The organism is Guyparkeria hydrothermalis, from assembly GCF_023555385.1.
Lineage (GTDB): Bacteria > Pseudomonadota > Gammaproteobacteria > Halothiobacillales > Halothiobacillaceae > Guyparkeria > Guyparkeria hydrothermalis_A.
This window is the reverse complement of the sequence record NZ_JAJSED010000001.1, coordinates 1,647,501-1,871,738: the sequence shown is the minus strand read 5'-3', so window position 1 is coordinate 1,871,738 and position 224,238 is coordinate 1,647,501. Positions and strand designations below refer to the sequence as shown.

The window sequence follows — 224,238 nt, the reverse complement described above, 5'->3', positions numbered from 1 at the left end:
GGCCCCTGCTGCCACTCGACCAGGTCTGGATCCGCGGGCCGCTGCACGCGCATGCGCTCACCGCGGTGCGCGACCCGATCGTGCCACGCATCTCCGACCATCTGCCGGTGGTCGCCGACCTGTCGCTGGGATAGCCCCGATCCGGCGCTTCAGCCGGCCGACATCAACCAGTCGGCGATCACCGCGCGCGCCTCGCGGACGTTGGTGTTCTTGGTACCGGAGAACGCCATCCACTGGCCGTTGGGCAGCGGGTGCTCGCGCTCGAGACGGGCGACCGTCTGCTTGATCTTGCCGAAACCGAGCTTGTCGGCCTTGGTCAGCAGGGCAAGCACCGGCAGGCCACGGGCGGCGGCGTAGTCGAGCATCTGCTGGTCGAGCTCCTTGGCCGGGTGGCGGATGTCCATGATCACCACCACGCCGACCAGCGACTGGCGCTCCGCGAAATACTGCCCCATCGCCTCGCCCCACTGGCGCCGCACCGCCTGGGGCACCTTGGCGAAGCCGTAGCCGGGCAGATCGACCAGCCGGTAGTGCGCGTCCTCCTTCTCGCCGCCGAGACCGAACAGGTTGATCATCTGCGTACGCCCGGGCGTGCGCGAGGTGCGCGCCAGCGCCTTCTGCCCCACCAACGCATTGAGCGCGGTGGACTTGCCGGCATTCGATCGCCCGGCGAAGGCAACCTCGGCACCGGCGTCCGCGCCGATGTCGGCCAGGCGCGGGGCGCTCTTGATAAAGGTGGCGGCGTCGAACAGGCGGCGGCTCGCCGCGAAAGCGTCTTCGGTCATGCGGATCGATCCTGAGCGTTTTGCTGAGCCATAGGCTGGGCTGGTCGGGGTGGGCGGCGCTAAACCGGTGTTTCCCGGCAGGCATCCTGCCACGCGGCGAGGTTGCAAGCGAGAGACTTATGCGGTTTGATTACGGGTCGTTTTTCTCGGCCAGGGCCGGCCTTCAGCGAAACCACAACGAGAAAGCTAGTCATGATGAATGCAATTCACCCGCCGCGTCGCGGCCGTTTCACTGCCGGCATGCTTCTGGGGCTGACCTTCCTTGCCGGCACGGCCCAAGCGAAGACCGAGGAAGCCGGCTCGATCAAGGCCGGTCGCGAGGCGACCCAGACCTGCGCCGGCTGCCACGGCGCCAAGGGCAACAGCCCCACGCCGGCATTCCCCTCGCTCGCCGGCCAGCCGGCCAAGTATATCGCCGCGCAGCTCGAGGCCTACCGCAGCGGCGAACGCGAGAACGCCATCATGAATGGTCAGGCTTCAGGGCTGACGGACCAGCAGATCCTGGATATCGCCGCCTACTACGCCGCCCAGGAGCGCAAGGTCGCCAATCCGGCCAGCGAGGGCTCCGCCATGGGTGCCACGCTCTACGCCCATGGCCGTGAGGGAGTGCCTGCCTGCGCGGCATGCCACGGCGCCGAGGGTCACGGCAACCAGCCGGCCGGCTTCCCCGCCCTGCGCGGCCTGCCGAACGCCTATGTGGCCCAGTCGCTCAAGGACTACCGCGCCGGCAAGCGCGCCCACGGCCAGGGCGGCCTAATGCTGCCGGTCGCCGCGGAGCTCTCCGGCGAGGAGATCGATGCCCTGGCGACCCACATCGCCACGCTCGACTGACCGGCGCACCATCCCCGGCAGACCGGCCGGCACCCCGACGCGGGGTGTCGGTCGACCGCACGCCGACATTCGTCCCGAATCCCAAGGCTAGCCGATGACTTCCCAGGCCCAAACCGCCCGCAAACGCCGCCGCAGCCTCGTCTCGCGCCTGTACACCTGGCTCACGTCGATGAACCTGGCGATCGCGCTGCTCTCGATCCTCGCGATCGCGTCGGTGATCGGCACCGTGCTCAAGCAGAACCAGCCGTTCAACGACTACCTGATCGAATTCGGCCCGTACTGGTTCGAGGTGTTCAAGGCGCTGAAGCTCTACGACGTCTACTCGGCGAGCTGGTTCGTGGCGATCCTGCTGTTCCTGCTGGCCTCCACCAGCGCCTGCCTGATCCGCAACACGCCGGGGTTCCTGCGCGACATCAAGAGCTTCCGCCTCAACGCGCAGGAGAAGTCGCTCAAGGCCTTCGCCCACTCGCGCCAGTTCGAGACCCCGATGGGCGGCGACGAGGTCGCCAACCGTGCCCGCGGCCTGCTGCAGCACCTGGGCTACAAGGCCCGCATCAAGCAGCGCGACGGCGAGACGCTGGTCGCGGCGCGCAAGGGCGGCATGAACCGCATCGGCTACGTCCTGACCCACCTCGGGATGGTGGTGATCCTGGTCGGCGGCCTGGTCGACAGCAAGATGTACCTCAAGACGCTCAACATGCTGGGCGTGGTCGAGGTCGAGACCCGCGACCTGCCAGTCAGCAAGGTGCCGGAGGAATCCCACCTGCCGCCGGGCTCGCTGGCCGGCTTCCGTGGCTCGGTGAACATCCCCGAGGGCAAGTGGGGCGACGTGGCCTTCATCGGCCTGAAGGACGGCTACGTGGTGCAGAACCTGCCGTTCAAGATCGAGGTCGAGGACTTCTTCGTCGAGTTCTACGACACCGGCATGCCCAAGTCCTTCAACTCCAAGCTCACGCTGACGGACAAGGAGACCGGCGAGTCGACCTCCGAGACCATCCGCGTCAACCATCCGCTGCGCTACCAGGGCTACAACATCTTCCAGTCGAGCTTCGGCGACGGCGGCACTGAGCTGACCTTCGATGCCTGGCAGCTGGCCGGCGACATCGGCACCCGTCAGGAACGCGAGGGCAAGGTCAACGACGACACGACCTTCCAGTTCAACGACCAGAAGTACACGCTGGAATTCCGCGACTTCTCGCTGTTCAACGTCAATCCGACCAAGGGCCCTGACGGCAAGACCGAGAACACCAACTTCGGGCCCTCGGTCACCTTCCGTCTGCGGGATGCTTCCGGTCAGGCGGTCGAATACGAGAACTACTTCCAGCCGGTCGACTTCGACGGCACCAAGTACTTCCTCAGCGGCGTGACCAAGGAGGTCGGCGGCCAGCAGCAGTTCCTGTTCATCCCGGCCGACCGAGACAACTCGCTCGAGACCTTCATGGCGTTCTACGCTCGGCTCAAGGACCAGGAGGCGGTGGCGAACATCGCCGCGGACCTGATCGGCCAGACCACCCAGGGCGAGGAGCAGGGCGACAGTCAGATGCAGAGCGCCGCGGCCCGCTCGATCGCCGACCTGGTCAAGACCTTCGTCAACGACGGCTTCTCGGCCCTGGGCGAGCGTGTCGACCAGTCGCTGGCCGAACGCGGTCTCGAGGGCGAGCAGGCCGAGCAGGCACGCAACGCCTCGTTCCGGGTGGTGCAGTCGGTCTTGATGCGGACCTACATGGAGGTGCTCGACGAGCAGGGCGTCAAGGATTTCACCGAGGAGGACGCCGCGTTCTTCGAGGATGCGCTCGACGTGATCACGGTGATTCCCAACTACGGCTCGCCGATCTACCTGGCACCGAAGACCTTCAACCACATCCAGTCGACCGGCCTGGAGATCACCCGGGCGCCGGGCATGTTCTGGGTCTATCTCGGCTCGCTGATGCTCGTGGCCGGCATCTTCATGCTGTTCTACATTCACTACCGCCGGTTGTGGGTGTTGATCAAACCGACCTCGCTGGATCAAGATGATCAACCCGGCGGCCACCGAGTGGTCGTCGCCGGCACGGACGCCCGCAAAAACATCGACTTCGACCAGGCCTTCGCCCAGTTCAGCGATGAACTTCAGCGACAGACCGGGTCAAATGTCGCGAACCATATGTCCTCGAGCCCCGAGAAAGGCTGAGGACAGGACAATCCGCGCAGGAGAACCGACTATGTCCGTCCCCAACGAACAAATGCTCGGCGGGTTTGAGCCCGCCAGCGAGTTGCCGGCCCGCCGGCGCGTCGGCGTGATCGACGTGCTGTGGGCACTCGCCATGCTGTTGGCGGCCGGCATCGGCTACAGCCAGTACAGCGCGTCGCTTGACTACTACGCCACCGGCACGCTGTTCGGCGCCGCACTCGGCCTCGGCTTCCTTGGCTGGATCTGGCCGGCGACTCGCTGGCTGACCGGCGTGGTGGCCGTCGTATCGCTCTACGCGCTGTGGCAGTACAACATCCTCGGCGCCGACGGCGCGGTGGGACGCGAAGCGCTGGCGCAGTTCCAGGAATCGAGCTTCCTGTTCAAGTTCCTGCTCTCCAGCCAGGCCGCCACCATGTGGATGGTCGCGCTGTTCTTCCTCTCGATCCCGACTTACTTCATCAGCCTGGCGGTGCGCTCCGAGTACGGTCTGAAGGTCGGCAGCGCCCTGGTCTGGAGCGGCGTGGCGATGGCCTTCATCGGCTTCTTCTCCCGCTGGCGCGAGTCCTACCTGATCAACCTCGACTACGGCCATATCCCGGTAAGCAACCTCTACGAGGTGTTCATCGTCTTCGCCGTGGTCACCGCGCTGCTGTACCTGTTCTACGAGAAGCGCTACAACAGTCGCAGCCTCGGCGGTTTTGTGATGACGATCGTCGGCGTCGCCCTGGGCTTTTTGATGTGGTACCAGTTCACGCGTGACGCCGAAGTGATCGCGCCGCTGGTTCCGGCACTGAACAGCTGGTGGATGAAGATCCACGTACCGGCCAACTTCATCGGCTACGGCACCTTCGCCATCGCCGCGATGGTCGGCATCGCCTACCTGATCAAGCAGAAGATGGGCGGCGACGGCCCTAACGACCGCCTGCCGTCGCTCAAGGTGATGGACGACATCCAGTACAAGGCGATCGCGCTGGGTTTCGCCTTCTTCACCATCGCCACCATCCTCGGCGCCATGTGGGCCGCCGAGGCCTGGGGCGGCTACTGGAGCTGGGACCCGAAGGAGACCTGGGCGCTGATCGTCTGGCTGAACTACGCGGCCTGGCTGCACATGCGCCTGACCAAGGGCTGGCGTGGCCCGGTCATGGCCTGGTGGAGCATCGGCGGTCTGTTCATCACCAGTTTCGCCTTCCTCGGGGTGAACATGTTCCTCTCGGGGCTGCACTCCTACGGCGAGCTCTGATCCATCCAGACCGCATGACCACGCATGGGGCAGCCGGCTGCAAGGGCAGCGGGCCTGCCCCATACTTCGTTCCGGGGTGTGTTCGCCCCGACCGACCATTACTGAATACCGGGGATTCTCCAACATGACCCTTTTCCGGACCGTCGCCTCTCGACTCCAGCAGCTCCAGCGCGGACTGCTCGCACTCCTGACCATCGGCCTCGTGGCCGTTACCGCCCCGGCGCTGGCCGCCGACGACAAGGGCTACCGCGAGGTGCAGACCGATGTGTCCTCGCCGGAAGGCAAGATCCTGGTCCAGGAGTTCTTCTGGTACGGCTGCCCGCACTGCTACCACCTCGAGGCCGAACTCGAGCCCTGGCTGGAGCGCATCGAGGATGACGTGGTCTTCGAGCGCCGCGCGCTGGCCCTCGGCGAGCACTGGTTGCCGATGACCCGCGCCTACTACGCCGCCGACCTGCTCGACGCGGTCGAGGACACGCACCGCGAGGTGTTCCTGGCGATCCACGAGGACGGCAAGCGCTTGCGCGACCTCGACGCAATCGCGGGCTTCTACGCCGACCTCGGCGTCGACGAGCAGGCCTTCCGCGACGCCTACCAGGGCTTCTCGGTACAGAACGAGATCCGCAAGACCGGCCAGATCGCCCACGCCGCAGGCGTGCGCGGCGTGCCGGCCCTGCTGGTCGACGGCCGCTACCTCGTCACCGGCCGGTTGGCAGGCGGCAACGCCGAGATGCTGCAGGTGGTCGACTCGCTGATCGAACAGATCCGCGACCAGCGCGACTGATCGCCGTGAGCCATACCGGCGCCCAGCTGCTGTTGCGCTGCCTGGAGAACGAGGGCGTCCAGTACGTCTTCGGCATCCCGGGCGAGGAGAACCTCGACTTCGTCGACGCGCTCAACGAGTCGCCGATCGAGCTGGTGGTCACTCGTCACGAGCAGGGGGCGGCCTTCATGGCCGACATCGTCGGCCGGCTGACCGGCAAGCCGGGCGTGTGCTTCTCCACCCTCGGGCCCGGTGCGACCAATCTGGTCACCGGCGTGGCCGACGCCAACATGGACCACGCCCCGCTGATCGCGATCGCCGGGCAGGCCGGTATCGACCGGCTGCACAAGGAATCTCACCAGGTACTCGACCTGGTGCGGATGTTCGAGCCGATCACCCGCTACGCCTCGCGCGTGGTCACCCCGTCGGCAATCCCCGAGACGGTGCGCCGAGCGGCCAAGTTCGCCGAGGCCGGCAAGGGCGGGGCCAGCTTCATCGAACTGCCCGAGGACGTCGCCGCCATGCCGGTGGAATCCGGCTACGCCGACCCGCTACCGGTGACCGCAAACGGGGCGAGCGAACCGCGCGAGGCGTCCCTCGAACAGGCAGCGCGCCTGCTCAGCGAGGCACGCCACCCGATCATCCTCGCCGGCCACGGCGTGGTCCGCGCCGAGGCCAGCGACGCGCTGGCGAATCTGGCCGAGCGGCTCAATGTGCCGGTGGCCAACACCTTCATGGCCAAGGGCGTGATCCCGTTCCGCCACCCCATGGCACTGGGCTCGGTGGGCCTGCAGTCGAAGGACTACGTCAACGTCGGCTTCGATCAGGCCGACGTGATCGTCTGCATCGGCTACGACCTGGTCGAGTACCACCCCCAGCTGTGGCACCCCACCCGCGACCGGCAGATCATCCACGTCGATACCGAGGCGGCCGAGGTCGACGCGCACTATCCCGTCGCCACCAGCATCGTCGGCGACATCAACACCGCCATGAACCGCCTCGGCGAGCTGACCACCCCGCACGAGGGCCCGGCATTCCGCGATCTGCGCGAGGCGCTGATCGAGGACATGAACCGGCACGCCGACGACGACTGCCTGCCGATCAAGCCGCAGAAGCTGATCTGGGACCTGCGTACGGCGCTCTCCAGCCGCGACATCGTCATCTCCGACGTCGGCGCCCACAAGATGTGGCTGGCGCGCATGTACCGTTCCGAGCGGCCCAACAGCTGCATCATCTCCAACGGCTTCGCCAGCATGGGCATCGCCCTGCCCGGCGCGATCGCCGCCAAGCTGCTCTACCCGGACCAGCACATCGTCGCCGCCACCGGCGATGCCGGCTTCCTGATGAACGTGCAGGAGCTGGAGACCGCGGTGCGCTGCAACACGCCGATCATTGTCCTGATCTGGAACGACGGCGGCTACGGCCTGATCGACATGAAGCAGCGGCGTGGCTTCGGTCGCAGCACCGGCGTGCACTTCGGCAACCCGGACTTCGTCCAGCTCGCCGAGAGCTTTGGCGCCAAGGGTTACCGGGTCGAGTCCGGTGACGGCCTGCTGCCGATCCTCAAGGAGGCGATGGCAAGCAATGCCGTCTGCGTGATCGACGTGCCAGTCGACTACCGCGAGAACGAGCAGTTGACCCGACGCCTGGGCGAGACACTGGTGGGCGGATGAGGCGCCGGCCCGCCAGCCGCCGTTGCCTGGAGACCAGCCGTCCGACCGACGGCCCCCACGACTTCACCGCGGTGCGCGGCCACCAGCCGCTGCGTCTGCTGTCGCACAACATCCAGGTCGGCATCGCCACCCATCGCTACCGCGACTACCTGACCGGCGGCTGGAAGCACCTGTTCCCCAGCGCCGACCGCGACCACAGCCTCGCCGCCATCGGCCCGGCCCTGGCGCACTTCGACATCATCGGGCTGCAGGAAGCCGACGCCGGTTCGATTCGCAGCCGCTTTCTCAACCAAGCCGAGCATCTCGCCGACTTGGCCGAGCTGCCGCACTGGGCGGTGCGCGTCAATCGCGACCTGGGCCAGTTCGGCAAGCACGCGCTCGGCCTGATCAGCCGGATCGAGCCGATCCAGGTCGACCAGTGCCCACTCCCCGGCCGGATGCCGGGGCGCGGCGCGCTGGTGGCCGACTTTCTCTGGGACGGGCACCCGCTGCGGGTGATCGACACCCATCTGGCCCTGAGCCGGCGCGCCCGCGAGATGCAGTTCGATCAGCTCGGCGTGCTCTGCGAAGTGCCCGGCTACGTGGTGGTGATGGCCGACTTCAACTGCGAGCCGAATGACCCGGGCATGCAGCAGTGGTGTATCGAGAACGGCCTAAAGCTGCCGACCCGGCCGCCGATGACGTATCCACGCTGGCGGCCGCAGCGGGCAATCGATCACATCGCCGTCAGTCAGGGCCTCGACATCCGCGGCACGGAGGCCCGGCCGGTGGGCGGGTCGGATCATATTCCCGTCGCGATGAGCATCGCGCTACCATCGACATCCCGCGCGCCCAGGGATCGACTCGGCGCGCAACCGGGCGATACGTCCCGGATCGATCCGCACTAGGGCCAGGTTGTCGCATCGGCGGCAACCGCTGAAAGGAGATCAGGCTGATGGCCGAGGAACCGACCCCGTCAACGGAAGGCGAGGACTACCGCGAACGCTACGAACAGCTGCTGGGGGAGCTCGGCCGGCTGGAGGAGCACGACCAGGAGCTGGGCGGGCTGCTCAAGCTGACCCTGTCGCGGGTGCTGTTCGCGGTCGACAAGGCCTACCCCGGCCTGGCCGATGCCGCCAGCCGCATCCGCGACAAGGCGCGCAAGCAGGACGATCACGCCTTCGAGGTCGGCCGGCTGAAGACCGAGGTCGAGGACCTGGCGCGGCGCATCCGCGAGCAGGAAGCGAAGAGCCAGCCGGAGGACACCGCCGCGCCGGCCAGTCACGGCACGCACAACGGCTCGGCCTCGCACGTACGGGAAGTCCTGCCGCTGCTGCTCGATCGGATCGCCTTCGTCGACTCGCTCGAGGGCCGTCGCGCCCGCCTGATCTCGGCGATTGACGACCCCGACGACCGCACCCTGCCCAGCATCCTGATCGACCGCGCCGCGACGCTGATCAACGACATGCGTCAGGCGATCGAGAAGGAGAAGTCCGAACTCACCCGGTTCATCGAGCAGGTCACCGAAGCGCTGGCCGACATCGACCAGCACACCCAGCTGCAGAGCGACGATCTCGTCGAGCAACGCGACGCGCGCCTCAGGCTCGACGACACGCTGCGCCAGCAGGTCGACAGCATCGACGCCGAGGTGGAATCGGCCGACGACCTCGACGGGCTCAAGCTCGCCGTGCGTGAACGGATCACGCGCATCCGCCAGCAGGTGCAGTCATTCCAGCAGGGGGAGGAGCGACGCCAGGCGGACATCGAGGCGGACAACAAGCAGCTGCGCGAACGCCTCGCCCAGCTCGAGGGCCAGACGCGCTTTCTCGAGGAGCAGCTCAAGCAGAGCGAGGCCAAGCTGTTCCGCGACAACCTCACCGGCCTGCCCAATCGGCTCGCCTTCGATCACCGCGCGCACCTGGAAATCGCGCGCGCCCGCCGCGACGGCGGCCCGCTGACCCTGGCGATCTGGGATCTGGACTACTTCAAGGACATCAACGACACGCTCGGCCATCAGGCCGGCGACAAGACACTGATCATCGTTGCCAAGACGTTCTCGAAGCTGGTCCGCGACGTCGACATGATCGCGCGTTTCGGCGGGGAGGAGTTCGTCATGCTGCTGCCGGGGGCGAGTGGCGAGGAAGCGCTCAAGGTGGTCGACCGCATTCGCGGCAAGCTCGCCCGCACCAAGCTGCGCTCACGCGAGCGGGAGCTCACCGTGACGGTCTCCTGCGGGCTGACCGAGTTACAGATCGGCGAGGAAATGGAAACCGCCTTCGCCCGGGCGGACGACGCGCTATACCAGGCCAAGGAACAGGGCCGGAACCGCTGCGTGCTCGCCCCGACGGAAGCGACCGCCGACTGAGGCTCCCGGCCGACTAGCCCTCGCCGCGCGCCGCGGCCGCCTCGGCCATGACCGCATCGAACACCTCGCTCATCGCCGCCTGGGCCTCTCGATCCGGGCGGATCGGCCGGCCCCACTCGCGGTCGGTCTCGCCCGGCCACTTCGAGGTCGCATCCAGCCCCATCTTGCCGCCCAGGCCGGAGACCGGCGAGGCGAAATCGAGATAATCGATCGGCGTGTGGTCGACCAGCGTGGTGTCGCGCACCGGGTCCATGCGGGTTGTCATCGCCCAGATCACGTCCTCCCAGGAACGCGCGTCGACGTCGTCGTCGACCACGATCACGAACTTGGTGTACATGAACTGGCGCAGGAAGCTCCACACGCCCATCATCACGCGCTTGGCGTGCCCGGCGTACTGCTTCTTCATCGACACCACCGCCATGCGGTAGGAGCAGCCTTCCGGCGGCAGGTAGAAGTCGACGATCTCGGGGAACTGCTTCTGGATCAGCGGCACGAACACCTCGTTGAGCGCTACCCCGAGGATGGCCGGCTCGTCGGGCGGGCGGCCGGTGTGCGTGCTGTGGTAGATCGGGTCCCGGCGGTGGGTGATGCGCTCGACCGTCATCACCGGGAAGGTCTCGGTCTCGTTGTAGTAGCCCGTGTGGTCCCCGTAGGGGCCCTCGACGGCGGTGTCGTCGGGGTGGATGAACCCCTCGAGCACGATCTCGGCGTTCGCCGGCACCAGCAGGTCGTGTGACAGGCAACTCACCAACCGGGTGCGCTCGCCGCGCAGCAGCCCGGCAAAGGCATATTCGGAGAGGGTGTCGGGCACCGGCGTGACCGCGCCGAGGATGGTCGCCGGGTCGGCGCCCAGGGTCACGGCAACCGGGAACGGTTCGCCGGGATGGGTCTCCTGCCAGTGGGCGAAATCGAGCGCGCCGCCACGGTGGGCGAGCCAGCGCATGATCACCCGGTTGCGGCCGATCACCTGCTGGCGGTAGATGCCCATGTTCAGCCGCTCGCGCCCAACCGCCGCGGCGTCCTCGGGATCGGCCTCGAGCCCACCGCCCTTGCGCGGCCGGCCACGGGTCGTGGTCAGCCCCCAGGTGATCAGCGGTGCGGCGTCCTCCGGCCAGCAGGTCTGGATCGGCCAGTCGGCGAGATCGATCTCGTCGCCTTCGAGCACCACCTCCTGCACCGGCGCCTTCTTCACCTGCCTCGGCGCCATGTCGAGCACCTTCTTGAAGATGGGCAGGCTGCGCCAGGCCTCCTTCAGGCCCGCCGGCGGGTCCGGCTCCTTGAGGAAAGCGAGCAGCCGGCCGATCTCGCGCAGATCCGCGAGCCCCTGACCGCCCATGCCCAGCGCTACCCGCTCGGGGGTGCCGAACAGGTTGAGAAGCACGGGGGTATCGAAGCCGGTCGGACGCTCGATCAGCAAGGCCGGGCCGCCGGCGCGCAGCACGCGGTCGGCCAGTACCGTCATTTCCTGATCGGGATCGACAGGCTCGGTGACGCGCACCAGCTCGCCGCGCGCCTCGAGGTAGTCGAGAAATCGGCGCAGATCCCCCAGCGCGGCCCGGTGCTCCCGGGTCGTCGCCTCAGCGGCCATCGGCTGCCGCCGGCTCCGGTGGTATCACCTGCCCCTCCAGGCCGGCACGAGCCAGGGCCCGCTCGTAGAGCACGGCGGCCTCGCTGCTGTCTCGCAGGCGCGCGTGAACGCGGGCAGCCACAGCGAGGTAGCGCAGATCCTGATCCAGCGGACCGAGCCGCCCGATCCACATCTGCGCGCCACTCGGGTCGGACTCGGCCAGGGCCAGTCGCGCCATGGCGTAGGCAAAGGCGGCCCGCTCGCGCGGACGACCGACATCGGCTGCCTCACCCGGCTCGGCCCAGTCGTCCGGCACCACCTTCAGCAGGCGACGACGCGCCTCGGCCGGCTGCTCATGCGGGATCTCGGCCCAGGCCTGCAGCGTCGAGGCCTCGAGCATGCGCGACAGCCGCTTTTCCAGCACCTGGGCCGCCGCCTGCGAAGCGCCGACGCGCACCAGGGCCTGCGCGTAAGCGACGGTGACCGCGTCACTGTCGACCACCGGGCGATTCGCCTCGGCCCACAGGCGGGACAGGCGATCCACGTCGCGGCTGCGCGCGGCGGCCTCGATCCGGCCGAGCAACACGCGCCGCTCCATGCGCAGCAGCTCGTCGCCGGTCAGGCGCTTGTCCTTGATCCGCCGCAGCGTGGGCAGCAGCGCCGCCAGTTGCTCGACGTCGTCGGCCATTTCCAGCAGTTGCGCCCGGATCAGCAGGATCGCCTCGTCACGGGGATGGGTCTCGATCAGGGGTTCGAGCATCGACTGGGCCCACTCGGTCTCGCCCAGCGCGATCAACCGCTGGACGATGTGCAGCCGCAGGAATTCGGCAAACTTCGGGAAGCGGCGACCGACCGTCTCGAACAGATCGCCGATCTCCTCGCGAGTCGATTCGCGATTGCGCCCCGGCACCCCCTTGCGCGACGGATCCAGACCGTCGAGCAGAGCGTCGATCGCCACCTGGATGTGCATCGGCGGCAGGCTGCCGTCTTCCACGCCGGCAAGCGCGTAGCGTTGCGCCAGCTCCGCCTGACCGCGCTGACGCTCGGCCCATGCGCGCAGGAGTTTTTCATCGGCGACACGGCGGCGCTGCTTGGCCGAGCGGTTCGCCCAACGGCTAGGCAGGTTGAGCATGCCCGCGATCAGGCGCCAGAGAAGGTGCAGGACCAGCAGTGCCAGCACCGCCACCACCAGCAGGCCGACGGCGGTGGTTTCCACGTGCCAGCCGGCGATCTCCACCACGGCCACGCCCGCGTCGGGGAGGAAATAGATGCCGGCCGCCACGAGGACGACCAGCAGGACCGTCCAGACGATCACGCGTTTCATGACTGTGCCTCCTTGCCGGTCTCATCGGCGCGCGCTTTTTCAGAGGCCGAAGCCCGCTCCCAGGCGCGGAGCACCGCATCCAGCGAGGGGAATTCACGACTGGTAAACCGCGTCCGGATACGCTCGAGCGCGTCCAGTGCCGCCGCCGGTCCGGCCGCGTCGGCAGCGTAGTGGGTCTCGAGCCAGTCGCGCGACTCGTCGAGGGTCCGCGTCAGGGCATCGCGGTCACGCGAGAGAAGCGACTCGCGCACCGCGGTCAGCCACAGCCGCATCTCGCGATCGGTAGCCACACGCTCGTGCAGGCGTACCGGCGTATCCGAACGGGTCACGCTCACCTGGCGCGACAGCCAGTGGGTGGTCGCCGCCCAGGCCTTCTCGTACCACGCGGCGTCCGCCGGGGGCAGATCGGTCTCGGCTGGCCCGGATGCCGCCTCGCTCGTCTCTTGCGGCTCGGGCGATTCGTCGGCCCGCCCGGCCAGCGGCCACTCATCGACCCGGTCGCCCAGGCGGCGCAGGGCCAGCGCCTGACCGACCCGGTCGCCTTCGCCGGCCTCCTCGATGGTCGCAATCGCGTCGCTGATCGCCGAGCGCAGCGGCAGCCAGTGCGGCCGGGAGAGGGCCGCGACGCGCTCGTCGGCGAGCTTGAGCGCCAGCAGTGCCCCGTCGGGATCGCGGGCGATCACCAATCGCTCCTGGGCCCGCGTCAGCAGGAAACCGACCTCCGCCGTCTTCCACGCGATCTCGCCGCGAGCAAGCCGGTCGTCGATGCGCGCGACCCGCTGGCCGAGGTTGTCCTGTCGTTCGGCAAGCTGATCGAGCTGCCCGGACAACGCAGACTCCACCTCCTCGCGAATCGCCTCGTCACGCTGTTCAAGCGTGTCTATCGACGACTGGGTGTCGCTGATGTCGCCGGACAGCGTCTCGAGCCGATCCGCCAGCTGTTGCTGGTCGGTCCGGCTGGATTCGCTCAGCGACTGCTGGGCCTGGTCGAGCCGCCAGAGCTGCCAGCCACCCACGGCAGCCAACGCGAACAGCAGCGCGATCGCGGCCACCAGCCAGGGCATTGCCACCCCGGACCGCGGGGATGTGCCCCTCGGGGTCTTGCCCGCAGGGGCCGCCGTGGACTTGCCACCGTCAGCGGACGTGTCGGCGCCACCCTTGGCTGCCGGTTTCTTGCTCGCATCGTCCGGCTTGGACGCCGCCTTGTCGTCGGCGGCCTTCGGTTCGTCCGGTGTCTTCTTCGCGGCCGTAGCGGTCGACCCGCTGCTGGCCTTGCTGCCCTTCGAGCGCCGTCTCGACGGCCGGCGCGAACTCGAGGGCTTGCCGGACCCGGAGGAAGCCGTCGAAGTGGATGCCTTGGCGGCATCCGTCTCCTTGGCGGCCGTACCGGTCGAGGAAGACGCCGTCGACTCGGTCGACTTCTCGGCGGACTGCTCCTCGGTTTGCTTGTCGCGTTGCTTCTTGTCCATTGCGCGTCCCCAGTGTGCGTGCGGTCGACCACCCGGCGAGAGGGATCAGGGCCGGGCCCGCAGCGACGATTGCCGTTCGATGATCAGATTCCAGGCAGCCCGGGCGAGGGTCGCCGGGGCCGGGCCGCCGGCCAGGGCGACCGGCCCGCGAAACCCCAGCGACCGCGCCCGATCGCGCGCCCGGTCGTTGATCACCAGCAGGGTGGAGTCTAGCAGCCCGGACGCCTCGCCATCGCTGGCCGAGTCCAATGCCGCGAGGCAGTCGAGGGCCTGCGGCGCGGTAACGATCCAGAGCCGGTCACCGCCGGCCGGCACGGGCGCCGATGCCTGCGCGCACTCCCGCCGATAGACGGCAACGAAGTGCGGGCGGGCACCGCGTGCCGCCAGTGCCTCGGCCAGCAGTTCGCGTCCAGTTTCGCCGCGGATGATCCACACCCGACGGCCGGTCATCGACAGCCCCTCCAGCCGTTCGAGCAGCCCTTCGCTGTCCTGGGAGCCCGCCGGCAGCAAGACATCCTCGCGACCCGCCTCGGCCAGTGCCCGCCCGGTGGCCTCACCCACGGCGGCAACGTGTCGGGCCGGCCAGTCGGCAAGCGACTGCACCTCGGCGGCGGCCGACACGGCGCGCGGGCTGACGAAGACCACCAGGTCCTCGGGCTGCATCGCCGCCAGCGCCTGCGGCAGCCCGCCTCCACCGGCCAGCGCGCGGATCGCCAGCAGGGGCACGGTGGTCAGGGCGGGCGCCGGACCATCGAGATCGGCCGGACGCGCCACGGTCAGTGCCTCACGCAGCTCGGCATTGCTGCCCTCGGGCCGCGTGAGCACGATCTCGCGGATGGTTGGCAGGGCGGCCGCAGACACGGGGTCAGTCCCGGCTCGGGGCCTCGGTCTCGATGCCCACTTCGGCGAGGATCTTGTCAGCGCCGGCACGCAGGACCCGCTCGGCCAGCTCGATGCCCAGCGCCTCTGCCTCATCGCGCGGCCCCGTGATCTCGTCGCGCAGCGTCTCGGAACCGTCCGGTCGGCCGACCAGTCCGCGCAGCCAGAGCTGATCGTCCTCGACCAGCAGGGCATGCCCGCCGATCGGCACCTGGCAGCCGCCGTTCAGGCGCGTGTTGAATGCCCGCTCGGCGGTCACGCGGGTGGTGGTGTCCTTGTCGATCAGCGGATCGATCAGTGCGTGCACGTCGGCATCGTCGCTGCGCGCCTCGATGCCGAGCGCGCCCTGGCCCATGGCCGGCAGCGACTCCTCGGCGGTCAGGCGATGCGTGATGCGGTCGGCCAGCTCGGCGCGCTTGAGGCCCGAGGCGGCGAGGATGATGGCGTCGTACTCGCCGTCGTCGAGCTTGCGCAGGCGGGTGTGGATATTGCCGCGCAGGGTCTTGACCTCGAGCTCGGGGAACCGCTCGCGCACCTGGGTCTCGCGACGCAGGCTGGAGGTGCCGACGACGGACCCGGCCGGCATCTCGTCGAGGTTGCCGTACTTGTTGGAGACGTAGGCGTCATGCGGGTCGTCGCCCTCGAGAATGGCGATCAGCTCCAGGCCGTCCGGGAACTGCATCGGCACGTCCTTCATCGAGTGCACGGCGATGTCGGCCCGGTCCTCGAGCATGGCGACCTCGAGCTCCTTGACGAACAGCGCCTTGCCGCCGATCTTCGACAGCGGGCTGTCCAGCAGCTGGTCGCCGCGGGTGGTCATCTTCACCAGCTCGACCTCGAGCCCCGGGTTGCGCTTCTTCAGCTCGGCGGCCACGAACTCGGCCTGCCACAGCGCCAACAGGCTGGCCCGGGTCGCGATCCGCAGCACGCGGCCCTCGGAAAATGCCTTGCTCATCTGTCATCCTCGTTGTTCTGGAACCGGAAGGCCCGAACGCTGCCGGGACCATCGCGAAATGAGCGCCATGGTAACCCGAGATACCGCGCGCGAACACGAACCGGACCGGAACCGGGCGAGCAACGCATGGTCCAAAACGCATACAATCGCTCCACCCATTTCGGAGACACCCGTGCTTGCCATGTTCCACATCAAACCGACCCGACTCGCCGCACTCCTGCTGGTCCCGATGGCCCCGATGTTCCTGCTCGGCATGGCCACCCCGCCCAGTCAGGCCGAGGAGGAGGCACCGCCGGCAGACAACGCCGTACTGATGATGGATGACCTGCGCGACGTCTCCGCCGACCTCGAGCTCCTGCAAGAGCGTCAGATCCCCATGCTGCTGTTCTTCCACGCCACCTACTGCAGCTACTGCCAGACGGTGGACGAGGAATTCCTGCAGACGATGGCCGAGGACGAGGCCTACCACGATCGCCTGATCATCCGGCGCGTGGAGATCGACTCGCCCAGCCCGGAGATCCAGTGGCAGGGCGTGTCGTACACCCCGGTCGAGTTCGCCCGCCTGCAGGGCGTGCAGCTGGTGCCGCAGGTGATGTTCTTTGGCCCGAACGGCAAACAGGTGGTCGACGAGCTCAAGGGCGTGACGGTGCCGGACTTCTATCCGCAATACCTCGAACAGCGCCTCGAGGCCGCCGAGCGCTGCATCGACGACCCGACCCTCGAGGTCTGCACCGACGGCATCGACCAGCCCCGGCGCGACCTCGCTACCGAGGAATCACCAACCACCTGAATTGGCTACCAAATCCCAGCAAAAAACTCTGGTATTTGCGTGTCGGTTTGAGGCATGATCCCGAAACCGTCAGCCCAGTTGGCTGTCGTATATATCGACGCGGTTCGACCGCGTGAACCCTTATCAGGAGGACCTGACCGATGAAATCGCAATCCAAGAAGCACCTGCTGATCGGATCCACTGCCCTGGCAACCGCGATCGCCGGCTCCTCGGCCATGGCCGCAGGCAACGGCAACCCGTTCGCCTCCGAGTCCACCCACGCGGGCACCTTCCAGACCGCGGAGATGGCCTGCGGTGCCGGCCAGTGCGGCAGCAGCATGGAAGAGGAAAAGGGCGGCGACGAGGAAAAGGACGCGTCCTGAACCCGTCGCAGCGACATCGGCTCTCAGTGGCCGATGCCCTGACTGACAGCCGCCGGCACCCCGCCGGCGGCCAATGATTCCCGACCGGCGGCCCCAAGCCGACGGTCATCCAGCGCTCCGGGAGGCCTGCCATGAGCCCCCAATCCGCCAGCCCCAGCGTTACGCAACACGTTCCCGTCGGTATCGGCCTGCGCCGCGGTCCGCTCATGCGCGAGATCGAGGAACAACGCCCCGACGTCGACTTCCTCGAGGTCGCCCCCGAGAACTGGCTGCGCTTCGGCGGACCAATCAAGGAGCGCTTCAAGGCCCTGCTCGAGGACTACCCGCTCTATACCCACGGCCTGTCGCTGTCGATCGGCGGCCCGGCCGAGCTGGACCTAGACTTCGTCGATGCCGTGGGCGAGTTCCTCGACGAGTACCGGCCAGCACTCTACAGCGAGCACCTGTCGTTCTGCTCGGACAACGCGCACCTCTACGACCTGATGCCGATCCCCTTCACCGAGGAGGCGATCGATCACGTCGTCGCGCGCATCGACACCGTGCAGCAGCGCCTCGGCCGCCGGCTGGTGCTGGAGAACGTCTCCTACTACTCGCCGGTGGAATCCACCATGGACGAGCGGACGTTCATCCTGAAAATCCTCGAGCGCTCGGGCTGCGACCTGCTGCTCGACGTCAACAACGTGTTCGTCAACAGCGTCAATCACGGCTACGACCCGTATGCCTTCATCGACGCCATGCCCGCCGAGCGGGTGCGCTACCTGCACGTGGCCGGGCACCACCAGGTCGAGGAAGACCTGATCATCGATAGCCACGGCGCACCGGTCAGCGCGCCGGTGTGGGACCTGCTCGAGCACACCTACCGCCACGTCGGCCCGGTGCCGACGCTGCTGGAACGCGACTTCGACATCCCGCCGCTCGACGAGCTGATGGGCGAGGTCGCGCAGATCCGCCGCGCCGCCGGGCGGGCGCTGGGCAGCAAGGCGGCCTGACATGGCCGGGTTCCTCGAAAACCGTCGCGAGCACGTCCAAGTGCAAGGAGCCGCGCAGTGAGCGACGAGACATATCGGGCAGATAGGCGAGGAGCGAACGAGCACGCGACGCCGCAATCGGACGGCGCAGTAGGTTTGTCGAGGAACCCGGTGGGTGATTTCCGCGCGACGCAGGAGGCCTTCACCCGCTACGTCCGGGACCCCGAGGCCAACCCGCCCCCCCCGGGCAGCAAGCCCGAGCGAATGGCCTGGTACGCGAAACTGTTCTTCAACAACATCGACGGCACGCTGGAGAACGCCTTCCCGGCGCTGCGCGCGAGCCTCGACGATGCCGCCTGGCAGGGACTGACCCGGCCATTCTTCCGCAACCACCCGGCCCACTCGCCGATCCTGCGCGACCTGCCGGGCGAATTCCTCGCCTTCCTGCAGGAAAGCCCCGGACTCGCCGACTGGCAGCGCGAGCTGGCCGCCTACGAACTGGCACGCTTCGAGCTGATGGCCGAGGACGCCGCGCCCGCCCCGACCGACCTCGACCCAGCCGGCGACTTGCTCGCTGGTCAGCCCGTGGTCTCCTCGCTGGCCCGCCTGATGATGACCGCCTACCCGGTCGACCGGATCGCCGCGACGCTCGAGGCCGGCAAGACACCCGAGATCTCGCCGGCGGGCATGCACCACCTCGCCCTGCATCGCGACGCACACGGCGCGCCGTTCGCCCTGAACCTCACGCCCGGCAGCGCCCAACTGCTGCTGGCACTGACCGAGGCCGATGGCCAGACCGGCCGCGAGATAGTCGCGCAGCTGGCCGAGACCTTCGGCCGGCCGGTCGAGGAACTTGCCGGCTTTGCTGCCGAGCAGCTGGAACAGTGGCGCGCACAGGGCATCCTGCTGGGGGCACGCCCGCCCGGCTGAACGAACACCATCAACCCGTCATGACGATTCCAGGGAGGGAATCACCATGCCCATCACCGACTGGCCGACGACCGAGCGGCCACGCGAACGCCTGCTGGCCCGAGGGCCAGCGAGCCTCTCCGACGCCGAACTGCTGGCGATCTTCCTGCGCACCGGGGTGACCGGCCGTTCGGCGGTCGATCTCGCCCGCGATCTCTTGTCGCACTTCGGCTCGATCAGTGCGCTGCTCAACGCCTCACGCGCCGATTTCGGGCGCGCCCGCGGGCTGGGGGATGCCAAGTTCTGCCAGCTGCAGGCGGTGCTCGAGCTCGCCCGGCGCCACTTCGCCGAAGAGCTGCGCGTCGGACCGGACATCGCCAGCCCGCAGGCGGTGTTCCGCTTTCTGCAGGCCGAGCTCGACGGCGAAACCCAGGAGGTCTTCGGCGTGCTGTACCTGGACAACCGCCACCGGGTGCTGGCCTTCGAGCGGCTGTTCTTCGGCACCATCGACCAGGCCGCCGTCCACCCGCGCGAGGTGGTGCGCGCCGTGATGCGGCACAACGCCGCGGCGGTAATCCTCGCCCACAACCATCCCTCCGGCGTGGCCGAGCCCAGTTCGGCGGACCGACGCCTGACCGAACGATTGCGCGATGCGCTCAACCTGATCGACGTACGCCTGCTGGACCACGTGGTGGTGGGGCGCCCCTGCATCTCGATGGCCGAACGCGGGCTGCTGTGACCCTCGCGACAGCAGCGTGGCGGGCATACGCTGCAACCATGCCTCGTTTGTTGCATATGCACACATTCGAGCCTATCGTTGAGGTACGCAACACAGGAGTCGCGACATGACCCTCGCCGTCGCCCCCAACAACGCCTCGAAAGACAAGGCCATGGTGCTGGCCAAGGCCCTGCTCAACGCCGGGCGCGGGCTCGGCCTGAGCCAGACCCTGATCGGCCGGATCGTCGGCAAGAACCGCACGACGATCAGCCGCTCGGGCGTGGACCCGGAAAGCCAGAACGGCCAGCTGGCCCTGCTGCTCGTCCGCTGCTACCGCAGCCTTTACGCACTGATGGACGGCAACGAGGAGCAGATGAAGCACTGGATGCACACACCCAACCGGCATACCGGCGGCACCCCGGCAGAGCAGGTGCTATCGGTGGCCGGCCTGGTGCACGTCTGCGATTACCTGGACGCGATTCGCGGCAAGGTCTGATCGGTGCGGAATCTCTGGGAAGAGTGCGGGCTCGAAGGACACATGGAGCCCGTCGACGGCACGCTGACGCGCATCGTCGAGAGCCAGGAGCAGGTGGCGACGACCGGCCTGGTGGATACCCTCGAGGAACAGGGCCTGCTCGAGGACATGCTGGATACGGCGAAGCCGCCACCCCGGCCGGGCAGCGAGGGACTGCACTACCTGTTGATGACGCCGTTCCGCTACCCGCCGCTGCGCCACGGCTCGCGCTTCGGGCACCGATACGAGCCGTCCATTCTCTACGGCTCGCTGTCGGCCGAAGCCACCCTTGCCGAGGCTGCCTATTACCGGCTGGTCTTCCGCTCCGGCATGGAGACCCCGCCCGCCGCACCGATCCGCAGCCGCCACACCCTGTTCCGAGCGAACTACCGCGCCCGCCGGGGCCTGCGGCTGCATCGGTCACCCTGCAACGAGAAACGCGCGATCCTGACCGATCCCGCCGACTACGCCCCCACCCAGGCGCTGGGCAGCGCCATGCGGGAGGCCGTCGTGCTGGCGTTCGAGTTTCACTCGGCACGCGACCCGCAGGGCGGCATCAATGTCGGCCTGTTCGAACCGACGGCGCTTTCCTCCCGTGCCCCGACCGGGCAGGAGCAGTGGCTGTGCGAGGTGGGCGACGAACAGGTGACCTTCCTGCATCCCGCCAGCCGGCGGATCGAACGGTTTCCCGCCGCGACTTTCCTGATCGACGGCCGCCTGCCGCAACCCGCCACCTGACCCCGCGAGGGGAGCGTTCAGCCGGTACGCCAGTCGATCGGGGCAAGGTCGTGGGACTCGAGAAACGCGTTGATGCGCGAGAACGGTTTGGAGCCGAAAAAGCCGCGATAGGCGGACAGCGGCGATGGGTGCGGGCTCTTGATGACGAGATGCTCGGGGCGATGGACGTGCGCGGCCTTCTTCTGCGCCTGCGCGCCCCAGAAGACGAACACGATCGGCCGCGGCTGCTCGGCGAGCACGCGGATGGCGTGATCGGTCAGCGCCTCCCAGCCCATGCCCTGGTGCGAGGCCGGCTGGCCGGAGGCGACCGTGAGCACGGCATTGAGCAGCAGCACACCCTGGTCGGCCCAGGGAGTGAGATCGCCGTTGCGGTTCTGGATGCCGAGATCGCTCTCGAGCTCCTTGAAGATGTTCAGCAGGGATTTCGGCAGCGGGCGAACGTCCGGGCGCACCGAGAAGCACAGGCCGTTGGCGTGCCCCGGCGTGGGATACGGATCCTGGCCGAGGATCACCACCCGCACCTGGTCGAGTGGGGTGTGGTTGAAGGCGCGAAACCACTCGTCGGGCTTGGGATGAATCACCGTGCCGCTTTTGCCCTGTTCGAGTAGCCGCTCGCGCAGCTGCTGCATGGGCTGATCGAGCAGCACGGGGGCGAGCGCGTCGCGCCAGGCTGGCTCCATCTGCACGCGTTCGAGGGCGGCGTCCGTCATGGCATCAGCCGCTCGATGATCCAGTTGTCGCCATCCCGCACATAGGCGAAGCGGTCGTGCAGCCGCGACGGCCGGCCCTGCCAGAACTCCCACTCGCGCGGCACGATGCGGTAGCCACCCCAGGCGGGATTGCGCGGCACGTCGCCCTCCGGGTAGCGCTCGGACATTTCCTCGAAGCGGGCCTCCAGCGCCTGGCGCGACTCGATCGGCGCGCTCTGGGTGGAGGTGATCGCCGCCAGCCGAGAACCGCGCGGGCGCTGGCGGAAGTAGGCCTCGTTGTCCTCGTCGGAGAGGCGCTCGACGGTGCCGGCGACGCGCACCTGCCGGTCGACCTCCGGCCAGAAGAAGGTCAGCGCGGCGCGCGGATTGGCGTCCAGCTCCTGCCCCTTGCGGCTGCGGGTGTCGGTGTAGAAGCACAGGCCGCGCGCATCGAAGTGCTTCAACAGCACGTAGCGCGCCGACGGCCAGCCCTCGGCGTCGACGGTGGAGACGCACATCGCGGTGGGATCGAAGTTGCCCGCCTCGCGCGCGGCGATCAGCCAGTTGGCCAACTGGTCGACCGGATCGTCGGCGAGATCGTGGCGATCCAGTGCGCCGTGGAGGTAGTCGCGCCGGTCGGCACGGTGATCGAATTCGCCCGCCATGGGTGCTCCTGATACGAGTGGTTTGCCGTGCGAGACTATAGGGTAGTCAAACCACCGGTTTCCAGAAACGACCGTCCAACTACGAAGGACACGGCACGATGACTCGACCGCTGCACCTGTTCCTGTTCCACGGCCTCGGCGCCGACGGCGACGATCTCGCCCCCATCAGCGACCTGATCACCCAGCGCGTTACGCTGACCGACCACCACTGGCAGATCCACCGCCCGGACGCGCCGGTCTCTCCGGTGTCGCTCAACGGCGGGCTGCCCATGCCCAGCTGGTTCGACCTGATCGCCGACGAGGGCAACATCGAGGCCGACCGCGACAGCCTCCTCGGCATCACCGCCGACCTGCAGCAGCAGGTGCAGGACACGGTCGGCGACGACCCCTACATCCTCGGGGGCTTCTCACAGGGCGGCGTGCTCGCCAACCGCCTGATGCTGACCCTGCCGCGACCGCCGCTGGCCGCCGTGATGCTCTCCACCTGGCTGCCCGCCCCCGAGCAGATCGAGAAACCCAGCGACGGCCGCGACCCGGCAGTGTTCATCGGCCACGGCGAGCACGATCAGCTAATCCCGGTGCGCGCCGCCGGCCGGCTGAATGCGTTCCTGCAGGACTGCGGCCTAACGAATGTCACCGAGCGGCATTACCCGGTCGAACACGGCATCATCCCCGATGAGCTTAACGATATTATCGACTGGCTGGCACAGCAGGTAGATACAAACTAACCCCTCCCCCAAAAAACAACGCCGATAGAAAATCATGGAAGAACTTATCTCAAAACAGGCCGTGGAAAGATTCGCCTCGTACTCCTTGACACTCGATTTTTGGCTTGCTGTCCAGGTCGCCGTTGTAGCAGGTGCCATCCTGATGGCCTTGGCTTTCATAACGAGAAAATTCGGCACAATGGCCCTCAGAAAAACGCTGACCATAGCAACCCTAGGGAGTGACAGACTAAAGAAAAGAATTTATCAGAGGATATCGGGTCTGCACCACTCTGGATACGGGGAATTCATATCCTTTGTCACCATAAATTCTGTGCTTCTGGTGTTAACGGTTTTATTCTTAACCCTAGGCGACATCGGGAAAATAGGCACCATTCAAGGCATAAAAAGCGACCTAAACAAAATAGAAAGCGAGGCATGGAGTCTTCTCTCTTACCAAGAAGAAGATTCAGTATCGACCTTCCAAATAATAGAAAAAACACAAAAACAAAGAAAAACAATAGAGTCCGAACTAGAAAAGGCAGAAGATACGCTGATGGAGATCAGAATAGCCATCGCAACGATTGCAGCCTTCGTTTTTTACCGCTACCTAACCCTCTCCTATGTTAACGCCGCACAAACGCACTTCAGGAAGACGCTAGACTTAGCCGCACCCTACATAAGTGAGAGAGAAAGACTTTTATATATCTCTCAATTTACACAAATAGAAAACAAAAAAGACTACGAAGAGCTAATAAGCTCGATAAAATCAATTATTGGCGAACACAACATCCCCATTCCCCCTTTCATTATCTGGTAACAATAATAACGGAAGCGGGGGCTTTCGGAAGCAAACCACAAAACTTTGTCACAAACATCCGCCTCCCGGATAGAGGCAGCATTTTTAGTTTCGACTAAGCAATCTTGAACGCATCCAGCGCCGCCCGTGCCGCCACGGCTCGGGCGCGGACGCGCTTGGGCGCGGTGCCGCCCGGCAGGTCGCGGGCGGCCATGGAACCCTCGACGGTGAGCACGTCGAAGACGTCCTCGCCGATGTGACCGGAGAGGGCCTGCAGCTCGGCCAGTGACAGGTCGGCGAGATCGCAGCCCTTGTCGGTGGCCTGGCGCACGGCCTTGCCGACGATCTCGTGGGCGTCGCGGAAGGCCACGCCCTGGCGGACGAGGTAATCGGCCAGGTCGGTGGCAGTGGAGAAGCCCTGGCGGGCAGCCTCGCGCATGCGCTCGCGGTTGGGCTGGATCGCCGGGATCATGTCGGCGAAGGCGCGCAGCGAGCCCATCAGGGTGTCGACGGTGTCGAAGATGGGCTCCTTGTCCTCCTGGTTGTCCTTGTTGTAGGCCAAGGGCTGGCTCTTCATCAGGGTGAGCAGGGAGAACAGGCTGCCGTAGACGCGGCCGGTCTTGCCGCGTACCAGCTCTGGCACGTCCGGGTTCTTCTTCTGCGGCATGATCGAGCTGCCGGTGCAGAAGCGGTCGGGCAGCTCGATGAAGTTGAACTGCGCCGAGGTCCACAGCACCAGCTCCTCGCTGATGCGCGACAGGTGCATCATCAGCGTGGAGGCGGCAGCGAGGAATTCGATCTGGAAGTCGCGATCGGAGACGGCATCGAGCGAGTTCTCGGTGATGCCGTCGAAGCCGAGCTCTTTCGCCACCCAGTCGCGGTCGAGCGGGTAGGAGGTGCCAGCGAGCGCCGCCGAGCCCAGCGGCATGATGTTGATGCGCTTTCTCGTGTCGATCAGGCGCTGGACGTCGCGCTCGAGCATGTCGTGCCAGGCCAGCAGATGATGGCCGAAGCTGACCGGCTGGGCGACCTGCAGGTGAGTGAAGCCGGGCATGACCGTGTCGGCCTCGGCCTCGGCCAGTTCCACCAGCCCGTGGCGCAGGCGGTTGGCCTCTTGGATGATCGCGTCGACGGCGCGGCGCATGAAGAGGCGGATGTCGGTGGCGATCTGGTCGTTGCGCGAACGGCCCGTGTGCAGCTTCTTGCCGACGTCGCCGATGCGGTCGATCAGGCGCGCCTCGATGTTCATGTGCACGTCCTCGAGCTCCACCGACCAGGCGAGATCGCCGCGCTCGATATCACTGCGGATCTCCTCGAGCCCGCGGACGATCTTCTTGGCCTCGTCCTCGGTGATCACGCCGACGCGCGCGAGCATGCGGGCATGGGCGATCGAGCCGGTGATGTCCTCGTCGTAGAGGCGCTGGTCGAAGCCGATCGAGGCGGTAAAAGCCTCGACGAAGGCGTCGGTGGGCTCGGAGAAGCGGCCGCCCCAGAGCTTGGTGGCCGGGTTGTCGTCGCGATCGGTCATGGTCGTCCTCGAAACAATTCGGGTTCGCGTCGGGTCGGTCGCGCCGGCCCGCCTTGAGAATGGCGCGAGTATATCGCAGCCAGCGCCGGCGCCCTGAGGCCCGAATCGATTCACGTGAAACCTTGAGGCAAGATAGACCCTGTCAGGCCATCGACGCGAAAGGAGTCGCCGCTTGCCAACCCAGCCGACCAACGCATCCGCGAACGACCCCGCCCGCGACGGCACGCTGCTGCCCGCGGCGCTGCCGGCGTTCTGCACCGCGCGCGTGATCCTGATCACGCTCGCGCTCGGTGTGGCGCTGTCCTTGCTGCTCTCGCTGGTGCCGGGCGTGGCCGAGGAGCGCTGGAGCCGCTTCGGCACCACGCTGTGGCTGGTCACCTGGATCGCGCTGGTCACGGTCGCGCTGCTGTGTGCGACCCGCCGCTGGCTGCAGCACCTGCCGCTGACCGGCCTGCTGGCCGCGGTGGTGCTCCTGCTGCTCGGCGTGACCGCTGTCAGCAGCGCGGTCGCGTTTTCCGCGCTGCAATCGGTGGGCTGGGAGTCGAGCGAGACGGTCACGCGGTTCGTGCTGCACAACCTTGCCATCGCGCTGGTCGTGGGGTTGCTCGGCATCTGGGTGTTCTCGCTGCATCTCGCCAACGCCCGCCAGATCAACGCCGCCGCCGAGGCCGAGCTCTCCGCGCTGCACGCGCGCATCCGGCCGCATTTCCTGTTCAACAGCCTCAACACGGTCGCCGAACTGATCCACGAACGCCCGGAGGCCGCCGAACAGGCGGTGCTGGACCTTTCCCGGGTGTTCCGCGCGGCGCTGGCTGCCGACGAGCGGGTCTCGCTGGCCGAGGAGATCGAGCTGGCGCGTCGCTACCTCGATCTCGAACACTGGCGCCTCGGCGAACGGCTGCACGTCGACTGGCAGCTGCCCGAGCCGCTGCCCGAGATTCGCCTGCCGGTGCTGACCATCCAGCCACTGGTGGAAAACGCGGTGCGCCACAGTATCGAATGCCAGCAGTCGGCCGGGGCGATCCGAATCGAGTGCCAGGTCGGACAACGCTCGATCAGCCTCGTGATCGAAAACGACCTGGTGCCGGGCAAACGGGACAAGGGCGACGGTAACGGCATGGCGCTGGCGAACATCGCCGATCGACTGGCGCTGGTGTTCGGCGAGGCGGCCTCGCTGCGCGCCGGACCGGTGGACGGACGCTTCCGGGTCAAACTGGTGATTCCGCATGACGGAGGGACGACATGATGCGCGCGCTGATCGTCGACGACGAACCGCTGGCACGCGGGCGACTGCGCCGGCTGCTCGTCGGGCTGGGTGGCGTCGAGGTGGTCGGCGAGGCCGCCAACGCCGACGAGGCCTGCGAGGCGATGCGCACGGTGCCGGACCTGGTGTTCCTCGACATCGAGATGCCCGGCGAGGACGGCATCCGGCTGGGTCACCGCCTGCGCGAGGCCGACCTGCCGCCGGCGATCATCTACACCACGGCGCACGCCGACCGCGCGCTGATCGCCAGCGAGACCGCCCCGGCCGGCTACCTGCTCAAGCCGGTCGAGCCGGACGCCCTGCGCGCGGCGATCGACCGTGCCGCCCAGCCGACCCGCTGCCAGCAGGCCCGCCGGCCGACGCTGCCCGTGCGCCTGGGGCGAGAGGAGCTCTGCCTGGGCGCCGAACACCTCGTCGCCGCGCTGGCCGAGGACAAGGCCACGCAACTGCATTTCCTCGACCCGGCCGACGGCCGGCGCCGCGAGGCGTGGATCGAGACCAGCCTCAACGAGCTTGAGGCACGGTTCGACGGCCGGTTGCTGCGGCTTCACCGCAACAGTCTCGCCAATCCCCGCCAGATCGTGTCGGTTACGCACGAAGGTGGTCTGCACCACTGCCACCTCCGCCATCTCGACGAGCCGCTGGCCATCAGCCGTCGCGCCTGGCGCACGGTGCGCGCCGCGCTCGACCACGGCGAGTAGGGAATCACGCGGGCCGGCTGTCGCATCTGTGCGACACTTGGGGATGACGCCGCGGGGCTGCTTCATTCGCCCGGCGGCCCTCGAGGAGGTCGACGATGACGCAATGGCTTAACGAGCTCTGGTTCCTGACCCTGGAAGCCGCCCCCTGGCTGCTGCTGGGGCTGGTGATCGCCGCACTGATCAAGGCGTTCTCCGACCGGCTGGCCATCGCCCGGTATCTCTCGGGCGAGTCGGCCGGCGCGACCGTGCGCGCCTCGCTGATCGGCGCGCCGCTGCCATTGTGCTCCTGCGGCGTGGTGCCGGCCGTGCTGGGCCTGCGCTCGGCGGGTGCCGGACGCGGCCCGTCGATGGCCTTCCTCGTCGCCACCCCGGAAACGGGGCCGGATTCCATCAGTGTCAGCTACGGGCTGCTCGGCCCGGTCTACGCCATCGCCCGGCCGATCGCCGCCGTTGTCGGCGCCATCCTCACCGGCCTGATCAGCGGGCGATTTGCCGGCCCGGCGCCGGACTCGACGGCAACCACCGACACCGACAGCGGTTGCTGCAGCGGCGAGGAGAAGGAGAACCCGACCGCCGCCAGCTGCTGCGAGTCGACCCCGTCGATCAGCGGTCACTGCGATGGCGAGGACGAACAGCCCTCCGGCTCCTGTTGCGGCACGGAAACCGCCGCACCCAAGGCCGCGGGACCGAGCACCGGCGACCGGCTGGCGCAGGGCTTCGGCTACGCCTTCGGCCAGGTGCTGCTCGACATCGCGCCGTGGATGCTCTTCGGCCTCGCGGTGGCGGCGACCGCCGTGGTGCTGATTCCCGAGGGATTCTTCGACCAGCCGTGGGGACTGGTGGGCAGCTACCTGCTGATGGCGGTGATCGGCGTGCCGATGTACGTCTGCGCGACCGCCTCGACGCCGATTGCCGCCGGCCTGCTGGTCGCGGGGATGTCGCCGGGCGCCGCACTGGTGTTCCTGCTGGCCGGGCCGGCCACCAACATCGGCACGCTGGGCATCCTCAAGCAGCACTTCGGCGCACGCCTGATCGGTCTTTATCTCGCCTGCGTGATCGCTTTCGCCCTGATCGCCGGCATCACGCTGGATCTGCTGTGGCGCCAGTTCGACTGGGCGCTGCCGGCATCGGCACCGACCGACCACGCCATGGCGGGCGACTGGCTCGCCATGGGCGCGCTGGCGGTAATCGTAATTGCGACGCTGTCCGCCTACTGGCGCCGGCATCGGAAAAACCAGGCACCAGAGGAGGGAGCCTGTGGTTGTTCGGACGACCGGGATGGATCTCAGTGACCGACAACGGATCACGCTGGCACTGATCAGCGACACGCACGGCACGCTGGAGCACGACCTGCTGCCGCTGCTCGCCGAGTGCGACGTGGTGGTCCACGCCGGCGATCTCGTCGATCCGGTCGAGCTGCGGCAACTCGCCCCCCGCTCGGGGCACGTGATCGTGGTGCGCGGCAACAACGACACCCCGGGCCAGTGGCCGCAGGACACCGAGACACTGCTCGACAGCCTGCCCGAACAGGCCGAGATCGCGCTGCCGGGCGGCCTGCTGGTAATCGAGCATGGGCACCGCGTCAATCCGGCCCGTACCCGCCACCAGCGCCTGCGACGGCGACATCCCGAGGCCCGGGCGATCGTCTACGGCCATACCCATCGGCGGGTGATCGATACCGACGAGTCGCCCTGGGTCCTGAACCCCGGAGCAGCCGGCCGCCAGCGGGCCTATGGCGGGCCGGGATTTCTCCGGCTGATCGCCACCGCCGACCACTGGGAAATCGAGTCAATCACCCTCCCAAAGCGCGGGCGGGACACGTACACTTCGGCCCATAAAAAACCCCAAGGGCGGCCATGACGAACGTGCTGGGCGTGGGTATCGCCACGCTGGACATCATCAATGAACTCGACCACTACCCCGAGGAAGACAGTGAGCAGCGCGCGTGCTCGCAGCGGGTGGAGCTGGGCGGCAACGTGGCCAACAGCCTGCGGGTGCTGCGCCAGTTCGGCCACCCCTGCGACTTCGCCGGCGTGCTGGCCGAGGATGCCGACGGCCACCGCATCGCCGAACTGATGGATCGCTATGGCGTGGACACCTCTCATGCCCGCCGCGTCGAGGGCCACGCGCCCACCTCGTACATCACGCTCAACCGGGCGACGGGCAGCCGCACCATCGTTCACCACCGCGACCTGCCGGAATTCGATCTGGGCGCGTTCATGGAGCTCGACCCGAGCGCCTACGACTGGCTGCACTTCGAGGCACGCGCCTGCGACGAGACCGCGGCCATGCTGGCGCTGGCCCGCGCGCAAGTCACCGACCAGCCCATCTCGCTCGAGGTCGAAAAGGACCGCGAGCACCTCGACCAGCTGTGGTCGTTCCCCGACGTGATCTTCTTCTCCAAGGCCTTCGCCAACGGCCGCGGCTTCGACCAGCCGGCGAGATTCCTGCACGAAGCTCGCCACTGGGCACCGCAGGCAATCCTGGTGCTGGGCTGGGGCAGCGAGGGGGCGTGGCTGTCGCTGCCCGACGAAGACGAACCCGCTCATGTTCCGGCGCAACCGGTCGATACCGTAGTGGACAGCATCGCCGCGGGGGATACGCTGATCGCCGGGTTCATACACGCGCGCTCGCGAGGGGCCAGCTCTCGCGAGTCGCTCGAGTTCGCCGCGCGCCTGGTCGAACGCAAGCTCGCACAGGCCGGACTGGCAGGCCTGGGGCCCGACGACCCGGCTGCCGACCCGCGCCTGCTATGCCGACTCGAGGACCTGGAAGACGTCGACGCCCTCGGCGTGTGGCCCGGCGGGCGCGGCCAGGGGCCGGCGCCCTTGATCGTCACGCGCGAGGGCGAGCGGGTCTGCGCCTGGCGAAACGTCTGCCCGCACAACGGCTCGCCGCTGTCGCGCGAGCGGCACGACTTCCTCGAGGATCACGAGGGGGAGCGGCAGCTGCGCTGCAATGTGCATCAAGCCTATTTCCGGCTGGAAGACGGCCTATGCACCGACGGGCCCTGCGAAGGGCAACGGCTCGAACCGGTCGAGCTGGAACGGATCGACAACCGCCTCTACCTGACCGACCGGTAACGCCAAGGACATCGAATCGGATGAAGGACCTCCACCACGACATCTCGCACTGGCTTGAGGAATGGCCGGACCCGCTGGTCAGCCGCGATACCGAGGGCCGACTGGAGCTGCTCAACCGCGCCGCCCGCGCCCTGCGGGCCGACGAGACGCTCGCGACCATGCTCGACGGCCACGGCGGGGAAAATGCGCCCCGCCTCGTCTCGCACGTCGACGACAGTCGCCCGGGGCAGCGGGTCTTCCAGCACCATCGCTTCGACACGGCCGATGCGCGGGAGCTCCACCTGCTGCGGGACGTGACCGGCGAGAAGCGCGCCGAAGCCGCGCTGGCCGAGAACGAACGCCTGGTCCGTCTGCTGGTCGATGCCAGCCCGGACGTGATCATCATCAAGGACGCCGAGAGCCGCTGGCTGCTGGCCAACCGCGCCGCGCTCGACCTGTTCCACCTCGAAGGACTGCCGTGGTGGGGCTGCGACGACAACGCCCTCGCCGAGCTGACCCAGCCGACCTTCCGCGATGCCCTCTACCACTGCCACCAGTCCGATCAGCGGGCCTGGGCGGCGGGCAAGCTGTACAACCAGACCGAACTGGTCGGCTCGCCCGAGGGCGAGGAACAGGTGTTCGACACCATCAAGCAGCCGGTCTTCGATGCCGAGGGCAGACGCCAGGCGATGATCGTGATCGCCCGTGACATCACCTCTCAGCTCAAGACCCAAGCGGAATACGAAGATCTCGCCATCCACGACGAGCTCACCCACCTCTACAACCGTCGCTTCTTCCAGATCGAGGCACAGCGGCGCCTCGACGAGCTGGGCCGGGAGAACCGGCACGCCGCCGTGCTAGTGCTCGACCTCGACCGGTTCCGCTCCATCAACGACGGCCACGGCCACGAGGAAGGCGACCGCGTGATACGGGAGACCGCCAACCGGCTGCGCGAACTGGGCGCGCGGCAGAACTGGATGGTCGCGCGGCTGTCCGGTGACGAATTCGCGGTACTTGCCCACGACCTCGGCCCGGAGGATGGCCTGGCCGTACTCGAACACGAAACCCGCGAGCTGATGAGGCGTTCCTTCGAACTGGAGGCAACCAACCTCAGCCTGACGGCAAGCGGCGGCGTCGCTTACTGGCCGCGTCACAGCCGACACGTCTCGCAGCTGCTCAGCCAGGCGGAGTCGGCCCTGTTCGAGGCGAAGAAGAACGAGCGCGACCCGGTGGCCGAATTCAGCCCGCGACTCTCCGAACGGCAGATCTGGCGTTCGGACATGCTCGGCGCGCTGCGGGACAGCCTCGAAGAAGAGCGCTTTCACCTCGTCTACCAGATCCAGCAGGACGCTCTTGGCCTCGCGGTCACGGGCGTGGAAGCGCTGCTGCGCTGGGACGCACCGGACCCGCAACTGCAGTGCGGCCCGCAGGATTTCATCCCGTTCCTGGAACAGTCGGGGCTGATCGTCGAGGTCGGCGGCTGGGTAATGAACGAGGCCGCCTGCCAGGCCGCTCGCTGGGGCCAGGAAACCGGTGAGCCGATCACCGTGTCGGTGAACGTCTCCGGCGTGCAGTTGCACGCGCCGTGCTTCGCCGAACGCGTTGCCCGCGCCCTGGAGATTTCCGGCCTGCCGGCGGAACTGCTGGAACTGGAACTGACCGAAACCGCGCTGGTCCACGACCCGGAGCAGGCCGCCACCATGCTCGGCGCCGTTCGCGATCTGGGCGTGCGCCTGGCGCTGGACGACTTCGGCACTGGCTATTCCTCGCTCAGCTACCTCAAGCGCTTCTCCTTCGACCGGCTGAAGATCGACCAGGGGTTCGTGCGCGACATCCTCGGCGAGCGCAACGACCTGGAGATCGTCAGGGCGATCATCGCCATGGGGAACGCGCTGTCGCTTGAGATCATCGCCGAAGGGGTGGAGACTGCCGAGCAGCGCGACCTGCTCGACTCGCTCGGCTGCCACTCGTTCCAGGGCTACCTGATCGGGCGGCCCACGCCGGCCGAGGCGATCCGGCCGCTGCTGGGCGTGCGGCTGCTTTGAGCCGCCCACTCATTCGACACGAGGCCTGACAACCCATGACCACACGCGCGCAATGGATCGAGGAGACGCTGCGGGCCGAGCTCGCCCCGACGCATCTCGAGATCACCGACGAGTCCGGCCAGCACGCCGGCGATCGAGTCGAAAGTCATTTCCGGGTCGTGGTCGTGAGCGAGCGCTTCGAGGGGCAGATGCTGATCAAGCGTCACCGCCTCACCCAGGATCCGCTCAAGCCCGCCTTCGAGCAGGGCATGCACGCGCTTGCGCTGCATACCTACACCCCCGCCGAATGGGCCGAGCGCCAAGATGCGCCGGCCTCGCCGCCTTGCCGCGGCGGCGGTCACTGACACGATCCCTGGCGCCAATCCCGAGTACATCAGTCGGGATTGTTTACAGCCGGGCCGCGGCCGTCTAGTCTTTCCCGCTTCGGTCACCTTGACCCCGCCCGACATGCCCCCTCCCGAATGGGGCATTTCTCCTTGAACGACCGGGCATCAAATCAATCAAATCACGGACGAACGGTAACCCGACGCACCAGCGGCGCGTCGGGCGCCTCCATTCGTCTCCAACGTTGTGCGGAGTGTTTCCGATGAAAACCAGCAAACTACTCGTTGCCGCCCCAGTGATCCTGTCCCCCCTGTTCCTTTCCCCGGCGCTCGCCGACGAGAGCGACGACAAGGAGAAATGGACGGGCACGACGGAATTTGGTGCCTCGATCACGACCGGCAACACGGAATCCTCGACCGTCAACGGCAAGTTCGAGGTCGGTTACGAGAGCGAGCCCTGGACTCACGGCTTTCGCCTGGAAGCCCTGCAGGCCAGCGAAGACGGCAATGAGACCGCCAACCGTGTACTGGGCGAGTTCGAAACCAACTACGCCCTGACCGAGCGTAATTACCTCTTCGGTGTGCTGCGGGGTAGCCATGACGAGTTCTCCGGCTACGACTACCAGGCCAGTGCCGCGACCGGTTACGGCCGCAAGCTGTGGCTCTCGGACAAGGGGTTCTGGGACGCCGAGATCGGTCCCGGTGTGCGCGTCTCCAAGACCGACGACGGTCCGCAGGAGACCAACCTGATCGCGCGGGTCGCCACCGGCTTCGAGTACCAGTTCTCCGATTTCGCCAAGTTCAACCAGGACATCACCGTGCTCGCCGGCAAGGACAACACCGAGATCGAGTCGATCACCGGCATCACCTCCTCGCTGACCGAAACTCTGGCGATGAAGCTCTCCTACACCGTCCAGCACAACACCGAAGTCCCGGCGGGTGTCGAGAAGACTGACACATTCACCTCGGTCAACCTGGTGTACAACTTCGACTAGGCCACGCCCGCACCCCACGTGAAAAGGCCCGGCGGCATTTTGTGCCGACCGGGCCTTTTTCATGCCGCAAAGGCGCCTTGGCGATCAGCCGGGGAGGACCATCACCCCGTCGATCTCGACCTCCGCCCCCTTGGGCAGGGCGCGCACACCGAGGGCGGCCCGTGCGGGGAACGGCTCGTCGAGGTATTCCTTCATGATCCCGTTGACCGTATCGAAGTGTGACAGGTCGGGCAGGTAGATCTGCAGCTTGACCACATCACGAAGCTCGCCGCCCGCCGCGCGACAGACGGCCGTGAGATTATCGAACACCCGCCGCGTCTGGGCCTCGATGCCGCCGTCGACCAGGGTCATGCTCGCCGGATCGAGCGCGATCTGACCCGAGAGGTAGACCGTGTCACCCACCCGCACGGCCTGTGAATAGGGACCGATCGCGGCCGGGGCGTCGTCGCTGTGGATGATTTCTCGTCGGCTCATGCTGGCTCCTCGATGGATGTGTCCGGCGGTGGTCAGTGGCGCGAGACGCGCACCACGTCACGCAGTTGCTTGATCGAGCGCATCACGCGGGCCAGGTGCGTCCGGTCGGTGACGCGCACGGTGATGTCGATGATGGTCAGGTTGACGTCGCGGTCGTCGAAACGCACGTCGTCGATGTCCGAGCCGGCATCCGACACCGCCGCGGCGATGCGGGCCAGGCCACCACGGACATTGTTCGCGTGGATGCTGATTTGCGACTGGTATTCCCCGGAAGGTTGCTCCTCCCAGTCGACGGCCAGCCAGCGCTCGGGATGCTCGCCGGCGTCGGCGGCATTCGAACATTCCTGGCGATGGACCACGATGCCGCGCCCGGTGCTGAGAAAGCCCACGACCGAGTCGCCCGGCACCGGATGACAGCAGCCGGCGAAGCTGACCACCAAACCTTCCGTGCCGCTGATGATCACCGGCGCCTGTTCGGGCGAGGTGCCGCTGGCCGACTCGGTCAGCTCGATCTTGCCGGCCTCGGCCTTGAGCAGGCGCACCACCAGCGGTGCCATGCGGTTGCCCAGCCCGATCTCGCGCAGCAGGTCGTTGAAGCTTTCCTGGTGGTACTCGCGCAGGATCTTGTCGACCCGGCTCTCGTCGAGATCGTCGATGTCGCAGCCCTCGGCGGTCATCGCCTTGGCGAGCAGCCGGTGCCCGAGGCGGATCGCCTCGGCGTCCTGCAGGTGCTTCAGGTAGGCGCGGATATTCGCCCGGGCCCGCGCGGTGACCACGAACGACAGCCAGCTGGGGTTGGGCACGGCCCCCGGCGCGGTGATCACCTCGACGGTCTGGCCCGATTCAAGCGGGGTGGACAGCGGCGCGAAGCGGCGGTCGATCTTGCAGGCAACGCAGGTATTGCCGACGTCGGTGTGGATCGCGTAGGCGAAATCCACCGCCGTGGCGCGCCGCGGCAGCTCGATGATCTCGCCCATCGGCGTGAAGACGTAGACCTCGTCGGGGAACAGGTCGACCTTGACCGACTCGAGGAACTCCTGCGGGTTGCCGGCCTTCTGCTGGATCTCGAGCAGATCGCGCAGCCATTCGCGGGCACGGGTCTGGGTGACCGAGCCGTGATCGCCCTGCGCCTTGTAAAGCCAGTGCGCGGCGATCCCCGACTCGGCGAACTGGTGCATCTCGTGGGTGCGGACCTGCACCTCGAGCGGAATCCCGTGCGGCCCGAACAGGATGGTGTGCAGCGACTGATAGCCGTTGGCCTTCGGGATCGCGATGTAGTCCTTGAAGCGTCCGGGTAGCGGCTTGTAGAGATTGTGCACGATGCCGAGCGCCCGGTAGCAGTCGTCGACCGAATCGACCAGCACCCGCACCGCGAACACGTCGAACACCTCCCGGAACGAGAGGCGCTTGGACTGCATCTTGCGGTAGATCGAGTAGGGGCGCTTCTCGCGCGCGAGGATGTCGGCGGTGAGGCGCTCGTGGGCGAAACGCTGCTCGAAACGCTCCTGGATACCGGCGACGATTTCCTTGCGATTGCCGCGCGCGCGGCGCACTGCCTCGTTGAGGATGCGGTGGCGCAGCGGGTAGAGCGCGGCGAACCCCAGGTCCTCGAGCTCGTGGCGGATGGCGTTGAGGCCGAGGCGATTCGCGATCGGCGTGTAGATATCGAGCGTCTCGCGGGCGATGCGCCGGCGCTTGTCCGGGCGCATCACCCCGAGGGTGCGCATGTTGTGCAGGCGGTCGGCGAGCTTGATCAGGATGACGCGCACATCCTCGACCATCGCCATCATCATCTTGCGGAAGTTGGCCGCCTGCGCCTCCGCCTTGGACTTGAAGCGGATCTGGGCGAGCTTGGAGACGCCGTCGACCAGGTGCGCGACCTCCTCGCCGAATTCGGCCACGATCTCGTCGTGGGCGATGTCGGTGTCCTCGATCACGTCATGGAGGATGGCCGCGACCAGGGTGGCCTCGTCCATGCGCAGGTCGGCAAGGATGTGCGCCACCGCGATCGGGTGGCTGATGTAGGGCTCGCCGCTCTTGCGGGTCTGCCCGGCGTGCGCCTCGGCGCCGAACTCGAACGCCGTGCGGATGCGGGCAATGTCCGCCGGTTCGAGATACTCGGCGAGGTGTTCTGCCAGCGGGGCGAAGAAGACGTCGGTCAGGTGCGACTCGGCCGACGGGGTGGCGGTCGGCGTTCCTGTCTGGCCGCTGTCCACGTTGCCCCCGTCCCGGTCGCCCGGATCAGGCCTCGTCAGGGGCGGTCGGGGCCGCGGCCGCGCGGCCGCTCTCGGCGCTCTCGTCGGCAAACTGGGCCAGCTCGGCGCGGATCTCCTGCTCGGTGATCTCGGAGCGCGACAGGGTGATCTGGTTCTCGATCTCCTCGATCCGGGCACGGTCGATCTTGCCTTCGCCCAGTTCACGCAGGGCGATGACGGTCGGCTTTTCCTTGCCCATCGGCACCAGCGGCTCGGCGCCGTGCTCGATCTGGCGAGCGCGCTTCGCGGCGGTCAGGACCAGCTCGAAGCGGTTGGGGATCTTGTCCAGGCAATCTTCTACGGTTACGCGTGCCATCGGTATTTCAGCCTCGGTATACAGGTTGGACGGCCCGGCCATCCTGGGGACGACCGGGCCGTGTCTCGATTTCGTGTCTCTCGGTCGGAAAAGACCTGTCTCAGCATTAGTTTACGTTCAGTCGACCTCGCCCAGCAAATCGGCAATCAGCTCGGGGTGCCGTTCGCGCTGCCGGTCGGTCTCGAGCATGGCCGCGGTGAACAGCGAATCGAGCTCCTCGATCGACCGGTCGAAGTCGTCGTTGATCACCAGGTAGTCGTACCAGTGACACTGCTGCATCTCGCGGCGCGCCTCCGCCAGGCGGCGGGCGATCACCTCGTCATCGTCCGAGGCGCGGTTGCGCAACCGCGCCTCGAGTTCGGTGGTGCTCGGCGGGAGGATGAAGATGAAGATCGCCTCGGGGAACAGCTTCTTCACCTGTGCCGCGCCCTGCCAGTCGATTTCCAGGATCAGGTCGTAACCGCGATCCAGCTGTTCGCTGATCGCCGCCTTGCTGGTGCCGTAGTAGTTGTCGAACACCTTGGCGTGCTCGACGAAGGCCTCCTGCGCCAGCATCGCCTCGAACTGGGAGATGTCGACGAAATGGTAGTGCTCGCCGTTGACCTCGCCGTCCCGACGCGGCCGCGTGGTGTGCGAGACCGACAGGGCCAGCTCCGGCCGCCGCTCGCGCAGCGCCTTGATCAGGCTGGTCTTGCCCGCCCCGGAGGGCGCCGAAATCACGAATAGCTGTCCACGCGGCGTTGCCGTCATCGTCTCTCCGTCCGTTTTCTTGTCGTTCTGGCTCAGCGGGTCACCCGGGTGGTGCCGTCACGTGCCTCGATCACGCGCACCCGCTCGCCGGGCTGGAAGGATACATCGGCCGCCTGCACGATGCTGACCGTCCGGCCATTGTCCAGCCGCACGGTGATCTCGTAGCCGGTTTGGCGGGTGATGCCTTCCTCGGCAGCCGCCCCGGCCAGACCGCCGAGGACCACGCCGCCGACGGTCGCCAGCGAGCGGCCGGTACCGCCGCCGACCTGGCTGCCCAGGATGCCGCCGGTGACCGCACCGGCACCGGCGCCGACCGGCGTCTTGGTGCCCTCGATCTGCACAGTGCGGATGCTCTGGACCGTGCCGTAGTAGACGGTCTGCATCTGGCGCGCGGAATCACGCGAGTAGGCGCCGCTGGAGAGGCTGCTGGCACAACCGGACAGAAGGGCCAGGCCGGCCGCGGCGAGCACGATGGTGATCAGATGTTTCATGTGGAACCTCCGCAATGATGTCCCCAGCGACGATAGGAAAAGTATAAGTCAGATTACCGCCACCCCCGAGGGTTCCGACACCCCGGCTCGCTCAGCGGTAGTCGATGATCAGGGGCGCGTGATCGGAGAACTTCTCGTCGCGGTACACCTGCACCTCGGCCAGGCGCGGCTCGAGGTCGGGGGTGACGATCTGGTAGTCGATCCGCCAGCCGACGTTGTTGTTCCACGCGTTGGCGCGATTCGACCACCAGGTGTACTCGGCCTCGTCGGGCTTGAGCGTGCGGTGGGCGTCGACGAAGCCGAAATCGTCAAACACCCGATCGAGCCAGGCGCGTTCGTGCGGCAGGAACCCCGAGTTCTTGCGGTTGTTGCGCCAGTTCTTCAGATCGATCTCGCGATGGGCGATGTTCCAGTCGCCGCAAAGGATCAGCGAGCGGTCCCGCTCGCGGAACTCCTTGAGCATCGGCAGGAAGGCCTCGAGGAAGCGGTCCTTGGAGGCCTGGCGGTGATCGCCGGCCGACCCCGACGGCAGGTAGAGCGAGGCGACGGTCATGTCCGACAGCTCGAAGGCACAGTATCGGCCCTCGGCATCGAACTCGGCCAGCCCCATCTCGGTGGTCACCGACCTGGGTTCCTCACGGCTGTAGATGGCCACGCCGCTGTAGCCCTTGCGCTCGGCGTCGACGTAACGGCAGTGGTAGCCCTCGGGCCAGAAGGTCGGATCCTTCTCCAGCTGCCAGGCCTGCGCCTTGGTCTCCTGAATGCAGACCACGTCGGCATCCGCCGTCGCCAGCCAGTCGAAGAATCCCTTGCGCGCCGCGGCGCGGATGCCGTTGGCATTGAAACTGATTACCCGCATGTCCTCGTCCGTTCGGTTGAATGGCGAAAAGGCGGCCATTCTAGAAAATCCCGGCTCGCATGGCACAAAAAAACCCCGACCATCGGGTCGGGGCAGCGGTTCTTCCTTGAGGAGCCACGGGGTTAGATCAGCCGCTCGCGGACGAGTTCCCCCAGCTCCCCGAATCGATCAGTCAAGATCCACCGCCAGGAACAGCGGCTGGCCACGACGCAGCAAACGGATCGCCACCGGGCGATTCTCCGGGGCAGCATCGAGCGTGGCAGCCAGGTCGTTCTCGCTGCGGATCGGGCGGCGGTTGACCTCGAGGATCACGTCGCCGGCCTCTAGGGCACCGGCGAACGGCGAATCGGACGCGACCGACTCGATCGACACGCCGTAGCGCACGCCCAGCGAACCGCGGTCGGCCTTTTCCAGCGGCTCGACAGACAGCCCGTAGGTCGAGCCGACACTGCCGCCAGCGGCCATGGCCCCGTCGAGCTCGGAAAGCGTCACCTCGAAGGACCTCTCCTCGCCGTCGCGAATCACGGTCACCGTGGCGGGCTCGCCCACCGGCGCATTGCCCACCAGCCGCGGCAGCTGCCCGGAACGCCGGATCGGCTTGCCGTTGAAGGCGGTGATGATGTCGCCCGACTCGATGCCGGCCTTGGCCGCCGGCGTGTCCGGCTGGACCTGGGCCACCAGCGCGCCGCGCGTGTCCTCGAGACCGAACGAACGCGCCAGCTCGTCGGTGACCGGCTGGATGACCACGCCGAGATAGCCGCGACGCACCTCGCCGGTGTCCTTGAGCTGCTCGGCGACGTTCATGGCCACGTTCACCGGAATCGCGAACGAGATGCCCATGTAGCCGCCGGAGTTGGTGTAGATCTGCGAGTTGACGCCAATCACTTCTCCGTCGGCGTTGATCAGCGGACCGCCGGAGTTGCCCGGGTTGACCGGCGCGTCCGTCTGGATGAACGGCACGTAGGTCTCGTTGGGCAGGTCGCGGCCGATCGCCGACACGATGCCGTGGGTGGCCGAATGGTCCAGTCCGAACGGGGCGCCGATCGCCAGCACCCACTCGCCGACGTCGACCTCGTCGGAATCACCGATCTTGACCGTCGGCAGGCCGTCGGCATCGATCTTCAGCAGGGCGATGTCGGTGCGCGGGTCCTCGCCGATCAGTTCCGCGGCGTATTCGCGCTGGTTGTTGAGCCGCACGCTGATCTCGTCGGCCCCACGGACGACGTGCGCGTTGGTCAGCACGTAGCCGTCCTCGCTGATGATGAACCCCGAGCCGAGCGACTGGGCCGGCCGCGAGCGCGGCATGGGGTGCTGCGGCATCTGTTCGAAGAAGTCGCGGAACATGTCGCCGAGCGGGCCGGGCGGCAGATTGGGCATCTGCGGCGGCTGACCGTTCCGGCCCGCCTGCTGCCCCTTGGTGACGGTGTTGATGTTGACCACCGCCGGGGCATTCTCTTTCGCCAGCTTGGCGAAATCGGGGTACTTCGCCTCGACCGGCGCGGTCATCAGGACCATCAGCGCCGCAAGAACCAGCGCCTGAAACATCACCGACCGACGCGCTCTCAGGAAATCCAACATCGACGAACTCCTATTCCGACTCGGAATCACGGGAAAAGCCTTCGGACCCCGACCATAGACCACCGGCCGGCGGGTCCGAATTCGATGAGATAGGGCTGGCCGCATGAAGTTCAACCCCGCCCGTCGCTCAGGCGGGTCGCTCGTCATGCACCGCCGTGCCGCGCGCCGCCAGCGCCCGAACCAGCTCGGCCATCGCGCGCTCGACTTCCGTCCGCTCGCCCGTGAAACCCAGTTCGAGCAGCCGCCGCTCGGCCGAAAGCACCGGCAGGCTGAACAGCCGCAGGGCCGGGTGCGCCGCGCAGAACGCCTCCATCAGGTCGACCAGTTCGCTCTCGGGGGTGTCGACCAGCCACACGGACCGTTCCACGTAGCCCGCGTCACCGAGATCCGCCAACGGCCCGGCGAAGATGCCGTCGAGCATGCGGTGCGCCATCTCGGGAAACCCGGGCAGAAAGAAGTGCCTTTCGAGCGCGAACCCCGGCACGCGGTTGACCGGGTTGGGCACCAGTTCGGCGCCCTCCGGCAGGTCGGCCATCAGCATCCGCTTGGGGTAGGCCGCCTCGCCGAACTGCGCCTCGATCAGGGCCGCGGCCTCGGCGTGGCGTACCAGCGGGCGACCGAAGGCCATGGCCGCACAGGCACGGGTCAAGTCATCCGGCGTCGCGCCGATGCCACCGAAGCAGAACACGGTGGCCCCGTCGGCGCGGCTGCGCTGCAGCAAGTCGACGATGGTGACCTCGCGGTCGGGCAGAAACTGGGCCCAGTCGACCACCAGCCCGCGTGCCGCCAGCCGCTCGGTGACGGCGGCGAGGTGTCGATCCCGGCGACGCCCCGAGAGGATCTCGTCGCCGATCACCACCATGCCGATGCCGGCGAGCGGACCGTTGGAGCTCCCGTCAGCCATTTTCCTCGCGCCCCGCAAAACCGTCGCGAGCCGCCCGAGTGCAAGGAGCCGCGGAGCGAGCGACGAAACATATCGTTAGATAGGTGAGGAGCGAGCGAGCACGCGACGCCGCGATCGGGTGGCGCAGTAGGTTATGCGGGGCACGAGTCACTGCTTGGCGCCGACCTTCAGTGCATTCTCGCGCACCCGTTCGCGCTCGCGCTGGTCCTCGGCGGCATCGAACTCGCTGTGCTCGACCCAGCCCTGGGTGTGCTGACGCACCAGCCGCGCCAGACCGTCGAGGTGGTCGTCGCGCTCGTTCAGTGCCGGGATGTAGTGGTAGGTCTCGCCGCCGGATTCCTCGAAGTACTCGCGGTTCTCGTCGCCGATCTCCTCGATGGTCTCGAGGCAGTCGGCGGAGAAGCCCGGGCAGATCACCGCGACGTGCTTGACGCCCTGGCCGGGCAGCGCCTTGAGGGTCTCGTCGGTGTAGGGCTTGAGCCATTCCTCACGGCCGAAGCGCGACTGGAAGGTCACCATGTAGTCGTCCTCGGACAGGCCGAGGCGCTCGGCGACCAGGCGCGAGGTGACGTAGCACTGGCAGTGGTACGGGTCGCCGTTGAGGAGATAGCGCTTGGGCTCGCCGTGGTAGCTCATGATCAGCTTGTCCGGCTTGCCGTGCGCATCGATGTGTTCCTGGATGCTCGCGGCCAGGGCATCGAGGTACCCCGGGTCACGGTGGTACTGGTTGATGGTGCGCAGCTCCGGCACCCAGCGCCAGTGCATCAACTCGTCGAAGACCGCATCCAGCGTCGAGGCGGTGGTCGCGCCGGCGTACTGCGGGTAGAGCGGCAGCACCACCACACGCCGGCAGCCGGCCTCGCGCAGCTCATGCAGGGCCGAGGGCACGGACGGGTTGCCGTAGCGCATGCCCAGCGCCACGGTCACCGGCCCAGCCATCTGCTCGCTCAATCGCTTCTGCAGACCTTTCTGCTGCGCCCGGGCGATGGTCAACAGCGGCGAGCCCTCGCCGTGGTGATCCCAGACCGAGCGATAGGCCTCGGCGGACTTGGCCGGACGGGTACGCAGCACGATGCCGTAGAGAATCGGCCACCACTTCCACTTGGGCAGCTCGATCACGCGCGGATCGGAGAGGAACTGCTTGAGGTAGCGGCGCAGTGCCGACTCCTCGGGCGCGTCGGGCGTGCCCAGGTTGAGCAGCAGCACGCCGAGCCCCTCCGGGCTGCCGTGCTTGTAGTCCGGTTCACCTTGGTAATGCATTCGATGGCCTCAACAATTTTCGACGAGTATCCTACAGTCTGATACGTACCGGCCGGCGCACCAATACGCGTCGCCGGACCCGAAACTCCGGGTCATTCTAGGCAAACCCGTCACACGTTGCCGGACCGAGCGATTCCATGCCGGTCCGGCCGTCGCCCTCGTCCACGTCGGCGACCGCAAACTGATCAAGAACAGGAGTCCTTTCCCGTCATGGCCGAAAGCAACACCCGCCACAGCAAACTGCTCATCCTCGGTTCCGGTCCGGCCGGCTACAGCGCCGCAGTGTATGCCGCGCGCGCCAATCTCGATCCGGTCCTGATCACCGGTATGGAAATGGGCGGTCAGCTGACCACGACCACCGAAGTGGAGAACTGGCCGGGCGATGCCAACGACCTGACCGGCCCGGCCCTGATGGACCGCATGAAGGCGCATGCCGAGAAGTTCGACACCGAGATCATCTTCGACCACATCCACACGACCGATCTCGAAAACCGGCCGTTCACCCTGAGCGGCGACCAGGGCACCTACACCTGCGATGCGCTGATCATCGCCACCGGCGCCTCGGCCAAGTACCTCGGGATCGAGTCCGAGCAGGCCTTCCGCGGCAAGGGCGTCTCGGCCTGCGCGACCTGCGACGGCTTCTTCTACAAGAACCAGACGGTCGCTGTTGTCGGTGGTGGCAACACCGCCGTCGAGGAGGCGCTGTACCTGTCGAACATCGCCTCGAAGGTGCACGTCGTGCATCGCCGCGACCGCTTCCGTGCCGAGGACATCCTGATCGACCGCCTGATGAAGAAGGCCGAGGAAGGCACCGTCGAGATCCACTGGGACCACGAGGTCGACGAGGTGCTCGGCGACCAGATGGGCGTCAACGGCCTGCGCATCAAGGACAAGGCCGGCGAGACCGCCGACCTCGAGCTGCAGGGCGTGTTCATCGCCATCGGCCACCAACCCAACACCGGCATCTTCGAGGGCCAGCTCGACATGGGCGGCGGCTACATCAAGGTCAAGAGCGGCACCGAGGGCAACGCCACCGCCACGTCGGTCGACGGCGTGTTCGCTGCCGGCGACGTCATGGATCACGTCTATCGCCAGGCCATTACCTCGGCGGGCTCCGGCTGCATGGCCGCCCTCGATGCCAAGGCCTTCCTGGAAAAGCAGGGTCACTGACAACCGTCACGATCCAACCGGCCGGTGTCTGCACCGGCCCTGATGCAGAGGCACGCCGACCATGGATCCAACCATTGCCGCCTACGTGGTGTTGCTGTCCCTTGCCCTGGGCCTGACCGGGGCATTGCGGGCCGAACGCGAGCACTGCGGACGCGGGCTGCTGATCGTCACCTCGCTCTCGGGCTTCCTGGTGGTTGCGGCCGTCAGCGCCCTGCTGACGTCGCAGAGCGCGCTCGAACTGATGCTCTCCACGATCGCGGTGTTCTTCGGCGCGCAGGCCGCCGCCACCGCCTTTCTGCTGCTGCGACAGGAAATCCACGCCGAGCCCGACGACGAGCTCGACGAGCAGGAACTTCTCGATGCCGAGGAGGACTACGAGCAGCTGACAACGGCTCGTGAACAGCGCGACGACGAGGAGACACGCTAATGGGGATCGGACTGGTCATCGACAATGCCGGCTGGTTCGCGCTCGGTCTGGTGCTGGTCGCCCTCTCGGCGCTCACCCACCCGTCACGACGGCGCGTCTGGATGTGGGCTCTGCCGCTGGCAATCCTGATCGTGCTGGCCGGCGCTCTCTTTCCGGGCGCGACCGGGGATCTCCCGGAAGCGGGCTGGAAGGCGTGGCTCGCGATCGCCGCACTGGCCTTCGGCGTCGCCGCGGCCCCGTGGTACCAGGGCAATCGTGATGAGGAGACTCGCCTGATCGATCTGGTCCGCGGTGCGGCCATCGTGCTGATCGGTAGCGGCATCACGGTCACGCTGCTGGGCGTGATCGGCTGGGAGCAGACCACGCGCTACGTCGCCGCCTGGGACCTGCGCCTGGCCGCTGTGACCGGTATCTTCATCGGGGTCTGGGCCGGCCTGACGGGCCTGATGCACTGGCTGCGCCTGAAGGGCACCCTAAAGGCCACCGCGCGCGGCTCGCGCAACCAGCAACTGGCCCAGTGGGCGGTGCTGGCAATCATCGTCGTGCTCGGCGCGATCGCGGTGTTCTATCCCAAGGTGGCCACCGCCCCGCTGGTACTGCTGATCGTCCTGGCGATCGAGTGGGCCGCGCTCGGCGCGCTGGCACATCCCCATGAGGACCTGCTGCGGATCCAGTCACGTCACGTCGGCCTGATCGGGGCGGCGATCGTCACGCTCGGCTACGTGCAGAGCAGCCTGCTGTTGCTGGTGGTCGGCGGGCTGGTGGTCGCCGGCTCGATCCACTTCGTCAAGCGACAGGGGGCCTTCTGCCAGATCTCCCGGCGCCCCTTCTACACCGACGAGACCGAGGACGCGCGCGAGCCCGCCGAGGCTGATACGCGGGAGTGAACCTCAGTCGTGGCTGAGGTCGTCGAGCGTCAGGGAAAAGGCGTCGACGAAATGCTCGCGGAAGTAGGCCACTGACGGCATGTCCTCCATCTCCTCGAGCTTCTGTTCGAGGAACTCCTCGGCTCGGCGGAATTCACGGTTGCCGGCGGCCCGTTCCTCGATGCACTTGAGGTAGGCCGACAGGGAATCGGCCGCCTTGACCACCCGCAGCACCTCGGGCTCGATCCGCGCGCTCTCGATCACCTCGGCGAACGACTCGCGCAGGGCCGCGGGCAGCAACTTCGTTATCTTGCGCTCGGCGTGCGCCTCCAGCGCCTTGTAGGAATCGCGAATGTCCTCGCGGAAGTACTTCACCGGGGTCGGCAGATCGCCGGTGATGATCTCCGAGGCATCGTGGTAGAGGGCGACGCTGACTATGCGGCCGACGTCGTTGTCCTCGCCGAACTGCTGGTTGCCGATCACCGCCAGCGCGTGGGCGATCATCGCTACCTGCAGGCTGTGTTCCTGGACGTTCTCGCTGCGCGTGTTGCGCATCAACCCCCAGCGGTAGATGTATTTCATCCGCGAGATGTAGGCGAAGAAATGGCTCTTCTCGGGATGTTGCTCGGAATCGCTCATCGGGCTCCTGGCATCGGGCGTTGTTACGAAAAAGGGTAGCGGTTCAGGCCTGCGTGGTCGGTCGGAAACCGACCTCGCAGAACTCTTCGTACAGGCTTACGGCGAAGCTGTCGGTCATCCCCGAGATCATGTCGGTCAACAGCTGCGCCTCGCGATAGCGAATCGGCATCGGGTTGCCCGGCGACTCGAACACGCGGCGGTAGTTTTCCGATATGCGCTGATAGATGTAGCCGGCCAGCGGCGTGGACCGCGTGCTGGCCGGCTCATTGCGCTCCTCGCGCCGCGTGATCGCGTACCAGAAGGCGTCCATCAGGCCGTGGATGACGGTCAGGCCGGTCAGCTCGACACGCAGCACGGACTTGTGCCGGTAGGCATGCTGCCAGTTGCAGGCCTTCAGGGCGGCCAGCAGCGGGCCGCCGCGCGAGGCGTCCACCAGCTCGCGACCGAAGCCGTCCTCCGCCATCGCCGGCATTGATTCGATGAACACCTCGCCGATCGCCTCCATCAACGCGCCGATGGCGCGGATGCGGAAGGTCTGCATCGAGATGTCATTGAGCTCGTCCGGCGAGAGACGCTCCCGGCGATAGGCCTTGTGCTCCTCGGCCGCGGCATCGCAGACCTGAGTGACAACCGGGTCGTTCGGCGCCTCGTGGCGCAGGAAGGCAATGGTATCGGAAAAGGACAGCAGGCCTTTCTTGACGGCATCCTCGGCATCGAGCACCGAGTAGGCGATGTCGTCGCAGGCCTCCATCACCCAGGTCAGGGGATGGCGCTGGCCGGGCGCCAGACCGGTGCCCTCCCAGACCTCGTCCATCAGGGCCCGCTCGGACTGGAAGTAACCGTGCTTCTTGTGGGTAACCCGCGCGGGATCGATCTGGTCGCTCGCCACGGGGTATTTGACCAGCGCGGCCAGCGAGGCGAGCGTCAGGTTCAACCCGTAGTCGTCGTTGATCAGCTGCAGCTTGGTCAAGAGACGCAGGGTCTGGGCATTGCCCTCGAAGCGCAGGAAATCCTGTTTCATCGCCGGGCTCAACGCCGGGTCGTCGTCGAGCACCTCGTCGCGATTGATCTCGAACCAGCGGGCGATCGCATCCTCGCCCTGGTGGCCGAACGGCGGATTGCCGAGATCGTGCGCCAGGCCGATGGTCGCCAGCAGGGCCGGCACGTCGCGTTTTGCCTCGGGCAGCCCCTCCGCGATCCCCTGGTTGAACACCAGGTCGATGCCCACCGAGCGAGCCAGGTTGGCCACCTCGTGCGAGTGGGTCAGGCGGGTGCGCACGCTGTCGGAGCGATCCAGCGGAAAGACCTGGGTCTTGTCGGCCATGCGCCGCACCGGGGTGGAGAACAGCACCCGGTCGTAGTCGCGCTCGATCGGGGTACGCGGCTGATCGTGAGGGCCGCTTCGGCCGCTGCCGGGGCGTCGTCGGCCGGGATTAAGCCAACGGCGCCAGTGGCTGTCGAGATCCTGCCTCATCGCGGTTCCTTCGATGGATTGAAATATGTCGTGACCCCCGGCAACCGCCTCCCGGTTCTGCTAGCCTCTTTGGGCCGAACAGGGGCCCCGAAATGACTCCGGAGCTCGCGGTTCGACCGGCGGCGACAGGGAGTCGGACGACCGCTGGACCAAGCATAACCCTATACCCGCCGCAATCCACCAGACGAAGGAACGTGCCCCGGGCGATCGCGGCGGTGAGAACTACCGCAGACGAACATCGAAGAGGGCACCACCATGAACACGACCATCGGAGTGATTGGCCTGGGGCTGATGGGCTCAGCCATGGCCCGCCGGCTGGCGGAAAGCGGTCTGTCCGTCATCGGCTACAACCGCCACCCGCGTGACGTGGAGGGCGTCACCACCGTCGCCACCCTTGCCGAAACCGCCGAGCAGGCGAACACACTCTGGTTGATGGTCAGCGACTTCCAGGCCTGCCGCGAGGTCATCGACAGCCTGGGAGAGGGCGGCATCCGCGATCATGTCGTGATCAACAGCTCCACCATCGCGCCGGCCGAATCGGCCGAGCTCGCCCGCCGCGTCGAGGCACTGGGCGGGGAGTTCCTCGAGGCGCCGGTGCTCGGCTCCATCCCCCAGGCCAAGACGGGCACCCTGCAGCTGCTGTTGGGCGGCCCGGCTGAACTGGTCGGCCGACTGGAGAAACCGCTCGAGGCACTGGGCACGCCGACCCACTTCGGCCCGATTCGCAGCGGTGCCGGGGCCAAGCTCGCCTTCAACCAGCTGATCGGATCACTGACCGCCGCCTTCTCGATGAGCCTCGGTCTCGTGCAGCGCGAGGGCGTCGACGTCGACAAGTTCATGGCAACGCTGCGCGAATCGGCGCTCTACGCGCCCACCTTCGACAAGAAGCTCGACAACATGCTCGATCACTCGTTCGAGAAGGCCAACTTCCCCCTCAAGCACCTGCTCAAGGACATCCGCCTGTTCACCAGCAGCGCCGGCACCCAGGGCATCGACACGCACCTGCTGATCGGCCTGCAGCACGTGCTCGAAGAAGGTGTCTATGCCGGCCACGGCAACCATGACTACTCGGCACTCTTCGAAAGCGTCGTCCGCGAGAACACGCCCGGCAACACGACCACGCACTGAACGCTCGACCGGACTCAACAAGGGCTCTACGTCTGCAAAGCCGCAGATGAGCACCTGGCGGACCGCCCGACGGGCTTGCCAGAGGCTGTGGCTATTCGTGCAGACCTTCCCTGGGCAAGCGGGTACAATGCCCGGTTTCCGTGCCGGCCCCTCGGGCGTCCGGCACCGCCCATCCATCGCTGACAAACCGGATTTCCCCATGAGCCATCATGCCGTCAAGCCGCGCCGCGCTCTGCTGAGCGTTTCCGACAAGACCGGAATCCTGGGACTGGCCCAGGGTCTGCACGCCGCCGGCGTCGAACTGCTGTCCACCGGCGGGACGGCCCGCCTGCTGCGCGAGAACGACGTACCGGTGCGCGAGGTCAGCGACGTGACCGGCTTTCCGGAGATCATGGCCGGCCGGGTGAAGACGCTCAACCCGCTGATTCACGGCGGCATTCTCGGCCGTCGCGGCACCGACGACGAGGTGATGGCCACCCATGGCATCACCCCGATCGACCTGGTGGTGGTCAACCTCTATCCGTTCGCCCGCACCGTGGCCGATCCGGACTGCGACCTGCCGACGGCGATCGAGAACATCGACATCGGCGGCCCGGCGATGGTCCGCGCGGCGGCCAAGAACCACAACGACGTGGCGATCGTCGTCAACCCGAGCGACTACGAGGTCGTGCTCGGGGAGATCAACGGCGAGGGCATTTCCATGGCCACGCGCCAGCGACTGGCCGGCGCGGCCTTCAGCCACACCGCCCAGTACGACGGCATGATCGCCGACTACCTGGGCCGCCAGTTCAGCGACAGCGAGTTCGCCCCGACGTGGCACCTGCCGCTCGACAAGTCGATGGACCTGCGCTACGGCGAGAACCCGCACCAGAACGCCGCCTTCTACGTCGAGCCCGACGCCGCCCCGGGCACACTCGCCCGGGCCCGGATCGTCCAGGGCAAGCCGCTTTCGTTCAACAACCTCGCCGACGCGGACGCGGCCCTCGAGTGCGTCAAGCAGTTCGACCAGCCGGCCTGCGTGATCGTCAAGCACGCCAATCCCTGCGGCGTGGCGACAAGCGACGACATCACCACCGCCTACGAGCGTGCCTTTGCCACCGACCCGACCTCGGCCTTTGGCGGCATCATCGCCTTCAACCGGCCGCTGGATGCGCACACGGCCCGCAGCATCATCGAGCGCCAGTTCGTCGAAGTGATCATCGCCCCCGAGATCGGTGATGATGCCGCTTCCGAATTGGCCGCCAAGCCCAATGTCCGCGCGCTCGCGATCGACGACTGGTCGGTCAAGCCGGCGCCGGGCATGGACTTCAAGCGCATCGGCGGCGGGCTGCTGGTACAGGACTTCGACCACGGCGTGGTTGGCGAGACGGACCTGAAGATCGTCACCAAGCGCACCCCGGACGAAGCCGAGATCCGCGATCTGCTGTTCGCCTGGCAGGTGGCCAAGTTCGTCAAGTCGAACGCGATCGTCTACGCCAGCGACGAGCAGACCATCGGCGTGGGCGCCGGCCAGATGAGCCGCGTCTACTCGGCGCGCATCGCCGGCATCAAGGCCGCCGACGCCGGCCTGCCGGTCGAGGGCTCGGTGATGGCCTCGGATGCCTTCTTCCCGTTCCGCGACGGCATCGATGCCGCGGCCGAGGCGGGTATCAAGGCAGTCATCCAGCCGGGTGGCTCGATGCGCGATCAGGAGGTGATCGACGCGGCCGACGAGCACGGCATCGCCATGGTGTTCACCGGCATGCGCCACTTCCGCCACTGACGCGCCGAACGAAAACGTCCGGACGCAAAAAGCCCCTCAAACGAGGGGCTTTTTTCATGGTCGGGGGCAGTTCGTCGATCAGGCAAACGGATCGAAAGGTTCGTCCTGCTTGCGACGATGACGCTTGAACTCCAGTTCCAGCGACTTGAGCGCGGTGTCCTCGTCGATCGGGGCGGCCTCGCGCCGCTCGAGTTCGGCACGGGCCTCGTCGACCAGGGCCCGCAGCTCGCGCCAGTGATAGCGACTCAGGTCCAGCATATCGATCAACCCGTCGCGCTGATCACGGAGTGGGTATGGTGCCCGCGCCGCACGAAGCGCTGGGTGCGCACGCTCGGGTCGTGGTAGTGCGAACTCACCGCGAGGGTGTCACCCACCTCGACCAGCACCAGGCCACGTCCCGGGCGTTCGTCCCAGGCGCCACAATCGATCCACAGTCGATTGCCATCGCGCACCGGCTGATCGGTGATCGTGTGACCGGCAATCACCCAGTCGATGCCCTCGATGCTGCGCTCGGGACGGCGGCCAGCCAGCACTTCCTGCAGTTGCGACCGGCCCCACAGCAGAGGATCGAGAGACGCATCGGCCGTCATGTTGCCCCAATAGCTGAGCTTCTTGACCCGCTCGAGCCGGGCGATGTTCTGATCCCAGTCCCACAGCGGCAGTTCGCCGTGAACGACACCGACGGCCGCCGGACCGTTGCCGACCTGGATCATCAGCGGCATCTGGCTGATGAGGTTCATCACCTCGGTGATCAGGTCGTCCCACTTGTCGTCGTTGAGCTTGTCGTAGGAGGCGAGCAACCAGTCCGAACCCATCGCCTCGAGATCGGCGCGCTGTACGTCGGTGAGACAGCGCTCGGCGAGTGCGACGCGGTGATCGGCCAGGAACCGTTCGTGGTTGCCGGCGACGGAAAAGAACCACGATTCACCCAGCAGACGCAGGGTGCCGAGCGAATCCTGGCCGTTGTCGATCAGGTCGCCAACGGCAATGACACGATCCCGATCCGGGGAGAAATCGTGCTTTTCCAGAATCTTTTCCAGTAGCGGGCGGCTGCCGTGCAGGTCACCGACGATAAAGTCCCGACCCCGCCGGTTTTTCATTAGCTGTTTGAATAACGTCATGTAAGCAACAACGCCTGCGCCACGAAGAGGGAATCTCCCGCGGACGATTGGTTCGGTCGACTGGCCGTCCGGAACACGTTATCACCCGGCATCCGGAAAGGATGGAGTGAGGCGGGACGGGGCAGGCGAATGGCCTGCGAATCGGATGGCCGATATGTTCGCTAAAAAATAGCGTCAGGTCAATAGCTTGGCCCACACTTCCGTCGGCGTTGGCAAACAGGGGTGACACAAGGGACTTGATACCCCCATCGGAAATTTGCCCGACCGGCATGCTGCGAATGGTTTCGATCCGACGTATGCTGACCGACAGGGTATTAACCCGAAAACAAGATCGAAAACCGATTGGATCCCAAGAACCATTCACGGAGGATTTCCCAATGAAAACCCGTTCCCTGTTCCGCACCGCCGCACTGATGCTCGCCGCTGCAATGGCCTTCGGCACCACGGCGCAGGCCGCCAACCAGAAGGCGATCGAAGCCGTCGGCGGCAACACGCTCGCCAAGGAACACCTGGTACTCCAGATTACCGAGAAGGACCCGGTCCGCCAGAACCTGGTACTCAACGTCGCCAACAACGTGATGAAGGCCCGCGGCGGCCCGGACCAGATCGACGTCGAAGTCGTCGCCTTCGGCCCGGGCATCTCTCTGCTGTTCGAGGACAACAAGCAGGCCGACCGCATCGAGTCGCTGGCCCAACAGGGCGTGCGCTTCTCCGCCTGCAAGAACTCGATCGCCGGCGCCACCCGCAAGATGGGCCACAAGCCGGAGATGAACGCCGCCGCCGAACCGGTCGACGCGGGCATCGCTCGCCTGCTCGACCTGGTCGACGCCGGTTACGTGCTGGTTCGCCCGTAACCCGGCAGGCAAATCGCAGAGTGACGAACCCCGGCCTCGCAGGAGGTCGGGGTTTTTTTTGCCCGGCGCGCGGGCTGACCTCTGCAAAGGGCGCTCCCACGGGCGTATCATCGGACGAATGACCGATTCACTCCGCCAAGACGCCGTGTCCGATCTCGACGAAATCACCCCGGATGACGAACTGATCGAACGACTGGCTGCCCATGCGAGCAGCGACAACTTCGATATCGAACAATTACGCTACGTGCTGCGTTGCAGCCCGTTCATCCAGCAGAGCCTGTCGTCCGAGCCCGCCATTCTCGACTACGTGATGGCCGGCTGCGAGGACGACTTTCTCGGCGACGGCCTCGATCGGCGCTTTTCCGCTTTGTCCGGTTCGCGCGAGGAGCGGCTGGCACTGGATGCCACCGACTTCGGCCGCGAGCTGCGGCGCCTGCGCCGGCGCGAGATGATCCTGATTGCCTGGCGTGATCTGCTCGGAATCGACGACACCGACGCGACGCTGCGCTCCCTGTCCCGCCTGGCCGACTTCTGTGTGGCCGAGGCACTGGCCTACCACGAGCATCACCTCCAGGAGCGCTTCGGTCAGCCGCGCGATGCCGACGGCAATCCGGTAGGGCTGGTTGTCATCGGCATGGGGAAGCTCGGTGGCGACGAGCTCAACTATTCATCCGATATCGACCTGATCTTCGCTTATGCCAGCGAAGGCGAGACCGACGGCCGCAAGACGCTGAGCAACGTCGAGTACTTTATCCGGCTCGGTCAGCGACTGATCCGGTCACTCGACGAAGTCACCGGTCACGGCTTCGTCTTCCGCGTCGACATGCGCCTGCGTCCCAATGGAGACGAAGGCCCGCTAGCCATGAGCTTCGACGGGCTGGAGATCTACTACGCCACCCAGGGCCGCGAGTGGGAGCGCTACGCCTGGATCAAGGCCCGCGTGATCGCCGGCGACTTCACCGCCGGCGAGGAACTGATGGACATGCTGCGCCCGTTCGTCTTCCGCCGTTACCTCGATTTCGGCGCGTTCAGCCAGCTGCGCGAGATGAAGCGCCTGATCGAGCGCGAGATGACCGACGCGGCCATGCAGAACAACATCAAGCTCGGTCCCGGCGGCATCCGCGAGATCGAGTTCATCGGCCAGCTGTTCCAGCTGCTGCGCGGCGGGCGCGAACCCGAACTGCAGGGACGGCGGCTGATGCCGGTCCTGCAGATACTCGAGGAGATGGGCGAACTCGAGCCGACGACCGTCGCCGATCTGAGCGAGGGCTACGATTTCCTACGCCGCGCCGAGAACCGGCTGCAGATGCTCTACGACCACCAGACGCAGATTCTGCCGGACAACAAGTTCGACCAGCTGCGGCTGGCGATCTCGATGCACTACGACGACTGGGGAGCATTCCTCTGGGCGCTGGATCAGCACCGGGACCGTATCCATGGCCATTTCTCGCAGGTTCTGCGGCTGCCGAACGAGGACGACGAGGAAGAGGATCCGCTCGAACGCGTCTGGAACGGGCTGGGCGAGACCGGCGACCGCGTCGAGATACTCGAACGGGCCGGCTTCGAGGACCCCGAGACACTAGAACGTCATCTCTCGGCATGGCGGGACACACAGGGACCGGCGATCAACGGCACCGTCGCCCAGCGGCTCGATCAGCTCATGCCGGACCTGCTGCGCGACATCAGCGAATACCGCGACCAGGTCGCGGTGCTCTCGCGCATGCTCGATCTGCTCGCCGCGATCCTGCGCCGCTCGGTCTACGTGGCGCTGCTGATCGAGCAGCCGCAGGCCCGACGACAGCTGGTCCGGCTGGTGCACGGCAGTCCGTGGATCGCCGAACTGCTTACTCAGCACCCCATCCTGCTCGACGAGCTGATCGACCCCGAGACCCTCTACGCACCGCCCGACAAGGCCGAGCTGGCACACGAACTCGGCGAGCTGCTGGGCAAGTGCCCCGATGACGAGGAACGCAGTCTCGACGAACTGCGTCGCTTCAAGCAGCTCGCCACGCTGCGGGTCGCCGCCGCGGACGTGGTCGGCGCCTTGCCGGTGATGCGCGTCTCCGACCAGCTGACTTGGATCGCCGAGGTCATCCTCGAGGCCGTCTACGAGCGAACACGGGCGCAGGTCGAACGCCGCCACGGCCGGCCTCAGGCACTCGATGCCTCGGGTGAACCTTTCACGCCGGGGTTGGCCATCATCGGCTACGGCAAGCTCGGCGGCATCGAACTCGGCTACGGCTCGGACCTCGACCTGGTCTTCCTGCACGATTCGACCGACCGCGAGGCGGTGACCGATGGCGAGAAGTCGATCGACAACAGCCTGTTCTTCGCCCGGCTGGCACAGAAGATCATCCACACCTTGAGCATCCGCACGCCGGCCGGCGTGCTCTACGAGGTCGATACGCGACTGCGCCCCGATGGGGTCGGCGGGCTGCTGGTCTCGTCCGTGAACGCCTTCGCGCAGTATCAGGCCGAACACGCCTGGGTGTGGGAAGTGCAGGCGATGTGCCGGGCCCGATTCGTTGCCGGCACGCCGCGGGTCGGTGAGTTCTTCGACGGCATTCGCCGGGACACGCTCACACAGGCACGCAATGCCGAGGAGCTGCGCGAGGCGGTGGTCGGCATGCGACGCAAGATGCGCGACAACCAGACGCCGACACCCACCGGCTTCTTCCACCTCAAGCGCGACATCGGCGGGATCACCGACATCGAGTTCCTGGTGCAGTACCTGCTCTTGCGTCATGCGCACGAGTCGCCGGACATCCTCGCCTTCACCGACAACATCCGTCAGCTGGACTCGCTGCGCCAAGCGGGACTCATCGATGCCGAAGCGAGCGAGGCGCTGACACAGGCCTACCGCAGCCTTCGCGATGCCGGACATCGACAGGCACTGATGGGTTCTCGATCGGTCGTCGAGGCGCAGGCGTTCGAGGACGAGCGTGAGACGGTCGTGCAACAGTGGCAATCGCTGCTGGGCTGCCCGCCGCCGGGAAGCGAGGCGGAGAGCTAGCCTACCGGCAGCCGGTCAGCTGCCGGGCGCGCCCTGTTCGAGTTCCAGTACCACCGGCGCGTGGTCGGACGGCCGTTCCCAACCACGCGGATCGACGTCGATCCGGCAGGCACTCGAACTAGACCGGAGCGCCTCGCTGATCAGGATCAGGTCAATCCGCAGTCCGCGGTTGCGGCGATAGTTTGCCTGCCGGTAGTCCCACCAGGAAAAGGCCTTCTCCGGCTGCTCGAACAGGCGGAAGGCGTCGATCAGGCCGGTCTCGAAAATACGATCCAGTGCGTCGCGCTCAGGCGTACTGCAAAGGATGCGCTCATTCCATGCCTCGGGATCGTGCACGTCGGCGTCGGTCGGCGCGATATTGAAATCCCCCACCACGACACGCTTATCGTAACGGCCGGCCTCCTCGGCTAGCCATTGCGTCAGTGCCGCGAGCCAGTCGAGCTTGTACTGGTACTTTTCGGATCCCACGGCCTCGCCGTTCACGACATACAGGTTGATCACCCGCAGATCACCGAAGGTGGCAGCGATCACCCGCCGCTGCGGATCCTCGAAACCGGGGATATCGGTGACGATGTCACTGGGCTCCGGCCAATGGGCCGGGTAGACCCAGGCCACGCCGTTGTAGGTCTTCTGACCATTGGCGATGATCCGGTAGCCGGCGGCCTCGATCGCCTCGCGATCGATGGCCTCGTCAAGCTGCTTGAGCTCCTGCAGACCGAGCAGCGTGGCGGGCTGCTCCTCGAGCCACTGCAGTACCTGGGGTTGGCGAACCTTGAGGGAATTGACGTTCCAGCTGGCGATATTCATCGAGCGATGCCTTGGACGAAATCGGTTGGTTAAATCCGCTCCATTCTCGCAGAAACGGCTGACTGCGCGGGGCTAGATGACGCTGCGTGTGGTCTGGGCGATCAACCAGAACACGAACAGAACCAGTGACCCGGTTATGAACGCGCCCGCCTTGAGGGTTTTGCGACGCACGAGCTTGTCCTGCGGCAGGCCGGAGATGATGAACGGATCCCCATTGTCCGGACGACGCATCAGGTGCACGACATTGCTTGCGCTCACCCGCTCGCGATCCGCATCGCTTACGTCCCGTCGCGCCTGGGCACGTGCCAGTCGCATCGCCCACGACCACTCGCGTTCGGATATCTCGCCGTCTCCGTCGAGGTCGAACCGCTGTCGTGCCGTCTCATCTGTCTTCCACTCCCGCAACAGATCCAGGCGCCGCTGCTCGACGGCATCCAGATCACTGCCACCATCATTACGATGGCCGCGGGTCTCCAGCCAACCAAGCACGTACAGCGGCTGTTCGGGCAGCAGCAGCTGTTCGGTGTAGCGGTGTGCCTGGCCGCCGAATCCGGCCGAACTGCCGGTCGACCAGCCTCGGCGTACACCGCGCTCGCGCCAGCGACGTCGGGAATGCGGGATCACCCGGGCGTGATCGGGATCGACGAAGGCCTCGTCGGTGTCGTCATCGACACGAAAGACCGCGTCGCTACGTCGCCGCTCGACAGTGACCCAGCGACGGTTCTTGCCGCTCGACTCCAGGCGCTCGATGGTCATGTCGAACCACAGGCAAGGTGTAAAGGAAAGCGGCGAGTAGAGGGAATGGTCGTCCACGGCCCGTCCGGTGCCTTCGATCTCGTTGAATCCCTGGGCGGCCGAACGCAGGCGGGAGGTCGGGGTATGCGCGATGATCCGGGCCCGGATCAGGGTACGAAAGCCGAGGAAGAGGAAAACCAGCGTGAGGATGGCGGCACCAGCCCAGATTGCGAGGTAGAAACCCGAATCCAGTCCGGTCAGCCAGTCTCGGAAGGCATCGAGCATCGCGCGGTCCGAGGGAGAGAGGTGATTAGCCGAACAGGGTCTTCATGTCGACGTCTTCGGTGGTCTTGCGATCGAATTCCAGCAGGCGGAAGGCGCGGAACCGGAACAGTTGCGCCACCATGACGTCCGGAAACTGCTCGATGCGGATATTGTTGGTGTTGACCGCGGCATTGTAGAACTCGCGCCGGTCAGCGATCTCGTTCTCCAAACCGGTGATCCGCTGCTGCAGATGCTGGAAGGTCTCGTTGGCCTTGAGCTCCGGGTAGGCCTCGGCGACGGCGAACAGGTTGCCCAGCCCCAGGCGCAGGCTCTGCTCCGCACCGCCCAACGCGGCGACGTCACCACGCTGCTGCGCGTCGTTGACAGCCGCCCGGGCTTCCATGACCCGCTCGAGCGTGTCGCGCTCGTAGTGCATGTACTGGCGGGCGGTCTCGACCAGCTTGGGCAGCTCGTCGTGACGCTGGCGCAGCAGGACATCAATGTTCGACCAGGCCTGCGAGACGTTGTGCTTGAGCCGGACCAGGCCGTTGTAGATCACGATCCCCCAAACGAGGATCAGCACCAGCAGAAAAACGATGATCGACAGCGCGATGCCCATGATCCAGACGCCTCCTTGGTCTCCCGCTTCGGCGGGCTTGGGTTGATGTTACCTGTCGCGGGTTACACGTCGATGTTGGACGCCGAGAGCGCGAATTTCTCGATGAAGTCGCGCCGCGGCTCGACCAGATCGCCCATCAGCACGGTAAACACCGAATCGGCGGCTACCGCGTCCTCAATCTTGACCTGCAGCAGGCGGCGGGTCTCCGGGTCCATGGTGGTTTCCCACAGCTGGTCGGGGTTCATCTCGCCCAGACCCTTGTAGCGCTGAACCGACAGACCGCGACGCCCCTCGACCATCAGCCAGTCGATCGCCTGCTCGAAACGCTCGATCGTCTGACGACGCTCGCCGCGAACGACTTCCGCCTGTTCGGTGATCAGCCCGTCCAGACGTTCGCCGAGATCGCCCAGCATGCGGTACTCGTTGCCGTTGAAGAAGGCGGCCGGGATGGTGGTTTCATGTGAAACACCGTGCTGGCTGCGCTCGATGCGGAACACGTGGCCGTGTTCGCCTTCCTCCATCGACACGCTGTACTCGACGCCCGGGTCGGCAATGGCATTCAGCATGCCATTGAAGTGCCCCAGCCAGCCGGCCAGCCGCGATTCGTCGTCCATCATCGCCGGATCGAGGCGACCGATCTGCATCAGTGCCTTGAGCGCGTTGATGTCGAAGCGGTTGGCCATGCGCTCGATCATCGCCTGGGCGGAGAGGTACTCGCGCGCCAGCGATTCGAGCCCCGGCCCGGAGATCGGCGGGATGTTCTCGCCCAGTTCGAGGCGCGCGCCGTCGACCGCCTGCTGCAGCAGGTACTGGTTCAGGGCCAGGTCGTCCTTGAGGTACTGCTCCTGCTTGCCTTTCTTGACCTTGTACAGCGGCGGCTGGGCGATGTAGACGTGGCCACGCTCGACCAGTTCGCGCATCTGGCGGTAGAAGAAGGTCAACAGCAGCGTGCGGATGTGGCTGCCGTCGACGTCCGCATCCGTCATGATGATGATGCGGTGATAGCGCAGCTTGTCAGGATCGAAGTCCTCTCGACCGATGCCGCAGCCCAGCGCGGTGATCAGGGTGCCCACCTCGACCGAGGAAAGCATCTTGTCGAAGCGCGCCTTCTCGACGTTGAGGATCTTGCCCTTCAGCGGCAGGATCGCCTGCGTGCGCCGGTCGCGACCCTGCTTGGCCGAACCGCCCGCGGAGTCACCCTCCACCAGGTACAGCTCGGAGAGCGCCGGATCCTTCTCCTGGCAGTCGGCGAGCTTGCCCGGCAACCCGGCGATGTCGAGCGCACCCTTGCGCCGGGTCATCTCGCGGGCACGACGGGCAGCCTCGCGGGCCCGTGCCGCTTCGATGATCTTCGACGTAATCGCCTCTGCATCGGCCGGATTTTCCTCGAGGAAATCGGCCAGGTGCTCGGCGGTCATCGACTCTACCGCGGTCTTGACCTCCGAGGAGACCAGCTTGTCCTTGGTCTGCGAGGAGAACTTCGGATCGGGCACCTTGACCGAGATCACGGCCACCAGGCCCTCGCGCCAGTCCTCGCCGGTGGTGCTGACCTTGGCCTTCTTCAGGATGCCGTTGCGATCCATGTAGTCGTTCAAGGTGCGCGTCAGCGCGGTACGGAAGCCGGTCAGGTGCGTCCCGCCGTCACGCTGCGGGATATTGTTCGTGTAGCAGAACAGGTTTTCCTGGTAGGCGTCGTTCCACTGCAGGGCAAGCTCGATGCCGACCTCGTCGCGATCGCCGGCGAGGTAGATCACGTTCTTGTGGATCGGCGTCTTGTCCTTGTTGAGGTGCTCGACGAACGCGCGAATGCCGCCTTCGTAGAAGAACGTGTCCGAGCGGCCGGTCTGCTCCTCGGTCAGCGAGATGTTGACGCCCGAGTTGAGGAACGACAGCTCGCGCAGGCGCTTGGCCAGGATGTCGTAGTGGAAGGTGACGTCGGTGAAGATCGTCTGGCTGGGCAGGAAACGGATCTGCGTGCCGGAACGTTCGGTCGGACCCGCGTCCTTCAGGGGATACTGCGGCTCGCCCAGGTGGTATTCCTGCACGAAACGGCGCCCCTGACGCCAGATGGTGAGATCCAGCCGGTCGGACAGGGCGTTGACCACCGAGACGCCCACGCCGTGCAGGCCGCCGGATACCTTGTAGCTGTTCTGGTCGAACTTACCGCCGGCGTGCAGGACGGTCATGATGACCTCGGCGGCCGAACGGCCTTCCTCCTCGTGCAGCTCGGTGGGGATGCCGCGGCCGTCGTCGGTCACCGAGACCGAGCCATCGGCATGGATCACCACCTCGATCTGGGAACAGTGACCGGCAAGCGACTCGTCGACCGCGTTGTCGACGACCTCGAACACCATGTGGTGCAGGCCGGTGCCGTCGTCGGTATCGCCGATGTACATCCCGGGGCGCTTGCGCACCGCGTCGAGCCCCTTGAGGACCTTGATGCTGCTGGAGTCGTAACTGTTTTCGGCGCTCATGCTAAGTCGTGTCCCTTCCTGTCGAGGCGATCCGGCGGGACGCCGGTACGGCCGTTCGGGGAAGTGCGGCCGACGGCCGTTTTCTTCCCGTCACTCCGACGGTATTTCTAAACCTTGTGATCATACCATTTTCCACGCCGAACCTCTGTTCGACTGACCGGCCCCGATCCGGGCGCGGCTGCGGTCCGCTCAGAGCGTCGTTACCTGCCCGCCGTCGACCATGAATCGGGCCTGGATGTCGCCCTCGCCGTCGATCGCATCCGGGGCGATGACGCTGACGAACACCTGGTGACCACTCTCGCCGAGGTAGTCGAGCACGCGCCGGCGATTGCCGGCGTCCAGCTCCGAGGCGAGATCGTCGAACAGCACCACCGCCGGTTCGCCACGCACGCTCGTCCACAGATCGAGGACGGCCAGGTGCAGCAGCACGACCAGCATCTTGATCTGGCCGCGTGAGGCGACCTGGCGCGCATCGTGGTCATCAAGCGCAATGCGCAGATCGGCGCGGTGCGGACCGAACAGGCTGGCCTGCTGGTCACGCTCGCGATCGACGCCCTGACGCAGTGCCTCGACGAGATCGAGGTCCTGACGGTAGCCGGGCAGGTAACGCAACGTCAGCCGGCTGCCCGGCAGCATTCGGTCGATGAGACCGTCGACGCGTGCTTCCAGTTCAGCGAGAACCGCGCGTCGGGCCGCCTCCAGCTCACCGGCAGTCTCCAGGTAGAGCTGATCCCAGGCGGGTTCGTTCCGACCGCGACGCAGCAGCGCATTGCGCTGCTTGAGCGCCCGCTGGAAATCGCGGTGGACGGAATGGAAGTCGGGACGGGCATAGAACCCCACCCGGTCGAGAAACCGTCGCCGGTATTCGGGCGAACCCAGCACGAGATCGTCCGACTGCGGGTGGAGAGCGAGTACCGGCAGCAGCCGGGCGAGTTCACTGAGTCGGGCGACATTCTCCTGGTCGACGCGCAAGGTCATGCTGCGCCGATCGCGCTGCAGCGCCAGCCGGTGGGTTCCCGTAGACGATTGCCCGCCGACCTCGGTTCGCAACAGGAAGTCGTTCTCGCCGTGCCGGATCAGCTCCGCGGGATTGTTGCCTCGAAACGAGCGGCCGAGGCTGAGCGTATGGATCGCCTCCAGGAGGCTGGTCTTGCCCGCGCCGTTGGCCCCGCTGATCAGATTGATGCCGGATGCGGGTTCGAGATCGAGCGGCTCGAGGTTGCGAAACCGCTCCACGTGCAATTGCACCAGTCGGGTCACATCGAACCGCTTAAATCTTCATCGGCATCAGGACGTAACGGGTCCGAACGGCTTCCTCGTCGGTCGGCTGGATCAGGGCGCTGGATTCCGGCGTTTCGAAGTCCATGCGGACCTGCATGTCGTCCAAGTGGGAGAGGATTGCCAGCATGTAGCTGATATTGAAGGCGATCTTGAGATCGTCGCCCTGGTAGTGGACCGGAATTTCCTCGCGAGAGGTTTCCTGGTCGCTGTTGATCGCCTCGATCGCCAGCCGGTCGGCCTGCAGATGGTAGTGCGCACCGGCGAAGCGGTCGGTGTTGAGCACCGCAGCCCGCTGAAGTACCTGCTTGAGGGTCTCGCGGTCGACGTGAACCTGCTTGCTGTTGTTCTTCGGGATGACGCGATCGTAGTCGGGGAAACGCCCGTCGATCAGCTTGCTCACCATGCGCTGGTGGGCGAGTTTCAGTTCGATCTGCTGGGTACTGACCATTAGCTCGACAGCGCTCTCGTCGTCCCGGTCGAGTGCGCGCATCAGCTCCATGACCATCTTGCGCGGCACGATGATGCGTAGCGTGTCACCGACGGCCTGTTCGGTATCGGTTTCGGCAAGGGCGAGACGGTGTCCGTCGGTGGCCACGCAACGGATCCGTTCGGGGCTGACCTCGAACAGCAAGCCGTTGAGGAAGTAGCGCACGTCCTGCTGGGCCATGGAGAACTGGGTCTTTTCCAGCAGTCCCCGAAGGCGATCCTGCGGCAGTACGAGTCGGTGTTCTTCGGTGGTGCCTTCCATGCGCGGGAATTCGTCGGCGGCGAGGCAGGCGAGGCGGAAAACACTCTGGCCCGCCTGGACGATGACGAAGCCTTCTTCCTGACGCAGTCCGATCTGCGATTCGGCCGGGATGGCGCGAACGATGTCGTGCAGCTTGCGCGCATTGACCGTGGTACGGCCGGGTTGGCTGACTTGGGCCGGGCTTTCGCTTTCCAGCTGGATTTCGAGATCGGTGGCGGTGAGCTTAAGCCGATCGGCATCCACCTCGATCAGGAGGTTGCCCAGGATCGGCATGGTTTGGCGCTTTTCCACCCCACCGATCACCCGGTTGATAGCGTCCAGCAGGTCGGGTCGGTTGACGGTCAATTGCATGACAGGCGATTCCTCTAAATCAGTAACAGATGTTTTTGTTCTGTTGATGATGATGAATGTGAAGCAGCGGTTTTCCTTTGGATAAGTGCAAAAAATCCATTTGTATCAGACGGTTTTGCTGCTTAACAGATTTCCGGAACAGCATGGGACGGGTTGTGTATGGATTGGGACCGTTTGTGGAAAACTCGATATCCGTCGTTTCATCCACAGTTTTCCCAGCCTCTGTCCTGCAACGGTTCCCTGTTTGTCCCCAGTCTCGCCGCCTCACACGTTGAGCGTGTGCCGGAGCAGGTTGTAGTCGTCGCTGATCTTGCTGTCTGACTCGCGCAGTTCCTCGATCTTGCGCACCGCATGCAGCACAGTGGTGTGGTCGCGTCCGCCGAACGATTCGCCGATCTCCGGCAGGGAGTGGCTGGTCAGCTCCTTGGCCAGCGCCATGGCAACCTGCCGTGGTCGGGCGATCGAGCGGGTGCGGCGCGAGCCGGTGAGATCCTGGATCTTCACGTTGTAGTACTTGGCGACCGTGCGCTGGATGTTGTCGAGCGTGATCATCTTGGCATGCGCCGAGATCATGTCCTTGAGCGCGTCCTTGGTCGACTCGATCGTGATCGGTCGCTTGGAGAACTGCGTGGTTACGATCACGCGTCGCAGCGCACCCTCGAGCTCGCGGATGTTCGCCTGGATACGTCGGGCGATGAAGAAGGCGACATCAGAGTCGAGATCGATGCCCGACTGCTCGGCCTTGCTGTGCAGGATGGCCACGCGGGTTTCCATGTCCGGCGGTTCGACTGCCACCGTCAGACCCCAGCCGAAACGTGACTTGAGACGCTCCTCGAGCCCCTCGATCTCCTTCGGGTAGCGGTCGCAGGTCATCACGATCTGCTTGCCCTGCTCGATCAGCGCGTTGAAGGTGTGGAAGAACTCCTCCTGGCTGCGCGGCTTGGTGGCGAAGAACTGGATGTCGTCGATCAGCAGCGCGTCGATGCCACGGTAGAAGTTCTTGAACTGTTCGGTGTTGTTGTTGCGGATGGCGGTGATCATCTCCTGCACGTAGCGTTCGCTGTGCAGGTAGATCACTCGCTTGTCGGCCTGCTGGTCGATGATCTGGTTGCCGACCGCATGCATCAGGTGGGTCTTGCCCAGGCCAACGCCGCCATAGATGAGCAGCGGGTTGTAACTGGCGCCGGCATTCGCCGCGACCTGCTGGGACGCTGCGCAGGCCAGCTGGTTGGACTTGCCCTGGACGAAGGTCTCGAAGGTGAAACCGCGGTTGAGGTTGTGGGAGAAGCCTTCCTCGTTGTTGTCGCCCGGCTCCACCGGTTCGGCTTGAGGTGGTTCGGGAACGGTCGCTTGCGGTTGGGGCTTGGGGGGCTCGGATTTACGCGGCGCCGGGGACGCCTTGGGCCGACCGGCTTCGCCGATGCGCAATGACACGTCGAGTTCGGGCTGCCCGGATATCTCGCGGGCATGCAGTCGAATCCGTTCCAGCAGCTTCTGCTCGATCCAGTCGACCGCAAACCGGTTGGGCGCCCACAGCAGCCACTGACTGTCGCTGGCCTGTTCGGCCTGCAACGGAAATATCCACATGGTCAGCTGATCGTTCGGCAGTTCCTGGGCCAGGCGATCAATGCATTGCTGCCACATCGGGAAATGCTGCATGGCGACGGTCGTTCTCCACTGGTTCCGGGCGGCTGGGACAGGGGAGCCATGATAACATCAGCACCCGCCGATCGACATCTTATCCACAAGATGCTCCCGAGCCGTGATGCGACCGATTGGGGATGCTTTTCGACCTGTCAGGGATGCTCCGACAGGGGCGTCGGGCGGTATCACGAGCCGGAAATCGACGCGGGCCTTGACAAAACCCCCTGGTCCGTCAGAGTATTCGGCCCCTTTTTCAAGCGGATACGGTTGACCGAGTCGACCGCTTCGGGCCGATAAACGGCCGATTCGCGCACTAACACCTGAATCAACACTGGGACGTCGTCATGAAAAGAACCTTTCAGCCGAGCAACCTGCGTCGCAAGCGTACCCACGGTTTCCGTGCCCGCATGAAGACCCGTGGCGGCCGCGCCATCATCAACGCGCGCCGCGCCAAGGGTCGCAAGCGCCTGTCTGCCTGAGGCGCATGATTGACGCGTCGCCCGAGGCCCGTCATGCCCGGGCCGAACATGCCGAACCGGTCGCCCCTGTGGGCGGCCGGTTTCCGCGTGCGGCGCGCCTGCTAACGGGCAGGGACTATCAGCGGGTCATGCGAGGCCGCGACCGCGTGCACACCGCGAACCTGATGTTGGCCCTGCACTGCAATCCTGACGGCGAGCCCCGGCTGGGACTGGCCGTCAGTCGCAAGCGGGTCCGTCTGGCGCACGAGCGAAACCGGGTCAAGCGCATCGCTCGCGAGGAATTCCGACTCGCACGCGCCGAGCTGCCCGGCATGGACATCGTGGTGCTGGCCAAACCGGGCGTGGACGACCTTTCCCTGCCCGATCTGCATCGCCAGATGCGCCAGGCCCTGAAAAAGGCGAGCCGGAAATGCGCCGCGTCCTGATCTTTCTGGTCAAGGGCTATCGGTTGCTGATCAGCCCGGTTCTGCCACCATCCTGCCGCTTCTATCCCAGCTGTTCCGAGTATGCTGTCGAGGCGCTCTCGAAACACGGCGCGCTACGAGGAGGCTGGCTGACGCTGCGCCGCCTCGGGCGCTGCCATCCATTCTGTGCCGGTGGTGTCGATCCGGTGCCGGATTCCCCATCCCGGTCGACCGGGTGTTGCGATTCCGACCACGTCGCCGATGCGCCAGCCGATGCCCGTCACGGGCAACAAGCCGTCCAACCGCGAGACTGAAAGACTCCCATGGAACAACGTCGCCTGATCCTGATCATCGCCTTGGGTTTCGTCCTGATCCTGCTCTGGCAGGCCTGGCTGGAGGACAACCAGCAGCCGGTCGACGGTGGCCCCACCGCCCAGACAACACAGGCGGGCGTCGACCAGCCGGCCACTGATAGGCCGGCCGCCGGCGGACCATCAGTGGGCTCGGACAAGGCTGATGTCCCCGCGTCCGGCTCGGCGGATCGGTCGGCGGCCAGCGCTTCGAGCGACCTGATCCAGGTCGAGACCGACGTGCTCTCTCTGGCCATCGACCCCAATGGCGGCGTGATCCGGGAAGCCGATCTGCTCGAGTACCCGGTAACCCTCGACCAGCCGGACGAGCCGGTGCGGCTGCTTCAGGATCGCAGTGGCTTTACCTACATTGCCCAGTCGGGCCTGATCGGGGCAAAGAACGCCCCGGCGCCGGATCACCACGCCCCGTTCCAGGTGGAAAAGCCGGTCTATCGGCTTGATGACGGCGAGTCGGTGCTCGAGGTACCGATGACCTGGGAGCAGGACGGCATCAAGGTCACCAAGACCTACCTGTTCAAGCGCGGCTCCTACACCATCGACCTGCGTTACAAGGTCGAGAACACCACCCAGGCGGAGTGGCGCGGCCAGCAGTACCGTCAGCTGACCCGCTCGCCGTCCTCGCAGGGCATGCAGCTGATGTACACCTATACGGGGGGTGTCTACGCGGGCACGCCGGCCGGGGGTGGCGACCGCATCAGCTACGAGAAGATCGATCTCGACGAGATGGGCAAGCTCAAGCTGCAGAAGGACCTGGAAAACGGCTGGGCGGCGATCATCCAGCACTACTTCCTGAGCGCCTGGATTCCGACCAACGCCGAACAGGTCAATCAGTACTACACGCTGCAGAGCCGCAACGACGGCTTCACCGTCTACAGCCTGGGTCTGATGTCGCCGGTGACCGCGGTCGCGCCGCAGTCGAGCGAGACGCTCGAATCGATCCTCTACGTCGGACCGAAGATCCAGTCGAACCTGGCGCCGCTGGCCCAGGGCCTGGAGCTGACGGTCGACTTCGGCATGCTGACCGTCATCTCGGAGCCGATCTTTTGGCTGCTGCAGCTGTTCCATGACTGGGTCGGAAACTGGGGCTGGGCGATCGTGCTCGTGACCCTGGTGATCAAGCTCCTGTTCCTGTGGCCGTCGGCGGTCAGCTACCGCTCGATGGCGCGGATGCGCGCGGTCACGCCGAAGATGCAGGCCCTCAAAGAGCGCTTCGGCGACGACAAGCAGCGTCTGTCGCAGGAGATGATGAAGCTCTACCAGAAGGAGAAGATCAATCCGCTCGGCGGCTGCCTGCCGATCCTGATCCAGATCCCGGTCTTCATCGCCCTGTACTGGGTGCTGGTCGAGTCGGTCGAGCTGCGCCAGGCGCCGTGGATCCTGTGGATCAACGATCTCACCCAGAAGGACCCCTACTTCATCCTGCCGCTGCTGATGGGCGCATCGATGTTCCTGCAGCAGAAGCTGAACCCGGCACCGGTCGATCCGATGCAGAAGAAGATCTTCCAGTGGCTGCCGGTGGTGTTCACGGTCTTCTTCGCCTTCTTCCCGGCCGGCCTGGTGCTGTACTGGTTCGTCAACAACCTGCTCTCGATCGTCCAGCAGGCGATCATTACCCGCCGGGTTGAGAAGCAGATGGCCGCGAAGAAGTCGTCCTGAGCAGGCTGATGTTTCCCGTGAAACATCACCACTCCTGATCGCTGCGAGACGAATCGCCTGATGACCGAGCCTGCCGTCGACACGATCTGCGCGGTGGCTACCGCCACCGGTCGGGCCGGTGTGGGCGTGGTGCGGCTGTCAGGACCCGAAGCGTGCTCGATCATCGAGCGGCTGACTGGCACCGCCCCCCGCTCCCGGCACGCGCACTACGTCACGCTCAAGCGTCGCGCTGACGGGGAAGTGCTCGACGACGGCATCGTGCTGTACTTCCCTGGGCCGCATTCCTACACTGGCGAGGACGTGGTCGAGTGGCAGGGGCACGGCAATCCGGTGCTGCTGGACGCGGCGGTCGAGGAAATGATCGGTAGCGGGGCGCGCATGGCGCGACCGGGCGAATTCACCGAGCGCGCCTTTCTCAACGGCCGCATGGACCTCGCCCAGGCCGAGGCGGTCGCCGACCTGATCGAGGCCGGCTCCACCCAGGCAGCCACCGCGGCCCGTCGCTCCCTGACGGGCGTGTTCTCGCAGCGGGTCGATGCCTTCGTCGAGCACCTGATCCATCTGCGCATGTACATCGAGGCGGCGCTCGATTTCCCCGAGGAGGAGATCGACTTCCTCTCCGACACCCGCCTGCGCGACCAGCTTGCGAACCTGCGGGAGGAGCTGGCCGATCTCCTGAGTCGTACCGGCGAGGGCGTGCGCCTGCGCGAGGGTCTGCAGTTGGTGATTGTCGGCCAGCCCAATGCGGGCAAGTCGAGCCTCCTCAACCAGCTGGCCGGCGAGTCGCGCGCCATCGTGACCGAAATCGCCGGCACCACCCGGGACGTCCTGCGTGCCGAGATCATGCTCGACGGCCTGCCCATCCACGTGATCGACACCGCGGGCCTGCGGGAGAGCAGCGACCCGATCGAGCAGGAGGGCATTCGCCGCGCCTGGGAGGAAGTCGAGCGGGCGGACCTGATCCTGCTGCTGATCGACGGTGCGCGTGGTCGCTCGGCCGAGGACGAAGCGACGCTGTCGCGCCTGCCGGACAAGCCGCTGCTTACGGTGATCAACAAGGTCGATCTAACGGGGCAACCCGCTTCCGAGCAGGTCGAGGACGCCACCCTGCGTTTGAGTGCCCGCACCGGTGCAGGCATCGATGTGCTGCGACACGAGTTGCGCCACTTGGCCGGCGTGTCCGACCGCGCCGAGGATCCGTTCATCGCTCGCCGCCGGCATCTCGAGGCACTCGAAGCGGCGCAGATGAGCCTCGCCGAGGCGGCCGACTCGCTCGCCCTCGGCGCCGGCGAGCTCGCTGCCGAGTCGCTGCGACGCGCCCAGACCGCGATGGAGGCGATCACCGGCCGGTACACCGCCGACGACCTGCTCGGCGAAATCTTCGGTAGTTTCTGCATCGGCAAGTGACCTGAGCTATTCCTAGCTCCATACTCGGTTGAAGGCGATGGGGGCCGAGGGTGTAATACCCCATCGATTTTTCATCGGGGGAGGAGCGTCGATATGTTGTCGATGGAATATCAGCCACCTGTCGACATATCGCAGGTGACCGGCCGGGTGGTTGGCCTGGGCAGTCATCGCGCCTTGCAGTCGAAGACCGACTGCAAGGGAATCATTACTCAGGCGAGTCGGTCGCTGGCGGAGATTTCCGGCTTCTCGGTCGAGGAGCTGATCGGTCAGCCACACAACATCCTCCGTCACCCGGACATGCCCGACACGGTCTACTACCTGATGTGGAAGGCCATTGGCGAGGGCGAGGAATTTTTCGGCATCGTCAAGAATCGTTGCAAGAGCGGCGATCACTACTGGGTCCTCACCCGGGTCGCGCCGATCCGAAAGAACGGCGAGATCACCGGCTACACCTCGGCCCGTTTCCTGCCGCGCGCCGAACTGGTGCCGGAATGGGAAACGCTGTTCCGCGAAATGCGCGAGGCCGAGCGCAACGCCCGCGGTGATGGCGAGGCGCGCTTTCGACCGGCCATCGACGTGATAAACCGTTTCGTCCATCGGCGCGGTTACGACACGCTGCAGCAGATGGTGCTCTCGGCGCGGGCATGATGGCCGACGGCACCACGACCGGGTCGGCCTGGCTGCCGGCCCCTCGGCATGGCAACGGGTGGCTGTCGCTGGACCCGGTCGACGAGAGTGAACTCCCCGTGATCGCCGCACTGGCCGAACGTGTCTGGTGGCAGGTATACCCGCCCATCATCGGGGCGGCGCAGGTGCACTACATGCTCGGGCGAGGTTACGCGCTTTCGGCCCTGCGCGCCGACCGACGTGCCGGCACGCGTTTTCTGCTCTACCGGCTCGGTCCTGTTCCGATCGGGTTCGCCGCCTGGCGGCCCGAGACGGGCCGCGGCTTCATCGACAAGCTTTATCTCCTGCCGTCACTGCACGGTTGCGGTCTGGGTCGCTGGTTGATCGAGGCGACCTGCCGGCAGATCGCCGCGACCGGACGAGATATCGCCTCGCTGCGCGTCAACCGTCACAACCGCGCGGCGATTCGTGCCTATCGTCGGGCCGGTTTTGCGATCACTGCCACGGATTGCCTTCCCATCGGGCTCGGCTTCGTCATGGATGATTACCTCATGTGTCGCACCGGCCTGCAGGGGCTTTTTTGCTAGACTGAGCCCCCCGGGGGAGACGGCCCGCCGGTCGATATCACGCCCGTGCCGGGAGGCCAGATGCAGCAGCAAACCGAGCTGAACGACCTCGAGCTCTTTCCTGATGGGGTGCGTCAGGTCGCCTGTGGCAACTGTCTCAGGGAGGCCCGTGATCGGCTCGGTTTCCGCTTCTCGATGGCGTTCCAGCCGATCGTCGATGTCGCCCGAGGCTCGGTGTACGCCTACGAGGCCTTGGTGCGCGGTCCCGATGGAGAGCCGGCGGGGTCCGTGTTGTCCAAGGTCAATGACGGCAACCGGTACTATTTCGATCAGGCCGCCCGGGTGACCGCGATCCGATTGGCGTCTCGTCTCGGCATCGAAAGCCATCTGAGCATCAACTTCATGCCCAACGCGGTCTACCGGCCCGCGGCGTGCATACGCGCGACGATGGAGGCGGCCGACATTTACGGCATTGATCCGAGCAAGCTGATCTTCGAGGTCACCGAAGCCGAACAGATTTCCGATCGCAACCACCTGCGGGCTATTTTCGACGAGTACCACGAACGCGGCCTGAAGTGTGCGATCGACGACTACGGCGAAGGATTTGCCGGGTTGAACCACCTGATCGAACTCGAACCGGACCTGGTCAAGATCGATCTCAATCTCGTGCGCGGCGTCGACTCGCACCCGGGCCGCCAGGCGGTGATCCGTTCGACTGCGCTGATGTGCGAAGAAATGGGTATCACGCTGGTGGCCGAGGGTGTCGAGACACGGGCCGAGTACGAAACCCTGCGCGAATTCGGCATCACGCTGTTCCAGGGGTACTGGTTCGCCAAGCCGGCCTTCGAGGCGCTGCCCGAACCGCGACTGCCCTGATTTGTCCCGTGACCCGGCACGCGCCGCGGTGCCGATCGTCCGATTCTTAGCGGAAAACCAGACATGACCGACTCATCCTCCGTCCGACTCACCCAGTACAGCCATGGCGCCGGTTGTGGCTGCAAGATATCGCCGGCACTGCTCGACGACATGCTGGCGTCCACGCTCACCCCGACGCGTCCGGATGCCCGCCTGATCGTTGGCAACGATTCGCGCGACGATGCCGCGGTCTACGATCTCGGCGACGGCAGCGCGGTGATCTCGACCACCGACTTCTTCATGCCGATCGTCGACGACCCGTTCACCTTCGGCCGGATCGCCGCGACCAACGCGATCAGCGATGTCTATGCCATGGGCGGCCAGCCGATGCTGGCCATCGCGATTCTCGGCTGGCCGATCGACAAGCTCGGCCCCGACGTGGCCGCCGCCGTGATCGACGGCGGGCGCAGCGCCTGCCTGGATGCCGGCATCACGCTGGCTGGTGGCCATTCGATCGATGCACCGGAGCCGATCTTCGGCCTCGCCGTCACCGGTCGAGTGGAGCTCGATCGGCTCAAGCGCAACGACACGGCACGCGCCGGCGACCGACTGTTCCTGACCAAGCCGCTGGGCGTGGGCGTGCTGAGCACCGCGCAGAAGAACGACGTGCTCCGCGCCGAGCATGCCGAGCTCGCCCCCGAGAGCATGATGCGTCTGAACCGCATCGGCCGTGATCTGGCGGCGATCGAGGCGGTGACTGCCATGACCGACGTTACCGGTTTCGGCCTGGGCGGGCACCTGCTGGAGCTGTGCCGCGGCAGCCGTCTGCACGCGACGATCGACGTGAGCGCCCTGCCGCTGATCGAGTCGGTGGCGGACTACATCAATGCCGGCCAAATGCCCGGAGGCACCGGGCGCAACTTCGCCAGCTACGGCCGCGACCTGGGCGAGATGAGCGCGTTTGCCCGCGCCGTGGTCTGCGACCCACAGACCTCCGGTGGCCTGCTGGTCGCCGTGCGCCCGGAAGCGGCCGACGACGTGGCCGCTCTGCTGGCCGAGGCCGGCCTGCATGCCGCGCCGATCGGCACCATGGTCGCCGAGGCCGAGGGCCCGCGGGTGGTGTTCGACGAGGGCTCGTCTTCGTGACCGGCCGCTCGGACCTGCCGGTATACACCGACATCGCCTCGGTGTTCCTGGACGACCGGCCGTTGATGGACCTGCGAGCCCCGGTGGAATTTGATCAGGGCGCCTTCCCGAGTGCCGAGAACGTACCCCTGCTCACCGACGAGGAGCGTCACCAGGTGGGCATTCGTTACAAGGAGGCCGGCCAGGATGCGGCGATCGCGCTCGGCTACGAACTGGTCGATGCCGAGGAAAAGGCGCGGCGGGTCGCGCAGTGGCGGTCGTTTGCCCAGGCCCACCCCGAGGGCCTGCTGTATTGCTTTCGCGGCGGGCTGCGCTCGCGGCTCACCCAGCGGATGCTGTTCGAGGAAACCGGCATCGTCTATCCGCGCATCGCCGGTGGCTACAAAGCGATGCGGCGCTTTCTGCTCGATGCGCTGGCGACCCAGTCCGTCGATGCGCCACTGATTATGCTCGGTGGCCGGACCGGTGTCGGCAAGACGCCGTTTCTGCACCGGTTCGAGCGCCACCTAGACCTCGAGGGGCGTGCCCGCCACAAGGGATCGGCCTTTGGCCGGGAGCCCGAACCGCAGCCCACGCCGATCGCCTTCGAGAACCAGGTCGCCATCGACCTGTTGCGGTTGCGTCACCGCGCACCGGACGAGCCGGTCCTGGTCGAGGACGAGGGCAAGATGGTCGGTGCGCGCCAGGTGCCGCCGACCCTGTTCGAGCGCATGTCGAGCTCGCCGCTGGTGGTGATCGAGCGTCCGCTCGACGAACGGGTCGAGCAGAGTCTCAAGGACTACATCATCGATCTCGAGGCGGGATACCGTCGCGTGCTGGCCACCGACTCGATCGGGGCGTCCGAGCGTGTGCGCGAGCATATCCTCGGTGCCATCGACCGGGTGGCCAAGCGCCTCGGCGGCGCGCGTCATGCCCAGGTGCGCGGCCTGGCCGCGGAGGCCCTCGACGCCTGGTATGGCCGTGACGACCTGCAAGGCCTGCGTGAGCTGATTCGCGTCATGCTGGTCGACTACTACGACCCGATGTACGACTACCAGCTGGCCAAAAAGCGCGACCGGATCGTCTTCAGCGGCCCACCGGAGGCCGTGGACGAGGAACTGGCCGCTCGCGGCCTCCGCCCCGAGCGGCCGATCTGACTCGACCACCGCGGAGACTGTTCTCGGCGATGACGGCGCGGTAGACTTCCCCGCCCGCCGAAACCTCGAGCCAGCCATGTCGGATTCGCGAGAACAGCCACCCGCTTCCAGCGGTCGCGATGATCTCTATCGCGACCCGCAGCCGCCCGCCGCCTTTCGCTTCGATGCGGCGGTCGCTGCAGTCTTTCCGGACATGATCTCGCGCTCCGTGCCCGGCTATCGCTTCAACCTGGAGCTGGTGGCCGCGATCGCCCGTCGGCACGTGCAGTCCAACACCCGCGTCTACGATCTGGGCTGTTCGCTCGGCGCGATGACGCTCTCGATCCGTTCGGCGCTCACGGCTATGCCCGAGCCGCCGGCCGATGTGGAGCTGATCGGCGTGGACAACTCGCCGGCGATGATCGAACGCGCCCAGACACAACTGGCCGCCTTCCAGTCCCCCTATCGGACGGAACTGCTCTGTGCCGATCTGGCCGAGATCGAGCCGCGACAGGCGTCGATGGCCGTGCTGGCCTACACGCTGCAGTTCGTGGCGCCCGAGGCCCGCGCCGCCGTCATCGGCCGTATCCACGATGGGCTGCTTCCGGGCGGGGTGCTGGTGCTGGCGGAAAAGGTGCATGAGGCGAACGCCGGGGCCGAGTCCCTGATGACCGAGCTGCACCACGACTTCAAGCGGGCCAACGGCTATTCGGAACTCGAAATTGCCGGCAAGCGCCAGGCGCTGGAGAACGTCCTGCACACCGAGACGGTCGAGACCCACGAGGCGCGCCTGCGTGCGGCCGGCTTCGACGACGTGGTGATGCTGTCGCGCCACTACGGCTTCTGTCTCTGGCTGGCTCGGCGATGCAAAAAAACAACGCCCGAGAGCAATCAATTGACGCCGTGAGGGAACCGCTCATGGCAGGAATTGACTTATTACCTAAGCTGGATCGTCCGCGCCGGACGGTCGCGACCCTCGTGGCAAGCGAACAACAGGAACGGAACCGATGAAACTGCTCGACAAATGCGTTGCGGCGGCCCTTGTCTCTCTGGGGCTTGCCGGGATTCAGACCGCGAATGCCTCCCCGATCGCCGATGAAACCGGCGTGTCTGGCGAGATCATGCCGCTGGGCGGTGTCCTTTCGAGCAGGTCGAACCTCGCGGTCTCCAGCGACCAGAAGCGCATTGATTCCCTCTACAGCCTGTCGTCCCGCGAGACCCGCGTGGTCGGCGGCGTGCTCGGGCATGTCGACTACACCCTGGTACCCAAGCGGCTGTCGCTGTATGCCGGCACCCCTCGTTCGGCCCTCGCCGACGGCGAGATCCAGGTCGAACTGGGGGCGCGCTACCTCGTCGACAACCTTGGCCTGCTGACCGCCGCGGTTATCCCCATGACGGCGACCGACAGCGAGGTCTGGTCCGATCCGTTCGTCGTCGGCTCACCGCGGGAAGCCACTGATCTGGATCGCCGCGGCCTGCGTCTCGGTCTGGCAGGTGTGCTGGGTACAGGCCTGTCGGTGGACTATCGCCTTTACCGCAAGGACGTGGACCAGGAACGTTCGGGGACCGCGCTGGGTCTGTCCGCCGCCGAGCGTAGCCAGCTGGCGCGAGACGGAGAGGAGCACCGCTTCGACGTCAATTACCGGGTGGCCATCACCGACAACTTCAGCCTGACGCCGGGCGTGCAGTACCGTCGTTTGGATGCCGATGGTGCCGCGAACCGTGGCTGGCTGTTGCGCCCGCAACTCACCGCCCAGCTCGAGGTCCAGCGCTGGCAGTTCTCCATGACCGGCTATTACGGGGTCGATCGTTACGATGCCCGTCAGCCGATCTATGACCAGTACCAGGACGGCGACCGCAAGGGCGTGGTCGCCGGTGTGCGCTACGCCGAACCGTTCGGCTGGTCGAACTGGTCGGTCAATGCCTACGGTGCGTGGTCAGAGCGCGACTCCGACATCCGCTTCTACGACGAGAACTCCAGCCTGTTCGCGGTCGGTCTCGGTTACCGCTTCTGATCGGCTGATGACGGATGCCATGACCGAACGGCTGGTCACGCTCGGGATCGAGCGGATCGCCCGCCAGACACGTACTGCACTTGGTCATCTCCCCCGGCGGATGCCGATGGAGGGATGGCGCACCTTCGACTGGGGTTCGGTCAATCACGGCGACTGGTCGCGCTGGCTGGCCGCCGTCGGGCGCCTGCCCGAACGCCCCCTCGATGCGACCAATCACCTCGACCGTGCCGCGATCACCGCCTGTGCTGACGGCGAGCTGTCCGGTTTGGAGGACGTGCTCCGGGAGCTGATCCCATGGCGCAAGGGCCCCTACGAGCTCTTCGGGGTCAATATTGATACCGAGTGGCGTTCCGACCTGAAATGGGACCGGCTGGTCGACCAGATCCAGCCACTGGAGGGTCGCCGAGTGCTCGACATCGGCAGCGGCAACGGTTACCACCTCTGGCGCATGCTGGGCGCGGGCGCGGATTTCGCCCTGGGCGTCGACCCCACCTGGGTGTTTGTCGCCCAGTTCCACGCCGTGGCGCACCTGCTGGGCGAGACGCGAGCCGGGATCGTGCCGACGACCCTGGAGCAGTTTCCGCAGCGCCCCCGCTTCGACACCGTCTTCTCCATGGGGGTGCTCTACCATCGGCGTGACCCGTTCACGCACCTCGGCGAGCTCAAGGCATGCCTGCGGCCTGGCGGCGAGCTGGTGCTGGAGACGCTGGTGGTCGAGGGCGATGCCACTACCATTCTCACCCCGGCCGACCGTTATGCCGGCATGCGCAATGTCTGGTTCCTTCCCAGTCCGGACGCCGTCATCGGCTGGCTCAGGCGCATGGGGTTCACCGCGCCCGAACTGGTCGACGTGAGCGTGACCACCGCCGAGGAGCAGCATCGCACCGACTGGTTCGGTGACCGCCAGTCGCTGGCCGACTTCCTCGATCCCGAGGATCTCAGTCGCACTCGCGAGGGATTGCCCGCGCCCCGCCGGGCGATCATCACCGCCCGGCGACCGGGGTGAAACCGCGCCTGCGCTAGCCGCTGGCGAACAGCCGGTCGAGATTGCGGTAGCCGATCGCCTCGGCGAGTACCGTGCCGTCGATCCCGTTTCGTCCGTCGTAGTCCGCGATGCTCCGCGCGAGCTTGAGTATCCGCTCGCGTGCCCGTCCCGACAGCTGCAGTTTCTCGATCGCCCGGTTGAGCATGTCGCGCTCGGTCGTTTCCAGCGGTACCTGCTCGGCCAACCCGCGGGCGTCGAGCCTCGCGTTCACCACCCCCTGTCGTTCGATCATGCGTTGTCGGGCTCGCATCACCCGCTCGCGGACGGTGGCGCTGTCCTCGCCCGGCTCCGACGGGCGGTCCAGATCAGTCGCCGGCACGCGCGGCACCTCGAGATGGATGTCGATCCGGTCGAGCAAGGGACCGGAGACCTTGGCCCGGTAACGTTGGGCGGCACGCGAGTGGATCTCGGTGCCCTGCGGCGACGGGTTCATGGCCGCAACCAGTTGGAAGTCGGCCGGAAACGTCGCCTGGCGGGCCGCCCGCGAGATCATCACCGATCCGACCTCCATTGGTTCACGCAGGGCCTCGAGCACGCGCCGGTCGAACTCCGGCAACTCGTCGAGAAACAGCGTGCCGTGATGGGCGAGCGAAATCTCGCCGGGGCCGGGTTGCGAGCCCCCGCCGATCAGCGCCACCGCCGAGGCGGAATGATGTGGCGCGCGAAATGGTCGTCGGCCGAAACGTTGCGGGTCGAAGCCGCCGGGTGTCACCGCGGCCACCTCCGCAACCGCGAGGGACTCGTTCTCGGTCAGCGGCGGCAGGATGCCGGCGAGTCGCTGGGCCAGCATGCTCTTGCCCGCGCCGGGCGGACCAATGAGAAGCAGGTTGTGGCCGCCGGCAGCGGCAATCGCCAGCGCCCGCTTGGCGCGTGGCTGACCGCGCACGTCGGCCAGATCGCCATCGATGGCGGGATCGCTCGGATTGGTCGGTCGATGCTGCAGGCGCTCGGGATCGCGCTCTCCGGCGAGATAGCCGACGGCCTCGGCAAGGTGGTGTAACGCCCGTCCGGCAACATCCGGGATCAGCTCGGCTTCGGACCGGCCCTCGGCGGGGAGTAGCAGCTCCCGACGTGCATCACGTGCGGCGCGAGCCGCCGAGAGTGTGCCGCGGATGGGGCGGATGCCGCCGTCGAGCGACAGCTCGCCGAGGCATTCGACCTGGGCCAATCGGTCAGTGGCCGTTGCCGGCAGCTGACCGGTGGCAGCGAGGATGGCCAGGGCGATGGCGAGATCGAAGCGGGCGCTTTCCTTGGGCAGGTCGGCGGGCGCGAGATTGACAGTCAGTCGCCGCGGTGGGAATTCGAAGCCCGACGAGAGAATCGCGGCGCGGACCCGGTCACGCGACTCACGCACGGCGGTTTCCGGCAGGCCGACCAGGGTGAAGGCCGGCAAGCCCGGCGCGACATGGGCCTCGACCGTGACGGCAGGCGCGTCGATGCCGAGCAGTGCCCGGCTGTGAATCTTGGCGATGGGCATGTCCATATGCCTCGGTGGGGAGGGTGTGTCGGGGTGCGCGGGCGTCCGTGCCCGCGCACCCGGGGTCAGCTGGCGATGTCGCCTTCTTCCGGTTCCGGCGGCGGGCTATGTTTTCCCTCCAGCTGCTTTTCCAGGTTGCTGACGCGTTGCTCGAGCGCCTCCAATTTGGCGCGCGTACGCGCGAGGACCTGGGTCTGGACGTCGAATTCCTCGCGCGTGACCAGATCCATCCGGGAAAACCCGTTGCTGACGGCCTGGCGCACCGCCTTCTCGAACTCCTGCTTGCCTTCGCGCAGGCTCTCGGGCATTGCCTGCTCGATGCGCTGGGAGATCTCTTCGATCGTGTGACTGATGGACATCTCGCTACCTCGGTGTGGTTCGTCGACGACAGCCTCCCGATTGTTGGGTATGCCTTCGGCAGATGCAAATGCAGGGCCGCGCGGCGTGTCCGCCGGCGCGCCCCATTTCGGTGCACTATGCTGGAGCAGCGGGGGAAAATCCTATCCCCAATTTGGGGAGGGCGGTTGGCGCGTGATTCGCGTCACCTGCGGCCATCCCGGCCTAAGTGACGGATGGTAAAGGAAAAAACCAAGTTGGCACGCCGGCTGCTTTGTCAGGGGGTGAACCCGAACGTTCACTTGATGGAGCACAGAGAAATGAAAAAGACCCTCATTGCCACCAGCATTGCCTCGGCCGTCAGCCTGTCGGCCCTCACCCTGCCATCCGTGGCGGCCGCCGAGGTGTCCGCCAATATCGGCGTGGTATCCAACTACCTGTTCCGTGGCATCACCCAGACCGACGACAGCGCCGCCGTCCAAGGCGGTCTCGACTACGCCCACGAGTCCGGTCTCTATGCCGGCACCTGGGCGTCGACCGTCGACTTTGGTGACGACACCAGCTACGAGATCGACTTCTACGCCGGCTATGGCGGCAGCATCGGCGACCTCGGCTACGACGTTGGCTACATCTACTACGCCTACCCGGACGCGCCGAGCGACATCGACTTCGGTGAGATCTATGGCTCGCTGACCTACAGCTACCTGACTGCCGGTCTGGCGTACACCGTGAACGGCCAGGCAGACGACGGCCCTTTCACCGAGGGTGACCTGTACTACTACGCCGGCGTTGACGTGCCGTTCGGCGAGTCCGGTTACACCGGCAGCCTGTACTACGGCTACTACACCTTCGACGACGACGGTGATGTTGGCTACGGCGACATGGACTACGGCCACTGGACCGCGTCGGTCGCCAAGGACGCAGGCGATTTCGGTTCGTTCACCATGAGCTTCGAGATGGCTGACGTGGACGACACCAACTATGTCTCGACTGACGATGACCTGCAGGTCTGGGTCGGCTGGTCCAAGAGCTTCTAAGCATCCCCTCAGTCACTGGTACACGGGCCGGCCGCTGGCCGGCCTGTCACCTAGGAGAGATCCATGAAACTGATTACTGCAATCATCAAGCCCTTCAAGCTTGACGACGTGCGCGAAGCGCTCGGCGGCGTCGGCGTGAAGGGCATCACGATGACCGAGGTCAAGGGCTTCGGTCGGCAGAAAGGCCACACCGAGCTCTATCGGGGCGCGGAATACGTGGTCGACTTTTTGCCCAAGGTCAAGCTCGAGATGGTCATTGACGACGGTCTGGCCGACCAGGTGATCGAGGTGATCACCAATGCCGCGAGCACCGGCAAGATCGGTGACGGCAAGATCTTCGTCTCGCCTGTCGACGAGGCCATTCGTATTCGCACCGGTGAAACCGGTACGGATGCCCTTTAAGCGGAGGATTTCACCGTGGAAACACAAGTCATCGAATTGGGCTATGCGCTCGATACGTTCTACTTCCTGATCGCCGGTGCCTTCGTCATGTGGATGGCGGCGGGCTTCACCATGCTCGAGGCGGGCCTGGTCCGCTCGAAGAGCACCGTCGAGATTCTGACCAAGAACATCGCGCTGTTCTCGATCGCCTGCATCATGTACATGGTCGTTGGCTACAACATCATGTACAGCGACGGCGTCTCCAGCATCATCCCGGGCCTGTCGTTCTTCCTGGGCGCGGACAACACGGCAGCCGAAGTCGTGGCGAGTGGTGGTGACATCTACTACTCCAACATGGCCGACTTCTTCTTCCAGGTCGTGTTCGTGGCTACCGCCATGTCGATCGTCTCCGGCGTGGTCGCCGAGCGGATGAAGCTGTGGGCCTTCCTCGCCTTCACCGTGGTCCTGACCGCACTGATCTACCCGATCCAGGGCTACTGGAGCTGGGGTGGCGGCATCCTGAGCGAGCTGGGTTACTCCGACTACGCCGGTTCGGGCATCGTCCACTTCACCGGTGCGGTCGCCGCGCTGGCAGGTGTCCTGCTCCTCGGCCCGCGTAAGGGCAAGTTCGGTCCGAACGGTCAGGTCAACGCCCTGCCGGGCGCCAACCTGCCGCTGGCTACCCTGGGGACGTTCATCCTGTGGCTGGGCTGGTTCGGCTTCAACGGCGGTTCGGAGCTCAAGGTATCCGACGTGGGTTCCGCCAACGCCGTTGCTCAGGTGTTCACCAACACCAACCTGGCGGCTGCCGGTGGCGTGGTCGCGGCGATGATCGTCTCCAAGCTGACCTTCGGCAAGGTCGATCTGACGATGATCCTCAATGGCGCTCTGGCCGGTCTGGTCGCGATTACCGCTGACCCGTCCTCGCCGTCAGCCCTGCTGTCCACCATCATCGGTGCCATCGGTGGCGTGATCGTCGTGTTCTCGATCCTCGGCTTCGAGAAGATCAAGATCGACGACCCGGTCGGTGCTCTCTCCGTCCATGGTGTCGTTGGTATCTGGGGCGTGCTCGCGGTGCTGCTGTCCAACGACAGCGCCACTCTGGGCGGTCAGCTTGCCGGCCTCGCCCTGATCGGTGGCTTCGTGTTCGTCGCCAGCCTGATCGTCTGGCTGATCCTCAAGGCCGTCATGGGCCTGCGCATCAGCGAGGACGACGAGGAAGAAGGCGTCGACTCGATCGAGTGCGGCATGGAAGCGTACCCCGAGTTCACCAACAAGTAAGGATGCACTGAAAGGATGTGGCGGCACAGCGAAGGTGCCGAAAGGGACGAAGGCCCGGGCGAAAGCCCGGGTTTTTTTTGGCGCCGCTCAATGGCCGGTTGGCGCATCAAGGCGTTCGATGCCCTGCGCGCCCAGGAAACCGTCGAACGCCTCGACCTGCTCCTCGGGCACGGCCACCTGTGCATGGATCGGCTGACCGTAGTCGATCGACAGCAGCTCGCCCTGGTGCTGCTCGGTCCAGTGCCGTAACGGCTGTTCCTGCGAAAAATCCAACGCCAGTCGGTAGGTCCGCTGCGGACGATGTTCGGTCAGCGGCAGTGCGGCGAGCGCCTCCTGGGTGGCGCCGGCGTAGGCACGCACCAGCCCACCGGCCCCCAGCTTGATGCCACCGAAATAACGCGTGACCACGACGATCACGTCGCCGATGCCCTTGTGCTGGATGACGTTGAGAATGGGCTTGCCGGCGGTGCCGCCCGGCTCGCCGTCGTCGCTCATCGCCGCGCTGGCGGCCGTGGCCGGGTTTCCGACCAGGTAGGCCCAGCAGTGGTGGCGTGCATCCGGGTAGTCGGCCCGAACCGCCTCGACGAAGGCGAGCGCCTCCTCGCGGGAGCGAACGGTGCCCGTCCGGGCGATGAAGCGGCTTTTCTTCACCTCGATTTCCCGCTCGAGAGTGGTGGCGGGCGTGAAGAACGATTTCGTCGGTTCCTGAGACACGATCTCTGCTACTCGGGCAACAAAGTAAAACGCCTGCCACAAGGGGCAGGCGTGAAACGCACGACGACGGGAGCGGTCGTCAGCGCGCGAGCTTGGCCTCGACCGCGTCGCGAGTCTCGCGGCCTTCGAGCTGTTCGACCAGGGCGAGGGCGAAGTCGATCGCCACCCCGGGGCCGCGGCCGGTCACCAGGTTGCCGTCGACGACCACAGCCTCGTCGCTGATCTCCACGCCGTGCTTGTCGTCGTCGCTGAGCGCGCCCGGGAAGTGCGTGATCCGGCGGCCCTTGAGGAGGTCCGCAGCGGCGAGCACCTTGGGTGCGGCGCAGATCGCGCCGATCCAGCGACCGGCGACGGACTGGTCCTGCAGGCGCTTGATCACCCGGGGGTCGGCCGCCAGGTTGTTGGCGCCCGGTTGTCCACCCGGCAAGACGATGGCGTCGAAGACCCGGTCCTCGTCGAGCAGGCTCAGGTTGCTGTCCGTGACTACCGTGACACCCCGCGAACCGGAAACCTCATGCTCGTGCAGGGCGATGGTCTGCACCTGCACGCCGCCCCGGCGCAGGATGTCGATGGTGGTGATGGCCTCCAGGTCTTCGAACCCCGGAGCCAGCAGGATCAGTACCTTGCTTGCCATTGCCTTGTTTCCTCCTCGTCGCGGGCTGTGTTTACGGACGACCGTTCTTGCTGACAATCACCATGCCCTTGAGCATGTTCAGTGCCTCGTAGAGCTGGTAATCGCGGATTACCAGCGGCTCCTTGTCTTCTTCCTCGTCCGACTTGGCCTTCTTGCTGTCCGACTTGTCGTCGCCCTCCGACTCACCGTTGGTGAGGTGGCCGGCGAGGCTCGCCTCGGAGATCGAGAATACTTCCTCGATGTCACTCACCTTGAGCTGGTGTACCGTCACGTCGGGCTTGATGCCCTCGGCCTGGATCGACCGACCGCTCGGGGTGTAGTAGCGAGCGGTGGTCAGGCGCAGCGCGCCGCCGTTCGCCAGCGGCATGATCGACTGTACCGAGCCCTTGCCGAAGGTCCGCTCGCCGATGATCAGCGCCCGGCCGCTGTCCTGCAGGGCGCCGGCGACGATTTCCGAGGCCGAGGCCGAGCCGCCGTTGACCAGCACCACCATCGGCGCGCCGTCGAGGCGGTCACCGGCGCTGGCCTCGAAACTCATCTTGGCGTCGGCCACGCGGCCCTTGGTGTAGACGATCTGGCCTGCCTCAAGGAAGGCATCGACCATTTCCACGGAGCCGTCCAGCACGCCGCCCGGGTTGTTGCGCAGGTCGAGGACCAGGCCCTTGAGCGGCTTGTCCTCGTTCGCCTTGGCCAGTGCGTCGAGGGCTTCGTGCATCTGCTCGACGGTGCGCGACTGGAACTGGGAGACGCGGATGTAGCCCAGCCCCGGTTCGAGCATCTCGTGCTTGACCGACTCGGTCTTGATCACCGCGCGGGTGATGGTGAATTCCAGCGGCTTCTTCTCCCCTTCGCGGGCGATCGTCAGGTCGATGTCGGTGCCCGGCTTGCCGCGCATCAGCTTGACGGCTTCCTCCAGGTCCATGTCCTCGGTGAGTTCGCCGTTGATGCGGATGATCCGGTCGCCCGCTTCAAGGCCGGCCCGCTTGGCGGGGGTGTCGTCGATCGGCGCGATCACCGTTAGCACGTCGTCCTTCATCCCCACCTGGATGCCCAGGCCGCCGAATTCGCCGCTGGTGGATTCGCGCAGGCTCTTGAATTCCTCGTCGTCGAGGTAGCCGGAGTGCGGGTCGAGCTCCGAGATCATGCCGCGAATGGAATTCTCGATCAGCTGGCTTTCACTGATGTCGTCGACGTAATCCGAGCGGACCCGATCGAGCACGTCGGAATAGGTGCGAAGCTCTTCCAGCGGAATGTCGGTAGCGCCGGTGTCGGCGGGCCGTTCGGCCACCGCATTGATGGCGATGGCAATGGCAAAACCGAAAAAGGCGGCAACGCCCAGGCTCGAGGCCTTGCGAATCCAGCTGGTCATGGTGTTCTCTCTAGGCATGTTTCGTCGGCTTTCGGGGCTCGCTTGGACAGTTTCTGGTATTCCCTGCATCGTGAGGCGAGCGTGGGGTGATAAAACCCCCGATCCATGGGGCAACCACTATGCCACGGTCATGGCGTCCGTCGCGAGTCCGCTTGCCCCGATTTGCCTCGGAAATCATAGGGCATAGCGGCTCGGTTAGCGACGACGACCCGGCCATCGGTCAGCCACCCACCACCTTTTTCCACGCGGGCCAGCGAGTCGGGTCGATGGGGCGATTGCCCCGCCGCACTTCGACGTACAGACCCTCGCGGTTGGCATCGATCCGGCCCGAGTCGCATACCTGCTCGCCCTGGGAGACCTGCTGACCCTTCGACACCGCAAGGGAGCGGCAGTGGGCATACAGGGACAGGTAGTCGCCCTGGTGGCGAACCATGACCAGGTTGCCAAAGCCCTTGAGTGGGCCGGCGTAGGCGACCTTGCCCCCATCGACGGCGCGGACCGGACTGCCGGCCGCCGCGCGGAACTCGACCCCCTCGTTGCGCAGGCGACCTTGGGGGAGTGACTCACCGAAGTTGCGCTTGATCTCGCCGGCCACCGGGATGCCGTCGGTGGTGACTGCCGGGCCGGCAGACGCCCTCTTCTCCTCGCGGGCGGCCTTTTCCGCCTCTCGCTTGCTGGCGGCGCGGGCAGCGGCCACCTCGCGATCGAGGCGGCGCTTGCGCTCGAGCATCGACTTGAGCGATTGCTGCTGCTCGTCGAGGGTCTCGCCCAGGCTGGCGAGCAGACGCTCCTGCTCGTCCAGGTTTTCCCGGACGTCCTCGTAGTGCGTTTCGAGCCGTTCGCCGGCCTGCGCCAGGGAGCGTTCGGTTTCGGCGACGGCCTCACGGTTGTCGGCCAGCTCGACTCGCTGGGCCTCCAGCGCCCGCCGGGCCTCCTGCACGGGGCGAATCAGGTTGCGCAGGTAGTGAAGATCGCGCTCTGCCTGCAGGGCGTCGCCGTCGCTCAGCAGGGTTTGCAGCGCGCTGCCGCGAGTCAGCGGGTAGGCGGCGCGCAGGCGCCGTTCGAGCTCGGCTTTGCGCCGTGCCAGCCCGCGGAGCAACTGTTCTTCGCGTTCGGCCAGGGCCTGCTGGCGCTCTTCCAGTTCTGCCCGTTCGGCGTCCAGTTCTGCGGTCTTCTTTTCCAGAAACGCCAGTCGTTTCTGTTGGGCGGCCAGCGCCTCGCGAGCCGCCTTTCGTTCGGATTCCGTCGAGGCAATCGTTGCCCGTTGTGCTTCGATCTGCTCCTCGATCGGCTCCGCCGACGGGGCCATGGGCATCATCGACAGTGCCAGCCAGAGAAACGCGAGCGATCCACGCCGGCCGCAGCGCGAGGGCAGATCATGAAGGCGTTTGGCGCGAGATGATTGTGGCAAGGTGTCCCCTGACCGGTCGTGGACGGTGGCCCGCCGCGGACCCGGGTTGCCCCTTGGGCGGGGGGCGGAGCGGCCACTGCAACAAATTGACGGAAAACGGTAGTATACGGAGCATGGCGGTATTCGCCGAGCCGAGGGCCTATATTCGGCCCAGGGCATCGTTCCTCGCGGGGAACGACGACGAAATCGTCACCACATAACCAGCACGTGGGTCGAACCATGAATTTGGAAACAGAGGACTATCCCGCCACCCGCCTGATGGGCCGCTCAGAGGACATTGAGCGCGCCTCTCGTTCGCTCAAGGCCATGTCGCACCCCTTGCGACTGAAGATCCTGTGCGTACTGGGCGACAACGAGCTCAGCGTGCAGCAGATCGTCGAGGCGGTCGGCACCACCCAGAGCAACATCTCCCAGCACCTGGCCATCTTGCGTGACAAGGGCATTCTCGCTTCGCGCAAGGACGCCAACCGCGTCTTCTATCGCGTTTCGGATGCCCGGACGCTGCGCCTGATCGGCATGATGCAGGAAGTTTTTTGCCCGCTTAATTAGGATAGAATAAAATAATTCTATTCGGGCGCTCCGATCCTTGCGCGGCGCGCCCTTAGCTTACTGATTTTGCGGAGGGCTTCCATGACCACCGATCGCTACGTTCGCATCATCGCGGGCCTGATGATCCTGGCTACCCTGGCCCTGGCCCATGTCACGGGTCAGGCCGACCTGGGTCAGGTCTCCTGGCTGTGGCTGACGGCCTTCATCGGCCTGAACCTGTTCCAGAGCGGCATTACGCGTTTCTGTCCGCTGGATTCGATTCTGGCCAGGATGGGCGTGCGGCGCGCCTGTTAACACAGCGCGAGGCGCCCGCTTGCCTGGGCCCGGTATCCGAACAAGGCACCGCATCGGTATGGCACCGACGGTGCCTTGAATTTTTTGCGCGTGCCGGCCATTGTATGCCGCAACATCCCACGTCTCCGACTACGACGTCCTGAGAAGAACCTCGAGAACCGTTCATGGAAGCCTTCATCGATTTCCTCGCTCGCCACTGGGTACTTTCGACCGTGGCGGTCGTCCTGATCATCCTGCTCATCAGCAACGAACTGTCGCGACGTATGCAGAAATTCAACACGCTCGAACCTGCCGAAGTCGCCCGCAAGGCCGGCCGAGATGGCGTGGCCCTGATCGATGTCCGTGAAGACAACGAGTGGAAGGCCGGCCATATCAAGGGCGCGCAGCACATCCCGCTGGGCAAGCTCGAGAACAAGCTCGGCGACATCAAGAGCGAGAACCCCGACGAGGTCGTGCTGTACTGCCGTTCCGGCAACCGTTCGGCGACCGCGGCGAACATACTCGTCAAGGGTGGGTTCGAGAACGTCAGTCACCTTGGTGGTGGCATCATTGCCTGGGAAGGCCAGAACTATCCTGTCGCCAAGGGCAAGTAAGAGCACCGCATGACCGGCGAGAACCCCCGTGCGATCGAGCCGCCGCCGATCGTCGTCTACCAGAGTCCGCTCTGCCCGTTCTGCCATTTCGCCAAGCGTTTGCTGAAAAAGCGCGAGTTGGACTTCGAGTCAATCAACGTGCAGTTGTCGCCGGCGAAGAAGGACGAGATGATCCAGCGGGCCAAGCGCCTGACCGTGCCGCAGATCTTCATCGGCGAAACCCACGTCGGCGGGTACGACGAGCTGGCCGCGCTGGATCGTGACGGCAGGCTGATGCCGCTGGTGGAGGCCGAGGCGCGACGTGCCGCCGGCGACCCCCCTGTCTCCGGCGCCTGAGACGTGCGAGCCCCGCGCCGGGAGCCGGAGCGTTATCATGGCCACCGGGGTCGACGAGAGGACGCGTCGCGATGAGTGAATCCAAACACGTGGTCTGCCCCGAATGCGGAGCAGTGAATCGGGTGCCCGCCCAGCGACTCGGCGGCGGCAAATGCGGTCGCTGTGGTCAGGCGCTGTTTCCCGGCCGACCGGTGACGCTCGACGAGGCCGGTTTCGACCGGCACATTGGCCGCAACGACCTGCCGGTGCTGGTGGATTTCTGGGCCGACTGGTGCGGGCCCTGCAAGATGATGGCTCCCACCTTCGATCAGCTGGCGAGCGACTTCCGTGGCCGGCTGGTCGTCGCCAAGCTCGAGACCGAGCGCGCCCCCAATGTCTCGGCGCGCTTCGGCATCCGCAGCATCCCGACGATGATCCTTTTTTCCGGCGGTCGCGAGATCGACCGCCTCTCCGGCGCCCTGCCGGCCGCGCAGCTGGTGCAATGGCTGGCCGGTCACGGGATTCGCTGAACACCATCCATCACGACGATCAGGAAACACCGACATGGCAGAGGGTGAAAACAACGCCGCCGGCAACGACCAGGCAGGCGAAGGAAACGAACAGCAGTTTTTCGTGCAGAAGGTCTACCTCAAGGACCTGTCCTTCGAGTCGCCACAGGCGCCGGATATCTTCACGCGCGACGACTGGAAGCCCGAAGTCAGCGTTCAGGTGGGCAACAATGCCGCTCGGCTGAGCGACAACACCTTCGAGACGGAACTGACCATCACCGTCACCGCCACGCACGCCGAAAAGACGATCTACCTCGCCGAGGTCCAGTACGCGGGCGTGTTCACCATCAAGGGTTTCGACGACGCCACGCGTCGCCAGCTGCTCGGTGCCTACTGCCCGACGCTGATCTTCCCCTACATCCGCGAGACGGTTAGCGACCTGGTCATGAAGGGCGGTTTCCCGCAGATGGTGCTGCAGCCGATCAACTTCGACGCCCTGTACGCCCAGCACGAGCAACAGCGCGCGGCTCAGGCCGAAGGCGCCGGCGACGCCCGCCCGAATTGATCGCGGACGCATGACCGAGGCGGAACGCACACGGATCGCGGTCCTCGGTGCCGGCTCCTGGGGTACGGCATTGGCGGCCCTGCTGGCCGCCAATGGTGCCTCGGTACGCCTGTGGGCGCGTGATTGCGACCAGGCGGCCACCATTGACCGCGAGCACCAGAACCCGCGCTATCTGCCCGGCGTGAACCTCCCCGACTCGCTTGACGCCGGGTGTGATCTGGCTGCGGCAGTCGAAGGCGCCGACCAGGTCTGGCTGGTGCTGCCGACCAAGATCCTGGGCGACTTCCTCGCCGAGCATCGCGAGGTCCTGCCGCGTTCAGCGGTTTACGTGACCGCTTCGAAGGGCTTCGAGCCCGGCACGGGACGACGGATAGACGAACTGGTGGCCGACGCACTTGGTGACGTGTCTTTCGCCGTCGTGTCGGGTCCGACCTTTGCCATCGAGGTGGCCCATGGTCGTCCGGCAGCCCTCGCCGTGGGGAGCCGCGACCGGGCGGTGGCCGAGACGGTTGCCGTCGGGCTGCGCAACGACCGCGTGCGCTGCTACCCGAGCAGCGATGTTGTCGGCATCGAGCTGGCGGGCGGACTGAAGAACGTGTTGGCGATCGCCGCCGGCGTCTCCGACGGTTTTGGCTTCGGTGCGAATGCGCGCGCCGCCCTGATCACTCGCGGCCTGGCCGAGATCATGCGCCTCGGCGAGGCGATGGGGGCGCGGGCCGAGACCTTTTTCGGCCTGGCCGGCCTGGGCGATCTGGTGCTGACCTGCACCGATGATCATTCCCGCAACCGCCAGTTCGGCCTGCGCCTGGCGCGTGGCGAGTCGGTCGATGCCGCCGTCGCTGCGATCGGTCAGGCGGTCGAGGGCATCAGCGCTGCCCGCGAGGGGCATCGGTTGGCGCAGGCGAGCGGTCAGGAGCTGCCGATCACCGAATGCGTCTACCGTGTTCTCTACGAGGGCCTGCCCGCCCGCGAGGCGGTCAGCGAACTGCTCTCCCGCGAACAGGGGCACGACGAGACCTGAGCCGGTCTCAGTCGCTCGGCTCCGCCGGGACGATCTCCCGAATCTCCGCGCGGTGCTCGCGCACTACGAAACGCACGTCGATGTCCTCGATCCGCATGCCGTAGACTCGCTCGGGGTCGTCGTGGAACGCCGGGCGCGGATCCTGCGCCAGGGTCTGCTCGATCAGCGCGACCCGCTCGGCGCTCAGCCGTTCCAGCCACGGTTCGGCCGCCCCCCAGATCACCGCCAGTCGCTCCGGTGCTGTGCTCGCCCAGCCGCCGCGGCTGTCCGCCGGGCAGTCGGCGTAAGGGACGTGCGGTTTGACGTCGAGGATCGGGGTGCCGTCGAGCAGATCCAGTCCGCCGAGGTGCAATCGCACCCCGTCTCCAGCGCGTTGCACATCGATCAGCCGGACCACCGACAGCCCGATCGGATTGGGTCGGACCGGGGCGCGGCTGGCGAACACGCCCACCCGCTCGTTGCCGCCCAGCCGCGGCGGCCGCACCGCCTTGCTGTCGCCCGCCTGCATGCGCCGCTTGGCGTGGAATACCCATACCAGCCACAGGTGCGAGAACGCCTCGATGCCCTGCCATGCGTTCGGTTCCTGCCATTCGGCGGTGGGCACGAGAATGCCCGTGGCGGCCGGCACGATGCCCGACTGGCGCGGAATGCCGAAGCCCTCGCGGTAGGGGCTCTCGATATGGCCGATGGGTGTCATTTCCCAGTGTTGGCTCATGTGGCCCCCTTGAAGTCGAGCTGCCGCCAGGCCTCGAAGAAGGCCACCGCGGCCGCATTGGCGAGGTTGAGGCTGCGCGAGTCCGGCACCATCGGCAGGTAGAGCCGCTGCGCCTCCGGTAGCTCGTCGAGCACCGCGTCGGGTAGGCCGCGCGTCTCCGGGCCGAACAGCAGCACGTCGTCCGGTCGGTAGGCCACCCGGTCGTAACGGGTGGTTCCGCGCGTCGAGAAGGCGAGCAGCCGTCCCGGCACCGCCTGGCGGGCCTGTGCGAGGTCGGCATGGCGATGAACGTGCGCCAGTTGGTGATAATCCAGCCCGGCGCGACGCAACGCCTTGTCCGAGAGCGAGAAGCCCAGCGGCTCGACCAGGTGCAGCGTCGAGCCGGTGTTAGCGCACAGCCGGATCAGATTGCCGGTATTGGGCGGGATTTCCGGTTCGAACAGCATGATCGATGGCATTTTGGCATTATAGGGCGCATTCGGCCGGGGCCGAGCGCCCCACGCCCAGACGAATCGATTCGAGAGGTGACGACATGAAGGTACTGGTTATCGGTGGAGGCGGCCGCGAGCACGCCCTGGCATGGAAGATCGCCCAGTCCCCGCGGGTGGAGACGGTCTTCGTCGCTCCCGGCAACCCCGGCACGGCCGAGGAGGCCAAGTGCCGCAACGTGCCGATTTCCGCCACCAACGTCGCCGAACTGGTCGCCTTCGCTGCCGATAACGCGATCGACCTGACCGTGGTCGGCCCCGAGGCACCGCTGGTCGAGGGCGTGGTCGACACCTTCCGCGACGCCGGTCTCGCCATCTTCGGTCCGACCCAGAAGGCCGCGCAGCTGGAGGGCTCCAAGGCCTTCGCCAAGGACTTCATGGAGCGTCACGGCATCCCGACCGCCACCTACCGGGTGTTCGACACCGCTGCCCCGGCGATCGACTTCGTCCACGAGCACGGCGCGCCGGTGGTGGTGAAGGCCGACGGCCTTGCCGCCGGCAAGGGTGTCATCGTTGCCCAGAGCATCGACGAGGCCGAGGCGGCCATCCGCGACATCTTCGGCGGCCAGTTCGGCGCGGCCGGGGCACGCGTGGTGGTTGAGTCGTTCCTCGAGGGCGAGGAGGCAAGCTTCATCGTCATGGTCGATGGCGAGCACGTCCTGCCGATGGCCTCCAGTCAGGATCACAAGGCCCGTGATGCCGGCGACAAGGGCCCGAACACCGGCGGCATGGGCGCCTACTCGCCCGCCCCGGTACTGGATGAGGCCATGATCGAGAAGGTGATGGCGCAGGTGATCGAGCCGACGGTCAAGGGCATGGCCCTCGACGGCCTGCCCTACACCGGCTTTCTCTATGCCGGCCTGATGATCGGCTCGGACGGCGAGCCGCAGGTGCTCGAGTTCAACTGCCGATTTGGCGACCCGGAGACCCAGCCGGTGCTGATGCGCCTGGACAGCGACCTGGTCGACCTCGTCGAGGCCGGCGTCAACGGCACGCTCGACAAGGCGACGGCCGACTGGACCGACGAGGCCGCCGTCGGCGTGGTGCTTGCCTCGGCCGGTTACCCGGAAAGCTCGTCGAAGGGCGACGTGATTAGCGGTCTCGACGAGCTGCCGGCGGGCGTGAAGGCCTTCCACGCCGGTACTGCCGAGAAGGACGGCAACATCGTCACCAACGGCGGCCGGGTGCTTTGCATCACCGCGCTGGGCGCGACCGTCGAGGCTGCGCAGCAGGCCGCCTACGCCGGGGTCGACAAGGTGATGTTCGAGGGCGGTTTTTGTCGTCGCGATATCGGCTGGCGGGCCATCGGCCGCTGACGGCTGCCGGGCGCGTCTAGTCGTCGTACTCGACGTGCTCGTGCCCGCCTTCCTCGGTCAGCGGCACATCGCCCAGTTGCCACCAGCCGAAGGCGCTCAGCGCGAGCGCCAGCAACAGCATTGGGATCATGGCTCGGATCGGTGTCTTCATGCCTGCTCCTCCTCGGGGCGGTTTGGACGCTTGCGGCCGGTGATCATGGCGCGCACCAGGTTCTCGCGGTGGGCGAGGCTGCTGAAGAGCACGCCGGCGACGTGCAGGCCGACCAGGGCGAGGGTGAAGTTGGCGAAGAACTCGTGGGTTTCCTCGAGCGCTTCCTCACCGGCCTCCCCGTCCAGTCCCAGTCCACCGACGAAACCGTAGAGGGCATTGCCCGGCTCCGAGCCGAGCAGGAGCATGCCGAGCACGGCGGTGCTCAGTAGCGAGCCGATCAGCGCGATTACCATCGCACCACCGGTCGGGTTGTGGCCGAGGTAGCGACGCGCGCGTCCGGCCAGCGCCGATGTGAGGTAGCCGAGCACCTCAACGGGTCGGCGGACAAAGTCCGTGAAGCGTGCATGGCGGCTGCCGACGAAGCCCCAGGCGAGGCGCAGCACCACCAGGCTGAAGACCAGATAGCCGGCCCAGACGTGCACGCCGAGCCAGTCATCCTCGACCAGGTAGGCGGTGAAGAAGGCGGCCACCAGCAGCCAGTGAAACAGCCGCACGAAGCGGTCCCAGACGGTGATCGGATTGTCGGTGGTCATTTCGAATGCCCTCCGCGGGTTATGAACGTTCCCGAGGATGGCGGTGCTTCCTGAAATGACCCTGAATGATGTGGGGGAATGCCGCAGCCACGATGTCGGGAAAACCTGCTTAACTCGATTGTCCCTGACACCATCGACCGGAGAGTGCTCTGATGAGTCGACGCCTCTTGCCCCTGCTGGCCGGACTGATTGCGGTACTGGCCGCCCCGTTTGTTCACGCGGCCGATGCGGCGCTGGCCGTCGGTGACCCGGCACCGGGGTTCACCTTGCCCGATCAAAACGGCAAGGCGCATGCGTTGTCCGACTACCGCGGCCAGTGGGTGGTGCTCTACTTCTATCCCAAGGACGACACGCCCGGCTGCACCACCGAAGCCTGCAGCTTCCGCGACAATATCAACCGGCTGATCGCGCAGGATGCTGCCGTGCTGGGCGTGAGCATGGACGACGTCGCCAGCCATGCCGAGTTCGCCGCCAAGTACGAACTGCCCTTCCCGTTGCTCGCCGATCCCGAGGGCGCCGTGGTCGAGCGCTACGGGGCGTTGAGCGATTTCCTGGTGGTGAAGTTTGCCAAGCGCCAGACCTTCATCATCGACCCCGACGGCCACATCGCGCGGATCTACCGCAAGGTGAACCCCGACGAACACGTGAAGGACGTGTTGGACGACCTCAAGGTATTGCAGAGTGGCGGCGGAACCTGAAACCGCCCGGACAAAAGAAAACCCCGGCCGAAAGGCCGGGGTTTCTTGTTCCGGGGTGGCGGCCTGTCAGCCGCGACGCATCGAGTCGTAGAACTCGTTGTTGGTCTTGGTCTGCTGCAGCTTGTCGAGCAGGAACTCCACCGCCTCGAGCTCGCCCATCGGGTGCAGGAACTTGCGGAGGATCCACATCTTCTGCAGCTCCTCGCTATCCGTGAGCAACTCCTCGCGGCGGGTGCCGGAGCGGTTGATGTTGATCGCCGGGTAGACGCGCTTTTCCGCGATGCGGCGGTCGAGGTGGAGCTCCATGTTGCCGGTGCCCTTGAATTCCTCGTAGATCACCTCGTCCATCTTCGAGCCGGTGTCGACCAGTGCGGTGGCGAGGATGGTCAGGCTGCCGCCCTCCTCGACGTTGCGCGCCGCGCCGAAGAAGCGCTTGGGCCGGTGCAGGGCATTGGCGTCCACGCCGCCGGTCAGCACCTTGCCCGAGGAGGGCACGACGGTGTTGTAGGCGCGTGCCAGACGGGTGATGGAATCGAGCAGGATCACGACGTCGCGCTTGTGCTCGACCAGGCGCTTGGCCTTCTCGATCACCATCTCGGCGACCTGCACGTGACGCGGGGCCGGCTCGTCGAAGGTCGAGGCGACCACCTCGCCGCGCACGGTGCGCTGCATCTCGGTGACTTCCTCCGGGCGCTCGTCGATCAGCAGGACGATCAGGTCGCACTCGGGATGGTTGGCGGTGATGCTCTGGGCGATGTTCTGCAGGAGCATCGTCTTGCCCGCCTTCGGCGGGGCGACGATCAGGCCGCGCTGGCCCTTGCCGATCGGCGCGACGATGTCGATGATCCGCGCGGTCAGGTCTTCGGTCGAGCCGTTGCCGCGCTCCATGCGCATGCGCTTCTCGGCATGCAGTGGGGTGAGATCGCCGAACAGGATCTTGGTCTTGGAGGCCTCGGGCTTCTCGAGGTTGATCTTCTCGATCTTCAGCAGCGCGAAGTAGCGCTCGTTGTCCTTCGGCGGGCGGATCGTGCCGCTGATGGTGTCGCCGGTCTGCAGGTTGAAGCGGCGTATCTGTGAGGGCGAGACGTAGATGTCGGCCGGGCCGGCGAGGTAGGAGCCGTCGGCGCTGCGCAGAAAGCCGAATCCGTCCGAGAGGATTTCCAGTACGCCGTCGCCGTGGATCGACTCACCCGTCTTGGCGTGCGCCTTGAGCAAGGCGAATATCACGTCCTGCTTGCGGGTCCTGGCGATGTTGTCCAGTCCCATCGACTGGGCCAGCTCCATGAGTTCCGGAACGGGCTTGCTCTTGAGTTCGGTTAGGTTCATTCGGATGGATTCGTCGTGGGGACCGCGGCGGGCCACAGATGGATAATCAACGGGATGTCGAAGAGTGAAATCAAATGCTGAGATCGGAAGGTCGCCGAGGTGCGACCAGACGACAGAAGGGGCGTGTCGTCGTTAGCTGGCGGGGAGTTTGGCACAGAACCGGCTGCTTGCCAAACATGTCAAGGCCTTTTTTCGGCATGCGGGTGAGGCCATTCAGCCCCGCCCGCTCGCCGGCTGCCGTGTCGGTCGTCAGAGTGCCGAGTCGATGAAGTCGGTCAGCTGCGACTTGGAGACGGCGCCAACCTTGGTGCCCTCGACCTTGCCGTTCTTGAACAGCATCAAGGTCGGGATGCCGCGAATGCCGTTCTGGCGCGGGGTTTCCGGGTTCTCGTCGATGTTGACCTTGGCAATCTTGAGCTTGCCGGCGTAGTCGTCGGCCACCTCGTCGAGGATCGGCGAGATCATCTTGCAGGGGCCGCACCACTCGGCCCAGAAGTCCACCAGCACCGGCTGGTCGCTGTTGATTACCTGGGCTTCGAAATCCGCGTCGGATACGTAGACGATGTTGTCGCTCACGGCATGACTCCTAAATATCAGTGACTGTTAATGCCTGTCGGGCAATTGTTCATCCCTGGACGCCGCATTTCAAGCAGGTACGCCCCGCGGTGCTATTCTGCCGGCCATCGGCCGGGCCGCGACGACAGAATGCCAGAAGTATGGCCCGGCCCACCCCCTGACGCAAAAAGAACTGTCCCGCATGGCTTCACTGACCGAACTCCGTTACGTGGTCGCCGTCGCTCGCGAGCTGCACTTCGGCCGCGCCGCGGCCCGCTGCTTCGTCAGCCAGCCGACGCTGAGCGTCGGGGTCAAGCGCCTGGAGGAATCGCTGGGCGTGCAGATCTTCGAGCGGGCCAGCCGCTCCGAGGTGCAGGTCACGCCCGAGGGCCGGGCGATCATCGAGCAGGCCGAGCGGGTGCTCGGCGAGGTCGAGCGTCTCGAAGATCTGGCCCATACCCGCCGCGACCCGCTGGCGGCGCCCTTGCGCGTCGGGCTGATCCACACGGTCGGTCCCTATCTGTTGCCGCGCCTGATCGGCCGGCTGCACGAACTGGCGCCGCGTATGCCGATCGAGATCACCGAGGGGATGACCGCGGATCTCGCCGAGCAACTTGAGCGGGGGGAGCTGGACGTGGTGGTGCTTTCCCTGCCGTTCGAGGCGCCTGGCGTGATGGTCGAGCCGGTCTACCGGGAGCCGTTCACGGTCGCTGTGCCGGTCGACCACCCCCTGGCCGAACAGGAGGCAGTGGCCCCCGACCAGCTGGCCGAGCACGACCTGTTGCTGCTCGGCCGTGGCCACTGCTTTCGCGACCAGGTGCTGGGGGTGTGCCCGCGCTGCTATGACGGTCGGACCTTCGGTCGATTGCAACGCACGCTCGAAGGCGGATCGCTGGAGACGATGCGCATGATGGTCGCCAGCGGCGCGGGGATTACGGTGCTGCCCTGCGCCTCGACCGAGAACGGCGAGGCGGCGGGCACGCGGACGCTGGTGCGCTACCTGCCGTTCGATCGCGACATCCCGACCCGTGACATCGCCCTGGCGAGCCGCAAGCGATTCTCGCGGCCGCAGGCGGTGGCGGTGTTGGCTCAGTCGATTCGCGAGACGCTACCCGACTGCTGCCAGCCCTTGCCGGCAGGCGAGGGCCTCAGTCGAGGATGACGACTTCCTCGGCCTGCGGGCCCTTGCGGCCCTGGCCGATCTGGTATTCGACCTTCTGGCCTTCGGTCAGGCGCGAGGCGCCGCCATCGCTGATGGCGCGAAAGTGGACGAACAGGTCCTCGCCGTTCTCGCGGATGATGAAGCCGAAGCCCTTGTCGACGTTGAACCACTTGACGGTGCCGGTCTCGCGCACCGGATCGTGCTCGACCGCGACTTCCTTGGGACGAAGGCCCGGCTTGGCGGGACGCTGGGTCAGGCGGACGGCGAGCAGGGCGATGACGAGAATGGCGGCGGCCGAGGCAAGAAACTGCAGCAGGTGTTGGTCGAGGTAGTCGTAGATCTGGCCGATGGCGAGGGCGCCGATGATGGCGAGGCCGAGGGTGACGAGAAAGGCGGTGAGTCGGGAGTCCTGCCAGTTTTTCATAAGGTTGGTCATATTCCGTTTTGGTTTGTGATTTCTTGTAGCGGTTGGGCGGGGGTGCTCCGGCCCCCGGGTTGGGCATCCCGGCGAGATAGACAGCTCGGGATGCCACGCGGCCCACAGGCCATAACCGGCCTTCCGCGGGCCGGCGACGGCGGTCATGTTCGCGCCGGGCTCGACAGGTCACGAGAAAGGCTGGCGGCTGGTATTCTGTCACATTTGCCAGCGGCCTGATGCCCCGCATCCCGGGGCGGGCCGAGAAACGGGAGGGAGGTCATGTCCGGCAAGCACGGCGAGTGGGTCTACGAGACGGTCGAGGAGATGGGCGCGCGCTTCGGCATCCGCGTGAGCGAGAAGCTGCTCGACGAGCAGACGCCCTACCAGCATCTCGAGGTCTGGCGCACCGAGCGCTGGGGCAACCTGATGCTGCTCGACGGCGTGATCATGCTGTCTTCGCTGGAGAACTACCTCTACCACGAGATGATGGCCCACCCGGCGCTGCAGTCCCATGTCGCGCCGCGCAACGTGGTCATCATCGGCGGTGGCGACTGCGGCACCCTGACCGAGGTGCTCAGTCACAAGGAGGTCGAGTCGGTGGTCCAGATCGACATCGACGAGGCGGTCACCCGTGCCGCCGAGCGCTTCTTCCCCGAGCTGACCGCCCGCAACGACGACCCGCGCGTCTCGCTCCGGTTCGACGACGGGGTGGCCTGGATGCGCAATGCGCCGGCGGCGAGCGTCGACGTGATCATCGTCGACTCCACCGACCCGATCGGCCCCGGCACCGGCCTGTTCGGCCCGGATTTTCTCGCCGACTGTCATCGCGTGCTGCGCGAGGACGGCATCATGGTCGGGCAGAGCGAGTCGCCGTTCTACCACATGCCGTTGATGATCGATTACCACCGCGCCATGGCCGCGGCCGGTTTTGCCGAGCGTCGCTCGTTGCTGTTCCCGCAGCCGGTCTACCCGGGCGGCTCGATCACCGGCACGCTGGCTCGCAAGGCGGGGTCGCTCGACGAGATTCGCCCGCTGGCGGACGACATCGCCACCCGCTACTACAGCACCGCCCTGCACCGCGGCCTGCTGGCCACGCCGCCGTTCATGCAGGAGGCGCTGGGCGACGTCTGACGTCGCCCGCCCTGTCCGCGCCGCGTTGAAATCCCGCTCGTCGGGCCCATTTCGGGGCCGACGAGGCCGTTCATTTACCTGATTCCGCAGTCCCTAATGATTCATACCGATCAGCCCGACCTGATCATCGTCCGGCCCGCCCCGGAGATGCAGCTGAAGTCCTGGCAGACGCGCCGCCGCTTTCGCAACATCCTGATGAACAACATGCGTGCGGCGCTGGGCGAGATTCCGCACGAGATCCGTGTCGATCAGGGGCGCCTGCTGCTGCGTACCCCGGCGGTGGAGGCGGCGGCCGAGCGACTCGAGCACGTCTTCGGCGTGGCGTCCTACTCGCCGGTCGAGATGGTGGTCGAGCCCACCGTGGAGGCACTGTGCGAGGCGGCCCGTGATCGACTCGTCGACGTGATTCGCGGCCGGACCTACGCGGTGCGCTGCAAGCGCCACGGCGGTGCCCGGCTGTCGACCCGCAAGGTCGAGCAGCAGGTGGGCGCGGCGCTCAACCCCTTCGGCACGGTCAACCTCGGCGAGCCCGACGTGCGGGTGGCGATCGACCTGGTCGAGGACGGCGCCTGGGTGTTCACCCAGCGTCGACCCGGGCCTGGCGGCGTGCCGCTGGGGGTGCAGGACCGGGCCGTGACGCTGATGTCCGGTGGCTTCGATTCGGCCGTGGCGGCCTGGTACACCATGCGGCGCGGCGTGGGCACCGATTATGTCTTCTGCAATCTCGGCGGGGCGACGCACGAGAACATGGTCACCCGCATCGCCCACCGGCTCGCGTCCGACTGGGCGATCGGCGATCGACCGCGCCTGTTCGTGGTCGATTTCCTGCCCGTGGTCGCCGACATGCGCGCCCGGCTGCCCGGCGAGGTCTGGCAGGTGGTGTTGAAGCGCCTGATGTACCGTGCCGGCGAGGGCGTGGCGCGCGGCATCGGCGCTCAGGCCCTGGTGACCGGCGAAGCGCTGTCGCAGGTCTCCTCGCAGACCCTGTCGAATCTCAACAGCATCGATTCGGCTTCCGACCTGCCGGTGCTGCGGCCGCTGATCGGTTTCGACAAGACCGAGATCATGAAGCTGGCCAGGCGGATCGGCACCTATGAGCTGTCCGAGGGGGTGCCGGAATTCTGTGCGCTCTCACTGAGCAAGCCGCTGGTATCGAGTCGTCGTGGCCGGATCGACCGCGAGGAGGAGCAGCTCGACCAGAGCGTGCTGGAGCGGGCCGTGGCCGAGGCGCGCGAGATCGATCTGGCCGGCTTGACCGAGGATGACCTGACTGAGCCGGATGTCCTGACCGATACCATCGTGGCCGACGCCGAGGTGATCGACTGTCAGCCGCCGCGTCGTTTCCGCGACTGGCACCTGCCCGGTGCGACGAACCACCCGCCGGACGAGCTGGCACGTCGCTACGAATCCCTGCCGAAGGATCGCCCGTACCTGCTTTACTGCCTGCGTGGGGCGAATGCGCCGGTGCTCGCCGAGCGGATGCAGCGGGCCGGCTTCGACGCGCATGCCTACCGAGGTGGCGTGAGCAAACTGCGGCGTGCCTTCGAGCGCGGCGACGCCGAGGTCGCGGCTGCGAGTGACGAGGCGCGATAACTGCTGGATTTGACAGCGGTTTCCGTTATACTGCCGCGCCCCCCAGGGGGAAGGTGTGCACGAATCGGACACTACTCTGCCCGAAGGTCCCGTAGGGCACGTCCTGGCCCGGGCATCTGCTGCGTTGCCGTCCTTGGAAAGAGAATGATTCTTCCGCGGCGGACGGACGTCTTGCATCTGCCCGGGCCAGGACGTGCAGAGCAGCATCCGATTCACGCACACCTTCCCCGGCGCCCATGCTCAAATTTCGCGCCGGGGTTTATCAGCCGTTTTGGCGGCAGGAGGTACCCATGCGTTATCCAGATCGATTTCCCGTGATCGTCATCGGTGGCGGCCATGCCGGCACCGAGGCGGCGCTGGCGTCCGCGCGCATGGGTGTGGAGACCCTGCTGGTCACCCACAATATCGAGACCCTCGGCCAGATGAGCTGCAACCCCGCGATCGGCGGGATCGGCAAGGGGCATCTGGTCAAGGAGATCGACGCGCTCGGCGGTGCGATGGGTCATGCTGCCGACCGCGGTGGCATCCAGTTCCGCATCCTCAATGCCCGCAAGGGCCCGGCCGTACGCGCCACCCGCGCCCAGGCCGATCGTGTTTTGTACAAGGCTGCCGTGCGCCACATGCTGGAGAACCAGCCGCACCTGACGCTGTTCCAGCAGGCAGTCGACGACCTGATCCTCGACGGCGAGCGGGTCGTCGGCGTGCGCACCGCCGGCGGCATCGAGTTCTATGGCGAATCGGTCGTGCTGACCGCGGGCACCTTCCTCGCCGGCCAGATCCATGTCGGAATGGAGCGTTCCGAGGGCGGTCGGGCCGGCGACCCGCCGGCGAAGAAGCTCGCTGACACGCTGCGCTCGCTCGACCTGGGCGTGGCCCGTCTGAAGACCGGCACGCCGCCGCGCCTGGACGGCCGCAGCCTCGACTTCACCAAAATGCAGGCCCAGCCGGGCGATACGCCCACGCCGGTGTTCTCCTTCCTCGGCTCGCCCGAGGAGCACCCGCGCCAGGTCGAGTGCTTCATCACGCATACCAACGAGCGCACCCACGAGATCATCCGCGGCGGTCTGGATCGCTCGCCGATGTTCACCGGCGAAATCGAGGGCATCGGGCCACGCTACTGCCCGTCGATCGAGGACAAGATCCACCGCTTCGCCGACAAGACCTCGCATCAGATCTTCGTCGAGCCCGAGGGACTCGACACCCACGAGGTCTACCCGAACGGCATCTCGACCAGCCTGCCCTTCGACGTGCAGCTCGAGCTGGTGCGCTCGATCCGCGGCTTCGAGAACGCCCACATCACCCGGCCGGGCTACGCGATCGAGTACGACTTCTTCGACCCGCGGGGCCTCAAGCCGACGCTCGAGACCCGCGGCATTAAGGGGCTGTTCTTCGCCGGTCAGATCAACGGCACCACCGGTTACGAGGAGGCCGCCGCGCAGGGGCTGATGGCCGGTGCGAATGCCGCGGCGCGCGTGCTCGATCGCGACCCGCTCACCCTGCGTCGCGACCAGGCCTACCTCGGTGTGCTGGTCGACGATCTGACCACCCAGGGCACGCTCGAGCCCTATCGCATGTTCACCAGCCGGGCGGAATACCGCCTGATGCTGCGCGAGGACAATGCCGACCAGCGCCTGACCGGGATCGGCCGCGAACTCGGCCTGGTCGACGAGCGCCGCTGGCGCGCCTTCAACGAGAAGATGGAGGCAATCGAGGCCGAGCGCGGCCGTCTCAAGGACATCTGGGTCCACCCGAGTCATCCGGCGGCCGACAAGCTCGAGGGCTCGGTGTCGCGCAACGTCACCGCGCTCGACCTGCTGCGTCGCCCGGAGCTCGATTACGGCAAGATCGCCGCGGTCGATGAGCTGGCACCCGAGACCATGCCGGCACCGGCGGTGATCGAGCAGCTCGAGATCGAGGCGAAGTACGCCGGCTACATCGACCGGCAGCGTGACGAGGTGGCCCGCTCGATCAAGCAGGAGCAGGAGGCGATTCCGGCCGACCTCGACTACGCCGAGATCGCGGGCCTGTCCAACGAGGTGCGCGACAAGTTGGCGGCCCAGCGACCGGCCACCGTCGGTCAGGCGGCGCGCATTCCGGGCGTGACGCCTGCTGCCGTCTCCCTGCTGCTGGTGCACTTGAAGCGCCGCGGCCAGCTGGCCCGCTCGGCCTGACCATGCCGCCGGCGCTATCCGTCGAGCAGCGCGAACGGCTCGAGCGACAACTGCTCGATGGGACGGCCCGGCTGGGTCTCGAGCTCGATCGGGCAGCGGGTGTGCGCCTGATCGACTACCTCGAGCTGCTCGCCCGCTGGAACTGTGCCTACAACCTCACCGCCGTGCGTGACCCCGAGGCGATGGTCACCCGCCATCTGCTCGACTCGCTGGCGGTGCTGCCTCACTTGCCCGCCTGCCCCCGCCTGCTGGACATTGGCAGTGGTCCCGGCATACCGGGTATGATCCTTGGGGTTTGTCGCCCCGACAGTGAGGTCACCTTGGTCGACTCCAATCTCAAGATGACGCGTTTCGCCGCTACCGCCCGGCGCGAGCTGGGGCTGGCGAACGTGAGCGTGCACCGCGAGCGTGTCGAGCGGCTGGGAACGGATGCGCGCTTCGATTGCATCATTTCGCGCGCCTTTGCCTCCCTGGCCGATTTCGTTCGCCTCGGCGCGCCGCTGCTGGCCGAAAAGGGGCGGTTGCTCGCCATGAAGGGGCGGCTCGATGCCGACGAGCTGGCCGCCCTGCCGGAAGGCTTCGCCGTCACGGCGCGGCATGCGCTGGATGTGCCCGGCCTCGACGCCGAGCGCCACCTGCTGGTGATCGAGCGGGAGGCGGCGGCATGAGCTGGGTGATCGCGATCACCAACCAGAAGGGCGGCGTCGGCAAGACCACCACCGCCGTGAACCTGGCCGCGGCGCTTCAGGCCTTCGGGCGCCGCGTGCTGCTGGTGGACATGGATCCGCAGGGCAACGCCACGGTCAGCTCGGGCTACGAGAAGAGCGAGGTCGAGCGACACATCGGCCAAGTGCTGCTCGACGAGATTCCCGCCGAGCAGGCGCTGCTGCCCACCGATCCGGGTGGCTTCGATCTGCTGCCGGCGACGATCGATCTGGCCGGCGCGGAGTTCCAGTTGGTCACCCGGATCGGCCGCGAGACCAAGTTGCGTCAGGCACTGGCGCCGCTGATTCACGATTACGACTTCGTCCTGATCGACTGCCCGCCCGCGCTCAACACGCTGACCATCAACAGTCTGGCTGCCGCCGACGACATCCTGATCCCGGTGCAATGCGAGTATTTTGCCCTCGAGGGGTTGAGTGCGTTGCTCGACACCATCGAGCAGGTACGCCTGGCCCTGAACCCGGACCTCGGCATCGCCGGCGTGCTGCGCACCTTGTATGATGCGCGCAACCGGCTGGCCCAGGATGTCAGCGAGCAGTTGCGCCAGCATTTCGGTGACCGGGTGTTCGATGCGCTGGTGCCGCGCAATGTTCGTCTGGCGGAGGCGCCCAGTCACGGCTTGCCGGCGATGTTCTACGACAAGAGCTCGACCGGGGCGGAGGCTCACGGCGACGTGGCGCGCGAGTTGGTCAAACGGGCGCGCAAGCGCGGCAAGCTCGGCAAGCCGGCCGCGTTGCGCCAGGGGCGTGAAGCCGGACGTGGCTGAGTGCCGGGAATACAGGGGTAGACGATGAGCACGAAACGAAAGGGACTGGGTCGCGGGCTCGATGCCCTGCTGGGGACTGCCGATCGGCCGGAGCAGGAAGAGGATGCGCAGCTGCGCGAGCTGGCCGTCGACCTGATCAGCCCCAACCCCTTCCAGCCGCGCAAGCGCTTTGACGAGTCCGCCCTGACCGAGCTGGCGGACTCGATTCGCGCCCAGGGGGTGATCCAGCCGGTCGTCGTGCGCCGCCGTTCCGGTGAATACGAACTGATTGCCGGCGAGCGTCGCTGGCGTGCCGCGCAGAAGGCCGGCCTCGATCACATTCCCGCGGTCATTCGCGAGATCGATGACAATCAGGCCGCGGCGATGGCGTTGATCGAGAACCTCCAGCGCGAGGATCTCGACGCGATCGAGCAGGCCCAGGCCATGCAACGCCTGGTCAAGGACTTCGAACTGACCCACCAGCAGGTCGCCGACGTGCTGGGCGTGTCGCGACCGGCGGTCAGCAATGCGCTGCGCCTGCTCGATCTGGCCGCGCCGGTGCAGAAGCTGCTTCGCGAGCGGCGCATCGAGGCCGGACACGCTCGCAGCCTGGCCGCGCTGCCGAAAAAGGAGCAGGCCGGCATTGCCGACAAGGTGGTGGCGCGTACGCTGACGGTGCGTCAGGTGGAATCCATGGTTACGCGCTACCTCAAGCACGCCGGCGGCGCGGAGCCGGCCGGCGGCGACCCGGACACGCGCGCCCTGGAGCGCCGTCTCGGCGAGGCGCTGGGTGCGCCGGTCACCATTCAGGCCAATCGCCGCGGCAAGGGTCGGGTTACGGTGTCCTTCGACAGCCTCGATCAGCTTGACGGCTTGATCGACCGTCTGGCCGGCCCGGCCGACAGCGGTCGCCCGGCGGTCGACTAGCCGCCCGGTTCCCGGCGCGCCGCATGCTGGCGCGCAATTCGTTCGATGCTTCCTTAGCGAGGCAAGCCATAATTGCTTGTCGTCCGCGAAGCGAGTCGCTACACTGGCCGCCAATTTTTGGGCCCCGACATGACCGATCCGCACAACAAGCCCGGCGAAAGCCCCCGCGAGCACATCGGGGGTGGCTACTGGCAGTCGCGCTTCAAGGGGCTGCTGCAGGTGGGTGCGGGCAACATGTTCGCCTCGAGCGTGATCGCCGGTCTGGTGATCGGTTTCGCGCTCGACGCCTGGCTGGAGACGGCGCCGATCTTCATGCTGATCGTCGGGGCGCTCGGTTTTGTCGGCGGGATGCGCAATGCGCGCAAGGCCCTGCTGGCCACCGGCCGCGACAACGAGCCGCGGGACTCGGATCGCTCATGAGCCGGATGGCCGACGCGATTACCCGTCGCGGCCGACGGGTGCTGACCGCGCAGCTGAACGTGCTGGCGGCAGCCGTCGGTGCGGCCTGGTTTTATTCCCCGCACGCGGCGCTTTCGGCCGCGGCGGGCGTGGCAGTGGCCATGGTGCTCGCCTGGATGCTGCGTCGTTCGATGGCGCGGGCCACGGAGCTGGCGGTGGAGTCACCGCAGCAGAGCATGAACACAATGTATCTCGGGGCGGCAGCGCGGTTCGTGGCGTTGCTCGCCCTGATGGCGGTCGGGCTCGGCATGTTCGGCCTGGACGCGCGCTTCATGGTCGGGGCCTTCGTGGTCGCCATGATCGCCGGCGTCCTCGCGGCCCGCGGTCAGGATTCGGGCCGTCCGACCCGCCAGACAACAGATTGATTTCAAGCTTGAGGAGTTAGAGACAGTGGCTACGGAGAATGCGGGCGGCGGCCCGGTTGAATATATCCAGCATCACCTGACCAACCTCCACGTTGGCGAGGGCTTCTGGCAGCTGAACATCGATACGCTGTTCTTCAGCATCCTGCTGGGGGCGCTGATCGTGTTCGTCGCGATGCGCATCGGCCGTGGCCTGCGTGCGGAGACCCCCAACGGATTGCAGAATGCCGCCGAGGGCATCCTGGAGTTCGTCGACGAGCAGATCCGCGACTCGTTCGGCAGCCGGGCACCGAAGATCATCGCGCCCCTGGCCCTGACCATCCTGCTGTGGGTCTGGCTCATGAACTTCATGGACCTGATCCCGGTTGACCTGCTGCCGGCCATCGCGTCCGGCCTGGGTGTCGAATACCTCAAGGTGGTACCGACCACCGACCTGAACACCACGCTTGCCATGGCGCTGTTCGTCTTCATCCTGACGATCTACTACAGCATCAAGGTGAAAGGCCTGGGCGGCTACATCAAGATGTTCCTGTTCCACCCCTTCGGCAAGTTCCTGATTCCGATCAACATCGTGATGACCGCGATCGACGAGCTTGCCAAGCCGATCAGCCTCGCGCTGCGTCTGTTCGGCAACATGTTCGCCGGTGAGCTGGTCTTCCTGCTGATCGCCCTGCTGACCCTGGGTGCCAGCATCAGCGCCAGCCTGCTCATCTGGTTCCCGCTGCAGGTCGTGCTGGACATGGCGTGGATTGCCTTCCACATCCTGGTCATCACGCTGCAGGCATTCATTTTCATGGTGCTCACCATCGTCTACATCGGTATGGCACATACCCTGGACGAGCACTGAGACACCGACCCGAGTTTCCTTTGACCCTTTGTTTTATTGATTAGGAGAAGAAGCCATGACCCCCGATATGCTCGCCACGATCTATGCCTACACCGCTGTTGGCGTTGGTGTAATCCTTGCTGCCGCCGGCCTGGGCTCGGCCATCGGCTGGGGCCTGATCTGTTCCAAGACCCTCGAGGGCATCGCGCGTCAGCCGGAGATGCGTCCGCAGCTGATGACCAACATGTTCATCTTCGCTGGTCTGATGGAATCCTTCCCGTTCATCATCCTCGCGTTCGCGATGTGGTTCCTGTTCGCGAACCCGTTCGTTGGTGCTCTGACCAGCGCGATCGGCGCCCTCTAAATCGCCTCTTCGTGACCATGGTCCGGCAGACGCGGCGGGTCATCCCGCCGCGTCATGCTGACCGGAAACCCAATCCGTAGATACGCGAGGGGACATTGTGAGTATTTCGATCACACTGGTTGCTCAGCTGATCGCCTTCGTGGCGATGATCTGGCTGGTCAACAAATACCTGTGGGCGCCGCTTTCCGCCTTGATGGAAGCGCGTCGCAAGAAGATCGCTGACGGCCTGTCCGCTTCCGAGCGCGGCAAGCACGAGCTGAAACTGGCCCAGGAGCGCTCCTCGGAGCTGCTGCGCGAGGCCAAGGACAAGGCGAACGACATCATCGCTCAGGCGAACACGCGTTCGAACCAGATCCTGGAAGAGGCGCGTACCAACGCCAAGACCGAGGCCGAGCGCATCGTCGCCCAGGCCAACGCCGAGATCGACCGCGAGGTCAATCGCGCCAAGGAAGAGCTCCGTGCCCAGGTGGCCGATGTGGCCGCTACCGGTGCCGAGCGCATTCTCAAGCGCGAGGTGACGGACAAGGACCACGAATCCGCGATCTCAGATCTGATCGCTCGGATCTAAGACAAGCGGAGGCCCTATGTCTGACCACACCACAGTCGCCATCTCGTACGCGAAGGCAGTGCACGACCTCTGCGCCGATGCGGCGCAGGCCAAGCACTGGTCCGAGACGCTTGCCGGGCTGTCTGCCGTCGCGCAGAACGCCGACATGGTCGCGTTTCTCGGCGACGAGTCGCGCTCTCGTGCCGACCGGCTTGCCGGTTTCGTCAAGGTGGTCGAGGACCAAGTCGACGAGAAGGCGCTCAACCTCGTGCGCCTGCTCGGCGAGCGTGATCGCCTCGACCTGCTGCCGGAAGTCGCCGCGGCATTCGAGGAAATGCGCGCTGAGGCGGAACGCCGCATCGTGGCCTCCGTCGTCTCGGCCAAGCCTCTGACCGACGAGCAGTCGAACCAAATCAAAACAGCGCTCGGCAAGCGACTCGATCGCACCGTAGAGCTCGAAACTACCGTCGACGAAGACCTCATCGGCGGCGCAATCATCCGCGCCGGTGACCTGGTGATCGACGGATCGATGCGCGGAGAGCTCGAGCATCTTGCCGTACAAATGAGTCGCTAAGGAGATCTTCCATGATCAACCCGTCTGAAATCAGCAGTCTGATTAAAGAGCGCATCGAAAACTTCGATGCCGGCGCGGAAGCGCAAACCGTCGGCACCATCGTCTCGGTGGGCGACGGCATCATCAAAATCCACGGCCTGAGCGAAGCCATGCTCGGCGAAATGCTCGAGCTGCCGGGCGGCTCCTTTGCCGTGGCCATGAACCTCGAGCGCGACTCCGTTGGCGCCGTGGTTCTCGGCAACTACGAGCACCTGAAGGAAGGTGACCAGGTCAAGTGCACCCAGCGCATCCTGGAAGTCCCGACCGGCAAGGAGCTCCTGGGTCGCGTCGTCAACACCCTCGGTCAGCCGATCGACGGTCGTGGCGAGCTGAACGCCGAGACCACCGCCCCGATCGAGAAGATCGCGCCGGGCGTTATCGATCGTCAGAGCGTCGACCAGCCGATCCTGACCGGTATCAAGGCCATCGACTCGATGGTGCCGATCGGCCGCGGCCAGCGTGAGCTGATCATCGGCGACCGCCAGACCGGTAAGACCGCTGTCGCGATCGACACCATCATCAACCAGAAGGGCAAGGGCGTTTACTGCGTCTACGTCGCGATGGGCCAGAAGGCGTCCACCGTGGCCAACGTGGTACGTGAGCTCGAGAAGCACGGTGCACTGGAATACACCATCATCGTCTCCGCGAGCGCCGCTGACCCGGCCGCCATGCAGTACCTGGCCGCCTACGCCGGCTGCACCATGGGCGAGTACTTCCGCGACCGCGGCATGGACTCCCTGATCGTGTACGACGACCTGACCAAGCAGGCCTGGGCGTACCGTCAGATCTCCCTGCTGCTGCGTCGTCCGCCGGGCCGCGAAGCCTACCCGGGTGACATCTTCTACCTGCATTCGCGTCTCCTCGAGCGGGCCTCGCGCGTCAACGAGGACTACGTCGAGAAGTTCACCGACGGCGAAGTGAAGGGCAAGACCGGTTCGCTGACCGCGCTGCCGATCATCGAGACCCAGGGCGGCGACGTATCCGCGTTCGTTCCGACCAACGTCATCTCGATCACCGACGGTCAGATCTTCCTCGAGACCGACCTGTTCAACTCGGGCATCCGTCCGGCGATCAACCCGGGCATCTCCGTATCCCGCGTTGGTGGTTCGGCACAGACCAAGGCGGTCAAGAAGCTGGCCGGCGGTATCCGTACCGACCTCGCCCAGTACCGTGAGCTGGCGGCGTTCTCGCAGTTCGCTTCCGACCTCGACGAGGCGACCCGCAAGCAGCTGGAGCGCGGCAAGCGCGTTACCGAGCTGATGAAGCAGCCGCAGTTCAAGCCGCTGTCGGTCACCGAGATGGCCCTGTCTCTCACCGCCGCCAACGAGGGCTTCCTCGATGACGTGCCGGTCGAGAAGGTCAACGACTTCGAAGCCGCCCTGCATGCCTACGCGTCCGACAACGCGGGCGAGCTGGCCAAGAAGATCGGTGACGAAGGCAACTACAGCGATGAGATCGCCGCCGAGCTGAAAAAGGTCGTTGAGGACTTCAAGGCCAAAGGCGTCTATTAACCGGGGGGCGAAATCATGGCCGTAGGCAAAGAGATTCGCACCAAGATCAAGAGCGTTCAGAACACGCGCAAGATCACCAAGGCGATGGAAATGGTGGCCGCATCCAAGATGCGGCGCGCCCAGGAAGCGATGGAGGCGACGCGTCCCTACGCCGAGAAGTTTCTCGAGGTAGTCGGACACATCACCAACGCGCATCCTGAATACCGTCACCCGCTGATGGTCGAGCGCGAGGTCAAGCGCGTACTGATGATCGTGGTGACCACGGATCGTGGCCTGTGCGGCGGGCTGAACGTCAACCTGCTTAAGCGCGTCGGCGAGACGATCCGTGAATACGAGAAGAATGGTGTCGAGGTCGACGTCATCCCGGTAGGCAGCAAGGGCCGTGCGTTCTTCCGCCGTTACGGGGGCAACGTGCTGACTTCCGTGACCGGTCTGGGCGACAAGCCGAGCTACGCTGCGATGCGCAAGGCGATCAACGCGGCACTGACCGCGTTCGAGAACGGAGACGTGGATCGTATCGAGCTGGCGCGCAACGAGTTCGTCAACTCGATGACCCAGAACCCGACCGTCGAGCAGATCGCACCGCTTCAGTACCAGGAGGACGAGAGCCTCAAGCACCACTGGGACTACATCTACGAGCCGGACTCGCAGATCGTCCTGGACGCGGTGCTCAAGCGCTACATCTCCGGGTTGATCGTGTCCGCAGCCGTGGAAAACGTGGCCTGCGAAATGTCGGCACGTCGGATCGCGATGAAGAACGCGTCCGACAATGCCAGCGACATGATCACGGACCTGAAGCTGCAGTACAACAAGGCGCGTCAGGCGGCGATCACTCAGGAAATTTCCGAGATCGTATCCGGCGCGGCCGCCGTGTGACGACGGCACCAACCCATTTTTCGAATTGAAAGAGGAACACACATGAGTTCTGGAAAAATTGTCGAGATCATCGGGGCGGTGATCGACGTCGAATTTCCGCATGACCAGGTGCCTTCCGTCTACGACGCGCTGCGCGTTGACGACAACGGCCTGGTGATCGAGGTTCAACAGCAGATCGGTGACGGCATCGTTCGTGGCATCGCCATGGGCACCTCCGACGGTCTCAAGCGCGGCCTGGCCGTGAGCAACACCGGCAAGCCGATCTCGGTACCGGTCGGCAAGGGCACTCTGGGTCGCATCATGGACGTCCTGGGTGAGCCGATCGACGAGGCCGGCGATGTCGAGACCGAAGAGAAGTGGTCCATCCACCGCAAGGCACCGACCTTCGACGAGCAGTCCTCGGGCACCGAGCTGCTGGAGACTGGCGTGAAGGTCATCGACCTGCTCTGCCCGTTCGCGAAGGGCGGCAAGGTCGGCCTGTTCGGCGGCGCCGGGGTGGGCAAGACCGTCAACATGATGGAGCTGATCCGCAACATCGCGGTCGAGCACAGCGGCTACTCGGTATTTGCCGGCGTGGGCGAGCGTACCCGTGAGGGCAACGACTTCTACCACGAGATGAAGGACTCCAACGTCCTCGACAAGGTCGCCCTGGTTTACGGCCAGATGAACGAGCCGCCGGGCAACCGTCTGCGCGTCGCGCTGACCGGCCTGACCATGGCCGAGTACTTCCGTGACGAGGGCCGTGACGTCCTGATGTTCATCGACAACATCTACCGTTACACCCTGGCGGGTACCGAGGTTTCCGCACTGCTGGGCCGTATGCCGGCCGCGGTGGGCTACCAGCCGACGCTGGCCGAGGAAATGGGCGTTCTGCAGGAGCGCATCACCTCGACCAAGACGGGTTCGATCACTTCCGTTCAGGCGGTCTACGTACCGGCGGACGACCTGACCGACCCGGCTCCGGCGACCACCTTCGCCCACCTCGACGCGACGGTCGTACTGGCACGTGACATCGCCGCCATGGGTATCTACCCGGCGATCGATCCGCTGGACTCCACTAGTCGTCAGCTCGATCCGCAGGTTGTCGGTGAAGAGCACTACAACACCGCTCGCGGCGTGCAGACCACTCTGCAGCGCTACAAGGAGCTCAAGGACATCATCGCCATCCTCGGCATGGACGAGCTGTCCGACGACGACAAGGCGATCGTCTCCCGTGCTCGTAAGATCCAGCGCTACCTGTCGCAGCCGTTCTTCGTGGCCGAAGTGTTCACCGGTGCGCCGGGCCGCTACGTGCCGCTGAAGGAGACCATCCGCGCGTTCAAGGGCATCGTGGCCGGTGAATACGACCACCTGCCGGAGCAGGCGTTCTACATGGTTGGCACCATCGACGAAGCCGTCGAGAAGGCCAACAAGATGGCTGAGAAGGCCTGATAACGGAGGTCGACCATGGCTATGACTACCCGAGTCGACATCGTCAGCATGGAAAAGCCGATCTTCACCGGGATGGCGACGTTCGTCACCATCCCGACCGAAGCCGGCGAAATGGGCGTTACCGCCCGCCACACGCAGACGTTGTCGGTACTGCGTCCGGGCGAAGTCCGGGTGCATCAGGACGACGGCTCGATCGTGCGCTATTTCGTCGGTTTCGGGGTGGTCGAAGTCCAGCCCCACGTCGTCAGCATCATTGCTGACTGGGCGCTGACGGAAGAGGACGCCAAGAGCCTCGATCCCAACGAACTCGAAGCCCGCATGGGCGAAGAGGAAGAGTACGTTCAGGAGTACGAGCAGCGTGGGCAGCTCGACTTCACTTCGGCCGAGATGATCATGGTCGAGGCGGAAGAGCGTCTCAAGTGGATCAAGTCGATGCGTGCAACGAGCCGCCACTGAGCGCGCTCGCCGGTACGCGATGAAGGAAGGGGCCCCCGGGGCTCCTTTTTTGTTTCCGCCGACGGGATGCGGCACGAAACGAGAGGACTCATCAGATGACAGATTCGGTGAAGGGGCGGTTGCACGTCGTCGTGCTGGCCGCCGGAAAGGGCACGCGGATGCGCTCGGCGACGCCGAAGGTCCTGCACGAGATTGCCGGACGCTCGATGCTGGCGCACTGCCTGGATACCGCCGAGGCGCTCGAACCGGCCAGCATCCGGGTGGTGATCGGCCACGAGGGCGAAGCGGTGCGAGAGTCGCAGGCCGGGCGTGACGTGCAATGGGTCTGGCAGCACGAGCAGAACGGCACGGGCCACGCGGTGCAACTGGGGATCGAGGGTCTCGAGGCCGAGGCCAACGATCGCGTCCTGGTCTTGTATGCCGACGTGCCCCTCTTGGGCGCAGAGACCCTCGGTGATCTGGCGGCCACCGAGGCGGTAGTCTCGCTGCTGACCGTGCACATGGATGACCCGACCGGTTACGGCCGCATCTTGCGCGATACGGACGGCAGCGTGCGACGGATCGTCGAGCAGAAGGATGCGAGCGAGGCCGAGCGACAGGTACAGGAGGTCAATACCGGCATCCTGATGGCGCGCTACGGCGACCTGGTCACCTGGCTGGACAGCCTCGAGGCCGGCAATGCCCAGGGCGAGCTCTACCTGACCGACATCGTCGAGATGGCCGCCAACGAGGACAAGCCGGTCGATGCGGTGATCGCCGAGGATGCCTGGGAGGTGACTGGCGTCAATGACCGCCTGGCGCTGGCGCGCCTCGAGCGCATCTACCAGGAACGTCAGGCCGAGGCGTTGGCGCTGGCCGGCACGACGGTTGTCGACCCCGCACGCCTCGATGTACGCGGCATGCTCGACTGCGGCATGGACGTCTCGATCGACGTCGGCTGCGTGTTCGAGGGTGACGTGCGCCTCGGTGACAACGTGTGGATTGGGCCGCACTGCGTACTGCGCGATTGCGAGATCGGCCCGAACTCGGTCGTGGAGGCCTTCAGCCATATCGACGGCGTGGTCACGGCCGGGGACAACGCCATCGGGCCCTATGCCCGGCTGCGTCCGGGTGCCGCGCTGGATTCGGCGGCAAAGGTCGGCAATTTTGTCGAGATCAAGGCCGCCCGCATCGGTGAGCGCTCCAAGGTGAACCATCTCTCCTACGTGGGCGATGCCCGCGTCGGCGACGACTGCAACCTTGGCGCCGGCACGATTACCTGCAACTACGACGGCTCCAACAAGCACCACACCGAGATTGGCGACCGGGTGTTCGTCGGTTCGTCGACCCAGCTGGTCGCGCCGGTGACCGTGGGCAGCGATGCCACGATCGGTGCCGGCTCGACCATCACCCGTGACGTGGGCGAAGGACGCCTGGCGGTGGCCCGCTCGCGGCAGACAGAGATCGACGGTTGGCGCCGGCCGCGCAAGAAACGCGACTGATCGCGGGTTAGTCCCCGTCGGGGAGAAAGCGGCCCAGCACGTCGTTGAGAAAGCGCAGGCCGCGGTCGGTTGGCCGGATCGTCTGGATGTCCCACTCGATCAGGCCGTCGTCTTCCAGCCCGCGCAGCGTCTTCGAGACTACCGCGATCGGCATGCCGGTGCGCTTCTGGAACAGGCTCACCGGGAACCCGTCGGTCAGTCGCAGCGCGTTGAGCATGAACTCGAACGGCAGGTCCTGGCGGCTGATGTCGTGGGCATCGATGTTGTCCGCCTGCCCCGCGAGCTCCAGGTAGCGGTTGGGGTGACGGCTGCGCACGCGGCGCTCGATGCGGTTCTCAGCCGGCAGGGTCAGCTTGCCGTGCGCGCCCGCGCCGATCCCCAGGTAGTCGCCGAACTGCCAGTAGTTGAGGTTGTGTTGGCAGGCATGGTCCGGCCGGGCGAAGGCCGAGATCTCGTAGTGCTCGTAGCCGGCGCCGATCAGCCGTTCGCGGCCCGCTTCGCCAATCCGGTCGAGGGTCGCATCCGCCGGTAGCGCCGGGGGGCTGAAGGCGAAGGCCGTGTTCGGCTCGATTGTCAGCTGGTACCAGGACAGGTGCGGCGGCTCGAGCGACAGGGCCGTCTCGATATCAGCCAGACCATCGGCTTCGGTCTGCTCCGGCAGGCCGTGCATCAGGTCGATATTGAAACTGTCGAGTCCCGCGTCGTGGGCCGCCTCGATGGTGCGCCAGGCTGCGCGCCGATCATGGATGCGTCCGAGGCGTTCCAGGGAGCGGTCGTTGAAGCTCTGCACGCCGATCGAGACCCGGTTGAAGCCGATGGCTCGGTACTCCGCCAGCCGCGAGGCCATGTCGGTGCCCGGATTGACCTCCAGGGTCACCTCGCGGGTAAAGCGTAGGTCGAGCAGCGCGCGCAGGCCCGACATCAGCCGGTCGAGCGCTTCGGGCGAGAACAGACTCGGGGTGCCACCGCCGAGGAAGATGGTCTCGATTGGCCGTCCCCAGGTCAGCGGCAGCTCGGGCTCGAGGTCCCGCAGCAGCGCATCGACGTATTCGTCCTCGGGCAGGTCGCGTCCCTTGAGGCCGTGCGAGTTGAAGTCGCAGTAGGGGCATTTCTCCACGCACCAGGGCAGATGGACGTAGAGGGACAGCGGCGGGTTGTCGGTGAACTGCAGCAGGGCCATGGCTTATTTCAGCTCCAGATCGGCCAGTTGTTCGATCAGTTGCTTGAGGGCGCGGGCGCGGTGGCTGATGCGGTGTTTCTCGTCCGGGTCCATCTCGCCGACGCTCATGCCGTGCTCCCGCGAGAAGAACAGCGGGTCGTAGCCGAACCCGCGTTCGCCGCGCGGTGCATCGAGCACGTCGCCTTCCCAGGTGCCCTCGACCACGATCGGCGCGTCATCGTCGGCATGGCGGACGAAGGCCAGCGCGCAGACGAAGCGGGCGGTGCGCGGCGCGCCCGGCTGCTTGGCGAGCTCCTCGACCAGCTTGGCGTTGTTCTCGGCATCGGTGGCATCCTCGCCTGCGAAACGCGAGGAGAAGATGCCCGGTCGGCCGTCGAGGGCGTCGACCATCAGGCCCGAATCATCCCCGATCGCCGGTCGGCCTGTCTCGGCGGCGGTGTGGCGCGCCTTGATCAGGGCGTTGCCGCGGAAGCTGTCGGCGTCCTCCACCGGCGAGGCGATCTGCCATTGCCGCTGGGAGACGAACCGCAGCCCGGAAAGCGTCGGGTGGCTCTCCGCCAGCACCCGTCGCATTTCCTCGAATTCGGCCATCTTGCCGTCGTTGTTGGTCGCGATCACGATGTCGGTCATGCGGGCTCCGCGTGCGTATGAAGTCTTCGGCCCGCGAGCATACCCGCAAGTCGCAGTGAATGCAGCGAACCGGCGCCGGCCATTCGACGTAACGGCTTGCCCCGAGCGGAAAAAGCCGCTATAGTGCCGCGCTTTATGTGGAACCGAGCGGATTAGCGAAAAGGGGCGTCCATGAAAATTCTGTCTTCTCTCAAGTCGGCCAAGAAGCGACACAAGGACTGCCAGGTCGTTCGTCGTCGCGGCAAGGTTTACGTCATCAACAAGACCAACCCGCGCTTCAAGGCCCGCCAGCGCTGAGTCGCCGGTCGGTCCGATAGCGTGACACGAGGCCCCGCCACCGCGGGGCCTCGTTGCGTTTGGGGAATCCGCAGGCTCTTGAAAATTCCCGCGGCTGACCTACATAAACAGGCATGAACGACACGTTGATCGGTCATTAACCAAGCATCGTAGGGAGGTGTTGAAATGGCTATCGTGCGTTACAAGCCGGAAGGTCAGAGCCGGACCCAGCCGTGGGGCATGCTCGACCAGCTCTACCGCGAGATGAACTCGCTGTTCGAGCCGGGTCTCGCTGAGGGGCGCGACGAAGGTAAGCTGGAGATCGCCGACTGGGCGCCGGCGGTCGACATCAAGGAAAACGAGAACGCCTACGAGCTGCACGTCGATCTGCCGGGCATCGACCCCAAGCAGGTCGAGATCACCGCCGACAACGGCGTGCTCGAGATCAAGGGCGATCGCAATTCCGAGCTCAAGAAGTCGCAGGACGGCTATGCGCGCATCGAACGGCACTATGGCCGTTTCTATCGGCGCTTTACCCTGCCCGAGCAGGTGGATGCCGAGGGCATCAAGGCCAGTTCCGAGCACGGCGTACTGACCGTGACGATCCCCAAGGCGGAGACGTCCAAGCCGCGGCGTATCGAGGTCAGCTGATCCGGTCCGGCCGCCCGGCCCGGCCACCTGCGAAAAGCCCGGCGGTCCCGGGCTTTTCGTCTTTTGAGCAGGCGCTCTCGCGGGTGTCTCGAAAGCGCGTCCGAGGCATGGCGGGCTTCCGAGACGCCGTGAACAACAGAACATCACTCGGAGGAGTGCAGGCGTGAAATATCACGACTATTACGCAACGCTGGGCGTGGCGCGCAACGCGTCGCAGGACGAGATCAAGCGCGCCTATCGCAAGCTCGCGCAGAAGTATCACCCGGATCGTAACCAGAGCGACGAGGCCGAGGACAAGTTCAAGGAAATCAACGAGGCCTACGAGGTGCTCGGCGACGAGCAGAAACGGGCCCGTTACGATGCTCTCGGTGCCGGCTACCGCGAGGGCGACGAGTTCGGTGCCGGGCCGGGTGGCTTCGGTGGCGGCTTCGGCGCCGAGGACTTCGCCGGCAGCGGCTTTTCCGACTTCTTCGCCCAGTTCTTCGGTGGCGGCTTCGGTGGCGCGGGCGCCGGGCCGGCCGGCGGCGGTCGGGCGCGCAGCGTCAAGGGCCAGGACGTCGAGGCCGAGGCACCGGTGCCGCTGGATCTGCTGGTCCAGGGCGGCAGTCACACCATCCGCCTGGCCGACGGGCGTGGCGGGACGCGCTCGCTGAAGGTCAATGTGCCGGCAGGCTCGACGCCGGGGCGGCGCATCCGGCTGTCCGGCCAAGGGCAGCCGAGCCCCATGGGCGGGCCGGCCGGTGACCTCTACCTCAAGCTGATGTTGCGGGACGAGGACCGGGATCGCGTCGACGGCAACAACATCCTCCAGGAGCTGCCGATCACGCCCTGGGAGGCGGCCCTCGGGACCAAGGTGCCGGTGACGTTGCCCGACGGCAAGCGCATCAACATGAGCATTCCGGCCGGGTCGCAGTCGGGTCGCAAGCTGCGCATCCCCAAGCGCGGCTTTGCCGGCGGCGATCTCTTCCTGGTGCTGATGATCCACACCCCGCCGGCGAAGACCGACGAGGCGCGCGAGTTCTACGAGGAGATGCGCACGTCGATGCCCTTCGATCCGCGATAAACCGCGTGTGCACCGTCTAAGCTTCCGGTAGCGTCGTTCATTGCCGCCGTTGGCGGCACGCGGAGCCAACTAGGAGGAGCCGACGATGACCGCGTATGCGCTGACCCAACTACACGAATCGCAGGGCCAGAGCCTCTGGCTCGACAACCTCTCGCGCAAGCTGCTCGAGGACGATGGCCTGCCGAGACTGATCGCCGAGTACGGCATTCGTGGCGTGACCTCCAACCCGTCGATCTTCAAGAAGGCGATTGTCGGCAGCGATCTCTACACGGACGATCTGGCCGAGTGCAAGCGTCGTTATGACGAGATCGAATCGGTCTACGAGCACCTGGTGGTCAACGACATCCAGCGCGCCTGCGATCTGTTGCGCCACGTCTGGGACGCCTCGCATGGCGAAGACGGCTGGGTGTCCTGGGAGGAGTCGCCGGGCATCGCCCACGATGCGGCCCAGTCGGTGGATGCTGCCCATCATCTGCGTGACTTGGTCGACCGGCCGAACGTCCTGATCAAGGTGCCCGGCACGATCGAGGGCATCGAGGCCTTCGAGCGGCTGATCGCCGAGGGAGTGAGCGTCAACGTGACGCTGCTGTTCTCGCTCGATCAGGTCAAGCGCGTGTTCGCCGCCTATCGGCGCGGGCTGGAGCAGCTGGAGAAGAGCGGCGGCAAGCCGTCCGAGGTGCGGGCGGTCGCCAGCCTGTTCATGAGCCGCGTCGATACCCTGGTGGACAAGAAGCTGGATGCGATCGGCGGCGAGCGAGCCGAGTCGCTCAAGGGGCGGGCCGCGCTGGCGCTGGCCGGCATGGCCTACCAGCACTTCCGCGAGGTGTTCGAGGAGAGCGACTTCGACCGCTTCGAGCAGCTCGGCGCCCGCCCGCAATACCTGCTGTGGGCGAGCACTGGCACCAAGAATCCGGCCTACTCGGATGTGCTCTATGTCGAGAACCTGATCGCGCCGCGCACCATCAACACCGTGCCTGACGCGACCCTTGAGGCCTTCGCCGACCACGGCAAGATCGCCTCGACATTGAAGCCGCGCATCGACGAGGACCGGGAGGTCTGGGACGCGCTTGCCGATCTGGGCATCGAAATGGACGGCGCGGTGCGCGACCAGCTGCTCGACGAGGGCGTCGACCAGTTCCAGGCCGCATTCGACGACCTCCTCGCGGCCATCGAGGAGAGCTGATTCTTCAGCTGCGGCCGAGCCACCACAGGCGAAGTCGAACACCCCACGGGCTGGTCAGGCCCGTGGTGCTGTGCGCCACGTGGCCATTGCGGTCGAAGAACAGGAAGGTCGGGGTGACGTTGACGCCCAGGCTCTTCGCGAGGCGGCCGCTCGGGTCGTTGACCACCGGCAGCGCCTCGAGATCGTTCTCGACCAGGTACTGGCGCACCGTCGCCGTGCTGCCGGACTGCATCGCGACCGTGATCACCCGGTGGTCGTCGACCAGATCCACCAGCCACGGCATCTCGACCTGGCAGTAACCGCACCAGGTGGCCCAGAACACCACCACCGCGGGTGCGTCCGCCGCCCCGCCGATGGTGACGGTATCTCCGTCCAGGGTTTCCAGGGTCATGCCGGGGATCTCGCCTTCCGGCAGGTCCGGGCCCATCCAGGCCTGCACGGCCAGCAGCGCGCCGATGAACACCAGGCCCTCGAGGGTCCAGCGCGCCCAGCGTGGCAGGCGGCGTTTGCGTTTGGCGGTCGGTTCGGGCGTTTCGGTCATCGGTCGTTCCGGTCGGTGGTGTCGGGCGCCGCAGCGCCGAAAGGCCGGCGCTGGTAAACTGCGCCCATGAGCGAATCGGCACCCAGCAACCAGCGTATCCTCGTCGGCGTCTCCGGCGGCATCGCGGCCTACAAGGCCGTGACGCTGGTGCGTCGCCTGGTCGAGGCCGGCTGCGAGGTGCGCGTGGTGATGACGGAGTCCGCCACCCGCTTCGTCGCGCCGCTGACCTTCCAGGCCGTCAGCGGTCATCCGGTGCGTACCACCCTGCTGGATGCCGAGGCAGAGTCCGGCATGGATCATATCGCGTTGGCGCGCTGGGCCGAGCAGATCGTGATCGCTCCGGCCAGTGCCGACCTGATGGCGCGGCTGGCCGCCGGCATGGCCGACGATCTGCTGTCCACGCTTTGTCTTGCGAGTACGGCGCCGGTTCAACTCGCTCCGGCGATGAACCAGCAGATGTGGGCGCATCCGGCCACCCAGGCCAACCGCGACGTGTTGCTGAAGCGCGGCGTGTGCCTGCTCGGTCCGGATGCCGGATCGCAGGCCTGCGGCGAGACCGGTGCCGGGCGCATGATGGAGCCCGAGGCGATCGCCTCTGCCGTCCTCGCAGACACCGGTGCCCCATCGCGGGATCTTGCCGGTCAGCGGCTGGTGGTCACCGCCGGTGGCACCCGCGAGCCGATCGACCCGGTACGCTTCATCGCCAATCGCTCCTCCGGGCGGATGGGCTTCGCGCTGGCCGCGGAAGCCGCCCGGCGCGGCGCGGACGTCACCCTGATCGCCGGCCCCTCCGCCCTGCCCACCCCGGCAGGCGTGACCCGCATGGACGTGCAGACGGCCGCGGAGATGCAGGCAGCGGTCGAGGCAATCGAGACGATGGACCTGTTCATCGGCGCCGCAGCGGTGGCCGACTACCGGGTCGCCGATCCGGCCGGGCAGAAACTCAAGAAGCAGGGCGAGACCATGACACTCGAACTGCTGCGCAATCCCGACATCCTTCAGGGTGTCGCGGACCGCGCTGAGCGACCGTTCGTGATCGGTTTCGCCGCCGAGACCGAACGGCTGGTCGAGCACGCCGAGACCAAGCGCCGCGCCAAGGGCATGGACCTGATCTGTGCCAACCGCGTCGGCGAGAACCTCGGCTTCGACACCCCCGACAATGCGCTGCTCCTCCTCTGGGAGGGCGGCAGGCGGGACCTGCCCAAGGCCGACAAGACGCGGCTGGCCGGCGAGGTCCTCGACACCTACCAACAGATTCGACAGGAAAAGCATGCATCGCGTTGAGGTCAAATGGCTCGACCCGCGACTGGGTCACGAGATTCCCCGCCCCGACTACGCCACCGACGGCTCCGCCGGTCTCGACCTGCGGGCCTGTCTGGAGGCGCCGCTCACCCTGTCTCCAGGGCAGACCGAGCTGGTGCCGACCGGCATGGCGATCCACCTCGACGACCCGGAGCTGGCGGCCATGATCCTGCCGCGCTCGGGTTTGGGCCACAAGCACGGCATCGTGCTGGGCAATCTGGTCGGCCTGATCGACTCGGACTACCAGGGGCAGCTGTTCGTCTCGGTGTGGAACCGCGGCAACAGCGACTTCACCATCGATATCGGTGAGCGCATTGCCCAGCTGATCGTGGTGCCGGTGGTCCAGGTGGCCTTCGAGGCCGTCGACGAGTTCTCCGAGAGCGAGCGCGGCACCGGCGGCTTCGGCCACACCGGCCGCAGCTGAGGCGTTTCCCCGATTCCATCCCAGGACACAGAGATCCCGACATGCCCCGATTCGACCCTGCCCTGACGGCCGACGTGCTGATGGAGGCGCTGCCGTACATCCAGCGCCTGTTCGACAAGACCGTGGTGATCAAGTTTGGCGGCAACGCCATGGTGGACGAGGCGCTGCAGGACGCCTTCGCCCGCAACATCGTGCTGTTGAAGCAGGTGGGCGTGAACCCGGTGATCGTTCACGGTGGCGGGCCGCAGATCAACGAGTTGCTGAAGAAGATCGGCAAGGAAGGCGAGTTCGTCGAGGGCATGCGGGTCACCGACCGCGAGACCATGGACGTGGTGCAGATGGTGCTCGGCGGGCTGGTCAACAAGGACATCGTCGCCCTGATCAACCGCCACGGCGGCCGGGCGGTCGGCCTGACCGGTCGCGACGCCGGCCTGGTGCGTGCGCGCAAGCTCAAGGTCACCCGCAAGCACCCCGAGCTCGACGAGCCGGAGATCATCGATATCGGTCACGTCGGCGAGGTCGCCTCGATCGACCCCGGCATCATCCAGACGCTGGACGCCTCGGACGTCATTCCGGTGATCGCGCCGATCGGCGTCGGTGAGGACGGCGAGGCCTACAACATCAACGCCGACGTGGTGGCGAGCAAGGTCGCCCAGGTGCTGAATGCCGAGAAGCTGCTCCTGCTGACCAATACCGCCGGCGTGCTCGACAGCTCGGGCGAGTTGCTCACCGGGCTGAGCGCCGACGATGTCGAGGGGCTGATCGCGGACGGCACCATCTACGGCGGCATGCTGCCGAAGATCAATTTCGCCCTGGATGCGGTGCGTGGCGGGGTGAAGACGGTGCAGATCATCGACGGGCGGGTGCCGCATGCCGTGCTGCTGGAGCTGCTTACCGACCAGGGCGTGGGCACCCTGATCCGCGGTTGATTGCCCCGGGCTGGCCGGGTCAGTCCTTCCGCTTGAGTTGCTGGAAACGTCGCAGGTTGTATTCGTAGCGCTCGGCCATGGAGCGCCGCTCGGCCCGCGTTTCCTCGAGGGCCTGCTTTAGTTGTTCGAGGTCACGGACGTAGCTGTCGTCGCCATGGCCGGCGGCGATGTTGGCCTCCATCCGCTCGACCGAACCCTCCATGTGACGGATGCGGCCGTCCATGCGCTCGAGTCGTTCGTCACGTACTCGCTTGATGTCGTCCTGGCTGCCGTACAGCGACAGCAGGACCCGGTCACGCCGGGCCTGTTCGCGGGCCTCGCTCTGTGCCTGCAACTCGGCTTCGCGCTCGGCCTGCTCCTGGGCACGCTGCTCTTGCGTCTTCTGCGGAGCGACTTCCCGCAACACCCTGCCGGTCGACGGATCGAGCACCTTGTAGCCCTGCGATGCCGCTCGGGGCGGCAAGGTGTCGCTCAGCTGCAGATTGCCGTCGGCATCGACCCAGCGGTAGGTGATGCCGCCGGCTGCCTGGGCGGAAAACACTGGCGCGATCAGGGCCGCCAGGCTCGCGATCAGCAGGGTTTGACGAAGTCGCATGGATCCTCTCTCCTTGTGTCCAGATCGAATCCGCTGTTCGTCCAGCCTGCGTCAATTCTTGACAAGAATATGTGCTCGCGCGGATTCATCGCTGTTTACAGGAAAGAGTAGCAAGCCTAGTGCCAACTGGCGGCAGTCAATCGTTCGGCTGGCTTGGGGCGAGTCGCAGGGCGACCCACAGGCCGGAAAGGGCCATGGCACCTCCTGTCAGCCAGAACCCCGCCTCGATGCCGCCGGTCAGCGATGCGGTCAGGCCGAGGGCCAGCGCCCCCACCGCGTAGCCGAAGTCCCGCCAGAAGCGGTATACCCCGAGCACGCCCGCCCGCTCGACTGGCTCGCAGTGGTCGGCCACGGCCGCGCCAAGCGTGGGGTAGAGCATCGCCATGCCGATGCCGGTCACCGCCAGTGCCGCGCCCCAGATCCAGACCGAGTGGCTCAACGCGATCGTCACGATTCCGGCGCCGCATAACCACATCCCCCAGGTGATCAGCCCGCGCCGCCCCAGACGGTCGGAGGCCGGGCCGGTAATCAGCTGCCCGGCGCCCCAGACCATGCCGTAGATACCCACCAGGAAGCCCGCCGTGACCAGCTCCGCCCCGCGGGAGACCAACAGGATGGGCACGAACAGCCAGATGATGGTGTCGGTGAATTTCTCCACCAGGCCGGCCTGGTTGATGGCGAGCAGGCTGCGGTTGCCCCAGGTGGCATGCAGGAAGAAGGCGAGGCCTCGGCGCGTGGGTGGAGTCTTGCCGTTACCGCTGGCTTGTTGCTGGGCATGTGCCCAGGGCAGGGTGTCGCGCGCACTCCGGAGCGCCAGTGCCAGCGCCAGCAGGATCACGACCAGACCGAACCAGAACAGGCCCTCGCGGGCACCGAGCTGTTCGGCCGCGATCGCGGCGACATAGCCGGCTATTGCGACGCCGCCGTAGCCGGCGAACTCATTGGCCCCGTTGACCAGGCCGCGCTGGTGGGCGTGGGTTAGGTCGAGCTTGCTGTTCAGCGCCATCGACCAGGCCAGCCCCTGGTTGATGCCCAGGAACACGGTCGCCAGCAGCACCCAGTTCCACGAATCGGCGACCAGCAGCAGCGGCGGGACCGGGAGGGCGAACAGCCAGCCGGCCACCAGCACCCGCTTGCGTCCGTAGCGGTCGGAGAGACGACCGGCGAGCAGGTTGAGCGACGCCTTGATCACGCCGAAGATCACCACGAAGCTCGCCAGCAACGTGAACGCGCCGGCGGCCAGACCGAAGTCGGATTCCGAGAGCACCGGCAGCACGGTGCGCGTCATGCCCACCAGGGCGCCGACGAAAAACACCTGCAGCAGAAAGTGGATGAACTGGCCGCGATTGGCCGCGATGCCGTGAGTCAGGTCCATCGGCTCCCTCATGTTGTGATGTTCGCTTTCACCGGCGCGGGTCGGTCAGGTTCCGGTATTGAAGGCGTAGAACGCCGAGATGTCGTCGACCGGGGGCAGCTCGATCGCCGCGATGGCATCGACGAACGCCTCCCGGTCGCGGACGAGTCCGCGGTTGTGGCGCTTCTCGAAGCCCAGCGTCGAGACCGGCTTGCCGCTTATGCCGCCACCGCAGACGCTGCCGGCCTGGGCGCCGGGCAGGATCTCGACGTGATCCGGCAGGCTCAGGACGGAGCCGAACAGCGAGTCATAAAGCTTTTCCACCATCTCGCGTTCGCGGCCGTGGAGGTCCGGCCGGCCCACCCCGCCGGGGAACAGGGTATGGCCGGTGAGCAGGCACCACGGCTCGTCGGCGCGGCTGTGATCGGTGACCAGCAGGCAGACGTGGTCGTCGGTATGGCCGGGCGTGTGCAACACCTCGACCGAGACATTGCCCAGGGCCAGTCGCTCCCCGTGTCGCACGCCGCGGAATGGGTGCTTGACCGGTGCGGACTCGTGCAGCAGGTATTCCGCCCCCGTGCGCCGGGCGAGGGCCGGGCCACCGGAGCGATGGTCGGCGTGGACGTGGGTGTCGACCACGTAGCGGATGCTCGCACCCTTCTGCTCGGCCATTTCGACAAAGCGGTAGACGTCGTCCGCATGTACGTCGACGGCCATGGCCACCCCTTTGCCAGCACAACCAAAGAGGTATGCGAGCGAGCTGAATTCGCAGGGATGCTGGATCAGGAACATGGCGGACCTCGGCGCAGTGGACTCGAGGAACATTCAATGATTCAATTGAATGAATGTCAAGCCGCCGTGGCCGCGCATCTACCGGCTTGTGAGAAAGGCCGTAGACTGGTTTTATATCCATCCGAATTCGCTTGGAGGGGGCTCGGTGTCCTTCAAACAACAACTGAACGATCAGTTTGCGCGTCTGGGGAAAGTGCTCTCCAACGGCAGGCGCCTGGAATTGCTCGAGCACCTGGCGCAGGGCGAGCGGTCGGTCGACGGTCTCTCGCGCGTGGCGGGCCTGTCGGTGGCGAATACCTCCCAGCACCTGCAGCGCATGCAGCAGGTCGGGCTGGTGGCCGCACGCCGGGCCGGCAAGCAGGTGTTCTACTCGATCGCGGACGATGACGTGGTCGAGCTGCTGGACGTGTTCCGTCGCGTGGGCGAACGCCACCTGGCCGAGGTGCGCCAGATGGTCGACGATCACCTGCACAAGAAGGACGATCTCGAACCGGTCTCCGCCGAGGAGCTGATCGAGCGCTGCCGGCAGGGGCTGGTGACGCTGATCGACGTGCGGCCCGAAGAGGAATACGAGGCCGGTCACATCCCGGGTGCAGTGAACGTCACGGTGGCGGACCTCGAGCGGCAGATGGCCGAGCTCGACCCCGAGCGCGAGGTGATCGCCTATTGCCGCGGCCCCTATTGCACCTTCTCCTTCGAGGCCGTCGAGCGGCTGCGCAAGGCGGGGTTCCGTAGCCGCCGTCTCGGCCCGGGCTTCCCGGAGTGGAAGCTGGCCGGCCTGCCCATCAGCACTGAAGAGAAAGCCGCGTCATGACCGAACAGATGCCCATCCAGAATCTCCGCGCCCACCTGGGCCACTACATCGTCGGCCAGGGCGAGCTGGTCGACCGGCTGCTGATCGGTCTGTTGACCGGTGGCCACCTGCTGGTCGAGGGCCTGCCGGGCCTGGCCAAGACCACGGCGATCAAGGCGCTTGCCGAAGGGGTGCACGCGCGCTTCAAGCGCATCCAGTTCACCCCCGACCTGCTGCCGGCCGACCTCTTGGGCAACGAGGTCTACCACCCCGAGACCCGCGAATTCACCTTTGAGGCCGGGCCGCTGTTCAACGAGATCATCCTCGCCGATGAGATCAATCGCGCCCCGGCCAAGGTCCAGTCGGCGTTGCTCGAGGCGATGGCCGAACGTCAGGTCACCGTCGCCGGCCACAGCCGCGACCTCCCGGAGCTGTTCCTGGTGATGGCGACTCAGAACCCGCTGGAGCAGTCGGGCACCTATCCGTTGCCCGAGGCGCAGATGGATCGCTTCATGCTGCACGTCGCGCTCGACTACCCCGAGCGCGAGGACGAGTACGACATCCTCAAGCGCACGCTGGACGGCTCGCTGGGCAGCAATCCGGTGGGCGAGGCGCGCAACATCACCGTCGACCAGGTGCTGGCCGCGCGCGAGTCGGTCCGGCAGGTGGCCTGCGACGAGGCGCTGCAGCGCTGGGTAGTCGATGTGGTTGCCGCCACCCGTCGCGTCGGCGAACTCGACCCGGCGCTTGCCGATCAGGTGCTGGTAGGGGCCTCGCCGCGCGGCGCGCTGGCCTGGGTGCAGGCCGCCCGGGCCGCGGCCTTCCTCGACGGGCGCGACTACATAGTGCCCGACGACCTGATCGGTCTGGCGAAGGACGCTCTGCGCCACCGCATCATCCTCGGCCCGCGCGCCATGGTCAGCGGCCTGACGCGCGATGCGGTGATCGACCGCCTGATCGAGCTGATTCCTGCGCCGTGAAAGCCGCCGGGCTCAAGGGACTGATTGCACGGCTCGTGGCCGGCGTGCCGCGAACGAACGCGCCCCGCTCCGAGACCGCCGCGCTCGCACCCGGGCGTGACGAGATCGCCATCGCCTGGGCCGGGGGCGAACGCCTGCCCTCCCTGGTGGGCGAGGACTTTCCTACGGCCACCCGCCTGTCAGGGGATCAGCTTGCCCGTCGCCTCGGCGAGGGCCTGGATTTCGAGCAGCTGCGCGCCTATCAGCCGGGCGAGTCGGCCGCGCGCATCGACTGGCGCATTTCCGCGCGCGTCAACGAGCCGGTGGTGCGCATGCACCGCGAGCCCGCCCAGCGCCAGGCACATCTGGTGGTCGACTGCGGGGCGGCGATGCGCTTCGGTACCCATCGCCGCCTCAAGCTGACGCAGGCATTGCTCGCCGCGCACGCCTTCGCGGCCGGCGCGTTGCGCCAGAACCTGGCGGTCGAGATCCACCCGATCGGCGAAGCCTTCTGCCCCGGCCATCACGCCGCCGGGCCGGTCACGGGGCAGGCGGCGATCCTGCAGCGCTTGAACGAACTGGCCGAGGCAGCCGGCGAGGTGGGCGAAGCACCGGTGCCGGTCGACTGGACCGGGCTACGTCAGCGCCTTGCGCAGCGGCTGCCCGCCGGCTCCGTGATCATCGTCCTGTCCGATTGCCTGGCCGATACCGGTCCGGGCCGAGCGATCGACTGGGCGCCGCTTGCGGCCGATCAGCACCTGATTTTCGTTTCCGTCAGCGACCGGGTCGAACTGGATATGCCGGACATGGGGCTGGTCGCCTTCGAGGCCGGCTCGCAGGCGCGCTGGCTCGACACGGGCAGCCGTCGCTGGCGCGAAGGGTTTGCGCGCGAGCAGCGCGATGCCCTTGCCCGCTGGCGCGAATCGGCCGAAGCGCTGGGCGCCGCCTTCCTGCCGCTTGCGGCCGATGCCGACCCGGTCGACTGGCTCGCGGAGGTGCCGGTGGCGCTGGCGCGGCGGACGGGGGCGGCAGTATGAGCGATTATCGGGACTGGCAGCATCCGGAGGGCGGTCCGCCCGAGACAGCACCCGAGCGGCTGGTGGACGTCTTCACCGCGCCCTGGCTGGATCCGGCGGTCAGTGGACCGGCTGCTGCCATCGATGCTGCAGCGGCGGATGGACGCTGGTTCGCCGTGGTGGCACTGCTGGTCGCGATCGCCGTGGCGATCTATGCATGGCGCCGTCGGCGCGACCTCGTGCTGGGCGTGACGCTCGCGCGACTGGAACGTGCCGCCCGCCGCGCGGGTCGCGATACATCGCTGCGCGAGTTGCAGGACCGGGCGGCGATGGCGATCGCCCGTTGGCAGTATGGGGGGCAGGCGCCCCGTCGCGACCGGCTGGTCGCCCCGTGGTCGGGCTGGGTTAGCCAGCTCGATCATTCCCGTTTCGATGCCGGTCGGGCGGGTGACCCGGCGGAGCTGGCCGAGCAACTGCGGCGCATGCGTCGTGCCGTCTGGCGCCGGGGGGAACGCCGATGATCGGCTTCGACTCCCCATGGGTGCTGATATTGATGCTGGCCCTGCCGTTGCTGTACCCCGCCTGGTCACGGCGCATCCTGGCCCGGCCGCCGGCGCGCCTGCTGCGCCATCCGGCGCTGGGCCGGATTGACGCACCGGGGCGACCGCAGGGCGGTCAGCGTTGGCTGGTCCTGTTCCTGTTCGCCGCGCTCGCCAGCCTGATCGTTGCCCTGGCCCGGCCGGTGTGGCTCGGGGAGTCGGTCGCCCTCGACCCGCCGGCGCGCTCGATCGTCCTGCTGGTCGACGCTAGCCCCAGCATGTCCGCCCGTGATTTCCGGGGTGCCGACAACGACCCGGTCTCGCGCATGACCGTCATGCGCGAGGCGCTGCTCGCCTTCCTCGATGCACACCACGGTGACCGCTTCTCGCTGCTGGTGGTGACCGACTCGGCTGGCACGCTGGTGCCCGAGACCGACGACCATTCGGTGTTGCGCTTCTGGCTCGAGCAGCTCGAACCGGGCCTCGACGGCAGTGCCACCGCGCTGGGTGACGGACTCGCGGTAGCCATGGAGCATATCGCCCAGCGCCGCGAGCGCGGCGAGGTGCCGCCGCAGCTGCTGGTCTGGACCGATGGCGTCAACACCGGCGGCGAGATGTCGCCGGCCGAGGCGCTGACCCTCGCCCGGGCCGAGAACATCGAACTGTTTACCATCAACCTGGCACCGGCCGACAACAGCGTGGCCGGCGGTGAGCCCACGCTCGAGGATCTGGCGCGCCTGTCCGGCGGCCAGGCGATCGCCGCCGGCGACCGCGACGCCCTGCTGTCGGTGACCGAGACCATGGCGCGCCACCAGGCGGTGGATGCCGACCAGCCGACCCACCGGACGCGGCACCCGCTGTTGGGCTGGTTTCTTGGTGCAGGATTGCTGGCGCTGCTGATGGCGCAGTTCTTTAACGCCCGGTTGCAGGTGTAGGGAATGGGCGAGCAAGTCGACAGCCTGATTGCCCTCTGGCGCCTGCTGGTGAATGCCGGCACATGGCCTGTGTTGGCGCATCCCGAAGCGTTCGCCTTGCTGGCATTGCCGATTGCCCTGGCCTTCTGGCAGCGACGCCGCCGGGCGCGTCTCGACCGCTACGCCGACCCGGGGTTGCGCCCGTGGGCCTTCGCCGAGGGGCAGTTTACGGGGGGGCGCAGCGCGTGGTTCGGCCGCACGTTGTGGCTGCTGTTCTGGCTGTTCGCCACGCTGGCACTGGCCGACCCGCGCCTGCCTGAACCCGGCGAGACGCGTGGCGAGGTGCGTGCTCCGGTGCTGTTCATGGTCGATGGTTCGGCGGCCATGACCGGCCGGGATGTCGAGCCCGATCGGGTCGGTCGTGCGGTCCTGCTGATGGAATTGCTCGCCGAGGCCGACCCGGGTCGGCCCATGGGTCTGATGCGCTACTCCGACACGGCCGGTGTGCTGTTGCCGATCAGCCCCGATCCGGAACTGCTGGACTTCTATGCCGACGAGTTGCCGGGATTGACCGGCACTCGCCTGGCGGCGCGTCCCGACCGGGCCTTCGATCTCGCCGCGCGCATGAACGCCCTTGAGGGCGGCGCGGTCGTTTGGATTACCAGTGGCGATGCCCGCCAGTTCGCCGGCGAACAGGGCAGCCGGGTGCTGGCGGCCGCCGAACGGCTCGGCCAGCGCGACATTCCGGTGTTCGCCATCGCCATGGGCCGTGAAACGACTGGCCTTTATCGCGAGGGTCAGCCGTTGCGCGACGACGATCACAACGTCCTGACGTCCACGCCTCAGTTCGAGCGCGTCGCCGAGATCGCCGAACTGACCGGCGGCGCAGCACGCCAGACCGGGGTGCTGCGCGAGGATGCCGACGCTCTCGCCGATCGGATGGCGGCCCTGCCCGCCCCGCCCGTGCCGGAGAGCGCTCTGGAGCGGCAACAGTCGATTGCCGTGCTGGCACTGTGGGTTGCGATGGTCGCCCTCGCGCTGCAGTTGTGGTTCGAGTGGGGGGCGGCCGCACGCCGACAGACATGGCTGGCCGTCGCGCTGATTCTCGTTGCGCCGCTGTTGTTCACCGCCGCGCATGCCGGGCCGGTGGTCGATGCCACCGAGCAGGAAACCCTGCTCGAAGAGGCCTGGGTTGCCTTCGAAGCCGGCGAGTTCGCCCGGGCGCAGGCCGCCTTCGATCGCGCCAGCGGCTATGCCGCCCGGCTCGGCAGCGGGCTGACCGCCTACCGTCGCGCCGACTACCCCCATGCCATCGATCGGTTGCAGTCCGCGGTCTGGCTGGCCGAGTCGCCCGAGCCGCGCATGCTGGCCCTGTTCAATCTCGGCAACGCCTTCGTGCTCGTCGGCCGGTACCGGGCGGCGGTGTCGGCCTTTGATGCCGTGCTCGCGCTGGATCCGCAACACGATCCGGCGTTGCGCAACCGCCAACTGGCCGCCTCCCTGATCGAGGCCGCCCGCGAGGGACCGTCCGAGGAGCAGCCCGGCTTCCGCGGTTTCGATGCCATGCGGCCTGACCCGATCGACGAGACGCAGGGTGCGCGCATGAGCGAGGAGTTCCTCGAAAGCCAGGGCGGCGGCAGCGGCCCAGTGGCCTCCGGCTCGACCGACAGCGGCGAGGTGTTCCGTCTCAACGAGGGGTTGTTGCAGGGGGCGCGCAAGAAGCTCGAGCACATCGAGGACCGGCCCCGGCCGGCAATCGAGGGGCTGCTGCGCCAGCAGCCCTACAAGTCGGTGGTCGAGCAGCGGCTTTCCGGGGAGGACGGGTCATGAAGTGGCGTGACGCGCGCACTGTCGGTCTCCTGTTGCTGGGGCTGATCGCGGCGGTCGGGCCGGTGCGGGCCGACATTCCGCTGCCGGAGCCTGAACTCGAGACGGATGGCTTTGCCGAGACCCTCGAGCTCGGCCCCATCGAGCCCCTGCCGCCGGTCGCCCGGGTCACGAGCGAGGCCGGGGCCGGCCGCGTGCCCGAGGGCGTGATCGTCACCACTGAGGTGAGTCGGCTGGATCCGGTGCAGCGGCAGACCTTCGTCGTCACCCAGACGATCCTCGATCCCGCCCGCCGCCTGCGCGAGGTCGAGGTGCATCGCCCCGAGGGCGAGGGCATCGACGCCCGCCCGCTGACGGTGCGCCGCGACACCGTGGAGATCGATGGTCGGCTGGTCGATCGGCGCCACTATCGCTGGGCCGTCCAGGCGCTGCGTGGCGGCGAGTTGCGTCTGCAGTTCAGCCGCATCGATTTCGAGGTCGTCGGCTCGGCGCAGAGTGAATATGCCTTCGTGCCGGTTGCTCGTCGTCTCGAGGTGGTCGAGCTGCCGGCCCACCTGCCGGCCTATCTGCCGGTGACCCCGGAGCTGGTAGTCGGGCAGGTGGAGGTCGACACGCTGGTCGCCGGGGAGCCCGGCAACTGGAGCTTCCGGGTCCGGGGCGAGGGGGTCTCGGAAGAGGCGCTGTCGCGCCTGATCGACGCGCAACTGGTCGCACCGCCGGGGTTGCGCCTCGGTACCCCCGCCATCCATGCGATTGCCCGCGACGCGACCTCGGCCCCGCTGGCGTCGACCTGGCAGGTGGACATTTCGCTGCTGCCGTCGGTCGACGGCGGTGAAGACGGGCAGCGTTCGGCGCGTCTGCCGGCGCTGCGTCTGCCCTACATCGATCCGCGGACTGCCGAGCCGGGGTCGCAACTGGCCTATACCCGGGTCGATGCCCGAGCGGTCACGTGGCAGGCCGAACCCGCGGCACAACGTCTGGCGACCCTGTGGACGGTTCTGCCCTGGTTGCTGGCGGGTGCCGCTGCGGCGGTGGGTCTGGTTGCGGCGGCGCGCTGGGTCTGGCGGCGATGGCACGCCCGGCGTGCCTGGCGGGCGGCGTGCCAACGGCTGCTGGCGGCCGACAAGGTGGCGGCGCTGCGCCGGCAGTTGCTGATCGAGCTCGATGCCCTGCCGTGCCCTGTGCGCCCGGTCACCCGCGAGGCGTTGGCTCGCCGTGGCGCGCCCGATGTCTGGCTAGATGCCCTGGTCACGCTGGAGTCGTGGTGCTTTGCCACGGAGCGGCGCCCGCAGGCGAGCGAATTCGAGGTGGTGCGGCAGCGGCTGGCCGAGCGCCTGCCCACCCATTGGTACCGGTAGTCCGCCAACGGGGCTTGGTGTAAGGTTGGCGACGGCGTGCCGCCCGGTGCGCCGCCGGAGTCGAAACGTAACGAGCGAGACCGATGAGCATGCAGTTGAACGAGATCCGCGATCTGATGGCCGACGACATGCAGGCCGTCAACCGCGTGATCATGGACCGGCTCGGCTCGGACGTGGCTCTGATCAACCAGCTGGGCAGCTACATCGTCCATTCCGGCGGCAAGCGCTTCCGCCCCCTGCTGCACATGCTCACGGCCCGTGCGTTGCGCGGCGAGGGCGCCGAACTGCCCGGCGCGGCGCAGATGGCGGCGGTGGTGGAATTCATCCACACCGCCACCCTGCTGCACGACGACGTGGTCGACGAGTCGACTCTGCGTCGCGGCCACGACACGGCCAATGCCCGCTTCGGCAATGCCGCCTCGGTGCTCACCGGGGACTTTCTTTACTCGCGTGCCTTCCAGATGATGGTCGAGGTCGACCGCCCGCGGGTGATGGCGATCCTCGCCGACGCCACCAATCGCATTGCCGAGGGCGAGGTGATGCAGCTGATGAACATCGGCGACGCCGCAGTCACTGAGGCGCGCTACATGGACGTGATCGGTCGCAAGACTGCAACGCTGTTCGAGGCCGCCTGCAGGCTGGCCGCCGTGCTCGACGATCGTGATGAGGCCACCGAGAAGACGCTCGGGGAGTACGGCTACCGGCTCGGTGTTGCCTTCCAGCTGGTCGATGACGTGCTCGACTACCGTGGCGACGAGTCGCAGACCGGCAAACATGTCGGTGACGACCTCAACGAGGGCAAGCCGACGTTGCCGCTGATCATCGCCATGGCGCGGGCCGACGGGGCGGGCGCGGAGGTCGTGCGCGAGGCGATCGAAGCGCAAACGGCGGCCCGGATCGACGAGGTGTTAAAGGTGGTTGAACAGACCGAAGCACTCTCGTATACTTCGGCGCTCGCTGGACATGAGGCCGATGCGGCCAAGCAGGCATTGACGGTATTGCCGGACAGTGTCTACTCCCGAGCCCTGTCCGCCCTGGCGGACATCAGCGTCCAGCGCGACCACTGACACAGATAGTGTCGCCGGTCATTTCGGAGTGTAGCTCAGCCTGGTAGAGCACTACGTTCGGGACGTAGGGGTCGTAGGTTCGAATCCTGCCACTCCGACCACACAATGCGGCCGGGGCCTCTCATGGGGTCCCGGCCTTCTTTTTTGGTGCTGCCGTCGCGCCGCACTGCGTCTCCATTCGGAGGGCGGATGATCCAGCTCAAGTCCGTGTCGCTGCGTCGCGGGCCGCAACTGCTGCTCGAGGATGCCGATCTCACCCTGCTGCCCGGTCAGCGCATGGGCCTGGTGGGCAAGAACGGCACCGGCAAGTCCAGCCTGCTCGCCATGTTCGAGGGCGAGATCGCGCCGGATGCGGGCGATATCGAATGGGCCGGTGGTCAGCGCATGGCCACCGTCGAGCAGGAAACCCCGGCACTCGAGACCTCGGCAGTCGACTACGTCCTCGACGGCGACCGCGACTACGCTCGCCTCAACGATGCCCTGCGAGCCGCGGAAGCCGACAACGACGGCATGCGGATGGCCGAGCTCTATCCGGAGTTCGAGACCGTCGGTGGATTCACTGCCCGCGCTCGCGCCGCCCGCCTGCTCGACGGACTGGGCTTCGCCCCGGAACACATCGACAACCCCGTCTCGAGCTTCTCCGGCGGCTGGCGCATGCGCCTGAACCTGGCGCGTGCGCTGATCGCCCCCTCCGACATCCTGCTGCTCGACGAGCCGACCAACCACCTCGACCTCGACGCGGTCTTCTGGCTGGCCGACTGGCTGGTGAGCTACCCGGGCACGCTGATCGTGGTCTCGCACGACCGCGACTTTCTCGATCACGTCTGCACGCACATCGCCCACATCGAGAACCAGAAGCTCAATCTCTACACCGGCCATTACAGCGACTTCGAGGCGATGCGCGCCGAACGCCTGGCGCAGAACGCCGCGCTGGCGGACAAGATCGAGAAGGAACGCGAGCGCCTGCAGGGATTCATCGACCGCTTCCGCGCCAAGGCGACCAAGGCGCGCGCGGCGCAGAGCCGGGTCAAGGCGCTCGAGCGACTGCCGACTATCGCCGCCAGTCACGCCGACCGCGACGATTTCTCCTTCTACTTCCCGACGCCCAAGCGCGCACCCGACCCGATGGTCACCCTGGAGGACGTCGCGGTCGGCTACGACGGCAAGCCGCTGATCGAGCACGTCGACCTGCAGGTGCGCGCCGGCGATCGCATCGGTGTGCTGGGGGCGAACGGCGCGGGCAAGACCACCCTGATCCGTGCAATCGCCGACGGCGAGCCGACCTGGATCGGCGGCGACCGTTTTGTCGCTCCGGGCGTGCAGGTGGGCTACTACACCCAGCACCAGCTCGACCAGCTCGATCCGCGCGACACGCCCATGATCGCGCTCGAGCGGGTGGCGGAGCGCGAGGGCACCACGCAGAAGTACCGTGACTTCCTCGGCCGGTTCGGCTTCGTCGGCGATCGTATCTTCGAGTCGATCGAGCCGTTCTCCGGCGGCGAGAAGGCGCGCTTGGCGCTCGCCCTGCTGGTATGGAAGGCGCCCAACCTGCTGATCCTCGACGAGCCGACCAACCACCTCGATCTGGCGATGCGCGAGGCGCTCGCCGAGGCGCTGCAGTCGTTCGAGGGGGCGATCCTGGTGGTCTCGCACGATCGGAGCCTGATCGAGCTGGTCTGCGATCGCTTCTGGTGGGTGCGCGACGGCGAGGCGGTGCCCTTCGACGGTGATTTGGACGACTACCGTGCCGCGGTCACCGAGCGCCGCCGGGCGCACAATCGTGAACAGGCGGCACAGAAATCGGACGAGAAGTCAGCCGGCAAGCCTGCCCAAAAGGCGTCGACGCCAACTCCGGGTGACAAGTCGGCTTGGGGCAAGCCCCGCGACAAGGCGAGCCAGGCGCGGGAGCGCAACCGCAAGAAGCAGCTCGACCGGCTGGAGCGCCAGTTGGACGAGCTGTCGCAGCAGTTAAGCAGCATCGATGCCGCACTGGCCGACCCCGCGCTCTACGACGGGCACCAGGAAGACGAGGTGGCGCGGCTGCATTCGCAGCGTGGTGAAATCAGTGACCGGCTCGAGGCCGTCGAGACCGAGTGGCTCGAGCAGCAGGAGGCTGGCTGAGCCCCATTTCGGCTTGTATACGCCCCCGTCTATACTGCCCCCGATGGATAGCTGCCCGCTCTGGGTGGTCAAAAACGCGAACGAGGAGCGCTCGCAAGATGCACAGGGACGGGGAGTTCGACATTCGTGAACTGCCGGGTGTGGCCGGTGGTCGGGCACAGGGCGGACGGTCGTCCCAGCAGGACGACCTGATCTGCCTGCAGGATGCGCGCGAAGCGACCACCCTGGTGGTGCTGGCCGATGGCATGGGCGGTGACGGGGCCGGCGAACTGGCCTCCGGCGGCGTGATCCATGCCGCGCGCGACCTGTGGGACGAACGCGTCTGGCGCGAACAGCCCGGCGCCCTCTTCCTCGAGACGCTTTGCCAACGGGCGCACGAGGAAATCCGGCGGCGAAATGCCTGGGTCAGCGCCGAGCCGCATTCCACCGTCGTGGCGCTGCTGTTGCGCGACGGTCAGGCCTACTGGGCCCATGTCGGCGACAGCCGTCTCTACCATTTTCGTGGCCGGCGATGTCTAAGCGTGACCCGGGATCACAGTCTTGCCCGTCTCAAGCTCGACCGCGGCGAGATCCGCGAGGCCGATCTCTCCCGGGATCCGGACCAGCACGTGCTGTTGCGCGGCTTGGGCGGCAGCGAAGCACCGGAGGTCGAGCACGGCTATGCTCCGGTGCGGCCGGGTGACAGTTTCGCGCTCTGCAGCGACGGCATCTGGGAAACCCTGACGACCGGCGAACTCGCCGCCCTGATGCGCGAGCCCGACCTCTATCACGGGGTGCGCGAGGGGCTGATGCGGGGCACAGAACGCGGCGGCGAGCACGGCGACAATCTCGGCCTGATCCTGACCCGCACCGAGCCCGCCGAATCGTGGCTGGGCCGGTTGTTCGGCGGGATGACCCTAGCCTGATCTTGATACGAAATGCGCCCCGGTGCGAATAGGAAAACGATGACGAGAACGACACGGCGAATCCACATTGGGCGGACCGGCCTGATCGGACTGCTGGCGGTACTGTCCGCTGGTTGTGCGCAGTTGTCGACCTTCGATGCGCGCCTGCAGGAGCTCACCGGGCAGTCCGCTTCCACGGTCTCGACCGTCAGCGAAAGGCCGCGCGCGCGCTCGCGGGCCGGTTCCCGGTCGCTGGATCGTATTCAGGCCGACTTGCAGCGGGGCGAGTATCGCCAGGGACGACGCGATCTGGATCGGTACCTCGCCCGGCATCCGGACGATGAGGTCGCCCGGTCGTTGTTGCGCCAACTAGAGGCCGACCCGGAGCAGGTGCTGGGCGAGAAGTCGCGTCGCTACGTCGTCCAGTCGGGGGATTCCTACAGCGCGCTGGCCGATCGCCACCTGGGTGATCCGGCGCTCTTCCTGCTGCTGGCGCGTTACAACCAGTCGACAAACCCCTCCGCCCTGCGCGTCGGTGAGGCGATCCGCTTGCCCGTTGGTCCCTCGTCGGGCAAGTCGGTGAGTGCGTCGAGCACCGCTCAGGCGGGGGCGGCGCGGCGTTCGCTCGACAAGGCCTCCCGGCCGTCGGGTGAGGCGACGACGCGGACTCTGCCTGACAGCCAGCTGCGCTCGTCGCGCGCCAGTGGCGTTGCCGCTGAGGCGCTTCAGCGCCGTGGGCTCTCCCTGCTCGAGCAGGGCAAGCGTGAGGAGGCGTTGCAACATCTCGAAGCGGCGCTCGAGAAAGACCCCTCCCTGGAGCCGGCGGCCAGCCGCGTGCCGCAGTTGCGTTCAAGCCTGGTGGAGGAGTATCACCAGCGGGCGATCCTGCGTTATCGCAACCAGAAGCTCGGCGACGCCATCGCATTGTGGAATCGGGTACTCGCCATCGACCCGACATTCGAGCCGGCGCGCAGCTACCGCGCGCGTGCCCGTGAACTGCAGCGTCGGCTCGCAGACCTCTAGATCTCTTCGCGGCTAGTCCGCATCCTTCTGCTCGCTGGCCGGCTCGATCACCCGCGTCGGGTCGGCGGTGGTCTCCCGGCGGGTCGGTTGCGAGTCATCTTGTGCCTGCACACGCCCGTCGAGCGATTCGTTCATCAGGTTGAAGGCAGTGAACAGCCGGCCGAACTCGTCCCGGCGGACCAGCCGGATGCGATGGGCGAAATCGCCTCGGGCCACCCGCAACAGCGCCTCGCGCAGTACGTCGATCGGGGCGAGCAGTCGGCGGAACAGCCACCAGGCCGCACCCAGAACCACCACCAGCGTTGCCAGCAGGGCGATCAGCATCGCGCCGAGTGTCGTACGGTTGGCCGTCTGCAACGGGGTGCTGTCCATGCCCAGTCGCAGCTTGCCGACGGCGTGGTCCTGGTAGCGCACCGGGATGTCGAACAGCAACATGTCCCCGTCGCCGGATGCCTGGGGAATCGTGCCGTGGTAGCTGACGATGCCGCTTTCTAGCGTCCGCCGATCGCCGTTTTCCGGCAGGGGGGACAGCGTGACGCCGGTTTCGCCGGGCTGGGCGCTGGCGATCACCCGGCCGTCGCGGTTGGCAACGGCCAGGTAGCGGATCTGCTCGTTGCGTTGCATGTCGGTGACCAGTGCTCGCACGGCGATCTGATCGTTGAGCAGCAGGTCCTCGGCGGTTTCGTGGGCAATGGTGCGCCCCAGCGAGGCGCCAAAATCCACGGCCAGACCGGTCAGCGCCTCGTCCTGCTTGATGTAGACCGAGGCCAGACCGAGGAGCAGCGTCAGGGTAAGGATGGTGCCGAGGATCGCCGCCCAGCGCACGCGCATCGGCAGGATCCGGGTCGCCAGGGGGTCGTCGCGCAGGCGTTCGAGTTCCCGGCGGGCGTGCCGCAGATCGTCGATCACCTCGTGACCGTGCTGATAGCGCTCTTCCGGGGCGGGCTGCAACAGGCTGCGCACGATTTCCAGCAACACCTCGGGGGTGGTCGGATCGCGCGGCAGCAGCCGCGGGTGGGGGCGGCGATGCCGTTCCGCGAGCAGGCGGTCGACGTCCGACTCCTGCCACGGCTTGTCGCCGGTAACCAGCCAGAACAACAGCACGCCCAGCGAGAAAAGGTCACTGCGGGCATCGGTGGGGTCGCCGCGAAGCTGTTCCGGCGCCATATAGGCCGGGGTCCCGGCGACCAGGCCGTCGTGGTGCTCGCCTGCGTCCGGCAGGCGGGCCACGCCGAAGTCGTTGACCTTCACGTGGGTCCAGCCTTCCACCAGGATGATGTTCTCGGGCTTGATGTCCTGGTGAATCACGCCGTGACGGTGAGCGAATTCCAGCGCGGCGGCGATCTGCCCGGCCAGGTCGATGACCACCGGCGTCGACGGGAAGCCCTCCTGGGCGACGCGGTCGGCCAGTGTGTCGCCCTGCAGTCGTTCCATCGCGATGTAGGGGCGGCCTTCGGCCTCGCCGACGTCGTAGATGGTGACGATATTGGGGTGGTTGAGCGTGCCGGCGGCGCGGGCCTCCGTGAGGAAGCGGCGCCGGTAGGCATCATCGCGGGCGACGTCGTCGCGGAGACACTTGATTGCCAGATGCCGGTTGATGCTGGGGTCGAACCCGGCATAGATGATCGACATCGCTCCCTCGCCGAGGACGCCCTCAATGCGGTAGCGGCCGATGGTTTTCGGCGTGTTCTCCGGGGTGTCTCCCGAGGTGACTGAGGCCGTCACGGCCGGCTCAGTTCCGGATCAGAGTGAATGCCAGCACCATGGCGGCGAGCAGCAGCGCCCCGACCAGCCAGTGCCGTGCGCCGACCCGACGGTCGCCGGCTTCACGGGTGAGAAAAACGAATTCCGCCTGGCCGAGGCGGATCCGGTCGCCGTGTTTGAGTGTTGCCTCGTGTACCCGCTGGTCGTTCACGAAGGTGCCATTGGTCGAGAGCATGTTCATGACTACGTGGTGCCCCTGCTGGTTGAGGATCCAGGCATGCGAGGAGGACACGCTGGGCTCGTCGAGGATGATGTCGTTGTCATCGCGTCGGCCGATGGTCTGCCGCCCCGCACGGAGCGTGTAGCGGTGGCCCTCGATCCCCGGACTCACGCCCTCGATCACCGGTTCGGCAACCGACGCGCGCTTGTCGCCCTGGGAGGCGGCCTGTTCGGCGTGGCTGCGCAGTTCGTCCGCCTGGAACAGTTGGGTTCCCTGCGGTCCGGCCGAGCGGTGGCGGCTTGAGGTCGAGGCGATAGCGTCCTGCGGTCGGCGGCCTTCCATGTCGTCTCCTCGCATTGGAATTGTCAGGGCACCATCATAGCCCAGCCGCTGGTGGATGCCAGACGCCGATTGGCGGTCCGCGGGATTGAACCCACACGGTGCCGTGGGGTCCATCATGGTCCGGTTGCCACCATGGTCCGGTCACATTGTCACAATCCGGTAGCTTGGCGGGTTCAGCATGCCGCCCGTACCCAATGCCGAAGCGCACCGCCACACGGCCAGCGAGAGCCAATCATGGACCTGTTGATCATCCGACATGCCGCCGCCGAGAACCGCGAGGAGTTCGCCCGCCACGGTCGCCCGGACAGTGAGCGACCGCTGACCAAGCGCGGCATCGACCGTATGCAGATGGCCGCCCGCGGTCTGACCACCCTGGCGCTGCCGATCGAGCGGCTGGTTTCGAGCCCCGCGGTACGTGCGCTGCAGACGGCCGAGATCGTCGCCCCGGCGGTCGAGCGCCGTCAGGTTGCCTCGGAGGCGGTGTTTGCCCCCGAGGCGCCGGTGGACAATGCTGTCGAGTGGCTGCGCAAGCAGCCGCGTGTGGAGGGCATGGCCGTGGTCGGCCACGAGCCGCATCTCGGCCAGCTGGCCGAGTGTCTGATCGGCGGCCGCCCGCTGGGCAACATGCCGATGAAGAAGGGCGGGGTGATCCTGATCCGCTTCGACAACGCCATCGGTTATGGCGAGGGCAAGCTCGTCTGGGCGCTGCCGCCGGCCGTGCTGCGGGCGCTGGCGGATTGATCCGAGGGGGTCAGGCGGGCGAGTCGATACTCGTCTTTTAGTCGATCCCCCATTTCTGCAGCCGATAGCGCAGCTGGCGCAGGGTCAGTCCCAGTCGTCGGGCAGCTTCGCTGCGGTTCCAGCGCGTCTGCTGCAGGGCGGTGAGCACCTCGCGTTGCTCGTCGGTTTCCGGGATGAAGCCCGGGCAGGCGCCGAGTGCGGAGCCGGGGTCCTCCTCGACGGTCATCATCGGGTTGGGCGAGACAGCCTCGACTGTGATGCGGTCGTCGTCGGTCAGCGCCATCGCTCGCTCGAGCAGATTCTCCAGTTCCCGGACATTGCCCGGGAACGGCTGGGCCGCCAGCGTCTGGAATACCGCCGGGTCGATCGACGGCACGGGGCGGTCATCGCGCTCGGCGAGCCGGGCCACGATCGCGCCCGCCAGCGTCGGCAGGTCGTCGAGCCGTTCGCGCAACGGCGGCACGCGCAGGCCGATAACGTTGAGGCGGAAGAACAGATCCTGACGGAAGCGTCCCTCGGCGACCGCCTGGTTGAGGTCCTGGTGCGAGGCGGAGACGATCCGCACGTCGACCGGCACCTCCTCGGTGCTGCCGACCGGGCGGACGCGCCGTTCCTGCAGTACGCGCAACAGCGAGACCTGGAGCGTCAGCGGCAGTTCGGCGATCTCGTCGAGGAACAGCGTGCCGCCCTCGGCTGCGCGGAACAGGCCGGGCTTGTCGCTGGTCGCGCCCGTGAATGCTCCCTTGTGGTGACCGAACAGCTCCGATTCGATCAATTCGCCCGGAATCGCGCCGCAGTTGACCGGCACGAACGGGCCGGGGGCGCGGCTGCTGTGGTTGTGGATCTCGCGGGCCACCAGTTCCTTGCCGGTGCCGGACTCCCCCTGAATGAAGATCGGCGCCTGCGAGCGGGCCAGTCGGCCGATCATCTCGCGTAACTGTCGCATGGCCCGGGACTGGCCGATCAGCGGCGAGTCATCGTCGTCGGGCTCGTCCGACGGCAGGGTCGCGGCGGGCTGGAGATTGCGGGCGTCGCGCAGCAGGCGACGCAGGGTGTCCTGCTCGATCGGCTTGTTGATGAAGTCGAAGGCGCCGGCCTTGAGTGCCCGGACGGCGGCCTCGACCTGACCGTGGGCGGTGATCACCGCCACCGGCAGCTGGGGACGCTGCTGGCGGATCTCGTCGACCAGGTCCAGGCCGTTGCCGTCGGGCAGGCGCATATCAGCAAGACACAGGTCGATCTCGTCGTTCGCCGCCAGCCGCTCGCGGGCCTCGGCCAGATCGGCGGCCTCGAGGGTGGTAACCCCTTCGCGCTTCATGAACAGGGCGACCAGCGTGCGGATATCCGGCTCGTCGTCCACGATCAGGCAGTACGCCATTTCATCATTCCCTTGCTTGTGTCGTTGCCGTCTCGGTCGCGTCCGCCGCGGGCAGGCACAGGCGGAAGCAGTTGCCGGTGTCACGGGAGGTGTCGGGTTCCTCGAGCGCCAGTTCGCCGCGATTGGCCAGCGCCAGCTCGCGCGAAACGAACAGTCCCAGCCCCGTTCCCTGCGAATGGGTGGTGAAGAACGGTTCGAACAGCGCGCTGCGGTCCACGTCCGCGATGCGCGGGCCGTTGTCGCAGACCCGGATCTGCCAGCCGCCACGCGGCGCCGTTTCGAGCCTCAGGCGAAGCCTGAGTTGGCCGTCGTCGGGTCGACCGTGACGCTCGGCATTGTCACAGAGATTGTCGATCACCTGCCAGAGGTGGGTCGTGTCGACCCGGGCAAAGGCCGGTTCCATGGGCGTGGTCAGCGCCATCACGTACGGCTTGCCGCCCGCTCGCCAGTTTTGGCGTCGGCTTTCGGCGAATCGTTCCAGCCAGTCCCCCAGTTCGACGTTCTGCGCGTTGACCGCCGGCGAGCGGGCGGCGCCGAGCACGTCCTCGACCAGGCGATTGATGCGGTCGCTGTGGCGGGTAATGATCGTGGTGAGTTGCTCGCGCTCGGCGGCGGTGTCCGATTCGGGCAGCAGTTCGGCCGCCTGCCGGATCGAGGACAGGGGATTGCGCACCTCATGGGCGATCGAGGCGATCAGCCGTCCCAGTGCGGCCAGCTTGTCGCGGCGGACGCGCTCGTCCTCGGCGGAGAGGTCCTGCAGCACGATCAGGGCGCGCGGCCCCAGCGCCGTCTCGATGCGGTGAAACTGTGCCCGCAGTCGCCGCGGCCGGTCGAAGTCCTGCTGCTGGCTGCCATCGCCGGCATGCCAGGCGCGCAACGCGTCGCAGACGCCCTCGTGCAGATCGGGCAGGCGTGCCTCCGCGGGCGCCTCGATCGTCGCCTCGTTGTCGCCAAGCATCTGTCGGGCGGCCGCGTTGATGTAGTCGATGCGCCCGTCCGGATCGGAGACAACGATACCGTTGTCGGTCTGTTCGATGACCCGCAGCGCGAGTTCGGAGAGATAGCGGACCTCGCGCTCGCGCGCCTGGCTCTGGTGCTCCCAGACCGCGGCACGCCGTTCGAAGGCCATCACCAGCAGCGTGATCAGCAGCAGGGCCGCGCCGAGAAAGCCCGAGTTGGCGAGATGGCTCGCGTCCGGCTGGGTCCAGGAAGCGTAGATGGCCTCGCCCAGCACTAACAGCACCCCGGCGGCGGCGTAGCCGACCGCCGCCCGTCCGCCGTGCAGTACCGCCGCGATGCCGATCGCGATCACCAGCGCCAGCGCGAGCGGCCCCTCCGGCCCGCCCGAGGCGTGGGCGATCAGCATCAGGCAGGCCAGGTCGCCAATGGTGTGGAGGTGGGCCTGCGGGCGGAACGGCGTGACGCGCAGTTCCAGCAGCCATTCGAACGCCATGGCGAGGAACAGATAGGTCCAGGCCGTCACCATGAACAGCGAGGGGTGCGTCTGGCCGAAGAGGGCCGGGCCGCGGTCGGTCAGGGCCGCGGCGGTCAGGGCCAGTGCCAGCAGCAGCCGGTAGGCGTTCGCCAGTCGCAGTCCGCGCCAGTTCTCCTCACCGGCCGGATGAATCAATGGTGTGCCCGATGCCATTCCTCGGCGTGCTCCCAGCTGCAGAAATCCCTGTCATCGCGCCGGACGGCCCGGTCCTCGGGCACGAACACGCCGCACTGCTCGCAGCGCACCGACTCCAGCGAGCGCGTCTCGCCCGACTCGTTGGCCTGTTGTTCGGCACGCAGGCGATTGGCCTGCCGGATGGCGAAGAACAGCCCGATGACCAGGGCGACGATGAGCCAGAACAGCAGCTTGAGCATGGGGTGTAACGCTACCTGAGGCGATAGTGATCAGGGCCGACAGTATCGCATGCCGGCGAGAGGGGCATCAGCCCTTGCCGAGGTCCCGGATCAGCGACTGCTGGGCGCTGAACGGCTTCTCGCCCTTGCCCGGCGTGATGCGGCGGTAGTGACCGTCGGCGGTCAGCTCCCAGGCGCCGGTGTTGTCGGCAAAGTAGCGGTCGAACGCCTCGTCGATCACCCGCGCGCGGATTTCCGGGGTGTCGACCGGGAAGGCGGTCTCGACGCGGGCGAAGAAGTTGCGCGGCATCCAGTCGGCGCTCGACAGGAAAAGCTCCTCCTCGCCGTCGTTGAGGAAGTAGAACACCCGCGGGTGCTCGAGGAACCGTCCCATTACCGAGCGCACGTGGATGTTCTCCGAGACGCCCGGGATGCCCGGCTTGAGGCAACACACCCCGCGGATGACCAGCTCGATCTTCACCCCGGCGGTCGATGCTTCGTAGAGCGCCTCGATCACGCGCCGCTCGATCAGGGCGTTCATCTTGGCGCGGATGTGCGCCGGCTTGCCGGCCCGGGCGTGCGCGGTCTCGCGGCGGATGCGCTCGAGCATGCCTTCGTGCAGGGTGAACGGCGACTGCAGCAGCCGTTTTAGGCGGATGCCGCGGCCCAGGCCGGTCAGTTGCATGAACAGCTTGTTGACGTCCTCGCCGATGAAGCGGTCGTCGGTCATCAGGCCGAAGTCGGTGTACAGCCGCGCGGTGCCCGGGTGGTAGTTGCCGGTGCCCAGGTGGACGAAACGCTTGAGGCGGTTGCCGTCTCGGCGCACCGCCAGCGTCATCTTGGCGTGGGTCTTGTAGCCGACGATGCCGTAGGCGACGTACGCGCCGGCCTTCTGCAGGCGCGTGGTGATGTTGATGTTCTCTTCCTCGTCGAAGCGCGCCCGCAACTCGACCACCGCGGTGACCTCCTTGCCGGCCCGCGCTGCCGCCTCCAGCGCATCGACGATCGCCGAGTCGCGCCCGGTGCGATAGAGCGTCATCTTGATCGCCACCACCTTGGGGTCGTCGGCGGCCTGACGGATGAAGTCGACCACCGGCATGAACGACTGGTAGGGGTGGTGCAGCAAGACGCTGCCGCGCTCGGAGATGGTCTCGAAGATATTCTCGTCCGGGTCGAACTCCGGCTCCAGGCGCGGGGTGAACGGCGGGTCCTTGAGCTCGGGGCGGTCGATCAGCCCCGGCAGGGCCATCAGGCGGTGCAGGTTGACCGGGCCGTGGACCTGGAACACCTGCCGCTGGTCGAGGGCGAAACGCTCGCAGAGGAAGTCGATCATGTCCGCCGGGCAGTTGTCCGCCACCTCGAGGCGCAGCGCATCGCCGTAGTTGCGCTCGAACAGGCCGCCCTGCAGCGTCTGCAGCAGGTCCTCGTCGTCGTCGACGTCCACGGACAGGTCGCTGTTGCGCGTCACGCGGAATTGGTAGCAGCCGGTGACGGTCATTCCCGGGAACAGTTCGTGGACGTGGGCGTGGATGACCGAACTGAGGAAGACGAAGCTAGACGGGCCTTCCGCGGCATCCTCGTCCATCTGGATGATGCGCGGTAGCGCACGCGGCGCCTGCACGATCGCGAGCCACGCCTCGCGGCCGAAGTCGTCATTGCCTTCCAGCGAGACGATGAAGTTCAGCGACTTGTTGAGAATGCGCGGGAAGGGGTGCGACGGGTCCAGCCCCAGCGGGGTCAGCAGCGGCAGCAGCTCGCGGCGGAAGTACTGCTTGACCCACAGCGCCTGCGCCTCGGTCCAGTGGGTACGGCGCAGGAAGTGGATGTTCTCCTTCGCCAGCGCCGGGATGATGTCGCGGTTGAGTGTCTCGTACTGATCATGAACGAGGGCGTGCGCCTGCTCGAGCACCACGTCCAGCTGCTGGGACGGCGTCATGCCGGCATCGTCGGCCCGGGTGATCCCTGCGCGGATCTGCTGCGTGAGCGTGCCGACGCGCACCTCGAAGAACTCGTCGAGGTTCGACGAGGAGATGCAGAGAAACTTGAGCCGTTCGAGCAGCGGCACGGCCGGGTCCTGCCCCAGCTCGAGCACGCGGCGGTTGAAGCCGAGCAGGCTGAGCTCGCGGTTGATGAACGGCAGCGGGGTTTCGTCGGTTCGTGTCATTATTTCGCAACGCAAAGTCAGTTAGAGTATCGGTATTTGGTCGGCGAGCCCGTGCCCTGTGCAACCCAGCCTGGCTGCCGGGGGTGACAGGCATGTGAAGCTGCCCGATGCCACGAGTAAACCCTAGCAATCGGGTCGAGACAAGCCGCCCACAGGAGAACCCAAGGAAATGAGCGAAAAAGACGCGCCCAACCTGACGCCGCACACCTTGACCCGCTATGACGAGGATCTAAACGCGCTCAGGTCGCTGCTGATGAACATGGGTGGCGTGGCCGAACAGCATTTCGGCGACGCGCTTGCCTACCTGCTCGACGGCGACGCCGAGCGCGGTCGGGTGGCGATGGAGCAGGACTACGAGATCGACCGGCTCGAGGTCTCGATCGACGAACTCGCCATCCACCTGATCGCGCGCTATGCGCCGACCGCCGGTGACCTGCGCACGATCATGGCGATCGTCAAGGCGATCACCGATCTCGAACGCGTCGGCGACAAGTCCGAGAAGCTTGCCCGCATCGCGGAGGAAGTCGGCCCGGCGCTGCAGTCGACCGAGTTCGCCACGCACTTCCGCGTCATGGGTCGGATCGTCAAGGGCATGCTGCACGACACGCTCGACGCCTTCGTTCGTCAGGACTGCGTCGCCGCCGAGGAAATCATGCGCCGCGACGACCACGTCAACCACGAGTACAACGAGGTTCACGAGGTGCTGCTCGATTACATGAAGAAGCACCCGGAATCGCCCGATCTCAGCCTGCGGATGCTGCATTGCATGCGCGCGATCGAGCGCATCGGCGATCACTGCACCAACATCGCCGAGTACATCATCTTCCAGCAGCGAGGCACGGGCGAGAGCTCGAGCGGCCTGCGCGATGCCAAGGAGCGCACCCAGATCTAAGGGGTGTCGCGCCCGCGAGGCGGGCAAGTGATGGAACGGGCCGGCTCATGCCGGCCCGTCTCGTTTCAGGGGCGATCGACGTCTTCCGCAACGCGTTTTCGCGGCGCCGGGTCGTCGAAATCCGCCTCGTTTTCCGGGTACGGCAGCTTCAGGTGACCGTAGCGCAGCAGCAGAACGGTGCCGGCGAGGATCAGCATGGTTGCGCCCACGGCGAGCATCTTCCACGCCTCGAGATCCTTGATCTCCAGCACCAAATAGCGCGCCAGCGCGATGATGCCGATGTAGATCGGATACCGGATCGGCAGGCGCCCGGTCTGGAGGTAGGCGCCGATCATCGCCAGTACCTCGAGGTACAGGAACAACAGCAGCAGGTCGGCCAGCGTGACCCGTCGTGCCTCGATCATCTGGGCGATGTCCTGGCCGGCGGCGACGAACGTGGCGATCAGGATGACGATCAGCCCGACCAGTTCCAGGCCCCGAACGACGCTGTGCACGGGATGGCTCAAGGGGAATCGCTGCATGCTAGCCTCTCCATGGTTTCGTGGGCCGGGCGCGCGGCCGCTGTGGCTGTCTGGTCCACTTTATATCCTCTTTCAACCTCCCAACCACGACTCGAGACCTTTTCATCATGCCGGAGAAGCGACTGACCCTTCCGCAGCCGCGGATCGGCCTGGGGCTGGCGGCCCTGGGGCGACCGGGCTACATCAACCTCGGTCACGCTGGCGACATGCCGGACGGCCGCGACGTCGAGGCGATGCGCGCCCATTCCCACGCCATGCTCGATGCCGCCTGGCGCCGCGGTCTGCGTTATGTCGATGCCGCCCGTTCCTACGGTCGGGCCGAAGCCTTCCTGGGTGACTGGCTTGCCGGCCGCCCGGCCGACGAGCGGCCCACCGTCGGCTCGAAGTGGGGCTATACCTACACCGCCGGCTGGCAGGTCGATGCCGAGGTCCACGAGGTCAAGGAACACAGCCGTGCGGTACTCGACCGCCAGTGGGACGAGACCCTCGATGCGCTCGGCGGCCCGCCGGCGCTCTACCAGATCCACTCGGCTACGCTCGATTCGGGCGTACTCGACAACGCCGAGGTGCTCGAGCGTCTGGGCGAGATCCGCGACGCCGGTACAGCCATCGGGCTGACCACCAGCGGGCCGAAGCAGGCCGAGACCCTAGCGCGCGCCATGGAGGTCGCTATCGACGGGCGGCCGCTGTTCGATGCCGTGCAGGCGACCTGCAACCTGCTCGAGCCGTCGGTCAGCGAGCAGCTTGAACGCGCCCACGACTCGGGCATGGCGGTAATCCTCAAGGAGGCGGTCGCCAACGGCCGGCTGACCGCCCGCAACGACCGTCCCGAGGATGCCGAGGCGATGGCTGTGCTCGATCGCGTGGCCGGCGCCCACGGCGTGGGACGTGACGCGATCGCCATCGCCGCGCTGCTCGCCCGCCCGTGGGTGGACATGGTGCTCTCCGGCGCCGGGACCGAGGAGCAGCTGGCGGCCAACCTTGATGCATTGGGCGTCGAGCTGACGGCCGAAGAACATGCCATGCTTGACGAACTGGCCGAACCGGCGACGCGCTACTGGCAGACTCGAGGCGGACTGGCCTGGAACTGATCCGTCGCCCGCGGAATGGAATATGAATCAGCGAATGTGTTTCCGAATCAAAATCCCGAATGGTTGTGGGGTTGTTTTTCCCCGCTGTTGGCGCGATGGTTAGTTGGCTAACTAATTAAATCGACGACCGCTGCCGGAGCTGTCGTCTAGGGAGGACTTCACATGCTGACCGAATGGATGAGAGAGACGCGCGGCCTGGCCGGCGGCGCACTGTTGGCGATGACGGGGGCACTTCTCGCCACCCCGGCGATGGCCGAGGACGACAACCCGGTCGACAAGGCGCCGGAGTCGATGCTCTACGACTACCCGCAGCAGGTCACCGAGGGTGTCTGGTCGGCCATCGGCGCGACCCAGCCCTACACCTACGAGAACTCGCTGCACAACAACAACCTGTCGTTCGTCATCGGCGAGGACGCGGTGCTGGTGATGAATGCCGGGGCGTCCTACAAGCTCGCCGAGGCGCTGCACGAGGAGATCAAGAAACGCACCGACGTGCCGGTGAAGTACGTCGTCAACGAGAACGGCCAGCTGCACGCGGCCATGGCGACCGGCTACTGGATCGACCAGGGCGCCGAGGTGATCGGTCACGTCGACGCCGCCGACTACTACGACAAGCACGCGGCGGCCTACGAGGAGCAGCTTCAGGACATCGCCAAGGAGAAGGCCGAGGGCACCGAGGCGGTGCCGATGAACCGCACCTTCGAGGATCGCCTCGAGCTCGACCTGGGCGGCGTGACCGCCAATGTCGTTTATTTCGGCCCGGCGCACTCGCCCGGTGACATCTCGGTGGTGATCCCCGAGCGCGACGTGGTGATCGCCGGCGACATGGCCTTCAACATCCGCATGCTGCCGATCTTCGAGTACACCGACACCAAGGCCTGGCTCGAGACCTGGCCCAAGTTTGCCGAGGTGGCCAAGGACAAGACCATCATCCCGGGCCACGGCGGGCCGACCGATCTCGAAACGGTCGAGCACTACACCAAGGACTATCTCGTGTTCCTGCGCACCGAGATCGGCAAGATGATCGATGAAGGCGGCACCCTGCAGGATGCCTACGAGCTCGACCAGAGTCAGTTCTCGCACTGGCACACCTTCGACGAGCTGGCGGGCAAGAACGCCGGGCGCGTGTTCCAGAAGATGGAATTCGAGTTCTGATGGTGGCGTGAATGTCGCCATGCCGGGCCGCCCCGGTCGTCCGCGGGCGGCTTTTTTGTGCCCGTCACCCGCTCGACTGCTTGCACTCCGCCGGCAATCGGCTTTACTCCCGGCAGGTGAACGTGCCCGGGAGGGAGCCGTCATGCGTCGATTTGCACTGGGTTTGCTGCTTTGCCTGATGCCGGTGGCCGGGATGACTGCCGACCCGCCGCGGCCCGATGACTCCCATGCCCTGCAGGGGATCGAGGAAGGACGCATCCTCTGGGATGTGACGGCCGGCGATCCGGACAAGCTGCTTGCCCGGCTGGGAGTGATCGAGCAGACCTATCGTGATCTCGAGCGCCAGGGTGTGGCGCCGCGCATGGTGTTCGCCTTCCGTGGCGGCGCGGTTCGGCTGCTTACGGAACAGGCTGCCGAGAGCCACATGGACGATGCGCAGACGATCCTGCAGATCCACGACATGCTGCGCGAGCTCGCCGCGCTGGATGGTGTCGAACGGATGGAGGCCTGTTCGATCGCCACTCGTCGGGTCGGTATCACGCAGGCCGAGCTGGTCGACCCGGTCGTCGAGGTCGGCAACACCTTCGTCACCGCCGCGGCCTATGCCCAGCGCGGTTTCGCCAAGATCAAAATCGATTGACGGTCCGATGGATGATGCGCAGCGTCAGGCGCTTCACGATCAGCTGCTCGAAAGCCGTGAGGCGCTGCGAGAGCTGCTGAGTGGCGACGACGAGTCCACCGAGCGCGTGGAGATCGACAGCGCGTGTCAGAGCAAGGAGAGTCAGCTGTCGCGCGCCGATTCGGCGCAGGTCCGGGAAATGGCTCGGGCGCTCCGTGCGCGCTGGGAGCGTGAACTCGCCCGCGTCGAAGGGGCGCTTCGGCGGATGGAAAACGACGAGTACGGCGACTGTTTCGTCTGCGGGGAGCCCATTCCGTTTCGCCGGCTCCAGAGCGATGCCAGCGTTACGCGCTGTGTCGAGTGTGCCGCAGACAACTGACAATCAAGCGGGAGCGATCCTATGACTCGAACAAAAACCGTATTGGCCGGCACTATTGCCGTGGCGCTCTTCCAGCCCGTCCAGGCCGAGCCGCCCGAGGGGCTCTATTCAATGGACGGCCTGATTGGCTCGACGGTTTACCTCGCCGCCGAGGACAATCGCGAGGCGGGCGAGGTCGACGACGTGCTGGTCGCCGAGAACATGAAGGTTCACGGGCTCGTGATCGAGCTCGACGACGATCTCGAGGGCTTCGAGAACGATGCGAAGCGTTTCGTCGAAGTGGACCAGTTCTCCGTGGCCACCCGTGCCGGCAATCGTCTCGACCGGGTCTCCTATGCGGTGTTCCTGCAGGACGAGGTGGACGTGGTGCGTGACTACCCGCGCGTCGACAACGACTGGTGGGTCGAGACCAAGCAGGCCGCCGCCAACGTCTGGGAGAGCACCAAGTCCGGCGCCTCCAGCGCCTGGCAGGCCACCAAGGACGTCACCTCGGACGTGATCGACAAGACCAAGGAAGGCGCGCGCGACGTGCTCGAGAGCCTGCAGCGCACGCTGGAGTAGGGTGGCGCCGGGTGCGTCCTCTTACGCCTTGGCCGGCGCCAGCATCCGCTTGAGGTAGTGCCCGGTGTGCGAGCCTTTGACCTCGGCGACCTGCTCCGGGGTGCCCGAGGCGATGATCTGCCCGCCGCCGGAGCCGCCCTCGGGGCCGAGGTCGACGATCCAGTCGGCCGTCTTGATCACGTCGAGGTTGTGCTCGATCACGATCACGGTGTTGCCGTGGTCGCGCAGGCGGTAGAGCACCTTGAGCAGCTGGGCGACGTCCTCGAAGTGCAGGCCGGTGGTCGGCTCGTCGAGGATGTATAGGGTGTGCCCGGTGTCGCGCTTGGCCAGCTCGCGCGACAGTTTCACCCGTTGGGCCTCGCCGCCGGAAAGCGTGGTGGCGTTCTGCCCCAGCTTCACGTAGCCGAGTCCCACGTCCATCAGGGTGGTCAGCTTGCGGTACAGGCTGGGCACGGCCTCGAAGAACTCGGCCGCCTCCTCGATGGTCATCTCCAGCACGTCGGTGATGGTCTTTCCCTTGTAGCGGATGTCGAGCGTCTCGCGGTTGTAGCGCGCCCCGCCACAGACGTCGCAGGGCACGTACACGTCCGGCAGGAAGTGCATCTCGACCTTGATCACCCCGTCGCCCTGGCAGGCCTCGCAGCGCCCGCCCTTGACGTTGAAGGAGAACCTCCCCGGCGTGTAGCCGCGCGAGCGGGCCTCCTGGGTGCCGGCGAACAGCTCGCGGATGGTGGTGAACAGCCCGGTGTAGGTTGCCGGGTTCGAGCGCGGCGTGCGACCGATCGGCGACTGGTCGATGTCGATCACCTTGTCGAGCTGTTCGATGCCGTGAATGTTCTTGTAGGGAGAGGCGGTCGCGCTGGCGCGGTTTAGCTGGTGCGCGCAGATCTTGAACAGGGTGTCGTTGATCAGCGTCGACTTGCCCGAGCCGGACACGCCGGTGACGCAGGTGAACAGCCCCAGCGGGATGTGAAGCGGGTCGCCCTGCAGGTTGTGGCCGGTCGCGCCCTCGAGCGTCAGCATCTGCTCGGCATCGGCGCGATTGCGTTCCGGCACCGTGATCTCGCGCTTGCCGGAGAGATACTGGCCGGTGAGCGAATCCTTGTTCGCCTCGATCTGCTTGGGCGTGCCCTGGGCGACCACCTGGCCGCCGTGCGCCCCGGCGCCCGGGCCGATGTCCAGCACGAAGTCCGCCGCGCGGATCGCGTCTTCGTCGTGCTCGACCACGATCACGGTGTTGCCGAGGTTGCGCAGGTGGGTAAGCGTGCCCAGCAGGCGATCGTTGTCGCGCTGGTGCAGGCCGATCGACGGCTCGTCGAGGATGTAGGACACACCCACCAGCCCCGAGCCGATCTGGCTCGCCAGCCGGATGCGCTGTGCCTCGCCGCCGGAGAGCGTCTCGGCGCTACGGTCGAGTGACAGATAGTTCAGGCCGACGTCGTTGAGGAATTTCAGCCGCGAGCGGATCTCGCGGACGATTGGCGTGGCGATCTCGCCGCGCGCCCCCTCGAGTTCCAGCTCGTCGAAGAAGCCGGCCGAGTGGCCGATCGACCAGCGGGTCACCGTCGGCAGGTTGTAACCGTCGATGAACACGTGCCGTGCGGCGCGGTTCAGGCGCGTGCCGTGGCAGCTCGGGCAGTCACTCTCGGAGATATAGCGCGCCAGCTCCTCGCGCACCGCCTGCGACTCGGTCTCGCGGTAACGGCGTTCCATGTTGGGCAGCACCCCTTCCCAGGGATGGGTGCGCTCCTTGGCGCGCCCGCGCGGGCCGATGTAGGTGAAGGCGATCTTCTCCTTGCCCGAACCACGCAGGATGATCTCGCGCAGATCTTCGGGCAGCTCCTCCCACGGCGTCTCCAGATCGAAGTCGTAGTGACTCGCCAGCGAGGAGAGCAGCGCGTGGTAGTAGGCGTTGCGACGGTCCCAGCCGCGCACCGCACCTGCGGCCAGCGACAGCTCGGGGTTGATGATCACCTTCTGCGGGTCGAAGAACTGCTTCACGCCCAGGCCGTCGCAGCTCGGGCAGGCGCCGACCGGATTGTTGAAGGAGAACAGCCGCGGCTCGAGCTCGCCCAGCGAGTAGCCGCACTTGGGGCAGGCGTGGCGCGAGGAGAAGACATGCTCCTCGTCGGAATCCATCGACACCACCATCGCCTGGCCGTCGGCCAGCCGCAGCGCGGTCTCGAACGATTCCGCCAGTCGCAGTTGCAGGTCGTCGCGCACCTTGAAGCGGTCGACCACGACCTCGATGGTGTTCTTGGTCTTGGGATCGAGGTTCGGGACCTCGTCGATCTCGTAGACCTCGCCGTTGATGCGCACCCGCAGGAAACCCTGCGCCTGCCATTCCTGGAACAGCTTGTGGTGCTCGCCCTTGCGGTTCTCGATCACCGGCGCGAGCAGCAGCCACTTCGAGCCCTCGGGCAGGTCCATCACGTGGTCGACCATCTGCGAGACCGTCTGCGCGGTCAGGTCGATGTCGTGCTCCGGGCAGCGCGGGATGCCGGCGCGGGCGTACAGCAGGCGCAGGTAGTCGTATATCTCGGTGACCGTGCCCACCGTCGAGCGCGGGTTGTGCGAGGTGGTCTTCTGCTCGATCGAGATCGCCGGCGACAGCCCCTCGATGGTGTCGACGTCCGGCTTGTCCATCATCGACAGGAACTGGCGCGCGTAGGCCGACAGCGACTCGACGTAGCGTCGCTGGCCCTCGGCGAAAATCGTGTCGAAGGCGAGCGACGACTTGCCCGAGCCGGACAGGCCGGTGAAGACGATCAGCTTCTCGCGTGGCAGGTCGACATCGATGTTCTTGAGATTGTGCGTGCGTGCGCCGCGAATGCGGATGAACGGATCGGCCATGGTGTGCGGGTGTCGCTCGATTGAATGGACATCGCGCGCGGCCGGAAGGCCCTGCCCCCAGTCGCGCGCGGAACCGGACATTGTAGTCGAAAGGGCGTCGATCTCGCTGACCCGCCAAGCGGTTAGGCGAATCGCGCCGGCGATTGGTGCCCCTCTTCCCGGATGCTTTATAGTGATGGTTTGGCCGGCGACTCGACCGGTCCGGCAGGAACCAGAAGGAGTGTGAATATGGCGAGCCGCGGTGTGAACAAGGCAATCATCATCGGCAATCTCGGGGTCGACCCGGACGTCCGCTACCTGCCGTCCGGCGGCCAGGTGACGAACATCCGCGTGGCCACCTCCGAGCAGTGGCGCGACAAGAACACCGGCGAGAACCGCGAGAACACCGAGTGGCACCGCATCGTCTTCTTCGGCAAGCTCGCCGAGATCGCCGGCGAGTACCTGAAGAAGGGCAGCCAGGTCTACATCGAGGGCCGGCTGCAGACCCGCAAGTGGCAGGGTCAGGACGGCCAGGACCGTTTCACCACCGAGATCGTCGCCAACGAGATGCAGATGCTCGGTGGCCGTCCGGGCGCCGGTGGCGGCCAGGGCGGTTACGGCGGCGGCCAGGCCAGCCAGGGTGGCTACGGTGGTGGCGGTTACGGCGGTGGTGCTGCCGCGGCCGGTGCTGGCGCCGGTGCAGGCTATGCTGGCGGCCAGTCCGACTACGGCGCGCCGCCCCCGCCGCCGAGCCAGGACCAGCGCCCGGCCAAGTCGATCGACGACGGCTTCGGCGAGGACGATATTCCGTTCTAAGCCCTGCTGGGCTCGATCGAATCAGGCAACCCCGTCTTCGGACGGGGTTTGTTGTTTGGGAGGCTGGCACAAAAAACCCCGCTCGACCGAGCGGGGTTTTGTCGTTCCGGGCTGGCGAGTGATCAGTCCTTGGCGACCACCGGCAGGCCGGCCTCTTCCCAGGCGCTCATGCCACCCATCAGGTTGGCGATGTCGGTATAGCCTTCGCGCAGCAAGAGGCTTGCCGCGACGGTCGAACGCATGCCCGAGCCGCAGACCAGCGTGACCGGTTCGTCCTTGGCCACGCCGTCGATGCCGCCGCGCACGTCATGCGCGGGCATGTGGTGGGCGCCGAGGGCATGGCCGTCGTCCCATTCGTTTTGCTCACGGTTATCCCACAGCGCGCGGCGGTCGTGGTCGAGGTCGTTCTTGGCCGTCTCGGCGTCAACCAGCGGAATGTTGGCGAACGGCTCGCCGGCCGTGAGCCAGGCATCGAAGCCGCCGTCGAGGAAGCCGACCACCTTGTCCTGGCCGACGCGGACCAGCGCGCGGATGGCATCGCTGATCAGCTCGTCGTCGCCGTCGTGGTCGACCAGAATCAGCGGCTTGTCCGGCGGGGCGACCCAGCCGGCCCAGGTGGAAAGGTTGTCGCCGAACTCGATGCCCAGCGAGCCCTTGATGTGTGCGGCGTTGAAGGCCAGCCGATCACGGATGTCGATGATCGCCGCGCCGTTGTCCATCTGCGCCTTGAGGTCGTCGATGTCGAACGCCTCGATCTCCTCGGGCAACAGATCGACCATGCCCTGCACCGGCTTCGGCCCCTCGGAGTTGGTGACCTTGTTGCGGGGGTAGAAGTCCGGTGCCGGCGGCAGGTTGCCCAGCAGCAGCTCGACGAACTCGTCCTCGGACAGGTCCGGGTCGAGCAACGGGTTGGCGACGCGCTCGTAACCGAGCGTCGAGACGGTGCGCCCGGCCATGCCGCCACCGCAGGCGGAGCCGGCGCCGTGACCCGGGCGGATCTCCAGCCCGTCCGGCAGGTCCTTGAGTTTCTCGCGCACGCTGTGGAAGGCCTGGCGGGCCATGCCGCGGGTGGCTTCCTCGCCGAGCAGGTCCGGGCGCCCGAGGCTGCCGACGAACAGGAAGTCGCCGGTCAGGGCGACCACCGGCACGTCCGGCGAGCGCGCGCCATCAAAGACCAGGAAGGTGAGGTGCTCGGGGGTGTGCCCCGGGGTGTGCAGTGCCTCGAGGCGCACGTTGCCCATCTGCACCGAGTCGCCCTCGCGCATCGGCAGGTGGTCGAAGGCCACCTCGTAGTCCTCGTTGTCGTCATAGCCCGACAGGTGCAGCTTCGCGCCGGTGGCCTCGGCCAGTTCGCGGGCGCCCGAGGCGAAATCGGCGTGGATGTGCGTATCGAGCACGTGACGGATCACGAAGCCTTCCTCGGCAGCGAAATCGATGTAGAAGTCGATGTCGCGTCGCGGATCGACGATCGCCAGCTCATTGCTCTGCTGGCAGCCGATCGCGTAGCTCATCTGCGACAGGCCTTTCTCTTCGAACGCTTCGAACAGCATTGAATGCTCCCCCGATCAGGTAAATAAGCGTGGCTTGGGAATGTATCAGAGAAATTGTTCGTTGTTCGGAGACCTTGGGACGTCTCGGAAGTTTCTCAACCCCCGACTGCCATCCGGCCGCGCGGCGCCGCCACGACAGCGGTTGCGCCTGGTGGCGGACCTGTGATTAGCTCGAATCATCGGGCGGCCGCCGCCCGACTCTCTCCGACCCGCTTTGGTGCCCGGCTGCGGCCGGCGCCCACAGGAGGCCCGCGGTGCTCTCGATCTGGAACGACATCGCCGACCAGGCCACGGCCTTCCGCCGTCGCCTGCACCAGTCCCCGGAGCTGACCTGGCAGGAGCACGCCACGGCCGGCACTATCCGCACGGAACTCGATCACCTCGGCATCCCCTGGCGTGCCTGTGCCGGCACCGGCACGGTTGCCCACCTTGCTCCCGAGGCGACCGGCCGGCACATCGCCCTGCGCGCCGATATCGACGCACTGCCGATCGACGAGATCAGCGGCAAGGACTGGTCCTCCGGCACGCCGGGCATCATGCATGCCTGCGGACACGACGGGCATACCGCCACCCTGCTGGCGGTGGGTCGCTGGCTCAAGACCTGCGAGGACGAGCTTCCCGGTCCGGTGACCCTGCTGTTCCAGCCGGCCGAGGAAGGCGGTCACGGTGCGCGCGAGATGATCGCTGACGGGGCGCTCAAGGGCGTCGACTGGGTCTTCGGCTGGCACAACTGGCCGGCGATCCCGTATGGCAAGGCGGTCTGCCCGGACGGCCCGGTGATGGGTGCGAACGGCATCTTCGAGATCCGGCTCAAGGGCAGCGGCGGGCACGCCAGCCAGCCGGAGATCTGCCGTGATCCGGTGCTGGCCGGCTCGGCCGTGGTGCAGTCGATCCAGCAGATCGTCTCGCGCCGGATCGCGCCTCAGGCGAGCGCGGTGGTCAGCGTGACAACCTTCGAGGCCGGTGGCGCGATTACCGCCATCCCCGACACCGCCCGGCTGGCCGGTTCGGTGCGCGTGGGCAGCACCGAGGAGCGCGACGCCGTCGCCGAGCATCTCGAGCAGGTCGTCCGCGACACGGCTGCCGCTTACGGCGTCGAGGCCCGGGTCACCTTCACTCCCCGCTATCACGCCACCGTCAACCACCCCGAGGCCGCCGCGCACTATCGTGGTGCATTGGCGCGCGTGCTGGGTGCCGATTGGCGCGATGACGCGCTGCCGGTGCCGATCATGGCGTCCGAGGATTTCAGCTACTACCTTCGGGAGGTGCCGGGCGCCTTCGCTCTGATCGGCGCCGACGACGGCGAGGGCCATCACTGGCCCTGTCACAACCCGCGCTATGACTTCAACGACCGGCTGATCGACCCGGTGGGGCGGCTCTTCGCCGACATCGTCGGGCTGCCGATCGACGCCGCGGGCTGAACGTCAAACGGGCAGGCCTGTCTCTTGCAAGGTCTGTGACTGACACGCCGGGAAACCGGCCGGGCGCCCCGCTGCGAGGCGGCGGGACGACACCATCTGCAACCAGGGGAGAATGGCCAATGCACATGCAGGCGTTCGAGCAGTGGGAATCCGAAATCCGCGCGTACTGCCGCGCGGCGCCCACGGTCTTCCATTCGGCGAGCAATGCCCGCCAGACCGACGAGCAGGGCCGTAGTTACATCGATTTCTACGCCGGCGCCGGGGTGCTCAATTTCGGGCACAACGACCCGAAGATGAAGGACGCCATCATCGACTACATCCAGAACGATGGCGTCGCCCACAGCCTGGACATGTACACCAGCGCCAAGCGGGCCTTCATCACCAAGTTCGTCGATACCATCCTCAAGCCGCGCGACATGGACTATCGGCTGCAGTTCGTCGGCCCGACCGGCACGAATGCCGTCGAGGCCGCGCTCAAGCTGGCCCGTCGCGTCACCGGCCGCGAGCAGGTGGTTTCCTTCCACCATGCCTTCCACGGCATGACGCTCGGTGCGCTGGCCGCGACCACCAACGCCCACTTCCGCAACGCCGCCGGCGTGCCGCTGAACAACGTCGTCCACCAGGCCTTCGGCTGCGAGACCCCCTGCCCGAACTGCCAGCTCGGCTGCGGCATGGCCTCGCTCGAACGCATGCGCGATCTGTACGACGACCCGTCCTCGGGGCTGCCCAAGCCCGCGGCGTTCCTGGTCGAGACCATTCAGGCCGAGGGTGGCGTGCGCGTCGCCTCGGAGGAGTGGCTCAAGGGCGTCCAGGATCTCGCCCATGATCTCGGCGCGCTGTTTATCGTCGACGACATCCAGGTCGGCTGTGGCCGGACCGGTCCGTACTTCTCCTTCGAGGAGATGGACCTCGACCCGGACATCGTCACGCTGGCCAAGGGTATCGGCGGCTTCGGCACGCCGATGGCGATGAACCTCAACAAGCCCGAGCACGACAAGCACTGGGCGCCGGGCGAGCACACCGGCACCTTCCGCGGCCAGGACCTGTCGTTCATCGCCGGCACCGTGGCGCTGGGTTACTTCGACGACCCGGCGTTCATGGACGAGACCCGCCGCAAGGGCGAGGTGATCAAGAAGCGCCTGGAGAAGATCGCCGAGAAGTACCCGCGCTTCGCCGTGCGCGGCCGCGGCATGATGCAGGCGATCGACTTCATCGACGGCGATCTATCCAAGCGCATCGCGCGCGAATGTTTCGACCGTGGCCTGCTGGCGGCGGTCTGCGGGTCGCGCGGCCAGGTGATCAAGTTGATCCCGCCGCTGACCATTCCCGATGACGACCTTGCCGAGGGGCTCGACCTGTTCGAGCAGGCCGTCGATGCACAGGTGGAGGGCTGACCCATGCGCCAACGTGACGACATGACATTCCCGATGGAGGAATACGAGCGCCGGCTCGGCGAGCTGCGCATGCGCATGGCCGAACGGCTGCTCGACGCGGTGATCATCACCGACCCCGAGAACCTGATGTACCTCACCGACTACCAGACGACGGGGTACTCGTTCTTCCAGGCACTGGTGGTGCCGCTCGACGACGAGCCATTCATGATCACCCGCACCATGGAGGAGTCCAATGTCCACGCGCGGACCTGGGTGGAGATCACCCGGCCGTACCCGGACACGGGTGATGCCATCCAGATGCTGGTCTCCTCTCTCAAGGAGTTCGGCCTGGCGAACAAGTACATCGGCTACGAGCGCAACAGCTACTTCTTCCCGGCCTACCAGCAGGATGCGCTGCACACCACGCTGACCGGGGCGAAGCTCTTGGACTGCTTCGGCATCGTCGAGTGTGGTCGCCGGACCAAGTCCAAGCACGAGTTCGAGATCATGCGCCGCGCGGCCATCGCCACCGAAGCGGGCATGAAGGCGGGCCTCGAGGCCTGCAAGGCCGGCGTGACCGAGAACGAGATCGGCGCGGAGATCAGTGCCGGCATGTTCCGCGCCGGCGGTGAACCCCCGGCGGTGATGCCCTACGTGACCTCCGGGCCGCGCACCATGATCGGCCACGCCACCTGGGAGGGCCGCGTGGTCAAGCCGGGCGAGCACGTCTTCCTCGAGGTCGCCGGCTGCTACCGCCGCTATCACACCGCGATGATGCGCACTGCCGTGCTCGGCGAGCCCACCGAGCTGATGTGGAAGGCGCAGGAGCGGATGAAGGAGGCGCTCGAACGGGTCAAGGCGCTGATCCGCCCGGGAGTCACCGTCTCGGATGCAGACAACCTGGTCCGCTCGATCATGACGGTCGACGATGCCCACGGGAAGCTGATCACCCGCTCGGGCTATTCCATCGGCATCGCCTTCCCGCCCAGCTGGGACGAGGGCTACATCCTCAGCCTGATGCACGGTGACAAGACCATCCTGCGCGAGGGCATGACCTTCCACATCATCCCCTGGGCCTGGGGCGTGGACGGTGACAAGACCTGCGGCATCTCCGACACCATCTACATCACCAAGGATGGCTGCGAGTCGTTCTTCGACATGCCGCAGGACTTCACCGTCAAGCGCGAAGAGGCCAAGCGCGAGATCCCCGACGAGCCGAAGATCGAACTGCTCAACGCGGATGCCGGCAGCAAGAAGGCGAAGCCCGAGTCCGATTCGAAGACCAAGCCGGAGCAGAAGCACTCCAAGGAGACCCGCGCCTCATGACCCAGACCGTCATCAACCCGACCAACGGCCAGAAACTGCATGAATTTCCGGTCATGGATCCGGCCCAGCGCGATACGGTGCTCGAGCGTAGTGAGGCGGCCTATCGCGACTGGCGCAAGACCAGCTTCGAGGAGCGCGCCGATCTGCTGAGGCGCGTGGCCAAGGTGATGCGCGACGACCGCGAGCGCCTGGCCCTGCTGATGACCGACGAGATGGGCAAGCCGATCCGCGAGGCGCGCGGCGAGGTGGACAAGGCGGCCTGGTGCGCCGAGCACTACGCCCGGCACGCCGAGAAGTATCTCGAGCCGGAAATGATCAGCTCGGATGCCACGGTCAGCTACGTGCAGTACCTTCCGATCGGCACGGTGCTGGGCATCCTGCCGTGGAACGCGCCGTTCTGGCTGGCCTTTCGTTTTGCCGCCCCGGCGCTGATGGCCGGCAACACCTGCGTGATGAAGCACGATGCCCACGTGCCGGCCTGCGCGGCGGGCATCGCGGAATCCTTCGAGAAGGCCGGTTTCCCGCAGGGCGTGTTCCAGAACCTGCCGCTGGAAACCGAGGACATCCAGGGCGCGATCGAGACCGAGTGCGTGCGTGCCGTCTCGTTCACCGGCTCGGACCGTGCCGGTTCGATTGTCGCGGCCACCGCGGCCCGCCAGATCAAGCCGGCAGTGCTCGAACTGGGCGGCTCGGACCCGGTGATCGTGCTGGCGGATGCCGATCTCGAGGCCGCCGCCGACACGGTGGTGCTCTCGCGGATCATCAATGCCGGCCAATCGTGCATCGCGGCCAAGCGCATCATCATCGAGGAGTCCGTCTACGAGCAGTTCCTCGACATGATGAAGGTCCGCCTCGAGCGGCTGACCATGGGCGACCCGCGCGAGGAGGCCACCGATGTCGGGCCGATCGCTCGAGACGAATTGCGCGAGGGGCTGCATCGGCAGGTGCAGGCCTCGGTCGAGGCGGGCGCCCGCTGCCTGCTCGGCGGCGAGATGCCCGAGGGCGACGGCTTCTTCTACCCGGTCACCCTGCTGGCCGACGTGGACGACTCCATGGTCGCCTTCTGCGAGGAAACCTTCGGCCCGATCGCCGTCGCCATCTCCGCGCGTGACGCCGACGAAGCACTCGAGAAGGCCAACAGCACCAAGTACGGGCTGGGTGCGGCCATCTGGACCAGCGGCGTGCCCAAGGCCATCCACATGGCCCGTGATGTCGAGGCCGGCCAGGTCTCCATCAACGGCATCGTCAAGACCGACCCGCGCCTGCCCAGCGGTGGCATCAAGCGCTCGGGATACGGCCGCGAGCTCGGTCCGCACGGCATCAAGATGTTCGTCAACGCCCAGCAGGTCTGGGTGGGGCCGAAACAGGACTGACTCGGCCACGTCATGCCGGCCGATGTTTTGTTCAGGAAAAGCCTGGGTGCGAGCCCGGGCTTTTGTCGTCCCAAGGCCGGGAAGTGATGAGTGGCCATTCCCGGTTGCGCCACCGGCTGCTCAGTGTGCTAGCGGTTGTCTTGGGACTGGTTGTGGTTCAGGTGTTGTCATTGGGCACCAACCAGCTTGTGCGCATAGTCGGGTGGTTGCCGCATGGTGACCCGGCGGCTGCGCTCATCTATCGGTCCGTTGTCGTCGTCCTGGGTGGCTATCTCGCTGCGAGGGTGGCGCCTTCGCATCCAATGGCTCATGCGCTCGTCCTGGGCGTCGTCGAGGCCGTGATTTTTGCCGTTGCCGCGGCCGTTCTGTTGCCCCTGCAGTTCTTCGGTCCGGGTTGGTACTACTTCGGCCTCGCTGTCGCCGCGTTACCTTGCGCCTGGCTTGGTGGGCGACTGCATGCAAGGTTGCAGACGTAATCGCTTGCGCGCGCAGTTCCTCATGCCCTGATTTCTCTTGCTCATGGCTGATGTATCCCGAGTGATAGCTATCGGCGGTCGGGTGAACGTGCGAGACTGGGCTGCAAAAATATGGTCAGCCGCATGCTGATCATTTTTTGTGCGACCCATGACAAGCAAGGAGGGCGTATGTCGCCAGTAGTGAAAGCGGCCGCGGCTGCAGGGATGACGTTGGGACTGATGGGCTGCTCCATCACGCAGTCCGTCCAGCCGGTAACGGACGCGAATATCGAGCGCGTCTGCGTAGAAACCAACCCCGCCGTGCTCATGGACGGGTTCGAGCCGACCATGTGCGAACTGATCGAGGCGCACGGCCTGACCACCGAGGTCTATTCCGGAGAACGCCCGGCGGACTGCTCGCACTTCCTCGAATACACCGCCAACTGGCGCTGGGATATGGCGATGTACCTCTCCTATGCCGATATCCAGGTCTACGACCGCGAGGGTCTTGAAGGTCGAGCCACGTACGACGCCCGCAACGGCGGCGGCCGGATGGACAAGTTCGGTCCGACACGCAGCAAGATCGAGCCATTGATTGACGAGTTGTTTGGTGGTGCAGATGCCAGTGGTCAGAATTGAGGGGTAAGGTGAAGGGCTCTTATCCCTCCTTTTAGGTATGTTTAATTGCAGGTAGTCGAGCCTATTCGAAAGGAGATGGTGTGCCGAAAGAATTGACTTGGCGGAAGGCCATAGAAAAAGTGCTGAAAGACACTGGCGGCGCAATGCACTACAAAGATATCGCTGACGAAATTGTTAGCCGAGGCCTGAGGACCAATGTCGGGGCTACGCCGCCGGCGACAGTGAGTGCAAATTTAACCTCTTCAATCAGCAAGGACGGCGAGAACTCCCCCTTCCAAAAGGTTGGCCGGGGAGAGTTTATGCTTCGTGAGAAGGATGGCTCCAGTGACAAGCCGGTGCCAGTGAAAGGGCAGTTTGATGATGAGAACGGTTCTGAAAGCCAATACGACATAATTTCGTCCTTCGGAATGTACTGGCGGCGGGACTACGTTGATTGGGGCGCACGTCCAAGAATTCTAGGGATGCAGCAGATTGGAGCAGAGGCGGTAAATTTTTGCGATCAGGTCGGCATTTATCTCCTTTACGACGGCAGAGAAATTATTTACGTCGGGAGGTCAACCGATAGACCTTTGGGCAAACGCCTGTATGAGCACACTGCCGATCGTCTGTCCACAAGGTGGGACAGGTTTTCTTGGTTTGGATTGCTCCCTGTCTCTGACAAAGGGGATCTTTGCGGTCTTCCGGACAGCTATGTCGCGAAAAAGATCGTGCCTGCTATGGAAGCGGTGCTTATTGAAGCATTAGAACCGCGCCAAAACAGAAAACGTGGCGATGACTTGTCCGCAGTTGAGTATCTCCAAAAAGAAGACCCGGAGATTGACCGGAAGAGAAAGAAGGCACTTTTGGAATCCGCACTTTCAAAAGTGTAGCGGAACTCGTCCCTAACGGATGGGGTGGCCTAGCCCTGAAAAGAGCGGGAGAACTTTTTTGAATAACTAAGACTTCGCACGCTTGATTTGCTGAGCTACTCGGTTGGGCTTCGTTGCCAAGCGCGCGAGGCCCTTTCTCTTGCTTGCCCAAGAGAAAGGGCCCAAAGAGAAGGGCACCCCTCGCCTTGGCCCTGCGGGCTTCCCTCCCGTCCGTGCTGCCGCGGACGGGCACGGTTCGACGCGACGTCGTGTCGCGGCGAACCTCGGCGCAACGTCCTTGTTGCGCCGTCCCTGCGTCACCCCGGCCGCTCGGCAAGGGCGAAGGGGACTTCCGCCTCAGTCGGTTCATTGCCACGAACAATTGGTTTGGTGCGGCTTAGGGCTGGGCACGCGCTGTTGGCGCGTTTCGCGAGCGGGGCTCGCTCCCACGCGGGATCTGGTGGTTGTGGGAGCGGCCCTTGGCCGCGAAAGCCGGTGCGTTCAGCCAAGTAGTCAAAGTGATTCGTTGTTTCGGAGTTTTCAGTTGGCACTCCCTGGGGCCCCTTGCGCTTTGCCTCGTTGCCGACGGGTTGCAGGGTCTGGGCGGCATGGACGCCGCCCAGAGGTTCGCCGCGACAGGAGGTCGCGTCGAACCGACCCGTTCGCAACCCGGCGGTGACGAGGGAAGCCCGAAGGGCCAAGGCGCCGGGGTGTCCTTGTCTTTGGGGACTTTCTATTGGACAAGCAATAGAAAGTGCCTCGGGCGTAGGTAGTGCGGTGCGACCGAAACCGCTGAGCGAAACAAACGCCCGAAACCGTTCCATCTCCGCCGCAAGGCATTCTCCCCCTTTCGCCTAAATCCGGTTGGATCACGAAGCTAGCGGCCCGACAACGGAACCGGATAACCATTCGCACAAACCGGTCGCTCGTTTGAACCCGGCCAGATCGCCGCCTAGGCTCTAATCTTGTGTTTTTTGCGTCCGGACGGCCTGCGGGCCGAGAGTCTCAACACGAGCAAGGCGGGGCAGAGATGACGTTTTCTCCGAGCATGAGGTTCGCGCTGTTCGGTGCCGGGCTGACCGCGATCGCCTACGGGCTGGCGCGCTTCGCCTTCGGCCTGTTCGTGCCACCGATCAAGGCGGATTTGGGACTCTCGCCGGAGGTGATCGGTGTGATCGGCGCGCTACCGCTGGTCAGTTTCGTGCTGGCCTCGTTTGTCGCGCCTTTTCTGGCTGTCCGGATGGGGTCCCGCTACACGGCGATGCTCTCCGGGACGATTGCTGCCAGCGGCCTGCTGGTGATCGGCCAGGCGCCTGACGCGGTGTCGCTTGGCGTGGGGGTGTTCGCCTGCGGTATCGCCACCGGTCTGATGATGCCGGCGCTGTCGGGTGCCATGCAGGCGGTGGTGGAGCGCTCGATGCACGGTCGGGTGAGCGCGATCATGAATGCGGGCACCAGCATTGGCGTGGCCGTCTCCGTGCCGGCGGTGCTGTTCCTGGCCGACGCCTGGCGGTTTGCCTACGGCATCTTTGCGCTGCTGGCCGTCGTCGGCATCGTCGCCACCTGGCGTGTCATTCCCTCGGTATCGCGGGTCACGCCGTCGGACGCCGCCCCACCGCCGCCGATCAGCCGCCTGCAGTGGTGGCGCCTTGGGCGGCTGTCGGTGTTCTCCTTCCTGATGGGGTTCGTCGCCAACGCCTACTGGGTCTTCGCGCCGGACCTGGTGGTCACCCTGGGCGAGCTGCCGCCCAACGCCACCGGCTGGCTGTGGCTGGCGGTGGGCGTCGCCGGTCTCGGCGGGGCGGTGGTCGCCGACTTGGCCGATCGCAACAACCCGCCCATCACCCAGGCCCTGATGCTCATGATGCTCGCGACCAGCCTGGCATTGCTTGCCGCCAGCCCTGATAACTTGTTCCTGGCGACGTTCTCCGCGCTGGTCTTCGGGCTGGCCTACATGAGCCTGACGGGGCTCTACCTGATGACCGGCATCCGCCTGTTGCCGGGGCACCTGTCGCTGGGGCCGGTGCTGCCGTTCGTGGCGGTCGCGCTCGGGCAGGCAGCCGGTTCGCCCGTGGTCGGCGTGCTGGTCGAGGCGGTCGGTTACGCCGACGCGTTTGCCATATTCGCCGCGATCGGCGTGGTGGTCGCGATCCTGTCGCCGCTGTACCCGCGCACCATCGGCGAGGAGCCCGAGGAAGAGCCTGACTATGAAACCGGTCTCCAGGGTGCTTATGACCACCAGCTCCGCGACGCGGAGGGAAATCCGCTGGACCCCGTCACGGCCGGAGTCAGCAAGTCCTAGCTGAGCCGAATACGGAGGCGGCGGCCCGACCGGGCACGGCCGGTTGTTCCGTGATGGCTTCCCGTGTCCTCACGCTCTGCGCTGATTATCGGAACGCGACGCTGTTGCGCCCCTGCCTCTTGGCCTCGTATAGGGCGTCGTCGGCGCGTTTGATCAGGGTGTCAGGGGTGTCGCCGTCGTGATAGAGGCTCGCGCCGATACTGGTGGTGACTTGCCCGACCTCGCTGAATGACGTGGTCTCGATGGCGGTGCGCAGCTTCTTGGCTAAGGTAAGAAGCGTCGTCTGATCGGCATGCGGGACGATGACGAGGAATTCCTCGCCGCCCCAGCGGCCGAGTACGTCGGTCTGGCGGCAGTTCTCTCTCAGCACGTCGACGAACTCCTTGAGGGCGATGTCGCCGGTGCGGTGGCCGAAGCGGTCGTTGATGCGCTTGAAGTGGTCGACGTCGAGCAGGACCACGCCGAAGACATCGCCGTAGCGTTCGGCCTTGCGGGCTTCCTCGCCCAGCACCTCGTCGAGCCGGTGGCGGTTGCACACCCCGGTGAGCTTGTCGGTGACGGCCAGTCGTTCGGCTCGACGGTATGCCTCCTCGAGCTGGCGTTTCAGGCCGCTCTGGCGGAGGTAGACGAACAGCCCGGCCAGCAGCACGACGATGAAGAAGCCGATCACCTGCCAGAGCAGCATGTAGTCGATGCGTTCCTCGTAGCGCACCGAGATCCACTTGTTGTTGATGGCCCGCTTCTGCTCGTCGGTGACACTGGCGACGGCCTTCTGCATGATGCCGTGCAGGACGGGGCGGTCCTCGCGCACCGCCACGCCCATGTCCCATGACTTACCGGTATCGCCGGTGATGCGCAGCTCGCCGGTGTACTCGGTCTGCAGCTTGTAGCCGATGGTTGCGAGCGTGCCGATGTAGCCGAACACCTCGCCGTCACGAACCATGTCCAGTCCGCCGTCGATGTCGGTGACCTCGATCAGCTCGAGGTCCGGGTAGTCGTCCTTGAGCAGTTCGGCGAAGGCGTACAGTGCCGGGATCGCGATCTTGCGTCCCTGCAGGTCGTCCAGGCCGGTGATGAAGGCGACGTCGGCCTTGGTGGCGATCACCAGCGGGGTCTCGATGTAGCTGTCGGTGAACTCAAGGTATTTCTCCCGCTCCGGGGTGCGCATGGCAAGGCTGAACAGGTCGCACCGGCCGGCCTTGAGCGCGTCCACCGACTCGGTCCAGGTCGCGGTGGGCAGCGGGCGGAAGCGGGTCGAGAGCGTCTTTTCGAACAGCTCGAAATAGTCGGCGCTGATACCGACGTAGTCACCGTGCGTGTCGAAACGCTCGAATGGCATCCAGTTGGGATCGATGCAGATGTCGATCGGCCCAGCCTCGCGCAGGTAGGCGCGTTCCTCCTCGGTCAGGCGTGCATCCTGGAGAAACCCGTTCTGGCGGCCGGCAAGCCATTTGCTGGTCAGGGCCTCCCATTCGGTCAGCGTGATCTCGTCCAGCCCCTTCTGCACGATCGAGCGCAGCTCGGGCTTGTCCGGGTTGATGCCGAAACGGAGGTCCTCTTCGGCCAGCCCGGGGATCTTGAGCTCGCCGCCGATGCGGATGTTGGTGTAGGCGCGACGCTGGATGACCTGATTGATGTTGGTGAGGTTCTGGACGAAGGCGTCGATCTGTCCCAGCACCAGGGCGCGGGTCATTTCCTGGTAGGTCTCGAAGCCGCGCAGCTCGACGTCGGCCGCCTGGCGCAGGTCCGCCTCGTAGAAGATGCCCTCGATGACCCCGACCTTCCTGCCGGCAAGGTCCTCGATGCCCGTGTAGGCGCCGAAGTCATCGCGCACGAAGACGAATACCGGGATGGTGTAGTACGGCTCGGTGTAGAGCGTGAACCCGGTGCGGTCCTCGCGGTAGGAGATGCTGGCGATCATGTCGACCTGCCCGCTCCGAAAGCGCGGTAGGGCATCGCTCCACACGCCGAACTCCTTCCTGAACTCGAGGCCGGTCTTCTCGGAGACCAGTCGCAGCACGTCGTGTTCGAAGCCGGCACCGCTGCCATCCCGGATCACGCTGAACGGCGGGTGGTCGACCATCATGGCGATGGTTGCGGTGGGGTGTCGGTCGAGGAAGGCCTGTTCTTCGGGGGAAAGGGGCGCCGCCTGCAGGCTCCCGGAAAAGAGCAGCAGGGATATCCAGCCAAGCAGCAGGGCGTTCTTCATGCGGTGCCCATTCGTCGTTCCGGTTGTTCGGTGCGGGGTCGGGTCCATCCGTCGATAGACGACGCTGGGTAAATCATACCCGCTTGGCCGCATGTGACCAGCGCGATCGGCGGGTTTGCCCCGCGGCATTAACCCGCGGGTGATTCCGTAATCAGACCTGGCCGTACTGCCCCGCCGCGCCCACCCAGCGGGCGATCAAGGGGTTGACCGACTCGGGGAACCGTTCCAGCAGCTCGTCGGCCAGCTGGCCTGCCTCCTCGAGTTTGCCCTGGTCCTCCTGCAGATCGGCGATCTTGAGCTTGGCGATGCCGGCCTGGCGGGTACCGAGCACCTCGCCGGGGCCGCGCTGTTCGAGGTCCGCCTCGGCCAGGCGGAAGCCGTCCTCGGTCTCGCGCATCAGCCCCAGTCGCGCCCGCGCGCGATCGCTCAAGGGTTCGTCGAACAGCAGCACGCAGTGGCTGGCGGTCGCGCCGCGCCCGACGCGCCCGCGCAGCTGGTGCAGTTGCGCGAGACCCATGCGCTCGGCGTTCTCGATGATCATCAACGAGGCATTGGGCACGTCCACGCCCACCTCGATCACGGTGGTCGCCACCAGCAGGTGGTAGTCGCCGGCCTTGAAGCGGGCCATCTCGCGCTGCTTCTCGGCGGCATTCATCCGCCCGTGCACCATGCCAATCGACAGGTGCGGCAACTCTTCGCCGAGCATGGCGAAGGTGGATTCGGCCGCCTGCGCCTCGATCTGGCCTTCCTCGATCAGCGGGCAGACCCAGTAGGCCTGTCGGCCCTCGGCGCAGACCTGGCTGATGCGATCGATTACCTCGCCGCGCCGGTCGGCGCGCACCACCACGGTGGTCACCGGCGTGCGACCCGGCGGCAGCTCGTCGATGACCGAGACGTCGAGGTCGGCGAACTGCGTCATGGCGAGCGTGCGCGGGATGGGGGTGGCGGTCATGATCAGCTGGTGCGGCCGGCGCGCGCCGCCGTCCCGACTCGCCCCCTTGTCGGTCAGCGCCAGACGCTGGTGGACGCCGAAGCGGTGCTGCTCGTCGACGATTACCAGCCCGAGTCGGTGGAAGTCGACCGATTCCTGGAACAGGGCATGGGTGCCGATGACGATCTGGGCGCGGCCATCGGCCAGCTGTGCCAGCCCCTCGCGACGCTGGGCCGCGGACTGCTGGCCGGAGAGCAGCAGCACGGAAAGCCCGAGCGGCTCGAACCACTGGGCGAAGTTGCGCGCGTGCTGCTCGGCGAGCAGGGCGGTGGGAGCCATCAGCGCGACCTGGTAACCGGCATCGATCACGTCCAGCGCGGCGGCCGCGGCCACCAGCGTCTTGCCCGATCCGACGTCGCCCTGCACCAGTCGCAGCATGGGCAGTTCCTGGGCGAGATCCGCCTTGATCTCGCCGATCACGCGCTGTTGTGCGCCGGTGGGGGTGAAGCCGAGATGGCCGAGCAGTTCGTCGAACAGGTGCTCGCGCGGCGGGATCGCCGGGGCGGCGACCTGGCGGGTGACCGCACGGCGCTGGCGCAGGGCGAGAATGTGGGTGGCCAGTTCCTCGGTGATCAGCCGCTGGAAGGCCGGCTCAAGGCGCGACGGCACGCCGTCGCGGCGCTTGGGGAGATGGATGCGTTGTAATGCCTTCATCAGCGATGGCCAGCCACGGGCCTCCCGGATGGCGGCGGGCAGCGGGTCGGAAAGCTCGCGCACGGCGATTTCGAGCGCGCCCTCCACCAGTTGGCGCAATTTGGGTTGGGCGACCCCCTCGGTGGCCGGATAGACCGGGCGGATATGGCCGATCTGGCTCGGGGTGACCAGTTCCGGTTGCGCCATTTCCAGCCCGTTCGGGCCCTGCTGCAGTTCGCCGAACAACAGATAGGTCCGCCCGGCTTGCGGGGTGGGCCCGAAGCGGCCAAAGAACCAGATGGTGAGCGGGGTCGGGCCGTGTGGCCCTTCGCCAACGGCCTGGCAGACCAGACGGGCCTTGCCTCGGAACAGCGGACGCACCTCGTTGATCTGCACCTCGAAAAGGGCCGATTCGCCGATGTGTTGCGGCGAAAGTGGCTGCTTTGTGCCACGGTCCTCGTAACGCAGCGGCTGATGCCAGAGCAGATCCCCGATGGTCTCGATGGTCAGCCGCGCGAGTTTTTCGGCGACCTTCGGGCCAACGCCCGACAGCTCGGCGACAGGCGATGCCAGTCCTGCCGGCCCCTTTCTGGTGCGCTTCGTGCCGCTTGCCCTGCCGGGCTTGCGGGGTTTTTTCGGGGCGGGGGAAGACATGCAGGCCGCGATCCTGTCAAATGCTGATTTTTGCCGATATACTACGCGCCGTTGCGCTGGCTAAAACGATAAAGATTCTGGAGGACTCTCGTGGCTCAACATACCCCCAAGGTCGATCCGATGTCGAAGCTGATCGGCTTCGTCTCGGCGCTGCTCGTGCTGGTTGCCGTGCTTTACATGGTCAACGCGCTGATGAACACCGTCGACGAGAACTCGCTTGAAGGCGCAGTGGTCGAGAAGCCGGAAAGCAAGGAAGCCACCAAGACGGCCAAGGCCGAGTCGACCGGCGGGTCGGCTGACGAGGGTGGTTCCGCGGGCGGCTCCGGTGGTGACGTTGCCGCTGGCGAGCAGAAGTTCGCCAGCTGCGCAGCGTGCCACGGTGCTGACGGCAAGGGTCAGGGCGGTGCTTTCCCGGCGCTGACCGGCCTGTCCGCCGCCGAGACCGAGAAGAAGCTGATCGCTTACCGCGACGGCGACCAGGAGTACCTGAAGTCGGTTGGTCTGGGTGACCGCTACGGCACCATGGCGCCGAACGCTTCCGGCCTGTCCGACGAGGACGTTGCCGACCTGGCTGCCTACATCGGCGACGCCTTCGGTGGCGGTGCCGGCGGTTCGGCCGATGCCGGCGGCAACGGCGGCAATGGCGGTGGCGCCGTTGACGGTGACGTCAGCGCCGGCGAGAAGGTCTACGCCTCCTGCCAGGCCTGTCACGGTGCGGATGGCAACGGCCAGGGCGGCGCCTTCCCGGCACTGACCGGCATGGATGCGGCCGACCTTCAGAAGAAGCTGATCGCTTACCGCGACGGCGACCAGGAATACCTGAAGTCGGTCGGCCTGGGTGACCGCTACGGCACCATGGCACCGAATGCCTCCAACCTGTCCGACGAGGACATCGCCAACGTGTCCGTCTACATCGCCGACAAGTTCGGCGGCAGCAACGGTGGCGGTGCCGAGGGTGGCAAGTCTGCCGGTGGCGACAAGGCCAAGGCCGAGAAGAAGCCGGCCGAGCCGACCATCGTGGACGAGTCCACCGTCAAGCACGGCGAGGCACTGTTCTCCAACTGCGCCATCTGCCACGGCGAGAAGGGCGAGGGCGCCGAGCTCTTCAACGCGCCGAAGCTGGCCGGCATGGGCATGGACCAGGCCGCCAGCCTGCTGAAGATCTACCGCAAGGGCCAGGAAATGGGTCCGAACTCCTACGCGATGATCCCGCAGGCCAAGCACCTGTCCGACTACGACATCGAAGGCCTGGCCGCGTACATCGCGACGCTGGAACAGGGCGGCGAGTAATCGCGCCCCCGGCCACCACGAGGTGGCCTGAATCAGGCAACGACGCCGGCCCCTGGGCCGGCGTTTTGTTTTGGGGCGGGCGAGACGCCCGCATGAGCCCGGCGGATCGGCGGGTGGCGTTTTCTAGCTGGGGAGCTGCATGTTGTTCGAGGTGAGGGGCCTGCAAGGGCGCAATGTGCCGCCCGTTTCCTTCGCGCTGGCGGCCGGCGAGGTTCTGACCGTGCAGGGCGAATCTGGGGTGGGCAAGAGCCAGATGCTGCGTGCGCTGGCGGATCTGTCGCCCCACGAGGGCGAGATCCGGCTGGACGGGACCGAGCAGCAGACCCTGCCGGCGACCGACTGGCGCCGGCAGGTGGTACTGGTGCCGGCGGAGTCCGGCTGGTGGGCGGACACGGTGGCCGAGCATTTCGTCCGCCGACCGTCGGAGAGCTGGTGGGAACGGCTGCGGCTGCGTCCGGCGCTGTGGGAGTCGCCGGTCGATCGGCTCTCCTCCGGCGAGCGCCAGCGCCTGGCCGTGTTGCGCGCCCTGGTGCTGGAGCCGCGGGTGCTGCTTCTCGACGAGCCGACGGCGAACCTCGACCGCGACAACGCCGCCGCGATGGCCGGGCTGTTGCTCGACTACGTGCGGGAGCACGAGGCAGTCGCCGTCTGGATCAGCCACAACCCCGAGGAGGTGCGTTCCCAGGCGCGCCGCTGGCTGGAAATGACACCCGAGGGAGGGGTGCTGCATGGATCTGTATAGCCTGACCCCCTTCGATCTCGCGCTGGCGGCTGGGCTGGTCCTGGCGTTGGGCGTGGTGCAGGTGCTCCTGGGCCTTGGCCTGTTCCGCACCCTCGCATTCAACAGCGTGCGCATGGTGCTGCAGCTGCTGCTGGTGGGCGTGATTCTCGAGGCGGTGTTCGATGCCGCCACGCTGCCGTGGATCGCGCTGATCGCGGTGGTGATGATGGGGCTGGCCGGCCACGAGGTGGTCGCGCGGCAGAAGCGCGCCATCCGCGGCTGGCACGGTTACGGCATCGGTCTGGCGGCGATGAGTGCCACGGCGCTGATCGTGACCGTGCTGGCGCTGACCTTGATGATCGAGACCGACCCCTGGTACACGCCGCAGTACGCCATCCCGCTGCTGGGGATGATCCTCGGCAACACCATGACCGGGATTGGTCTGGCGCTGAACAACCTCACCCAGACGGCCTGGCAGAGCCGCCGCGAGATCGAGGCGCGGCTGGTGCTGGGCCATTCGGTGCGCGACGCGACTGCCGAACTGCGTTCGGACTCGATGCGTGCCGGGCTGATCCCGACGCTCAACATGCTTGCCGCGGCCGGGGTGATCAGTCTGCCCGGCATGATGACCGGTCAGATCCTCGCCGGCTCGCCACCGATCGAGGCGGTGAAGTACCAGATCCTGATCATGTTTCTGATTGCCGCGGCGACGGGGTTCGGCTCGCTGGTGGCGGTGCAGTTGGGTGCCCGCCGGTTGTTCGATGCCCGTGACCGCCTGCGTCTCGACCGGCTGCGTGGCCGATGAGTTCGCTCGCTCAGGCATATGCTGGACACAAAAAAGCCCGGACCAGTCGGTCCGGGCTTTTTCCTGCGGTGCCGTATCGGCTAGGCGATCAGAGGCTGCTGATGTAGGCGCCCAGGTTCTCCATGTCGCTCTCGGACAGGCCGGCGGCATTCGGCGCCATGATGGAGTAGTTGGAGCCACCCAGGTTGCCGCCCATTTCCTTCAGAGCGGCTTGGTCGCCGTTCTTGTAGTGGGTCAGCGCGGTGGTGATGTGCTCGGCGCTCTTGCCGGCCAGCTTCGGGAACATGCCCTGGCCTTCAGCCTTCATGCCGTGGCAGGAAGCGCAGCTCTGTTCGTAGAGCTTCTTGCCGGCAGCGGCGTCGGCAGCCATGGCCTGCGAGGAGGCGACGGCCAGACCCGAAGCGAGAGCAATCGCGGTCAGTTTTTTCATGGGGAACTCCTGATATCTCGTGTCGTTGAATTACCCGAGCTCACTCCTGCTCGGCTAGTGAAGGGATTAGCAGGATCCATGCCATCCGAAACGGGTAGCAAGCCCCTTCATAAACAGACGCTTACTTACCAGGGCTTCGACTGATGATCGAGCCGCGAGTTGCATGTTGCAAGTTGCGACGGCAGGGCGCAACACCGCGACGGGCCTGCATAATCGCCGCGCATGCCTTAGCGGCCGTCGATGTAGTGGTGGTCGTCGAAGGAGATGACCCATTGCGGGATCACCAGCGCCAGCGCGGTCATGATCATGCCGTTGATCACACCCTCCGGGAACGCCAGTAGCGGCAGGATGCGCAGGTAGTTGTTCCAGATGATGTCGGCGTCGTAGAGCCCCATCGCCATCACCAGCAGCGCGGTGCCGAACCCGTGGACGATCACGCCCAGTACGGCCGAGAGGAACACGCCGATGAACAGGTAGATGAAGAAGTTCGGCGGCATCCAGCGCTGCGACGCCCGTGTTATGGCATAGGTGATCAGTGCCGGTAGCAGCGCGCTGAGGACGAAGTGCCAGCCGGTGATCGCCATGCCGCCGCCGAAGGCCAGGGGCAGCACGATCGCGGCGGCTAGCCCGGCGATCAGGGTCAGCTCCAGACCGATCACCAGCGTAACGGTGGCCGCGCCGAGGAAATGCAGCGTCAGTCCCGGCATCAGCGTGGCCTTGAGCGACCACATGCCCAGCAGGAACAGCGCGGCCAGTCCCACCAGGTTGAGGCGGGCCGGCTCGGCGCGCAGGGCGGACCACGGCGCGGCGCGTACCGCCCAGGCGACGCTGCCCAGTGCGATCAGCCAGCCGATGGTTGCCAATGGCAGGGAGACCAGGTGGTTGGGTAGCTGCATGGCTTCACCTCGTGTCGATCACCTTGGCGAGAAAGCGCCCCAAGGAGGAGCCCAGTGTAGCGACCTTGGGGGGTGAGCGCCGATGATTTATGCTTCTCCCTTTCCGCGTTTCGCGGCTTTCACGGACATATCAATCGGGAAGATTGCCCATGGCTCAAGCCTCGTTCTGGATTCACCTGCACGCCCTGGCGGCGGTGCTGTCGCTGCTCGGCTTTATCGTGCGCGGCGGCTGGATGCTCGCCGGCTCGTCAATGCTGAAGAAGAAGTGGGTGAAGATCACGCCGCACGTCGTCGATACCGTCCTCTTGGTCAGCGCGCTGGTTGCTGCCTGGCTGCTCTTCTGGAGTAACGGTGTCCACCCGCAGTTCCTCACCGTCAAGATCGTCGGCCTGATCGTCTACATCGGGTTGGGCCTGTTCGCGATGCGCTTCGGCAAGACCCGCGGCGTGCGCGCCAGTGCCTGGATCCTCGCGATTCTGGTGTTCCTGTACATCGCCGCGGTGGGTGTGGCGAACACGCACCCGCAGCTTCAGGACGTCCTGCCGGCCATGGTGACCGGCGTATGAGTGCCCAGCCGCTGGTTGGCGTGATCATGGGCTCCCAGTCGGACTGGGAAACCATGAGCCACGCCTGCGAGACACTCGAGGCTCTCGAGATCCCTTACGAGAAGGAAGTGGTCTCGGCGCACCGTACGCCCGACAAGCTGTTCGATTACGCCGAGTCGGCCGTCGGCCGGGGCCTGAAGATCATTATTGCCGGGGCCGGCGGTGCGGCCCACCTGCCGGGCATGGTCGCTGCCAAGACCCGTCTGCCGGTGTTCGGCGTGCCGGTCCAGTCCAAGGCGCTCTCTGGCATGGATTCGTTGCTGTCGATCGTGCAGATGCCGGCCGGCGTGCCGGTGGGCACGCTCGCGATCGGCCGTTCCGGGGCGATCAATGCCGCGCTGCTGGCCGCCGCGACGCTCGCCACCCACGATGAAGGGCTGGCCGGGCGCCTCGATGACTGGCGCGAGCGCCAGACCGAGGCGGTACTCGACAAGCCCGAACCGGGCGAGGCCTGAGCCGATGGGTGACGCAGAGGGTCAGTGCGAGGTGCCGCGCGTCGAGGGTCGTACCGGCGAGCCGGCGGGGCTTCATATCGGCGTGATCGGCGGCGGCCAGCTGGGGCAGATGCTGGGGCTGGCCGGCGTGGCCATGGGTCATCGCTTCACCTTTCTCGATCCGGCCTTCGAGCCGCCGGCCGCCTCGGTGGGCCGACACATTCAGGCCGAGTTCGACGATACCGAGGCGCTCGAGCGCCTGGCGGTCGAGTGTGATCTGGTCACCCTGGAGTTCGAGAATATTCCGCAGGCATCCGCCGAACGGGTCGCTGCGCGCAACTGCCTGATGCCCAGCCCTGCGGCGCTGGCCGTCGCCCAGGACCGACTGGAGGAGAAGCAGTTCTTCGAGGGCCTCGGTCTGACGGTCGCCCCCTGGGTGCAGGTCGACTCGGTGCGCGACATCGTTCAGGGCGTGGCGCATCTCGGCGGTGCATCAATCCTCAAGACGCGTCGCTTCGGTTACGACGGCAAGGGCCAGGTACGGTTGGCCGATCCTGCCCATGCCGCCCACGAGGGCGGGCCGGGCAACCCCGGCGAGGCGGCCTCGGCCTGGGAGGCGCTCGGCGGCGTGCCGGCGGTGCTGGAGAAGATGCAGCACTTCGAGCGCGAGGTCTCGATCGTCGCCCTGCGCAGCCGCAGTGGCGAGCAACGCGTCTACCCGCTGGTAACCAACGTCCACCATCACGGCATTCTCTGGCAGACCACCGCCCACCGGGGCGATCCGCTGCAGGCCGAAGCCGAGCGTGCGGCGAAGCGGGTAATGGAGAAGCTCGACTACGTCGGCGTGCTGACGATCGAGTTCTTCGTCGTCGACGGACGGCTGGTGATCAACGAAATGGCGCCGCGCGTGCACAACAGTGGGCATTGGAGTCTCGGCGGGGCCTGCACCTCGCAGTTCGAGAATCATGTCCGTGCCCTGCTGGGCTGGCCGCTGGGCGATACCGACCCGCTGGGCGAAGTCGCCATGCTTAACCTGGTCGGGCGCCTACCGGACCCGGAGGCCGTGCTGGCCGTGCCGGGTACCAGCTGGCACGATTACGGCAAGACGCCGCGAGCGGGGCGGAAGCTCGGTCACGTGACCGTCACCGCGCCGGATGCCAATTCGCTCGAGTCGCGCCTCGATCAACTCCGGGGCCTGATCACGCCGCCCGGCGACTGAGCCCGTCTTACTCGTCGAGGGAGGGAATCATGCCCGACGTCACCGGATGGAACCCCCGCCTGCTGGCTTTGCCGCTGGGCCTGGTCGCGCTGATCGGCGTGGCCCTGCCGGGCTCGGCCGCCAAGGTCTACCAGTACACCAACAGTGCCGGCGAGACGGTATTCACCGACGAGCCGGTGGCCGGCGCCAAGGTGCACGAAGTCGAATCGGCGCCCGTCATTCCGATGGAGCCGGTCGAGCTGCCCGAATCGTCGCCGGCCGACGCGCCGGAGCAGACGGCCCCCGAGACGACCCCGTCGACCGGGGCGGCTCCTTCGACCCCGGATGCCGGTGCCCCCAACCAGCCTGCGCCCGAGCCGACGGCCTACCAGCGCTTCGAGATCGTCGAGCCCGTCGACGGCGAGGTGGCCAGTCGCCCTCACAACAGCATCACGATCGCGCTTGCCATCGAGCCCGCGCTGCAGCGGGACGACCGGGTGTTCATCCTGGTCGATGGCCAGCCGCGTATCCAGGACTCCAGCGGTCGGCGTCACCTGATCAACGGTCTTGCCTCGGGGCGCCACCAGCTGATCGCCCAGATCCGCCGCGACGGCGAGGTGCTCCGTGAGAGCGCAGCGGTGACGTTCTCGTTGGTCACGTCTGCACAATAACGGAGCGTTGGGCTATCTTCATGCACTAAGTGGGTGCGTTTAGCGCGTTCGTCTGAGTCGTTGCCCCGCCTCGGCGCTTGTCCAGCCCCGTCCCGGCGCGTTTTCTCCGTTTCCGTGCCGTGTCGTCCGGCCGGGCACGCTAATTGCACCAAAATAGCCACCCGCCCGGCAGGAGCGTCCTGCCGGCCGCCCGAGCCCGGTGGAGCAGTGCATGAACCCGAGAACCGAGCCCCGCCTTGCCGACACACTCAACACCGCGATCGTGGTGCTCGACGAGCGCAACCGGCCGATCTATCTCAATTCGGCGGCGGAGCAGTTCCTCGGCACCAGTTATACCGCGGCGCTGAAGTCTGGGTTCGACGCGGTCTTCGAGGCCAATCCCCTGCTGGTCGACACGATCCGTGAGGCGCTGTCCACCAGCCAGGTGATGACGTTGCGCGAAGTGGAGCTGGTGCTCGCGCACGAGCTGGTCCGGATCGCCGACTGCGCCATCACGCCGCGGCCTGACTACCCCCGTGCCCGGGTGATGCTCGAGCTCAACGACATCGAACGTCACCTGCGCATCTCGCGCGATGCGCGCATCAATTCCCTGCAGATGACCACCCGCCAGATGATGCGCGGGCTGGCCCACGAGCTGAAGAACCCGCTCGGGGGCGTACGGGGCGCCGCCCAGTTGCTCGAACGTGAGCTGCCCGATGAGCGCCTGACCGAGTACACCCGCATCATCCTGCAGGAGACCGACCGCCTGCGCGGACTGATCGATCGCATGCTGGGGCCGATCGACCGGCCCAATTTCGAATGGGTCAACGTCCACGAGCCGCTTGAGCAGGTGCGACAACTGCTGCGCATCGAGGCGGGTGACCGACCGCTCGACTGGAAGCTCGACTACGACCCCAGCCTGCCCGACGTATGGGCCGACCGCGACCAGCTGGTCCAGGTGCTGCTCAACCTCGCCCGCAATGCGGTCCAGGCGATGCGCGAGGGCGAGACCCCCAACCCCCGCCTGACATTCCGCACCCGCGTGCTGCGCCAGTTCACCATCCACGGCAAGCGTCACCGCCTGGCGGTGCGCATCGATGTCGAGGACAACGGGCCGGGTGTGCCCGACGAGCTAGTCGAGACCCTGTTCCTGCCGATGGTCAGCGGCCGGGCGGGCGGCAGCGGTCTTGGCTTGTCGCTGGCCCAGACCATCGCCGAACGCCACCAGGGCATGATCGAGTTCGTGCCCAAGCGCCGGCTCACGCGTTTTTCCCTGATTCTGCCGATCCACCCCGATGATGATTCGCCGGGTTCGGTGTCATCCGATTCTTCGAACGAGTAGACCTGCCATGCAAGCCGTTGCCGACAAGCCGACCGCGCCCCGCCTGTGGGTGATTGATGACGACCAGGCCATCCGCTGGGTGCTGGAGCGCGCCCTGGCCACCACCGACTTCGACGTCGAATCCTTCGACGAGGTGGCCGGCGCGCAGTCGCGTCTCGACCGGGGCGAAGCGCCCGACGTGATCTTCTCCGACATCCGCATGCCGGGCGAGGACGGCCTGAGCTTCCTCACCCGGCTGGCCGTCGAGCATCCGGAGATCCCGGTGGTGATCATGACGGCCCACTCGGACCTCGAGAGCGCGGTCGGGGCGTTCGAGAAGGGCGCCTTTGATTACCTGGCCAAGCCGTTCGACATCGACGAGGCGGTGCGGTTGGCCGAGCGGGCCTATGATGCCTCGCGGGAGCGGGCGCAGCAGGCCGCCGTGCCCGAGGAGGCTGAATCGGGCTCGGAGCTGATCGGCAACGCGCCGGCCATGCAGGAGATCTTCCGCGCCATCGGCCGGCTGGCACGTTCGTCGGTCACCGTGCTGATCAACGGCGAGTCCGGCACCGGCAAGGAACTGGTGGCCCGGGCCCTGCACCGTCACAGCCAGCGTCGTGATGGGCCGTTCGTCGCGCTCAACACGGCGGCCATCCCCAAGGATCTGCTGGAATCGGAGCTGTTCGGCCACGAGAAGGGCGCGTTCACCGGCGCGGCCACGCAGCGGCGGGGGCGCTTCGAGCAGGCCCAGGGCGGCACGCTGTTCCTCGACGAGATCGGCGATATGCCGCTAGAGCTGCAGACCCGCCTGCTGCGGGTGCTCTCCGACGGCCATTTCTATCGGGTCGGAGGCACCTCGCTGATCCAGAGCGACGTGCGCGTGATCGCCGCGACCCACCAGCGCCTCGAGGACCTGGTCAAGGAAGGGCGTTTCCGCGAGGACCTCTATCACCGCCTGAACGTTATCCGCCTGAAGCTGCCTTCCCTGCGCGAGCGGGTCGAGGACATTCCGCAGCTGATGCGCTTCTTCCTCGCCCGGGCCGCCGAAGAGCTGGGTGTGCCGGTCAAGGCCCTCACCCGCGCGGCCGAGGCCCGCCTGTGCGAGTACCCCTGGCCGGGCAACGTCCGCGAACTGGAGAACATCGCCCGCTGGCTAACGGTGATGGCGCCGGGCAACGAGATCGGCCTGGACGACCTGCCCGACACGGTACGCCAGGGCGGGGCCGGCGAGACCGGCGGCGAGGGCGACGACCAATTGCTGTCGCGCTGGACCAGCGACCTGTCGCGCTGGGCCGAAGCGCGCCTGAAGGCCGGCGACGAGGATCTGCTGGCCACCGCCGGCCCCGCCTTCGAACGCACCCTGCTGCAGGCAGCACTTGCCTACACCGGCGGCCACAAGCAGAAGGCCGCCGCCCTGATCGGCTGGGGCCGCAATACCGTCACCCGCAAGCTCAAGGAGCTGGGCGAGCACTGAGGCGATTGCCCGCCGCCTGTAACAGGATTCGGCCTGACCCGGTGCTATGCTCGCGGGCAGGCTAACCAGAGGCAGGAGCAGGGAGTCGCATGGCCCAGACGGTCGCGCTGTATTCGGTCAAGGGCGGGGTGGGCAAGACCGCCTCGACGGTCAATCTTGCCGCGCTGTCGGCGGCCGCCGGGCGGCGAGTGCTGGTGTGGGATCTCGACCCGCAACGTGCCGCCTCGTGGTACCTGCAGGCCGAGCCCTCTGCCGAGCGGCCGGTCAAGAAGCTACTCAAGCCAAAGGGTATCGCCAAGGCGGTCAGGCCCACCATTCACAACCACCTCTGGGTGCTGCCGGCGTTGCCCGGCCAGCAGGCGATCGAGCATCATCTGGCCGACAAGAAGGATGCCGGCTACCGGCTGGCCAAGCTCCTGGACCCGCTGACCGATCAATTCGAGGAGATCTGGATCGATGCGCCGCCGGGCCTGTCCCTGCTGGCGGACAACGTCCTGCGTGCCGCCGACATGGTGCTGGTGCCGATGGTGCCGACGCACCTCTCCGAGCGCACCTGGTACCAGCTCAAGCAGCACCTCGACGAGCGCAAGATTCATCCGGAACACTTGCGCACCTATCTGGCGCTGGTCGATCGACGTCGGCGCATGCACCGTGAATTCCGTGAGCGCCATCGCCACGACATCCCCGAGCTGCTGGAGACCGAAATCCCCTACGCCTCGGTGGTCGAGCGCATGGGCGAGGACCAGCAGCCGAGCGTCTACCGCGAGCCGCGCCATCCGGCCAACCAGGCGTATCGTGCACTCTGGGAGGAGATCGACGCGCTGTTTGCCTGAGGGTGCGCGGACCTCAGCGCTGCAGCGCCCGTGCCGGCGGCACCCGCGTCATGCGCCGTCCCAGCAGTGGCGTGACTATGGTCGCGAGTAGCAGGCCAGTGCCCAGTCCCCAGAGCAGCAGCGACGGGTTGAGCGCCAGCGGCAGGTCGAACACCCGCGCCGAGAGCGTCGCACCGACGGCCATGGCGGCGACGGCCGCCAGAAGTCCCACCAGCAGTCCCAGGGCGAGGAATTCGATCCACAGGGCGGCGACCACCTTGGCGCGACTCGCGCCCATGACCCGCAGCACGGCGGCGTCGTGGATGCGCTGGCGCTCGCTCGCGCCGAAGGCGGCCAGCAACACCACCAGCCCCGCGGCCAGCGTGAAGGCGAAGACGTACTCGACCGCCTGGCTGGCTCGGTCGATCAGCGTGCGTACCTCGTCGAGAATCCGCGAGACATCGAACAAGGTCACCGTCGGGAATTCGCGCAGCAGGGCCACCTGCGTCTCTGGCGCCCCGTCGGGGAAGTGGAAACTGGTGATGTACTGCGCGGCCACCCCGTCCATCAGCGCGGGGCTGGCGATGACGAAGAAATTCGGCCGCATCGAATCCCAGTCGACCGCGCGGAGCGAGGTGATCGCGCCGCTGAGCTCGCGGCCGTCGACGGTGAAGGTCAGCCGATCGCCCAGCGACCAGCCGAGCGTCTCGGCAATGCCTTCCTCCACCGAGAAGCCTTCCGCCTCCAGATCGCCGGCAGTGACGCGGTTGTGGGCGGCGGCCTCCGTTCCCACGGAGAGGTTGAATTCGCGCGTGGCCAGCCGGTGGGCGCGGCCCTCGTATTGCGCCTTGTCCACTGGCTCCTCGCCCATCTCGGTCCAGCGGGCGCGCACCATCGGATAGAAGCCCGCGTTCTCGATCCCGGCGCGATCGAGGAAGGCGCGCATGCCGTCGACCTGTTCCGGCTGGATGTTGATCGCGAAGATACTGGGCGCATCGGCTGGGATCTGGCGCTCCCAGGCGTCGATCAGGTCCGAACGGACCACGGAGAGCAGCAGCACGGCGGTCACGCCCAGTGCCAGCGCGGCGATCTGCGTGGCCGAGGCCCAACGGGCGCGGGCCATGCGCGCCAGCCCGAAACGGGCCACGCCGCGGGCCGGCCAGCGGCGCAGCAACGTGACCAGAAGCCAGGCCGCGGCGAGGAAGACCAGCAGGCTCGTCCCCAGCCCGACGGTCACCCACAGGGTCAGTGCCGCGTCGCGGGCCTGGAACCAGACCAGCAGCGTGATCGCCGCAATGCCGGCGCCGAACAGCAGGGTGGCCGCCGGGCTGGGTGCGACCACGTGTTCGACCAGCACGCGCAGCGGCGGGGTGTGCTTGAGCTGCACCAGGCTCGGCAGGGCGAAACCGAACAAGGCGACCAGGGCGACCGCCAGCCCCAGCGCCACCGGGGTCAGGCCGGGCGCTGGCAGGTCGACGTCCAGTACCTGTGCCATCAGATCGGCGAGCAGCAGCTGCGTCATCGCCCCGATGGCAATGCCCGGGATGGCGGCCAGCAGCGCCAGCATCAGCAGGCGCCAGCGGTAGATCCCCCCGATCTGTCTCGAGGAGGCGCCCATTGCGCGCATCAGGGCCGCCGCGCCCTGCTGGACGCGGTTGTAGTGGCGCGCGGCGATCACCAATGCGGCCCCGGCGAGCAGCACGGCGACCACCGAGGCCAAGCCGAGAAAGCGCGCGGCGCGGTCGAAGGCGGTCTCGAAGGCCGGCTGACTGGACTCGGGGCGTTCGAGTCGCAGCCGCTCGGGCAGCCGTTCGGCGAACGCGTCCAGGCGGGCATCGCGATCCCCCGCATCGCTTGCCAGCAGCAGGGAGTGCTCGACGCGGCTGGTATCGGTCACCAGCCCGGTGGCGGCCAGGTCGTCGCGGTGGATCATCAGTCGCGGGGCGGCCTGGGCGAAGATGTTGCCCACGTCCGGCTCGCGTTCGAGCACCGCGGCGATAGTCAGCTGCGTCTGTCCCACCGCGATCGAGTCGCCGATCGCCGCATCCAGCGAGAGCAGCGCGCGCCGGGCGAGCCAGACCTCTCCCGGTGGCGGCCCGTGCTCGACGGTGGCCACCGTCTCGCCGTCGTCGATGCGCAGGTCGCCACGCAGTGGATAGTCGCCGTCGACCGCCTTCAAACCGACCAGCTGGCTGTTCTGCCCGGCGAGCACCACGGTGGGAAAGGTGACGTGCCGGCTGGTGGTCAACCCGAGGTCAGCGGCCGCCTCAGCCCCCTCGTCGAGCGGATCGGGGGATTCCACCCGGGCATCGGCGGCAAGGAACTGGGCGGCCTGGGCGCGCATCGCCCCGTCGACCCGGTCGACGAAGAAGCCGACGGCCGTCACCGCCGACACGGCCACCAGCAGGGCGAGCAGCATCGGTGTAAGCAGCCCGCTCTGCACCTCGCGGACCAGCCCCTGCCAGGCCAGCCGCGCGTTGCGCATCGCGCGGGGCATCATGTTTGACCCCGCAGGGCGTCGGGGTCGGGCTGCCAGTCGCTTACCCGGCCGGCGTTGATATCGAAGCCCCGGTCGCAACGGGCGGCCAGCGCCGGGTCGTGGGTGACCAGCACTAGCGTGGTGTGGTGGCGTTCGCGCAGACGGAACAGCAGGTCGATGACGTGCTCGCCGGTGGCAGTGTCCAGCGACCCGGTGGGCTCGTCGGCGAACAGGATGTCCGGTTCGATGACGAAGGCGCGCGCCAGCGCCACCCGTTGCTGCTCGCCGCCGGAGAGCTGGCGGGGCAGGTGGGCCAGCCGCTCGCCCAGGCCGACCTCGACCAGCGCCTCGCGAGCCCGTGCCTCGGCGCGGCGTTCGCCCGCCAGTTCCAGCGGCAGGGCGACGTTCTCCAGCGCGTTGAGCCCATCGATCAGCTGGAAGGACTGGAACACGAAGCCCACCCGGCCGGCACGTACCGCGGCGCGGCCGTCCTCGTCCAGGTTCTCCAGCGATTCGCCCGCCAGCCGGATCCGCCCGGTGCTGGGCGTGTCCAGCCCGGCCATCAGGGCCAGCAGTGTCGACTTGCCCGCCCCCGACGGTCCCACCAGCGCCACGGCCTCGCCGGGGCAGATTTGCAGGTGGGCCTCGTGCACAATGGTCAGCGGTTCGGGCGTGCGCACGGTCTGCGTCACGCCCTCGACGGTCAGGATCGGCTGGCTGTCGTCGCGGGGAGTTTTCGATGAGGACATGGGGAATGCTCGGATATCAATGGCCGGCCGGCATCGCCGGGCTGGTGGGCACCTCGAAAAACCTGCTGCGCGCACGAATGACGGCGTTGGGCGGTGCTCGCTCCCTCGCCTATCTGCATGATATGTCTCGGTCGCTGTGCTCCGCCCGCCTTGTCCTTCGCTCGCTCGCGACGATTTTTCAAGGCGCCCTATTGCTGCTGTGTTTCGGAGTCGGCGCGAGTATAGGTGACGACACCCCGCCCGCGCCGACCCACGCGTCAACTCAGGTACTGGTGTTCGGTGACTCGCTCTCGGCAGCCTACAAGCTTCCGGCCGAGGACGGCTGGGTCGCGTTGCTGCGCGAGCGGCTCGATGCGCAGGCGCCAGGGCGTTTCGAGGTGACCAACGCCTCGGCCAGCGGCGAGACCACCTCCGGCGGGCTCACCCGCCTGCCCGAGGTGCTCGAGACCGGCGACTACGACTGGGTGCTGCTCGAGCTGGGCGCCAACGATGGCCTGCGCGGCCTGCCGCTAAATGTCATCCAGGCCAACCTGCAGACCCTGATCGACCGCGTCGAGGCCCGTGGTGCCAAGGTGGTGCTGCTGGGCATCATGCTGCCGACCAACTACGGCCCGGCCTACGCCGATCCCTTCGCCGCCATGTACGCGCGCCTCGCCGAGACGAACGACCTGCCGGGCCTGCCATTCCTGCTCGAAGGGGCGGCCAGTGACCGCGAATTAATGCTTGAAGACGGTCTGCATCCGAATGCCGAGGGACAGAAGCAACTGCTCGAAAACGTTTGGAGCGTCGTCGAGCCGCTATGGGACCTGAATGAACTGAAGCCGGCACCATGAAGGTGTGGTGTCCCGGCACACACCCAAGCCGTCGGCAGATGCGACCGGGGTGTTATCCGGCGTATCTGCCGCATAAGGCTTTAGACTGCGCAAACGCTGCATAAAGGCTGTCTATTTCTTGTGGCTCTTTGTTACTTTGCATGGTTCTTTTTTGCTCAAGCCGAGAGGGAACGAGTCAGTTTGTTTAAAGACACAGGCGATAAAAATCGTTAACAAGACACTCAAGCGGACGGCGTAAACGCCACGCGCTTAGTTTTATCGTTATAAGCAACGGATAGAGTTCGATGGCCAACTGTCTGCAACAGTTCAAGAATCATCTGAGCTATTCACAGATCGCTGACGGCATGAACGCTGCTAGTGAAAATGCCCGCAGGCTGGTTGAGGATGCACAGATTCTCTTCGACTCCCAGAGATATCCCTCCGCCGCTTCACTAGCCATATTGGCGATAGAAGAGTCCGGAAAGTCTGCTATCTTACGCGAGATGGCTACTGCTCGAGACGGTAAAGCGTTAAAAGCGGGCTGGAAATCGTATCGTTCACACACAAAGAAGAATGTTGCGTGGATTCTGCCGGAATTGGCCATTAAGGGCGCTCGCAAACTAGAAGAGTTTGACCAGATTGCTGGCCCTCAGGGAGATCACCCAGAAATTCTGGATAGTCTGAAACAAATAGGCTTCTACACAGACTGTCTTGGTAACGCTCACTGGTCTGTTCCGTCAGCGGTTATCGATGAGAGCACAGCGAAAAGCATTTTGTCTGTAGCTCAAATTCTCTCAAAAAAAAGAGTCCATACTGAAAGAGAAATTGAGCTTTGGGTCGCACATGTTGCCCCAGTCAAGGAAAGTCAGTTGGGGCGGCAGAAAGAAGCTGTTTATGGTTGGTTCAAGGCTATGGAGGCTGAGGGACTTATCGAAGAAGGCGAGATTCCTTTCGCTGAATTTCTCGACATCCAAGAAAGTTATAATCAGTAGTTCCAGTTCGTTATGGGCCTGACGGCCCTCCACCGGATGCCCTTTTCGCTGCGCTACAAGGGCGCCGCTGAACAAAAGGGTTAGGTGATCACATGGGTTCAATTGAGATTATTGCCATCTCTATTCTGGCGTTGCTGGTATCAGTTACTTCCGCATTCTATGCTAAGAGAGCAGTTGATCAGGCTGCGTGGAGCAACAGGGTCAATCTTCACGAGCCTCGAAAGCGTATCTATGAGGGGCTCGTTCTTTATAGGCACCTCTTCGGAGACTACGACCTTCATCCAACCGAAGATGAGATCCAAGATTTTTACGTCAAGGTCGCAATGCCCGCGAGACTCTATTTTCCTGCAGAGATCGCTGATGAAATATACGGAATCTATGAGACGTCCTTCGCGTTTTACAAGCGCATTGAAGCAGCGGAGTCCGGGGAAAGTGGGGGTTCAAAGTGGGAGCCTATCAATCAATTCAAGGAGCAATCCATTTCGCGCCTTGATAATCTCATTCCAAGAGTGATCGCAGCCACGGAACTGAGAAATACCTAACTTAGCCGTTAAATCAGTAGTGATACCGGAGCTGGACGATCAGCAAGGCATCCTCTTCGTGATCTTTCAACCCATTCGGTGTTCTTCGTTGATCTGGCGTGACCAGCAGCTGGCGAGGCTGTGCTTGAGGGATCGGGTTTGCCGACGCCAGAGGATTCGCGCCTCGTTTCCTTGACCAGATTGTTGATCCGGTTGACCGACTCTTGTCCGTCTTTGCCGGTACCGGCCGTTACCCACCGAGCGGTTCATGCCAGAATGTCCGCTCGACAAAGGAGGGCGACGAAACGGCATGAGCATCTGGAAGAGCAGCGCGGCCTTCGGCGGGATGACGATGATCTCGCGGGTACTGGGTTTCGTCCGCGACATGCTGCTTGCGCGGGTGTTCGGTGCCAGCGCGGCGATGGACGCCTTCTTCGTCGTCTTCAAGATTCCCAATTTCCTGCGCCGGCTGTTCGCCGAGGGCGCCTTCCAGCAGGCGTTCGTGCCGGTGCTCTCCGAATACCGCGAGACCGGCACGCGTGCCGAGCTCAAGGATTATGTCGATCACATGTTCGGCACGCTGGCGGCGGTGCTGGTGGTGGTCGTCGCCCTGGGCATGGCCGGGGCGCCCTTGCTGGTACTGCTGTTCGCGCCGGGCTTCAGTGACGATCTCGCCCAGCTCGAGCTGGCCGAGGGGATGCTGCTGATCACCTTCCCCTACCTGCTGTTCATCTCGCTGACCGCCTTCGCCGCCAGTAGCCTCAATGCCTTCGGCCGGTTCGCCATGCCGGCGCTGGCGCCGATCTGGCTGAACCTGAGCCTGATCGCCGCGACCCTGGTCGCCGCCCCGTTCTTCGAGGAGCCGGTGACCGCGCTGGCCTGGGGTGTCTTCATCGCCGGCATCCTGCAGCTCTTTTTCCTGCTGCCGTTCCTCGCCCGGCTGGGGCTGCTACCGCGCCCGCGCATCGCCCCGCATCCGGGGGTGAAGAAGACCCTGCGGCTGATGCTGCCGGCGATGTTCGGCGCCTCGGTCACGCAGATCAACCTGCTGGTCGACACCATCCTCGCCTCCCTGCTGGTGGCGGGCTCGGTGAGCTGGCTGTACTACTCCGACCGGTTGGTGGAGCTGCCGCTGGGCGTGTTCGGCGTGGCGATCGGCACGGTGATCCTGCCGGCACTCTCGCGCGCTTTCGCCCGCGGCAGCGACGAGGATTACAATCGGACCGTCAATGGCGCACTGAAGTTGACGCTCCTGATTGGCGTGCCGGCGATGGCCGGGCTGATCGGGCTGTCGGTGCCGATCCTGGCGACGCTGTTCCAGTACGATGCCTTCACGCCGAGTGACACGGCGATGGTCTCGCTGGCGATGACTGCCTACGCGCTGGGCCTGCCGGCATTCCTGCTGATCAAGATCTTCGCGCCGGGCTTCTTCGCCCGGCAGGACACGGTGACGCCGGTGCGCATCGCGGTGATCTCGGTGGTCGCCAACCTGGTCTTCAAGGCCCTGCTGGTGTTGCCGTGGATTGTCTGGATGGGCGGAAACCTGGCGCATGTTGGCCTGGCCCTGACCACGGTCATGGCCGCCTGGGTGAACGCGTTGCTGCTCGGCTGGACCCTGCGCCGGCGTGGCGCCTGGCAGGTGGAGCCCGGCACGCGCCGTTTCATCGGCCGGATCACGTTGGCGGCGCTGGCAATGGCCGGGTTGCTGCTGTGGATCAGTCCGGCCGCCGAGGTCTGGACCGGCTGGGCCTGGTTCGAGCGCTTGGGCGCGGTGCTCGGATTGATCGCGCTGGGGATGGCGATCTTCGTGGTGGCCGCAGCCATGCTGGGGCAGACGCCGCGGCGCCTGCTGGCGGTGGTCGCCTTCGATCGCCACGTGTCGCCGGAACGCCAGTGATGGCTTCGTGCTTGCGCCCCTGTTGGCCCAGAATGGAAACCGCATGCAGCTGATTCGTCTGTCTCCCAGTGCGCCGAACCGACAAGCCGCCCCAGCCGGCGGCGCGGTGGTCACCATCGGCAACTTCGACGGCGTGCATCGGGGCCACAGGGCGGTGATCCGTCAGGCCGCCGAGCGGGCCCGGGCGCTGGATCTGCCGCTGGTGGTGGTGATCTTCGAGCCGCTGCCCCGCGAATTCTTCGCCGAGCGCCACGGGGTGACCCCGGTGGCCCGGCTGACGCGACTGCGCGAACGCTTTATCGCCTTCGAGGCGCTGGGTGTGGTCGACCGACTGGTGCTGATGCCTTTCAATGCGACCCTGGCGGGCATGTCGGCGGAAGCCTTCGTCGAGGAGTTGCTGGTCGATGCCCTGGGCGCACGCCATGTGGTGATTGGTGATGATTTTCGCTTTGGCGCCAAGCGTGCCGGGGATTTCGCCTTGCTGGAGCGCATGGGGCCGGCGCTGGATTTCGGCGTCGAACGGGCGGTGACCGTGACCCTCGACGGCGAGCGTGTCTCCTCGACCCGGGTGCGTGCCGCACTCGAAGCGCGTGACGTGGCAGCGGCCGCCCGACTGCTCGGCCATCCGTTCTTTCTCTGCGGGCGGGTGATGCACGGCGACAAGCGCGGCCGCCAACTGGGTTTCCCCACCGCCAACATCGCCCTGCGACGCCGCCTGTCGCCGCTGCGTGGTGTCTTCCTGGTGCGGATGAGCGGTATCGACGGCGGGCCGCACTACGGGGTGGCCAATATCGGTACGCGCCCGACCGTCGACGGCGGCGAGGCCCGCCTCGAGGTGTTCGTGCTGGATTTCGACGGCGATATCTACGGCGAGCTGGTGACGGTGGAATTCCTCGCCGACATCCGTGACGAACGGCGCTTCGAGTCGCTCGACGCGCTGGTCGAGCACATCCGGGCGGACGTCGATGAGGCGCGCCGGCTGATAGACACGCACCGGACGGGAGCCCCCTGGCCGGTGGATGAAGGAGAGAGCAAGTGACGGCCATCGACGTGCTGATCGACAACCCGATTGCCTGGGCCCTGTTCGCCGTGGCGCTGACCACGGCGGTGGCGAGTGCCTGGCTGGCCGCCCGTCTGCGCGGCGAGGCCGGCGAGCGCCAGCGGCTGACCGAGGAGCAGCAGCGCCTGGAGACATTGCTCGAGGCCGAGACCGAGGCGCTGCGCACCGCCCGCGATGAACTGGGCGAGGCGCGTACTCTCGCGGCCCGTCACGAGGCGGAACGCCAGCACCTGGTGGAGATGCGTGACTCGGTCGAGACCCAGCGGCGCGAGGCGCAGACCGCACTGGATGTCGAGCGTGCCACGACCGCCTCGCTCAAGGCCGAGCGCGCCGAGCTGACCGAGCGCCTGGAGCGCGAGCGTGAGGCCGCCGCCGAGAAATTGAAATTGCTCGACGAGGCGCGCGAGAAGCTGGCGGATGCCTTCAAGGGCCTGTCCGCCGATGCGCTGTCGCGCAACAACGAGTCCTTCCTCAAGCTCGCCCGCGAGAACCTCGAGCGCTTCCAGCACCAGGCCAAGGACGATCTCACCGCCCGCCACAAGGCGATCGAGCAGCTGACCGGGCCGATCTGCGAACGGCTGGAGAAGTTCGACACCAAGCTCGACGGCCTCGAGCGGGCGCGCACCAGCGCCTACTCGGCGCTCAACCAGCAGGTCAACGACCTGCTGCAGACCCACCTGCCGCGCCTGCATCGCGAGACGGCCGATCTGGTCAAGGCGCTGCGCCAGCCGCAGGCCCGCGGGCGCTGGGGCGAGTTGCAGCTCCGGCGCGTGGTCGAGATGGCCGGCATGCTCGAGCACTGCGATTTCGAGGAGCAGGTCAACCAGACCACCGAGGGCGGGCGGCTGCGCCCCGACCTGATCGTGCACCTGCCCGGCGGCCGGCAGGTGGTGGTCGATGCCAAGGCGCCGGTGGATGCCTACCTGCGTGCCGTCGAGGCCAACGACGAGACTGAGCGCAAGGCCGCGCTCGTGGACCATGCCCGTCAGGTGCGCACCCACGTCGGCCAGCTGGCGAAGAAGAGCTACTTCGACCAGTTCGACCCGTCGCCCGAGTTCGTGGTGCTGTTCGTTCCCGGCGAGGCGTTCTTTTCCGCCGCGCTGGCCGAGGACGCCGGGCTGATCGAATACGGTGCGGAGAACCGCGTCATCCCGGCGAGTCCCACCACGCTGATCGCGCTCCTGAAGGCGGTCTCCTACGGCTGGCGCCAGGAGGCGATGGCGCAGAACGCCGCCGAGGTCGCCGCACTGGGCAAGGAGCTCTACGAGCGCATCGGCACCCTGGCCGAGCACTGGACCAAGGTGGGCAAGAGCCTCAACCAGTCGGTGAACGCCTACAACAGCGCGGTGGGGTCGCTCGAATCCCGCGTACTGCCCAGCGCGCGCAAGTTCCGCGACCTCAAGACCGTCTCGGCCGACAAGGAGATCGGCTCGCCCGAGCCGGTCACCCAGGAGACGCGGCCGCTGTCGGCGGCCGAGCTCATTGAGTCCAACACGCCGGACGACGCGCCAACCGACGAGCGCTAGGGCCATGCGCGCCGCCGGGGGTTGAGCAGGGCGCGGTCATTCCGGCTACGCTTCCGAAAGTCTTCTGACCGCTGCTCCCGTGATCGATCGGGGCGGTCGAAACCGGAGGTAGCTGTCTCGTATGCATCGGCGCTTTCTCGCCACCGCCGCCTCGATCCTTGCGGTCATTATCGTTCTCGGATTGCTCTGGCCGCCGCTGTGGTGGCTCCTGCTGGTGGCCGTGCCCCTGGTCGGAATCGGCGTGTACGACATGCTGCAGTCGCGGCATTCGCTGCGCCGGAATTTTCCCCTGCTTGCCCGGGGTCGCTGGGTGATGGAGCGGATGCGGCCATACATCCGCCAGTATCTGCTGGAATCGGACACCGACGGCCGGCCGATCAGCCGCATGTTTCGCTCGGTGGTCTACCAGCGATCCAAACGCCAGAGCGAGACCGTGCCCTACGGCACGTGTGTTGATACCTATCGGCTGGGCTACGAATGGCTCGGTCAGTCGATGGCGGCCATCGATGTCAGCGAGATCGATCCCGACCTGCGCGTCACGGTGGGTGGTCCGCAGTGCCGGCAACCGTACTCCGCGAGCGTGCTGAACATCTCCGCCATGAGTTACGGCTCGCTCAGCCCGGCGGCCATCCTGGCGCTCAATCGCGGCGCCCGGCTGGGCGGCTTCAGCCACAACACCGGCGAGGGCGGGCTCAGTCCGCATCATCTCGAACACGGCGGCGATCTCGTCTGGCAGATCGGCACCGGCTATTTCGGTTGCCGTGACGATCAGGGGCGTTTCTGCCCGACGACCTTCCGTGAGAAGGCCCGCCTGCCGGCGGTGAAGATGATCGAGCTCAAGATCTCGCAGGGTGCCAAGCCCGGCCATGGCGGCATTCTGCCGGCAGAGAAGAACACCCCGGAGATCGCCGCGATTCGTGACGTGCCGTCCGGCACCCGGATCGAGTCCCCGCCGGCGCACAGTGCCTTCGACTCCCCGCAGGGGCTGATCGACTTCATCGAGGAACTGCGCGAGTTGAGCGATGGCAAGCCGGTGGGAATCAAGCTCGCGATCGGTCGCAAGAGCGAATTCCTCGCGATCGGCAAGGCCATGGTCGAGCGTGGCATCTACCCGGATTTCATCACCGTCGACGGCGGCGAAGGGGGCACCGGCGCGGCGCCGATCGAGTACGCCAACTCGGTCGGCATGCCCCTGCGCGAGGCGCTGGCCTTCGTCGACGACAGCCTGACCGGCTTCGGCATTCGCCAGCACATTCGGGTGATCGCCTCCGGCAAGATCTTCACCGGTTTTCACCTGGTGAAGAACCTCGCCCTGGGGGCGGACCTTTGCAACAGCGCGCGCGGCATGATGCTCGCGCTCGGCTGCGTGCAGTCGCTGACCTGCAACACCAACCGCTGCCCCACCGGCGTGGCCACGCAGAACCCCGACCTCTACCGCGGGCTGGTCGTGCCCGACAAGGCCGAGCGCGTCTGCCATTTCCATCAAGGCACCCTGGCCGCTACCGCCGAACTGCTGTCGTCGGCCGGTCTGCGTCATCCCGAGGAATTGAACCGGACGCACCTGTACCGACGGGTCAGCCCGGAATCGATCTGCCGTTACGACGAGATCTTCCCGTACGTGAAAAAGGGTTGTTTCCTCGGCGACGACCCGCCTGAGCGCTACGCGCTCGAACTGAGCGAGGCCCGTGCCGACAATTTCCTGCCGGAAACCTGCCTGACCGAGATACGCGAGTCGCAGCAGCCGGTCGAACGCAGCTGAGCCGCGGGCGGCCGCCAGCCGTTCGGCAGCGGGCCAAGATGACGACTAGGGTTGGGAAGCATTCAACCTGAGGAGGCTCGTCATGAAGACACGGATTGAACGCGTGTTGCGATCGACCGTTTTCACCCTCGCGGCACTGTGGTTGCCGGCCGGCGTGCTGGCGGCCGATGGTATGACCGTCATCGAGAGTGAGTTCGATGTGGCCGAGACCGAGCAGCGCCTGGTCGAGGCGATCGAGGCCAAGGGCATGGGTGTCATGGCTCAGGTCGATCATCGGGCCAATGCCCAGACGGTCGATCTCGAGATGCCCCCGACGCGAGTCGTGATCTTCGGCAATCCGCAGGGCGGCACGCAGTTGATGAAGTGTGCTCCGACCGTCGCTATCGACCTGCCGATGAAGATGCTGATCTGGCAGGACGGCGAGACGGTCAAGATCGGCTACAACCGGGCCGAGTACCTGGTCGAACGTCACGGCATTGGCGACTGTGCCGCGCCGGTGCAGGCGACGATGAAAAAGGCGCTGCATGGTCTGGCCCATACCGCGGCCGGTGACTGAGTCGGACTGAAGCAGGCAAAAGAAAAGGCCGGGAGATCCCGGCCTTTTTTCGTTTCGGGTTGTCGGCCCGCGCCTAGGCGGCCTCGGGCAGCTTGCGCCGTTGCCACAGCCAATAGATCACCGGCAGCACGATCATCGACAGGAACGGTGCGCTGATCATGCCGCCGACCATCGGCGCGGCGATACGTGACATCACCTCGGAGCCGGTGCCGTGACCGATCATGATCGGCATCAGGCCGGCGAGGATCACCGCCACGGTCATTGCCTTGGGGCGAACCCGCAGCACCGCGCCTTCCATCAATGCTTCCTTCAGGTCGGCGCGGGTATTGAAGCGACCCTCCCGGCGCTGGCGCTCGATCGCCTGATCGAGGTAGATCAGCATCACCACGCCGAACTCTGCGGCCACGCCGGCCAGCGCGATCAGGCCGACGGCCACCGCGATCGACAGGTTGTAGCCCAGCGCCCACAGCAGCCAGAAGCTGCCGATCAGGGCGAACGGCAGGCTGGCCATGATCATGATCGCCTTGCCGCCGTGACGGAAGGTCAGATACAGCAGCACGAAAATGATCGCCAGCGTCAGCGGAACCACCTGCTTGAGGCGCTCGGCGGCGCGCTCCATGTAGCGGTACTGGCCGGCCCACTCGATGGCGTAGCCCGGCGGCAGATCGACCTCCTCCTTGAGGACCTCCTTGGCCCGGGCGACGTAGCCGCCGAGATCGACCCCGCTGGTGGTGACGAAGACGAAGCCGGCCGGGCGGCTGTTCTCCGACTTGATTACCGGCGGACCGGACTGGATCTCGACCGTGGCGACCTGGCCAAGAGCCACCGAGGAGCCGCCCGGCGTGACGATCGGCAGGTCGCGCAGCTTCTCCACCGAGTGCCTGTCCGTCTGCGGATAGCGCAGACTGACCGGGTAACGCTCCAGCCCCTCGACGGTATCGGTCACCTTGACCCCGCCGACGGCCAGGCTGATCACCTTCTGGATGTCGCCGATGTTCAGACCGAAACGGGCGGCCTTTTCGCGGTCCGGGGTGATCACCACATAGCGGCCGTCCGAGGTGCGGTCGGCGAAGGCGCTGCGCGTGCCGGGCAGCTTCTTCAGGGCCGTCTCCACCTGCTTGCCGACGTCTTCGATCTGGTCGAGGTCCGAACCGGTGATCTTGATGCCGATCGGCGTCTGGATGCCGGTGGTCTGCATGTCGATCCGTGTCTTGATCGGCATGACCCAGGCGTTGTTCAGGCTGGGGAAGTCCACCTTCTTGTTCAGCCGCGCGATTAGGTCGTCCAGCGTCACGCCTTCGCGCCACTCGTCGCGTGGCTTCAAGGTGATGCTGGTTTCGATCATGGTCAGCGGGGCCGGGTCGGTGGCTGTCACGCCCCGACCGATCTTGCCGAACACGCGCTCGACCTCTGGCTCCTCGCTGATCAGCTTGTCGACCTGCTGAAGGAGGATGCGTGCCTCGCCCACCGACAGGCCCGGCAGGGTGGTCGGCATGTACAGCAGGTCCCCCTCGTCGAGCTGCGGCATGAACTCCGAACCCAGACCGCTACCGAGGCTTGCCAGCTTGGGCGAGCCGTCGAACCAGTCGCTCCATTGGTCCTCGAGGTCCGACTGCCAGTCGGTAACTTTTGCCTGCCAGTCGGTATCACCGGCCCACTTGAGCGGGGCGAGAAACCCCGAGATCCCGGCAAACGGCAACACCATCGAGAACAGCGCGACGAAGGCGAGTGCGAGCACGGTCTTGGGGAAACGCAGCGCGCCCGACAACACCGGTCGGTAGCCCCAGATCAGGAAGCGGTTGATCGGGTTATTCTCTTCCGAGGGAATGCGCCCGCGGATGAAGTAGCCCATCAGTACCGGGATCAGGGTGACCGCCAGGCCGGCGGCCGCCGCCATCGCGTAGGTCTTGGTGTAGGCCAGCGGCGCGAACAGCCGGCCTTCCTGCGCCTCCAGCGCGAATACCGGCACGAACGACAGCGTGATCACCAGCAGCGAGAAGAACAGCGCCGGTCCCACCTCGGAGGCGGATTTGGCGATCAGCCCCCAGTGGACTTCGCCTTCGGGGGGATGGCCGTGGGTCTCCCGGTAGCGCGCCAAATGCTTGTGGGCGTTCTCGATCATGACGATGGCCGCGTCGACCATCGCGCCGATGGCGATCGCGATGCCGCCGAGCGACATGATGTTGGCGTTGATGCCCTGCCAGTTCATGACGATGAACGCCGTCAGGATGCCCAGCGGCAGGCTGACGATCGCCACCAGCGCCGAACGCAGGTGAAACAGGAAGATCAGGCTCACCAGCGCCACGACCAGGAATTCCTCGACCAGCTTCGTCTCGAGGAAGGCCACGGCGCGTTCGATCACGCCGCTGCGGTCGTAGGTGGTCAGTACTTCGACGCCATCCGGCAGGCCCGACTTGACGTCGTCGAGCTTCTCCTTGACCGCTGCTATCACCTCGCGGGCATTCTCGCCACTGCGCATGACGACGATGCCGCCGACCACTTCGCCCTTGCCGTCGAGTTCCGCTACACCGCGTCGCTCGGCCGGACCGACCTCGACCCGACCGAGATCCTGGACCGTGATCGGGGTGCCCTTGTCGGTCACGCCCACCGGGATCTGCTCGATGTCGTCCGCGGACTTGAGGTAGCCGCGGCTGGTGATCATGTACTCCGCGCCACCGCGCTCGATCACGCCGCCACCGACCTCGCGGTTGGCCTGGGAGATCGCCTCGCGCAGCCGGTTGATCGAGATGTTGAACGCGCGCAGGCGCTGCGGATCGACGATGATCTGATACTCGCGGACCATGCCGCCGACGGTGGCCACCTCGGACACACCCTCGACCGACTCGAGCTGGAACTTGAGGAACCAGTTCTGCAGCGTGGTCAGCTCGGAGAGATCGTGCTGCCCGGTCGGGTCGTTGAGCGCGTACTGGAACACCCAGCCCACGCCGGTCGCATCCGGCCCCAGCTTGGGCGTGACCTCCGACGGCAGGTCCTCGGAGGCCTGATTGAGGTACTCGAGTACCCGTGAGCGCGCCCAGTAGAGGTCGGTGCCTTCCTCGAAGGTGACGTAGATGTAGGAGTCACCGAAGAACGAGTAGCCCCGGACCGCCGTCGAGCCGGGTACGGCCAGCAGGCGCGTGGTCAGCGGGTAGGTGACCTGGTCCTGGACCACCTGCGGCGACTGGCCGGGGAAGGTCGTCTTGACGATCACCTGCGTGTCCGACAGGTCCGGGATCGCGTCCAGCGGCGTCGCCTTCCAGGCCGCCCAGCCGATCGCGGCGAGCAGGGCGGACAGCAGCACGACCAGCACCCGGAAGCGGATGCAGGCATGGATGATGCGTTCGATCATGGCGCCCCCTTACTGCTCGTTGCCGGACAGGCGCGAGAAGGCGGCCTGGACGTTCGATTCGGAGTCGATCAGGAACTGACCCGAGGCGACCACCTGCTCGCCCGGCTCCAGCCCGGAAACGATCTCCGTATAGCCACCCGCCTCGGCCCCGGTTTCCACGGCCACCGGCCGGAAGCGGCCCTCGCCGGTGCGCACCACCACGCGGGCCCCGCCCGGCGACGGGATGATGGCGGTTGCCGGCACGGCGAGTACCGGCGGAGTCTTCTCCGGCGTGAGCGTTACCTCGGCGAACTGGTTGGGCCGCAACTGGCCGTCCTCGTTGTCGAAGGCCAGCCGTACACGCAGGGTGCGCGACTGCGGATCGAGCTCCGGGTAGACGAAGTCGACCGTGCCCTCGAAGGTGCGCCCCGGAATGCCGTCGACCCGCATGGTGGCCTGTTGCCCCTCGCTGACCGACTGCATGCGCCGCTCGAGCACGTCGACGTTCACCCAGACGCGGTCGCGTCGGGCGATGGTGTAGAGGTCGAGCCCGGGCTGGATGTACATCCCCTCGCGCAGGTTGATCTCGGCGACGTAGCCGTCCTGCGGGGCGAGCAGCGGGATGGTGCGCTGCACCTTGCCCTGCTGGCGGACCGCGTCGATCACCGACTGGGGCACGTCGAGCAGTTCGAGCCGGGCGCGGGACGACTCGATCAGGTCATTCATGCCGCGACGCAGTGCGACCAGGTAGTCCTGCTGGGCGGCGACGATGTCCGGCGAGTAATACTCGAACAGCACCTCGCCCTTCTTCACCTTGGCGCCCACCGAGGCGACGTTGAGCCGTTCGACCCAGCCCTTGGCGCGCGGGTGAACGTGGGCGAGCAGGTCCTCGTCGTAGCCGACCGTGCCGACCGTGCGGATCGTCTCCATCAGCGGCCGCTTCTTGGCCTTCTCGATCACCACGTTCATGTGCTGCACGGTGATCGGGCTGACCGAGACGGACGGGAAGCTGGGTGCCTTGGGACGGCTGGCACTGCCACCGCCGCTACTCTCGGCGCTGGCCGCATCCACCTCGGAGGCCGGGTACTCCTTCTCGACCAGATCCATGCCGCAGATGGGGCAGGAGCCGGGCTCCTCTTCGATGATCTGCGGGTGCATCGGACAGGTCCAGCGGGTGACCGTCTCGCTGCCGGCCGACGCGCTCGAGGCGTGGTCGTGCCCCTCGTGGGCGCTCGGGGCGCTATCGCCGGCATCGGCGGATGCTTCCTCGGCGGGGTACTCCTTTTCGACCAGGTCCATGCCGCAGATGGGGCAGGAGCCGGGCTCCTCCTCGACGATCTGCGGGTGCATGGGGCAGGTCCAGCGGGTAACCGTCTCGCCACCCGACGAGGCGCTAGACATCTGGTCATGCCCCTCGTGAGCGTCCATGTCCTTCGTGTTGTCCCGGGCGCTCTCGGCCGCATCGGCGGATGCTTCCTGCGCGGGGTATTCCTTCTCGACCAGGTCCATGCCGCAGATGGGACAGGAGCCGGGCTCCTCCTCGACGATCTGCGGGTGCATGGGACAGGTCCAGCGGGTGACGGTGTCGTTGCCGTCGCTCGACTGGGCGTGGTCGTGTCCCGAGTGGTCGACGCTGTCGGCGGCCACGGCGTGGCTGAGTACCGGGGTCAGGCCAGTCATCACCGCCGGCGTCACCAGCGCGGTACTCAGCAGACTGATGCGAAGAATCTTGTTGTGACGGTTCATGCGTTCGGCTCCAGGAGATAGCGCAGGTCGATGAGTTGGTCGGCTCGGTCGAGTCGCAGCGTCAGCTGTTCCTGGCGCGCCTCGACGACGGCACGCTCGGCTTCGATCAGGGCCTCGAACTGGCCCTGACCGGCGCCGATCTCGCCGCGGATCATGTCGGCGACCTGCTGCAGTTCGGGAATGATGCTGTTCTGGTAACGGGTGATGCGCCGGTCGAGCGCGTCCAGGCGTGCCCGGATGCCGTCGGCCTGGGCAGACAGGTCGCGGGCGCGCTTCGCCAGCTCGAGCTGGGCTGCCTGGGCGGACTGCTGCGCGCCGCGCAGCCGTGGCGACTGCCGGCTTTCGCTGAAGATGGGCAGGCTGATGCTGACCCCGGCAGACAAGGTGTTGGGCTCGCTGCCCGCCCGCAGGCCGTAACCAACCTGTACACCGACCTCGGGGGCGAACTGCTCGCGGGCAACATCGACCCGTGCCCGGGCGGCCGACACGTCGGCACGCAGCTGCTCGAGCTCCGGCTGGTAGTCGATCGAGCCCTCCGGGGTATTGCGGAGCACCTCCGGCAGTTCGTCGGGCAGGGGGCGTGACGCCGCGTCGCCTACCCAGCGTGCCAGCCGGGCCCGGGCGGCTTCGGACTCACCGCGGCGGCGGTCGAGGGCGTCGGCGATTCGCGACAGCCGTGCCTGCAGCCTGACCAGGTCGCTGCCACTGGCCTCGTTGACCTGGTAGGCCGTGCGGGCGCTCTCGAGCAACTCGCGGTAGAGGCGCTGCTCCTGTTCGAGCAGGCGGGAGAGGGTGACCTGACGATAGACGTCCAGCCACAGGCGCCGGACCTCGCGGGCCAGTTTGCGGTCGGCGGTGGTGAGTGCCGCCTGCTGGCCGGAGACCTCGGCACTGGCGGCCTTGGCGCGGTAGGTCAGGGTGTCGCCCGGCGGTAGGGTCTGCGAGAGCGTGACCACTGTCTGGGTCATCGGGGAGTCGCTCAGGCTGTAGTTGTCGGTCGGGACGTTCTGCAGGGCGACCGACAGACGCGGGTCGGGCAGCTCGTCGGCGGCCTCCGCCTCGGAGGCAAGGCTCTGGCGGCGGTGCTCGGCTGCCTGGAGGCCCTCGTCCTGCTGCCGGGCGGCCTGTTCAGCCGCCTCGAGCGTCAGCAGGCCGTCGGCGGCCAGTGCCGGCGCGGGCAGAGCCGTCGCCAGGGCGGTCGCTAGTGCCAGTAACGGCAGATGCTTGAATGACAGGATCATGGTCGATTCCTCGGTTGAATAGACGTCAGCGGGGAGCTGGATCAGCCGAGGTGTAAACCGGGCACGGTGGACGTGCGCCGAGGGCAGTCAGTTCGTCAGAAACCTTGCCCGGTCAGAACTCGGCCGATCAGGCCGAGAGGGGAGGACGGAAGGGGGGGGCCGGGATGCCCGGCGCGGACTGGTCGGTGACGTGCGTGTCCGGTGCCGACTGCAGCAGGGGTGCGGCGACGGGCGTGAACGAGGCCGGCAGGGACAGGCCGCCGTGCACGCCACAGGAAGCGCAGTGGTCGCAGCCGAGAGAGGAGGTGTCGGCGACCTCTGCATGGTCGGGGCAGGTGTCTGCCTGTGCCGACGCGAGGTCGGTCATCGGGCAATCGAGCATGGACGCACCTGCGGTCACCGCGTTGAACGGTGCCCACAGAGCCAGCAGCAATGTGATCAGGTGCGCAAATTTCATAGCTGCGCTGAACTATAGGAGTCGAAATCCACGTATGCAAGTGGTTGCTGATATGCGCCGGGACAATCGTCCCGTGGGCGCGTGCGCGTGAGCTTTAGTTTCTCGGTGCAGATCACTCGGTGCGGCCTGCAGCGCTCGAGGTGGCTGGGGTAACAGGCCGGTCACGATGGGGCGTCACGCCGAAGTGGTTGATTCCATGTTCCGCAGCCTCGATGGGCGGTCGTTGATCGAGTCCACTAGGTGGGCTGGATATGCATAAGCGGTTGTTTTTCTCGGGAAATGGGCTAGAATTCGCCGGCCTTGTGGTCGGCACGGCCCCCATTCCATGCGCACCAGACGAGGTTTTATGACGACTGTTGCCAAGCGAACCATCCCCGGAACCCGCGAGCAGGAAGCGGCGGGTACGCAGGACGGGCAGCCGCCCAAGCTGCAGGTCTTCACCGACCGCCACCTCGACAAGATCGAACCGCTCAAGCGCCTCGGCGAAGAGGCCCTGTTCGAAATGAAGGTGGTCGCGAGCGTGCTGCCGTTTCGCGTCAACAACTACGTCATCGAAAACTTGATCGACTGGGATCGTGCCCCCGACGACCCGATCTTCGCCCTGACCTTCCCGCAGCGCGACATGCTCAGCCCCGAGATGTACGAGCAGATGGCCGAGCTGCACCGACGCGAGGCGCCCAAGGAAGAGATCACCGCGCTGGCCTGGAAGCTGCGGCACAAGCTCAATCCGCATCCGGCCGGCCAGATGGAGATGAATCTCCCCGAGGTCAACGGCGAGACGGTCGAGGGCGTGCAGCATAAGTACCGCGAGACCGCGCTGTTTTTCCCCAGCCAGGGCCAGACCTGCCACAGTTATTGCACCTTCTGCTTCCGCTGGGCGCAGTTCGTCGGTGACAAGGATCTCAAGATCGCCTCCAAGGAGGCCGGCCAGTTGCTCGACTACCTCGCCGAGCATCCGCACCTGAGCGACCTCTTGATGACCGGCGGCGACCCGATGGTGATGAAGACCAAGCACCTGACGCCATACCTCGAGGGCCTTCTCGACGAGCGCCTCGAGCACGTACAGACCGTGCGCATCGGTACCAAGGCCCTGTCGTTCTGGCCGTACCGCTTCGTCACCGACAAGGATGCCGACGAGCTGCTCGGCCTGTTCGAGCGACTGGTCGAATCCGGCAAGCACGTCGCGGTGATGGCACACATCAACCATTTTCAGGAGATGGAAAACCCCATCTTCCGCGAGGCGGTCAAGCGCATCCGGGCGACCGGCGCCGAGATCCGTACCCAGAGCCCGCTGATCAAGCACATCAACGACTCGGGCGAGGTCTGGGCGCGCATGTGGCGCGAGCAGGTGCGTCTGGGGATGATTCCGTACTACATGTTCGTCGAGCGCGACACCGGCGCGAAGTACCGCTTCGAGGTGCCGCTGGCCGAGGCGCACCGCATCTACCGCGACGCGATGAAGCGGGTCTCGGGCCTCGCGCGCACGGCGCGCGGACCATCCATGTCCGCCGGGCCGGGCAAGGTCGAGGTACAGGGCGTGGCCGAGATTCACGGCGAGAAGGTGTTCGTCCTTCGCTTCGTCCAGGGCCGCAACCCGGACTGGGTGCAGCGGCCGTTCTTCGCCAAGTACGACGAGGAGGCCACCTGGCTCAACGAGCTGACACCGGCCTTCGGCGAGGAGAAGTTCTTCTTCGAGGACGAGTACGAGGCAATGCAGGCCGACAGTGGCCTCAAGGTCATCGACGCCGCGGAAGTCGAGGCATAAGCCCTTGACGTGTCTGGCGCGGGTCGCTAAGATTGCGCGCCTTCAAACAACGCCGGCCGGTGGCAGCAATGAGTCGTCGGCCCCATTACGCATAAACATTCGGGTTTTACAGCATGTACGCAGTGGTCGTTACCGGCGGTAAGCAGTACCGCGTCGAGCAAGGCAGCAAGGTGCGCGTCGAGAAGCTCTCTGGCGAAGCCGGCAGCACCGTGACGCTGGATCAGGTTTTGATGGTCGGCGACGGCTCTGACATCAAGGTGGGCACCCCCACCGTTGATGGCGCGAGCGTCACCGCCGAGATCGTCGGCCAGGGCCGCGGCAAGAAGGTGGACATCATCAAGTTCCGCCGCCGCAAGCACCACATGAAGCGTCAGGGCCATCGTCAGGCCTACACCGAAATCAAGATTACCGGTATCAGCGCCTAAGCGCCCGGTATCCAGACCAGGAGACTTGAACCATGGCACATAAAAAAGCAGCGGGCTCTACCCGGAACGGTCGCGACAGTGAAAGCAAGCGCCTCGGCGTGAAGCGCTTCGGTGGCGAATCCGTCTCCGCTGGCAGCATCATCGTTCGTCAGCGTGGCACCAAGTTCCACGCCGGCAGCAACGTAGGCGTCGGCCGCGACTACACCCTGTTCGCCCTGACCGACGGCCAGGTGAAGTTCGAGACCAAGGGTCCGAAGAGCCGCCGTTTCGTCAGCATCGAGTCGGCCTAAGCTGGCGCGATGTAAGTCGACGGTCAGCTCGGCTGGCCGGTGACTGCCGTCTGAGCCCCGCCTGCGTGCGGGGCTTTCGTGTTTGTGGTCAGCTCGTCAACGAGCGGGAAATTGCGGGGATCGTGTCGTGAAATTTGTCGATGAAGCCACCATCAAGGTCAAGGCCGGCGATGGCGGCAATGGCGTGGTGAGCTTTCGCCGCGAGAAGTACGTGCCCTACGGCGGACCGGACGGCGGCGACGGCGGTGACGGCGGCTCGGTCTACCTGCTCGGCGACCAGAACCTCAACACGCTCGCCGACTTCCGTTTCCAGCGTCATTACGAGGCCGAGCGCGGCAAGAACGGCGCCGGGCGCAACATGACCGGCAAGAAGGGCCACGATCTGCACGTCCACGTGCCGCTGGGTACCGTGGTGCACGACGAGGACACCGGCGAGGTCATCGGCGAGGTGGTCGAGGCCGGTGCCGAGCTGCTGGTCGCCAAGGGCGGCTGGCACGGTCTGGGCAACACCCGCTTCAAGAGCTCGGTCAACCGCGCACCTAGGCAGAAGACCGACGGCACGCCCGGCGACGACCGCCGCCTGCGCCTGGAGCTCAAGGTACTGGCGGACGTCGGCCTGCTCGGCCAGCCGAACGCCGGCAAGTCGACCCTGATCCGCGCGATTTCGCACGCCCGGCCCAAGGTCGCCAACTACCCGTTCACCACGCTCTACCCCAACCTCGGCGTGGTCGCCCCCGAGCCGCACCGCAGCTTCGTGGTCGCCGACATCCCGGGGCTGATCGAGGGCGCGGCCGAGGGCGCGGGTCTGGGCATCCGCTTCCTCAAGCATCTGGCGCGCACCAACCTGCTGCTGCACGTGGTCGATGTGGCACCCTATGACGAGGTCGATCCGGTCGAGAGCGTCGCGGCTATCGAGGAAGAGCTCGAGAAGTACGACGAGTCGCTCGCCGAACGGCCGCGCTGGCTGGTACTCAACAAGATCGACGTCTGGCCGGAGGACGAGCGCGAGGCGAATATCGAGGCGCTCAGGCAGCGCTTCGTCGACGAGATCGGCCTCGATGGTCCGGTCTTCGCCATCAGCGCGCTGGACAAGACCGGCACGCAGCCGCTGGTCTGGGCGATCCTCGAATACCTCGAGGCCGAGTGGGCGCGTGAGCGCGACAAGCAGGACGGCCGATCGGGGTCGTCGACGGAGGGCTGAGCATGCGTGACGAGGTCAGGGGCTACCAGCGCTGGGTGGTGAAGATCGGTTCGGCGATGGTCACCGGCGACGGCCGTGGGCTGGACCGGGAGGCGATCGCCGCCTGGGCGCGTCAGCTGGCCGAGTTGCGTCGCGAGGGTCGCGAGATCGTGATCGTCACCTCCGGCGCGGTCGCCGAAGGCATGGCTCGGCTCGGCTGGGAGGAGCGGCCCGAATCCCTGCCCAAGCTGCAGGCGGCTGCCGCCGTCGGCCAGATGGGACTGGTCGAGGCCTATGCCGAAGGGCTGGCCCGCTTCGACACCCACTCGGCGCAGATCCTGCTGACCCACGAGGACCTGGTCGACCGCGAGCGTTACCTCAACGCCCGCAGCACCCTGCGTACCCTGCTGGACCTGGGCGTGGTGCCGGTGGTCAACGAGAACGACACGGTCGCCACCGACGAGATCCGCTTCGGCGACAACGATACCCTGGCCGCGCTGGTGGCCAACCTGGTCGAGGCGGACATGCTGGTCATCCTCACCGACCAGCCGGGCCTGTTCGAGGCCGATCCGCGCAAACAGCCCGACGCGAACCTGCTCGTTGAGGTGACCGCCGGCGATCCCGTGCTGGAGTCCATGGCCTCGCCGGAAGGCGGGCGTCTCGGTCGCGGCGGCATGTACACCAAGGTGCTCGCGGCCAAGCGCGCTGCCCGTTCCGGGGCGGCCACCATCGTCGCCGCGGGCAGCGAGTCCGACGTGCTCTGCCGGCTGGCCGCGGGCGAACCGCTGGGCACGCATTTCCACCCGGCCACCAACCGTCTGGCCGCGCGCAAGCAGTGGCTCGCCGGCCAGCTGCGGGTGCGCGGCCAGCTGCGGGTCGATGCCGGGGCGGCGCGCGCCGTGGCCGAGCAGGGGCGTTCGCTGCTACCGGTGGGGGTCTCGGCAGTTTCGGGGCAGTTCGCCCGCGGCGAGCTGGTGTCGATCGTCGATGCCGACGGGCGCGAGTTCGCCCGGGGGCTGGTCAACTACCCCAGCGCTGACGCCGCCCGCCTGGTGCAGCGGTCAAGCCAGGAGATCGCCGAGGTCATCGGCTACCGCGAGGAGAACGAGCTGGTGCACCGGGACAACCTGGTCCTGCTCTAAGCACTTCGATTCGGCGCCGCCCTCCATCTCGCCGGGCGGCGCCACCCCTTTCTGCCCGCCTTATCCGGCCAGTCGCCGCGCTTCCTGATCGAGTTCGTCGAGCAGTCGCTCGTAGATGGCCGAGAGGGTCTTGAGGTCCTCGACGGCGACGTGCTCGTCGATCTGATGGATGGTGGCGTTCAGCGGCCCCAGTTCGATCACCTGCGTTCCGGTCGGCGCGATGAAGCGCCCGTCCGAGGTGCCGCCGGCCGTCGAGGGCGTCGGGGTATCGCCCAATACGCCGCCGACGGCCCGTTCGACCGCGCCGACCATCGGGCCGTCGTCCCGGGTGAGGAACGGTTCGCCCGAGAGATGCCAGTCGATCCGGTAGGACAGGCCGTGGCGCCTGAGCAGTTCGGCGACGCGCGCCTTGATCGTCTCGACCGAGGTCTCGGTGTTGAAGCGCAGGTTGAACTGGACCTCGAGCTCGCCGGGGATGACGTTGTTCGCCCCGGTGCCGGCGTGGATGTTGGCAATCTGCAGGCTGGACGGCGGGAAGTGGGCGTTGCCCTGGTCCCACTCGATGTTCACCAGTTCGTCGAGGAACGGCGCGGCGCGATGCACCGGGTTGTCGGCCAGGTGCGGGTAGGCGACGTGGCCCTGGCGCCCCTCGATCACGAGATTGCCGGTGATCGACCCGCGCCGGCCGATTTTGAACTCGTCGCCGAGCCGGTTGCGACTGGATGGTTCGCCCACCAGGCACCAGTCGATCGACACGCCCTTCTCGCGCAGCCACTGCATGACGCGCTTGGTGCCGTGCTGGGCCGGCCCTTCCTCGTCGCTGGTGATCAGAAAGCCCAGCCGGAAGGCCGGTTCAGGCTGGCGAGCGAGGAAGCGCTCGACGGCGGTCACGAAGGCGGCCACCGAGCCTTTCATGTCCGCGGCCCCGCGGCCGTAGAGCCGCCCGCCATGGATCTCCGCGCCGAACGGCGGGTAGGTCCAGCGTGACGACTCGCCCGTCGGCACCACGTCGGTGTGGCCGGCAAAGACGAACAGCGGCCCCTGCCGGCCGTGCATGGCCCAGAGGTTGTCGACTTCCTCGAAGCGCAGCGATTCGATCGCGAATCCGAGCGGCGCGACGCGTCCGGCGATCAGCGGCTGGCAGCCCTGGTCGTCCGGGGTGACCGAGGGGCGCCGGATGAGATCCCGCGCGAGATCGATGGTTGGGTCGCTCATGCCAGTGTCTCCTGCCACTCGTCGGCATCGAAGCCGATCAGAATTTGTTCACCGCTTTCCACGACCGGGCGCTTGATCAGGCTCGGATTGGCCAGGGCCGCTTCCCGGGCGCGCCCGGCGTTCATGGCCTCGCGTTCCTCGGCCGGCAGGCGGCGCCAGCTCATGCCCCGACGATTGATCACCGTCTCCCAGCCGAAGCGATCGAGCCAGCCATCCAGTCGTTCTGCCGGCACGCCGGCCTTCTTGTAGTCGTGGAACTCGTAGCTCAAGCCCTGCGCATCCAGCCACTTGCGGGCCTTCTTCACGGTGTCGCAGTTCGGAATGCCATAGACGGTGATCATCGATAGGCCTTTCAAGTGAAAATTGTTTTTCGGGATAGGAAAAATTAATTTTCCTATCAAAGATGGGGTTCTAAACTCGAATTTGTTGTGGCCTGGCAAACCGGCCCAGCAGCAAATTGCAGCAAAAATGGAGTGGCTTTGCCATGTGGATCAGGACGACTCGAACGACATCAATCCCGACCTTGGCACTCAGCCTTGTCGCCGGCCTTCTGCTGGCCGCCCCGGTGGCCGCCGAGCCGGACGTCTCCTGGGGCGAGGAACTGTTCGCCGAAAACTGTTCCGAATGCCACATGGTTCCGCATGACGACGACTGGTTCGAGGCACGTGCCGACGAAGGGAACATGGGGGACTACGAGAGCCTCCGCACCATGGTCCAGGGCTGTGCGACCAATTTCGGCCTGCCGTGGTTCGACGAGGAGGTCGATGCGGTCACCGCCTACCTCGATCACCACTACTACGAGTTCGACTGATCGCGGTCGTCCGACTCAGTCGATGAAGCGCATCGACAGGTCGACGGCCTGGATGTGCTTCGTCAGCGCGCCGATGGAAATGTAGTCCACCCCGGTCTCGGCCACGTCGCGCACCGTCTCCAGCGAGACATTGCCTGACGACTCCAGCTTGGCGCGCCCGCCGTTCATCTCCACCGCCTGTCGCAGCTGATCCAGCGAGAAGTTGTCCAGCAATACCCGCGTGACACCGGCGGTGAGCGACTCCTCGAGCTGCTCGAGCGTCTCCACTTCCACCTCCAGCGGCAGGTCGCGGGCGATCACGCCGGCGGCGCGCACCGCTTCGGTGATCGAGCCGGCGGCGCGAATGTGATTCTCCTTGAGCATGACCATGTCGTGCAGGCCCATGCGGTGGTTCATGCCGCCGCCGTCGGTCACGGCCCGTTTCTGCGCGTAACGCAGCCCCGGCAGGGTCTTGCGGGTATCGAGGATCTGCGCCCCGGTGCCTTCGACTGCCTCGACGAATTGCCGCGTGACCGTCGCGGTCGCGCTCAGTGTCTGCAGGAAATTGAGGGCGACCCGCTCGGCGGTGAGCATGGCGCGTGCCGGGCCGCTGACCAGGCACAGGCTCTGCTCGGGGAACAGCTCGTCGCCGTCGGCCGCCGCCCACTCGACACGCACCGCCGGGGAGACACGCCGGAAGGTGGCGTCCGCCCAGCTGATGCCGGAAAGCACCGCCGGCTCGCGGCTGATGATGCGGGCGTGAGCCGTCTGGTTGGCCGGGATCAGCTGGGCGGAGACGTCGCCCGTGCCGACGTCCTCTTCCAGGGCGCGGGTCACGTCGAGCGCAACGATGTCTGGATCGGCTTTGGTCATGCTGGGCACCGGTTTCGAGCGTCGAGAGGGCGGTATTCTAGCCCGATTGTGGCGGACGCGGCGCCGTCATGCTGTCATCTTGTCATGTTGTTGTCATCGCAGGGACGTGTAATACCCGCGAGACCCAATCATCAACGCCGCGAGGACCGGCCGAGGCCGGGACGGATCGATGCAAAAGACCATACTGATTGTCGAAGACGAAAAGCCGATTCGCGAGATGGTGGCCTTCGCGCTGGGGCGCGCGGGTTACGAACTGGTGGAGGCAGCCGATGTGCAGGAGGCCTACGAGTGCCTGGCCGATCGGCAGCCGGACCTGATCCTGCTCGACTGGATGCTGCCCGGTGCCAGCGGCATCGAGTTCGCCCGACGCATCAAGCGCGACGAGCTCACCAAGGACGTGCCGATCGTGATGCTCACCGCGCGCGGCGAGGAGGAGGACAAGGTCAGCGGGCTGGAGGCCGGCGCGGACGACTATGTCACCAAGCCCTTCTCGCCCCGGGAGCTGATGGCCCGCATCAAGGCGGTGCTGCGGCGCGCCTCCCCCGAGACGGAAAACCCGGTGCTGGACGTGGCCGGTCTCAAGCTCGACCAGGAGAGCTACCGGGTGACGGCGGCCGACCAGCCGATCGACATCGGCCCGACCGAGTTTCGCCTGCTTGCCTTCTTCATGAAGCACCCGGACCGCGTCTTCACACGAGCGCAACTGCTCGATCGAGTCTGGGGGCAGAACGCCTACGTCGAGGAACGCACCGTCGACGTTCACATCCTGCGCCTGCGCAAGGTGCTTACACCCAGCGGGTATGATGGCCTGATCCAGACCGTGCGCGGGGTCGGGTACCGTCTCTCGGCGCACTGAACCCGCCGAGAGACGAGGTATCGATGAACCAGGCCGATCCCAGGCTGCCGTTGGCCACCCACCCGGACGAGGGCGATCAGATCGAGCGCCGTGTCCGCGCCCGACGGGCACGTCGGGCCCAGGCGAGGCTGCGTGCCTGGCGCGAGGAGGTGGCCCTGCTGGCTGCCGCCGCGTTGCTGGCGCTGGTGATGGGCATCGTCGGCGAGTCGGTCGGCTGGGGCGCGCACTGGGGCTGGGCGGTGGCCCTGGGATTTGCCGTCTATTCCCTGAGCCTGCTGGTGCGGCTGGCCTATCTTGCCCGCAGTCTGCCGGTGACCTGGCATCGGCGGCCGGTCTGGGGGCTGCCCGGGCTCGTCCAGGCGCGCCAGCGCCGTCTTCGCCGGGCCTGGTTCCGGCGCCAGCGACGTCTGGTGCGGCTGCTCAAGCGATATCACCACTCCGCGATGTCCGTCCCGGATGCGATGGTGGTGTTGACCGAGGACCGGCAGATCGAATGGCTCAACCTGGCGGCGATCGAAATGTTGGGGTTCGGCCGCTCGGATATCGGTCTGCGCGTCGACAATCTTTGGCGCGCACCGGCCTTTACCGAATGGCTGGCCCACGGGCCGGAAACCCCGCCGCTCGAGATCACCGCGCCGGGGGATGAGGCCCGCAGCCTGAGCCTGCGCATGGAGCCCTACGGCTCGGACCGCTTCCTGCTGATCGGTCGCGACGTCACGGCCCTGCATCGGCTTCAGGGGGTACGGCAGGATTTCGTCGCCAACGTCTCCCACGAATTGCGCACGCCGCTGACGGTGCTCGCCGGCTACGTCGAGACGCTGCTCGACACCGACGAGGGGCAGGACCCGCAGATGCACCGCATCCTGTCGAACATGCACCAGCAGGCCGACCGGATGCGGCGCATCGTCGAGGACCTGCTGCTGCTTTCCCGTCTGGAGACATCGCAGCCCGACGTGGAGCTGTTCGAGCCGATCGACGTCGCGCGGCTGATCGAGCCGATCCTCAACGACGCGCGCCTGATCTCTGGCGAGGAGGGTCACCGGATCGAGTCGGAACTCGACGATGGGCTGATCCTGTGGGGCGTGCCGCGGGAGTTGCAGTCGGCCTTTTCCAATCTCGTCTTCAATGCGGTGAAGTACACCCCGGCCGGTGGCCGGGTGGTGGTGCGCTGGTCGCGTGACGAGCGGGGCAGGCCGGTGTTTTCGGTCTGCGATTCGGGCATCGGTATCGAGGCGCGGCACATTCCGCGCCTGACCGAGCGGTTCTACCGCATCGATGTCGGTCGCTCGCGTTCGCGCGGCGGCACCGGTCTGGGTTTGGCGATCGTCAAGCACGTCGCCTTGCGTCACTCGGCCCGCTTGGCGATCGAGAGCACGCCCGGCAAGGGCAGCTGCTTCCGCGTGGTGTTCCCTACCGACGCGGACTCGGCCCCCGCCTGCTAGACTGCGATCTCCCTCCCTGCACACGGACGCGACATGTCGGAACCCTGGAACGGCAATGATTGATTGGAACGAGAAGTACGGGCAGGTGGACTTCCTCTATGGGACCCATCCCAACGAGTTCCTCGTCAGCCAGATCTACCGCCTGCCGCCCGGCGCTCGGGTGCTGGTGCTGGGTGACGGTGAGGGGCGTAACGGCGTCTGGCTTGCCGAAAAGGGGTTCGACGTCACCACGGTCGACTACTCCACGGTCGGTTGCGACAAGGCGCGCCAGCTGGCGGACGAGCGTGACGTCAGCCTGGCGGTGCACTGTGCCGATCTCACCGCCTGGGACTGGGAGGAAGACGGTTTCGACGCGGTCGTCCTGATCTACCTGCACTTCGAGCCGGAGGCGCGTCGGGATGTCTATCGTCGTGCGGTCAGCGCCCTGCGCCCGGGCGGGCTGTTGGTCGTGGAGCTGTTCCATCCGCGCCAGCTGGCCTACCAGAGTGGCGGTCCGAAGCGGGCCGACATGCTGGTGCGCGCCAGCGACCTCTCCCAGGATTTGCCCGGCGTCGAGTGGCTGATCCTCGCCGAGGGTAAGGTGCTGCTCAACGAGGGGCCCGGTCACAACGGCCCGGGGTTCGTCACCCACGGAGTCGGGCGACGGGGCAACTGATTCACCGCGCACAAAAAAGGCCCGGGAAGTCCCGGGCCTTTTTGCGTCACGAGCCGGGATGCCCCGGCCGCGGTTACACGTCGCGCAGCAGCTCGTTGATGCCGACCTTGCTGCGGGTCTTCTCGTCGACCTTCTTCACGATCACCGCGCAGTAGAGGCTGTAGGAGCCGTCCTTGGACGGCAGGCTGCCGGAGACGACCACCGAGCCGGCCGGGACGCGGCCGAAGTGGATCTCGCCGGTCTCGCGGTCGTAGATCTTGGTCGACTGGCCGATGTAGACGCCCATCGAGATCACCGCGCCTTCCTCGACGATCACGCCCTCGACGATCTCGGAGCGCGCGCCGATGAAGCAGTTGTCCTCGATGATGGTCGGGGCGGCCTGCAGCGGCTCGAGCACGCCGCCGATGCCGACGCCACCGGAGAGGTGGACGTTCTTGCCGATCTGGGCACAGGAGCCGACCGTCGCCCAGGTGTCGACCATGGTGCCTTCGTCGACGTAGGCGCCGATGTTGGTGTAGGAGGGCATCAGCACGGTGTTCTTGGCGATGAAGCTGCCGCGGCGGGCGACGGCGTTCGGCACGACGCGCATGCCGGCTTGCTCGAAGCGAGCCTGATCCCAGTCGGCGAACTTGGTCGGCACCTTGTCGAAGTAGTTCACGTCGCCGCCGGAGACCACCTCGTTGTTGCGCAGGCGGAACGACAGCAGCACGGCCTTCTTCAGCCACTCGTTGACCTGCCAGTCGCCGACGCCGCGGCGCTCGGCGACACGCAGGGAGCCGTCGTCCAGGCTGGCCAGCGCCCTTTCGACTGCTTCGACAACAGTGGCTGAAGCGTTGGACGGGTTGATCTCGGCACGGCGCTCGAAGGCCGACTCGATGGTGTCGCGAATGGCATTGATGTCCATCGGATGCTCCTGAAAATGTTTGCAAAAACGAGCGGCCGACCTGTTGGGGTCGGCCGGGAAATGGGATAAATCTGCTGGCAGTTATTGTAACAACAGATCGTTGTTGGCGTTTGTTTCCCAAGGTGTGGGTTGCCTGTAGAGGAACCGTCAGGGTTTTCGCACGCCGGTTTCGCGGAGGGGTTCTTGCCGAGCCCGGGTGTCGGGCGTGCGAGTCGATTTTCTTGCTTGTCCAAGAAAACCGACCAAAAGAAGGACACCCCGATACCTTGGCCCTGCGGGCCCGATCGTCACGGATTGCATCCGCGCCGATCGGCCTCGCGAACGAGCGATTGCGGACGGGTCGGTTCGACGCGACGTCCTGTCGCGGCGAACCTCTGGCCGGCGTCCATGCCGGCCAGACCCTGCAATCCCTCGCCCGCGAGGCAAGGCACAAGGGGATTGACCCTCCGATTGCACCTGAAACCCCAGTTCCTAGGGGGCAGTTGCCTTGAAGAGTTGAGTGACATTGCCGGATGGTTGGGAACCAAGCCCCCTTGTCGTCCTGCCTTGCGACCGGTGGGTGGATCGGGGTCGGAGCGACATGGACGTCGCTCTGAGGCTCGGCGTGACAGGAGGTCACGTTGAGCCGACCCCGAAGCCAGCCGCCGGTCGCAAGGCTTCTTTCCCGGACGACGGTCCGGGGAAGAAGGCCCGAAGGGCCAGGGCGTGGGGTGTCCTTCTTTTTGCCCCTTTTCTTGGACACGCAAGAAAAGGGGCTCGCGCGGCGGGCAACGCGTTCCGAACGCAGCCTGTTTGGGCCAAGCGGCGTGCGAAAACCCACCCTCACTTGAACGTCGATAGGCCGAGCCGCCCTCAGGTGGGGCGCCTTAGGAAAGCATCGCCCGAATCCGCTTGGCCGCCTCGACGCAATCCTCGAGCTCGGCCACCAACGCCATCCGAACGAACCCCGCCCCGGGGTTTACGCCATCGGCCTCGCGCGACAGGAATCGCCCCGGCAGGACGGTGACGTTCTGCTCGGCGAACAGGCGGCGGGCGAAGTCGCGCTCGTCGCCCTCGACGCGGGCCCAGAGGTAAAAGCCCGCGTCGGGGCGGCGCACCTCGATGCCGTCGACCGGATCGAGGATGTCGAGCACCGCGTCGAATTTCTCGCGGTAGAAGTCGCGGTTGGCGCGCACGTGCGCCTCGTCGTTCCAAGCCGTGATGCTGGCCTGCTGGGTCGGCAGTGGCAGGGCGCAGCCCTGGTAGGTGCGATAGCGCAGGAAGCGCTTGAGGACGGCGGCGTCCCCGGCGACCAGCCCGGAGCGCAGGCCGGGGAGATTGGAGCGCTTGGAGAGGCTGTGGAAGACGATCACGTTCCGGAACGGTTCGTCGCCGTCACGGGTGGCAGCCACCTCGAGCAGGCCGGTGGGTGGCTGTTCTTCGTCGAAATAGATTTCGGAATAACACTCGTCGGCGGCGATTACCACGTTGAAGCGCGCGGCGCGGGCCAGCAGCTCGCGGTAGCGCGGTGCGTCGATCACCGCGCCGCTGGGGTTGCCCGGCGAGCAGACGTACAGCAGCTGGGCACGCTGCCAGATCGACTCTGGGATGGCCTCGAAATCGGGCAGAAAGCCGTTCTCCGGCAGCGTCGGGTAGTAGTACGGCTCGGCGCCTGCCAGCAGGGCCGCGCCCTCGTAGATCTGGTAGAAGGGGTTGGGCATCAGCACCACCGGCGGCTGATCGCCGGTATTGCGGTCGACCACCGCCTGGGCGATGGCGAACAGCGCCTCGCGGGTGCCGGCGACCGGTAGCACGTTGGCCTCCGGGTCGAGCAGGCCCTCGTCCAGGCTGAAGCGGCGGGTCAGCCAGCCGGCCATCGCCTCGCGCAGTGCCGGCTCGCCCTTCGTCGCCGGGTAGCGGGCAATCTCCGGCAGGGCATCGCGCAGGGTGTCGAGCACGATCGCCGGCGGGGCGTGGCGCGGCTCGCCGATCGACAGCGGGATGTGCTTGCGGTCGGTCGGCGGTTCGGCGCCGGCCTTGAGCTCGGCGAGTTTCTCGAAGGGGTAGGGGTGCAGTCGGTCGAGATTGGAATTCATGCCGGGAGTCGTCGAGTCTTGCGGTGGTGGCGCGGCCGGGCATTATAGGCCCCTGATCCGATCGCCGCGACCGCCGAGCCGGGAGAACACATGAACGAGGCCAGTATGAGCGAAGCCGAGAACCGCCGTGACGTACGCGGGCTAGACCATGTCAGCCTGCTGGTGAGCGATGCCGACGCGGCTTGCCGCTTCTATGCCGAGGTGCTGGGGCTGGCGGTCCTGCCGCGCCCCGACCTCGGCTTCCCCGGTGCCTGGCTGTCGCTCGGCGGCGACCAGGCCCTGCATCTGCTCGAACTGCCCGGTCCCGATCCGCGCGAGGGGCGCCCGGCGCATGGCGGGCGTGACCGGCACTTCGCCCTGCGGGTCGGCGCGACCGCGCCGTTCGCCGAACGACTGGATGCCAACGGGGTCCCGTTCACGGGCTCGCGCTCGGGACGCGATGCGCTGTTCTTTCGTGACCCCGACGGCAATGCGATCGAGTTGCTCGGATCGGGCTGATTCGAGCAGGCCGGCCGGCTAGAACGGCGCGTCCAACTCGTAGTCGGCCATCGGCTTGGTGGGGTGCTCCGGATCCGGGAAGGCCAGACGCATGGCATGCAGCATCAGCCGGTCGTGCCGCTCGCCCTCGGGGTGGTAAAGCGTGTCGCCCTGGATCGGCCGCCCCTGGGCAAGCAGGTGCACGCGCAGCTGGTGCGAGCGGCCTGTGATCGGCTCGAGGATCACCCGCACGGCCGCCTTCTCGGTAGCCGCCACGCGGTAGCGCGTCTGCGACGGTCGGCCGCGTTCCGGGTCGATGCGGTAGCGCGGCCGGCGTTCGGGGTCCTTGCCGATCGGCAGGTCGATCAGGCCCTCGGCCGGCTCCAGCGACTCGTCGATCAGTGCGACGTAGGTCTTGTCGACCCGCCGGTCGGCGAAGGCCTTGGAAAGAAACGAGTGGGCGCGGGCATTGCGTGCCAGTACCAGCAGGCCCGAGGTGTCCCAGTCGAGCCGATGGACGATGCGCGCCTCGGGGAATTCCATCTGCACCCGCGTGATCAGGCAGTCCTGCTTGTCCGGGCCGATGCCGGGCACCGAGAGCATCCGCTCGGGCTTGGCAACCACCAGGAAGTCGCGCTGCTCGTCGATCAGTGCCCAGTCGCCCGGTGGCTGGTTGGCGGCCAAGGTGTGGTCGATCGGACTCATGCTTCCTTCTCGCCCTGCTTCTGGTCCTGGCTGCCCTTGGCGGCCCGGATCAGCGCGTCGGCGATCGCCTGCTGGTGGTCGCGGTCGTTGATCGGATGGCCGTACTGATCCACCACGAAGAAGGCATCCTCGGCCCGCTCGCCCAGCGTGGCGATGCGCGCGTGCAGCAGGATCGCGCCCATGCGCCAGAGGGTGTCGGAGAGATCGGCGAGCAGGCCGGGGCGGTCCTTGGCCAGCACTTGGATCATGGTGCGCGCCCGGGCGATGTCGGCGACGAATTCCACCTCGGTGTCGACGTCGAGGCTCGAGAGCTGCGCCGGGGTGCGTCGGCGCGTCACCGACAGGGCCTGTTCCGGACGATGGATCACACCTTCGAGTCGTTCGTGCAGGGCCTCGATGGCGCCCGGGTCGCTGACCGCGTGGCCCTCGCGGTCGAGAACGAAGAACTCCAGCAGGATCAATTCCGATTCGGGCAGCTGCTCGCGATTGCCCTCGTCATCGACCGCATTCAGGCCGCTCTCGGCTACCAGCGGGCGGGGGATCACCGTGATGTTGGCCGACTGGACGTTCAGGCCCTCGCGGTCGATGCCGGCGACCACGTGGGCGAACAGGGCGGGGTGGTTCTGGGCGAGGATCAGGATCTGGGTGGCTTGGTGCTGCGGGTCGTCGTTGATCGTCAGCGCCGGCAGGTCGGCGTCGACCGCCACCCGCGAGTGACGCAGGATGTTGTCGATCTCGTTGCGCAGGAAGTACTCCTCCGGCATGCCGGAGAGCCAGGCGGCGAGCTTGGCCGCGTCCATGCCCTCGCTGGAGCCCTGGCGATTGGCGTCACGACGGGTCTCGCGCACGATCTGCGCCGAGGAGCGCACACCCTCGGCGAAGTGCTGGTGAGTCAATTCGAACAGCCGCTTGAGGAGCGTGTCGCGCCAGGAATTCCACAGCTGCGGGTTGGTGGCGCGGATGTCGGCCACCGTCAGCAGGTAGAGGTAGTCGAGCCGCTCCGGGGTGCCGACTTGCTCGGCGAAGCGACGGATCACCTCGGGGTCCTCGATATCCTGGCGTTGCGCGGTGAACGACAGCGCAAGATGTTGCTCGACCAGCCAGCCGACCAGGTCGATGTCGGCGCGGGGCAGGCCGTGTTCGCGGGCAAACTCGCGCGCGTCGCTTGCCCCGAGCTCGGCGTGGTCGCCGCCACGGCCCTTGGCGATGTCGTGGAACAGCCCGGCCAGGTAAAGCACCTCCGGATGCGGGATGCGAGAGAAGGCCTCGGCGGCGGTAGGATTCTCGTCCCGGTGTTCCGGCAGGGCGGGGCGACGCAGATTGCGGATCACCAGCAGGGTATGGGTATCGACCGTGTAGGCATGGAACAGGTCGAACTGCATCAGGCCGACGATCGGTGCGAAGGCCGGGATGTAGGCGGCCAGCACCCGGGTGAGGTTCATGTTACGCAGCGCGAGATAGACGCCGCGATCCGCGCGCAGCAGGCGCAGGAACAGGGCCTTGGCCTGGCGGTTCTTGCGGAAGCCGGCGTCGATCACCGACAGGTTGGCGCGCAGCTGGCGGGCGGTCGCCGCGGTCATGCCCTCGAGTTCCGGATGCTCGGCGAGCAGCAGGAACAGCTCGAGGATCGCGGTGGGCGAGCGCATGAACACCTGCGCGTCGCGGGTCTCGATCAGCCGGCCGCGCATGATGAAGCGCGGGTTGAGCCGTTCGACCGGCTCGAGGATTTCCGGGTGTAGCCGCTCGCGCCACCGCTGGATCAGCAATTGGTTCAGGCGCTCGACCTCGATCGTGGCGCGGAAGAAGTGCTGCATGAAGCGCTCGACCGCGAGGTTGCCGTCTTGCTCGCCCTGGTAGCCGAACGCGCCGGCGAGCGTTTTCTGATGGGTGAGCAGCAGGCGCTCCTCCGAGCGCTCGGACAGGCCGTGCAAGCCGATGCGGATGCGGAACAGCAGCGACTGGGCCCGCGCCAGGGCCTGGAATTCGTCGTCGCGCAGCAACTCGGCGCGGTGCATGCCGGCGAGCGTGGGCGCGCCGTCGATGCGGTTGGCCAGCCAGCGGATGGTGTGCAGGTCGCGCAGGCCGCCGGGGCCTTCCTTGATGTGCGGCTCGATCTTGGTGCCGACGTTGTCGTGCGACTCGTAGCGGTCCTGCTGCTCGTCGAGCTTGGCAGCGAAGAACCAGGCCGGGTCGAAGGTCGCATCATCGCGGATGGCCGTGTCCAGCCGCGCGAGCAGGTCCTCGTCGCCGGCGATCAGCCGCGATTCGATCAGGCTGGTGTAGACGGTGGGATCCTCGGCTGCCTCCACGCACTCCTCGAGGCTGCGCACCGCATAGCCGATGGACAGGCCGGTGTCCCACAGGGTGTAGAGAAAGGCCTGGACCGCGTCGTCATGGGCGTGATCCGGCGTGAGCACCATGATGTCGATGTCCGAATGGACGAACATCTCGCCCCGGCCGTAGCCGCCCACGGCGACCAGCGCGCAGGGCGTGTCGGCAAGCTTGTCGTCCCAGAGGCTGCGCAGCGCGCTGTCGACGCGCGCGGTGACCTCGTCGATGAAGTCGCGGGCGCTGTGCTCGTCGGCCAGTGCCTCGGCCCAGTGCTGGTTGAGTGTCTCGAGCTGGCGGGCGAGCGGGCGGTCGGCGGGAAACGTGGTCTGGTCGCCGAAGCGGCCTTCGGGAACAGTGTGCATGGGATCAGGCCGGCGGCTGGGTGAGGATGTCGACCCCGTCCGCGGTCACGGCGACCGTGTGCTCCCACTGGGCCGACAGGGAGTGGTCCTTGGTGACCACCGTCCAGCCGTCGCCCAGCAGCTTGATCTCCTTCTTGCCGGCGTTGATCATTGGCTCGATGGTGAACACCATCCCTTCCTTGAGGTGCACGCCTTCGCCCGGCTTGCCGTAGTGGACCACCTGCGGGTCCTCGTGGAAGTTGCGGCCGATGCCGTGGCCGCAGTATTCGCGGACCACGGAAAAGCCGCTCGCTTCGGCATGCGTCTGGATGGCGTGGCCGATGTCGCCGAGGGTCGCGTCGGGGCGCACCATCTCGATGCCCTTCATCATGGCCTCGTAGGTGACGTCGATCAGGCGCTGGGCGCGCACGGACGGTTTGCCGACCGTGTACATCGCCGATGTGTCGCCGTGCCAGCCGTCCTTGATCACGGTGACGTCGATATTGAGGATGTCGCCGTCACGCAAGGTCTTGTCAGCCGGGATGCCGTGGCAGACCTGATGGTTGAGCGAGGTGCAGATCGAGGCGGGGAAGCCGTGGTAGCCGAGCGTGGCCGGTGTGCCGCCCTGGACTTCGGTGATGTGCTTGTGGGCGATTTCGTTGAGCTCGCCGGTGGTCACGCCGGGCTTGACGTGCTCGCGCAGCAGCACCAGCACCTCCGCTGCCAGCTGGCTGGCAATGCGGATCCTCTCGATTTCCTCGGGGGTCTTGATGGAGATGTTCATGACCTGGAAACGGGCTCCCCTGACTGTGTCAGCCGCGGCGCTAGTGTCCGCCGCCGTTGATTCCGTGACATTCAGAGCGCGCCTGAGCCGACAGGGCAAGGCGCGCTCTGCCGTGAATGGCAACGTCCTTCGCAAGGGGTGCAACGCCGCAATGTCGGCTCAGGCGCGCTCCCGGAGGGCGAGCCGGAAAGCGCTCATCGGCGGCGTTATGTCTCTTGTGAAGGACGTTGCCATTCACGGCGAGACATGCCTTGCCGCTAAGCGCTTTCCGACTCGCTGAAGGTTGCAGAATCAACGGCGGCGGACACTTCACCGCGCGCAAAGGCTCCCAGTGTAACGAAAAACGCCCCGGCTCGCGGGGCGTTGTCGGCGCAGGAGATCAGGCCGATTCGAGCAAGCCCTCGATGAGCCCCTCGACCCGATCCATGTCGACCAGGCCGATCTTCTGATAGGCGATTCGGGCTTCGCGATCGAGGATGAAGGTCGTCGGCGTGACCCGCACCGGGCCGAAGACCTCGGCGCCACGCCCCGTCTTGTCCTGCCAGATGGTGTAGGTCATGTCCTTCTGCTTGACCATGGCGTTGATCTGGTCGAGCGGGTCGTAGCTCATGGCCAGCCCCACCACGTTGACGCCACGCTCGGCGTACTTGTCGTGCAGGTCCTGGATGTGGGGGATTTCCTTGACGCAACCCGGGCAGGTGGTCGCCCAGAAGGTGATCACGGTGGGCTTGCCCTTGATCGAATCCAGGGCAACCGGCTTGCCGTCGAGGTGCTGCACGGTCACGCCCTCGAGCGCGATGCTCTCTTTTGACTGGCAGCCGGCTAGGCCCAGCGATAGCAGTGCGCCCGCGCCGCCCAGCAGCAGGCGGCGACGGCCGGCATCATGGGCCGGCGCGTTGCCGTCGGGTCGGCTGTGGTCGATGTGGATGCGGTGCGTCATGTCGAACCCTCGTGTGGCAGTGAGCAGGCGGTCGGCCCGCACTAGGCGGACTGGCCGCCGGGGAGCAAAGTGTCCGCCGTGAGCGGAGGCGCGTCAACGTTCCACGATTGCCTGCTCGAGCATCGCTGCGGTCATCACGCCCAGCGTGCGGGCCTGCTTGGAGCCGAGCATGCGGCGCGCGACCAGGACGCCGACATCCTGCTCCCGCATCACGCGCTGCGCCTGGGTGAGCGTGAAGCCCACTTCGACGTCGGCGGCACGGTAGAAACCGCTGATCTCTGCCGGGTCGATGACGACGTTCTCGCGTACGTTCGCGGCCAGCACCTCGGCATCCGCCGTCTGCGCGGTCGCCTCTTCGGTCTCCTCCGGCCGGGTGGCAGGCGCCTCGCTGCCCTCGTCGAGGGTTGTGGCCGCCTCATCCAGGTTCGGCTCGGCTTGTTCCCTGGCAGCCCGGTCGGCCTCGGCCTGTGCATCGAACAGCGCCTGATTGAAGATCTGGTCATAAGCGGCCCGGGCCGGGGCGTAGCGGATCACGCCCATGGCGTTACGTTCCTCGTCACGCAGGACGATCCAGGCCGGCTTGTCCTCCAGCGCCTGTTCGAAGCGGGCCAGGTTGCAGGGGCAGGTCACCTCGGCGACTCGCCGCTCGATGATGCTCGACACGCCGATGTTGTCGCCGTTGAACCACAGCGACGGCCCCGGCATTTGCTGGTCGTTGGCCCGCAGCATGGCGTCGTAAAGCGCATCCTTGCCGAAGACCATGCGGCTGACCAGTCCCGAGACGACGATGGTGATCATCGCCGGCAGGATCGCGCCGGTGTCGCTGGTCAGTTCCAGTACTGCCGCCAGGGCGGCCAGCGGCGCCTGCAGGGTCGCGCCCATCATCGCGCCCATGCCCAGCACCGTGTAGAAGGCCACGTCGGCCAGCGGGATCTGGTCGAGGTGATAGAGCAGGCTGCCGAGCGTGCCGCCGACCATGGCGCCGATCATCAGGATCGGGGCGATGGTGCCCACCGGCAGGCCCAGGCCGACGGTCACGCTGGCCAGCAGCCACTTCGCCAGCGCGACCACCAGCAGGGCGCCGAGCGTCAGTTCGGCGGCGGCAACCAGATCCGTGGTGTCGTAGCCGATGCCAAGCACCTCCGGCACCCAGAAGCCGACGATGCCGGTCGCCACCCCGGCGGCGGTGAACCGGGCCCAGACCGGCCATTTCCAGCTGCGCGCGATGGTGCCCTCGATGATCTGGATATAGCCGGCTGCCATCGCGCCGATCACCAAGCCCAGTCCCAGCAGCGTGGGCACTTCCCAGAAGGACATCTGCTGGTGGATCTCGATGTTGAATACCGCCTCCGGGCCGAAGACAGTGGTGGCGAGCAGTGCGCCCATCGACGAGGCGAGGATGACCGGCAGGAAGCTCGCGAGCGTGTATTGCTTGATCACCACTTCGAGCGCGAAGATCACCCCGGCCAGCGGCGTGTTGAAGGCGGCCGAGATGGCCGCGGCCACGCCACAGCCTGACAGCGTGCGCACGCTGTTGTTCGGCAGGCCGAGGGTGTGGCCGATCAGGCTGCCGCCGAAGGCGCCGAGATGAATGCCCGGCCCCTCGCGCCCGCCGGTCAGGCCGATCAGCAGGCCCCATATGCCGGCGAAGAACTGCACGATGGCGTTCTGCCACGGCAGGTCGGCGCCGAAGCGGTGAAAGCGGATGATCACGTGACCCACGCCGACGTTGCGCATGCCGATGGGCAACAGGTGGAACGCGAGGCCCAGGATCAGGGCGCCGCCGACGGGCAGCAGCAGTCGCCATTCGGCCGGCAGGGATTCGTAGCGTTCGGCGCCGGGCAGCCCGAGTCCGTAGACCTGGAGCCCTTCCAGCGCGAGGCGGAAGGCGACCACCATCAGTGCGGCGACGAGCCCCGCGAACAGGCCCAGCAACGTCACCTGCAGTAGCGCATCCGGCTGGGCCAGCCGCAGCCGGAGCCGCTCGATGAACCGACTCAGCGGTCGGCCGAGCCAGTCCTGGATGCGGGCGAGCAGAGCGGTCACAGGCCGGGCCTCCCGGGGGAAGAAAGAGCGGTGAGCGGTCGGACGCGACGGCAGAGCCGCCGCAAAGCCCTGCTAATATGCCACGATTATCGGCCGGGTTCGAACGCTGCCGCCCGCTCGGTGGCGCCCGGTCGAAAAGCCCACGCACCAGGAGTCGAGCACAGCAATGAAGAAGATCGGAATCGTCGGCGGCACCGGGTATACCGGGGTCGAGTTGATGCGCCTGTTGGCCCATCACCCGGAGGTCGAGGTGGTGGCCATGACCTCCCGCGGCGAGGCGGGGCGACGGGTGGACGATCTCTATCCGAGCCTGCGCGGTCATACCGACCTGGTGTTCAGCGAGCCCGGCGAGACGGATCTGGACGCCTGCGATCTGGTGTTCTTCGCCACGCCCAACGGCATTGCCATGCAGGAAGCCCCGGCGTTGCTCGAGAAAGGCGTGCGGGTGATTGACCTCGCGGCCGACTATCGCCTCAAGGATCTCGATGTCTGGTCGCGCTGGTACGGGATGGAGCATGCCTCGCCCGAGTGGGTCGATCAGGCGGTATACGGGCTGCCCGAGCTCTACCGGGACGAGATCCGCGGCGCGCAGCTGGTCGCCAACCCCGGTTGCCATGTCACGGCCACCACGCTGGCCATCCTGCCGGTGATGGGTATGGACTGGGTCGAGCACGAGCGGATTGTCGCTGACACCAAGTCCGGCGCGAGCGGCGCCGGCCGTTCCGCGGCGGTGCACACCTTGATGGCCGAGGCCGGCGAGAGCGTGCGCACCTATGCCGCCGCCGGTCATCGCCACCAGCCGGAGATCCGCCAGACGCTCACCGCGGTGGCCGAGCGCGAGATCGGTCTGACGTTCGTGCCGCACCTGGTGCCGATGGTGCGCGGCATCGAGTCAACCGTCTACTTGCCGCTGGCGGGCGAGCCGGACGATCTGCAGCAGCGTTACGAGCGCTATTATGCCGAGGAGCCATTCGTCGACGTGATGCCGCCGAACAGCCATCCGGAAACCCGCAGCGTGCGCGGGAACAATCTGTGCCGCATGGCGGTCCACCGTCCCCTGGATGGCCCGATGCTCGTGGTCTCGAGCGTCATCGACAACCTGGTCAAGGGCGCGGCCGGCCAGGCGGTGCAGAACATGAACCTGATGCTTGGCTGCTCGGAAACCGCCGGTCTCGAGTTGGTCGCCCTGTCGCCGTAAACGGGGTGGCCGGCTGACATGAATCGGCCAATGGTCTGATAGACTGTGGGTTTGCCGGTCCGGCAGGCTGATGCCGGCCGACCGGGCGCGCAATCGATTGAGGTGAACGCGATGGCTGACGCAACCGATACCATGGTGGCCGAACCGGCCGCCGACGCCACGCCGCTGGTTTTTACCGAGAATGCGGCGCGCAAGGTCCAGTCCCTGATCGAGGAGGAAGGCAATCCCGATCTGAAGCTGCGCGTGTTCATCACCGGGGGCGGCTGCTCGGGCTTCCAGTACGGCTTTATGTTCGAGGAGGAGGCCCAGCCGGATGACACGGCGGTGGAGCGCTCGGGGGTGACCCTGCTGGTCGACCCGATGAGCATCCAGTACCTCGAGGGCGCGGAGATCGACTACAAAGAAGATGTCTCCGGCGCGCAGTTCGTGATCCGCAACCCCAACGCCGCGACCACCTGCGGCTGCGGCTCCTCGTTCTCGATCTGATTCCGTTCGGGTCAAGGCGCGGGCACAGCCCGCGCCTTGCGTTTCCAGGGTTTTTACAAGGCGTTGTCGATGGATTTCGTACCGGGTTTGCAGGGTGTGCCGGCGGCGCAATCTGCCATTTCGTATCTGGACGGTCAGGCCGGTCTCCTGACCTATCGTGGTTACCGCATCGTGGATCTGGCTCGCCAGAGCACGTTCGAGGAGACCGCGTGGGTGCTGATCCACGGCGACTTGCCGACGGCACTCGAGCTGGCGGAATTCGACGCCGAGCTGCGCCGCAACCGGCGCGTGAAGTACAACGTTCGCGACATCATGAAGTTCCTGCCCATCGACGGGCATCCCATGGAAGCGCTGCAGACCTGCGTGGCCAGTCTCGGGATGTTCTATCCGGGGCAGGAGCGCATGACGGCGAACGGCATCAACGCCGACAGCGAGTTCGTCGAGCAGATGATCATCAAGATCCTCGCCAGCATGTCGACGCTGGTGGCGATGTGGGAGCACATCCGCAAGGGTGACGACCCGGTCCAGCCGCGCTCGGACCTTTCCTATGCGGAGAACTTTCTCTACATGATGACCGAGCGCGAGCCGGACCCGATCGAGGCGCGCATCATGGATGCCTGCCTGATCCTGCACGCCGAGCACACGCTCAATGCCTCGACCTTCGCCTCGCTGGTCTGTGGCTCGACCCTCGCCCCGCCCAACCTGGTGGTTGCCTCGGCGATCGGCACCCTGGCCGGTCCGCTGCACGGTGGTGCCAACCAGCGCGTGCTGAACATGCTCGACGAGATCGGGTCGGTCGAGAACGTTGGCCCGTGGTTGCAGCAGAAGTTGACCAACAAGGAGGTGATCTGGGGCTTCGGCCACCGCGAGTACAAGGTCAAGGACCCGCGCGCCGACATCCTGCAGGGTCTGCTCGAGCAACTGCGCGAGCATCGCGGCGGTCAGCTCTCGCCGCTGTACGAGATCGCCCGCGAGCTCGAGACCCAGGCGGCCGAGCATCTCGCCGGCAAGGGCGTCTACCCGAACGTCGACTTCTATTCGGGTCTGCTCTATGCCGAGCTCGGCATTCCGCGCGACCAGTTCACGCCGATCTTTGCCATCTCGCGCACGGCCGGCTGGCTGGCGCACTGGAAGGAGCAGATTGCGAACAACCGCATCTACCGCCCGACCCAGGTCTACGTCGGCGAAAGCCCGCGCGACTACCGGCCGATCGGCGCCCGCTGATCGGCCACCCCGCCATCAGGCGGGGTAGATCCCTCCTAGCACCCGTGGCCCGGCCGCGCCCGTGACAGCGGGGGCGTTGCCGGGCCTGCCGTTGAGCAACTGTCTGGCCAGCCAGGCAAATGCCGCCCCTTCGACGCATTCCGGCGCGATCCCCAGCGCGGCGCTGCTTTCCACCGATGTGTCCAGCCGCTCACGCAGCCGTTCGACCAGTCGCTGGTTGTAGGCGCCGCCGCCGCAGAGCGTGACCGGCATGGCCGGTCGCTCGTCCAGCCACGGGGCGATGGCGCCGGCGACACTTTCCACCGTCAGCTCCAGCAGGGTTGCCTGCACGTCCTCGGCCGGCAGCGAGGTCAGCTGCTCGGCGCCGCGTCTCCGCAGCCAGTCGAGGTGAAAGTGTTCGGGGCCGGTCGATTTCGGCGCCGGGCTGGCGAAGAACGGGTCGGAGAGCAGGGTCGTCAGCAGTGGCTTGCTGACCTGGCCGCTAGCGGCCCAGCGGCCGTCGTGATCGAACGGGCCGCCGCGGTGACGTGCATGCCAGGCATCCATCAGGGTGTTGGCGGGGCCCGTGTCGAAGCCGAGCGGCTCCGCACCCGGGAGCAAGATGGAGGCATTGGCGATCCCGCCGAGGTTGATCACGATGCGGCCCTCGGCTCCGGGCGGAAACAGGGCGGCATGGGCCGGCGGGGCGAGTGGCGCGCCCTGGCCGCCGGCGGCCATGTCGCGGCGGCGAAAGTCGGCGGTCACGGTAATGCCGGTCAGCTCGGCAATGCGACTGGGATCGCCGAGCTGCAGGGTGAACGAGGTGTCGCCCCAGCCCGGCCGGTGGCGGACGGTCTGGCCGTGCGAGCCGATCGCGCGGATTGCGCTGGCCGGGATCTTGGCGTCAGCGAGCAGGCGATCCACGCCCGCCGCCACGGCCTCCGCCAGTTGACGGTCGGCCACGCCGAGTCGGTCGATGGCGTCCTGAGCCGGTTCGGGGTGCGGGCCGCCCGTCTGGGCGCGGGCAAGCTGGCGCAGGGTTGTGGCGAGCGATTCGTCGAGCAAATGCTGGTGGTGGGCCACCAGGCGTGGGGTCGGAGTGGCGAAGTCGCAGAGACAGAGATCGAGTCCGTCGATGCTTGTCCCGGTCATGGCCCCGATGTAGAACTCGGGGCCGGTAGGCTGAGGGTCACTCGCCACTCGTGTCGCCGGCAGCACGCTCGTTGCTGGCCAGGTGGACCGGCTGCTCACCCTCGACGTCGATCTGAATGCGGGCGAGCTGCTCGAGCGGCTGTCGGGTCTGGGCGATGAAGTCCTTGCGGTCCTCCGAGGCGATCGGGTTCGCTTCGGGCAGGTCGACCTTGAGCGGATCGAGCGGTTTGCCGTTTACCCGGAATTCGTAGTGCAAGTGCGGGCCGGTCGCCGCGCCGGTCATGCCGACGTAGCCGATGGTCGAGCCCTTGTCCACGTTCGCGCCGCGCTTGAGGTTTGCCTTGAAGCCGGACAGGTGGGCGTAGAGCGTCTCGTTCTTGCTGTCGTGGCGTACCTGGACGACCTTGCCGTAACCGTGCTTCCAGCCAACGAAGGTGACACGTCCGGAGGCGGCCGACTTGACCGAGGTGCCGGTGGGGGCGGCCAGGTCGACCCCGTTGTGGGGACGCACGGTGTTGTGGATCGGATGGAGGCGATTCGGGTTGAAGCTCGAGCTGATGCGCGAGAACTCCACCGGGTAGCGCAGGAAGCCGCGCTCGAGGCTGCTGCCATCCGGCTCGTAATAGCCGGCGGTGCCGTCCGGCGAGGTATAGCGAACGGCCTTGTAGCGCTTGCCGCGATTGACGTATTCGGCGGCCACGATGTGGCCGACGCCCAGGCGCTCGCCTTTGCGCTCGCGTACCTCGTAGATCAGCCGGAACTGGTCGCCGTCGCGGGCATCACGCAGGAAATCGAGCTTCCAGCCGAACACTTCCGCCAGTTGCATGATCTGCGCCGGAGGAACGCCCGCTGCGACGGCGGACTGGTACAGGGAGCCACGGATGGTGCCCCCGGCCGA

219 protein-coding genes and 1 tRNA gene (2 of these 220 running past the window's edge) are annotated in these 224,238 nt (G+C 66.4%); 141 read left to right on the top strand and 79 right to left on the bottom strand.

What is annotated here, in order from left to right:
• A protein-coding gene (locus tag LV476_RS08745) for an endonuclease/exonuclease/phosphatase family protein (RefSeq protein ID WP_250075331.1) crosses the window boundary here: on the top strand, positions 1-134 show its 3' portion. Its footprint begins 604 nt before the window's first position; 134 of the gene's 738 nt are visible here — the last part of the coding sequence; its start codon lies off the left edge, out of view; it ends in the stop codon at positions 132-134.
• 15 nt (positions 135-149) lie between these two features.
• Here the strand turns inward: LV476_RS08745 and yihA are convergent, their stop codons facing one another.
• Positions 150-785 carry a ribosome biogenesis GTP-binding protein YihA/YsxC gene (gene yihA, locus LV476_RS08740; protein WP_250075330.1) on the bottom strand — a complete coding sequence of 212 codons (636 nt, stop codon included), beginning with the start codon at positions 783-785 and terminating at the stop codon, positions 150-152.
• A gap of 192 nt (positions 786-977) precedes the next feature.
• Between yihA and LV476_RS08735 the strand changes: the two genes are divergently transcribed.
• The 7 genes from LV476_RS08735 to LV476_RS08705 all read left to right on the top strand — a co-directional run bounded on the left by LV476_RS08735 (position 978) and on the right by LV476_RS08705 (position 9,806).
• Positions 978-1,616 carry a c-type cytochrome gene (locus tag LV476_RS08735; RefSeq protein WP_250075328.1) on the top strand — a complete coding sequence of 213 codons (639 nt, stop codon included), beginning with the start codon at positions 978-980 and terminating at the stop codon, positions 1,614-1,616.
• Positions 1,617-1,710: 94 nt separating this feature from the next.
• On the top strand, positions 1,711-3,786 hold the full coding sequence (locus LV476_RS08730) for a cytochrome c biogenesis protein ResB (protein WP_250075326.1): 2,076 nt from the start codon (positions 1,711-1,713) through the stop codon (positions 3,784-3,786).
• Positions 3,787-3,817: 31 nt separating this feature from the next.
• Positions 3,818-5,026: a c-type cytochrome biogenesis protein CcsB gene (gene ccsB / locus LV476_RS08725; protein ID WP_250075324.1), complete on the top strand. Its 1,209-nt coding sequence runs from the start codon at positions 3,818-3,820 to the stop codon at positions 5,024-5,026.
• 124 nt (positions 5,027-5,150) lie between these two features.
• Positions 5,151-5,810: a thiol:disulfide interchange protein DsbA/DsbL gene (locus LV476_RS08720; protein ID WP_250075322.1), complete on the top strand. Its 660-nt coding sequence runs from the start codon at positions 5,151-5,153 to the stop codon at positions 5,808-5,810.
• Positions 5,810-7,462, top strand: a complete 1,653-nt coding sequence (locus LV476_RS08715) for an acetolactate synthase large subunit (protein WP_250076306.1) — start codon at positions 5,810-5,812, stop codon at positions 7,460-7,462. The genes LV476_RS08720 and LV476_RS08715 overlap by 1 nt, the downstream gene beginning before the upstream one ends.
• Positions 7,459-8,349: an endonuclease/exonuclease/phosphatase family protein gene (locus LV476_RS08710; protein WP_250075320.1), complete on the top strand. Its 891-nt coding sequence runs from the start codon at positions 7,459-7,461 to the stop codon at positions 8,347-8,349. The genes LV476_RS08715 and LV476_RS08710 overlap by 4 nt, the downstream gene beginning before the upstream one ends.
• Positions 8,350-8,396: 47 nt before the next feature.
• A complete protein-coding gene (locus tag LV476_RS08705) occupies positions 8,397-9,806 on the top strand; it encodes a GGDEF domain-containing protein (RefSeq protein WP_250075318.1) in 1,410 nt (469 codons plus the stop codon).
• Between the two features lie 13 nt (positions 9,807-9,819).
• Here LV476_RS08705 and ubiD read toward each other — a convergent pair whose 3' ends face one another.
• From ubiD to hemC, 5 genes are read right to left on the bottom strand one after another with little or no spacing between them, the layout of a single operon-like run.
• Positions 9,820-11,394, bottom strand: coding sequence for a 4-hydroxy-3-polyprenylbenzoate decarboxylase (gene ubiD / locus LV476_RS08700; protein ID WP_250075316.1), 1,575 nt, complete (start codon positions 11,392-11,394; stop codon positions 9,820-9,822).
• Positions 11,384-12,697, bottom strand: a complete 1,314-nt coding sequence (locus tag LV476_RS08695; protein WP_250075313.1) for a heme biosynthesis protein HemY — start codon at positions 12,695-12,697, stop codon at positions 11,384-11,386. The genes ubiD and LV476_RS08695 overlap by 11 nt, the downstream gene beginning before the upstream one ends.
• The gene (locus LV476_RS08690) at positions 12,694-14,166 is read right to left on the bottom strand and encodes a uroporphyrinogen-III C-methyltransferase (RefSeq protein ID WP_250075311.1); all 1,473 of its coding nucleotides are present in this window, start codon (positions 14,164-14,166) and stop codon (positions 12,694-12,696) included. The genes LV476_RS08695 and LV476_RS08690 overlap by 4 nt, the downstream gene beginning before the upstream one ends.
• Positions 14,167-14,211: 45 nt before the next feature.
• A complete protein-coding gene (locus tag LV476_RS08685; RefSeq protein ID WP_250075309.1) occupies positions 14,212-15,027 on the bottom strand; it encodes a uroporphyrinogen-III synthase in 816 nt (271 codons plus the stop codon).
• Positions 15,028-15,031: 4 nt separating this feature from the next.
• Positions 15,032-16,000, bottom strand: a complete 969-nt coding sequence (hemC, locus tag LV476_RS08680) for a hydroxymethylbilane synthase (RefSeq protein ID WP_250075308.1) — start codon at positions 15,998-16,000, stop codon at positions 15,032-15,034.
• A 181-nt stretch (positions 16,001-16,181) separates the two neighbouring features.
• Here hemC and LV476_RS08675 point away from each other — a divergent pair, with 181 nt between their 5' ends.
• The 7 genes from LV476_RS08675 (at position 16,182) to LV476_RS08645 (ending at position 20,999) form a co-directional block, all read left to right on the top strand.
• Positions 16,182-16,790 carry a thioredoxin family protein gene (locus tag LV476_RS08675; protein WP_250075307.1) on the top strand — a complete coding sequence of 203 codons (609 nt, stop codon included), beginning with the start codon at positions 16,182-16,184 and terminating at the stop codon, positions 16,788-16,790.
• A gap of 140 nt (positions 16,791-16,930) precedes the next feature.
• On the top strand, positions 16,931-17,152 hold the full coding sequence (locus LV476_RS08670) for a hypothetical protein (protein WP_250075305.1): 222 nt from the start codon (positions 16,931-16,933) through the stop codon (positions 17,150-17,152).
• Positions 17,153-17,283: 131 nt separating this feature from the next.
• Entirely contained in the window at positions 17,284-18,141 is an 858-nt protein-coding gene (locus LV476_RS08665; protein ID WP_250075303.1) for an HvfB family MNIO-type RiPP peptide maturase, read from the top strand.
• Between the two features lie 150 nt (positions 18,142-18,291).
• Positions 18,292-19,050, top strand: a complete 759-nt coding sequence (locus LV476_RS08660) for an HvfC family RiPP maturation protein (protein ID WP_250075301.1) — start codon at positions 18,292-18,294, stop codon at positions 19,048-19,050.
• Positions 19,051-19,096: 46 nt separating this feature from the next.
• Positions 19,097-19,768 carry a RadC family protein gene (radC, locus tag LV476_RS08655; RefSeq protein ID WP_250075299.1) on the top strand — a complete coding sequence of 224 codons (672 nt, stop codon included), beginning with the start codon at positions 19,097-19,099 and terminating at the stop codon, positions 19,766-19,768.
• A gap of 106 nt (positions 19,769-19,874) precedes the next feature.
• Positions 19,875-20,243 carry an MbcA/ParS/Xre antitoxin family protein gene (locus LV476_RS08650; RefSeq protein ID WP_250075298.1) on the top strand — a complete coding sequence of 123 codons (369 nt, stop codon included), beginning with the start codon at positions 19,875-19,877 and terminating at the stop codon, positions 20,241-20,243.
• A 42-nt stretch (positions 20,244-20,285) separates the two neighbouring features.
• The gene (locus tag LV476_RS08645; protein WP_250075295.1) at positions 20,286-20,999 is read left to right on the top strand and encodes an RES family NAD+ phosphorylase; all 714 of its coding nucleotides are present in this window, start codon (positions 20,286-20,288) and stop codon (positions 20,997-20,999) included.
• A gap of 17 nt (positions 21,000-21,016) precedes the next feature.
• On the opposite strand, the gene LV476_RS08640 is transcribed toward LV476_RS08645, so the two are convergent.
• Positions 21,017-21,709 (bottom strand): uracil-DNA glycosylase, encoded by a 693-nt coding sequence (locus LV476_RS08640; protein ID WP_250075293.1) that lies wholly within the window; start codon positions 21,707-21,709, stop codon positions 21,017-21,019.
• Positions 21,706-22,353, bottom strand: a complete 648-nt coding sequence (gene pdxH, locus LV476_RS08635) for a pyridoxamine 5'-phosphate oxidase (protein ID WP_250075291.1) — start codon at positions 22,351-22,353, stop codon at positions 21,706-21,708. The genes LV476_RS08640 and pdxH overlap by 4 nt, the downstream gene beginning before the upstream one ends.
• A gap of 98 nt (positions 22,354-22,451) precedes the next feature.
• Between pdxH and LV476_RS08630 the strand changes: the two genes are divergently transcribed.
• Together LV476_RS08630 and LV476_RS08625 are read left to right on the top strand one after the other, a co-directional pair.
• Positions 22,452-23,081 (top strand): alpha/beta hydrolase, encoded by a 630-nt coding sequence (locus LV476_RS08630; protein WP_250075289.1) that lies wholly within the window; start codon positions 22,452-22,454, stop codon positions 23,079-23,081.
• 34 nt (positions 23,082-23,115) lie between these two features.
• Entirely contained in the window at positions 23,116-23,877 is a 762-nt protein-coding gene (locus LV476_RS08625; protein WP_250075287.1) for a hypothetical protein, read from the top strand.
• A gap of 94 nt (positions 23,878-23,971) precedes the next feature.
• Here the strand turns inward: LV476_RS08625 and argH are convergent, their stop codons facing one another.
• Positions 23,972-25,384, bottom strand: coding sequence for an argininosuccinate lyase (gene argH, locus LV476_RS08620; RefSeq protein ID WP_250075285.1), 1,413 nt, complete (start codon positions 25,382-25,384; stop codon positions 23,972-23,974).
• A gap of 172 nt (positions 25,385-25,556) precedes the next feature.
• Here argH and LV476_RS08615 point away from each other — a divergent pair, with 172 nt between their 5' ends.
• The 8 genes from LV476_RS08615 (at position 25,557) to LV476_RS08580 (ending at position 33,774) form a co-directional block, all read left to right on the top strand.
• Complete coding sequence (locus tag LV476_RS08615; RefSeq protein WP_250075283.1) at positions 25,557-26,630, top strand: sensor histidine kinase; 1,074 nt, start codon at positions 25,557-25,559, stop codon at positions 26,628-26,630.
• The gene (locus LV476_RS08610; RefSeq protein ID WP_250075281.1) at positions 26,627-27,349 is read left to right on the top strand and encodes a LytR/AlgR family response regulator transcription factor; all 723 of its coding nucleotides are present in this window, start codon (positions 26,627-26,629) and stop codon (positions 27,347-27,349) included. Before LV476_RS08615 ends, LV476_RS08610 begins: the two co-directional genes overlap by 4 nt.
• Positions 27,350-27,444: 95 nt before the next feature.
• Entirely contained in the window at positions 27,445-28,641 is a 1,197-nt protein-coding gene (locus LV476_RS08605) for an SO_0444 family Cu/Zn efflux transporter (RefSeq protein WP_250075279.1), read from the top strand.
• Positions 28,628-29,209: a metallophosphoesterase family protein gene (locus tag LV476_RS08600; protein ID WP_250075278.1), complete on the top strand. Its 582-nt coding sequence runs from the start codon at positions 28,628-28,630 to the stop codon at positions 29,207-29,209. Before LV476_RS08605 ends, LV476_RS08600 begins: the two co-directional genes overlap by 14 nt.
• A complete protein-coding gene (locus LV476_RS08595; protein ID WP_250075277.1) occupies positions 29,206-30,432 on the top strand; it encodes a PfkB family carbohydrate kinase in 1,227 nt (408 codons plus the stop codon). Before LV476_RS08600 ends, LV476_RS08595 begins: the two co-directional genes overlap by 4 nt.
• A gap of 20 nt (positions 30,433-30,452) precedes the next feature.
• Positions 30,453-32,456 carry a putative bifunctional diguanylate cyclase/phosphodiesterase gene (locus LV476_RS08590; RefSeq protein ID WP_250075276.1) on the top strand — a complete coding sequence of 668 codons (2,004 nt, stop codon included), beginning with the start codon at positions 30,453-30,455 and terminating at the stop codon, positions 32,454-32,456.
• Between the two features lie 35 nt (positions 32,457-32,491).
• Entirely contained in the window at positions 32,492-32,800 is a 309-nt protein-coding gene (locus LV476_RS08585) for a BolA family protein (RefSeq protein ID WP_250075274.1), read from the top strand.
• A 242-nt stretch (positions 32,801-33,042) separates the two neighbouring features.
• A complete protein-coding gene (locus LV476_RS08580; protein WP_250075272.1) occupies positions 33,043-33,774 on the top strand; it encodes a DUF481 domain-containing protein in 732 nt (243 codons plus the stop codon).
• A gap of 84 nt (positions 33,775-33,858) precedes the next feature.
• Here LV476_RS08580 and LV476_RS08575 read toward each other — a convergent pair whose 3' ends face one another.
• The 9 genes from LV476_RS08575 to hemH all read right to left on the bottom strand — a co-directional run bounded on the left by LV476_RS08575 (position 33,859) and on the right by hemH (position 42,661).
• Complete coding sequence (locus LV476_RS08575; RefSeq protein WP_250075269.1) at positions 33,859-34,248, bottom strand: RidA family protein; 390 nt, start codon at positions 34,246-34,248, stop codon at positions 33,859-33,861.
• Positions 34,249-34,280: 32 nt separating this feature from the next.
• Positions 34,281-36,464, bottom strand: a complete 2,184-nt coding sequence (locus LV476_RS08570; protein ID WP_250075267.1) for a RelA/SpoT family protein — start codon at positions 36,462-36,464, stop codon at positions 34,281-34,283.
• A gap of 25 nt (positions 36,465-36,489) precedes the next feature.
• The gene (rpoZ, locus tag LV476_RS08565) at positions 36,490-36,819 is read right to left on the bottom strand and encodes a DNA-directed RNA polymerase subunit omega (RefSeq protein WP_058574950.1); all 330 of its coding nucleotides are present in this window, start codon (positions 36,817-36,819) and stop codon (positions 36,490-36,492) included.
• A gap of 117 nt (positions 36,820-36,936) precedes the next feature.
• Entirely contained in the window at positions 36,937-37,569 is a 633-nt protein-coding gene (gmk, locus tag LV476_RS08560; protein WP_250075265.1) for a guanylate kinase, read from the bottom strand.
• A gap of 32 nt (positions 37,570-37,601) precedes the next feature.
• Complete coding sequence (locus LV476_RS08555; protein ID WP_250075264.1) at positions 37,602-38,060, bottom strand: glycine zipper 2TM domain-containing protein; 459 nt, start codon at positions 38,058-38,060, stop codon at positions 37,602-37,604.
• A gap of 91 nt (positions 38,061-38,151) precedes the next feature.
• Positions 38,152-38,919 carry an exodeoxyribonuclease III gene (locus LV476_RS08550; RefSeq protein ID WP_250076304.1) on the bottom strand — a complete coding sequence of 256 codons (768 nt, stop codon included), beginning with the start codon at positions 38,917-38,919 and terminating at the stop codon, positions 38,152-38,154.
• A gap of 168 nt (positions 38,920-39,087) precedes the next feature.
• A complete protein-coding gene (locus tag LV476_RS08545) occupies positions 39,088-40,497 on the bottom strand; it encodes a DegQ family serine endoprotease (RefSeq protein WP_250075262.1) in 1,410 nt (469 codons plus the stop codon).
• 127 nt (positions 40,498-40,624) lie between these two features.
• Positions 40,625-41,401, bottom strand: coding sequence for a competence/damage-inducible protein A (locus tag LV476_RS08540; protein WP_250075261.1), 777 nt, complete (start codon positions 41,399-41,401; stop codon positions 40,625-40,627).
• 147 nt (positions 41,402-41,548) lie between these two features.
• Positions 41,549-42,661: a ferrochelatase gene (gene hemH, locus LV476_RS08535; protein WP_250075258.1), complete on the bottom strand. Its 1,113-nt coding sequence runs from the start codon at positions 42,659-42,661 to the stop codon at positions 41,549-41,551.
• A gap of 210 nt (positions 42,662-42,871) precedes the next feature.
• Here hemH and trxB point away from each other — a divergent pair, with 210 nt between their 5' ends.
• The 3 genes from trxB (at position 42,872) to LV476_RS08520 (ending at position 45,145) form a co-directional block, all read left to right on the top strand.
• Positions 42,872-43,831, top strand: a complete 960-nt coding sequence (trxB, locus tag LV476_RS08530; protein WP_250075256.1) for a thioredoxin-disulfide reductase — start codon at positions 42,872-42,874, stop codon at positions 43,829-43,831.
• Positions 43,832-43,892: 61 nt separating this feature from the next.
• Positions 43,893-44,258, top strand: coding sequence for a hypothetical protein (locus LV476_RS08525; protein ID WP_250075254.1), 366 nt, complete (start codon positions 43,893-43,895; stop codon positions 44,256-44,258).
• Positions 44,258-45,145 carry a hypothetical protein gene (locus LV476_RS08520; RefSeq protein ID WP_250075252.1) on the top strand — a complete coding sequence of 296 codons (888 nt, stop codon included), beginning with the start codon at positions 44,258-44,260 and terminating at the stop codon, positions 45,143-45,145. The genes LV476_RS08525 and LV476_RS08520 overlap by 1 nt, the downstream gene beginning before the upstream one ends.
• 3 nt (positions 45,146-45,148) lie before the next feature.
• Here LV476_RS08520 and yfbR read toward each other — a convergent pair whose 3' ends face one another.
• Together yfbR and dgt are read right to left on the bottom strand one after the other, a co-directional pair.
• Positions 45,149-45,763 carry a 5'-deoxynucleotidase gene (yfbR, locus tag LV476_RS08515; protein ID WP_250075249.1) on the bottom strand — a complete coding sequence of 205 codons (615 nt, stop codon included), beginning with the start codon at positions 45,761-45,763 and terminating at the stop codon, positions 45,149-45,151.
• Between the two features lie 43 nt (positions 45,764-45,806).
• The gene (gene dgt / locus LV476_RS08510) at positions 45,807-47,237 is read right to left on the bottom strand and encodes a dGTP triphosphohydrolase (protein WP_250075247.1); all 1,431 of its coding nucleotides are present in this window, start codon (positions 47,235-47,237) and stop codon (positions 45,807-45,809) included.
• 255 nt (positions 47,238-47,492) lie between these two features.
• Here dgt and LV476_RS08505 point away from each other — a divergent pair, with 255 nt between their 5' ends.
• On the top strand, positions 47,493-48,365 hold the full coding sequence (locus LV476_RS08505; RefSeq protein ID WP_250075245.1) for an NAD(P)-dependent oxidoreductase: 873 nt from the start codon (positions 47,493-47,495) through the stop codon (positions 48,363-48,365).
• A gap of 199 nt (positions 48,366-48,564) precedes the next feature.
• Positions 48,565-50,127, top strand: coding sequence for a bifunctional phosphoribosylaminoimidazolecarboxamide formyltransferase/IMP cyclohydrolase (purH, locus tag LV476_RS08500; RefSeq protein ID WP_250075243.1), 1,563 nt, complete (start codon positions 48,565-48,567; stop codon positions 50,125-50,127).
• 78 nt (positions 50,128-50,205) lie between these two features.
• Here the strand turns inward: purH and LV476_RS08495 are convergent, their stop codons facing one another.
• A complete protein-coding gene (locus tag LV476_RS08495; RefSeq protein ID WP_250075241.1) occupies positions 50,206-50,385 on the bottom strand; it encodes a hypothetical protein in 180 nt (59 codons plus the stop codon).
• Positions 50,386-50,390: 5 nt separating this feature from the next.
• Entirely contained in the window at positions 50,391-51,248 is an 858-nt protein-coding gene (locus tag LV476_RS08490) for a metallophosphoesterase (protein WP_250075239.1), read from the bottom strand.
• 377 nt (positions 51,249-51,625) lie between these two features.
• On the opposite strand from LV476_RS08490, the gene LV476_RS08485 reads away from it, so the two are divergent.
• Both LV476_RS08485 and glnE read left to right on the top strand, forming a co-directional pair.
• Positions 51,626-52,102 carry a DsrE family protein gene (locus LV476_RS08485; RefSeq protein ID WP_250075237.1) on the top strand — a complete coding sequence of 159 codons (477 nt, stop codon included), beginning with the start codon at positions 51,626-51,628 and terminating at the stop codon, positions 52,100-52,102.
• A gap of 118 nt (positions 52,103-52,220) precedes the next feature.
• Complete coding sequence (gene glnE, locus LV476_RS08480; protein WP_250075235.1) at positions 52,221-55,115, top strand: bifunctional [glutamate--ammonia ligase]-adenylyl-L-tyrosine phosphorylase/[glutamate--ammonia-ligase] adenylyltransferase; 2,895 nt, start codon at positions 52,221-52,223, stop codon at positions 55,113-55,115.
• 15 nt (positions 55,116-55,130) lie between these two features.
• On the opposite strand, the gene xth is transcribed toward glnE, so the two are convergent.
• The 7 genes from xth to dnaA form a co-directional block, all read right to left on the bottom strand.
• On the bottom strand, positions 55,131-55,922 hold the full coding sequence (gene xth, locus LV476_RS08475) for an exodeoxyribonuclease III (protein WP_250075233.1): 792 nt from the start codon (positions 55,920-55,922) through the stop codon (positions 55,131-55,133).
• Between the two features lie 72 nt (positions 55,923-55,994).
• Positions 55,995-56,942, bottom strand: coding sequence for an E3 ubiquitin ligase family protein (locus LV476_RS08470; RefSeq protein ID WP_250075231.1), 948 nt, complete (start codon positions 56,940-56,942; stop codon positions 55,995-55,997).
• A gap of 25 nt (positions 56,943-56,967) precedes the next feature.
• Complete coding sequence (locus tag LV476_RS08465) at positions 56,968-57,540, bottom strand: LemA family protein (protein ID WP_250075230.1); 573 nt, start codon at positions 57,538-57,540, stop codon at positions 56,968-56,970.
• Between the two features lie 62 nt (positions 57,541-57,602).
• Positions 57,603-60,014, bottom strand: a complete 2,412-nt coding sequence (gene gyrB, locus LV476_RS08460) for a DNA topoisomerase (ATP-hydrolyzing) subunit B (protein ID WP_250075228.1) — start codon at positions 60,012-60,014, stop codon at positions 57,603-57,605.
• Between the two features lie 189 nt (positions 60,015-60,203).
• Positions 60,204-61,262 carry a DNA replication/repair protein RecF gene (gene recF, locus LV476_RS08455; protein WP_250075226.1) on the bottom strand — a complete coding sequence of 353 codons (1,059 nt, stop codon included), beginning with the start codon at positions 61,260-61,262 and terminating at the stop codon, positions 60,204-60,206.
• A 22-nt stretch (positions 61,263-61,284) separates the two neighbouring features.
• Positions 61,285-62,394: a DNA polymerase III subunit beta gene (gene dnaN / locus LV476_RS08450; protein ID WP_250075223.1), complete on the bottom strand. Its 1,110-nt coding sequence runs from the start codon at positions 62,392-62,394 to the stop codon at positions 61,285-61,287.
• Between the two features lie 264 nt (positions 62,395-62,658).
• Positions 62,659-64,053: a chromosomal replication initiator protein DnaA gene (gene dnaA / locus LV476_RS08445; RefSeq protein ID WP_250075220.1), complete on the bottom strand. Its 1,395-nt coding sequence runs from the start codon at positions 64,051-64,053 to the stop codon at positions 62,659-62,661.
• Positions 64,054-64,382: 329 nt separating this feature from the next.
• Here dnaA and rpmH point away from each other — a divergent pair, with 329 nt between their 5' ends.
• From rpmH to cmoB, 13 genes are all read left to right on the top strand, one after another.
• A complete protein-coding gene (gene rpmH, locus LV476_RS08440; RefSeq protein ID WP_058574926.1) occupies positions 64,383-64,517 on the top strand; it encodes a 50S ribosomal protein L34 in 135 nt (44 codons plus the stop codon).
• A 5-nt stretch (positions 64,518-64,522) separates the two neighbouring features.
• Positions 64,523-64,942 (top strand): ribonuclease P protein component, encoded by a 420-nt coding sequence (gene rnpA, locus LV476_RS08435; protein ID WP_250075218.1) that lies wholly within the window; start codon positions 64,523-64,525, stop codon positions 64,940-64,942.
• On the top strand, positions 64,927-65,235 hold the full coding sequence (gene yidD / locus LV476_RS08430; RefSeq protein WP_434062820.1) for a membrane protein insertion efficiency factor YidD: 309 nt from the start codon (positions 64,927-64,929) through the stop codon (positions 65,233-65,235). Before rnpA ends, yidD begins: the two co-directional genes overlap by 16 nt.
• Positions 65,236-65,244: 9 nt before the next feature.
• Positions 65,245-66,948: a membrane protein insertase YidC gene (yidC, locus tag LV476_RS08425; protein WP_250075216.1), complete on the top strand. Its 1,704-nt coding sequence runs from the start codon at positions 65,245-65,247 to the stop codon at positions 66,946-66,948.
• Between the two features lie 60 nt (positions 66,949-67,008).
• Positions 67,009-68,355 carry a tRNA uridine-5-carboxymethylaminomethyl(34) synthesis GTPase MnmE gene (mnmE, locus tag LV476_RS08420; protein WP_250075214.1) on the top strand — a complete coding sequence of 449 codons (1,347 nt, stop codon included), beginning with the start codon at positions 67,009-67,011 and terminating at the stop codon, positions 68,353-68,355.
• Between the two features lie 93 nt (positions 68,356-68,448).
• Positions 68,449-69,003, top strand: a complete 555-nt coding sequence (locus LV476_RS08415) for a PAS domain-containing protein (RefSeq protein WP_250075212.1) — start codon at positions 68,449-68,451, stop codon at positions 69,001-69,003.
• Positions 69,000-69,569, top strand: coding sequence for a GNAT family N-acetyltransferase (locus LV476_RS08410; RefSeq protein WP_250075210.1), 570 nt, complete (start codon positions 69,000-69,002; stop codon positions 69,567-69,569). Before LV476_RS08415 ends, LV476_RS08410 begins: the two co-directional genes overlap by 4 nt.
• Before the next feature lie 60 nt (positions 69,570-69,629).
• Positions 69,630-70,424 carry an EAL domain-containing protein gene (locus tag LV476_RS08405; RefSeq protein ID WP_250075207.1) on the top strand — a complete coding sequence of 265 codons (795 nt, stop codon included), beginning with the start codon at positions 69,630-69,632 and terminating at the stop codon, positions 70,422-70,424.
• Between the two features lie 63 nt (positions 70,425-70,487).
• Positions 70,488-71,549: a selenide, water dikinase SelD gene (selD, locus tag LV476_RS08400; RefSeq protein ID WP_250075206.1), complete on the top strand. Its 1,062-nt coding sequence runs from the start codon at positions 70,488-70,490 to the stop codon at positions 71,547-71,549.
• Positions 71,546-72,685, top strand: coding sequence for a tRNA 2-selenouridine(34) synthase MnmH (mnmH, locus tag LV476_RS08395; RefSeq protein ID WP_250075203.1), 1,140 nt, complete (start codon positions 71,546-71,548; stop codon positions 72,683-72,685). The genes selD and mnmH overlap by 4 nt, the downstream gene beginning before the upstream one ends.
• A 76-nt stretch (positions 72,686-72,761) precedes the next feature.
• Positions 72,762-73,571: a carboxy-S-adenosyl-L-methionine synthase CmoA gene (gene cmoA / locus LV476_RS08390; protein ID WP_250075201.1), complete on the top strand. Its 810-nt coding sequence runs from the start codon at positions 72,762-72,764 to the stop codon at positions 73,569-73,571.
• 100 nt (positions 73,572-73,671) lie between these two features.
• The gene (locus LV476_RS08385) at positions 73,672-74,679 is read left to right on the top strand and encodes a DUF2860 family protein (protein WP_250075199.1); all 1,008 of its coding nucleotides are present in this window, start codon (positions 73,672-73,674) and stop codon (positions 74,677-74,679) included.
• A gap of 19 nt (positions 74,680-74,698) precedes the next feature.
• Positions 74,699-75,685: a tRNA 5-methoxyuridine(34)/uridine 5-oxyacetic acid(34) synthase CmoB gene (cmoB, locus tag LV476_RS08380; RefSeq protein ID WP_250075196.1), complete on the top strand. Its 987-nt coding sequence runs from the start codon at positions 74,699-74,701 to the stop codon at positions 75,683-75,685.
• Between the two features lie 13 nt (positions 75,686-75,698).
• Here the strand turns inward: cmoB and LV476_RS08375 are convergent, their stop codons facing one another.
• Complete coding sequence (locus tag LV476_RS08375) at positions 75,699-77,201, bottom strand: YifB family Mg chelatase-like AAA ATPase (RefSeq protein ID WP_250075195.1); 1,503 nt, start codon at positions 77,199-77,201, stop codon at positions 75,699-75,701.
• Between the two features lie 65 nt (positions 77,202-77,266).
• Entirely contained in the window at positions 77,267-77,560 is a 294-nt protein-coding gene (gene ubiK, locus LV476_RS08370) for a ubiquinone biosynthesis accessory factor UbiK (protein ID WP_250075193.1), read from the bottom strand.
• 297 nt (positions 77,561-77,857) lie between these two features.
• Here ubiK and LV476_RS08365 point away from each other — a divergent pair, with 297 nt between their 5' ends.
• The 3 genes from LV476_RS08365 to LV476_RS08355 all read left to right on the top strand — a co-directional run bounded on the left by LV476_RS08365 (position 77,858) and on the right by LV476_RS08355 (position 80,236).
• Entirely contained in the window at positions 77,858-78,574 is a 717-nt protein-coding gene (locus LV476_RS08365; protein ID WP_250075191.1) for a TorF family putative porin, read from the top strand.
• Positions 78,575-78,637: 63 nt separating this feature from the next.
• Positions 78,638-78,976, top strand: coding sequence for a P-II family nitrogen regulator (locus LV476_RS08360; protein ID WP_250075189.1), 339 nt, complete (start codon positions 78,638-78,640; stop codon positions 78,974-78,976).
• Positions 78,977-78,991: 15 nt separating this feature from the next.
• Positions 78,992-80,236, top strand: coding sequence for an ammonium transporter (locus LV476_RS08355; RefSeq protein WP_250075187.1), 1,245 nt, complete (start codon positions 78,992-78,994; stop codon positions 80,234-80,236).
• Between the two features lie 87 nt (positions 80,237-80,323).
• On the opposite strand, the gene LV476_RS08350 is transcribed toward LV476_RS08355, so the two are convergent.
• The 4 genes from LV476_RS08350 to LV476_RS08335 form a co-directional block, all read right to left on the bottom strand.
• Positions 80,324-80,950, bottom strand: a complete 627-nt coding sequence (locus tag LV476_RS08350; protein ID WP_250075184.1) for a YigZ family protein — start codon at positions 80,948-80,950, stop codon at positions 80,324-80,326.
• 79 nt (positions 80,951-81,029) lie between these two features.
• Positions 81,030-81,584 carry a DJ-1 family glyoxalase III gene (locus tag LV476_RS08345; protein WP_250075183.1) on the bottom strand — a complete coding sequence of 185 codons (555 nt, stop codon included), beginning with the start codon at positions 81,582-81,584 and terminating at the stop codon, positions 81,030-81,032.
• 31 nt (positions 81,585-81,615) lie between these two features.
• Complete coding sequence (locus LV476_RS08340; protein ID WP_250075182.1) at positions 81,616-82,953, bottom strand: S41 family peptidase; 1,338 nt, start codon at positions 82,951-82,953, stop codon at positions 81,616-81,618.
• A 220-nt stretch (positions 82,954-83,173) separates the two neighbouring features.
• Complete coding sequence (locus LV476_RS08335) at positions 83,174-84,262, bottom strand: murein hydrolase activator EnvC family protein (protein ID WP_250075181.1); 1,089 nt, start codon at positions 84,260-84,262, stop codon at positions 83,174-83,176.
• A gap of 321 nt (positions 84,263-84,583) precedes the next feature.
• Here LV476_RS08335 and LV476_RS08330 point away from each other — a divergent pair, with 321 nt between their 5' ends.
• The 7 genes from LV476_RS08330 (at position 84,584) to LV476_RS08300 (ending at position 88,210) form a co-directional block, all read left to right on the top strand.
• Positions 84,584-84,913, top strand: coding sequence for an ArsR/SmtB family transcription factor (locus LV476_RS08330; protein ID WP_250075179.1), 330 nt, complete (start codon positions 84,584-84,586; stop codon positions 84,911-84,913).
• A gap of 81 nt (positions 84,914-84,994) precedes the next feature.
• The gene (locus LV476_RS08325; RefSeq protein ID WP_250075177.1) at positions 84,995-85,207 is read left to right on the top strand and encodes a YgaP family membrane protein; all 213 of its coding nucleotides are present in this window, start codon (positions 84,995-84,997) and stop codon (positions 85,205-85,207) included.
• A 164-nt stretch (positions 85,208-85,371) separates the two neighbouring features.
• Positions 85,372-85,800, top strand: coding sequence for a rhodanese-like domain-containing protein (locus LV476_RS08320; RefSeq protein WP_250075175.1), 429 nt, complete (start codon positions 85,372-85,374; stop codon positions 85,798-85,800).
• Between the two features lie 9 nt (positions 85,801-85,809).
• A complete protein-coding gene (gene grxC, locus LV476_RS08315) occupies positions 85,810-86,136 on the top strand; it encodes a glutaredoxin 3 (RefSeq protein ID WP_250075173.1) in 327 nt (108 codons plus the stop codon).
• 71 nt (positions 86,137-86,207) lie between these two features.
• Positions 86,208-86,645 (top strand): thioredoxin TrxC, encoded by a 438-nt coding sequence (gene trxC, locus LV476_RS08310; RefSeq protein WP_250075171.1) that lies wholly within the window; start codon positions 86,208-86,210, stop codon positions 86,643-86,645.
• A gap of 34 nt (positions 86,646-86,679) precedes the next feature.
• On the top strand, positions 86,680-87,189 hold the full coding sequence (gene secB, locus LV476_RS08305) for a protein-export chaperone SecB (protein WP_250075169.1): 510 nt from the start codon (positions 86,680-86,682) through the stop codon (positions 87,187-87,189).
• Positions 87,190-87,199: 10 nt separating this feature from the next.
• Positions 87,200-88,210: an NAD(P)H-dependent glycerol-3-phosphate dehydrogenase gene (locus LV476_RS08300; protein ID WP_250075167.1), complete on the top strand. Its 1,011-nt coding sequence runs from the start codon at positions 87,200-87,202 to the stop codon at positions 88,208-88,210.
• Between the two features lie 7 nt (positions 88,211-88,217).
• Here LV476_RS08300 and tsaA read toward each other — a convergent pair whose 3' ends face one another.
• Positions 88,218-88,925, bottom strand: coding sequence for a tRNA (N6-threonylcarbamoyladenosine(37)-N6)-methyltransferase TrmO (tsaA, locus tag LV476_RS08295; RefSeq protein ID WP_250075164.1), 708 nt, complete (start codon positions 88,923-88,925; stop codon positions 88,218-88,220).
• The gene (locus tag LV476_RS08290) at positions 88,922-89,383 is read right to left on the bottom strand and encodes a tRNA (cytidine(34)-2'-O)-methyltransferase (protein ID WP_250075162.1); all 462 of its coding nucleotides are present in this window, start codon (positions 89,381-89,383) and stop codon (positions 88,922-88,924) included. The genes tsaA and LV476_RS08290 overlap by 4 nt, the downstream gene beginning before the upstream one ends.
• A 74-nt stretch (positions 89,384-89,457) precedes the next feature.
• Here LV476_RS08290 and purD point away from each other — a divergent pair, with 74 nt between their 5' ends.
• On the top strand, positions 89,458-90,729 hold the full coding sequence (gene purD / locus LV476_RS08285; protein WP_250075160.1) for a phosphoribosylamine--glycine ligase: 1,272 nt from the start codon (positions 89,458-89,460) through the stop codon (positions 90,727-90,729).
• Positions 90,730-90,745: 16 nt separating this feature from the next.
• Here purD and LV476_RS11225 read toward each other — a convergent pair whose 3' ends face one another.
• Positions 90,746-90,880, bottom strand: coding sequence for a hypothetical protein (locus tag LV476_RS11225; RefSeq protein ID WP_284047429.1), 135 nt, complete (start codon positions 90,878-90,880; stop codon positions 90,746-90,748).
• Positions 90,877-91,473: a cytochrome b/b6 domain-containing protein gene (locus LV476_RS08280; protein WP_250075158.1), complete on the bottom strand. Its 597-nt coding sequence runs from the start codon at positions 91,471-91,473 to the stop codon at positions 90,877-90,879. The genes LV476_RS11225 and LV476_RS08280 overlap by 4 nt, the downstream gene beginning before the upstream one ends.
• 152 nt (positions 91,474-91,625) lie before the next feature.
• Here LV476_RS08280 and LV476_RS08275 point away from each other — a divergent pair, with 152 nt between their 5' ends.
• A complete protein-coding gene (locus LV476_RS08275; protein ID WP_250075156.1) occupies positions 91,626-92,171 on the top strand; it encodes a peroxiredoxin in 546 nt (181 codons plus the stop codon).
• 66 nt (positions 92,172-92,237) lie between these two features.
• On the opposite strand, the gene rho is transcribed toward LV476_RS08275, so the two are convergent.
• Positions 92,238-93,497, bottom strand: a complete 1,260-nt coding sequence (gene rho / locus LV476_RS08270) for a transcription termination factor Rho (protein WP_250075154.1) — start codon at positions 93,495-93,497, stop codon at positions 92,238-92,240.
• 249 nt (positions 93,498-93,746) lie between these two features.
• Entirely contained in the window at positions 93,747-94,073 is a 327-nt protein-coding gene (gene trxA / locus LV476_RS08265; protein WP_250075152.1) for a thioredoxin TrxA, read from the bottom strand.
• A 181-nt stretch (positions 94,074-94,254) separates the two neighbouring features.
• Between trxA and LV476_RS08260 the strand changes: the two genes are divergently transcribed.
• Positions 94,255-95,214, top strand: a complete 960-nt coding sequence (locus tag LV476_RS08260; RefSeq protein WP_250075150.1) for a LysR substrate-binding domain-containing protein — start codon at positions 94,255-94,257, stop codon at positions 95,212-95,214.
• Here LV476_RS08260 and LV476_RS08255 read toward each other — a convergent pair.
• Positions 95,201-95,407, bottom strand: coding sequence for a cold-shock protein (locus LV476_RS08255; protein WP_250076302.1), 207 nt, complete (start codon positions 95,405-95,407; stop codon positions 95,201-95,203). The genes LV476_RS08260 and LV476_RS08255 overlap by 14 nt on opposite strands.
• Positions 95,408-95,911: 504 nt before the next feature.
• Here LV476_RS08255 and speE point away from each other — a divergent pair.
• From speE to glmU, 17 genes are all read left to right on the top strand, one after another.
• Positions 95,912-96,763 (top strand): polyamine aminopropyltransferase, encoded by an 852-nt coding sequence (gene speE / locus LV476_RS08250; RefSeq protein ID WP_250075148.1) that lies wholly within the window; start codon positions 95,912-95,914, stop codon positions 96,761-96,763.
• A 96-nt stretch (positions 96,764-96,859) separates the two neighbouring features.
• Positions 96,860-98,356: a tRNA sulfurtransferase gene (locus LV476_RS08245; RefSeq protein WP_250075146.1), complete on the top strand. Its 1,497-nt coding sequence runs from the start codon at positions 96,860-96,862 to the stop codon at positions 98,354-98,356.
• A gap of 290 nt (positions 98,357-98,646) precedes the next feature.
• Positions 98,647-100,527 carry a tRNA uridine-5-carboxymethylaminomethyl(34) synthesis enzyme MnmG gene (gene mnmG, locus LV476_RS08240; RefSeq protein ID WP_250075144.1) on the top strand — a complete coding sequence of 627 codons (1,881 nt, stop codon included), beginning with the start codon at positions 98,647-98,649 and terminating at the stop codon, positions 100,525-100,527.
• 2 nt (positions 100,528-100,529) lie between these two features.
• A complete protein-coding gene (gene rsmG, locus LV476_RS08235; protein ID WP_250075142.1) occupies positions 100,530-101,195 on the top strand; it encodes a 16S rRNA (guanine(527)-N(7))-methyltransferase RsmG in 666 nt (221 codons plus the stop codon).
• Entirely contained in the window at positions 101,192-102,016 is an 825-nt protein-coding gene (locus tag LV476_RS08230; RefSeq protein ID WP_250075140.1) for a ParA family protein, read from the top strand. The genes rsmG and LV476_RS08230 overlap by 4 nt, the downstream gene beginning before the upstream one ends.
• Positions 102,017-102,040: 24 nt before the next feature.
• Complete coding sequence (locus tag LV476_RS08225) at positions 102,041-102,922, top strand: ParB/RepB/Spo0J family partition protein (protein ID WP_250075138.1); 882 nt, start codon at positions 102,041-102,043, stop codon at positions 102,920-102,922.
• Positions 102,923-103,051: 129 nt separating this feature from the next.
• Entirely contained in the window at positions 103,052-103,342 is a 291-nt protein-coding gene (locus LV476_RS08220; protein ID WP_250075137.1) for an AtpZ/AtpI family protein, read from the top strand.
• Positions 103,339-103,746 (top strand): ATP synthase subunit I, encoded by a 408-nt coding sequence (locus tag LV476_RS08215; protein ID WP_250075135.1) that lies wholly within the window; start codon positions 103,339-103,341, stop codon positions 103,744-103,746. Before LV476_RS08220 ends, LV476_RS08215 begins: the two co-directional genes overlap by 4 nt.
• A 25-nt stretch (positions 103,747-103,771) precedes the next feature.
• On the top strand, positions 103,772-104,590 hold the full coding sequence (gene atpB / locus LV476_RS08210) for a F0F1 ATP synthase subunit A (RefSeq protein WP_250075133.1): 819 nt from the start codon (positions 103,772-103,774) through the stop codon (positions 104,588-104,590).
• A gap of 55 nt (positions 104,591-104,645) precedes the next feature.
• Positions 104,646-104,933, top strand: a complete 288-nt coding sequence (atpE, locus tag LV476_RS08205) for a F0F1 ATP synthase subunit C (protein WP_058574883.1) — start codon at positions 104,646-104,648, stop codon at positions 104,931-104,933.
• Positions 104,934-105,030: 97 nt separating this feature from the next.
• A complete protein-coding gene (locus LV476_RS08200) occupies positions 105,031-105,501 on the top strand; it encodes a F0F1 ATP synthase subunit B (protein WP_058574882.1) in 471 nt (156 codons plus the stop codon).
• 16 nt (positions 105,502-105,517) lie between these two features.
• Positions 105,518-106,054, top strand: coding sequence for a F0F1 ATP synthase subunit delta (locus LV476_RS08195; RefSeq protein ID WP_058574881.1), 537 nt, complete (start codon positions 105,518-105,520; stop codon positions 106,052-106,054).
• Positions 106,055-106,065: 11 nt separating this feature from the next.
• Positions 106,066-107,604: a F0F1 ATP synthase subunit alpha gene (gene atpA, locus LV476_RS08190; protein ID WP_058574880.1), complete on the top strand. Its 1,539-nt coding sequence runs from the start codon at positions 106,066-106,068 to the stop codon at positions 107,602-107,604.
• Positions 107,605-107,619: 15 nt separating this feature from the next.
• A complete protein-coding gene (gene atpG, locus LV476_RS08185) occupies positions 107,620-108,480 on the top strand; it encodes a F0F1 ATP synthase subunit gamma (protein WP_250075131.1) in 861 nt (286 codons plus the stop codon).
• 42 nt (positions 108,481-108,522) lie between these two features.
• Positions 108,523-109,911, top strand: a complete 1,389-nt coding sequence (gene atpD / locus LV476_RS08180) for a F0F1 ATP synthase subunit beta (protein WP_058574878.1) — start codon at positions 108,523-108,525, stop codon at positions 109,909-109,911.
• A gap of 15 nt (positions 109,912-109,926) precedes the next feature.
• On the top strand, positions 109,927-110,367 hold the full coding sequence (gene atpC, locus LV476_RS08175) for an ATP synthase F1 subunit epsilon (protein ID WP_250075130.1): 441 nt from the start codon (positions 109,927-109,929) through the stop codon (positions 110,365-110,367).
• A gap of 95 nt (positions 110,368-110,462) precedes the next feature.
• Entirely contained in the window at positions 110,463-111,848 is a 1,386-nt protein-coding gene (gene glmU / locus LV476_RS08170) for a bifunctional UDP-N-acetylglucosamine diphosphorylase/glucosamine-1-phosphate N-acetyltransferase GlmU (protein ID WP_250075128.1), read from the top strand.
• 7 nt (positions 111,849-111,855) lie between these two features.
• On the opposite strand, the gene hemW is transcribed toward glmU, so the two are convergent.
• Positions 111,856-113,028 (bottom strand): radical SAM family heme chaperone HemW, encoded by a 1,173-nt coding sequence (gene hemW, locus LV476_RS08165; RefSeq protein WP_250075126.1) that lies wholly within the window; start codon positions 113,026-113,028, stop codon positions 111,856-111,858.
• Positions 113,029-113,031: 3 nt separating this feature from the next.
• Positions 113,032-113,658, bottom strand: coding sequence for an RdgB/HAM1 family non-canonical purine NTP pyrophosphatase (gene rdgB, locus LV476_RS08160; RefSeq protein WP_250075124.1), 627 nt, complete (start codon positions 113,656-113,658; stop codon positions 113,032-113,034).
• Positions 113,659-113,829: 171 nt separating this feature from the next.
• On the opposite strand from rdgB, the gene ykgO reads away from it, so the two are divergent.
• The 4 genes from ykgO (at position 113,830) to tal (ending at position 116,831) form a co-directional block, all read left to right on the top strand.
• Positions 113,830-113,955, top strand: coding sequence for a type B 50S ribosomal protein L36 (gene ykgO / locus LV476_RS08155; RefSeq protein WP_058574874.1), 126 nt, complete (start codon positions 113,830-113,832; stop codon positions 113,953-113,955).
• Positions 113,956-114,120: 165 nt separating this feature from the next.
• The gene (locus tag LV476_RS08150) at positions 114,121-114,585 is read left to right on the top strand and encodes an Hsp20/alpha crystallin family protein (protein WP_250075122.1); all 465 of its coding nucleotides are present in this window, start codon (positions 114,121-114,123) and stop codon (positions 114,583-114,585) included.
• Between the two features lie 163 nt (positions 114,586-114,748).
• Positions 114,749-115,648, top strand: coding sequence for a DnaJ C-terminal domain-containing protein (locus LV476_RS08145; RefSeq protein WP_250075121.1), 900 nt, complete (start codon positions 114,749-114,751; stop codon positions 115,646-115,648).
• Between the two features lie 85 nt (positions 115,649-115,733).
• Positions 115,734-116,831, top strand: a complete 1,098-nt coding sequence (tal, locus tag LV476_RS08140) for a transaldolase (RefSeq protein WP_250075119.1) — start codon at positions 115,734-115,736, stop codon at positions 116,829-116,831.
• A gap of 4 nt (positions 116,832-116,835) precedes the next feature.
• On the opposite strand, the gene LV476_RS08135 is transcribed toward tal, so the two are convergent.
• Positions 116,836-117,372: a redoxin domain-containing protein gene (locus tag LV476_RS08135; protein ID WP_250075117.1), complete on the bottom strand. Its 537-nt coding sequence runs from the start codon at positions 117,370-117,372 to the stop codon at positions 116,836-116,838.
• Between the two features lie 66 nt (positions 117,373-117,438).
• Between LV476_RS08135 and coaBC the strand changes: the two genes are divergently transcribed.
• From coaBC to argB, 3 genes are read left to right on the top strand one after another with little or no spacing between them, the layout of a single operon-like run.
• Positions 117,439-118,656: a bifunctional phosphopantothenoylcysteine decarboxylase/phosphopantothenate--cysteine ligase CoaBC gene (gene coaBC / locus LV476_RS08130; protein WP_250075115.1), complete on the top strand. Its 1,218-nt coding sequence runs from the start codon at positions 117,439-117,441 to the stop codon at positions 118,654-118,656.
• On the top strand, positions 118,643-119,098 hold the full coding sequence (dut, locus tag LV476_RS08125; protein ID WP_250075113.1) for a dUTP diphosphatase: 456 nt from the start codon (positions 118,643-118,645) through the stop codon (positions 119,096-119,098). The genes coaBC and dut overlap by 14 nt, the downstream gene beginning before the upstream one ends.
• Before the next feature lie 41 nt (positions 119,099-119,139).
• Positions 119,140-120,027, top strand: coding sequence for an acetylglutamate kinase (argB, locus tag LV476_RS08120; protein WP_250075112.1), 888 nt, complete (start codon positions 119,140-119,142; stop codon positions 120,025-120,027).
• A 19-nt stretch (positions 120,028-120,046) separates the two neighbouring features.
• Here argB and LV476_RS08115 read toward each other — a convergent pair whose 3' ends face one another.
• From LV476_RS08115 to LV476_RS08105, 3 genes are all read right to left on the bottom strand, one after another.
• Positions 120,047-120,622, bottom strand: a complete 576-nt coding sequence (locus LV476_RS08115; protein ID WP_250075109.1) for a DUF4124 domain-containing protein — start codon at positions 120,620-120,622, stop codon at positions 120,047-120,049.
• 136 nt (positions 120,623-120,758) lie between these two features.
• Positions 120,759-122,009 carry an MFS transporter gene (locus tag LV476_RS08110; RefSeq protein ID WP_250075108.1) on the bottom strand — a complete coding sequence of 417 codons (1,251 nt, stop codon included), beginning with the start codon at positions 122,007-122,009 and terminating at the stop codon, positions 120,759-120,761.
• Between the two features lie 33 nt (positions 122,010-122,042).
• Entirely contained in the window at positions 122,043-122,768 is a 726-nt protein-coding gene (locus tag LV476_RS08105) for an MBL fold metallo-hydrolase (protein WP_349666004.1), read from the bottom strand.
• Positions 122,769-122,913: 145 nt separating this feature from the next.
• Here LV476_RS08105 and LV476_RS08100 point away from each other — a divergent pair, with 145 nt between their 5' ends.
• The 12 genes from LV476_RS08100 to LV476_RS08045 all read left to right on the top strand — a co-directional run bounded on the left by LV476_RS08100 (position 122,914) and on the right by LV476_RS08045 (position 135,269).
• Positions 122,914-123,582 carry an ArsR/SmtB family transcription factor gene (locus LV476_RS08100; RefSeq protein WP_250075103.1) on the top strand — a complete coding sequence of 223 codons (669 nt, stop codon included), beginning with the start codon at positions 122,914-122,916 and terminating at the stop codon, positions 123,580-123,582.
• Positions 123,579-124,541, top strand: coding sequence for an AAA family ATPase (locus LV476_RS08095; protein WP_250075101.1), 963 nt, complete (start codon positions 123,579-123,581; stop codon positions 124,539-124,541). Before LV476_RS08100 ends, LV476_RS08095 begins: the two co-directional genes overlap by 4 nt.
• Positions 124,538-125,557, top strand: a complete 1,020-nt coding sequence (locus LV476_RS08090) for a DUF58 domain-containing protein (protein ID WP_250075099.1) — start codon at positions 124,538-124,540, stop codon at positions 125,555-125,557. Before LV476_RS08095 ends, LV476_RS08090 begins: the two co-directional genes overlap by 4 nt.
• Positions 125,554-126,057, top strand: coding sequence for a hypothetical protein (locus tag LV476_RS08085; protein ID WP_250075097.1), 504 nt, complete (start codon positions 125,554-125,556; stop codon positions 126,055-126,057). The genes LV476_RS08090 and LV476_RS08085 overlap by 4 nt, the downstream gene beginning before the upstream one ends.
• Positions 126,054-127,010, top strand: coding sequence for a VWA domain-containing protein (locus LV476_RS08080; RefSeq protein WP_250075095.1), 957 nt, complete (start codon positions 126,054-126,056; stop codon positions 127,008-127,010). Before LV476_RS08085 ends, LV476_RS08080 begins: the two co-directional genes overlap by 4 nt.
• Before the next feature lie 3 nt (positions 127,011-127,013).
• Positions 127,014-128,819 carry a VWA domain-containing protein gene (locus LV476_RS08075; RefSeq protein WP_250075093.1) on the top strand — a complete coding sequence of 602 codons (1,806 nt, stop codon included), beginning with the start codon at positions 127,014-127,016 and terminating at the stop codon, positions 128,817-128,819.
• The gene (locus tag LV476_RS08070) at positions 128,816-130,174 is read left to right on the top strand and encodes a hypothetical protein (RefSeq protein ID WP_250075091.1); all 1,359 of its coding nucleotides are present in this window, start codon (positions 128,816-128,818) and stop codon (positions 130,172-130,174) included. Before LV476_RS08075 ends, LV476_RS08070 begins: the two co-directional genes overlap by 4 nt.
• 89 nt (positions 130,175-130,263) lie before the next feature.
• Positions 130,264-131,241 (top strand): polyprenyl synthetase family protein, encoded by a 978-nt coding sequence (locus LV476_RS08065; RefSeq protein WP_250076300.1) that lies wholly within the window; start codon positions 130,264-130,266, stop codon positions 131,239-131,241.
• A 24-nt stretch (positions 131,242-131,265) separates the two neighbouring features.
• Positions 131,266-131,342, top strand: a tRNA-Pro gene (locus tag LV476_RS08060).
• Positions 131,343-131,430: 88 nt separating this feature from the next.
• Entirely contained in the window at positions 131,431-133,362 is a 1,932-nt protein-coding gene (locus LV476_RS08055; RefSeq protein WP_250075089.1) for an ABC-F family ATP-binding cassette domain-containing protein, read from the top strand.
• Between the two features lie 98 nt (positions 133,363-133,460).
• The gene (locus LV476_RS08050) at positions 133,461-134,267 is read left to right on the top strand and encodes a PP2C family protein-serine/threonine phosphatase (protein ID WP_250075087.1); all 807 of its coding nucleotides are present in this window, start codon (positions 133,461-133,463) and stop codon (positions 134,265-134,267) included.
• A 39-nt stretch (positions 134,268-134,306) separates the two neighbouring features.
• Positions 134,307-135,269 carry a LysM peptidoglycan-binding domain-containing protein gene (locus LV476_RS08045; protein WP_250075085.1) on the top strand — a complete coding sequence of 321 codons (963 nt, stop codon included), beginning with the start codon at positions 134,307-134,309 and terminating at the stop codon, positions 135,267-135,269.
• Between the two features lie 12 nt (positions 135,270-135,281).
• Here the strand turns inward: LV476_RS08045 and LV476_RS11275 are convergent, their stop codons facing one another.
• Both LV476_RS11275 and LV476_RS08035 read right to left on the bottom strand, forming a co-directional pair.
• Positions 135,282-136,994, bottom strand: a complete 1,713-nt coding sequence (locus tag LV476_RS11275) for a protein kinase domain-containing protein (RefSeq protein ID WP_250075082.1) — start codon at positions 136,992-136,994, stop codon at positions 135,282-135,284.
• Positions 136,995-137,001: 7 nt separating this feature from the next.
• A complete protein-coding gene (locus LV476_RS08035) occupies positions 137,002-137,535 on the bottom strand; it encodes an FHA domain-containing protein (RefSeq protein WP_250075080.1) in 534 nt (177 codons plus the stop codon).
• A 234-nt stretch (positions 137,536-137,769) separates the two neighbouring features.
• Here LV476_RS08035 and sixA point away from each other — a divergent pair, with 234 nt between their 5' ends.
• Positions 137,770-138,276 (top strand): phosphohistidine phosphatase SixA, encoded by a 507-nt coding sequence (sixA, locus tag LV476_RS08030; RefSeq protein WP_250075078.1) that lies wholly within the window; start codon positions 137,770-137,772, stop codon positions 138,274-138,276.
• A 37-nt stretch (positions 138,277-138,313) separates the two neighbouring features.
• On the opposite strand, the gene LV476_RS08025 is transcribed toward sixA, so the two are convergent.
• From LV476_RS08025 to ppk1, 4 genes are all read right to left on the bottom strand, one after another.
• On the bottom strand, positions 138,314-139,654 hold the full coding sequence (locus LV476_RS08025) for a sigma-54-dependent transcriptional regulator (RefSeq protein ID WP_250075076.1): 1,341 nt from the start codon (positions 139,652-139,654) through the stop codon (positions 138,314-138,316).
• 4 nt (positions 139,655-139,658) lie between these two features.
• Positions 139,659-141,302 (bottom strand): sensor histidine kinase, encoded by a 1,644-nt coding sequence (locus tag LV476_RS08020; RefSeq protein WP_250075074.1) that lies wholly within the window; start codon positions 141,300-141,302, stop codon positions 139,659-139,661.
• The gene (locus LV476_RS08015; RefSeq protein WP_250075071.1) at positions 141,281-141,523 is read right to left on the bottom strand and encodes a PP0621 family protein; all 243 of its coding nucleotides are present in this window, start codon (positions 141,521-141,523) and stop codon (positions 141,281-141,283) included. Before LV476_RS08015 ends, LV476_RS08020 begins: the two co-directional genes overlap by 22 nt.
• 67 nt (positions 141,524-141,590) lie before the next feature.
• Entirely contained in the window at positions 141,591-143,666 is a 2,076-nt protein-coding gene (gene ppk1, locus LV476_RS08010; RefSeq protein WP_250075070.1) for a polyphosphate kinase 1, read from the bottom strand.
• Between the two features lie 169 nt (positions 143,667-143,835).
• Between ppk1 and phoU the strand changes: the two genes are divergently transcribed.
• On the top strand, positions 143,836-144,558 hold the full coding sequence (phoU, locus tag LV476_RS08005) for a phosphate signaling complex protein PhoU (protein WP_250075068.1): 723 nt from the start codon (positions 143,836-143,838) through the stop codon (positions 144,556-144,558).
• 65 nt (positions 144,559-144,623) lie between these two features.
• Here phoU and LV476_RS08000 read toward each other — a convergent pair whose 3' ends face one another.
• The gene (locus tag LV476_RS08000; RefSeq protein ID WP_250075066.1) at positions 144,624-145,079 is read right to left on the bottom strand and encodes a phosphate-starvation-inducible protein PsiE; all 456 of its coding nucleotides are present in this window, start codon (positions 145,077-145,079) and stop codon (positions 144,624-144,626) included.
• Positions 145,080-145,186: 107 nt separating this feature from the next.
• Here LV476_RS08000 and LV476_RS07995 point away from each other — a divergent pair, with 107 nt between their 5' ends.
• The 5 genes from LV476_RS07995 (at position 145,187) to LV476_RS07975 (ending at position 148,884) form a co-directional block, all read left to right on the top strand.
• Positions 145,187-146,170 carry an aldo/keto reductase gene (locus LV476_RS07995; RefSeq protein WP_250075064.1) on the top strand — a complete coding sequence of 328 codons (984 nt, stop codon included), beginning with the start codon at positions 145,187-145,189 and terminating at the stop codon, positions 146,168-146,170.
• Between the two features lie 162 nt (positions 146,171-146,332).
• Positions 146,333-147,325 (top strand): MBL fold metallo-hydrolase, encoded by a 993-nt coding sequence (locus tag LV476_RS07990; RefSeq protein ID WP_250075063.1) that lies wholly within the window; start codon positions 146,333-146,335, stop codon positions 147,323-147,325.
• A 142-nt stretch (positions 147,326-147,467) separates the two neighbouring features.
• Entirely contained in the window at positions 147,468-147,965 is a 498-nt protein-coding gene (locus tag LV476_RS07985; RefSeq protein ID WP_250075062.1) for a hypothetical protein, read from the top strand.
• A 7-nt stretch (positions 147,966-147,972) separates the two neighbouring features.
• Complete coding sequence (locus tag LV476_RS07980) at positions 147,973-148,323, top strand: TraR/DksA family transcriptional regulator (protein WP_250075060.1); 351 nt, start codon at positions 147,973-147,975, stop codon at positions 148,321-148,323.
• Positions 148,324-148,344: 21 nt separating this feature from the next.
• Positions 148,345-148,884 carry a hypothetical protein gene (locus LV476_RS07975; protein ID WP_250075059.1) on the top strand — a complete coding sequence of 180 codons (540 nt, stop codon included), beginning with the start codon at positions 148,345-148,347 and terminating at the stop codon, positions 148,882-148,884.
• Positions 148,885-148,905: 21 nt separating this feature from the next.
• Here the strand turns inward: LV476_RS07975 and uvrA are convergent, their stop codons facing one another.
• Positions 148,906-151,737 carry an excinuclease ABC subunit UvrA gene (gene uvrA, locus LV476_RS07970; protein ID WP_250076298.1) on the bottom strand — a complete coding sequence of 944 codons (2,832 nt, stop codon included), beginning with the start codon at positions 151,735-151,737 and terminating at the stop codon, positions 148,906-148,908.
• A 228-nt stretch (positions 151,738-151,965) separates the two neighbouring features.
• Here uvrA and ssb point away from each other — a divergent pair, with 228 nt between their 5' ends.
• Positions 151,966-152,532 carry a single-stranded DNA-binding protein gene (ssb, locus tag LV476_RS07965; RefSeq protein ID WP_250075056.1) on the top strand — a complete coding sequence of 189 codons (567 nt, stop codon included), beginning with the start codon at positions 151,966-151,968 and terminating at the stop codon, positions 152,530-152,532.
• A 122-nt stretch (positions 152,533-152,654) separates the two neighbouring features.
• Here ssb and LV476_RS07960 read toward each other — a convergent pair whose 3' ends face one another.
• A complete protein-coding gene (locus tag LV476_RS07960; protein WP_250075054.1) occupies positions 152,655-154,082 on the bottom strand; it encodes an MBL fold metallo-hydrolase in 1,428 nt (475 codons plus the stop codon).
• A 254-nt stretch (positions 154,083-154,336) separates the two neighbouring features.
• On the opposite strand from LV476_RS07960, the gene doeB2 reads away from it, so the two are divergent.
• The 8 genes from doeB2 to LV476_RS07920 all read left to right on the top strand — a co-directional run bounded on the left by doeB2 (position 154,337) and on the right by LV476_RS07920 (position 163,819).
• Positions 154,337-155,503 (top strand): N(2)-acetyl-L-2,4-diaminobutanoate deacetylase DoeB2, encoded by a 1,167-nt coding sequence (gene doeB2 / locus LV476_RS07955; protein ID WP_250075052.1) that lies wholly within the window; start codon positions 154,337-154,339, stop codon positions 155,501-155,503.
• 119 nt (positions 155,504-155,622) lie between these two features.
• Complete coding sequence (locus tag LV476_RS07950) at positions 155,623-156,897, top strand: aspartate aminotransferase family protein (protein ID WP_250075050.1); 1,275 nt, start codon at positions 155,623-155,625, stop codon at positions 156,895-156,897.
• Positions 156,898-156,900: 3 nt separating this feature from the next.
• Positions 156,901-158,202 carry an ectoine hydrolase gene (doeA, locus tag LV476_RS07945; protein ID WP_250075048.1) on the top strand — a complete coding sequence of 434 codons (1,302 nt, stop codon included), beginning with the start codon at positions 156,901-156,903 and terminating at the stop codon, positions 158,200-158,202.
• On the top strand, positions 158,199-159,575 hold the full coding sequence (locus LV476_RS07940; protein WP_250075047.1) for an NAD-dependent succinate-semialdehyde dehydrogenase: 1,377 nt from the start codon (positions 158,199-158,201) through the stop codon (positions 159,573-159,575). Before doeA ends, LV476_RS07940 begins: the two co-directional genes overlap by 4 nt.
• Positions 159,576-159,661: 86 nt before the next feature.
• Complete coding sequence (locus LV476_RS07935; protein ID WP_250075046.1) at positions 159,662-160,051, top strand: hypothetical protein; 390 nt, start codon at positions 159,662-159,664, stop codon at positions 160,049-160,051.
• Between the two features lie 123 nt (positions 160,052-160,174).
• Positions 160,175-160,669 carry an Sbal_3080 family lipoprotein gene (locus LV476_RS07930; protein WP_250075045.1) on the top strand — a complete coding sequence of 165 codons (495 nt, stop codon included), beginning with the start codon at positions 160,175-160,177 and terminating at the stop codon, positions 160,667-160,669.
• A gap of 80 nt (positions 160,670-160,749) precedes the next feature.
• The gene (locus LV476_RS07925; RefSeq protein ID WP_250075044.1) at positions 160,750-161,538 is read left to right on the top strand and encodes an HTH domain-containing protein; all 789 of its coding nucleotides are present in this window, start codon (positions 160,750-160,752) and stop codon (positions 161,536-161,538) included.
• 1,009 nt (positions 161,539-162,547) lie between these two features.
• Positions 162,548-163,819, top strand: a complete 1,272-nt coding sequence (locus LV476_RS07920; RefSeq protein WP_250075043.1) for an MFS transporter — start codon at positions 162,548-162,550, stop codon at positions 163,817-163,819.
• Between the two features lie 85 nt (positions 163,820-163,904).
• Here the strand turns inward: LV476_RS07920 and LV476_RS07915 are convergent, their stop codons facing one another.
• Complete coding sequence (locus tag LV476_RS07915) at positions 163,905-166,028, bottom strand: transporter substrate-binding domain-containing diguanylate cyclase (protein WP_250075042.1); 2,124 nt, start codon at positions 166,026-166,028, stop codon at positions 163,905-163,907.
• A gap of 151 nt (positions 166,029-166,179) precedes the next feature.
• Positions 166,180-168,306: an ATP-dependent DNA helicase RecG gene (gene recG / locus LV476_RS07910; protein WP_250075041.1), complete on the bottom strand. Its 2,127-nt coding sequence runs from the start codon at positions 168,304-168,306 to the stop codon at positions 166,180-166,182.
• Between the two features lie 90 nt (positions 168,307-168,396).
• Here recG and LV476_RS07905 point away from each other — a divergent pair, with 90 nt between their 5' ends.
• The 3 genes from LV476_RS07905 to LV476_RS07895 all read left to right on the top strand — a co-directional run bounded on the left by LV476_RS07905 (position 168,397) and on the right by LV476_RS07895 (position 171,122).
• A complete protein-coding gene (locus LV476_RS07905; protein ID WP_250075040.1) occupies positions 168,397-169,596 on the top strand; it encodes a c-type cytochrome in 1,200 nt (399 codons plus the stop codon).
• Positions 169,597-169,735: 139 nt separating this feature from the next.
• Positions 169,736-170,338 (top strand): ABC transporter ATP-binding protein, encoded by a 603-nt coding sequence (locus LV476_RS07900; protein WP_250075039.1) that lies wholly within the window; start codon positions 169,736-169,738, stop codon positions 170,336-170,338.
• Entirely contained in the window at positions 170,325-171,122 is a 798-nt protein-coding gene (locus LV476_RS07895) for an ABC transporter permease (RefSeq protein ID WP_250075038.1), read from the top strand. Before LV476_RS07900 ends, LV476_RS07895 begins: the two co-directional genes overlap by 14 nt.
• 88 nt (positions 171,123-171,210) lie before the next feature.
• On the opposite strand, the gene LV476_RS07890 is transcribed toward LV476_RS07895, so the two are convergent.
• The gene (locus tag LV476_RS07890) at positions 171,211-171,552 is read right to left on the bottom strand and encodes a c-type cytochrome (RefSeq protein ID WP_250075037.1); all 342 of its coding nucleotides are present in this window, start codon (positions 171,550-171,552) and stop codon (positions 171,211-171,213) included.
• A 227-nt stretch (positions 171,553-171,779) separates the two neighbouring features.
• The gene (locus LV476_RS07885) at positions 171,780-172,448 is read right to left on the bottom strand and encodes an energy-coupling factor ABC transporter permease (protein ID WP_250075036.1); all 669 of its coding nucleotides are present in this window, start codon (positions 172,446-172,448) and stop codon (positions 171,780-171,782) included.
• 149 nt (positions 172,449-172,597) lie between these two features.
• On the opposite strand from LV476_RS07885, the gene LV476_RS07880 reads away from it, so the two are divergent.
• The 7 genes from LV476_RS07880 to LV476_RS07850 all read left to right on the top strand — a co-directional run bounded on the left by LV476_RS07880 (position 172,598) and on the right by LV476_RS07850 (position 178,963).
• Positions 172,598-173,014, top strand: a complete 417-nt coding sequence (locus LV476_RS07880) for a SirB2 family protein (protein ID WP_250075035.1) — start codon at positions 172,598-172,600, stop codon at positions 173,012-173,014.
• Positions 173,011-173,508 (top strand): 5-(carboxyamino)imidazole ribonucleotide mutase, encoded by a 498-nt coding sequence (gene purE / locus LV476_RS07875; protein WP_250075034.1) that lies wholly within the window; start codon positions 173,011-173,013, stop codon positions 173,506-173,508. The genes LV476_RS07880 and purE overlap by 4 nt, the downstream gene beginning before the upstream one ends.
• A 4-nt stretch (positions 173,509-173,512) precedes the next feature.
• Entirely contained in the window at positions 173,513-174,706 is a 1,194-nt protein-coding gene (locus LV476_RS07870; protein ID WP_250075033.1) for a 5-(carboxyamino)imidazole ribonucleotide synthase, read from the top strand.
• 29 nt (positions 174,707-174,735) lie between these two features.
• Positions 174,736-175,356, top strand: coding sequence for a hypothetical protein (locus tag LV476_RS07865; RefSeq protein ID WP_250075032.1), 621 nt, complete (start codon positions 174,736-174,738; stop codon positions 175,354-175,356).
• A gap of 211 nt (positions 175,357-175,567) precedes the next feature.
• Complete coding sequence (glnL, locus tag LV476_RS07860) at positions 175,568-176,677, top strand: nitrogen regulation protein NR(II) (protein ID WP_250075031.1); 1,110 nt, start codon at positions 175,568-175,570, stop codon at positions 176,675-176,677.
• A 7-nt stretch (positions 176,678-176,684) separates the two neighbouring features.
• Positions 176,685-178,130, top strand: a complete 1,446-nt coding sequence (ntrC, locus tag LV476_RS07855) for a nitrogen regulation protein NR(I) (RefSeq protein ID WP_250075030.1) — start codon at positions 176,685-176,687, stop codon at positions 178,128-178,130.
• Positions 178,131-178,219: 89 nt separating this feature from the next.
• Complete coding sequence (locus tag LV476_RS07850) at positions 178,220-178,963, top strand: ParA family protein (RefSeq protein ID WP_250075029.1); 744 nt, start codon at positions 178,220-178,222, stop codon at positions 178,961-178,963.
• Between the two features lie 13 nt (positions 178,964-178,976).
• On the opposite strand, the gene LV476_RS07845 is transcribed toward LV476_RS07850, so the two are convergent.
• Both LV476_RS07845 and LV476_RS07840 read right to left on the bottom strand, forming a co-directional pair.
• Positions 178,977-181,442 carry an ABC transporter permease gene (locus LV476_RS07845; RefSeq protein WP_250075028.1) on the bottom strand — a complete coding sequence of 822 codons (2,466 nt, stop codon included), beginning with the start codon at positions 181,440-181,442 and terminating at the stop codon, positions 178,977-178,979.
• A complete protein-coding gene (locus LV476_RS07840) occupies positions 181,439-182,170 on the bottom strand; it encodes an ABC transporter ATP-binding protein (RefSeq protein ID WP_250075027.1) in 732 nt (243 codons plus the stop codon). Before LV476_RS07840 ends, LV476_RS07845 begins: the two co-directional genes overlap by 4 nt.
• A 5-nt stretch (positions 182,171-182,175) precedes the next feature.
• Here LV476_RS07840 and LV476_RS07835 point away from each other — a divergent pair, with 5 nt between their 5' ends.
• The 8 genes from LV476_RS07835 (at position 182,176) to LV476_RS07800 (ending at position 191,293) form a co-directional block, all read left to right on the top strand.
• Positions 182,176-183,003 carry an arylesterase gene (locus LV476_RS07835; RefSeq protein WP_250075024.1) on the top strand — a complete coding sequence of 276 codons (828 nt, stop codon included), beginning with the start codon at positions 182,176-182,178 and terminating at the stop codon, positions 183,001-183,003.
• 284 nt (positions 183,004-183,287) lie between these two features.
• Positions 183,288-183,974, top strand: a complete 687-nt coding sequence (locus LV476_RS07830) for an AbiV family abortive infection protein (protein ID WP_250075022.1) — start codon at positions 183,288-183,290, stop codon at positions 183,972-183,974.
• 92 nt (positions 183,975-184,066) lie between these two features.
• The gene (locus LV476_RS07825; protein ID WP_250075019.1) at positions 184,067-184,516 is read left to right on the top strand and encodes a hypothetical protein; all 450 of its coding nucleotides are present in this window, start codon (positions 184,067-184,069) and stop codon (positions 184,514-184,516) included.
• A 289-nt stretch (positions 184,517-184,805) separates the two neighbouring features.
• Positions 184,806-186,392, top strand: a complete 1,587-nt coding sequence (gene murJ, locus LV476_RS07820) for a murein biosynthesis integral membrane protein MurJ (RefSeq protein WP_250075017.1) — start codon at positions 184,806-184,808, stop codon at positions 186,390-186,392.
• 43 nt (positions 186,393-186,435) lie between these two features.
• Positions 186,436-187,431: a bifunctional riboflavin kinase/FAD synthetase gene (gene ribF, locus LV476_RS07815; protein WP_250075015.1), complete on the top strand. Its 996-nt coding sequence runs from the start codon at positions 186,436-186,438 to the stop codon at positions 187,429-187,431.
• A complete protein-coding gene (gene rmuC / locus LV476_RS07810; protein WP_250075014.1) occupies positions 187,428-188,978 on the top strand; it encodes a DNA recombination protein RmuC in 1,551 nt (516 codons plus the stop codon). Before ribF ends, rmuC begins: the two co-directional genes overlap by 4 nt.
• 121 nt (positions 188,979-189,099) lie before the next feature.
• A complete protein-coding gene (locus LV476_RS07805; protein ID WP_250075011.1) occupies positions 189,100-190,737 on the top strand; it encodes an FMN-binding glutamate synthase family protein in 1,638 nt (545 codons plus the stop codon).
• A gap of 82 nt (positions 190,738-190,819) precedes the next feature.
• Positions 190,820-191,293 (top strand): DUF302 domain-containing protein, encoded by a 474-nt coding sequence (locus LV476_RS07800; RefSeq protein ID WP_250075009.1) that lies wholly within the window; start codon positions 190,820-190,822, stop codon positions 191,291-191,293.
• Positions 191,294-191,366: 73 nt separating this feature from the next.
• Here the strand turns inward: LV476_RS07800 and LV476_RS07795 are convergent, their stop codons facing one another.
• From LV476_RS07795 to LV476_RS07780, 4 genes are all read right to left on the bottom strand, one after another.
• Positions 191,367-194,642 (bottom strand): efflux RND transporter permease subunit, encoded by a 3,276-nt coding sequence (locus LV476_RS07795; RefSeq protein WP_250075007.1) that lies wholly within the window; start codon positions 194,640-194,642, stop codon positions 191,367-191,369.
• Positions 194,643-194,651: 9 nt separating this feature from the next.
• Positions 194,652-196,367, bottom strand: coding sequence for an efflux RND transporter periplasmic adaptor subunit (locus LV476_RS07790; protein WP_250075005.1), 1,716 nt, complete (start codon positions 196,365-196,367; stop codon positions 194,652-194,654).
• Positions 196,364-197,608, bottom strand: a complete 1,245-nt coding sequence (locus LV476_RS07785; protein WP_250075003.1) for a TolC family protein — start codon at positions 197,606-197,608, stop codon at positions 196,364-196,366. Before LV476_RS07785 ends, LV476_RS07790 begins: the two co-directional genes overlap by 4 nt.
• A 127-nt stretch (positions 197,609-197,735) precedes the next feature.
• Positions 197,736-198,065, bottom strand: a complete 330-nt coding sequence (locus tag LV476_RS07780) for a hypothetical protein (RefSeq protein WP_250075001.1) — start codon at positions 198,063-198,065, stop codon at positions 197,736-197,738.
• A 346-nt stretch (positions 198,066-198,411) separates the two neighbouring features.
• Here LV476_RS07780 and LV476_RS07775 point away from each other — a divergent pair, with 346 nt between their 5' ends.
• From LV476_RS07775 to proB, 5 genes are all read left to right on the top strand, one after another.
• Positions 198,412-199,830 (top strand): KamA family radical SAM protein, encoded by a 1,419-nt coding sequence (locus tag LV476_RS07775; protein WP_250074999.1) that lies wholly within the window; start codon positions 198,412-198,414, stop codon positions 199,828-199,830.
• A 113-nt stretch (positions 199,831-199,943) separates the two neighbouring features.
• Entirely contained in the window at positions 199,944-200,255 is a 312-nt protein-coding gene (rplU, locus tag LV476_RS07770; protein ID WP_058574801.1) for a 50S ribosomal protein L21, read from the top strand.
• 32 nt (positions 200,256-200,287) lie between these two features.
• A complete protein-coding gene (gene rpmA, locus LV476_RS07765) occupies positions 200,288-200,545 on the top strand; it encodes a 50S ribosomal protein L27 (protein ID WP_058574800.1) in 258 nt (85 codons plus the stop codon).
• A 127-nt stretch (positions 200,546-200,672) separates the two neighbouring features.
• A complete protein-coding gene (cgtA, locus tag LV476_RS07760; RefSeq protein ID WP_250074997.1) occupies positions 200,673-201,746 on the top strand; it encodes an Obg family GTPase CgtA in 1,074 nt (357 codons plus the stop codon).
• 2 nt (positions 201,747-201,748) lie between these two features.
• Complete coding sequence (gene proB / locus LV476_RS07755) at positions 201,749-202,867, top strand: glutamate 5-kinase (protein ID WP_250074995.1); 1,119 nt, start codon at positions 201,749-201,751, stop codon at positions 202,865-202,867.
• Positions 202,868-202,927: 60 nt separating this feature from the next.
• On the opposite strand, the gene dapE is transcribed toward proB, so the two are convergent.
• The gene (dapE, locus tag LV476_RS07750; protein ID WP_250074993.1) at positions 202,928-204,082 is read right to left on the bottom strand and encodes a succinyl-diaminopimelate desuccinylase; all 1,155 of its coding nucleotides are present in this window, start codon (positions 204,080-204,082) and stop codon (positions 202,928-202,930) included.
• Positions 204,079-204,423, bottom strand: a complete 345-nt coding sequence (locus LV476_RS07745) for an ArsC family reductase (RefSeq protein ID WP_250074990.1) — start codon at positions 204,421-204,423, stop codon at positions 204,079-204,081. The genes dapE and LV476_RS07745 overlap by 4 nt, the downstream gene beginning before the upstream one ends.
• A 143-nt stretch (positions 204,424-204,566) precedes the next feature.
• On the opposite strand from LV476_RS07745, the gene LV476_RS07740 reads away from it, so the two are divergent.
• Positions 204,567-204,893, top strand: coding sequence for a c-type cytochrome (locus LV476_RS07740; RefSeq protein WP_250074989.1), 327 nt, complete (start codon positions 204,567-204,569; stop codon positions 204,891-204,893).
• Positions 204,894-204,908: 15 nt separating this feature from the next.
• On the opposite strand, the gene nadC is transcribed toward LV476_RS07740, so the two are convergent.
• Positions 204,909-205,745 carry a carboxylating nicotinate-nucleotide diphosphorylase gene (gene nadC / locus LV476_RS07735; protein WP_250074986.1) on the bottom strand — a complete coding sequence of 279 codons (837 nt, stop codon included), beginning with the start codon at positions 205,743-205,745 and terminating at the stop codon, positions 204,909-204,911.
• A gap of 169 nt (positions 205,746-205,914) precedes the next feature.
• Here nadC and phoB point away from each other — a divergent pair, with 169 nt between their 5' ends.
• From phoB to LV476_RS07720, 3 genes are read left to right on the top strand one after another with little or no spacing between them, the layout of a single operon-like run.
• Positions 205,915-206,601: a phosphate regulon transcriptional regulator PhoB gene (gene phoB / locus LV476_RS07730; protein WP_250074984.1), complete on the top strand. Its 687-nt coding sequence runs from the start codon at positions 205,915-205,917 to the stop codon at positions 206,599-206,601.
• A gap of 23 nt (positions 206,602-206,624) precedes the next feature.
• On the top strand, positions 206,625-208,043 hold the full coding sequence (gene phoR / locus LV476_RS07725; RefSeq protein ID WP_250074982.1) for a phosphate regulon sensor histidine kinase PhoR: 1,419 nt from the start codon (positions 206,625-206,627) through the stop codon (positions 208,041-208,043).
• A gap of 55 nt (positions 208,044-208,098) precedes the next feature.
• Entirely contained in the window at positions 208,099-208,698 is a 600-nt protein-coding gene (locus tag LV476_RS07720) for an SAM-dependent methyltransferase (RefSeq protein ID WP_250074980.1), read from the top strand.
• 73 nt (positions 208,699-208,771) lie between these two features.
• Here the strand turns inward: LV476_RS07720 and dapD are convergent, their stop codons facing one another.
• Positions 208,772-209,596: a 2,3,4,5-tetrahydropyridine-2,6-dicarboxylate N-succinyltransferase gene (gene dapD, locus LV476_RS07715; RefSeq protein WP_250076296.1), complete on the bottom strand. Its 825-nt coding sequence runs from the start codon at positions 209,594-209,596 to the stop codon at positions 208,772-208,774.
• A gap of 872 nt (positions 209,597-210,468) precedes the next feature.
• Positions 210,469-211,677, bottom strand: a complete 1,209-nt coding sequence (dapC, locus tag LV476_RS07710; RefSeq protein WP_250074979.1) for a succinyldiaminopimelate transaminase — start codon at positions 211,675-211,677, stop codon at positions 210,469-210,471.
• Positions 211,678-211,767: 90 nt separating this feature from the next.
• Here dapC and LV476_RS07705 point away from each other — a divergent pair, with 90 nt between their 5' ends.
• Complete coding sequence (locus tag LV476_RS07705) at positions 211,768-212,175, top strand: VOC family protein (protein WP_250074977.1); 408 nt, start codon at positions 211,768-211,770, stop codon at positions 212,173-212,175.
• 18 nt (positions 212,176-212,193) lie between these two features.
• On the opposite strand, the gene LV476_RS07700 is transcribed toward LV476_RS07705, so the two are convergent.
• The 5 genes from LV476_RS07700 to LV476_RS07680 all read right to left on the bottom strand — a co-directional run bounded on the left by LV476_RS07700 (position 212,194) and on the right by LV476_RS07680 (position 219,301).
• A complete protein-coding gene (locus tag LV476_RS07700) occupies positions 212,194-212,859 on the bottom strand; it encodes an RluA family pseudouridine synthase (protein WP_250074975.1) in 666 nt (221 codons plus the stop codon).
• The gene (gene glnD, locus LV476_RS07695) at positions 212,856-215,552 is read right to left on the bottom strand and encodes a [protein-PII] uridylyltransferase (protein WP_250074973.1); all 2,697 of its coding nucleotides are present in this window, start codon (positions 215,550-215,552) and stop codon (positions 212,856-212,858) included. Before glnD ends, LV476_RS07700 begins: the two co-directional genes overlap by 4 nt.
• A gap of 4 nt (positions 215,553-215,556) precedes the next feature.
• Positions 215,557-216,315 (bottom strand): type I methionyl aminopeptidase, encoded by a 759-nt coding sequence (gene map, locus LV476_RS07690; RefSeq protein WP_250074971.1) that lies wholly within the window; start codon positions 216,313-216,315, stop codon positions 215,557-215,559.
• A gap of 379 nt (positions 216,316-216,694) precedes the next feature.
• Positions 216,695-217,255 carry a peroxiredoxin family protein gene (locus tag LV476_RS07685; RefSeq protein WP_250074968.1) on the bottom strand — a complete coding sequence of 187 codons (561 nt, stop codon included), beginning with the start codon at positions 217,253-217,255 and terminating at the stop codon, positions 216,695-216,697.
• Positions 217,256-217,348: 93 nt separating this feature from the next.
• A complete protein-coding gene (locus LV476_RS07680) occupies positions 217,349-219,301 on the bottom strand; it encodes a chloride channel protein (protein ID WP_250074966.1) in 1,953 nt (650 codons plus the stop codon).
• A gap of 166 nt (positions 219,302-219,467) precedes the next feature.
• On the opposite strand from LV476_RS07680, the gene argC reads away from it, so the two are divergent.
• The 3 genes from argC (at position 219,468) to LV476_RS07665 (ending at position 222,209) form a co-directional block, all read left to right on the top strand.
• Entirely contained in the window at positions 219,468-220,499 is a 1,032-nt protein-coding gene (gene argC, locus LV476_RS07675; protein ID WP_250074964.1) for an N-acetyl-gamma-glutamyl-phosphate reductase, read from the top strand.
• A 111-nt stretch (positions 220,500-220,610) separates the two neighbouring features.
• Positions 220,611-220,985, top strand: coding sequence for an iron-sulfur cluster insertion protein ErpA (erpA, locus tag LV476_RS07670; protein ID WP_250074962.1), 375 nt, complete (start codon positions 220,611-220,613; stop codon positions 220,983-220,985).
• A 69-nt stretch (positions 220,986-221,054) separates the two neighbouring features.
• A complete protein-coding gene (locus tag LV476_RS07665) occupies positions 221,055-222,209 on the top strand; it encodes a citrate synthase (RefSeq protein ID WP_250074960.1) in 1,155 nt (384 codons plus the stop codon).
• A 15-nt stretch (positions 222,210-222,224) separates the two neighbouring features.
• Here the strand turns inward: LV476_RS07665 and LV476_RS07660 are convergent, their stop codons facing one another.
• Positions 222,225-223,388: an anhydro-N-acetylmuramic acid kinase gene (locus tag LV476_RS07660; RefSeq protein WP_349666003.1), complete on the bottom strand. Its 1,164-nt coding sequence runs from the start codon at positions 223,386-223,388 to the stop codon at positions 222,225-222,227.
• Positions 223,378-224,238, bottom strand: partial view of a peptidoglycan DD-metalloendopeptidase family protein gene (locus tag LV476_RS07655; protein ID WP_250074954.1) — the 3' portion only. Its footprint extends 711 nt past the window's final position; the window shows 861 of its 1,572 coding nt (coding positions 712-1,572); its start codon lies off the right edge, out of view; the stop codon is at positions 223,378-223,380. Before LV476_RS07655 ends, LV476_RS07660 begins: the two co-directional genes overlap by 11 nt.

What these genes read in the sequence shown, in the direction of transcription:
- ppk1 (WP_250075070.1), bottom strand. Translation starts at nt 143,666, where the DNA reads ATGACACGAACCGACGAAACCCCGCTGCCGTTCATCAACCGCGAGCTC.
- purD (WP_250075160.1), top strand. Translation starts at nt 89,458, where the DNA reads ATGAAGGTACTGGTTATCGGTGGAGGCGGCCGCGAGCACGCCCTGGCA.
- LV476_RS08525 (WP_250075254.1), top strand. Translation starts at nt 43,893, where the DNA reads ATGGATCCAACCATTGCCGCCTACGTGGTGTTGCTGTCCCTTGCCCTG.
- LV476_RS07900 (WP_250075039.1), top strand. Translation starts at nt 169,736, where the DNA reads ATGTTGTTCGAGGTGAGGGGCCTGCAAGGGCGCAATGTGCCGCCCGTT.
- sixA (WP_250075078.1), top strand. Translation starts at nt 137,770, where the DNA reads ATGGACCTGTTGATCATCCGACATGCCGCCGCCGAGAACCGCGAGGAG.
- LV476_RS08470 (WP_250075231.1), bottom strand. Translation starts at nt 56,942, where the DNA reads ATGCTCGATGCCTTCCGAGACTGGCTGACCGGACTGGATTCGGGTTTC.
- LV476_RS08095 (WP_250075101.1), top strand. Translation starts at nt 123,579, where the DNA reads ATGACCGAACAGATGCCCATCCAGAATCTCCGCGCCCACCTGGGCCAC.
- LV476_RS08080 (WP_250075095.1), top strand. Translation starts at nt 126,054, where the DNA reads ATGATCGGCTTCGACTCCCCATGGGTGCTGATATTGATGCTGGCCCTG.
- LV476_RS07960 (WP_250075054.1), bottom strand. Translation starts at nt 154,082, where the DNA reads ATGCTGTTCGAAGCGTTCGAAGAGAAAGGCCTGTCGCAGATGAGCTAC.
- dnaA (WP_250075220.1), bottom strand. Translation starts at nt 64,053, where the DNA reads ATGCAGCATTTCCCGATGTGGCAGCAATGCATTGATCGCCTGGCCCAG.
- glnL (WP_250075031.1), top strand. Translation starts at nt 175,568, where the DNA reads ATGAACCCGAGAACCGAGCCCCGCCTTGCCGACACACTCAACACCGCG.
- rsmG (WP_250075142.1), top strand. Translation starts at nt 100,530, where the DNA reads ATGCCGCCGGCGCTATCCGTCGAGCAGCGCGAACGGCTCGAGCGACAA.
- LV476_RS07795 (WP_250075007.1), bottom strand. Translation starts at nt 194,642, where the DNA reads ATGATCGAACGCATCATCCATGCCTGCATCCGCTTCCGGGTGCTGGTC.
- LV476_RS07840 (WP_250075027.1), bottom strand. Translation starts at nt 182,170, where the DNA reads ATGTCCTCATCGAAAACTCCCCGCGACGACAGCCAGCCGATCCTGACC.
- LV476_RS08720 (WP_250075322.1), top strand. Translation starts at nt 5,151, where the DNA reads ATGACCCTTTTCCGGACCGTCGCCTCTCGACTCCAGCAGCTCCAGCGC.
- LV476_RS08465 (WP_250075230.1), bottom strand. Translation starts at nt 57,540, where the DNA reads ATGGGCATCGCGCTGTCGATCATCGTTTTTCTGCTGGTGCTGATCCTC.
- LV476_RS07950 (WP_250075050.1), top strand. Translation starts at nt 155,623, where the DNA reads ATGCACATGCAGGCGTTCGAGCAGTGGGAATCCGAAATCCGCGCGTAC.
- ubiK (WP_250075193.1), bottom strand. Translation starts at nt 77,560, where the DNA reads ATGTCCATCAGTCACACGATCGAAGAGATCTCCCAGCGCATCGAGCAG.
- LV476_RS08670 (WP_250075305.1), top strand. Translation starts at nt 16,931, where the DNA reads ATGAAATCGCAATCCAAGAAGCACCTGCTGATCGGATCCACTGCCCTG.
- LV476_RS08650 (WP_250075298.1), top strand. Translation starts at nt 19,875, where the DNA reads ATGACCCTCGCCGTCGCCCCCAACAACGCCTCGAAAGACAAGGCCATG.
- LV476_RS07785 (WP_250075003.1), bottom strand. Translation starts at nt 197,608, where the DNA reads ATGATCCTGTCATTCAAGCATCTGCCGTTACTGGCACTAGCGACCGCC.
- yfbR (WP_250075249.1), bottom strand. Translation starts at nt 45,763, where the DNA reads ATGAGCGATTCCGAGCAACATCCCGAGAAGAGCCATTTCTTCGCCTAC.
- LV476_RS08025 (WP_250075076.1), bottom strand. Translation starts at nt 139,654, where the DNA reads ATGGCGTACTGCCTGATCGTGGACGACGAGCCGGATATCCGCACGCTG.
- LV476_RS08375 (WP_250075195.1), bottom strand. Translation starts at nt 77,201, where the DNA reads ATGCCCATCGCCAAGATTCACAGCCGGGCACTGCTCGGCATCGACGCG.
- LV476_RS08050 (WP_250075087.1), top strand. Translation starts at nt 133,461, where the DNA reads ATGCACAGGGACGGGGAGTTCGACATTCGTGAACTGCCGGGTGTGGCC.
- LV476_RS08335 (WP_250075181.1), bottom strand. Translation starts at nt 84,262, where the DNA reads ATGGCCCCGTCGGCGGAGCCGATCGAGGAGCAGATCGAAGCACAACGG.
- grxC (WP_250075173.1), top strand. Translation starts at nt 85,810, where the DNA reads ATGACCGGCGAGAACCCCCGTGCGATCGAGCCGCCGCCGATCGTCGTC.
- LV476_RS08245 (WP_250075146.1), top strand. Translation starts at nt 96,860, where the DNA reads ATGATTCATACCGATCAGCCCGACCTGATCATCGTCCGGCCCGCCCCG.
- LV476_RS07880 (WP_250075035.1), top strand. Translation starts at nt 172,598, where the DNA reads ATGGCTCAAGCCTCGTTCTGGATTCACCTGCACGCCCTGGCGGCGGTG.
- LV476_RS07685 (WP_250074968.1), bottom strand. Translation starts at nt 217,255, where the DNA reads ATGACGCACCGCATCCACATCGACCACAGCCGACCCGACGGCAACGCG.
- LV476_RS07825 (WP_250075019.1), top strand. Translation starts at nt 184,067, where the DNA reads ATGGGTTCAATTGAGATTATTGCCATCTCTATTCTGGCGTTGCTGGTA.
- LV476_RS08540 (WP_250075261.1), bottom strand. Translation starts at nt 41,401, where the DNA reads ATGGCTGACGGGAGCTCCAACGGTCCGCTCGCCGGCATCGGCATGGTG.
- nadC (WP_250074986.1), bottom strand. Translation starts at nt 205,745, where the DNA reads ATGACCAAAGCCGATCCAGACATCGTTGCGCTCGACGTGACCCGCGCC.
- selD (WP_250075206.1), top strand. Translation starts at nt 70,488, where the DNA reads ATGACCGACTCATCCTCCGTCCGACTCACCCAGTACAGCCATGGCGCC.
- LV476_RS08195 (WP_058574881.1), top strand. Translation starts at nt 105,518, where the DNA reads ATGTCTGACCACACCACAGTCGCCATCTCGTACGCGAAGGCAGTGCAC.
- dapC (WP_250074979.1), bottom strand. Translation starts at nt 211,677, where the DNA reads ATGAATTCCAATCTCGACCGACTGCACCCCTACCCCTTCGAGAAACTC.
- LV476_RS08070 (WP_250075091.1), top strand. Translation starts at nt 128,816, where the DNA reads ATGAAGTGGCGTGACGCGCGCACTGTCGGTCTCCTGTTGCTGGGGCTG.
- LV476_RS07995 (WP_250075064.1), top strand. Translation starts at nt 145,187, where the DNA reads ATGCCGGAGAAGCGACTGACCCTTCCGCAGCCGCGGATCGGCCTGGGG.
- doeA (WP_250075048.1), top strand. Translation starts at nt 156,901, where the DNA reads ATGCGCCAACGTGACGACATGACATTCCCGATGGAGGAATACGAGCGC.
- LV476_RS08415 (WP_250075212.1), top strand. Translation starts at nt 68,449, where the DNA reads ATGTTGTCGATGGAATATCAGCCACCTGTCGACATATCGCAGGTGACC.
- cmoB (WP_250075196.1), top strand. Translation starts at nt 74,699, where the DNA reads ATGACCGAACGGCTGGTCACGCTCGGGATCGAGCGGATCGCCCGCCAG.
- LV476_RS07870 (WP_250075033.1), top strand. Translation starts at nt 173,513, where the DNA reads ATGGGTGACGCAGAGGGTCAGTGCGAGGTGCCGCGCGTCGAGGGTCGT.
- LV476_RS08710 (WP_250075320.1), top strand. Translation starts at nt 7,459, where the DNA reads ATGAGGCGCCGGCCCGCCAGCCGCCGTTGCCTGGAGACCAGCCGTCCG.
- hemH (WP_250075258.1), bottom strand. Translation starts at nt 42,661, where the DNA reads ATGCATTACCAAGGTGAACCGGACTACAAGCACGGCAGCCCGGAGGGG.
- LV476_RS07940 (WP_250075047.1), top strand. Translation starts at nt 158,199, where the DNA reads ATGACCCAGACCGTCATCAACCCGACCAACGGCCAGAAACTGCATGAA.
- argC (WP_250074964.1), top strand. Translation starts at nt 219,468, where the DNA reads ATGAAGAAGATCGGAATCGTCGGCGGCACCGGGTATACCGGGGTCGAG.
- LV476_RS07745 (WP_250074990.1), bottom strand. Translation starts at nt 204,423, where the DNA reads ATGATCACCGTCTATGGCATTCCGAACTGCGACACCGTGAAGAAGGCC.
- LV476_RS08135 (WP_250075117.1), bottom strand. Translation starts at nt 117,372, where the DNA reads ATGACCGAAACGCCCGAACCGACCGCCAAACGCAAACGCCGCCTGCCA.
- LV476_RS08605 (WP_250075279.1), top strand. Translation starts at nt 27,445, where the DNA reads ATGACGCAATGGCTTAACGAGCTCTGGTTCCTGACCCTGGAAGCCGCC.
- LV476_RS08410 (WP_250075210.1), top strand. Translation starts at nt 69,000, where the DNA reads ATGATGGCCGACGGCACCACGACCGGGTCGGCCTGGCTGCCGGCCCCT.
- argH (WP_250075285.1), bottom strand. Translation starts at nt 25,384, where the DNA reads ATGACCGATCGCGACGACAACCCGGCCACCAAGCTCTGGGGCGGCCGC.
- mnmE (WP_250075214.1), top strand. Translation starts at nt 67,009, where the DNA reads ATGACCGAGCCTGCCGTCGACACGATCTGCGCGGTGGCTACCGCCACC.
- glnD (WP_250074973.1), bottom strand. Translation starts at nt 215,552, where the DNA reads ATGCACACTGTTCCCGAAGGCCGCTTCGGCGACCAGACCACGTTTCCC.
- LV476_RS08275 (WP_250075156.1), top strand. Translation starts at nt 91,626, where the DNA reads ATGAGTCGACGCCTCTTGCCCCTGCTGGCCGGACTGATTGCGGTACTG.
- LV476_RS08075 (WP_250075093.1), top strand. Translation starts at nt 127,014, where the DNA reads ATGGGCGAGCAAGTCGACAGCCTGATTGCCCTCTGGCGCCTGCTGGTG.
- LV476_RS07915 (WP_250075042.1), bottom strand. Translation starts at nt 166,028, where the DNA reads ATGAAGAACGCCCTGCTGCTTGGCTGGATATCCCTGCTGCTCTTTTCC.
- LV476_RS08345 (WP_250075183.1), bottom strand. Translation starts at nt 81,584, where the DNA reads ATGGCAAGCAAGGTACTGATCCTGCTGGCTCCGGGGTTCGAAGACCTG.
- LV476_RS08320 (WP_250075175.1), top strand. Translation starts at nt 85,372, where the DNA reads ATGGAAGCCTTCATCGATTTCCTCGCTCGCCACTGGGTACTTTCGACC.
- LV476_RS08330 (WP_250075179.1), top strand. Translation starts at nt 84,584, where the DNA reads ATGAATTTGGAAACAGAGGACTATCCCGCCACCCGCCTGATGGGCCGC.
- atpD (WP_058574878.1), top strand. Translation starts at nt 108,523, where the DNA reads ATGAGTTCTGGAAAAATTGTCGAGATCATCGGGGCGGTGATCGACGTC.
- LV476_RS08705 (WP_250075318.1), top strand. Translation starts at nt 8,397, where the DNA reads ATGGCCGAGGAACCGACCCCGTCAACGGAAGGCGAGGACTACCGCGAA.
- LV476_RS08495 (WP_250075241.1), bottom strand. Translation starts at nt 50,385, where the DNA reads ATGCTGGACCTGAGTCGCTATCACTGGCGCGAGCTGCGGGCCCTGGTC.
- ribF (WP_250075015.1), top strand. Translation starts at nt 186,436, where the DNA reads ATGCAGCTGATTCGTCTGTCTCCCAGTGCGCCGAACCGACAAGCCGCC.
- LV476_RS07920 (WP_250075043.1), top strand. Translation starts at nt 162,548, where the DNA reads ATGACGTTTTCTCCGAGCATGAGGTTCGCGCTGTTCGGTGCCGGGCTG.
- rplU (WP_058574801.1), top strand. Translation starts at nt 199,944, where the DNA reads ATGTACGCAGTGGTCGTTACCGGCGGTAAGCAGTACCGCGTCGAGCAA.
- LV476_RS07740 (WP_250074989.1), top strand. Translation starts at nt 204,567, where the DNA reads ATGTGGATCAGGACGACTCGAACGACATCAATCCCGACCTTGGCACTC.
- LV476_RS08015 (WP_250075071.1), bottom strand. Translation starts at nt 141,523, where the DNA reads ATGCTCAAGCTGCTGTTCTGGCTCATCGTCGCCCTGGTCATCGGGCTG.
- LV476_RS08065 (WP_250076300.1), top strand. Translation starts at nt 130,264, where the DNA reads ATGCAGTTGAACGAGATCCGCGATCTGATGGCCGACGACATGCAGGCC.
- tal (WP_250075119.1), top strand. Translation starts at nt 115,734, where the DNA reads ATGACCGCGTATGCGCTGACCCAACTACACGAATCGCAGGGCCAGAGC.
- xth (WP_250075233.1), bottom strand. Translation starts at nt 55,922, where the DNA reads ATGAATATCGCCAGCTGGAACGTCAATTCCCTCAAGGTTCGCCAACCC.
- LV476_RS07980 (WP_250075060.1), top strand. Translation starts at nt 147,973, where the DNA reads ATGGATGATGCGCAGCGTCAGGCGCTTCACGATCAGCTGCTCGAAAGC.
- LV476_RS07830 (WP_250075022.1), top strand. Translation starts at nt 183,288, where the DNA reads ATGGCCAACTGTCTGCAACAGTTCAAGAATCATCTGAGCTATTCACAG.
- uvrA (WP_250076298.1), bottom strand. Translation starts at nt 151,737, where the DNA reads ATGGCCGATCCGTTCATCCGCATTCGCGGCGCACGCACGCACAATCTC.
- LV476_RS08665 (WP_250075303.1), top strand. Translation starts at nt 17,284, where the DNA reads ATGAGCCCCCAATCCGCCAGCCCCAGCGTTACGCAACACGTTCCCGTC.
- LV476_RS08625 (WP_250075287.1), top strand. Translation starts at nt 23,116, where the DNA reads ATGGAAGAACTTATCTCAAAACAGGCCGTGGAAAGATTCGCCTCGTAC.
- dapE (WP_250074993.1), bottom strand. Translation starts at nt 204,082, where the DNA reads ATGAGCGACCCAACCATCGATCTCGCGCGGGATCTCATCCGGCGCCCC.
- erpA (WP_250074962.1), top strand. Translation starts at nt 220,611, where the DNA reads ATGGCTGACGCAACCGATACCATGGTGGCCGAACCGGCCGCCGACGCC.
- LV476_RS08020 (WP_250075074.1), bottom strand. Translation starts at nt 141,302, where the DNA reads ATGGCATCGGGCACACCATTGATTCATCCGGCCGGTGAGGAGAACTGG.
- LV476_RS07885 (WP_250075036.1), bottom strand. Translation starts at nt 172,448, where the DNA reads ATGCAGCTACCCAACCACCTGGTCTCCCTGCCATTGGCAACCATCGGC.
- LV476_RS07700 (WP_250074975.1), bottom strand. Translation starts at nt 212,859, where the DNA reads ATGAGTCCGATCGACCACACCTTGGCCGCCAACCAGCCACCGGGCGAC.
- LV476_RS08385 (WP_250075199.1), top strand. Translation starts at nt 73,672, where the DNA reads ATGAAACTGCTCGACAAATGCGTTGCGGCGGCCCTTGTCTCTCTGGGG.
- trxB (WP_250075256.1), top strand. Translation starts at nt 42,872, where the DNA reads ATGGCCGAAAGCAACACCCGCCACAGCAAACTGCTCATCCTCGGTTCC.
- gmk (WP_250075265.1), bottom strand. Translation starts at nt 37,569, where the DNA reads ATGACGGCAACGCCGCGTGGACAGCTATTCGTGATTTCGGCGCCCTCC.
- LV476_RS11225 (WP_284047429.1), bottom strand. Translation starts at nt 90,880, where the DNA reads ATGAAGACACCGATCCGAGCCATGATCCCAATGCTGTTGCTGGCGCTC.
- LV476_RS08545 (WP_250075262.1), bottom strand. Translation starts at nt 40,497, where the DNA reads ATGTTGGATTTCCTGAGAGCGCGTCGGTCGGTGATGTTTCAGGCGCTG.
- yidC (WP_250075216.1), top strand. Translation starts at nt 65,245, where the DNA reads ATGGAACAACGTCGCCTGATCCTGATCATCGCCTTGGGTTTCGTCCTG.
- ntrC (WP_250075030.1), top strand. Translation starts at nt 176,685, where the DNA reads ATGCAAGCCGTTGCCGACAAGCCGACCGCGCCCCGCCTGTGGGTGATT.
- LV476_RS08150 (WP_250075122.1), top strand. Translation starts at nt 114,121, where the DNA reads ATGGCTATCGTGCGTTACAAGCCGGAAGGTCAGAGCCGGACCCAGCCG.
- LV476_RS08105 (WP_349666004.1), bottom strand. Translation starts at nt 122,768, where the DNA reads ATGTTCCTGATCCAGCATCCCTGCGAATTCAGCTCGCTCGCATACCTC.
- proB (WP_250074995.1), top strand. Translation starts at nt 201,749, where the DNA reads ATGCGTGACGAGGTCAGGGGCTACCAGCGCTGGGTGGTGAAGATCGGT.
- ykgO (WP_058574874.1), top strand. Translation starts at nt 113,830, where the DNA reads ATGAAAATTCTGTCTTCTCTCAAGTCGGCCAAGAAGCGACACAAGGAC.
- LV476_RS08260 (WP_250075150.1), top strand. Translation starts at nt 94,255, where the DNA reads ATGGCTTCACTGACCGAACTCCGTTACGTGGTCGCCGTCGCTCGCGAG.
- map (WP_250074971.1), bottom strand. Translation starts at nt 216,315, where the DNA reads ATGAACATCTCCATCAAGACCCCCGAGGAAATCGAGAGGATCCGCATT.
- LV476_RS08280 (WP_250075158.1), bottom strand. Translation starts at nt 91,473, where the DNA reads ATGACCACCGACAATCCGATCACCGTCTGGGACCGCTTCGTGCGGCTG.
- LV476_RS08575 (WP_250075269.1), bottom strand. Translation starts at nt 34,248, where the DNA reads ATGAGCCGACGAGAAATCATCCACAGCGACGACGCCCCGGCCGCGATC.
- LV476_RS07935 (WP_250075046.1), top strand. Translation starts at nt 159,662, where the DNA reads ATGAGTGGCCATTCCCGGTTGCGCCACCGGCTGCTCAGTGTGCTAGCG.
- dnaN (WP_250075223.1), bottom strand. Translation starts at nt 62,394, where the DNA reads ATGCAATTGACCGTCAACCGACCCGACCTGCTGGACGCTATCAACCGG.
- yidD (WP_434062820.1), top strand. Translation starts at nt 64,927, where the DNA reads ATGCGCCGCGTCCTGATCTTTCTGGTCAAGGGCTATCGGTTGCTGATC.
- LV476_RS08550 (WP_250076304.1), bottom strand. Translation starts at nt 38,919, where the DNA reads ATGCGGGTAATCAGTTTCAATGCCAACGGCATCCGCGCCGCGGCGCGC.
- rpmH (WP_058574926.1), top strand. Translation starts at nt 64,383, where the DNA reads ATGAAAAGAACCTTTCAGCCGAGCAACCTGCGTCGCAAGCGTACCCAC.
- atpA (WP_058574880.1), top strand. Translation starts at nt 106,066, where the DNA reads ATGATCAACCCGTCTGAAATCAGCAGTCTGATTAAAGAGCGCATCGAA.
- LV476_RS08035 (WP_250075080.1), bottom strand. Translation starts at nt 137,535, where the DNA reads ATGGAAGGCCGCCGACCGCAGGACGCTATCGCCTCGACCTCAAGCCGC.
- LV476_RS08675 (WP_250075307.1), top strand. Translation starts at nt 16,182, where the DNA reads ATGTTCCACATCAAACCGACCCGACTCGCCGCACTCCTGCTGGTCCCG.
- LV476_RS07800 (WP_250075009.1), top strand. Translation starts at nt 190,820, where the DNA reads ATGAAGACACGGATTGAACGCGTGTTGCGATCGACCGTTTTCACCCTC.
- tsaA (WP_250075164.1), bottom strand. Translation starts at nt 88,925, where the DNA reads ATGAGCCAACACTGGGAAATGACACCCATCGGCCATATCGAGAGCCCC.
- LV476_RS08645 (WP_250075295.1), top strand. Translation starts at nt 20,286, where the DNA reads ATGGAGCCCGTCGACGGCACGCTGACGCGCATCGTCGAGAGCCAGGAG.
- argB (WP_250075112.1), top strand. Translation starts at nt 119,140, where the DNA reads ATGCCCCGATTCGACCCTGCCCTGACGGCCGACGTGCTGATGGAGGCG.
- LV476_RS08485 (WP_250075237.1), top strand. Translation starts at nt 51,626, where the DNA reads ATGAAAACCCGTTCCCTGTTCCGCACCGCCGCACTGATGCTCGCCGCT.
- radC (WP_250075299.1), top strand. Translation starts at nt 19,097, where the DNA reads ATGCCCATCACCGACTGGCCGACGACCGAGCGGCCACGCGAACGCCTG.
- LV476_RS08505 (WP_250075245.1), top strand. Translation starts at nt 47,493, where the DNA reads ATGAACACGACCATCGGAGTGATTGGCCTGGGGCTGATGGGCTCAGCC.
- LV476_RS08555 (WP_250075264.1), bottom strand. Translation starts at nt 38,060, where the DNA reads ATGAAACATCTGATCACCATCGTGCTCGCCGCGGCCGGCCTGGCCCTT.
- purE (WP_250075034.1), top strand. Translation starts at nt 173,011, where the DNA reads ATGAGTGCCCAGCCGCTGGTTGGCGTGATCATGGGCTCCCAGTCGGAC.
- LV476_RS07850 (WP_250075029.1), top strand. Translation starts at nt 178,220, where the DNA reads ATGGCCCAGACGGTCGCGCTGTATTCGGTCAAGGGCGGGGTGGGCAAG.
- LV476_RS08365 (WP_250075191.1), top strand. Translation starts at nt 77,858, where the DNA reads ATGAAAAAGACCCTCATTGCCACCAGCATTGCCTCGGCCGTCAGCCTG.
- LV476_RS07705 (WP_250074977.1), top strand. Translation starts at nt 211,768, where the DNA reads ATGAACGAGGCCAGTATGAGCGAAGCCGAGAACCGCCGTGACGTACGC.
- LV476_RS07845 (WP_250075028.1), bottom strand. Translation starts at nt 181,442, where the DNA reads ATGATGCCCCGCGCGATGCGCAACGCGCGGCTGGCCTGGCAGGGGCTG.
- gyrB (WP_250075228.1), bottom strand. Translation starts at nt 60,014, where the DNA reads ATGAGCGCCGAAAACAGTTACGACTCCAGCAGCATCAAGGTCCTCAAG.
- LV476_RS08600 (WP_250075278.1), top strand. Translation starts at nt 28,628, where the DNA reads ATGGATCTCAGTGACCGACAACGGATCACGCTGGCACTGATCAGCGAC.
- LV476_RS08055 (WP_250075089.1), top strand. Translation starts at nt 131,431, where the DNA reads ATGATCCAGCTCAAGTCCGTGTCGCTGCGTCGCGGGCCGCAACTGCTG.
- LV476_RS07665 (WP_250074960.1), top strand. Translation starts at nt 221,055, where the DNA reads ATGGATTTCGTACCGGGTTTGCAGGGTGTGCCGGCGGCGCAATCTGCC.
- atpG (WP_250075131.1), top strand. Translation starts at nt 107,620, where the DNA reads ATGGCCGTAGGCAAAGAGATTCGCACCAAGATCAAGAGCGTTCAGAAC.
- LV476_RS07985 (WP_250075062.1), top strand. Translation starts at nt 147,468, where the DNA reads ATGCGTCGATTTGCACTGGGTTTGCTGCTTTGCCTGATGCCGGTGGCC.
- LV476_RS08340 (WP_250075182.1), bottom strand. Translation starts at nt 82,953, where the DNA reads ATGACCAGCTGGATTCGCAAGGCCTCGAGCCTGGGCGTTGCCGCCTTT.
- glnE (WP_250075235.1), top strand. Translation starts at nt 52,221, where the DNA reads ATGACCGATTCACTCCGCCAAGACGCCGTGTCCGATCTCGACGAAATC.
- atpE (WP_058574883.1), top strand. Translation starts at nt 104,646, where the DNA reads ATGACCCCCGATATGCTCGCCACGATCTATGCCTACACCGCTGTTGGC.
- LV476_RS08225 (WP_250075138.1), top strand. Translation starts at nt 102,041, where the DNA reads ATGAGCACGAAACGAAAGGGACTGGGTCGCGGGCTCGATGCCCTGCTG.
- LV476_RS08690 (WP_250075311.1), bottom strand. Translation starts at nt 14,166, where the DNA reads ATGGACAAGAAGCAACGCGACAAGCAAACCGAGGAGCAGTCCGCCGAG.
- phoU (WP_250075068.1), top strand. Translation starts at nt 143,836, where the DNA reads ATGAGCGAAAAAGACGCGCCCAACCTGACGCCGCACACCTTGACCCGC.
- LV476_RS08735 (WP_250075328.1), top strand. Translation starts at nt 978, where the DNA reads ATGATGAATGCAATTCACCCGCCGCGTCGCGGCCGTTTCACTGCCGGC.
- ccsB (WP_250075324.1), top strand. Translation starts at nt 3,818, where the DNA reads ATGTCCGTCCCCAACGAACAAATGCTCGGCGGGTTTGAGCCCGCCAGC.
- LV476_RS08110 (WP_250075108.1), bottom strand. Translation starts at nt 122,009, where the DNA reads ATGAGGGAGCCGATGGACCTGACTCACGGCATCGCGGCCAATCGCGGC.
- phoB (WP_250074984.1), top strand. Translation starts at nt 205,915, where the DNA reads ATGCAAAAGACCATACTGATTGTCGAAGACGAAAAGCCGATTCGCGAG.
- dut (WP_250075113.1), top strand. Translation starts at nt 118,643, where the DNA reads ATGCATCGCGTTGAGGTCAAATGGCTCGACCCGCGACTGGGTCACGAG.
- LV476_RS08640 (WP_250075293.1), bottom strand. Translation starts at nt 21,709, where the DNA reads ATGACGGACGCCGCCCTCGAACGCGTGCAGATGGAGCCAGCCTGGCGC.
- LV476_RS08695 (WP_250075313.1), bottom strand. Translation starts at nt 12,697, where the DNA reads ATGAAACGCGTGATCGTCTGGACGGTCCTGCTGGTCGTCCTCGTGGCG.
- atpC (WP_250075130.1), top strand. Translation starts at nt 109,927, where the DNA reads ATGGCTATGACTACCCGAGTCGACATCGTCAGCATGGAAAAGCCGATC.
- LV476_RS08360 (WP_250075189.1), top strand. Translation starts at nt 78,638, where the DNA reads ATGAAACTGATTACTGCAATCATCAAGCCCTTCAAGCTTGACGACGTG.
- secB (WP_250075169.1), top strand. Translation starts at nt 86,680, where the DNA reads ATGGCAGAGGGTGAAAACAACGCCGCCGGCAACGACCAGGCAGGCGAA.
- ubiD (WP_250075316.1), bottom strand. Translation starts at nt 11,394, where the DNA reads ATGGCCGCTGAGGCGACGACCCGGGAGCACCGGGCCGCGCTGGGGGAT.
- yihA (WP_250075330.1), bottom strand. Translation starts at nt 785, where the DNA reads ATGACCGAAGACGCTTTCGCGGCGAGCCGCCGCCTGTTCGACGCCGCC.
- glmU (WP_250075128.1), top strand. Translation starts at nt 110,463, where the DNA reads ATGACAGATTCGGTGAAGGGGCGGTTGCACGTCGTCGTGCTGGCCGCC.
- LV476_RS08490 (WP_250075239.1), bottom strand. Translation starts at nt 51,248, where the DNA reads ATGACGTTATTCAAACAGCTAATGAAAAACCGGCGGGGTCGGGACTTT.
- LV476_RS08230 (WP_250075140.1), top strand. Translation starts at nt 101,192, where the DNA reads ATGAGCTGGGTGATCGCGATCACCAACCAGAAGGGCGGCGTCGGCAAG.
- LV476_RS07890 (WP_250075037.1), bottom strand. Translation starts at nt 171,552, where the DNA reads ATGAAAAAACTGACCGCGATTGCTCTCGCTTCGGGTCTGGCCGTCGCC.
- LV476_RS08580 (WP_250075272.1), top strand. Translation starts at nt 33,043, where the DNA reads ATGAAAACCAGCAAACTACTCGTTGCCGCCCCAGTGATCCTGTCCCCC.
- LV476_RS08045 (WP_250075085.1), top strand. Translation starts at nt 134,307, where the DNA reads ATGACGAGAACGACACGGCGAATCCACATTGGGCGGACCGGCCTGATC.
- cmoA (WP_250075201.1), top strand. Translation starts at nt 72,762, where the DNA reads ATGTCGGATTCGCGAGAACAGCCACCCGCTTCCAGCGGTCGCGATGAT.
- LV476_RS08585 (WP_250075274.1), top strand. Translation starts at nt 32,492, where the DNA reads ATGACCACACGCGCGCAATGGATCGAGGAGACGCTGCGGGCCGAGCTC.
- LV476_RS07790 (WP_250075005.1), bottom strand. Translation starts at nt 196,367, where the DNA reads ATGAACCGTCACAACAAGATTCTTCGCATCAGTCTGCTGAGTACCGCG.
- LV476_RS08300 (WP_250075167.1), top strand. Translation starts at nt 87,200, where the DNA reads ATGACCGAGGCGGAACGCACACGGATCGCGGTCCTCGGTGCCGGCTCC.
- rho (WP_250075154.1), bottom strand. Translation starts at nt 93,497, where the DNA reads ATGAACCTAACCGAACTCAAGAGCAAGCCCGTTCCGGAACTCATGGAG.
- LV476_RS07990 (WP_250075063.1), top strand. Translation starts at nt 146,333, where the DNA reads ATGCTGACCGAATGGATGAGAGAGACGCGCGGCCTGGCCGGCGGCGCA.
- hemW (WP_250075126.1), bottom strand. Translation starts at nt 113,028, where the DNA reads ATGGCCCTGCTGCAGTTCACCGACAACCCGCCGCTGTCCCTCTACGTC.
- rnpA (WP_250075218.1), top strand. Translation starts at nt 64,523, where the DNA reads ATGATTGACGCGTCGCCCGAGGCCCGTCATGCCCGGGCCGAACATGCC.
- LV476_RS08590 (WP_250075276.1), top strand. Translation starts at nt 30,453, where the DNA reads ATGAAGGACCTCCACCACGACATCTCGCACTGGCTTGAGGAATGGCCG.
- LV476_RS08630 (WP_250075289.1), top strand. Translation starts at nt 22,452, where the DNA reads ATGACTCGACCGCTGCACCTGTTCCTGTTCCACGGCCTCGGCGCCGAC.
- LV476_RS08325 (WP_250075177.1), top strand. Translation starts at nt 84,995, where the DNA reads ATGACCACCGATCGCTACGTTCGCATCATCGCGGGCCTGATGATCCTG.
- dgt (WP_250075247.1), bottom strand. Translation starts at nt 47,237, where the DNA reads ATGAGGCAGGATCTCGACAGCCACTGGCGCCGTTGGCTTAATCCCGGC.
- LV476_RS08215 (WP_250075135.1), top strand. Translation starts at nt 103,339, where the DNA reads ATGAGCCGGATGGCCGACGCGATTACCCGTCGCGGCCGACGGGTGCTG.
- speE (WP_250075148.1), top strand. Translation starts at nt 95,912, where the DNA reads ATGTCCGGCAAGCACGGCGAGTGGGTCTACGAGACGGTCGAGGAGATG.
- LV476_RS08520 (WP_250075252.1), top strand. Translation starts at nt 44,258, where the DNA reads ATGGGGATCGGACTGGTCATCGACAATGCCGGCTGGTTCGCGCTCGGT.
- LV476_RS08290 (WP_250075162.1), bottom strand. Translation starts at nt 89,383, where the DNA reads ATGCCATCGATCATGCTGTTCGAACCGGAAATCCCGCCCAATACCGGC.
- LV476_RS08115 (WP_250075109.1), bottom strand. Translation starts at nt 120,622, where the DNA reads ATGCGACTTCGTCAAACCCTGCTGATCGCGAGCCTGGCGGCCCTGATC.
- LV476_RS08220 (WP_250075137.1), top strand. Translation starts at nt 103,052, where the DNA reads ATGACCGATCCGCACAACAAGCCCGGCGAAAGCCCCCGCGAGCACATC.
- purH (WP_250075243.1), top strand. Translation starts at nt 48,565, where the DNA reads ATGAGCCATCATGCCGTCAAGCCGCGCCGCGCTCTGCTGAGCGTTTCC.
- phoR (WP_250074982.1), top strand. Translation starts at nt 206,625, where the DNA reads ATGAACCAGGCCGATCCCAGGCTGCCGTTGGCCACCCACCCGGACGAG.
- LV476_RS07720 (WP_250074980.1), top strand. Translation starts at nt 208,099, where the DNA reads ATGATTGATTGGAACGAGAAGTACGGGCAGGTGGACTTCCTCTATGGG.
- pdxH (WP_250075291.1), bottom strand. Translation starts at nt 22,353, where the DNA reads ATGGCGGGCGAATTCGATCACCGTGCCGACCGGCGCGACTACCTCCAC.
- LV476_RS07975 (WP_250075059.1), top strand. Translation starts at nt 148,345, where the DNA reads ATGACTCGAACAAAAACCGTATTGGCCGGCACTATTGCCGTGGCGCTC.
- LV476_RS07835 (WP_250075024.1), top strand. Translation starts at nt 182,176, where the DNA reads ATGCTCGGATATCAATGGCCGGCCGGCATCGCCGGGCTGGTGGGCACC.
- rdgB (WP_250075124.1), bottom strand. Translation starts at nt 113,658, where the DNA reads ATGACCGACATCGTGATCGCGACCAACAACGACGGCAAGATGGCCGAA.
- LV476_RS08730 (WP_250075326.1), top strand. Translation starts at nt 1,711, where the DNA reads ATGACTTCCCAGGCCCAAACCGCCCGCAAACGCCGCCGCAGCCTCGTC.
- recG (WP_250075041.1), bottom strand. Translation starts at nt 168,306, where the DNA reads ATGTCTTCCCCCGCCCCGAAAAAACCCCGCAAGCCCGGCAGGGCAAGC.
- LV476_RS08000 (WP_250075066.1), bottom strand. Translation starts at nt 145,079, where the DNA reads ATGCAGCGATTCCCCTTGAGCCATCCCGTGCACAGCGTCGTTCGGGGC.
- murJ (WP_250075017.1), top strand. Translation starts at nt 184,806, where the DNA reads ATGAGCATCTGGAAGAGCAGCGCGGCCTTCGGCGGGATGACGATGATC.
- LV476_RS08405 (WP_250075207.1), top strand. Translation starts at nt 69,630, where the DNA reads ATGCAGCAGCAAACCGAGCTGAACGACCTCGAGCTCTTTCCTGATGGG.
- coaBC (WP_250075115.1), top strand. Translation starts at nt 117,439, where the DNA reads ATGAGCGAATCGGCACCCAGCAACCAGCGTATCCTCGTCGGCGTCTCC.
- rpoZ (WP_058574950.1), bottom strand. Translation starts at nt 36,819, where the DNA reads ATGGCACGCGTAACCGTAGAAGATTGCCTGGACAAGATCCCCAACCGC.
- LV476_RS08085 (WP_250075097.1), top strand. Translation starts at nt 125,554, where the DNA reads ATGAGCGATTATCGGGACTGGCAGCATCCGGAGGGCGGTCCGCCCGAG.
- LV476_RS08610 (WP_250075281.1), top strand. Translation starts at nt 26,627, where the DNA reads ATGATGCGCGCGCTGATCGTCGACGACGAACCGCTGGCACGCGGGCGA.
- LV476_RS07865 (WP_250075032.1), top strand. Translation starts at nt 174,736, where the DNA reads ATGCCCGACGTCACCGGATGGAACCCCCGCCTGCTGGCTTTGCCGCTG.
- LV476_RS08595 (WP_250075277.1), top strand. Translation starts at nt 29,206, where the DNA reads ATGACGAACGTGCTGGGCGTGGGTATCGCCACGCTGGACATCATCAAT.
- LV476_RS07775 (WP_250074999.1), top strand. Translation starts at nt 198,412, where the DNA reads ATGACGACTGTTGCCAAGCGAACCATCCCCGGAACCCGCGAGCAGGAA.
- ssb (WP_250075056.1), top strand. Translation starts at nt 151,966, where the DNA reads ATGGCGAGCCGCGGTGTGAACAAGGCAATCATCATCGGCAATCTCGGG.
- LV476_RS07895 (WP_250075038.1), top strand. Translation starts at nt 170,325, where the DNA reads ATGGATCTGTATAGCCTGACCCCCTTCGATCTCGCGCTGGCGGCTGGG.
- LV476_RS07930 (WP_250075045.1), top strand. Translation starts at nt 160,175, where the DNA reads ATGCTGATCATTTTTTGTGCGACCCATGACAAGCAAGGAGGGCGTATG.
- trxC (WP_250075171.1), top strand. Translation starts at nt 86,208, where the DNA reads ATGAGTGAATCCAAACACGTGGTCTGCCCCGAATGCGGAGCAGTGAAT.
- hemC (WP_250075308.1), bottom strand. Translation starts at nt 16,000, where the DNA reads ATGAGCAAGGCATTTTCCGAGGGCCGCGTGCTGCGGATCGCGACCCGG.
- mnmG (WP_250075144.1), top strand. Translation starts at nt 98,647, where the DNA reads ATGCGTTATCCAGATCGATTTCCCGTGATCGTCATCGGTGGCGGCCAT.
- rpmA (WP_058574800.1), top strand. Translation starts at nt 200,288, where the DNA reads ATGGCACATAAAAAAGCAGCGGGCTCTACCCGGAACGGTCGCGACAGT.
- LV476_RS07805 (WP_250075011.1), top strand. Translation starts at nt 189,100, where the DNA reads ATGCATCGGCGCTTTCTCGCCACCGCCGCCTCGATCCTTGCGGTCATT.
- LV476_RS07780 (WP_250075001.1), bottom strand. Translation starts at nt 198,065, where the DNA reads ATGAAATTTGCGCACCTGATCACATTGCTGCTGGCTCTGTGGGCACCG.